Genomic DNA, 228,152 nt, shown 5'->3' on the forward strand with positions numbered 1-228,152 from the left:
CTGGAGCCGCGGCACAAGGGCCAGGAGCAGAAGCTCTCCAACGCGCTGGCGCGCCTGGCCGAGGAAGATCCCTGCTTTCGCGTCGAGCACCACAAGGAACTCAACGAGACCGTGGTGCGCGGGCTCTCCGAGCTGCACCTGAAAGTGATGCTCGAGCGCATGCGCGAACGCTACGGCGTGGAAGTGGAGACGCGCCCGCCACGCATCGCGTATCGCGAAACCATCGCCGCCCTCGCCGAAGGCCACCACCGGCACAAGAAGCAGACCGGCGGCGCCGGCCAGTTCGGCGAGGTGTTCCTGCGCATCGAGCCGCTCGATCGCGGCGCCGGCTTCGAATTCGTCGACGCGATCAAGGGCGGCGTGATCCCCGGCCAGTTCCTGCCGGCGATCGAGAAAGGCGTGCGCCAGGCGATGGAGCGCGGCGTGGTGGCCGGCTACCCGCTGCAGGACCTGCGCGTGACCGTCTACGACGGCAAGTACCACTCGGTCGACTCCAAGGAGGTGGCCTTCATCAGCGCCGGCAAGAAGGCCTTCCTCGACGCCGTGGCCAAGGCGCATCCCGTGCTGCTGGAGCCGATCGTCAACGTCGAGGTGGCGATCCCCGAGCGCCACGTCGGCGACGTCACCGGCAGCCTCGCCGGCAAGCGCGCGCGCATCCTGGGCACCGATGCGCAGCGTGGCGGCGAGCTGGTGATCAAGGCGCAGGCCCCGCTGGCCGAACTGATCGATTACCCCACCGAACTGAAATCCATGACCGGCGGCCGTGGCCGCTACAGCCTCGACCTGAGCCACTACGAAGCCGCCCCCGCCACCGTGCAGAAGCAGTTGGGGGAGGCTTGGAAGCCGCGCGCGGAGGAGGATTGAAGTGCATCGGGTGGCCTCTTGCCGGCGCGCCACGCTACGATGCCGGAGCACTATCCAGTTCACCACCAGCCAAGGGAATTGCTGATGAAGCCACTGTTGCTCGTTCCGACATGCCTGCTGCTGGCATGCGTCTCCACCCTTTGCCTGGCGGGTCAGTCGGCCGACGGCTCCAACGCACGGCCGGCTTCGACCCATGTCGCGCCCGCGGACGCGCCGCCACCGACGCCACCGCCACCGCCACGGCAGACGCCTGACATCGAGCGCACCCTGCGCGCCATGGACGACGCCTCCACCCAGGGACACCCGGATCTCTTCGGCCAGTTTGCCGGCATGCGGCGCCTGTTCGAGGGCGACTACCAGGGCGCCATGAAGTACTTCCGGATCGGTTCGCGCTACGCCGACAAGATGTCCCAGCTCAGCATCGCGATGATGTATCTCAACGGCCGGGGCGTGAGGAAGGACCGGGCCAGCGCCTGCGCCTGGATCACGCTGGCCGCCGAGCGTGGCTACCCTTCCTACGTCAACGCGCGCGACCGGATCTGCGCCGCGCTGGCACCCGCACAACGCACGCAGGCGAACACGATGCTGGCCGCGTTGATGGCCGAGTTCGGCGACGCCGTGGCCAAGCCGAGGATGAAGCTGGCCCTGATCTCGGCCAGGAACTCGCTGACGGGATCGCACCTGGGCCACGACTCCGGCGTCAAGGTCATGGGGTTGAACGCCGACAATCCGACCCGCTGCGGCGGCAACCGTCTCGTCCTCGGCGGCGTGGAGATTCCCCGCGAAGGATGCGGCAGGTACGACCCGTCGCTGCTGGACCCAAACCGTTATTTTGCCGCGCGGGACGCGCAATGGTTCGGCACGGTGACCGTCGGCAAGATGATCAAGGCGGACCCGCCACCGTCCACCGCACCGGGTGCAAGCGATCACTCCCACTGAGTGGGTCGCCCGAAGCCGCTCCGGTATGACTGTCACTGCCCGATGGCGCGCGCCTTTCAGCGCGCGCCTGGAGGACAGCCCAGGTCGAACCATGCCGTCTTGGCACGCGTGACGCCGAACCCGTGAGGTTCCGCGCCAACCGGCAGCCTAGTAATCCCTGGCCCCGAGCAGCCCCACCGCGTAGCCGGCCTGGCGCAGCCGCGAGGTGGCCCGGGAACTCAGCATGACCAGCACGAGCAGGCCGACCAGCGGGACGAGCATCAGCACCAGCAGCACGATGCGCCCCCAGACGGGGTAGTCCAGGCCGCGGGCGATCTTGTAGATGCCGGTCCAGGACATCCCCAGGCAGACCAGCAGGGCAAGCAAGGCGATCGGGGCAACCGCGGCGCGCAGCGCGGCGGCGAGGAAGTACAGCAGGATGGCGTAGATCACCAGCTTCTGGCCGGAAGCGACATCGTCCAGCGACGCGCTGCGCTTTTCGCGAACCTCCAGCACGGCACCGGGACTCTGGTACGGATTTTCCATGATTTCCCCCTGATCGGTTTTGAACGACGTTTGCCCGGCGACAAGCGCAACGCGCCGGGATTTCCCCTACAGCCGATTCCCCCGCTTGATCGCCAGGTAGCGCTCGATCAGCGCACCGGACAGTTCGCCGCAGCTCACATCCAGCGTGTTGATGCCTTCGCGACGCAGCGCTTCGTGGGTGCGTTCGCGATCGGCCAGATAGTGCATGGCGGCGGCGCTGCGGATGCTGCCTTCCAGTTCGTCGCCGGGGTCGGCGGCGGCGTGGTCGAGGGCCAGTTCGCGCAGGCTGACCAGCATCACCAGGTGACGCCGGGACAGCATGCTCACCGCGGCGCGCAGTTCGGCGTCGTCCTCGTCGCGCACGTTGGTGATCAGCACCACCAGCGCGCGACGTTGCTGGTGCGCCTGCAGGGCGCTGGCAGCGGCGAGGTAGTCGGTGGCCAGCGGCATCGCGTGCAGGTCGTAGCCGGCGCCGAGCAGCATGTCCATGCCGCCGCTGCCCTGTTGCGGCGGCAACCAGCGTTGCTGCTGGCCGGTGCAGGCCAGCAGGCCGACCGCATCGCCCTGGCGCAGCGCGATGCTGGCCAGTGCCAGCGAGGCGTTCAGCACGTGGTCGAAATGCACCCGGCGATCATCCTGCGCCAGCAGGCGGCGACCGCAGTCGAGCATCAGCACCACCTGCTGGTTGCGCTCGTCGCGGTACTCGCGCGAGATCAGCCGGCTGCTGCGCGCGGTGGCCTTCCAGTCGATCTTGCGCAGGCTGTCGCCGACGCGGTAGTCGCGCAGCTCCTGGAACTCGGTGCCTTCGCCGCGACGCCGTTGCAGCCGCGCGCCGACGCTGCGCGAGGCAAGTTCCACGCTCAAGCCCGCCAGCTCGACCAGCGCGGCGAAGTTCGGATACACACGCACCGTCGACGCGGCGCCGAGCACGCGGCGCACCGACCAGCAACGCCACGGCGAATGCAATTGCACGTGGCAGCCGTCGAAGGCGAACTGGCCGCGTGCGTCGGGCGTGACCGCATACTCGAGTCGCACGTCGCCGCCCGCCGGCAGCAGCAGCGTGCGCGGCATGCCGCGCACCGCCCAGCCGCCCGGATGCAGGTCGTGCAGGCGCAACTTCTGCGCGCGCCGCGTGGTGCCGCGCACGCGCAGGCCGATCCGCGCCTCCGGCCCCAGCGGCAGCACCGGCGCCAGCTCGCGCGACACCTCGGGCGACGGCATCCGGCGCAGGCGCCAACCATCGACGAGCGCCAGTAGCGCAAGCGCACCGCCGGCAGCCAGCCATGCCGCCAGCGGCAGCCAGCCGAGGCTGGCCAGCACGCCGAGCACGGTCCAGCCGAGCAGCAGCCACAGCAGCGCGGGCGCAGGCCTCATCACTGTCGCGGTGCCGGCACCTTGTGCAGCAGCGCCTTGAGCACGTCGTCGGGGCGCTGGCGTTCGAGCAGCGCCTCCGGCGCCAGCAGCAGGCGATGGCGCAAGGCCGGCAACGCCACTGCGCGCACGTCGTCCGGGGTGACGAAATCGCGGCCGTCGACCGCTGCCTGCGCGCGCGCCAGCCGCGCCAGCGCCAGGCCGCCGCGCGGACCGGCGCCGCCGATCACGCCCGGCCATTCGCGCGTGGTGCGCGCAATGCGCACCGCGTAGTCGGTGACCGCGGCATCCATGCGGATCGACGCCACCGCCCGCTGCACCGCCAGCAACTGCGCCTGGCTCAGCACCGGCTGCACCTGCGACACGTCGAGGTCGGCGGCAACCTTGCCGTCGATCACGCGCGCGACCATGCGCCGCTCGTCCTCCAGCCCCGGATAGCCGATCACCACCTTGATCAGGAAGCGGTCCAGCTGCGCCTCGGGCAGCGGGTAGGTGCCCTCCTGCTCGATCGGGTTCTGCGTGGCCACCACCATGAACGGTGCCGGCAGCGCGAAGCGACGACCCTCGATGGTCACCTGCCCCTCCTGCATCGATTCGAGCAACGCGGCCTGGGTCTTGGCCGGCGCGCGGTTGATCTCGTCGGCCAGCAGCAGGTTGGCGAATACCGGGCCGCGGCGGATCTGGAAACGTTCGGTCTTGGGGTCGTAGATCGCGTGGCCGGTGACGTCGGCCGGCATCAGGTCGGGAGTGAACTGCACGCGACCGAAGGTGCAGCCGACCGACGCGGCCAGCGCGCGCACCAGCAGCGTCTTGCCCAGCCCGGGCACGCCCTCGATCAGCACGTGGCCGGTCGCCAGCAGCGCCAGCAACACCTGATCGAACACCTCGGCCTGGCCGATGAAGGCGCGCCCGACCTGCTCGCGCAACGCGCGCACGTGGTCGCCGAGTTCGGCGGTGGAAGGCGGCGGCAAGGCCGGCGCGGCGAGCGTGTCGAGGGTCATGGACGATTCCTGAGTCGGGCCAGGGTGAGGATGGAAACGCGAAACGCCTGCGCGTTCGCCGGTGACTGGAAGGCCTGCGCGACGCGCGCGGCGTCCAGCGCGCTGCGCTCGGCCAGGCGCGCGTACAGCGCCTCGCCGTGCAGCATCGCGCAGGCCGGATCGCGGCGACGCAGGCGCGCCAGCACGGCCTGGCAGGCCAGCGCGTGCAGGCTGCGACCGCTGTCGCGGCGATAGATGAACTCGCCGGCGGCCTGCACGTGTTCAAGCAGGGCGCGGCGGTGTGCGGGCGGAGCCGGCAGCAATGGCCCGAGCCGTGCGCTGCGCATCGCCATCCACGCGGCCAGCAGCAACGCCAGCGCGAGCAGCGCGGGCCAGCCCTTGATCGCCAGGAATTGGAGGAAGGGCGGACCGTCCAGCGCGTAGACCAGGTAGATCGTGCCGCGGCCGCGATTGGGCTGCAGCAGGTTCCAGGCAAACTCCTGCGCCGCGGCCTGCTTCAGCGCGGTGTGCGCCAGCGGGGCAAAATTGGCCAGCACGCTGACCGTGCCCTGCCCCAGCGGCATGCGCGCGTAGAGATAGCCGTCCTGCGGCGTGCCGATCGCGGCATCGAGTTTCGCCACCGCGCCGGGCTGCAGCCGGAAGCGCGAACCGCACAGGGCGACGTCGTCGCGCTTGCTCGCCGTCGCGCCGTGCAGGGCCGCGCACTTGAACGAGGCGGCGCGCGAATCGAGCACGCCGAGCGCATCGAACAGCGGCGTGTGCGCCACGCTGGCCGCTCCCGGCGACAGCAGCAGGTGGCCGCCGCCGCGCACCCACGCCACCAGCCGTGCCGCATCGGCGGCATCGACGCGGCCGGCATTTTCGCCCAGCAGCACCGTGTCGCCCCGGCGCAGCGGCAATCGCGCCGCACTCAATGTGGTCAGCGACTGCGCCGGCAGCTGCAGCTCATGCAGCATCAGTTCCAGCGCGAGGAAGCGGTTGCTGCGCGCCGCGCCGTGCGGCGGGATCGTCTCGGTGACGTCCTTGCGCTCGGAGGTGGCGAAGAACCCGGCGACCAGCAGCGCCAGCGCGGCCGCGACCAGGGCGGCGATCAGCAGCGTCTTGCGGTTCATGTCGACGCCCCGGGCTGCGCCGGCCAGCCGGCGAGCAGTTGCTCGACGGTGGCGTCGTCGGGATAGCGCCCGGCGTAGGCAGCGAACTGCCAGGTGCGCACGATCTCGATCACGCGGCGGCTGCGCTGCGGATCGTCGATGGCGCGCGCCTGGCGCAGCCAGTGCGCCTCGGTCGCATCCGCTGCGGGCGGCTGCCGCAGCTCGCGCGCGGTCTGCTCGACGCAGCCGCGATAGAGCAGCGCCAGTGCCTCGCGCCGGCGCTGTGCCTGCCACAGCGCGCGTGCCGCGCCGGCCAGGTCGGCGGGCAACGCGGCTGGCGCGTCGACGATCGACGATATCGGCGGCGACAGCGCCGGCGCGACCTCCTCATCCCGCACCAGCCAGCGCCCGCGCCAGCGCCAGCCCAGCCAGATCAGGCCGCCGAGCACGCCGATCAGCAGCAGCCACAACAGCAGCTGGAAGAACCCGCCCAGCAAGTGTCCGAGCCAGGGGAACAGCGGATTGATCGACGTCGCGGCCGGTTCCGGCTTGTACTTGAGCTGCCAGCGCCGCACCGTGTGTTCGCCGCCGAAGCGCGGGTCGCGATAAGCCCGCGCGGCCGCTTGCGCCAAGCCCGGCTCGGGTGCCTCCGCGCGCGCGCCGAACAACGCGTCCAGCGACACGCTGGCCGGCTTGTCGACCGCCGCGGTGTGCACCTCGGCCGTCGCCTGCGCCCGCGCGCCAGGTGTCCATGCGCCGAAGCACAGCAACGCAACCGCCAGCAGCGCGGTGCCCTGCAGCCGCGCGCGCAGGCGCCGGAAGGCCAGGTCGATGTCCCACGCCTCCAGTTGCGTGCGCCGGTTGAGATACAGCGCAAAGCCGCAGGCGACGTAGAGCGGTTCGATCACGCTCATCGCCAGATAGGCCACGCCGGCGCCGGCCAGCACCCACGCAGTGGGGATCACCTGCGTGTCGCCGCGCACCAGCTCGATCAGCGATTGCGGCCGCCATTCGTGCGGGATCAGCAGCAGCGCAAACAACCACACGCTGAGGAACAGCACCAGCTCGAACAGCAGGCAGAAATAGGTGAGCAGGCTGGTTTCCCCCACCAGGCGCCGACGCAGCACTTTCCAGCGTGCCGAACGCTGCGCCCGCGTGCTGCCTTCGAGCAGATCGAGCGGCAGGCGCAGCGCGCGGTTGCTGTCGATGCGCAACCAGGTCAGCGCCGCCAGCGTCCGTCGCCACGGCCAGCGCGCCTGGCCGCGCAGGGTCTGGCGCCAGCCCGGCGCCTGATCGAACACCGCCCGCGACAACACGTACAGCGGCAGCCGATCGAACAGCGGCTTCAGCCACCACATCAGCCCCCAGCCCAGCCACGGCCAGCCGAGCGCGACACCGAGCCCGTTGCACAATACGAACAGCGGCAGGGTGAAGGCGAACCACGCCGACCAGACCGGCCGCGCATGCGCGCGCAACATCGCCGCGCCGAGATCCAGCGCCTCGCGCGTCACCCTGGGCCGCAACACCACGCCGATGCGTTCAAGCTCCATGTCGCACCGCCCTGCCGCCGCGCCACAGCCAAGCCAGCACCAGCACCCACAGCACGCCGGCCACGCCGAAGCGCAGCGGATCGGGCAGGCTGGCGATGGAGGACCAGTACGCCTCGATGAACGCCGCCACCAGCAGCATCGCGAATGCGCCCAGCGCCAGTTGCGCGCCGACCCAGCCGGCCGCGACCAGCGCCGGTCCGCGGCGCTGCCGGCCCGGCGCCAGCAAGGTCAGGCCCAGATGCAGGCCGGCGCCACCGGCGATCACCAGCGCGGTGAGCTCGAACGGCGAATGCCCCGCCACAAAGCGCCAGAACGGGCCGCCGTAGCCGATCGCGGTGAGATGGCCGGCGATGCCGCCGATCAGCACGCCGTTGGCGCCCAGCACGTAGACCGCGCCGACGCCGAACACCAGCCCCGAGGCGAACGTGCGAAACGCGATGCCGACGTTGTTCATCACGTAGAAGCCGAACATCTGCAGATCGGTGCCGCTGCTGCGGCCGATGTGCGGATTGGCCGGGTCGTACATCTTCTCGAACTGCGCCAGCTGGGCGCTGCTGAACAGCGTGTGCGCCAGCTCCGGGCGCAGTTGCAGCAGCACCAGCAGGCACAGCGCCGGCACGTAGAACAGCACCGCCGCCAGCGCCATGCAGCGCCACTGCGCGCGCACCAGCCGCGGGAAACCGGCCAGCAGAAACATCGCCACCCGATGCCAGCGCGGCGGCGGCGGCCGGTACAGCACGCGGTGGCCATGCTGCACGAGTTGCTGCAGCCGGTCGGTCACCTCGTGGCTGTAGCCGCGGCCGCGGGCCAGCGCCAGGTGGTGGCAGACGCGCCGGTATTCGGCGGGGAAATCCAGCGCCTGCTCCTGCCGCAGCGTGCGTCGCGGCTGGCGGTCCAGCGCATGCAACCAGGATTGCAGGCGATCCCAGGTCTTGCCGTGCAAGGCCACGAAGCGTTCCTGTTTCATGCGCGCCCCAGCAGCCAGTTCACGTGCGCCACCAGTTGCCGGATTGCCGCGGTGTCGCGCAGGCCGGTCAGCGGGGTCAGCAGGTTGGCCAGTTCCTCCTGGCGCTGCACGGTGAGCTGGCCGGCGCGCTCGGCATAGTCGACCAGCGCGGCCTGTTCGTCGGCGGACAAGGCCAGCGGCAGCGGCAGCGCGGACACCGCCGGTACCTGCTGGCCAGGCGGCAGTTCGCGCGCATGCACCACCATGGTGCCGGCCACGATGTCGCCGAGCCGGCGCGCGTGCGGATCGACCAGGGTGCTGACCAGGCCCACGCCATAGACGCCGGGCAGGATGTCCACCACGCGCAGCAGGTTGCGCACCACCGACGGCAGCCAGGTCACCGGCGTGCCGTCGGCATGCACCACGCGCAGGCCGAGCGCGCGCTTGCCCGGCGTCTGGCCGTCCATCCAGACCTCGCAGACCACCCCATACGCCCACATCAGCGCGAACAGCAGCAGCATCGCCAGGCCGTTGCCGGCCACGCCGAAGATCGACAGCGGGATCATCGCCACCAAGAAGAAGACACCGCGCAACAGCAGGTCGAGCACCCACGCCTGCGCCCGCGGCAACGCTCCGGCGGCGCGCAGGCGCAGCGAGATGCCTTCGGCGGTCTCGATCTCGCGGACGGTATCGATCATCGAGTGCCGATCATCAGGCGTCGACGACGATGGTATCGGCGATCAGGTCGTGCAGGCAGCGGCGCTCGTTGCCGAAGATCAGCAGCGGATCGATCAGCGTCGCCAGCCGGCCGATGTAGGGAATCACGCCGAGCAGCGCCACCGGCAGCACGCGGATGAAGAGGTAACGCAACAGGCCCATGCGGCTGCCATCGGTACGCACGATGGCGATGTCCAGCATGCGCTTGCCGATGGTCTGGCCACTCCGATGCAGCATGACGCAGTTGACCACGAAGATCGCCACCAGCAGGGCGAAACCCAGCAGCAGCACGCCGATCATCGGCGCGGCCGGCTTGATCCCCTTGCCGACGCCGACTGCCATCATGGCGCCCCACAACACCGGGAGGGCCCAGACCAGGTTGATCACCCCGTCGAGCAGCGCCGCCGCCAGGCGCTTGCCGCGGCTGGCCTTGCGTTCCTCCAGGCCCTGCGCATCCCACGCGCGCACATCGTCGACCGTTGCCTCGGGCGCGGCATAAGGATTGGCTTCCATCGCATTCCCCCGTCACTGTCCATGTTGCCGCTCCCCCCGGCCGGCAACTGCGGCGAGTATAAAAGCGTTGTCCGGAACGCGGCTACCGCTTGGGCTTGAGCAACGTGCCGGTGCATTTCGGCGCGCCGCACAGGCACTGCCACAGCTTCTTCAGCCGCGCGGTGTGCGGCACGTCAAGCACGATGCCGTAGTCGTAGGTGAGCTCATCGCCGGGCTTGATGTGGCGGATCGCCTCGATCTTCACCTTGTCCCGGCGCGGGTCGCCGCTGGCGCTTTCCTCGACCACGGCGCGGCAGTTCGGCGCGCAGCTGTGGTTGATCCAGCGCGCGGTGTTGCCGCGCTGGTTGGCGTCGATCACGTACTTCTCGTTGAGCGTGAACAAGAAGGTATGCCCGGTTTCACCACCGTCCCCGTACAGCGCATCGGCTTCGTCCGGCGTGAGCAGCTTGCCCTTGTATTCGATGATCTCCTCGCCGCGGGCGATCGGCGCGGTGGCGAATACGCCGTTGCCGTGGATCGGCGAGCGGCGGGCAACGAAACGTCGTGACATGCTGCAGTATCCGGGCTGGAAGGCAAGCCGACGATGATGCCTGTTCGCGCGCCATCGCGAAACCCGGCGCCACCGCGATCCCCGGCGCGGGCCGCGACGACGGCCTGCCCGGTCGACTGGCGCGGACACCCCGATCGCGGTTAGAGTCAGGATTCAAACGATCGTTTGGAGAACTGCGATGCGTCCGTTGCGCTGGGTGGTTGCCCCGTTCCTGCTCGCCGTGCTGGCGTTTGGCCTGGCCGCCTGCGGCCCGGCGAAGAAAAGCGTGTTCCCGCCCACGGTGAGCATCCAGCAGTTGCAGGTGCTGTCCAACGGGCAGTGGCAGCTGAGCGTGCGCATCCAGAACAACAGCTACGCCGGGATGGACTTCCAGTCGCTGGACGGCCAGTTGCAGGTCGCCGCGCTGGCGCCGGTGCGCCTGCACGACACGTTCGAGCTGGCCATCCCGCAACTTGCCGGCGACGTGGTGCAGCTCAAGGTATGGCCCACCGCCGCGATGAGCCGCGCACTGGAGGCCATCGCCGACAAGGGCAGCGCCGCGTCACTGGCCTATTCGATCAGCGGCACCGCGACCGCCAAGCCCGAGCAGGAGAGCAAGGCGCGCGCCTTCGACTTCAGCGGCAAGGACTGGATTTCGGCCGTGCCGGGCATCGCACACACCTTCCGTTAAACCGCCTGCATCAGGAGTTCCCATGACCGCTTACAAGGCCCCCCTCGACGACCTGCGCTTCGCCCTGTTCGATGTGCTGGACGCCGAGCCGGTACTCACCTCGCTGCAGGGCGGCGAGGCGCATGGCCGCGACCTGCTCGACGCCGTGCTGGAAGAAGCCGGTCGCCTGAGCGAGCAGTTGCTCGCGCCGACCAATGCACCGGCGGACGCCGAGGGCTGCCAGTTCGACAAGGCCACCGGCAAGGTCACCACGCCGGCCTCGTTCAAGGAGGCGTTCCGGCAGTTCGCCGAAGGTGGCTGGACCGGCTTGACCAACCCCGAGCAATACGGCGGACAGGCCCTGCCCGGCGTGCTCGGCACCGCTACCACGGAGATTTTCCAGTCCGGCAACCTCGCCTGGAGCCTGTACCCGCTGTTGTCCGAAGGCGCCACGCATGCGCTGCAACAACACGGCGAGGAATGGCAGCGCGAGCTGTACATGAAGCCGATCGTGGCCGGCCGCTGGACCGGCACGATGTGCCTGACCGAACCGCAGGCGGGCTCCGACCTGGGCCTGCTGAAGACGCGCGCGGTACCGGGCGAGGCCGACGCCAACGGCCGGCCGACCTGGAAGCTCAGCGGCACCAAGATCTTCATCAGCGCCGGCGAGCACGACCTCACCGAGAACATCGTGCACCTCGTGCTGGCGCGCCTGCCTGATGCACCGGAAGGTAGCCGCGGCATCTCGATGTTCATCGTGCCCAAGTTCAAGCTCGACGCGGACGGCAAGCCGGGCGAACGCAACAGCGTCGCGGCCGGAGCGATCGAGCACAAGATGGGCATCCACGCCTGCTCCACCTGCGTGATGAACTTCGACGGCGCCGAGGGCTACCTGATCGGCAAGCCGCACAAGGGCCTGATGGCGATGTTCACCATGATGAATGCGGCGCGGCTGTCGGTCGGCGTGCAGGGACTGGCCCTGGCCGAGCGCGCGTTGCAGAACAGCCTCAACTACGCGCGCGAACGGCTGCAGTCGCGCTCGCTGTCCGGGGCGAAATTCCCCGACAAGCCGGCCGACAACCTGCTGGTGCAACCGGACGTGCGGCGCATGCTGCTGACCCAGCGCGCCTTTGTCGAAGGCTCGCGTGCGCTGGTGCTGTACACCGCGCTGCAGACGGACATCGAGCATCGCGCCACGGACGAGGCGGCGCGCCAGAAGGCCGGCGAACTGGTCGCCTTCCTGATCCCGATCGCCAAGGGCATGGTCACCGAGCTGGCGCAGGAGTGCACCAAGGAGGCGCTGCAGATCTACGGCGGCCACGGCTACATCGCCGAGAACGGCATGGAACAGTTCGTGCGCGACGCCCGCATCATCACCTTGTACGAGGGCACCACCGGCATCCAGGCCGCCGACCTGCTCGGCCGCAAGATCCTCCAGCTGCAAGGCGTGGGCTTCAAGCATTTCCTGGAGGAGATCAGCGCGTTCTGCCAGCAGCATGCCGACACCGAATCGCTGAAGGCGTTCATCGGCCCGCTCGCCGTGGCCACGCGAAACTGGAGCGATCTCACCGTGGCACTGGCCCAGCGCATCCAGGGTAACCCCGAGGAACTGGGCGCGGCGGCCACCGATTACCTGTACTACTCCGGCTACGTGACCCTGGCCTACCTGTGGGCGCGCAGCGTGCTGGCGGCAGGGAATGGTACGCAGTCGGCCGCGTTCAAGCAGGCCAAGCGCGACACCGCGGCGTTCTACTTCAGCCGTCTGCTGCCCCGCACGCTCGCCCACCAGGCGGCAATCGAGGCCGGCGTGGCCAGCGTGCCGGCGATCGGCTGAGCCGCAGGCACCCCCGCACGAAAGAGCCCGGCGATGCCGGGCTCTTTCGTATTCGGGGCAGTCATGGACCGAAGTCCGGCCATGTGCGGCACGTCACATGTCCCGGCGGGTCAACTTTTGCTCAAAAGTGGCAATGGCGGCCGGGCAGGTGTTCAACTGGCGCAGCTTTCACGGAAGGTCTCGCCGCTCAGGCGCAGGTACTGCTGGACCATGGCGTCGTGGATCGGCGCGCACTGGATCAGCTCGCGGGCCAGCGCCTCCTGCGCCTCGGCCACGCCGGAGCGGGCGGCCCGTGCGGGAACGGTGGGAACGGCCCGAACGATCCGCGGCGCCGGCACATCGGCCTGTTGGCGTTCGACGTCGAGCAGATGGGAGATGTCATAGGCGATGTCGTTCATGCCCGAGGTAATGCAACAGGCTTGCCAACTCACCGCCCGCCCGGCATCGGTTTCGGGCCGCGCGTTGTTTTCCGGCCGGGGAATCGGCACGCTGGAGGAATGGATCGCGGCAGCATCGGCGGGATGATGGACAAGCTCGGCATGATCGGTCGCGTGGCCATCGTGATGGTGATGACGCCGATCGTGTTCTGTTCCGGCGCGTGGGCCGCGCTGGCGCTGTGGTATCGGCTGCCCGGCGGCCGCGCCGGGCGCGCGCTGGGCAGTGCGCTCTGGGTGATCGCGACCGGCGTGCTGTACGCCTGCGCGATCGGCGGGCGCAGCTGGCTGCCGCTGGTCGTCCATGCCGCGCTGTACGCGATGGTCCTGCTGTGGTGGGTCGCGATCAGGCCCTCCGGCGCGCGCGACTGGCGCGACGACGTTGCCCGCACGCTGACCGGCAGCGTGCACGGCGATCGCGTGGTGCTCGACAACGTGCGCCACTTCGCCTGGCGCAGCGACAACGATTACGACATCCGCTGGGAGCGCCACGAGTACGACCTGGCGCAACTGGCCAGCGCCGATGCGGTGCTGTCGCACTGGGGCAGCCGGGCGATCGCCCACGCCATGATCTCGTTCGGTTTCGACGACGGCCGCCACCTGGTGTTCTCGGTGGAGGTGCGCAAGAGCCGCGACCAGGAGTATTCCTCGGTGGGCGGCTTCTTCAAGCAGTTCGAGACGATCCTGGTCGGCGCCGAGGAAGACGACATCATTCGCGTGCGCACCAACGTGCGCGACGAGGACGTCTATCTGTATCCGCTGCAGATCGAACCGGCCACGCTGCGCGCGCTGCTGCTCTCCTACGTGCATGCGGCCAACCGGCTGGCCGCGCGGCCGGCGTTCTACAACACCTTCACCTCCAACTGCACCACCCTCGTCCATCGCATGGCGCGGCAGATCGATCCGGGCCTGCCATGGGACATGCGCCTGCTGCTGACCGGCTATCTGCCGGAGTATCTGCAAGGCATCGGCGCCCTCGATCGTCGCGTGCCGATCGGAACACTGCGCGAGCGCGCACGCATCAGCGAACGCGCCCGTGCGGCACCGGCCGGCGCCGATTTCTCGCGCGCGGTGCGCACCGTCACCGCACGCGACTGATGCGCGCGAGCCGTTCGCGTCACGACGTCGACGCGAGCCGCGCAACGCAACCCGACCTGAACGGCGCGACGCGGAATGTGCCGCTTTTACGCGTCCTTGCCGCCTCGATGGGTTAGGTTCCGGGAGGACAGCGATGGCGGCACCGTTTCGTTCGTCCTGCAGGCGCGCCGCTGTCATCAGCGCCTGCGTGCACCCCCACCCCGTACAAACCAGGAGACCCGGATGAACACGAGGATCACTCGCGTGGCCGCATTGACGGCGGGATTGCTCACCATCGGCCTGGCCGGCTGCTCGCAGTACGTCAAGCAATCCGATTTCAACACGGCCATCCAGCAGCTGCAGCAGAAGCAGACCGACCAGCAGCAGCAGATCGATGCCATCAAGCAGCAGATGCAATCGCAGTTTGCCAAGTACGACAGCCAGATCACCGCGATGCAGGGCCGCGTCAGCATCGACACGGTGGCGCACTTCGCGTTCAACAGCGCCACCCTGAGCGAGCAGGACAAGCCTGCGCTGCAGGACTTTGCCGCGACCATCGGCAAGTACCACCCCGGCGTGCTGATCACGGTGGAAGGCTTTGCCGACCCGGCCGGTTCGCGTGCCTACAACAAGAAGCTCGGCATGCAGCGCGCCGATGCGGTGCGCGATTTCCTGATCAGCAGCGGCCTGTCCGCCGATCAGGTACGTGCGGTCAGCTACGGTGAAGACAGCAACCGCCAGGTCGCCAAGGGCGCCACGCACGACCAGGGCCGCGACAACCGCCGCGTCTCGCTCACCGTCGATGCCACCGGCGCCGGTGCGGTCGCCACGACGGCCCCGTAAGCGGCGCCCGTCGATGGCCAGCAGCGCGGGTGGCCGGCACGGCCGCGCTGCTGGCGTGGTGTCCCCCCCCGGCATGCCTCGGCGCCGTCCCTCAGCGGCGTGTCAGCCTGCCAGCTCGAAACGCGTCACGCGCCGCACCGGGTCGGCCTCGACCAGGCTCACCCGGACGTCGGCGCCGAGCGTGAGGTTGCCGCTGCCGGAAACGCCGGCCTCCACCGCCGGGTTGCGCACGATCACCGTGCCCTTGGCCGGATCGCCGCGGGCGACCTCGACGATCGCACCATCGAAAACCTCGCCCACCCGCGGCGCCAGCGCGGCGGCTTCGGCCAGGTTCAACACGGCGCTTTCGTACTGGCCCGCGCGATGGCCGGAAGCCTGCATGGTGTCCGGCAGGCCGGGCAAGGCGGCCAGTGCCCACGCCGGCACCGGCTGCTTCGCGCACAGCGCCAGGCAGACCTCGCCGGTATAGCGATCGACCAGCCGGCGCAGCGGCGCGGTGGCATGGGTGTACTGCGCGGCCAGCGCCGAATGCATCGGCTGCGCGGGCAGCGCGCCGTCGAACGCCGCGTAGCCGGCCCCGCGCAGCACCGTGGTGCAGGCGGTCAGCATGGCCACGTGCACGTCGTTGGACGGGTCCAGCGAACGGATGAAGCCGGGATAGTCCAGCCCGGACGGCCAGGCGATGCCGAGCACCCGCGCGGTGACGCGCAGCCGCGCGATGGCGTGCGGGTCGGGCGGCGGCAGCGTGCGCAACAGGCCCACTTTCGCCTGCACCATCAATTGCGCCGCGGCCATGCCGACCAGCAGCGAGATCTGCTCGTTCCAGTTCTCGATCGGCAAGCGCGCGCGGAACGCCAGCGTCCAGCGGCCGTCGACCACGTCGATCTCCTGTTCCGGCAGGGGCAGGCTCACGCCGCCGCGCGCGCGCTCGCACTGCTCGCGCAACTCGCCGATCCGGCGCAGCACCGCCCACATCGGATCGTCGCTGCCGGCGTCGATGGCCTGCTGCACGCCGGCATAGTCGAGCTGGGCGCGGCTGCGCACGCGCGCCCGGCGCACGTCGATGGCGGCGATGCGGCCGGCAGGGTCCAGGTCCACCGTCCACAACAGCGCCGGGCGCACCTGATCGGGCAACAGCGAGGCGGCATCTTCGGACAACACTTTCGGGTGCAGCGGGATCTTCGAATCCGCGCCGTACAGCGTCTCGCCGCGCCGATGCGCCTCCAGGTCCACCGGGTCGCCGGCCTGCACGAAGGCGGCGACGTCGGCGATGGCGTAATGCACGCGCCAGCCGTCGCCCTGCGCCTGCACGTGCATGGCCTGGTCGAGGTCGCGCGCGCCCGGCGGGTCGATGGTGACCAGCGGCAGCTCGGTGCGGTCCAGCGCCGGCAGGCGCGGGTTCGCCGCGGCGGCCGCGGCGGCGGCTTCGACTTCGGCCGGAAACGCGGCGGGCAGGTCCAACTGTTGCCGGATCTCGTCCATGCCCTGCGCAAGCACGGCACTGCCCGCGGGCTGCAGGCGGATGCGTCGCGTCGTGGTCATGGTTCCTCCGTTGATGGCTGCCGGCCGTACGCGAATATACATGCCGCCTCCGGTGGGCTTTCGTCCACGCCGGGGGCGGTGTAGAAAGCCGTCAGGCCCACCGACCCGATCGCCCATGAACGACTCGCCCCTGCTGATCCGCCTGGCTGCCGACGACGACGATTTCATCCTTGCGCTGGTGCCACGCTTCGCCGACTTCGCGCTGCCGGCGTGGCGTCGCCGCCACGAATGCGTCGAAGGCATCCGCCGGGACCTGCTGCACCATCTGGAGGACCAGCCGGCGAACAGCTTCCTGTTCGTGGCCGAGAATGGCGACGGCGAGCGGGTGGGTTTCATCCACCTGCAGCGCACCGCCGATTTTTTCAGCGGCCGCAGCAACTGCCACATCTCCGATCTCGCGGTGGCGCCGCAGCACGAAGGCAACGGCGTCGGCAAGGCCTTGCTGGCGCACGCCGAGCAGTGGGCGCGCGAGCACCAGTGCCAGCTGGTGACGCTGGCGGTGTTCCCCGGCAATGAGCGCGCCCGCGCGCTGTACGAGGCCAGCGGCTACGCGACCGACCTGATCAAGCTGGCCAAGCCGGTGCGTTGAAGGCGCGCAAACGAACAAGCCGCCCGCAGGCGGCTTGTTGCGTGCAGCAGGCGAAGCGAAGTCCGCTCAGTTGGTGGTCTTGGCCGCCGACTCGGCCTGCTCGCGCTCGTCCAGGCGACGGGCCAGGCGGTCGATGTTGCTGAGCGACAGCAGGTGGGCGTAGATCCACGCCATCACGCCTTCGCGCAGCATCTCGTGGGCGACCTTCTCGTCCAGCGCGCGCAGCTTCTCCTCGTTGACCATGAACAGGCCGTTGAGCGTGATGCCATGGCCGGAATCCGGCTCGCCCTTGTGCAGCTGCACGTTGCGCGCTTCCAGCAGGTCATGCTTGACCAGGTACTGCATGAAGGTGCGGGTGCGGTCGATGTTCTGCTGGAACTCGCCGAGGAAACCCACGGCGTTCTTCAGCAGCTCGGTGTCGCTGCCGTCCTCGTTGAACAGGCGCTCGCCGTCGGCGGCGTTGAAACCCTCGAAGCCCTGATCGAGGAACACCGCGAAATCGCCGCCCTCCTGCCCGGCCGGTTTCTCGGCCAGCACGAACGGGTAGCGGCGCACGAAGGCCGGCACGTAGGTGTTGGGCGCCCACTGGCCGGCGGCGTCGACGTAGAGGTTCTCGTTCTGACGCAGGCCGAGCAACGCGATCGGGCCGGCATTGGCGGCGTCGGGACCGGCGAACACGATCAGCAGGTCACGCGCGGCCAGGCCGAACTCCGCCGCGGTCAACGGCACCGAGTGCGTGTTCATGGCGAACTTCATGTTGGGCACGCCCTTGAGCCGAAGATTCTTGTGTTCGGCCCGGTTCAGCGCCACCGGGTGCTCGTAGAAAATGACTTCAGCCACGTTGATCCACCTTTGGTCCCCCGTCGCGCCGGGCCGCCACGGCGGCGGCCCTGTCGAACCCGGCGTGGGTTTCATGTCGAGCCAGGGATCATATCAGCGGGCACCGGTGCCTGCGAATCCCGCCGCGCCGGCGCCTTCGGAACGGCGGAAAAGTGTTCTATGCTGCGATCGGGCTGGCCTTGCGCCATGCCCGCTGGTTCCCTCGATGCCCCGGCGGAAGGACGAACTGCATGCTGATGGACGCTGTCAAACCGGCTGACCTGCAGGCGACGCGCGTGTTGTCGCTGGACGCCGCTGGCCGCATCCTGGACTGGATCAGCTGGCAGGACGCGGTGTGCCTGTACGTGCGCGACGTCGTCGCCTGGACCCTGGGCGATCCCTGCCTCACCGTGCACGGCGGCCACAACCGTGCGCTGGGCACGCAGAGCCTGCTGCAGTTGCACCCGATCATCGCCAGCACCGGCCACTGCCGCGAGCATGCGGTCGACCCGTCGCCGGCGCTGACCAACACCGCGCTGTTCGCGCGCGACCGGCACATCTGCATGTACTGCGGCGAGCACTTCACGCGCATGGAACTGACCCGCGACCACGTGCTGCCGATTTCCCGGCAAGGCAAGGACGAGTGGGAGAACGTGGTCAGCGCCTGCCTGTCGTGCAACCTGAAAAAGAGCAACCGCACGCCGCAGCAGGCCAACATGCCGCTGCTGGCGGTACCGTACCGGCCAAGCTGGGTGGAGCACCTGATCCTGTCCAACCGCAACATCCTCGCCGACCAGATGGAGTTCCTGGTCAGCCGGCTGCCGCGCGACCGGCGCCCGATGGCGGAATACGCCTAGGAGCGTGGGCGGTAGAAACTTTCGAGGCAAAAGTGGCTGCGTGAGTGCAGATTTTCCACGCTTCGCCGGCCCATGATGGTTCTGTAGGCCGGAAAGCGGCGGAAACATAAACCGCGCAGACGCCTTTGCAGCCCGGAAGATTTCTACCGCCCACGCTCTAGGAGACGCCAAGCCTCACTTCCGCCGCTCCGCCGCGGTGTCGGCATGGCCCTCTTCCGCGCGCGTCTCGCGGTTCTTCTCCAGTTCGCGGTCGATCTCGTCGACCTCCTCGCAGGCTTCGTCCGCCTCGCCCGCTTCCTCGGCTTCGCCCCGGGCCGGGCCGCCGTGCCTGCGCTTGCGGCCGCCGCTGGCACGCTCGCGCCGTGCCGCCAGCTTGCGGTAGTTCTCGCGGATACGCTCCAGGGTCTCCTCGTCGAGGTCCTCCAGGTCGAGCAGGCCGTTGTGGGCCGCGGTAGTGCGGATCAACTCGTCCAGCTTGATCTGCAGCGCCGCGCTGTCGCGGTTCTGGCTGTTCTGGATCAGGAACACCATCAGGAAGGTGATGATCGTGGTGCCGGTGTTGATCACCAACTGCCAGGTGTCGCCGAAGTGGAAGAACGGCCCGCTGGCTGCCCAAACCGCCACGATCAATACGGCCGCCAGGAAGGTCGCCGGTCGACCGGACTGGCGCGCGGTGGCTTCCGCAAAGCGGCGAAAAGCCTGCGAGACACTGGCCATGGACGGATCTCCGCAAGGGAATCTGCGCGCAGCATGCGATGCCGATTGTGTGCCGCACGTGCAGGCTGCACCGGTCGCAATCAGGCCTTGTTCACTGTTTCGCCCTTGCTCCGCCCCGCCGCTGGGCCAACAATACGAGGATGAATGACCTCAGCCATTATCCCCGCCTGGCTTCGATCGACGCGCCCGCCGACCTGCGCCGACTGCCCGACAGCGAACTGCCGCAAGTCGCCGACGAACTGCGCCAGTATCTGATCGAGGCCGTCGCCAGCTCCGGCGGCCACTTCGGCGCGGGCCTGGGCGTGGTCGAGCTGACCGTGGCCCTGCACCACGAGTTCGACACGCCGCACGACCGCCTGGTCTGGGACGTCGGCCACCAGTGCTATCCGCACAAGATTCTCACCGGCCGCCGTGACCGCATCACCACGATCAAGAAGAAGGATGGCCTGGCGCCGTTTCCGCGCCGTGAGGAAAGCGAGTACGACACCTTCGGCGTCGGCCACTCGTCCACCTCGATCTCGGCCGCGCTGGGCATGGCGATCGCCGCGCAGGCCAGCGGCGAGCAGCGCAAGGTGGTGGCCGTGATCGGCGACGGCGCGATGACCGCCGGGCTGGCGTTCGAGGCGCTCAACCACGCCGGCGACGTCGAGCCCGACCTGCTGGTGGTGTTCAACGACAACGGCATGTCGATCAGCGAGAACGTGGGCGCGCTGACCAAGATGATGGCGCGCGCGATGGCCAGCCGCCGCCTCAACGACTTGCGCGAGCGGGCCAAGCGGGCCATTCCCAAGCAGTCGTTCATGGGCCGCTGGTTCAAGCGCTGGGAGGAGCACGCCAAGGGCATGTTCGTGCCCTCGACGCTGTTCGAGGAACTCGGCTTCCACTACACCGGCCCGATCGACGGCCACAACATCCCGCAACTGCTGCAGGCGTTGCGCACGGTGAAGAACCTGCCCGGCCCGCAGCTGCTGCACGTGATCACCACCAAGGGCAAGGGCTACGCCCCGGCCGAACAGGCGCAGATCGAATACCACGCGGTCGGCCCGTTCGACCCGCTGGCCGGCGTCAAGAAGAAAACCGGCAAGGCCAAGCCGACCTACACCGACGTGTTCGGCGACTGGTTGTGCGACCAGGCCGCCGCCGACCCGCGCCTGCTCGGCATCACCCCGGCGATGCGCGAGGGTTCGGGCCTGGTGCGTTTCTCCAGGGAATACCCCGCGCGCTATTTCGACGTGGCGATCGCCGAGCAGCACGCGGTGACACTGGCCGCGGGCATGGCGTGCGAGGGAGCCAAACCCGTGGTGGCGATCTACTCCACCTTCCTGCAGCGTGCCTACGATCAGGCGATCCACGACGTGGCGCTGCAGAACCTCGACGTCACCTTCGCCATCGACCGCGCCGGCGTGGTCGGCCCGGACGGCGCCACCCACTCGGGCAGCTTCGACCTCACCTACCTGCGCTGCCTGCCGAATTTCGTGATCATGGCGCCGGCCGACGAGAACGAGTGCCGCATGATGCTCAGCACCGGCTTCAGCCACCCCGGCCCGGCGGCCATCCGCTACCCGCGCGGCACCGGCCCCGGCGTGGCGACCCACCACGAGCTGGAAACGCTGCCGATCGGCAAGGCCGAGCTGCGCCGGCGCGGCCACGGCCTCGCCCTGCTCAGCTTCGGCGCGATGCTGGCACCGGCCGCCACCATCGCCGCCGAACTCGACGCCACCCTGGTCAACATGCGCTTCATCAAGCCGCTTGACGACACCCTGATCCTGGAACTGGCCAAGACCCACGACGGCTTCGTCACCCTCGAGGACAACGCCGTCGCCGGCGGCGCCGGCTCCGCCGTGGCCGAGTGCCTGGCCGCGCATGGCATCACCCTGCCGATCCTTCATCTCGGCCTTCCAGACGTCTATCTGGAACACGGCAGCCGCGAGGAGGTGCTGAGCATGGCCGGCCTCGACCTGCCGGGCATCCGCCATGCCATCCACGCACGATTTCCGTTGATCGAGCGGCTCAGCCAGAACAGCGCCTGATTCCGGCCATCCATCCGGGTTCGCCAGCGCTCCAGGACCCGGATCACGCTCGGCCGCTTCGTGCTTCAGTTACGCTCGGAGCAGCGCAGCGACACCACGGAAGGGAACATCTTGACGGGATGGATCGACGGATCATGGCGCCAGCTGAAAGGCTGGGCCAGCCGGCAAGCGGCCACGCTGCGCGATGAAGCGCGCCTGATCGCGACCCGTGCCGAGTGCCTGCGCATCGCCATTGAACGTTCCGAGGGCATCGCCGCCGGGCAGGTTCTGCATGACCTCCGCGAACTGAGGACCCAGGCTCATGATCCAGAATTTTGTTTACGTTCTGAACAACGGCCTCAAGACCAAAGTTGGTGAGTACCTGCCTTCAGTGCCGCTGCTTCAGCAAATCAATGACCCGGAGTACCGACCAAAAGCGTACCAATGGGAGAACGATGGTCGAACGTTTACACGGCAGATTGATGGTCATGACACGCGGACTGCGCACCTCCTGCCCGACGGAGACCGCATCATCGTCCTTCAGGCACAAGCTCATTACGGTGCCGACAACGTCATCGTTCTGGATGCTGCGAACGAACTGCGCCGACGCATCGTCAATCCTTACCGGGATTCGAAATTTTTCATGGCTGGCGACGAATTCTGGTTCTATGGCATCACCGTGCGCGGTGACGACGTCATCTTGAACATTCAGGTGCAACGCAAACTTGCAGGGAGGTCACACGATGCCGTGCCGATCTACGAGGCAAGTTACGACCCCATGACATGGGATTTGAAAAAGATCGAATGGAAACCTGCAACGTAAAATCTCTGTTGAGGAATGTCGAAACCACCGAGGGCAAGAGGCTTCAGATGCTGAGCAGTGAAGGTGGTGCGTTCGACGCCTTGGTGGGCGGCCGATGATCTCGCGCGACGAGGCCATCCGATCGGCCAACGCGGCGCTGTCGCTGCTGGACGATCGCATCGCGAAAGACCCCGCTTACGGTGTCTATGTCCATGCCCGCGAGCAGCTTGAGCGCATGCTGGTCGAACTTGGCTCTCCCTACCTGCTCCCCACACCGAAACGCGAGTGGGTCGACATCGGACTCATGGCGGCGAAGGAACTGGAGTCAACCGATCCGGACTTAGCCAACGCGCTGATGGATGCCGATTACGACTTCAAGCACGCCAGTTGACTTCTTCGGACGCAGAACCTGTCAGGAATGAACCCCGGATACCTCAGCCCGGCCGCCATGGCTCAGGCAGGCTGGCGCGCGGCGACCGCCGCCAACGCCGGCTGAGAAAAAGCGCCCCGTAGGAGTCCGCTCGCGGGAGATGCTCTTTACCCGGGTTTCGGGACTCGGAGCAGCATCGCCCGCGAGCGGGCTCCTACGCGTTCTTGCGCCCGCCGGAGACGCGGTCGCGGTGTTCGAGATCCTGCGCGGTAAAAACGTCGGTGTAGCCGGCTGCATCCAGCAGCTTGCGCGCGGCCCCGCCCTGGTTCCAGCCGTGTTCGAACAGCAGCCAACCGCCTGGTTGCAGGTGCTCGCGGGCGGTGCCGACGATGCGGCGGATGTCGGCCAGGCCGTCGGCACCGGAAGCGAGCGCGCTGGCCGGTTCGAAGCGCAGGTCGCCCTGGGCGAGATGCGGGTCGGCGGCTTCGATGTAGGGCGGGTTGGCGACGATCAGGTCGACGCGCTGGCCGACCAGCGGCGCCAGCCAATCGCCGTGGACGAAGCCCACGTTGGCGATGGCGTGGCGCTGCGCGTTGCGTCGGGCCACGTCGAGTGCGGCGGTGCTGGCGTCGGTGGCGATCAGCCGTGCCTGCGGGCGTTCGCGTGCGATCGCCAGCGCGATCGCACCGCTGCCGGTGCCCAAGTCCGCCACGCTGCCGCGAAAATCCGGTGGCAGGCGCTGCAGCGCCAGTTCCACCAGCAGCTCGGTTTCCGGGCGCGGGATCAGCGTCGCCGGCGTAACTTCCAGATCCAGCGTCCAGAAGCCGCGATGGCCGACGAGGTAGGCCACCGGCTCGCCAGCCTCGCGACGGGACAGCAACTTCTGGTAAGACGTCTGGACGTCCATTTCAAGCGGATCGCCGGCATGCGCGAACAGCCAGCTTCGCGGCCGCTGCAGGACATGCAGCAGCAGGAGTTCAGCCTCGGTGCGGTCGCCCAGCCGTTGCGTCGCCGCGGCCAGCGCCTCGCGCACGTCAGGCATCGCGCCCCGGCCCCGCCGCCGAAGGCGGCAGTTGCGGCGGCACCACGCCCGGCTTCGGCTCGCGCTTGCGCCAGTAGCCGCCATGCGTCCACGCGTCGAAGGCCCAGCGCAGCCAGCCGATCAGCGCATTGGCGAGCCACAGCGCCCAGACCAGCATGGCGAGCTTGTAGATCCACAACGGCAGGCTGAACACGCCGGCCAGCGGCAACGCTCCGTCGCTGCGATCGGCAAACCAGTGCAGGTTCGACCCCGACGAGTGGTTGCCGGCCACATGCATGTCCGGCAAGCCCAGCAGGCCCTGCGGCACGGCGCCGACCAGCACGCACAGTGCCAGCACGGTCAGGGCCGCCAGGCCCAGCTGCAGCAGGTTGAAACGCAGGCGTTCGAGCTGCTCCGGCGCCCGCAGCCGCGCACGCAGGCCCAGGGCGATCAGCCACACCACCACCAGCGCGAACGCACTCCAGGCGAAGGCCGAGAAGCCCAGCCCCAGCAGCACCCAGTGGCGCAGGCGCAACGGCGTCGGGGCGTAGCGCGCCAGCAGCCAGGCGGCGATCAACAGCACCAGCACCTGTGACCAGTACAGCACCGCCGGGCCGTCGGTGGGCCCCCACGTCCACAACACCCAGCGATCCTGCGGCAGTTGCAGGTTCAGGCCGATGTTGGCCGCCGGCGCATGCAGATCCAGCGCAGGCGTGCGCACGCGCGTCGCCACGCCCAGCGGCTCACGCAGATGCACGGCGTAGTCATGCGCGCCGGGCAGCAGCGGCAGGCTCAGCTTGCCATCGCGTATCGCCAGGTTGATCGGCTGGTTGTCACGCCGGGCATCGATCAACTCGCTGCCCGCCGGCAAGTCGATGGCGTGCTCGCCGCCGCGGGTGCTGCGCACGCGCATGTCCAGTCGCAGCTCGCTGGCGCGTTCGCCGCTGCGGATGGTCAGCTGCGCGCCGTCGATGGCGAGACTGTCGCCGGCCACGGCCGCCGGCCGCGTGATCGCCAGTTGCAACTTCTCGCCCGGCAGCGGATCGAAGCGCAGGCCATCGTCGCTGGCACTGGTCGGCACGCCTTCGGCGTCGACGTGCCACATGGGCGCCGCGCCCACTTCCCACACCTCGGAGCGCTCACCCAGCGATGGTGCCTGCAAGGTGATCCCGGCGGAGCGATCGAGCTGGCTGCTCCAGCTCACCATCGATTCGCCGGCCTTGAAGGTGACGTTGATCCTGCCGTCCTTGACCAGCACGCCCTCGCCGCGCGGATGCTCGCCCGGCAGCAGCGGCAGGCTGATGCTGAATCCACCCTCCTGCGGCGCGATGCGCTCGACCCGGTTCAGCACGATCCAGTCCAGCCCCAGGCCGATGCTGCGGGTCAACCGCACATACGGCGGAAAGCTCTGCGCGGTCGGCAGTTGCTTGCCGTCGGCCGCCGTCTGCACGCGGCGCAGGGTGACGCTGTCGCCCAGCACCCGGCCGCCATCGACGCCATCGAGCGACCAGCCCGGGTCGCTGAAGGCGATGCGTTGCGGCGCCAGCGCGAAGTGCAGCGCGGCGCTGTCCACCGCGTCCAGCCGGTAGCGCAGGCTGACGCGGTGCACGCCGCGATCCAGCCGCAGCAGCAGCTGATCATCGTCGCGCAACAGCGCCGGATCGGCCTGGCCGTCGAGGCGGACATCGACCAGCGGCATTGCCTGGTCGGATGTCGGCAACGGCAGCGCCACGCTGGCTCCGGCGTGGGTTTCCAGCACGACCTCCAGCATCGCGCCGTTGACCTGAAGTTGCGCCTGCGCCACCTCGGCACACTGCGGCGCGCACTTCGGCGCCTCGGTGAGCCGGCTGCGCAACTGGCTGAGCAACTGCGCATCCGGCAGCGCCTGCGCGCGTGCGCCGGTGGGCAAGAAGGCGATCGCCAGCAAGGCGGCACCGGCGATGCCTGCAGCACGCGAAGGCAGCCAGTGGTTACGCAGCGGTCGCCACAGCTTCATGGCCAATCGACCCAGCACCACCGCCAGCAAGCCGACCATCACTACGCGCAACAGGCGCACCAGCCATGCCGGTGCGATCACCAGCCGGGTGGTTTGCTGCGGCGTCACCGGCCCCGACCAGCCGAGCCGGTAGTTGTTGCCCTCGTCCCAATGCGGCGTGCCGACGCCGGCCTGGATCACGGTGCGGTTGTCCTGCTCGCTGGCCACCAGTTGGCTGGCCGTCATCCGCGAACCGGTGACAACCACGCTGGCCAGGGTGCCGGGGGCCGCCTGCACGACATTCGCGCTCATCTCGCTCACGGCCCGCGCGCCCGGTGGCGGTGGCGGAGGCGGTGCCGGCACGCCGGCCGCCATCTTGTCGGCGACGACGGCCTGCGGTGCATACGCCGCCGACACCATCCGCGGCGCGCTGCCGTGCTCCAGTTGCGGATGCAGCGCGTACTGCAATTGCGCGGCCGCGAACGGCAGCGCCCACAGCACCGCCAGCGCAAACACGGCCAGCGCGCCGCCGCGCGCAAACCCGCGCAAGCGACCTTCCGGCAGCGCGCGCAGCAACAAGGCGAGCGCCAATGCCAGCGCCAGCGTCCACAGCGGTGCCAGCGCCTCGTGCTGCGCCAGCGCCAGATAGCCCGCCGCCAGCAGGGCCCACGGCCAACCGAGCAAGCGCCCGGCCAGCAACGCAACCAATGCCACCACGAACAGGTCGAGCAGGCTCCATTGCGCGGCCCAGGAATCGTTCGAGCGATCCGCACCGATCACACCGAGCAGACGATAGCCGTGCGGCAGGTGCACGGTAGCCTCGATGCCGTCCAGCGGCAGCTGCCAACCGGAACCCGGCATCGCGCCGACTCCGGCCGGCACGCGCAGGCCGGCTGCCACGTCGATGCGGCGATCGCGCAGCTCGACACCCGCATGGCCTTTCGCATCCCTGGTGACCAGCAGCGGTTCGCCGTCTTCCGAGGCACGCTGCAACTGCCACGGCGCGGTGACGTCGAGCCGCTGGTGATGGCGCAGTTCGCCACTGAGACGATCGGCGACGCTGAAATGCCCACCGTCGAAATCCAGCCACATCTCGCGTTGCAGGTGCAGCGCGTCGCTGCGGCTGCCTTCATTGCCGCGGTTGCCCTGCTCCACGCTCAGCCCGCTGCGGTCATCCAGCGCGTAGGCCGGCAGGTTGGCCCAGTCGCCCGGCACCCCGGCCTGCGCCGCGTCGACCGCATTGCCTTCCACGCGCGTGCCGCGCAGCGCGTTGTCATCGGCGTAACTCCAGACCTCCTGCTTCGGCCACGGCGCGGGCGGCAGGGTCACGCCGACCTTCGCCAGTGGCGCGACGCTGCGCGCCAGCAGGGTCAGCGTCCACTGGCCCGGCCGCAATTGCACGCGCAGATGGCCATCGTTCTCCAGTCGCGCGGGCAGCTCGCCGCTGAGTGCAGTGGCGACGAAACCCGCGGGCAGCACCGGCCCCAGCACCTGCTCGCGCGCGCTGCCGCTGACGTTGAATTGCAGCCGCGTTTCCAGCGTGGCCGGGAGGCCATCGGCCAGGCGGCGATACACGCGCAGCGAAAGCGCATCGGCCGCGCGTTGCGCGCTGGCCGCTTCGCCCAGCGTGAGCTGCCGGCCATCGCGTTCGATTCGCGTCACCGTGGCGCCGTCGACGCGAAGCGTCACCAGCCCGATCGACTCCGGCACGCCCAGGTTGGCGGGTCGCGACGTCCATGGCAGCTCGCCCTGGATGTGATAATCGCCCGACTCCAGCCACAACATCGGTTCGCCCTGATGCTCCAGCACCGTCGCCGGCCGGTTGCCCAGGTTCACCTGCTGCGGCCAGTGGCGACTGTCCCCCGGCAGGGCCACCCAGCTCGGCGCATCCACATGCACCTCCAGGCTGAAGTGCCCGCCATCCTCGCCGGCATCGAGCGCCAGCCACCCCGGCCAGGCGCAGCGGTAACTGTCCTCACCCGGTGCCTGGTCGGCCAGGAACGGGCAAGCGTGCCCGGGCACGTCGTGCAGCACCCAACCCTGCCAGTCACGCAACGGCGGCGGAATGTCCTGCGCCGCCAGCGGCGGGGTCAGCAGCAAGCCCAAGCCCAGCAAAATGCACAATCGACGAAGCATGCTGCTTTACCCCTGTAAGCCGGTCGGCGGGCACAGTGTAAGTGGAACGCGGCGAGCGGACGAAGCGGCCCGTAACTGCGCCAGCCGCGATACGCGTTCGCACATCGCGCACTCCGGATTCAACGCAGCACGGGGTGGAATGGGGTCGAGGCCCGCCCCTCCCTCACGCCTCGTCGTGCCTGCGCAGGCACGCATCGCACTTCGTCATTGCGGGCAGTGGTGGCATTGGAGGGCAGCGGGCCGCACGCAAGCCAGCAGCGGCCGATTGCTTGCAGCTGCAGGAGCGCACTTGTGCGCGATGCTCTTGCTTTCAGAGCAGAGCGGTCGATCGCCCAAGGCGATCGACCGCTCTTCGCTTTGAATTCGGCCAAAGGCATCGCGCGCAAGCGCGCTCCTGCAAGTGCGAGGGATCGACCGTTCTTGTGAGACGGGCGATGCCTGTCTTCGCAGGCATGACGGGGTGTGGGGACGAGGTGGGAGGTCTGTCGAAAGCCCGGCAGCCACGTCATATCTCTCAATCAAAAGAATGGCGCGCCGGCCAGACAACCAGCGCGCCACATGACACATGCTGAGCGAGCGTCAGCGCGGTTACTGCAGGATCGCTGCAGGGTCCTGAGCCTGCTTCAGCGCCGCGCACAGTTCGATCGACTCGCCCGTCTGCGCCAGGCCGCGGGCGATGCCGGCCGCGTCGTCCACGCGCGAATCGAAGAAGGCGTGCAGGCGCGCGGACTCGGCGGTGCTGCAGCCGCCGGCAGCGGCCAGTGACGGCAGGCGGCCGCCGGCGAAGCTGCCGGTACGGGCGAGGATCTGCGGGTAGTGCGCGGTGAACCACTGCCACATCGCATCACGCTGCGCGACGGTATCGCGCTCGCCCATCAGCAGCCGGCCCATCTCGCCCACCTTCACCGTGTCGGTGAGGGCGAAGTTGCGCACCTGCTCGGCCAGTGCCGGATCTTCCGCGCGCGACAGGCCGTCAAGGATGCCGTTGCGCAGCGCCGCGTCGCTGGTCGCAGGCAGTTCGGCGATCAGCGCGTCCACCGCCGATTTGCCGTGCGTCTGCACCGCCACGCCAAGTACCGTGCCCAGCAGGTCGGGATTGGCGGAGGCCAGGTCCAGGCGGCCGTTCGCGCCGCGCTTGAGCGCGGCCTCACCCTGCTTGAGCAAGGCCGCGCGCACTTCCGGCACGCGGAAGTCGAACGCCAGCGCGTCGGCGAGCGTGCTGCGCAGCAAGGCCGCTGTATCCGTCTCGCCGGCCACGCGCTGGTAGCCGAGCTTCTGCAGCCGCGGCAGATACGCCGCGCGAACCCAGCCGTCCACGCGCGCACGCTGCGCGTCGGTGCGCGCCGCGTGGTGCGCGATCCACGCCAGCTGGCCCAGCGGGGCGGTGGCGACGTCGGAGATCGGCGAGGCGGTCAGCGGCTTGAACGCGGCCAGCACGTCGCCGGCATCGAGATCGCCGCGACGGAAACTGGCGCTGACCGCATCGGCATACGCGAGCTGCTCGGCGTCGCTGAGCTGGCCGACCACGGCGGTCAGCCGGGCCAGTTGCGGCTTGTCGAGGCTGAAACGGTAATAGCCGTTGGCGTTCGCGTTGGGCATGACCCAGGTCGGCTTGCCGGCACCGGGCAGCGCCATCGAGCCGCTGGCCTGGTCGAGCATCTTGCACTCCACCTTGCTGGACTGCGCTTCATCCTTGCCGTTGGCGCGGGTGCCGTAACGCACGCACACCGGCACGCCCCACAGGCGCTGCGGATCGCCCTTGCTGCCCAGCGGCAGGTAGCGATCCTGGCTCAGCCGCAGCACGGTCTGGCCGCCCTTGTATTCCAGCTTGGTGCGCACGTAGGGCACGCCGGACTGGTTGAGGAAGCTCTCGAATGCGTGCTTGAACGGCGCGCCCTTGCCCGCCGCGTCGGCGATGGCGTCGACCAGATCATCGGCGGTGGCGTTGCCGAACTTGTGATCCTGGATGTACGCGCGCATCCCCTTGCGAAAGATCTCCTCGCCCACGTAGTTCTCGAACATGCCCAGCACGCTGGCACCCTTCTGGTAGGTAATGCCGTCGAACGCGGTAGTGATGTCGCCGTTGCCGGTGATCGGCTGGCGCACGCTGCGCGCGCTGACCAGGCTGTCGCTGCCCATCGCGCGCTGGCCGCCGCGCACGCGGTCGAGATCGGCGCGGTATTCCGGATGCACCTGCATCGTCACCTTCTGCTGCATCCAGGTGGCGAACGCCTCGTTGAGCCAGATGTCGTTCCACCACTCGGTGGTGACCGTGTCGCCGGTCCACATGTGCGCCAGCTCGTGCGCGGTGACGTTGAACGAGCCGCGCACGTTGCGCGCGGGGGAATCGTTGTCGAGCAGCAGCAGCCAGTCGCGGAAGGTGACCAGGCCGGGGTTCTCCATCGCGCCGGCGGAGAAATCCGGCGCGGCCAGCAGGTCGAGCTTGTCGAACGGATAGCCGAAGCCGTAGTAGTTCTCCAGCGCGTGGATGATGCTCGGCGTTTCGGAGAGGACATGCTGCATGCGATGGCCCTCGCCTTCGGCGGCGACGCCACGCAGCTGCAGCGGCTTGGCGCGGTAAGCGGTCGGCGAAATGTCCGGGCCGGCAACGACATCCCACGGGCCGACCGCGAAGGCCACCAGGTAGGTCGGCAGCGGCACGGTGCGGGCGAAAGTGACGGTCTTCCAGCCCTTGCCGGCGCTCTGCTCGCTCACCGGCTTCGTGTTGGCCACCACGGTCTCGTCGGCGGGCGCGGTGATGCTGATGTCGAACGGAGTCTTGAAGCCGGGCTCGTCGAAGCCCGGGAAGGCGAAGCGCGCGCTGATCGGTTCCATCTGGGTCATCGCATACGGCTTGCCCTTGGCGCTGACCTTGTACAGCCCCTGCAGTTGCGCGTTGAGCGGCGCGGTGTACTCGAACTTCACGCTGAGCTGCTGCGGCTGCAACACGCTGCCGAAATCCACCCGCGCCACGCCGGCCTTCGCATCCGCCGCCACGTACTTGCCCACGTGCACCGCGCCGGCGGCATCGGTGATCTTCACCTTCGACACCTTCAGGTCGGCGCCGTCCAGCCACAGGTGGTCGGAGGCCTTTTCGAGCTTCACCTCGATCGTCGTGGTGCCGGAGAAATCTGCCTGCGCAGGGTCCACCTTGAACGCCAACTGGTACGACTGCGGCACGGCCCAGCCGGGCAGTCGGCCGCGGGGCGCCTGCTCGGCGGAAGCGGCCAGGGTCGAGGCGCCACAGGCGGCAAGCGCGGTGAACAAGGCGGTCTGGACAAGGCGGCGCATGGCTTCACTCCGGGACGGACAAAGCCCCACGCTAGGGGGCGGCATGACTTTCGACCCAGTGCCAGAAGGCATGGCTGGCGGCCTGCGGCATCGTCAACGCTGATTATTTGCGTGGCGCATCATAGGTATGATCTATCTTTCGACGGACCGGGAGCGGCGATGAACCTGCGCGACCTGCAATACCTCGTGGCTCTGGCGGAGCACCGCCATTTCGGTCGCGCGGCGGCCGCGTGTTTCGTCAGCCAGCCCACCCTCTCCACCCAGATCAAGAAGCTGGAGGAGGAACTGGGCGTGTCGCTGGTCGAGCGCGCGCCGCGCAAGGTGCTGCTGACCGAGGTCGGCCGCGACATCGCGATCCGCGCGCGCGATGTGCTGGGCGGCGTGGAACAGATCCGCGCGGTGGCGCGGCGCACGCTGGACCCGGAGTCCGGCACGGTGCGGCTGGGCATCTTCCCCACGCTGGGGCCGTACCTGCTGCCGCATGCGCTGCCGCTGGTGCGCGCTGCCTTTCCCAAGCTGGAGCTGCTGCTGGTCGAGGAAAAGACCGAGGCGATCCTGCGCCTGCTGCGCGAGGGCCGGCTCGACGCCGGCATCCTTGCCCTGCCGCTGCACGAGGACAGCCTGCACAGCGAGTTCCTGTTCGAGGAACCGTTCCTGCTCGCCGTATCCGACGAACACCCGCTGGCGCACCAGCAGGGGCTGCTCAAGCTGCGCGACCTGTCGCACCAGAACCTGCTGCTGCTGGAAGACGGCCACTGCCTGCGCGACCAGGCGCTGGAGGTTTGCCACATGGCCGGCGCCGGCGAGCACTCGGGCTTTCGCGCCACCAGCCTGGAGACCCTGCGCCAGATGGTGGCGGCCAACGTCGGCATCACCCTGCTGCCGGTGATGGCGGTAAAGCCGCCGGTGGCGCCGGTCGACGGTCTGCACCTGATCGAGTTCAAGGGCCACGCGCCCAGCCGCCGCATCGCGATGGTGTGGCGCAAGAGTTCGGCGATGCACGCCTTCCTGCAGCGCCTGGCCGAGGTGTTCCGGCAACTGCCCGCCGAACTGCTGGATGCGCATTCGGCCGCCTCGCAGACAGTATCGGCACCGGCAACCCGTCGCGGCCGCAAGGCGACAAGACCCCAGGCATCCGCCGCCGACGCCGGCTGAGCGCGGCGCCCGCATCGCGTACACTCCGCGCACACCGAGGGTCGGGGCCCCATGCGCAAACTTCTGATCGTCGCCGCCGCGGCATTGGTGCTGCTGGGCGTGCTCAAGCACCGCGAGCACGCCGCCGTGCACCCCGACCCCGGCGTGCTGGCCGCGGTAGCGCCGGAGCAGGTGGATCTGGACCACGGCGCGCAGTTGCAGAAGGGCGACACCACGCTGACCACCCGCGCGCACTTCGATATCACCGCACGCGTGCTCTCGCGCAAGGACTACGGCGGTGCCGATGGTGAGCTGGTGCCGCTGGACCTGGCCATGGGCTGGGGCCGCATGTCCGACAGCGACGTGCTGCAGCACATCGACATCAGCCAGTCCGGCCGCTTCTACTACTGGCACGTGCAGGAGTTCCCGATCCCCCGGCGCGAGATCGAAACCTCCAGCGCCAACATGCACATGATCCCCGCCGACGCCGACGTGAAAAACCAGCTGGAGCAGGTGCGCGCCGGCGAAGTGGTCCACCTCGAAGGCTTCCTGGTCGACGCCAGCCGGCTTGGGGGATGGCATTGGAAGACGTCCATGACGCGCGACGATACGGGGGCGGGGGCGTGTGAGTTGATTTATGTGGAAAGGGTGGATGTGGTGCCGGCGCCATAGGGGCGCGTGAACATGCGCCCCTCGGAAGACCCCAAGCAGAGCCCTACCATGGCCCGGCAACATGTATATCGGCGTTTCCGTGGTGATAAAACATACAAGCCTCGCTTCGCGAGATATGCACGCCGGCGTTCACTGGATGTTGCATCGGGATGGCGAGGCAACTGCTTGACAGGCTGCAAAACTTGAGGCTTGACGGTGCCGCAGCGAGCGTGGAGCATGACGTGCATATGCCCCGATCTGGGGTCTACTCAACGTTATGCATCATGAAGCAGGGGTGCAGTATGCAAAAGGCTGCAAACTTCACGCGTAACACGGCTTCCAAATGTGTTACCGCAAGAATCATGCGCGGGCGCGAGATGCACGCGCAAAACTTCAGCCTTGTTGAGCACAAAACGTGGGCTGCAGCCGAACGAGCAGCCGCTGCATGGATCAAAACAGTTAAGCCCGATTTGCCGCCTCCTGTTCCAATCAAAAACCGCATGACCAAACGCAACACGTCTGGCATTGTCGGTGTACAGCTCAAGCACAGCGTCCGCAAGGGCTGGCATCACTATGCCTGGCAGGCGTTCTGGCCCCAAAAGCCAGGCGGCATCTGCTTCGGTATCGTCAAGTACGGAGATGATCGCGCCTTTGTTTGCGCAGCAATCGCTCGTCGTCTCGAATCCGCAGATCGCAACGTAGTTGAGCAGGAGTATCACCGCATCAAAGGCACGGCGGAGTATCGTGCAATTCTCAGGCGCAAGGCTCTCGTTCCGCCGTGAGCATGATGCGTAACAACTCGGTTAACCGGACGCAAATCCCACTGCGCGGCCTTTGCGCCGGTTACCTCGGGCGTTAGACCTTCTTGGTAGTCGTAAGGAGATTCGAGCATGGCAGCGAAGAAAATGGCAAAGTCAAAGAAAGCCGCCACTACCAAAATAGTGGCCAAGAACCCAAAGACCAAACGCGCGAAAGCAAAATTTCCTCGTCACCCGGTGGGGAAGGCGATCAGGATTGCGGGGGCAATCTTTGATCAAAACGCGGGGAAAGAATGCAGTCGTAAGCAGGCCGCTAAGTTCTTCGGGCTGAGCAGTCCAATCGGACCGTTTAGTGTAGAAATAAGCTCCGCCAACAAGTATGGACTCCTGGAAAACCTAGCGCAGGCATCATCAAGCCTACCGAACTAGCTAAGCAAATTCTTCGCCCTCAGTCGCCTACTGATACCATCGATGGCTATCGACAAGCCATCATGAACGCTCCGGACATTTCAGAGGTATACCAGCACTACCGTGGCGAAAACCTGCCAGATGACCAGTTCTTGCGCAATACAGTCGTCGAGACCTATGGTGTTCCACCGGAAAGTTACGCAGAGTTTAAACAAGTATTTCTTGAATCCCTGGAGACCGCTGAGCTAATAGCTAAGTCTGGCGACAAAATTCGCGTAATAGATGCCTCAGGGAGTGAAGCCGCGTCTGCGTCTGCGTCAAACAGGCTTAAAAAGCTCGAGCGATCAGCCAACATTGGTGCAAATGAATCGTGCTTCGTCATGCAGCCATTTGCTGCGCCGTTGGGCGAGTATTATGACAAAATCTACCGCCCAGCCATCGAGAAAGCCGGCCTCGTTCCGGTACGGGCAGATGCGGACATCTTCGCGACAGGAAAGGTGATGGATCAAGTTTGGCGCGGAATTAACACAGCCAAAGTACTCGTGGCTGAGCTTACCACCAAGAATCCGAATGTTTACTATGAACTCGGGCTTGCACATGCAATGCACAAGCCAGTGGTTTTAGTTTCTGCGAACGAAGACGACGTTCCTTTTGACTTGCAGCATATACGTGTTATTTATTACGATAAATCTGACCCATTCTGGGGCGCAAAACTGATTGATAAAGTTGCCGAAAATGTTCTTTCAGCTATCAAGAATCCAGAAGAGGCTGTTTTCAGAACCGTCATTCACGAGGCAGAGAAGGTCTAACCAGTCGCTGCAACTGACCGCCGATAAAGGCGCCGATAAAGGGACAAAGGGGACGTGGTGCGCAATAAAGGGGACGTGGCTAATTAAAATTGCCCGAGCGTTTCCGATCGGCTTCAGGGGCTGAAGATAAAGGGGACGGAAGATAAAGGGGACGTGGCTAATTAAATCGGGTAGGCCTCAGAATCCGACTCTGTTCTGCTCTCTCATACGAACGACACCATGGGCCTCATGACCTTCAGCATCAACGTCACCCTGGACGGCTGTGTCGACCATCAGGAAGGCATCGCCGACGACGAGACACACGCCTTCTTCACCCGGCTCATGGACGCGAGCGGAGCGATGCTGTGGGGCCGCGTCACCTACGAGATGATGGAGAGCTACTGGCCGGCGGTCGCTCGCGGCGAAGTGGAGGCGCCGCCAGCGATGCGCGAGTGGGCGGTCAAGCTGGAGGCCAAGCCGAAGTACGTGGTCTCTTCGACGCGAAGGGATTTCCCCTGGAACCACAGCCACCCCATCGCCGGCGACCTGCGCGCGGGCGTGCAGAAGCTCAAGGATGCGACACCGGCCGGCGTGCTCCTCGGCAGCGGCAAGCTTGCAACCGAACTGGACCGGCTGGAGCTGATCGACGAGTACAAGTTCCTCGTCCATCCCCGGATCACCGGTCATGGCCCGACCCTGTATCAGGACGGGCTGCCGAGTACACGACGCCTGGAGCTGGTCTCGGCCACGCCGCTCCGCAACGGCACAGTCGCCGTGCACTACCGGCGCGCGCGCTGACCCGGAGATGGGTCGACCTTCACCGCCGGGTGACAGGGTTGATGCGCGATCACGCGCTCAAGGCCTGTTCGGCCACGCGGCATCGGCGCCAGCCGGGACCAAGATGTTCTTTGCCAGCATGGATCATTGAAATGTCCATTGAAGACCAGGAACCATGGCCGGAAGATGTGCCGATACCTCTGGACCATCCGCTCGTGCCAAAGGCTATCGCTGTTGCCATAAGCAAGCTCATCCAGCCTGGCGACGCGATTCATCGTGTTCCGGGCGGCAAAGTGGTGGAATGGTGGCTGATGAACTCCGACGGAGAACTCAGGGATGCGTTCTGGTTGGAGTGAAGTTGTCCCGGAGCAGCGCACGCGAACGGTTCACTACAACCGACTGCCACAACCATGAGCCAACTGGCGGAGCCTCACCAATAGCCCATGCACATCGAACGCATCGACCACCTCGTCCTCACGGTCAAGGACATCCCCACGACCTGCGATTTCTACTCGCGCGTGCTCGGCATGGAGGTCGTGACGTTCGGCGAGGGGCGCAAGGCGCTGACGTTCGGGCAAAGCAAGATCAACCTGCACCAGCAAGGTCGCGAGTTCGAACCCAAGGCCGCCGCGCCGACACCCGGCTCGGTGGATCTTTGCCTGGTCACCCCGGCCCGCCCGCAGGCCGTGCTGGCCCACCTGGAGGCGTGCGGCGTGGCCGTACTCGACGGGCCGGTGCGGCGCACGGGTGCCCTCGGGCCGATCACCTCCATCTACTTCAGAGACCCCGATGCCAACCTCATCGAGGTCTCGAGCTACGGCGAAGCCTGACGACGCGTTGGCGCGACAGCTCGAGAAAGGGTGCCCGGACGAAGGCACGTGCTTGAACGCCGTCATCCCCGCGAGGCGCCTCTTACGGCCGTAGGGCCGGTCAAGCAGGAATGACGAAAGATGGAGATTCCGTCCGCGCGCCGCCAGGCTCCGGTTTGCGCTTACCCGGGTCGGTTGCAGTTGACCATCCACATCGCGCCATGGCGGTCGGTGAGCATGCCGAAGCGCAGCGCCCAATCGGTCTCGGTCATCGGCATGGTCACCTGGCCGCCTTCAGACAAGGCGGCGAACACGCGCTCGGCCTGCTCCGGCTGGTCGACGCTGAGCGACACGGCGTTGCCGTGGATGCCCGGATACGGGCCGCTGTCGGGATTGCACCAGTCCGAGCCCATCAGCACGGCGTCGCCCACCTGCAGGCGCACGTGGGCAATGAGGTGGCGGGTGGCGGGCGGCGCCGCATCGCCGGACATGTCGCCCATGGTCACCTTCATCGCGATCCGGCCGCCCAGGCAGCGGGCGTAGAAGTCGAAGGCTTCGGCGGCGTTGTCCTTGAAAAACAGGTAGCTCACGAGTTGCATCGGTGTCCTCCGGTGGGATGCTCTGCAGGGACGACGAACGGCGCGGGCGCAGATCGACAGTCAGCGCGAATCAGGCGGCCACGGCGATTTCGGGGAAGGGTTCGCGCCAGGCTTCGAGCTCGTTCATGCGCTCGTGCCAGCGCTGGACGGCAGGGAACTCGGCCAGCGGGATGTGCGCGCGGGTCGCGTGCGGAAGCGCCACGGCGAGCGCGAAATCGGCCAGCGTGAGCGAGTCGCCGACGACGTAGTGGCGATGTTGCAGATGGCCGTCCAGCACCGCCGCAGCGCGGCGCCATTCGTGAGAAGCCCGCTCCACTTCGGCGGCGTCTGCCTCGCCCAGGTTGAAACGCGGCCTGATGATGTGCTCGAAGTAAAGCGCGCCGCCGGGCCGGGTGAAGTGCTGGTGGTTCCAGCTGAACCAGCGGACCACATCGATCTGGCGCGCATCCTGCGGCCACAGGTCCGAGTCGCAGCGCGCGGCCAGGTGGCACATGATCGCGTCCGCCTCCCACAGCGCCAGCGCGCCGTCGACCAGGGTGGGTACCTTGCCGTTGGGATTGAGCGCCAGGTACTCGGGACGGCGATGCTCGCCGCGGCCGAGGTCGAGATAGACGTACTCGACGGGGGATTCCAGGTATTTCGCGACCGCGCACGCGCTGCGCGGCTTCAACACGTCGGACCAGTAGAGCTTCATGAGTCAGGATTCCTCTCAAAAATGGGGACTTCCCTGCCGCGACGAACGGCGCCCCGGTGAATCGACAATCGTCGGTCAACCGCGCGGATGATGCTGCGCATGCAGCCGCTTCAGCCCTTCCTTCGCCACCAGAGTGTAGATCTGGGTGGTGCTGAGCGAGCTGTGGCCGAGCAGCATCTGCAGCGCGCGCAGGTCGGCGCCGTGGTTGAGCAGGTGGGTGGCGAAGGAATGCCGCAGCACATGCGGCGAGATGCGTTTGGCGTGGATGCCGACCTGCTGCGCGTAGCGCTTGACCAGGGTCCAGAACATCTGCCGGCTCATGCCCTCGCCGCGGTTGCTGAGGAACAGCGCCGCGGGCTGCCGGCCGCGGGCCAGCGCCGGCCGGGCACTGGCGAGATAAGCGTCGATGCGCGCCAGCGCTTCCTCGCCCACCGGCACCAGCCGGTCCTTGCCGCCCTTGCCGGTGATCCGCAGCACGCCCTGGCGCGTGTTCAGCGCCGCCAGCGGCAGCTCCACCAGCTCGGACACGCGCAGGCCGGAGGCGTACATCAGCTCCAGCATGGCGCGGTCGCGCAGGCCCAGCACGGTGCCGGTGTCGGGCGCGCCGAGCAGGCCCTCGATCTCGCGCTCGGCCAGCGCCTTGGGCAGGCTGCGCGGCATCTTCGGCCGTTCGATAAGCAAGGTGGGGTCGACGAAATCCGGCTCGTCGCGGGCCACGCAGGCGTAGTAGCGGCGAAACGCCGACTGCCGTCGCGCGATCGAGCGGACGGCCGCCGGTTGCGCGCCGTGATAGGCGGAGATGTCCTCGCGCGTGGCCGTGCGCAAGTTGCGTCCGCGCGACGCCAGCCAGCGCGCCAGCGCTTCCAGATCGCGCCGGTACGCTTCGAGCGTGCGCTCGGCCAGGCCGTCCTCCGACCACACCCGCTCGATGAACAGCGCGATGCCGCGGCGATCGGCTTCGGCGATACTGGCGGGGTTTTCTTCCTTGTCCATGCGCACGATGCTGACCATCGCGCGCGCTCCACGCAAGCGATCCGATGCCGATGCCCGCCCGTTCCGACACGCCCTCCGCCATGCCCTGTCCGCTGTGGCGGCGCCTGCTCGCACTGGTCTACGACCTGCTGATCGTGGTGGCGATCGTGATGGTGGTGGGCCTGCTCAGCCAGCTGGCCACCGGCGGGCAACTGGTGCAGGGCGCCGATCACGCGCAGGTGCCGGCCTGGTACCGGCCGCTGCAGGGGCTGGTGGTGTCGGCGTACTTCATCGGCTCGTGGCTGCGCGGCGGCCAGACCGTGGGCATGCGGCCGTGGCACATCCGCGTGACCGCTCGCGACGGCGCCGGCCCGACCTTGCAGCAGGCGGTGCTGCGTCTGCTGGTGGCGGCCGCGCCGATGCTGCTGCTGATGCTGGCGCCCGTGCTGGGCCTGCGCGCCACCTTGTGGCTGCTGCTGGCGGCCTGGGGCGCGTGGTTTGCGGTGGCCTTGTTCGACCCGCGCCGCCGCGCGCTGCACGATATCGTCGCTGGCACCGAGTTGCGGCAAACGGGCTGAGCTTCACGTATTGCACAGCGCCGACGCGGTTCAATCCGCCGATGCCCTCCCCGCCCGCCGCCGAGCTTCGCAGCAACGACGAGTCGATCCGCCGCAACCGTGGCTTCTACGAGCCGTTGTGGACGCGGGCGAACCTGGTCGAACCCTCGCGCTTCAATACCTGGCCCTTGCTGCAGGCGTTGGCGGACGAAGCACCGCGCCGGCTCGAAGTGGCGCCCGGACTGCGCCCGCGGCTGCCGCTGCGCGGCACCTGCTTCGTCGACTTGAGCCATGCCGCAGTACGGCGGCTGCAGGCCAGCGGGGCCACCGCGGTGCATGGCCTGATCGGCGCGCTGCCCTGGCGCGACGCCAGTTTCGACCTGGTCTGCGCGCTGGACATCCTCGAACACGTCGCCGACGACCACGGCGCGCTGGCGGAACTGGCCCGCGTGGCGGCTCCCGGCGCGCGTGTGCTGATGTCGGTGCCGCTGCACCCGCAGGCCTGGACCGCGTTCGACGACTGCGTGGGCCATTGTCGCCGCTACGAGCCGGCGCAGATCCTCGCCCTGCTGGCCGAACACGGCTTCGTGCTGGAACACAGCGCGGTTTACGGCATGCAGCCGAATTCGCCGCGGTTGCTGGCCATGGCCGAGTGGTTCCTCGACCACCAGCGCGAACGCGCGATGTGGTGGTACAACCGCGTGTTCATGCCGCTGGGCCTGCATTTCCAGCAGCCGCTGCACTGGCGCGAGGGACTGGGCGATACCGACGGCGTGGACGAAATCCTGCTGCGCTGCCGCCGCGCAGGTTGAGACCCAGCTCTCTGCCGCATTGCAACACCAGCCGGTCATTCCCGCTAAGATGCAACGGTTTACGACCAACGGCCACACCATCCGATGCTCTATCAAATCCATGAATGGCAGCGCTCGCTGCTCGGTCCGCTGAGCTACTTCGCCGAGGCCAACGCCCGCATGCTCAGTGCCCGCGGCAACCCGTTCGCCGCCTGGCCCGGCGTGCAGCGGCTGTCCGCCGCCAACGAGCTGGTCTACCGGCTGGGCAAGGATTACGAGAAGCCCGCGTTCGGCATCCATGCCGCCGAGGCGCACGGGCAGGAAATCGCGGTGATCGAACGGGTGGCGCTGGCCAAATCTTTCTGCCAGCTCAAGCGCTTCAAGCGCTTCAGCGACGATCCGGCCACCATCGAGAAGATGAAGAAGGATCCGGTGGTGCTGGTGGTGGCGCCACTGTCCGGCCACCACGCCAGCCTGCTGCGCGATACCGTGCGCACCCTGCTGCGCGACCACAAGGTGTACATCACCGACTGGGTCGACGCGCGCATGGTGCCGGCCGCCGAGGGCACCTTCAGCCTGGACGACTACGTCGCCTACGTGGAGGATTTCATCCGCCACATCGGCGCCGAATCGCTGCATGTCATTTCCGTGTGCCAGCCCACCGTGCCGGTGCTGGCGGCGGTATCGCTGATGGCCGCGCGCGGCGAGGCCACCCCACGCAGCCTGACCATGATGGGCGGTCCGATCGACCCGCGGCGCAGCCCCACCAGCGTCGACAACCTGGCCACCCGGCAGCCGCTGGCGTGGTTCAGGGGCAACGTGATCCACACCGTACCGCCGAACTATCCGGGGCGCGGGCGGGAGGTCTACCCGGGCTTCCTGCAGCACGCCGGCTTCATCGCGATGAATCCCGGCCGGCACATGAGTTCGCACTGGGATTTCTACCAGGACCTGCTGCGCGGCGACCAGGAAGATGCCGAGGCGCACCGCAAGTTCTACGACGAGTACAACGCGGTGCTGGACATGCCGGCGCGGTTCTACCTGGACACGATCGAGAAGGTGTTCCAGCAGGCGCTGCTGCCGCGCGGGCTGTGGGACGTGGCCGGCGAGCGCGTGGAGCCCGCCGCGATCCGGCACAGCGCGCTGCTGACCATCGAGGGCGAGCTGGACGACATCTCCGGCCTGGGCCAGACCGAGGCCGCGCACGACCTGTGCAGCAGCATCCCGGCGAAGCGCCGCGCACACAAGGTGATCGAAGGCGCCGGCCACTACGGCATCTTCAGCGGACGGCGCTGGCGCGAGACCGTGTACCCGCAGGTACGCGACTTCATCCGCCAGTTCGACCAGCCGTTCCGGCCGGCCGGGCGCCGTCGCGGCGACGCGAAATAACCGGGCCACTCAGGCCCCGGGCCAGCCCCACAGCGCGTGGTCGAGGTCGCCATCCAGGCCGAAGCGCGACAGCGGCACGCGGCCATTGACCACCTCCACGCCCTCGGCGCGCAGCCGGCGGCACTGCTCGCGGAAGCCACGGCTGCCCGGCGGCATCGCGACGTGGCCGCTGGCCCGCAGCACGCGGAACCACGGCAACTCCATGCCCTCGGGCACCTCGCCCAGCAGCCGCCCGACCAGCCGTGCCCGCCCCGGCAGCCCCGCACGCGCGGCGATCGCGCCATAACTGGCCACGCGGCCGGGCGGAATCGCGGCGATGGCGGCATAGATGCGGGCGTTGCGGTCTTGCATGGGCACTCCGGTACAACCCGCCGACTCGGCAGGCGAGGCCCGACAGAGTAACCTCGGGCTCTGTCCCACGGGAATGGCACCATGCGCCACTTCGAAGCCGTGCGCTCCCACCTGGCCGGCGCGCACCAGTTGCACCACAACGATCCCTACCTGATCAGCTTCGACCTGGCGCTCGGCCAGGGTCGCCACCAGGGCATCTACCTGGCCGAGCTGGAGGGCGAATCCGGCCGTCGCTACCTGCGCGTGTCCACCCCGATCGGTCCGCTTGCCGGCACCGATCCGCAGCGCTGCCTGCGCTTCAACTGGGAGCAGCGCACCGGTTTCCTGGCGGTGGCCGACCTGGACGGTTCGCCCTACCTGCACCTGTGCGAAAACCGCCTGTACGAATTCCTCGACGCCGCGGAACTGGACCGGGTGATCCGCGTGCTGGGCAAGCTGGGCGACCGCCTGGAGCAGGTCATCGCCAGCGACGAGGATGCCTTGTAGCGGTGCCTCAGAACGCCGCGCGATACGCCAGCACGAAGCCGTAGGCCAGCAGCGCGGTGATCGGCAGGGTCAGGATCCACGCCCATACCATCCGCTCCACCACCGACCAGCGAATCGCGCTGAAACGCTTGGCAGCGCCCACGCCCATGATCGAGGACGACACGATATGGGTGGTCGACACCGGGATGCCGAACACCGAGGCGCTGAGGATCACCAGCGCACCGCTGGTTTCGGCGGCGAAACCGTTGATCGGGTGCAGCTTGACCATCTTGTGGCCCAGCGTCTTGATGATGCGCCAGCCGCCGCCGGCGGTGCCCGCGGCCATGGTCAGCGCCGAGACCACCTTCACCCACACCGGGATCACGAAGCCGCCGGCCGGGTTCTCCTCGATGCGCAGGAAGCCGAGTATCCACGGCAGGTGGTCGAACTCGTGCGCCGCGGTGGCGCCGGCCAGCGCCAGCGCGATGATGCCCATGCTCTTCTGCGCATCGTTCATGCCGTGCGCCACGCCCATCGCGCCGGCCGAGAGGATCTGCGCCTTGCCGAACAGCGCGTTGACGAACGGCGTGCGGCCGAACCGACGCGACCAGCCCTGACGGTTGGCGAACCACGACAGCAGCGCGTACAGCAAACCCATCACGATGAAACCGATGATGAAGCCGCCCACCGGCGACACCACCATCGGGATGATGACCTTGGGAATGACGCCGCTGCCTTCGAACCAGCCGCCATGGATCCAGATCACCGAGTCGAAGTTGTTGCCCGACGCGGCCAGCGCGGCGCCGACCAGGGAGCCGATCAGCGCGTGGCTGGAGCTCGACGGCAGGCCCAGCCACCAGGTGATCAGGTTCCACACGATCGCCGCCAGCAGCGCGCAGATCAGCAGCTGCGAGCTCACCTCCAGCACGCCGGCATTGATCAGGCCCGAGGCGATCGTGGCGGCCACGGCGGTGCCGAGGAAGGCGCCGACCAGGTTGGTGCCGGCGGCCATCAACACGGCCTGGCCCGGACTGAGCACCTTGGTGGCCACCACCGTGGCGATGGAATTGGCGGTGTCGTGGAAGCCGTTGATGTAGGTGAACGCCAGCGCGATCACCACCACCGCGATGACGACGCTCATGCGCGAACTCCCGCGGCAAGGCGGCGGCCGGCGGCCGAACGAGGCGAAAGGCGCAGGGTCACGAGCGGGCCCTCAGGAGTTCTTCAGCACGATCGAGTAGACGATATTGCCCACGTCGCGACACTTGTCGATGGCCTTCTCGATCAGCTCGAACAGATCCTTGGCCAGCATCGCGCGCATCGCGTCGCTGCCTTCGACATACAGGGTGCGGTACGGCGCCAGCAGCATGCGATCGCCCTCCGACTCCAGCGCCTGCAGGCGATCCTGCAGCTTCTTCACGCGATCGATGCGCAGGCCGTTGCGCAGCTCGCCGACCATCTCGGCCACCACCTCGCTGGAATGCAGCAGCACCTGCGCGCGCTGCGCGAAATCCACGCCGCCCAGGCGGGCGGAGACGATCTCGTAGCGCTCGGCGAATTTCTCGATGGTCTTGGGGATCTTGTAGAGCGAGGAGTTCAGCGCCTCGATGTCCTCGCGATCCAGCGCGGTGACGAAGGTGTTGACCAGCCCCTCGCTGATCTGCGCGGCCAGCTCCTTCTCCCGCGCGCGGGTCGCCGCGAAGCGCGCCATCACCGAGCCCTGGTCCGGCTTGGTCAGCAGGTCGTGCAGGGCCTGGGCGCTTTCGCTGGCGGCGCTGGCGCTCTGTTCAAGCAGGCCGTAGAACTTGTCGCCTTTGCCGAAAATCGTCTGCAATGAAAACATGCTGGCCATGCCTGAAGGAGCGGGATGACGGAAATGTTACAGGATGCCCGTGCTGCCATGCATCAATATCCGCGTGAAGCGGAGCCCCGCTGCCCTTACACTGTGCCCATGCACCCTCCGACACCTTCGCCGCGATGCTGACCGAAATCGCGCTCGTCTTCGTGCTTGCGCTGTGCAACGGCTTCTTCGCGCTGTCGGAGATGGCCCTGGTCGCGTCGCGGCCCAGCCGCCTCAAGCAGATGGCCCGCACCAGCCGCAAGGCCGCGGCCGCGCTGCGCCACGCCGAGGCGCCGGAGCGCTTCCTCTCCACCGTGCAGGTCGGCATCACCCTGGTGATGCTGGTGACCGGCGCGGTTGCCGGCGATGCACTGGGCGCGCACATCGCCGCCGTGCTGACCGGCGAGCACATGGCCTGGCTGCTGCCGTACGCGCGCGGCGCGGGCATCGTGCTCGGTTTCGCGCTGATCTCGTACATCCAGATCGTGATCGGCGAACTGGTGCCCAAGCGGCTGGCGCTTGCCGCACCGGAGAAGGTGGCGTCGTACGCCGCCATCCCGATGCTGGTGCTGGCGCGGATCACCTCGCCGTTCGTGTGGCTGCTCAACGCATCCAGCGGCCTGCTGCTGCGCCTGCTGCGCATCAATACGCACGGCCGCGGCGTGGTCACCGAGGAGGAGATCCGCCTGCTGGTTGCCGAGAGCGTCGAGGCGGGCGTGATCGACGAGGACGAGCACAACATGGTCAACCGCGTGCTGCGCCTGGGCGACCGCACGGTGGACAGCGTGATGACGCCGCGCATGCGCATCGCCTGGCTGGACCTCACCGCATCGCGCGAGGAGAACATCGAGGTGATGCGGCAGACGCCGTACTCGCGCTACCCGGTGTACCGCGGCGACGAGAGCGACGTGGTCGGCGTGGTCGAGGTCAAGCGCATGCTGCACAGCTTCGCCGAAGGCAGCCCGGAGTTGTTCGGCCATCTGTCCCGGCCGCTGTTCGTGCCGGCCACGGCGCGCGCCCTCGACCTGCTTGAGGAGTTCCGCGACGCCGAGACGCCGCTGGCCCTGGTGGTGGACGAGTACGGCGACATCGAGGGCGTGGTCACCGTCAACGACCTGCTGGCCGCGGTGGTCGGCGCCAGCCAGATCGGCCACGGCGGCAGCGACGAAAGCCCGATCAAGCAGCGCGCCGACGGCAGCTGGCTGATCGACGGCAGCCTGTCCACCGACGACCTGCGCGAACTGCTGCGCACCGGCGAACTGCCGGGCGAGGCGGACCACGATTTCCGCACCGTGGCGGGCATGGTGATGACCGCGTTGGGCCACGTGCCGCAGGTCGGCGAGGTATTCGCCTGGCGCGGCATCCGCTTCGAGGTGGTCGACCTGGACGGCGCCCGCATCGACAAGCTGCTGGTCACCCCGGCGCCCTCGGCGAACGACGCCGGCGGTGAGGAGACTGGCTGACAGGCAGGAGTGAGTGAAGAGGAGTGAGGAGTGAGAGAAGGCTGATGCGGAACCGGCTGTGGCTTTCTCTCACTCCTCACTCCTCACTTCTCGCTCTTCGCCAGTCCCGCCATGCGCTGTGCATCGGCCAGGATGCCGTGCAGCACACGCAACTCGCGCTGGTCCGGCTGGGCGCGCTGGAACAGCTTGCGCAGGCGCAGCATGATCGTGGTCGGCTCGCGGCCCTTGTGGAACTCGATGTCGTCCAGTGTCTGCGCCAGATGGCGGTAGAACTGTTCCATCAGGGCGGCATCGGCGAGCGGCTCGTCGTGCTCCGGCGGTGGTGCGGGCACTTCGTCGCCCAGGGCCGCCATGCGCAATTCGTACGCCATCACCTGCACCGCCTGCGACAGGTTGAGCGAGCTGAAATCGTCCACGCTGGGAATCCGCACCATCGCGTGGCAGTGCGCCAGCTCCTCGTTCGCCAGCCCGCTGCGCTCGTTGCCGAACAGCAGCGCCACCTGTTCGCCGCGCCGCGCGGCAGCCAGCGCCTGTCGCGCGGCTTCGCGCGGCCCGATTTCCGGCAGGGTGATGCCGCGCCGGCGCGCGGAAAGGCCCAGCGCGAAACTGCAGCCGGCCAGCGCGTCGACCAGCTCGCCGTGCACGCCGGCATGCTCGAGCACGTCATCGGCACCGGCCGCCAGCGCGTTCGCCTCGCGGTCGGGGAAATGTGCCGGGCTGACCAGCCCCATCCGCGCGAAACCCATCGTGCGGATCGCCCGTGCCGCGCTGCCGATGTTGCCCGGGTGCGAGGTACGCACCAGCACGAAGCGGAGGCGGGAAGCGAGGTCGGCGGTGTCGGGCATGCGCGGATCGGCGTGGCGGGCGGAACACGCAAGGATAACGGACAAGCGCCGGCGCCGGCCGCTTTCCGCCCGCAGCGGCGGGCGGCCTGCTAGAATCGGCGGCCGCAAACCCCGCTCTCTTCCAAAGTCGATACCCATGGCCAGACCACACGTCACGATCGCGGCGCGCGCCGCGCGTTCCGCAGGCAATGTGATCCTGCGCTACATGAACCGCATCGACGGCCTGCACGTGGTCGAGAAGCAGCAGATGGATTTCGTCTCCGAGGTCGACAAGCTGGCCGAGGCGGAAATCGTCAAGGAACTGCGCCGCGCCTACCCCGACCACGCCATCCTCGCCGAGGAAAGCGGCGCGACCGGCAAGGGTCCGCTGACCTGGGTGATCGACCCGCTGGACGGCACCCACAACTACCTGCGTGGCATCCCCCACTTCTGCGTGTCGATCGCGCTGCTGGAAAAGGGCGTGCCGATCCACGCGGTGGTATTCGACCCGCTGCGCGACGAGCTGTACACCGCCAGCAAGGGCGACGGCGCCTACCTCAACGATCGCCGCATGCGCGTGGGCAAACGCGAGAACCTGGGCGGCGCGATGATCGCCACCGGCTTCCCGTTCCGCCAGCGCGAGCACCTCGGCCCGCAGCTGGACATGACCCGCGCCATCCTCGGCCAGGCCGAGGACATCCGCCGCTCCGGCTCCGCCGCGCTGGATCTGGCCTATGTCGCTGCCGGTCGCTACGACGGCTATTTCGAGATCGGCCTGAAGCCCTGGGACATGGCCGCGGGAGTGTTGCTGGTACACGAGGCCGGCGGCCGCTACTGCGACTTCGCCGGCCGCGACGGCATCCCGGAAAGCGGCAACCTCATCGCCGGCAACCTCAACGTGGCCAAGGCGATGGTCGACGCCATCGGGCAACAGGCGACGCCGGCGCTGCTCAAGGCTTGAGGTAGCCGCGCGCTACTGTGCCCACGCAGTTCACCGGTTCCCATCTGAAAGCGGCGGACACTTCGCGATATCAGGTTCACCGATGCGAGTCGCCGAAATGATGTCCGGCGGCACGGGCGGTGAATCGGGTGCCACGGCCCCGACAGCACCTCCCCAAATAGCGCTCGTGCCGCCGAGCCCCGTCGGCGTAGGGTGCAGACTTACTCCGTAACCACCATCGGGGGAGCGCACGAGTTCCAGTTCGACGGTGTGTTCGCGCATGCCCCAGGAAAAGAAGCCTTGCGCGGGAACGTAGTCACCCTCCGCTGGTGCGCCAACGCGTTCAAGCACGAAGCAGGCATTGTCAGGATCACGCCGAAGCGAATCGCGAAACGTGTAGCCCTGCCGATCCAGCAGGGGTTGCTCGAAGAGAACCATCGTCCCGCTACGGAACACACGAGCTGACGACCCTGCACAGGAACCATGGCAGATTCGCACCACATAGGTGCCCGCGTAAACCGCCGGATGAGTTGCCGAATAGGGCTCGACCGTGCTTCCAAGAAGCGCCGCGATCACGACGCCGGAGAACAGCCACGCCATGGCATCGACTCCCGATGTTGTTCCGAGGAATCATGCGCGTGCGAAACAGCTCGCACAAGAACGACTCGACAACTGCGCGCGCCAACAAGGCCATCGGCGGCTGGCGCGGTTCGCCCGGTCGCACGCTGGCGACCGGGCAATGGACAGACTACTTCACCAGCAGGTTCGCCTGCATCGTCGGGTGGAACTTGCAAAACACCACGAAGCTGCCGGCCTTCGCCGTCATGCGCACCTTGGCGCCCGGCTTGAGGTCGACGTCGAAGCTGCCGTCGCGGGCGGTGGCGCTGTGTTCGAGGATGCCGTGATTGGCCCATTCGATGATGTCGCCGGCGCGCACGTCGGCAGGCATCGGGCCGAAGGCCATCTTGTCGATCACGACCACGTGCACGCGCGGGGCGGGCGCCGCGCCGGCGGCGGTGGCCGGCACGAAGCCGCCCACCAGCGCCAGCGCGATGCCGAGCCAAAGCATCATGCGAAGCATGGCGCGCTCCCTACTTCAGGCTCTGCGCCAGATGCTCGGCATGCATCTGGTGCGACTGGAACAGCTTCAGCCCGGTTTCCAGCAGCGACTTCAGCTCCGCGTTCTGTGCCGCCGGAATCAGCGTGCCGCTCAACGCACCGTTGACGGTCTGGTGGAAGGCGACTTCGTTGGCAGCGTAGGCCTTGTCGTAGGCATCGCCGCTCAACGCGGCGAGTTTGGCCTGTTCGGCCGCGGCGGCGCTGGCCAGCGACTGGCTGGTCGCGTTGTCCTCGGGCGTCACGCCCAGCTTCTTCACCAGCGCCAGCGCCTGCTCGTTCACCGCCGCGTGGTCGCGTGCCATTTCCTCGGCGAAGGCGCGCACCGCGGGGTCATGCGACTTCTGCAGCGCCTGCTTCGCCGCGGTGACGTCGATCGCGCCGGCGGTGTAGGCGATGTGCGCGATCTGCGCGTCATTGGGAGCCGGCGCGGCGGCATCGGCTTGCATGGCGGGACCGGCGGCCAGCGCCAGGCCGAGGATGAGGGCAAACAGCGGCTTGTTCATGATGGGTGATTCCTTGGGTTTGATGGGCGGCACGCAGCGGCCGCCCGTGCCCATCTGATGCAACCGTGGCGCGCCGGTTCCCGCCAATCGGTCACGGGCCGCGGGAACCTCGCGGCATGCAAATGCATCGGATCGGGTGTAGAAGGAGGAAACCATGCCCAACCAAGCCCGTATTGCACCCGTCGACTACGCCACCCTGGATGACCACGCGCTGGTGGCGTGCGTCCGCAACGGCGAGCGCGCGGCGTTCCGACACATCATGCAGCGCTGCAACCAGCGCCTGTTCCGCGTCGCGCGCGCGGTGATCGGCGACGACTCGGAAGCGGAAGACGTGCTGCAGGAATCGTATATGCGTGCCTATCACAAACTGGATTCGTTCCGTGGCGAGGCGACCCTGTCGACCTGGCTGACCACGATCGTGCTCAACGAGGCCCGTGGCCGCCTGCGCAAGCGCCACACCATGGTCGGGCTGGAACAGGTGGACGCCGCACCCGACGACACGCACCAGATCATCCGCTTCCCCTCGGCCTTCGGCAGCGAGGACCCCGCCGCCTCCGCCGCCCGCGCGCAGATCCGCCACCTGCTCGAGCACGCCATCGACGAACTGCCGCCGGCTTTCCGCGTGGTGTACATGCTGCGCGAGGTCGAGGAATGCAGCGTGGAGGAAACTGCCAGCCAGCTCGGCATCAAGCCGGAGACGGTGAAAACCCGCCTGCATCGCGCCCGCCGCCAGCTGCGCGCCGCGTTGCACGACAAGCTCGCCACCACCGTCGGCGAGGCTTTCGCCTTCATGGGTCGCCGCTGCGCCCGCGTCACCGACGCGGTGATGGCGCGACTGGACGCCGAGACGGGCGAGGCCTGACGCCGGTCAGGACGCGCCAGCCCCACCCTCGCGCAGGAAATCGCGCAGGAACGGGATGGTGACGCGCCGCTGCGCGGCCAGCGAGGCGGCGTCCAGCTTGTCGAGCAGGTCGAGCAAGGCGCCGAGGTCGCGCGCATAGCGGGCGAACAGCCAGTCAAGCACGCTGTCGTCCAGCTCGATGCCGCGCGAGGACGCCTGCGCCTTCAACACCGCGCGCCGTTCGTCGTCGTCCAGCGGCTTCAACGCGAACTGGGTGCAGGCGCCGAGGCGCGAGCGCAGGTCGGGCAGCTCGATGCCCATCTGCGCGGGCGTGGCGTCGGCGGCGAACAGCAGCGCGTGACCCTCGGCTCTCGCGCGGTTGTAGAGGTCGAACAGCGCATGTTCCGCATCGCGCTTGCCGGCGATGGAACCGAGATCATCCAGCGCCAGCAGCTCGCTGCCGGCGACGCCGCGCATGACGGCCGCGGCATCACCCATCGTGGCCAGCGGCAGGTATTGCGCGCGCCGGCCGGCCGCGGTGGCGGCCTGGCAGGTGGCCAGCAGGAGGTGGCTGCGGCCGCTGCCGGCCACGCCATGCAGGTAGATCCAGGGCACACCGGGCTCCACCGCGAAGCGGCGCAGCGCAGCCAGCGCGGCCGCGTTGGCGCCGGCGTGGAAATGCTCGAAGCGCTGGCGTCGAGGCCAGCGCAACGCGAGCGGCAGTTGCGGGTTCATTCGACCGGCCGGTCCCCCGGCGCGGGCGCCACCTGCGCCCCGGCAGCGACGTCGCCATCGGCGCGCACGGCCACCTCGACCTCGGCGATCACCGGATCGGCGGGCCCCTCGTCGTTGTACAGCTCGCTCATCCGGTAGCGCTCGACCAGGTAGCGCAGCAACACCACGATCACCGACGCAGCAGGCAAGGCCAGCAGCACGCCGAGGAAGCCGAACAGGTAACCGCCGGCCAGCACCGCGAAGATCACCGCCACCGGATGCAGGCCGATCTTGTCGCCAACCAGCTTGGGCACCAGCACGTAGCCTTCCAGCAGCTGGCCCAGCATGAACACGCCGCACACCATCAGCACGTGGGCCCAGTCGCCGAACTGCACCAGCGCAGCGATGATCGCGGCGACGAAGCCGATGATGAAACCGAGATACGGCACGAAACTGAGCAGGCCGGCGACCATGCCGATCAGCAGGCCGACCGACAGGCCCACCAGCCCCAACCCGGTGCCGTAGAACACGCCCAGCGCGAGCATCACCAGCAGCTGGCCGCGCACGAAGGCGCCGAGGATGGCATCGGACTCGCGCGCCAGGTGCGCGATGGTCGGCTGCACCGAGCGCGGCAGCATGCCGTCGATGGTGGCCACCAGCCGATCCCAGTCGCGCAGCAGATAGAACGCCACCACCGGGATCAGCACCAGGTTGGTCAGCCACATGGCGATGCCGACGCCCGAACGCGAGACCTTGCCGATCACCGCGGTGGCGACGCCGCCGATCGAGCCGATGTGCGCCTTGATGGTGCCGAGCAGGCGCTCGCTGTCGAAGGTGTGCGGGTCCAGGTGCAGTCGCGCCTGCAGCCATGGCCAGGCCACGTTCTGCGCCCAGTCGCCGTAGCGCGGCAGGTTGCTGACCAGGTTCTCGACTTGGTGGACGATCATCGGGATCAGCAGCAGCAGCACGCCGACGACCACCACCAGGAGCACCACGAAGACGATCGTGGCCGCCCACATCCGCTTCAGCCCCAGCCGCTCCAGCCGGTCGGCCAGCGGATCGCCCAGGTAGGCCAGCATCGCGGCGATCGCGAACGGCATCAGCACCGGCGCCAGCAGCCACAGCAGGTAGACGATGACGGCGGCGAGCGCGAACAGCTGCCAGCGCCGCGAGATGTCCTTGTCCCGGGTCACCCGATCCACCGCCTTCACCGCAGCCAGCGCAAGTTGGCGTCCGCACCCTCGTGCGGTTCGCCCTGCAGCAGCAAGCGCCCGCCCGCGGCGAGGCTGGTGGCCAGCGCCTTGATCGGCATCGACGCGGTGACACCCAGCAGGACGCCGTCGTTCAGCGCACCGATCGTGGTCACCTGGTGCACCGAGGGATCGCTGTCGAGCGTGGCGAGCAGGCTGGCGTACTCATCGGCCGAATCCACGCCGCTGATCCACAGCTTGCCTTCGCTGGTCGCCGCGCCGATCACGTTGAGCTGCTTGCCCAGCCGGTCGACCAGGCCGTTGCCGGCATCGGCCAGCACGGCATCCTCGTCCGTACCCTGGTTGCTCCAGCGCTGCGCCTGGCCGCCGGCAATCAGCGTCCAGTCCGCGGTGCCGGCGTGCAGGCTGCCGAGCAGGACCAGGCCGGTGTGGTACTGCCGGTTGATGCGCGCCAGCGTGGCCGGGTCGGCCGCCGCGACCAGCGCCGGATCGGGCTCGCTGCCGGGCTCGGGGAAGACCACCGTGGTGCCGCGCGCCGCGGCAGTGGTGGCCAGGCTGGCCAGTTGCGCCGGATCGACGGCGCTGCCGTCGGCCTGCTGCACCAGCAGCAGCACCGGCGGCTTGATCCCCGCGCTGGCCACGCCGAGCTTGCCGATCAGCCGACGCACCGAGGCCGGCGCGAAATCCACGTCCAGCACCAGGCCGGTGGCGGCGCGCTGGTACTGGAACTTCTGCACCAGCGAACTGGCGCTGCCCAGCGCCTCGGCGTAGCCCGGGTTGGCGCGCAGGTCCTGCCCGCCGGCCACCCGCGCCATCACCTGCGCCAGCGCGGTGGAGAACGCCTGGTCGCGCTGCTCGTCACTGGTGTCGGTCACCGGCACGGTGACCGAATACGGCGAGCCGGCCGCCTGCGCATGCAGGCGCGGCAGCGCCGCCAGCCCGAGCAGCAGGAACACGATCCACAGACGGTGCAGGCGCATGGGCACGGCGATCTTCCTGAAGAAAACACGGGTGAAGTCTGCCCAATCCCGCCCGAAGCGTCCATCCATGCGGCGCGGCGGCGACCGGATGCCGCGGGTTTCGGTGGCGCATGCTGCTAAACTTGCGTGTTTCTGCCACGCCGGTTTCCGCCATGTCCGACGCCCTCACCTACCGCGCCGCCGGCGTCGATATCGACGCCGGCAATGCCGTGGTCGAACGCATCAAGCCGCTGGTCAAGCGCACCTTCCGCCCCGAGGTGATGGGCGGGCTGGGCGGCTTCGGCGGCCTGTTCGATCTCTCCGGCCGCTACCGGGAGCCGGTGCTGGTGTCCGGCACCGACGGCGTCGGCACCAAGCTCAAGCTCGCCCAGCAACTGGGCCGGCACGACACCATCGGCATCGACCTGGTCGGCATGTGCGTCAACGACGTGCTGGTGCAGGGCGCCGAGCCGCTGTTCTTCCTCGACTACTTCGCCACCGGCAAGCTGGACGTGGACACCACCGTGGCCGTGGTCGGCGGCATCGCCAGGGGCTGCGAGCTGGCCGGTTGCGCGCTGATCGGCGGCGAAACCGCCGAGATGCCCGACATGTACCCGCCCGGCGAATACGACCTGGCCGGCTTCACCGTCGGCGCGGTGGAAAAGTCACGCATGCTGAGCGGCGCGTCGATCGTGGCCGGCGACGTGGTGCTGGGCGTCGCCTCGAGCGGGCCGCACTCGAACGGCTATTCGCTGGTGCGCAGGATTCTCGAGCGCGCCGGCAACCCGTGGGAGCTTGATCTCGGCGGCGTGACCCTGGCCGATGCGCTGATGGCGCCAACCACGATCTACGTGAAGCCGATGCTGGAGTTGTTGAAGGAAAGCGTGGTCCACGGACTCGCCCACATCACCGGCGGCGGCCTCAAGGAAAACATCATCCGCGTCGTGCCCGACGGCCTCGGCCTCGCGCTGGACGCATCGGCCATCGTGCTGCCGCCGGTGTTCGACTGGCTGATGCGCGAAGGCAAGGTCGCGCGCGAGGAAATGTGGCGCACGTTCAACTGCGGCATCGGCTTCACCGTGATCCTGCCGCCCGACGCCGTGGCCGACGCGTCCGCGCTGCTGGCGCAGCACGGCCTGGTCAGCTCGGTGATCGGCGCGGTGGTGAAGGCACAGGACGACGAGCGCGTGCATATCGGCTGACATATCGTGCCCGCCCGCGCTGCGCCGACATACCGTTCGCCCTGAGCGCAGCGCACGCGGAAAGCAGCCGGAAATGGCTGCTTTTTCAGGAAGCGAGGAAGCCGAAGGACCCTTCGACTCCGACCCTGCGGGCCCACGCTCAGGGCGAACGGCGAAAACCATGACCTCACCAACACGCATCGCCGTCCTCGCCTCCGGCCGCGGCAGCAATCTCGCCGCGCTGATTGCCGCGCGCGACGCCGGCACCCTGCCGGTGGAATTCGCCCTCGTGGCCAGCGACAAGGCCGACGCCGGCGCGCTGCGCCTGGCCGAGGCGGCCGGCATCCCCACCCTGGCGCTGTCGCCGAAAGCCTATCCCGATCGCCGCGCCTACGACTTGGACCTGTTCGGCCGCGTTGCCGCCAGCGGTGCCGAGCTGCTGGTGCTGGCCGGTTTCATGCGCGTGATCGACGCCGAGGCATTGCGTCCGTGGGTCGGCCGCGTGATCAACATCCATCCTTCGCTGCTGCCGAAGTACCGCGGCCTGCACACCCATCGGCGCGCGCTGGAAGCCGGCGACGCCGAACATGGCGCCAGCGTGCATTTCGTCACCGCCGAGCTCGATGGCGGCCCGGTGATCGCCCAGGCACGGCTGGCGATCGAGGCCGGCGACGACGAACAGCGCCTGGCCGAGCGCCTGCTGCCGCTGGAACACCGCCTGCTGCCGGCCGTGCTCGGCCTGCTCGCCAGCGGTCGCCTGCAATGGCGCGACGGCACGGCGCACCATGCCGGGCAGCCGCTGTCGGCCCCGCTGCTGCTGGGCGACCACGGCCTGGAGTGATGCACCATTCAGGCCGGCGCGGGCAGACTCCGGGCATGACCATGCGACCCCTGCTCGCCACCCTGCTGGCCCTTTCCTTCTGGCTTGGCACCGCCACCGCGGCCACCACGCCGGGCGCCTTCACTGCCACCTACGAGGTGTCGCGCGACGGCAGCCCGATGGGCACCGCCACGGTGAGCCTGCAGAACGACGGCAACGGTCAGTGGACCTACCGCAAAGCGGTCAAGGGCACCGGCGGCCTCGCCGCGCTGCTCGGCGCCAGCACGGACGAGACCTCACGCTTCCGCTGGAAGGGCCAGCTGCCCGAGGCGATCAGCTACGACTATCAGCTGCGGACCGGGATCAAGGACAAGACGCGCCACCTGCGCGTGGACTGGAACGCCCGCCAGGTGCACGTCGAGAGCAGCAAGGGCAGCGAGAGCTATCCGGCGCAGCCGGGCATCGTCGAGCGCAACACCTTGCCGCTGGCGCTGGGCGTGGCCCTGCAGGACGGCCAGCAGCAGGTGGCGCTGGCGGTCGCCGTGCGCCAGCGGGTGGAGACCCAGCAGTTCAGGGTCGTCGGCAAGGAAAACATCCAGGTTCCCGCCGGCAGCTTCCAGGCCCAGCGGGTCGACCGCACCGATGCCGACCGCGGCTTCAGTGCCTGGTATGCGCCCGAGCGCTACCCGCTGCCGGTCAAGCTGTCGCAGCACGATGGCGGCGACCTCACGATGGAGCTGGTGAGCTACAAGGCCGACTGATCCGTAGGAGCCCGCTCGCAGGCGATGCTTTTGGCGAATCCCCAATGCTGAGTCCCGGCACAAAAGCACCGCCCGCGAGCGGGCTCCTACGGGTGGGGACGCGGTCCTAGGACGCCGGATCAGCTCGGCAGGCGCCGGATACGCGCGCCGAGCACGCCGAGCTTCTCCTCGATGTTCTCGTAGCCGCGGTCGATGTGGTAGACGCGGTCGACCACGGTTTCGCCGCTGGCGACCAGGCCGGCCAGCACCAGGCAGGCCGAGGCGCGCAGGTCGGTGGCCATGATCGGCGCGCCGCTCATGTGCTCCACGCCCTTCACGATCGCGGTGTTGCCTTCCAGTCGGATGTCGGCGCCCAGGCGCTGCAGTTCGTGCGCGTGCATGAAGCGGTTCTCGAACACCGTCTCGGTGACCACGCCGGTGCCTTCGGCCACGCAGTTGAGCGCGGTGAACTGCGCCTGCATGTCGGTCGGGAACGCCGGGTACGGCGCGGTGCTGATGTTGACCGCCTTCGGCCGGCGCCCGCCCATGTCCAGCTCGATCCAGTCGTCACCGGTGGAAATCTGCGCGCCGGCTTCCTCCAGCTTGGCCAGCACCGCGTCCAGCGTGTTGGCGCGCGCGTGGCGCGCGCGCACCTTGCCGCCGGTCATCGCCGCGCCGACCAGGAAGGTGCCGGTCTCGATGCGGTCGGGCAGCACGCTGTACTCGGCGCCGTGCAGGCGCTCCACGCCGTGAATCACCATGGTGGAACTGCCGGCGCCCTCGATCTGCGCGCCCATCGCCATCAGGCAATGCGCCAGGTCCACCACCTCGGGCTCCTGCGCGGCGTTGTCGATGATGGTGGTGCCCTGGGCCAGGGTCGCGGCCATCATGATGTTCTCGGTGCCGGTGACGGTGACCATGTCCATGGTGACGCGCGCGCCCCTCAGCCGCGACGCCTTCGCCTTGATGTAGCCGTTCTCCACCGTGATGTCGGCGCCCAGCGCCTGCAGCCCGCGGATGTGCTGATCGACCGGGCGCGAACCGATCGCGCAGCCACCGGGCAGCGAGACCTCGGCCTGGCCGAAGCGCGCCACCAGCGGGCCGAGCACCAGGATCGAGGCGCGCATGGTGCGCACCAAGTCGTACGGCGCCACGCAGGTGCTGGTGGTGCGCGGGTCGACGTGCATCTTCATGCGGTCGTCCAGCACCAGTTGCACGCCCATCTGGCCGAGCAGCTCGATGAAAGTGGTGACGTCGTGCAGATGCGGCACGTTGCCGATGCTGACCGGCTCGTCGGCCAGCAGGCAGGCGGCGAGGATCGGCAGCACGGCGTTCTTGGCGCCGGAAATGCCGACCTCGCCATGAAGTGGCACGCCGCCGTTGATGAGGATTTTGGCCATGGAGAGCTGGGAATCGGAAATGGGAAAGGGGGAATCGGAAAAGCCGGATGCGAGAACCTGGGAGGGAACGGCGGCTGCCATTCCCCATGCCCTATTCCCTGTTCCCGGCCTCCTCCGGCGTCAAGGTCTTCAGTGCCAGCGCGTGGATCGCGCCGCCCATCAGCTCGCCCAGGGTGGCGTAGACCAGTCGGTGGCGCGCCAGCGGCAGCTTGCCGGCGAACTGGCTGGCGACGACGGTGGCTTCGAAATGCACGCCGTCGGCGCCGTCGACCTCGGCCCGGGCGCCGGGCAGGCCTGCTTCGATCATCGCCTGTATGCGGTTGGGGTCCATGGGCGTTCCATACGGAGTCGTGCCGGCGAAGCCATGGGTGGCGCGCGTGGCGGCACCATGGGGCAGGCAAAGACGTTAAAATGCGAATATGCCATGGTAATGGAATTCTTCTGGCACAGAAACGACGTCGGCGCCCTTCCCCCACTTGAGCTCACATGAACGCACGCATCGCCCCACCCGCGTCGAACGCACCGAGCCCCGACGCCATCATCCGCAGCGCCCGTACCGTGATCGCCACCGAGGCGACCGCGATCGCCGCGCTGGAGCAGCGCATCGGCGACGACTTCGCCGCCGCCTGCAGCCTGATCCTGGCCTGCAAGGGCCGCGTGGTGGTCAGTGGCATGGGCAAATCCGGCCACGTGGCGCGCAAGATCGCCGCCACCCTGGCTTCCACCGGCACCCCGGCGTTCTTCGTGCACCCGGGCGAAGCCAGCCACGGCGACCTGGGCATGATCCTGCCGCAGGACGTGGTGCTGGCGATCTCCTACTCGGGCGAGACCGACGAACTGCTGTTCATCCTGCCGGTCATCAAACGCCAGGGCATCCCGCTGATCGCGATCACCGGGCGCGCCACCTCCTCGCTGGCGCGCGAGGCCGAGGTACACCTGGATGGCAGCATCTCCAGCGAAGCCTGCCCGCTCGGGCTGGCGCCGACCACCAGCACCACGGTGGCGCTGGTGCTGGGCGACGCGCTGGCGATCGCGCTGCTGGAAGCGCGCGGCTTCACCGCCGACGATTTCGCCCGCTCGCACCCGGCCGGCGCGCTGGGCCGGCGCCTGCTGCTGCACATCAGCGACGTGATGCACAGCGGCGACGACGTGCCGCGGGTGTCGCCCGATGCCTCGCTCACCACCGCGCTGATGGAAATGACCCGCAAGCAACTGGGCATGACCGCCGTGGTGGATGCCGAGCAGCGCCTGCTGGGGGTGTTCACCGACGGTGACCTGCGCCGCGCGCTGGACGACGAGGAGGTCGACCTGCGCGGCGCCCGCGTCGCCGACCTGATGACCCGCGGCCCCAAGACGATCGGCGCCGAGCGCCTGGCCGCCGAGGCCGCGCAGCTGATGGAGAAGCACCAGATCCACGCGCTGCTGGTGGTCGACGACGAACAGCACGTCGTCGGCGCGCTGAACATTCACGATCTGCTTCGTGCGCGCGTGGTCTGATTTGCCTTGGCAAATCAGAAAATCAGGCAAGCTCGCGCTTTCGCTCTGAAACCCGAAATCACAATCGTGCCCAATCCCGTCTATCTCACCAATCTTCCGGCAGCGATCCTTGAGCGCGCGGCCCGCGTACGCCTGGCCGTGTTCGACGTCGACGGCACGCTCACCGATGGCCGCCTGTGGTACGGCGAGGACGGCCGCGAGACCAAGGTGTTCCACGTGCACGACGGGCTGGGCCTGAAACGGCTGCAGGCCTACGGCGTGCAGGTCGCGCTGATCACCGCGCGGATCAGTCATCCGGTGGCGCTGCGCGCCGAGGAGCTGGACATCGCCCACGTCTACCAGGGCCAGGGCAACAAGCGTGCCTGCCTGAACGAATTGCTCGACGCGCTGCAATTGCAGCCCGCGCAGGTGGCCTACGTCGGCGACGACCTGCCCGATCTCGCACCGATGCGCGTGGCGGGCCTGGCCGTGGCGGTGGCCAATGCACACCCGTGGATCGCCGAGGCGGCGCACTGGCAGACGCGTGCGCCCGGCGGCGAAGGCGCGGCGCGCGAGGTGTGCGACCTGATCCTGCATGCGCAAGGCCACGGCGACGCCGAGCGGGAGCACTGGCAGTGAGCTTGCGCCAGTGGCTGCGCGACCGGCGCCTGCCGGCCGCCATCGTGCTGGTCGGCCTCGCCGCGGGCACCAGCCAGTTGCTGCTGTGGTGGCTGGGCCCGGCACCGCGCGCGCGCGACTTCGTCGGCCCGCCGCGTTCGAGCTACACCTTGAACGATGCCCGCGTCACCGAGTTCGGCGTCGACGGCAAGCCCAGCGTGTACCTGCAGGCGCCGCGGGTGGACCGGCGCGAAGGCGACGAGTCGCTGTATCTCGACTCGCCCACGTTCCAGATTCCTGCCGAACAGGCCGGCGTGCCGCCGTGGCGCGGCAAGTCGCGCTACGGCTGGGTCAACAAGCCGGGCACCGTGCTCAAGCTGCAGGGGCCGGTCGAGCTGCACCGGGATGCCTTCACCGACGCGCACGGCGTGGCCCGCCCCGATGCCGGCGTGAAGACCTCGGAAGTCACCGCGTGGCCGCGCGAAAACCGCCTGGAAACGGCCCAACCCGCCCAGCTCACGCAGGGCGACAGTAGAATGAACGGGGTCGGCATGCGCGCCAACCTCTCTGACAACCACCTGGAACTTCTCCATGACGTCCACGGCATCCTCTTTCCGCACCCACGGAATGCTCCGGCTCGCCCTGCTCGTGCTGGGGGCGCTGCTGCTGCAGCCCGCCCTGGCCAGGAAGGATGACCGCAGCCAGCCGATGCGGGTGGTGCATGCCGATTCGTTCAGCGGCTTCAATGCGCCCAACAGCGTCACCACGCTCAATGGCCACGTCGAGCTGAGCCAGGGCACGCTGCGGATCACCGGCGACTTGGCCAAGATCTACGTCGACGGCAACCAGCAGCTGAGCCGCATCGTGGTCACCGGCAACGCCCACATCCAGCAACTGGACGACGCCGGCAACCTGATGTCCGGCGACGCGCGCACGCTGGACTACGACAACATCAAGGGCATCGCCACGCTCAAGGGCCAGGCCGCGGTGCACCAGCAAGGTCGCGGCGAAGCCCATGGCGACACCCTCACCTACAACACGCAGACCAGCGAGATGACCGGCAGCAGCGGCAACGACGGCATGGTGCACATGATTTTCCTGCCCAAGCCGCAGCCCGCTACCGCGCACTCCGCCACCGTCCCTCCCGCCCCCGCGTCTTCCGCCGCGGCGCCGGCCGCCGCGGCCAGCAGCCCGACGCCGCAGGGGCAACACTGACCCCATGCTCTCCGCCGAAGGTCTGCAGAAAAGCTTCAAGTCGCGCCAGGTCGTGCGCCATTTCGCGTTCTCCATCCGCGAGGGCGAAGTAGTCGGCCTGCTCGGCCCCAACGGCGCCGGCAAGACCACCTGCTTCTACATGGTGGTCGGCCTGATCGAGGCCGATGCCGGCACGATCACCCTGGACAAGCGCGACATCACCGGCCTGCCGATGCATGCACGCGCCAAGCTTGGCATCGGCTACCTGCCGCAGGAGGCGTCGGTGTTCCGCCGGCTGAGCGTGGCAGACAACATCATGGCGGTGCTGGAACTGCGCGAGGGGTTGACCTCGAAGCAGCGCGACAGCGAGCTGGAAAGCCTGCTCGACGAATTGAAGATCGCCCACATCGCCGGCCAGAAAGGCATCAGCCTGTCCGGTGGCGAGCGGCGCCGCGTGGAAATCGCCCGCGCGCTGGCGGCCAATCCGCGCTACATGCTGCTGGACGAACCGTTCGCCGGCGTCGACCCGATCTCCGTGGGCGAGATCCAGCGCATCGTGCGCCACCTCAAGGAACGCGGCATCGGCGTGCTCATCACCGACCACAACGTGCGCGAAACCCTGGGCATCTGCGACCGCGCCTACATCCTGAACGAGGGCGAGGTGCTCTCGCGCGGCACGCCGGCGCACATCCTGGCCGACGAAAAGGTCCGCGAGGTCTATCTGGGCCGCGAATTCCGGCTCTGAGCGAGGGCGTGACGGGCCGCGCTGGCCGCGTCTCCGGCCACGCGCTAGGATGGCCGCACGTTCCTTCGACCTGGCTGGCATGAAACCCGCATTACAGTTTCGCCTCCACCAGCAACTGACCCTGACGCCGCAACTGCAGCAGGCGATCCGCCTGTTGCAGCTGTCGCAGCTGGAGCTGGAAGCCGAACTGCGGCAGATCGCCGAGAGCAACCCGTTGCTGGAGTTTGCCGAGGAGGCCGAGGACGAGGAAACCGAAGGTCTCGACGACGCCGAGAACAATTTCCAGCTCGCCGACAAGGCGCCCGAGAGCCACAGCGAGAACGATGAAGGCGCCATCGACTGGGCCGACGGCGGCGGCGTGGCGGAGTCGCCGATCGACTTCTCCAGCAACAGTCCCGGCAACGGCAGCGGTTCGCGCGGCGACGAGGATTTCGAGCCGCAGAACGCCGCCCCGGAAACCCTGCAGCAACACCTGACCTGGCAGCTCAACCTGGCCTCGTTCAACCCGCGCGAACACCTGATCGCCACCGTGCTGATCGACGCGCTCAATCCCGCCGGCTACCTGGCCGAGGGGATGGAAGCGGTGCTCGCCGCGCTGCCAGCCGGCTTCGACGCCAGCGTGGAGGAAGTGGAGGCGGTGCGTCGCCGGCTGCAGGGCTTCGACCCGGCCGGCGTCGGCAGCCTGGACCTGCGCGACTGCCTGCGCGTGCAACTGGAGCAATTCGACCCCGACACCCCGCATCGCAGCCTGGCGCTGCGCATCGTCGACAGCGAGCTGGAATTGCTGGCGCGCAACGACATCGTGCGACTGGCGCGGCGCCTGCATGCCACGCCCGACGACGTGGCCGAGGCCGCCGTATTGATCCGCAGCCTGGACCCGCGCCCCGGCGCGGCGCTGGACGCCACCCCGGTCGAGTACGTGGCGCCGGACGCCTATGCGATCCGCGACGGCATGCGCTGGCGGGTCAGCCTCAACCCCGATTCGCAGCCTCGGCTGGGCCTGAACCAGCACTACTGCGGCCTGATCGCCAAGGCCCGCGGCGAGGACGCCAGCTGGATGCGCGGCCAGCTGCAGGAGGCGCGCTGGCTGATCAAGAGCCTGGAATCGCGCGCCGAAACCCTGCTCAAGGTGGCCGAGGCGATCGTGCGCCGGCAAAGCGCCTTCCTCGACTACGGCCCGGAGGCGATGCATCCGCTGGTGCTGCGCGAGGTGGCCGAGGAGGTGGGCATGCACGAATCCACCATCTCGCGGGTCACCACGCGCAAATACCTGCACACGCCGCGCGGCACCTTCGAGCTGAAGTATTTTTTTTCCAGCGGCGTCTCCACGGAGGATGGCGGCAGCGCCTCGGCCACTGCGATCCAGGCCATGCTGCGGAAGCTCATCGAGGCGGAGAATCCGCGCAAGCCGCTGTCCGACCAGGCCATCGCCGAAGAATTGCAGGCCAAGGGCATCCAGGTCGCCCGTCGCACCGTGGCCAAATACCGGGAGGGGCTGCGCATACCCACATCCAGCGAACGCCAGCGCGCCGGCTGACCCGCCGCGACGCGCGGAGGAAACGGGGGAACTTGCTTGTCGCCAAAGTGTTCCCATGTCTTGTAGACGAGATGACTGAAAGACGTGCCAGGTCGAGCCGACCGCGGCACGTCCACCCGCCGCGAAACGCGGCACTGCACCACCAGAGGAGGCGCCTCCATGCAATTCCAACTCAGCGGCCAGCAGATTGAAGTCACCCCGGCGCTGCGCGACCACGCCACCGCCAAGCTCGACCGCCTCACCCGCCTCGACGACAAGCTGAAAAGCCTCGTGATCGTGCTCTCGCTGGACAAGCTCCAGCAGCGCGCCGACGGCACCCTGAGCGTGGTCGGCGGCACCCTGCACGCCGAAGCCACCGAGGCGGACATGTATGCCTCCATCGACGTGCTGTTCGACAAGCTGGTCGCGCAGTTGCGCAAGTACCGCGAGAAAGTCGCCGACAAGCATCAGCGCGAGGCGCGCGAGGAACGCCAGTACGGCTGATCCCTCCGCGTCGGTTCGACCATTCGCATGCAGCACGGCCCGCCGGTTCTCCGGCGGGCCGTTCTTGCCTCTGCACGCCGTGCAAGCCGCAAGCTGGCACAATGGTGGCGGTTCGGGCGGCCCACGTCGCCCATCACGCGACACAAGGGCCGCAGGCTTGGATCGGATCAGCGCGCGACAACTCTACGACGGCGTGCACGAGCGCATGGCGCTGCGCTGGGTGTCGGGCATGCGCGGCGAATCGCGGCTGCTGGAGCCGGGCGTGGCGCAGGCGCGGCGGCCGTCGCTGATCGGCTACCTCAACATCATCTACCCGAACAAGATCCAGATCATCGGCTCGGAGGAGCTCAACTACCTCGACGGGCTCGACTCGCGCCAGCGCTGGGAAGTGATGCACAAGATCGCCGCCTACCAGCCGGTGGCCCTGATCGTGACCAAGGATCAATCCGTTCCCGCCGACCTGCGCGAGGTCGCCGAGGAAACCGACATGCCGCTGTGGATCAGCCCCAAGCGCGGCCACGAGTTGCTGACCTACCTGCAATATCACCTGGCGCGCATGCTGGCGGCCAAGACCACGCTGCACGGCGTCTTTCTGGAAGTGTTCTCGATCGGCGTGCTGATCACCGGCGAAGCCGGCTCGGGCAAGAGCGAGCTGGCGCTGGAACTGATCAGCCGCGGCCATCGGCTGGTGGCCGACGACGCCACCGAGTTCACCCTGATCGCGCCGGACGTGATCGACGGCACCTGCCCCGAGCTGCTGCAGGACCTGCTCGAAGTGCGCGGCCTGGGCGTCCTCAACGTGCGCGAGATGTTCGGTCACATGTCGGTGAAGACTTCCAAGTACCTGCGCCTGGTGGTGCACCTGAAGCCGCTGCGCGACGGCGAGGAGGCCGATGCGCTCACCCGCCTCACCGGCGACATCGGCCATCGCCCGATCCTCGACGTGCAGGTGCCGATGATCACCATCCCGGTGGCGTCCGGCCGCAACATCGCGGTGCTGGTCGAAGCCGCGGTGCGCAGCCACGCGCTGAAGAGCAAGGGCATCGATCCGGCGCAGACCTTCATCGACCGCCAGGCGCACCAGCTGCGCCGACTGCCCCCGTGGTGAACGCATGAACGAGAACGAGCCGCCGCTGACCCCCTTCAACGCCCGCGAGGGAATCCACCTGATCGTGCTCACCGGCCTGTCCGGCGGCGGCAAGACGGTGGCGCTGCGCGCGCTGGAGGATCTGGAGTTCTACTGCGTCGACAACCTGCCCGGCAGCCTGCTGCCGCACCTGGTGCAGGCCGTGCTGCAGGATCGCAGCAGCCGGCGCCGGCGCATCGCGGTGGGCATGGACGTGCGCAATCGCGGCGAGGACTTCGCCCACCTGCCCCATGTGTTGTCCGAGCTGGCCGCCTCCGGGGTGGAGCCGCACCTGATCTTCCTCGACTGCCGCGACGAGGTGCTGATCAAGCGCTACTCGGAAACCCGCCGGCGCCACCCGCTGGCCTTGCGCGGCGTGTCGCTCGCCGATGCGATCGTCGAGGAGCGCCGCCTGCTGCGCCCGCTGATGGCGATCGCCGAGAAGGTGATCGATTCCAGCGACCTCAACGTGCACCAGCTGCGCCGGCTGGTCGCCACCGGCTACGCGCAGGCCACCGAGGGATTGACCCTGATGTTCCAGTCGTTCGCGTTCAAGCGCGGACTGCCACTGGATGCGGATTTCGTGTTCGATGCGCGCTGCCTGCCCAACCCGCACTGGCAACCGCATCTGCGGCCGTTGTCGGGCAAGGACGCGCCGGTGCGCGAATACCTCGACGCCGAACCCATAGTGGGCGAGTACTTCGCCGACACCGCGAGCTGGCTCGACCGCTGGATTCCGCGCTTCGAACAGGACGACCGCAGCTACCTGACCGTCTCCATCGGCTGCACCGGCGGACGCCACCGCTCGGTCTATCTGGTGGAGAAGCTCGCCGCGCACTACCGCAGCCAGCGCGAAGGCGTGCTCACCTTCCACCGCGAGCTCGAATGATGATGCGCGCGAGCCACCCGGCGAGGCCAACCCCATGAGCGTCGGCGTGCTGCTGATGACCCACGAGGCGGTCGGCCACGCGCTGATCTCCGCCGCGCGCCACGTGATGCCGCAGCTGCCGCTGCGGGTGGCCGCGGTGGAAGTGCCGCCGGAGGCCGACCCGGAGGTCATGCGCTCGCTCACCGCCCACCACGCGCGCGAGCTGGACCAGGGCGGCGGCGTGCTGATCCTGGCCGACCTGTACGGCGCCACCCCGTGCAACATCGGCCTGTCGCTGGGCGCGCTCGGCGTGCACCTGCGTTGCGTGTCGGGGCTCAACCTGCCGATGCTGCTGCGCGTCCTCAACTACGCGGAGAAGCCGCTCGACGAACTGGCCGAAATCGCCGCCAGCGGCGGTCGCGGCGGCATCTTCATCGACCACGCCTGACACTGCCCATGCTCGAACAAGAAATCGTCGTCTCCAACAAGCTCGGCCTGCACGCCCGCGCCTCGGCCAAGCTGGTGCAACTGGTGCAGGGCTTCAAATCCACCGTCTGGCTGGTCAGCAAGGGCCGCGAGGTCAACGCACAAAGCATCATGGGCGTAATGATGCTCGCCGCCGGCATCGGCACGCCGTTGAACGTGCGCGCCGACGGCCCCGACGAGGAAGCTGCCCTGGCCGCCGTCGTCGAATTGTTCGAACGCAAGTTCGACGAGGGAGCGTGAGATGCAGGGAATCGGCGCCCAAGGGGGCCAATCGTGAGACACGTCCTCCCCGGCACGCTGGCGGCGCGCGGCATGGCGCTCGGACGGGCGCGGCTGGTGCAGCCGAGCCGCTACGCCGTCGACACCCGGCCACTGGACGAGGGCGAGGTCGAGGAGCAATTGCAGCTGCTGCACCGGGCGCTGGAGACCGCGCGGCAGGAACTGCGCGAGTTGCGCGGCAAGCTGCACGGCGCGCTGGCACGCGAGGTCAACGAGTTCATCGACGCGCACAGCCTGCTGCTGGACGATGCCGAACTGCTGCGCGGGCTGGACGACCTGGTGCGGGTCGGCCGCTACCGACCCGGCGCGGCGCTGAAAAAACAACGTGACCGCCTCGCCGCCGTGTTCGAGGCGATGGACGACCCCTACCTGCGCAGCCGCAAGGAGGACGTCGAGCAGGTGATCAACCGGGTGATCTCCGCGCTGCAGCGCCAGACCAGCCCGGAGGAACGCAAGCTGGCCGCCCGCGTCGGCGAGATCCTGATCGCCGACTCGATCGCCCCGGCCGACATGGCGCAACTGGCCGGCGCCGGGCTGCTCGGCGTCGTCGCCAGCTCCGGCAGCGCCTACTCGCACAGCGCGATCCTGGCGCGCAGCCTCGGCCTGCCGATGCTGGTGGGCACGCGCGACGCGCTGGCCGACATCCACGACGACGACCTGATCCTGCTCGACGCCGAGCGCGGCGAAACGGTGGTGCATCCCACCGCGCAGGACCTGTCGCGCTACCGCGCCTGGCAGCGCCAAGCCGCCGACGAAGGGCGCCGCCTGGCCAAGCTGGCCAACGCGCCCACGCGCACCCGCGACGGCGTCGAGATCGCCCTGCTGGCCAATGCCGAAACCCCCGCCGACGTGGCGACGGCGCGCGCCCGCGGCGCAGACGGCGTGGGCCTCTACCGCACCGAGTTCCTGTTCCTGCGCAAACGCGCACTGCCCTCCGAGGACGAGCAGTTCATCGCCTACCGCGACCTGGTGATGGGCATGGGCGGCCTGCCGGTGACGATCCGCACGCTGGATCTCGGCGCCGACAAGGCCGACGCCGCCGGACTGACGCTGCGCGGCGAGGACAACCCCGCGCTCGGCGTGCGCGGCGTGCGCCTGTCGTTGCGCTACCCGGCCGTGTTCACCACCCAGATCCGCGCGATCCTGCGCGCCGCGTGCTACGGCCCGGTGCGCGTGCTGGTGCCGATGGTGACCCAGCCGGACGAGCTGATCGCCGTACGCACCCTGTTCAAGCTGGCGCGGCAGGAGCTCAAGCGCGAGAACATCGACCTGCCGGAGAAACTGCCGCTGGGCGCCATGATCGAAGTGCCCGCCGCGGCGATCAACGTGCGCGCGCTGCTGGAACACAGCGACTTCCTCGCGATCGGCACCAACGACCTGGCCCAATACGTGCTCGCCGCCGACCGCGGCAACGATGCGCTGGACAACATCTACACCCCGCTGCAACCGGCCCTGCTGCGCCTGCTCTCGCACGTGATCGGCGCCGGCCGCCGCGCGAAGAAGCCAGTGAGCCTGTGCGGCGAGATCGCCGGCGACATCAGCTTCACCGCACTGCTGCTGATGCTCGGCCTCAACGAGTTCAGCATGCACCCAAGCCAGATCCTGCAGGTCCGCGACCGCCTCGCCGCGCTCGACCGCGCCCACCTGCGCCGCCACGCCGCGGCGTTGCTGCGCGCACATACCCACGAGCAGGTGGCGGCGACGTTGAACACGATCCTCGGGAACGCCGCGCCCTGATGTCGGCGAATAATGGGAATGGACGTGGCTAATTGAATTCGTGCGTCGCATGGCACGGCGAGCTGCCTGCAGGGCTTAATTAGCCATGTCCCCTTTATTGGCGGACAGGGCTTTCGTATCAGTTCCACAGGGCGGCTGAGCGGCAGGAGCCATCGTCGGACCAAGGCTTCACGTCCCAGTCGCATGACAGAGTACAGCCGCCGTTGCGATCGAAACGGTGTCAGCCATTGATCAACGCCGCTTACCTCGCACGCCATACCGACCAACCATGTGTCAAAGGTAGCCAGTGCGCTGAGCAGCAGCAGAACCTCGATACGGGAACCTCTGCGGGTGAGACTGTCTTCGAAGGCCTGTCCGTAGCGATGCGATTTGAGGTCACGAAACGACAGCTCAATCTGCACGCGCCGCGTATACAGTGCGACCAACTGGCGTGCTGTGAGCTCGAGGCATGGAGAGGCGATCAGCAGCCAAGGTTCGCGCTCGCGCTCGGCGTGGTTGCGGCTGTCTGAGTTACGTGCCGTGACTTGGCATGCAGCAAGACGCGTGCAGGCAACGGGTTGCTGCGAGCTATTTTCATTTGTCCAAAGTCCCGTGGTGTTTGTTTGGCCAGTTCATACATGGCCTTGCATGACACCCACCGTCGACAGGCCGCAGGTACGTGGTGTTGCGCAGGCGACCCAACCACTGCCAACCCATCGCTTCGACCACGCGGAATCATGGCCCGCGGAAGCCGACGTCAGTCACCAGGATCGGCCTGGCGTCCTCAGGAAGTATATGGGCAAGTCGTCGCAGAAATTGCTTCTCGGCCTTCTGCGAAACCCGCTTACCGGCCGGAAACACCATATCCAGAATCGGCAGTGTGCGTCCTCCCACCGGGATGGCTGCACCCAACAGATGCCAGCTGCGATCAGTATTCAGATCTGACCAGTCGACCACGATCACCGGTTGCTTGCTGCGCACCAGCCAGCGCGTCATCGCGCTATAGATATGCTCGCGATCAGCATGGAGGTGAGTGTTTCCCAGCAATGGATCCAATGCCTTCAGCGGCGCGCGGATTGCGCTCCGCGCCTGGCCATGCACGCGCCAGGTCGTTCAGGGTCAGGCGTCGGCCGCGAATCATGGCCTCTACAGCGCGTAGCAACACACGACTGAGCAACGCATGCATCGAATCGAGTGCGCTGCTTAGGCTATTTTGCAATAGTCCGGTCGCGCGCATGGCGTGGTCTCCTCTGGCTTCGTAACCCGTAAGGAATGACCGCATCATACACGCACTGTTCCTTCAATCGGTGCGCAAGCTATTGATTGAACGAGAAGATTCGCGGGAAAACCTCAGTTCCTGGGGTCCGTTGCTATGATGCCTCAGACGGGGAATAGATCAGAGTATCCCTAAGGCCTGGGTTGGTTTTGGTTGTGAGGTTCCGCCCACTTACAGTTAAGCTGCAGGCCTATAGTTTAGCCATTTCACATGAAGCACAGTTCAGGCACAGGGAAAATCACACTTGAGGGCATTGGCATGGACAGTCGAAACTTGGTAGCCACAATGCTTTTCTGCTTTACCACCTTTTTCGTCAGTCAGAGTATCGCTACAACTTATATTCCATGTGACGGTTGCTCACTTTCACAAATGAGTAATGTGGCTGTTTCACATGGAGTTGGCAGGGTCTTGGTGGGGAATGTTCCCGGCAATACGATGCAGGCCTTTCGCGTTTATCTTGCTCCTCAACCCAAAGTGATGAGCAGGGTGTCAAACAACAAGAGTACACTCTTTGCGGATCTTAGTTCAACGAGCGCGCAGGAAGCGGCTGCATTTTCTTCCTACGTCGAGTTTCATAACGCAGCTCCTGTTGGATACAACAAGCACTACGAACTTAGAATTGTCAATCCAGGTGAGCCAGTCGGGGTACCTAATAGTCTCGCCGTAAAGCGATTGGGCGATTTAATTCACTCTGATACTCAATCGTATGGCCCGATGTCAGTACCGTCACCTGGCGGTGGCACAGTGGATTACCCGACACCCGGCACCAACGTGTACAACGTCATAAATAGCGGTCCACAACAGAACGCCTTTTTGCAATGGCTTACTCATTTAACAATTTATGGGATATCCAATCAGACGGGCAAATTAGTTCAAGCAGCAGGCATTCTACACATTACTGATTCCAGCTACGCACCACAATTATCTTTTACGGTTACCTTTACCGATGGAAGCCATATTGGTGTGTACGCGGATACCAAGCAGGCGCCGATACAACTTGTGGTCAACGAGGATTCGGGAGTTGACTCGCATGGTAATAACGTTCCCGCGACGGAGGAGGCTGTCACTGGATCGGGTACACAAATGTATGATTTTACTAAGTCTGGCAATGAAACTGATCACGCGAATATGTATCAACAAATCACCAGGTTCGGCGTCAACTTATCGCCTAACCTGTGGCAGTACGCTTGTGTTAGTAGCGGTGCCGGAGTGGGTAGAAGGACGGATTGCAAGTGGGTTCAGTGATCTAACGTTTTTTTTGCGACAACGCGTTTTCGTTTTGACACTTTAAATTGTCCATGACCGCCGGGCGGGGCCCGGTAGTCATTTTTTTAGTCGACGGTTGCATTTCTCGCAAGCTCGTTTTCGGCGAGCGCCGAACTAAGGAAACTCTGAACAGGTCCCTGCCGCTTGGTTACAATTAGCCGTCCACGAGGTAATAAGAATAAATGGGACGTGGCTAATTAAATTCGTGCGTCGTATAGCACGGCAAGCCACCCGTCGGGCTTAAGCCGCCACCACCCCTTTACCCTTATTCCACCGGGGTAACGTGAGAACGCCAGGAAACCACAGGGACATCATAAGTTCTCATGAATTCTTGCCATTTGCTGCACCACTCATGCAGCGACCGCTTCTCATCCGCCAGTTGATAGCGCCAATAAATATTATCTCCAAGCGACGAATGCTTCCGGATAAATCCGTTGTCCCCATCAGACAACGCCAAAAGAAGACAAGCTTCCGACCCAAGTGCCACGCGCTCGCGCTCTTCGCGTTGGGTCGGTTGCCGACCGGTCAGTTGCAGGGCGGCATGGGTCGATTCGTGAACGCCCACCATGGCAGCCAACCACAGTGCTTCGTCCGGACGGCCGCGCTCACAACGACTCAGGAAGTTGAGGGCAAATCGGCTGCCGCGCCTAAAGGAAACCACATAGCGCTTGACAACTGCATCCCCGGGAACGAGCGTTATCAAGGTAGAACCGCGCGCCGGCCATCCTCCAATGCCCTTTACCACTCCGTTCAGCGCGCGGCGGAGCGATAGCGTGGCCGCCTTTGACGCAGTGCACGTTTCGGGGGCGCGGATAACTAGCTGCCAGCCACTCTGTGATTCGTATTCAAAGATCGGAGAGCTCTCGGGGAACCGCTTGAACTTCCGAGTACCGGACAGGTAGCTTCCGGAAACGGAGAGAGTGAGCCCGACGCCATGCTTGATCGTGGTGTTGAAGGCGCTATCAATTTCAACGTTTTTACGTGCAGCCTGGGTCACCATGCTGAACGACCAGGTCGGAGTGCGCACGGGGATTGAGCACCCAGAAAGGAGTAGAGCTTGCAATCCGAGAGCGGCCAATGTTCTATTCAAGCTTCCCACGCTGACTCCTGGACGAAAGGTGGCTGCCGGTGCCAGCCGGCAGCCGTTCCAACCTCGTGCCTGCAAAGCGAGCGTGTGTGGTAGCGCGTAATGCACTCTGCGGGAAAGGTAACAGTTTGCGATGCCTGTTGGATGCCTCGATATACCACCGCGGTTGTCATCAAGTCGAAACAAACGAAACAAGGGTCAGCGAAACAGGGGGCAGTACGCACTTTCCGGAGCGGGTGCAGACTTCCTTGACCTGCCGATCTTGGCGGGACCGGCGCGACGCGATAGTTGCGCTTCGACGGCCTCGCGGAAGCGCTCCGTCCCGTAGGTATGCTGGCGCTGGATATGCAGCCGGATGCTGTTCAACTCGTCCCGCGTGATGGCCTGTTCGACGTGCGTTCGATAAGCCGAGCAGCGCTCGGCCACGTTGGTGCCGGGGCTCACGTACCTTCCCACAGCGTGCCAGTACGGCGATAGCGATCATTGATGTAGCGCACATAACGCCGCCCCAACGATTGCATCATCCGCGCCACTTGCCCGCAGGCTGCGGGTGTCACAAGCAGGTGCACGTGGCCGGTCTTCAGCACGTAAGCTTGCACCGCACAGCCCTCGCGCAAGCAGTCTCGCGTAGCTCAGCCAAATGGCGAAGATGGTAGATATCGTGGAAGAAGCAGGGCTGTCGGTCATTGCCTCGTTGCACGATATGCTGGGGTACCCCGGCAAGATCGAGTCTCGTCAGACGTGGCATCTGTCGTCCTTGGCGGAAAGTCCGACCAAGCTTGCTGCCAGTACCGGTTGGCGTCTGTCGGACCAAGCCGCGCACCCTCGTCGGAAAGTGCACACTGACCTCTGCTTTCCCGTTTTCCAATTAGCCATGCTCCCTTTATTGGAGCTCATCGCTGCCGACAATCAATCTCTCAGCGCACGCCTGCTTCGCGATGGTAAGAATTCCGATTGACGATGGTCGAATGCGTGTGATGTGCTTCGCGGACCGCTCGACCACGAGACCGATGGCAACCCGGGAATAGCCGTTGCCGGTCTGGCCGTGTTTTCATGGCACAGGAAGCCCATTCATGACAAAGACCATCGACCCCGCCAAGCTCAAGGCTGCAGCCGAGCACTTGGAGCGGGTGCTGGAACGGTACCCGGACAGCACAGAGGTGAGAGGCCTCTTGCGGGCCTTATCGCCACTCATCGAGCAGGCCAAGGCAGGCATGGTGAGGGTGCCCTTCGAAGAAGCACTCATCCCTTGCGGCCGAAGTTTTGCCGAAGGCATGTACACCCAGTATGGAAGCCCCAGCGTTGACGACGCCTACTACGCGTTTGCAGCCGAACTACGGGGAGGGCGCAGCCCGGAGGAAGAACAACTGATTGCCGACACCCAAGCCATCATTGATGCGCGGAACGCTCATGAGTGATGGCTTGGTATCGAAAGACTTGAGGGCACGCAACGCCGCCGACATCTCCGAAGCGAAGACGTTTGAGACGCACGGGGTATCCAGAAAGGCGGCAATGGAGTTTCTCCGCTCTCCGGAAGGCACCATATTCAGGCAAAGGCTGATCGAAGCGGACCCCGGTGCCACGGCGTCCACAATCGTTGATCGCGCGATTCAACAAATCGGCTCCGGCATCGAGGTCCCTCGCATGGAACTCAGCGCAGAGCCGCTGCTCAAGATTGTTCCCGTCGGCCAGCAAGTCCCATCCTTCTCGCCGTTCTTTGTCCGGCAGTCGGTGTTCGAAGATGCCTTGGCCTCGGGCAAAAGTCTTTCCAACTACTTCGGATTGCCGATCAAGAGCGAGGCTCCGCGGTACGACATCATGGTGATGCGACCGCTGGCACCCACGGAAATATTCATTCACCGGGTGGCTCCAACCTCCGAGCTGCGTGGTCTGGTGAACAAGGCCGGTGGCGGCGAGCAGGTGCTGGTTCCCAACCGCAAGCTGTACGAACCACCAACCTATCTCAAGAGCATCGACGACAGTCTCGCGCTCCGAGCCGAGCGCAGGGTGGGTCTGGCGGTGAAAGGGCTAGGCACAGGCGCTGCCACGATCCTCATGGCCCTCGACGCCTACACCACCGCCAAGCAATACCAGACGCTAAGCGCACAGAGCAACCCGTTCGGCGCCGACGCGTTGCTTCGCCGCTATGAAGGGCGCACGGCGGGTGGCGCGATCGGAGGGATCGGAGCGGGTGCCGCCTATGGATTTGTGGCGGGCGCGGAAACTGGCCCCGGCGCGCTCGTCACTGGCGTGGTCGGCAGCGTGGTGGGGGCATTTGAAGGCGACCGGCTTGCCGTGACGATCACCGAGCACAAGGTCAATCATCAGACCGGCGCCGACGGCGTCACCTACATGTACGAAGGCGGTGTCTGGAAGCACACGCACTATCAGCTCGATCCCGATGGCTCCGCGGTGCCGGACCCTTACGGCGCCCCATCGATGCAGGCGGTGGTGACGACGGCGCCGGCCGAGCAGGTGGCGCAACTGGACTACCAGCGCATGACCGCGATCACCGCATTGGCGCTGGCCAATCCGGCCACGCAGGACACGCGGCTGATCGAGCTGGATGGCATCCGCTGGCACGCCACGCGCACCGGTTGGGCGCAGACGGTGGAACTCCCCGGCCTGCCCAACAACAGCTTCGGCATTCCTGCTTTCACGACGGTGGACCGGCCTGCCGATGCGCAGACCGCCAAGGCGCTGGACCAGCTCGCCGCCAACCGGGAATTCAACAACGCGCATTACGCCGAGGCCGTGGCCAACGCCTACGTGATGGATTACTACGGCAAGGGCTGGAGCGAGACCGGTCCTCTGCCCGAGGTTGTTACCCAGGCTCTCGGGCTGGCCAGCGAGAAGCACATCACCGACCCGCAGACCGGGCACGCCTGGAACGCCGACGGCCACGGGCATTTCAGCAGGGAGGAAACGCGGCTGATCGGCAGGGTGGTGATCCACGAGTCGCACGGAGCGAGCGGCGAAGAGCTGTCGCGACTCAGCCAGCTGCAACAGTCGGCCGTTCGCGCGAATGCGGACTACGGCAGACAGTTGATCGCGCAGAAGTACGAAGAGTGGCGGGCGACGCAGGTGCATGCGCCGATCGAGCGCGGCGCCATCGGACCCGATCATCATCCAGCTCCGCCCGAATCCGTGCCAACGTCTCCCGACCTGACATCCGCATCCACACGCACGGCGCCGCCGATCACGCCGGCAAGTTCCGCTCGCGCCATGTTCGATGCGCTGGTCGCGGCCGCACGCACGATGGACATCGACACCATGCGTTCGATCGGCCAGCAATACCTGCAATCGAAACAGGGGCAGGCGTGGCTGGCGGCGGGGCAACAACTCAACCAGCAGCTGGCGCTGCAGGCGGGACGGGAGGTGCAGGCGCAGCAGGCAGTGGCCATGCAGCGATGAGGAAGGAACCCATGCACCCGCACTTCCTCACGCTCCCTTTTTCCGTCCCCTTTTTTCGCGGGCCGTGCCCGCCCTACAGCTTCGCCAGGAACGCATCCAGCAGCGCGCCGCGGTATTTCTGCCGATGCAGCAGCAGGGAGAGTTTGCGGCGCAGGTCGAGGAAAGGCGTGCGCAGGGCCTTGAGGTGGCCGGCGGCGACGGCGTCGGTGATGGCTACGGCGGGGAGGCAGGCGATGCCGAGGCCGGCGACCACGACCTGCTTGATCGCCTCGATCTGGTCGAGTTCCAGCACCGTTTCGCCGGGAGGAAGTTGCGAGAGCACGCGTTCGCTGGTGGCGCGGGTGGCCGAGCCGGGTTCGCGCAGCACCCAGCGCGCGCCAGCGAAGTCGGCAGGTTTCAGGCTGCGCTTGCGCGCCAGCGGATGTTCCGGCGGCGCGCAGACCACCAGCAGGTCGTCGCGCCACGACCGCACTTCTAGTTGCGGGTGGGTCACCGGGCCTTCGACGCAACCGATGTCCAGGCCGTGGTCGAGCATGGCGGCGGCAATCGTCTCGGTGTTGGCCACGCGCAGGCGGATCGCCACCTGCGGGTTCGCGCGCACGAAGGCGCCCAGCAATTCGCCGACGCGATAGTTGCCCACCGTGTTGCTGGCGCCGATGCGCAGCTCGCCAGCCAGCGCGGCGCCCTCGACGCGCGCGCGGCGGCCGAACTCGGCGTGGCGCTCGAGTAGCTCCTGCGCCAGCGGCAGCAATTCGCGCCCGCGCGCGTTGAGATGCAACCGGCCACGCTGGCGGTCGAACACCGGTGTATCGAGTTGGCGCTCCATTTCGGCCAGCGCCATGCTGGCGGCGGGCTGGGTAAGGTGCAGGCGTTCGGCCGCCGCGCGCACGCTGCCGAGCACTGCGACCTGCACGAACACATCCAGTTGGCGCGGGCTGATGTTTACCATCAAGGCATCTTATACACGTAATCAGAAGTTCAAAGTTCTATTGATGGCTGGCCCACCCGACAATGGCGGCTTCCTGCGGAGTCCCCATGAACGCCTCCCCGATCGCTGCCGCCCCCAAACCCTCCCTGCGCAACCGCGCACCCGGCCTAGCGCTGGCCGTGGCGATCGGCGTGCTGGCGCTGCTGCTGGGGCGTTGGGTGCCGCTCATCGGCGGGCCGGTGTTCGGCATCGTGCTGGGCATCATCGTGCGCAACGTGTTCGCGCCGGATGCGCGCTTCACGCCGGGCATCCAGTTCGGCGGCAAGCAGGTGCTGCAGTGGTCGATCATCGCGCTGGGCTTCGGACTGAGCCTGACCCAGGTGGCGAAGACCGGGCTGGAGTCGCTGTGGGTGACCCTGATCACGATGAGCGTGGCGTTTCTCAGCGCGTGGCTGCTGGGGCGCTGGCTGGGCGTGCACGACAAGCTGAAGATCCTGATCGGCGTGGGCACGGCGATCTGCGGCGGCTCGGCGATCGCCGCAGTGACGCCGATCATCAAGCCGGACGACCATGACACCGCGTTCGCGATCTCCACCATCTTCCTGTTCAACGTCATCGCGGTGCTGCTGTTTCCGCTGCTCGGCCACCTGCTGAACCTGTCGGATCTCGGTTTCGGCCTGTGGGCCGGCACCGCGATCAACGACACCTCGTCGGTGGTGGCCGCCGGCTACAGCTACAGCCATGCCGCCGGCGACTACGCCACCATCGTCAAGCTGACCCGCGCCACGCTGATCATCCCGATCTGCCTGGTGCTGGCCTTCGTGGTGGCGGCCCGCGAGAAGCGCCAGCACGCGCAGGCCGGCGGTGCAGGCGGCTTCAGCCTCGCGCGCATCTTCCCGTGGTTCATCCTGTGGTTCGTGGTGGCTTCGGGCGTCCGCACGCTGGGCCTGGTGCCGGTCGCGATCCAGCCGGCGCTGCACATGCTGGCCGAGTTCATGATCATCGTGGCGCTCACCGCGATCGGGCTCTCCGCCAACCTGCGCAAGATGGTTTCCAGCGGCGCGCGGCCGATCCTGCTGGGGCTGGGCGTGTGGATCGCGGTGGCGGTCAGCAGTCTGCTGGTGCAGTTGCTGATCGGGCGGCTCTAGCGGTTTTTCGGGATTCGCTGAAAAGCATCACCCGCGGGCGGGCTCCTACGGTCCCGCGGGCGGCCGGCGGCGTTGCAGGTCGAGGCCACCCCTTAGCTTGAGGAACCGGGCTCAGCGCTTGTCCAGCGAGTACTTGCCCGGCCCGGTGATGCTGAGCAGGATCAGGCCGCCGACGATGCTGATGTTCTTGTAGAAGCTGATCATGCTCAGGTAGTGGGCCATGCCTTCCATGTTCCAGTAGCGGTGGCCGATCAGCGCCGCGGCAAGGGTGTAGAGGGCGAGCGCGAGTGCCAGCGGCCGGGTGTAGAAGCCGAGCACGATCAGGATGCCCACGACGAACTCCATCAGCACCGCGATCAGGGTCAGCAGCCCCGGTAGCGGCATGCCGGTGGAGGTCATGTAGGTGACGGTGGCGGTGAAGCCGGTGAGCTTGTCCAGCCCGAACTTCACGAACAGCACCATGAGCAGGATGCGGGCCAGCAGGATCAGCTCGTCTTTGCGATTCGCGAACAGGTCGTAGCGCATGGTTTCCTCCCTCGCCGTCGGCGTCATCAGCGCAGCGCACCTTCGCGCTGCGGACCAGGCTCGCCGCCGCACCGTGGCGAATGCGTGGACGCCATCCACGCGATGCCCGGCGAGGCCCCTCGCGGTCATCCTACGCCATTCGATCGAGGTGTACAGGGTGCCGGGACGACCATGCGTGGCGCCGTGGCGCCCGGTCTTCCGGGCCGCTTTCCCCGCACGCGGGGAAAGCGGTCGCCGGCTTCATGCGGGCAATCAATGGGCGGGGGTGTAGGTCAGCTCCGCGTCGCGCCGGTCGATGTGCGACGCGTTCATCTCGGTCACCTCACTGAGCGTCTTGCGGAGGTCCGTTGTCGCATCCTTGCCGTAGACGCCTTCGACCATCTTCCACAGGCTGGGGTTGGCGTCGGCGCCAAGTTCGGCCCAGCTGGGCGCATAGCTCACCACCATGAAGTCGGGCGCATCTGCGCCGCCGTCGATGACCCGCACGAAACGGTAGGGGTAGGCCCATTTCGATTTCGCCGCCGCCGCGGCGATCTTCTTCGCCATGTCGACGAATGTCTTGTCGTGCATGTAGCCGTGCTTGAGCTTGAAGTAGGTGATCTCCATGAGGTCGCCCGACATCCCTTTCGGTGTCGTGTGGCTCATCTCGGCCTCCTCCTGGATGAACGCACTGGACTCGCTCTTGAGGTGCGGGTTCACCTGCTGCTGGAACGTCGCGTCGCAGGCTTTGCCCTGCGTGCGCATCGCGTCGAAATCCGCCCAGCTGACGGGGTCGGAGACGTACGAATAGGCGTAGACATCGCCGGTTTCATGGGTCAATGCCGTCCAGGCGTATTTGAAGCCGTGCTCGCTCAGGCACTTGTTGTAGCTCTTGATGCCGGCGAGATAAGCCTGCTGGCTAGCCGGTGCCACGGTGTCGGTGTAGATGCGCGAGACCTTCGCGGGCGCGTCGGCCGCGGCTGCGCCGCCCATTGCCAACAGCAAACCCGCAGACAACACACTCAGTGCAATGCCTTTCATGAGTCCTCCCCGCAGGGTCGAAGACCCTGCCCGCATGGTGTCGGGTCACCGCCGCCACGCATGTGGCAGCGGCCCAACCGCGCGAGTATGCGCGCGCCATCCGGCCGCCGGCGGGCCCTCGGCAGAAAATAAATTCCGGGAAACGGGGGTCTCGCCGGGCGCTGCTGGCGCGGAACATGCTATGCGACGATGACCGCGCGATCGCGGGTGCTCGCCGCGGGAGCCTCAGGCCCGCCCCTGCTCCGCCAGGGTCAACGCCACCTTGTCGCGCAGGTACACCGGCAAGGCCTGCTCCGGCGCCAGCAGGTGACCGGCGCGGAACTCGCGCAGCGCCAGTTCGGCAACATGCGCGGCCTGCGGATAGCGCAGGCCATCAGCCGAATGCAGCGCACCGCTGAGGCGCTGGCTGATCGTCGGCGCATACGTGGCCCAACCGCTGCCGACCACCTGCCAGGCGGCGGCCACGGGCAGCTCCAGGGTCTCGGCGGTGCAGATGCGCTCCTCGTCCAGCGCCAGCAGGCCGCCGTTGTCGTCGCGGCGATAGCTGGCGGCGTAGATCTCGCCCATGCGCGCGTCGATCACGGCGAGGATCGCGGTGCCCGCTTCTTCCGGCGCCTCCAGCGCCAGCGCGGCCAGCGAGGAAATGGTGACTACCGGCAAGTCCAGCGCCAACGCCATGCCCTGCGCCAGCGACACGCCCAGGCGCACGCCGGTGAACGCGCCGGGGCCGCGGCCCACCGCGATCGCGTCGAGCGCGTGGCGGCCGATGCCGGCTTCGGCCAGCAGCGCGTCGGCCATCGGCAGCACCAGCTCGGTGTGCCGGCGCGGCGCGATTTCGCTGCGGGCGATCAGTTCTTCGCCGTGGATCAGGGCGACGGAGCAGGCTTCGGTGGCGGTTTCGATCGCAAGCAGGTTCATGATCGCTCCATGATAGCGGCTGGCGACTCGCCCGACGCGGGGCCACAGGCATACCAGTCGATGCGCCGAGTCAGGAACATCATCAGGCCGACCACCGCCAGCAACACCAGCGCGCCGACCAGCAGCGCGTATTGCTCGGCGGCGATCAACCCGTACAGCATCGCGTAGATCAGGCCGAGCACGCCGCCGAGCAACGCGCCGGCGCGCCGCGCGCGTAGCACCGCCATCGCATAGCCGCCCACCAGCAGCACCACCGCGGCGGCGGCCAGCGCATAGGCCGGACCGAACCCGACCTGTTCGGACAACGCCAGCAGCACCACGTAGAACGTGGCCAGCGCCGCGCCGACCAGCAGGTATTGCACCGGATGCACGCGCAGCCGCTTGAGCACCTCGAACAGGAAGAACGCCACGAAGGTCATCGCGATGAACAGCAGCCCGTATTTCCCCGCGCGCACGTTGCGCTGGTACACGTCGACCGGCTGGTAAAGCTGCACGCCGAAACTCGACGACGCCAGCGCGGCGTCGATGTGCTCGCGATCGGTCCAGTGCTGGCCGTAGCTGCGGTTGAGGTCGAGCAGATGCCAGCGTGCGCTGAATCCGGTGGCGTCGATCCTGTGTTCCAGCGGCAGCGCCGCGCCGATGAAGCTGGGATCGTTCCACGGCGCGTGCATCTTGACGTCGGTGCTGCGCGCCAGCGGCAGCCATTGCAACGCCTCGGTGCCGGCGAGCTTCAAGGTGATCTGCACGTCGACCGGCTGGGCGCCCAGCGCATCCAGGTCGATCGGCACCACCACGTTCGGCCACGGGCCGAGCCGCTCGGCGGAGGATTCGAAGCGTGCCGGCTGGCCGTTGATGCGCAGCTCGCTCACTTCCTGCAGGCCACGCAGGTCGGCCAGCGCCAACCGCAGCTCGGCCTTGCCGGCCCGCCACGGCGCATCGCTGGCGCGGCGGAACTGGGCCAGATCCTGCGCGCGGAACTGCGCAGCCAGCTTCACCGTGGCCACGTACACCGGCGCGCTGTAGATGCCGTAGCTGCGTGTGTCCACGCTCATCGCCACGTCCATCGCCAGCGTGTCGGCCAGGATGCTTTCGCTGCCGGCCTGCCACTGCGGCGTGGTGGCACCCGCCGGCGTCACCTCGCGCAGCGTCGGCACCACCAGCAGCGGCCCGCCCAGCACCTGCTTGCCGCCCCAACCCTGCGCGATCTGCGTGATCGCCGTCGTGCGCAGCTGCTGGCGCTCACTGACCAGGCCACGCACTTGCAGCAGCGGTATCGTCATCAGCAACGCCAGCAACCCGACCCCCAGCACCTTGGCGGTCACTGTCTGTGTCCACTTGCCCATCGCATTCGCTCCCCATTGGCGGAGCGTCGATCACACCAGTGCGGGCGGCCTTGCAGCGGGCGACGGCGGGCGGGATGCGGGCCGAGTCATGGCATCGCGGGGGAGCCGGCAGCCACGATGGCGGCGCGCAACTGCCGATAGCCCTCGACCAGCCGTGGACCGGGTCGGCCGAGGTAGGCCTCGCTGATCGCATGGATGCGGTCGTGCTGCACTGCCGGCACCTCGGCCCAGTCCGGGCGCCCGCGCACCTTGTCGGCGCGGTAGTTCTCCACCTTCACGCCGCACCAGCTCATCACCACGATGTCGGGGCGCTCGGCCGCCGCGTCGGCATAGTGCAGCGGCACGCTGCGGGCATCCACCTCGCCCCACGGGTTGATGCCGCCGGCAAGGTGGATGATGTCGTTCACCCACGACTGCCGGGCCACCGCGATCACCGGCTTGGGCCACCACTCCACCAGTACGCGCGGACGCGCGCCGGGCACCTCCGCCGCCGGCATCGCCGCGCGCATCGACGCCACCAGCGAGGCGCCGCGTTCGACCACGCCCAACGCGGCGGCGATGCGCCGGATGTCGTCGTACACGTCATCCAGTGATTGCGGATCGCACACCAGAGTGGCCAGCCCCGCCGCATGCAGCTCGGCGACCACCTGCTCGTGCCCCGGCACGGTCAGCGAACTCAGCACCAGGTCCGGTTCCAGCGCCTGCACCGCCTCCACGTCCAGATCCAGATCGCGCCCGGTGCTGGGCAACCGCGCCACCACGTCGGGCGGGTAATCGGAATCGGCATCCACGCCAACCAGCTGGTCGGCGCAGCCCAGCGCGCAGACGATCTCGGTGTTGGAGCAGGTGTGGGAGAAGATGCGCATCGGCATGCCGGCGTCGGGAACTGCCGCAGTGTGGCGCAATGCCTGCGTGCGAGCCAAGGCGTGGCTGCCGGCCATGCTCGGGCCGGGCTGGCTTCCGGCAGGCCGAAGGCGAACGAATCCATCGACAGCACGCTGCAGGTCATGCCGCCATCGGCCGGAAGCGATCGCCCGAACGTGCGCTGCGGGCGAATCTTGCGCCGCTGTCCCCGCGTGGCGATTCGCAATTTCCTGCATGTTTTTCTTGCGCCGGTGGCCGCCGATCGGGTGCGCCCGTGATGGCCCGGTGATATTCCGCGGGCCGCTCAAGCGCCTGCGGCCTTGCACGCGAGAGACGTATCGCCGGCGTTTGATGGACGTCAATATCGCGGGCATCCGATCGGCAAAGACTGCCCCCGTATCCAGCCATCACACTGGAATCGTGGGGAGCATGTCATGAACGCTTGCCGGAACAGCCTCATTGCGAGCCGGTTCACTGCCTTCGCCCGACCACCGCGCTGGATCGCGCTGATCGTGCTCGCATGGCTGGGGATACCCACCCCGGCATCGGCGGTGCCCTCGTACGCGCGGCAGACGCAGCAACCGTGCGTAGCCTGCCATGTGGGCGGCTTCGGGCCGGAGCTGACCCAGTTCGGGCGCCAGTTCAAGCTGATGGGCTACACCATGAAGGTCGGCGAGCAGACCGACGTGCCGCTTTCGGCGATGCTGGTGGAGTCGTTCACGCACACGCAGAAAGCCCAGGCGGAAGCTCCAGCCAAGGGCTTCGGCACCAACGACAACACCGAGCTGCAGCAGGCGTCGGTGTTTCTGGCCGGGCGGTTGAGCGAGCACACCGGCGTCTTCGCGCAGGCGACCTACTCCGAGAACGGCGGCCTGCTCGGCTGGGACAACGTGGACTGGCGCTATGCGCGCATGTTCAGCCATGGCAAACACAGCGGCATCTGGGGCATCTCGGTCAACAACAACCCCACCGTCAGCGACGTGTTCAACACCGCGCCGGCGTGGATGTACCCGTACATGTCGGCGGATCTGGCGCCCGGCGCCCCGGCTCAGCCGATGTTGTTCGGCGGCCTGGGCGGTCAGGTGATCGGCGCCAGCGCCTACGTGCAACTGGACGGCGCGTGGTACCTGGAGGCTGGCGGCTACCGCTCGCTGTCGCCGGCGTTCCTGCGGCACGTCAATGCCGGCTACGACGGCCGCCTGAGCGGGGTCACGCCATACACGCGGGTGGCCTACACGTGGAACCTGCCCACCGGCAGCCTCTCCCTCGGCGGGTTCATGCTGGACATGCGCCGCGGACTGGCTGGCCCCAACGCAGTCGGCGACGCGGTCGCGCTGCCCGGGCCGACCGACCGGTTCCGCGACTTCGGCGTGGATTCCAGCTACATGTACGCCAATGGCGACCACGTCGTCACCGTCGACGGGCTGTACGTCCACGAGAGCCAGCGCCTGGATGCCACCTACGGCGATGGCGGATCGGACCATCTGCACGACACGCTGCAGTCGCTCAACCTCAAGGGCAGCTACTGGTACCGCCACACCTATGGCGTGACCCTGGCGTCGTTCGTCGACAACGGCAGCAGGGACGTCACGCTCTACGGCAACGACGGCTCGCCGAACACCCAGGGCGAAAGCGTCGAGTTCGACTACAGCCCGTTCGGCCAGTCCGGCTCGTGGCATCAACCCTGGGCCAACGTGCGGCTGGGCCTGGAATACACCTGGTTCAACCGTTTCAGCGGGCGCGTGCACGGCGTCGACGGCGCAGCGCGCAACGCCAGGGACAACGACACGCTCTACTGCTACGTCTGGCTGGCGATCTGAGCAGGTCGGCCCTGGCGAAAAACCCGGCCCCGGCTCACGGACTTGCCGGACAGGAGGCCGGCAAGCGCCAAGCGGGGCGGCCTTCTCTTCTGGCTGCGGTTCTGCTGGCCGCGCAAGAGAAAAGTGACTCGGTCGCCGAAGACGATCGACCGCTCTTCGCGTTGGGGTGTCACGAGCAAGAGCATCGCGCACAAGGTGCGCTCCTGCGGGCACGCGGGAACGTCCATGTCGGAAACCGCAATGGTGAACGTGATGTCCGCGACGGTGACGGAAAGCTGCCGGGCAATGCCCGCGCTGCTCCGGGCGCATCCGGAGCCGCTGGATGTTTCCATCCCCTTCGACAGGCTCACACGATCCCCGTGCGCATGTTGATGGGCCAGGTCACCGGCCGTCGCGTTTCCGGATCGCCCCAGCGCGCGGCCAGCTCCGTCGAGAAACGCTCGATCAGCTGACCATGGCCTTCCTTCACGGCATGTTTCACCGCCGACCAGGTCGCGATGTAGCCCATGAGCTCGCCGAGCGACCATGTTTTCCGTATCGCCATCGCGGGCGGCGGGAACTCCGCGAATGGAAAGTCGAGGTCCGCGTAGCCGCGGTCGACCAGCTGCCGTTCCGGCGGCCAGAAGCGGCCGATGCCCTCGCGGTAGAAGCGCAGGAAGCACGCATCCAGCTCCTCGTCCAGTTTCGGCACGCCGTAACTGACCAACGCCAGCAGGGCGCCGGGCCGGGCGATGCGCCGGACCTCGGCATGGAACGCGGCGAGGTCGAACCAATGGGCGGCTTGCGCGGCAGTCACCAGGCTCGCGCTGCGATCGGGCACGGGCAGGTGTTCGGCGGCGGCCTGGGCATACCGCACGCGTTCGCTGACTGGCGCGTGTGCGATCTGGTCGACGCTGGGATCGAGGCCGAGCACGGCGTCGAAGTGCGCACCGAGCTGCGCCGTCAACTGGCCGCTGCCACAGCCGACATCGACGGCAAGGCGGGTGTCGGGCGCGGCCTGCGCCAGGAAGGCGGCCAGCGCCGGAGGGTACTCCGGGCGGAATCTGGCGTAGTTCTGTCCGCCGGCCTGGAACCAGTTGGCGACGTGATCACCTCGTTCAACGGACATGCGTTTCTTCCGGGTTCGTGCATGGGCCTCGGCAGGCGCCTCGCAAATCCATGCTGCTCCAGCGCGTGCGCCACGTCTTCGCGCACGCGCAACCAAGGGTAGACGGTTTGTGTTTCCAGCGCGTGGATGACGTGCCTGAAGCCGAACCCGCGGGGCACAACCCCGTGCAGTCATCGCGCGTACCGCGCGGGTAACGCGCCACCCAGCGCATATCGAATCCGGGTCACCCCTGCCCCATGCGCCCGCGCCGTGCGGCGTCGCGGCGCAGGCGCGGCGCGCCCGCGCGGCACGCAAGGCCGTGGCACACGGCTTGCTCATCCATCGTCATGGCGGCATCGCGAATCCGATGCCGGCCATCGCCGTTCCGCGCGTCGCGATCGCACCGATGCCGCGGGACGGGCGCCACCACACACCTGTCTTCAGCCAAGGCTTCACGGAGATCACGATGGCCAGTCGCAATGAAAAGGAAAAACCGCTGGATCTGACAGTCACCTTTGTCGGACTCGATGATGGACAGCAGCCGCCGCGCTTTGCGGCGTACAATGTGGACGTCAGCGGCCGCCCGATCAGGAAGTTGGGCAGTTACGACGGCAAGCTGTTGCGGCTGGACCCGGGCGAGGCCAGCGCCATCGCGTTCGGACCGGACGTCGAGGATTTCAGGACATTGCCGACGGACAGCCTGGCGCGCTACCGCGTGGCGCAGCAGGTCGACCTGTGGCGCAAGCAGGGACTGGTGCTGGGGCCGGATATCTGGAACCGCTTCCACTTCCGTTTCCAGTGCGTCAGCGGCACCGTGAGCAAATGCCGGCCGTGGTTCTGGGACCTGCTCGACGATATCCGTCTGCAGCCGATGTACGCGCTGGCCCAGGTCGCGCGCATCAAGCCGATCACCGCGGAGCTGCGCCCGCATCTGCGCTTCCCGCTGCGTTGCGAGACACTGTGCGACGGCGTCGTGGAGGTCTACGAACGCGAATGCTGTTGCCGCTGGTTCCGCATCCCGGACCTGCTGGACCGGTTGCGCGAGATTCTCGCGGTGCTGCCGATACCGCTGCCGGACCCGATCCCCGACCCGATCCCCGGGCCGGACCCGGCGCCCTTCGACCCGCGTTCGCTGCGTGCCGCGGCGCGCGACATCCAGCAGCGCAAGGCGGCGTTCGATCTTGCCGCCACGCCACCGGAAAACCTGCACCAGGATTTCCTGGCGCTGCGTGCGATGCCGGAAGATGCGGCGCGCGAGTACGTGCTGGCGCGCCCGTACCTGTACCCGATCTTCTGCCACTGTTCGGTGCGCAAGGTCGGCGAGACGATGATCCAGCCCGGTGGCCGTTTCGACCTGTGCTACCTGCGCCCGCCGTTCCACCTGGCGCACGAGCATTGCGTCACGACCTACGCCTACCGCGTGCGGCAGATGATCAACGGCGCCTGGCACGTCGTCTACGACGGGCTGGCCGCACACCAGTATTTCGCCGCCGGCAGCACGGCGGACATCCACAGCTACGATCCGCAGGCGCGCGTCTGCGCCGACGGCCCGGGCGAGCCGCCGCCGAACGGCAACCTGCCGTTCGTGATGCTGGAGCACGTCGGCAGCTATGGCAGCTTCCACTTCAACTTCCCGGTGCAGACCGGGGTGTCGCAAGTCGGCGCGCTGGATGCCGACGACGGCACCTTCACCACCTCGTACGCGCCGGACTGCCCGTGGGGCGGCGGGCTGGGCCTGCGCCTGTGGTTCTCGCCGGAGCTGGAGCCGCTCGTGAAGTACTACCGCCTGAAGGTGTTTGCGCTGAGCGATGCCGGCACGCCGGTCGGTGCGCCGATCGTGCTGAACGACTCGGTCACCTGGGACAAGCTGGTGGACATTCCCGGCGACGTGGTGCGCGCACCGGAACTGCTGGGCCCGGCCACGGTCGGCGCGGAAAGCGACCTGTTCAAGGTGCCGTACTGGAGCTCTCCCGACCACCGCTACCTGAGCGGGCAGTTCCACCAGGGCTGGAACACGGCGCAAAGCCAGTTCCCCGACGGCAAGTACATGCTGGTCATCGAAGTGTTCGATGCCGCCGGCAACCGGGTGAAGCCGAACGGCGCAAGCGGGCCCGGCACGGCGCAACCGTTCGAATTCCGCCGCTGGATGTCCGCGGTGGATACCGACCCGGTACCGTTCGCCGACGCGGCGCACGTGTTCTGGGTGGACAACACGCCGGTGGGCGGCGATATCGTCGACCTGCGCAAGAACGGCGTCGCCAACACCAGCCAGTGCCAGTTCATGACGGGCCCGGCGGCGAGCACCTTCGCCATCGGCTTCCGCGCCTACCACCTGCACGGCGTCGAGCACGCCGGCAACGGCGACGGCAATTCGTTCATGTGGCACTACGGCATCGGCTGGCAGCGAGGCCTGAACGGCAACAGCGGTGCGCTCGGCCCGGCACCGTCGGGCGGCAACAACCATACCGACGTCGGCGAGACCGGCGGCGCGGTGTCCTCCGGCAGCGAGACGTTCCAGACCATGCTGACCGACACCACGCAGGTGCCCAGTGTCGTGCTGAGCAAGTGCACCTTCAGCGTGACCCTGCACGTGTACGCCAAACACTTCACCGGCAGCGGCCGCATCCAGGGTTACGACTATGCGGAGACGGCCTCGTTCGCACTGGAGATCACCAGCTGACGGCAGGCCAAATGGAGGCAACGGCATGGATGCCGCCGTTGTGGCTGCGCACCAAGTACTTGCGCGATATCGGCAAGCGCCTGGCGCGCAGCCTTCTTTTCGCTCCAGACGTCCGGCCCGCCACCCTTCAGGCCGGCTTTGCCATTTCGCGCCGCTGCCGCGGCGCGACGGCAACCTCTCCCGGCCATACCGGATAGAAGGCGACCCGGCCGCCCCTGCAGACGAAAACCCTTGCCTGCGGACCGCGAGCCTCGGCCTGGCAAGCACGGCCACGCTTTCGGCTATACCCTGCCCGGGCGTCGGGCGGCTTGAGCTGCCCGCGAGTTCCCAGGAGGCGCCGCGATGAGCCTGCAGCCGGAAGCACCCCGCCACGCCGCGGCGAAGACGCCGTCCGCGCTGCGCCGGATTCCGGCCGGCATCTGGGCGCTGGGCATGGTCTCCATGCTGATGGACACCTCCTCGGAGATGATCCACGCGCTGCTGCCGGTGTACCTGGTCGGCGCGCTTGGTGCCTCGGCGCTCGCGGTCGGCGTGATCGAGGGCATCGCCGAATCCACCGCGGCGATCACCAAGGTGTTCTCCGGCGCGCTGTCGGACTGGCTCGGCCGGCGCAAGCTGCTGGTGGCGATCGGCTACGGGCTGGCCGCGTGCACCAAGCCGGTCTTTCCGCTGGCGAGCACGCTCGGCTGGGTGGTCGCGGCGCGCTTCGTGGATCGTGTCGGCAAGGGTATTCGTGGCGCGCCGCGCGATGCGCTGATCGCCGACCTGGCACCGGCCGAGTTGCGTGGCGCCTCGTTCGGTCTGCGCCAGTCGCTCGACACCACCGGCGCGTTCCTCGGCCCGGGGCTGGCGATCGCGTTGATGTGGCTGACCGCCGACAACATCCCGCTGGTGTTCTGGTTCGCGGTGGTGCCGGGCTTTGCCGCGTTCGCGCTGGTGGTGTTCGGCGTGCGCGATGCGCCGGGCGACCGGGAAAGCAGGCGGGCGCGTTCGCCGTTGTCGCGCACCGAGCTGGCACGTCTGCCGCCGCTGTACTGGGGCGTGGTGACGATCGCCGCGGTGTTCACCCTGGCCCGTTTCAGCGAGGCCTTCCTGGTGCTGCGCGCGCAGGAACTGGGCCTGGGGCTGGTGCTGATCCCGCTGGTGCTGGTGGTGTTGAACGTGGTGTATGCGCTCTCGTCCTATCCGGTCGGCGTGCTGGCCGATCGTTTCGACCACGGCACGCTGCTCGCGCTGGGCGTGCTGGTGCTGGTGTTGGCGGATCTCGCGCTGGCCTTCGTCGGCGGGTTGGAGGGGCTGGCGCTGGGCGTGGCGTTGTGGGGACTGCACATGGGCATGACCCAGGGCCTGCTGGCGGCGATGGTTGCCGACGCCGCGCCGGCCGATCTGCGCGGCACGGCGTACGGCATGTTCAACCTGGTCGGCGGGCTGGCCCTGCTGGCAGCCAGCGTGGTGGCCGGCGCGCTGTGGGACGCGTTCGGCTCGCGCGCCACCTTCCTCGCCGGTGCCGGTTTTGCCGTGGTGGCGTTGCTGGCGCTGGTGCCGGTGGCGCGGCAGGTGCACAGGCATCGCCCGGCATCGCACTGAGCGACGCGCCAGCAGCGGGGTCCCGGCTCATGGAAACTGCACCCGGACGCTCAACGAGCGCCGCCGGACGGATGCTCCGCGGGACGGCCGCGCAGCGCATGTCGCGTGCGCACCGAACTCGCATCGGCGTACCATCGCCGGGCTGATTGGGGGGCCGGCCGCGCCACGCGGGGATGGCCGTTTCGTCACTTGACCCGGGGAAATTCCATGAGCGGAGAATGGCGCAGTGCTGCGGCACAAACCTTTGTGGGCGGTCGAATCACGCAGGTGGACAGCTACTGGCCGGCGAATACGTTGGCCGCCGACATCTTCCAGCTCATCGACGACTGGGATCTGTGGGGCGAAGCGTTCGGCGGCAAGGCAAAGAAGATCAAGGATCGCTGGCGCACGATGCTGGTGCTGCGCAACGGCGTGAAGTCCGCCGGTGGCCTGGTGCGCAAGGTCGGCGGCGTGCTTGGCGGCAAGAGCGAGGCCGGGTTGGGAACGGACCTGCTCCAGGAGCTCAAGGCCAACGTGGTGACCCCGTTGCAGAACCTGGCCAACCAGGCGCCGCTGACGATCAATTTCAGCGCAACCGGCTGGTTCGGCACGGGGCCCGGCTTCGACGAATACATCACCATGTGGGATCGGCATACCACCGATGCGGCGCTGACCGCCAACCAGGACCCGAAAAACCCGGCCCATGTGCGGGCCAAGGCCGACCGTCACGCGCTGTACGGCCAGTTCGCCGACGGCAAGACCCAGGTGGGCGCTGCCGGCCTGGTGCTGCCGCACGTGAAGAAACAGGGCGGCACCACGGCGCCGGCCACCATGCATTACTCCCCCAACCATGTGCGTGCGCCCGGGGCGGCGGCGGACTCCCAGGTATTTGCGGCGCTGAACTACGGCCGCCGAGTGCATGGCTCCAATACCGAGTACGGCAAAAGCGTGTTCGAGCTGGACGACGGCTTCAAGAAGGACGCGATCTACTTTGCGATGGACACCTTCACACCGGTCTCCAACGGCAGCGGCTTCAAGGCGAAGGGCGATCGCGGCAAGCTTTACCAGGTGAGCTTCAACACGTTCGGCGGCGCCATCCTGCTGGCGACCCGATCGCAGTACCAGGCCAACCCCAGCGCGACCCACCTGGCCAACGCCAAAGCCCTGGTGGCCGACTTGCTGGCCTCCGCACACAACGGCAATCCGCGGCCCGACAGCGCGGAGAACCACCTGCTGATCGAGGCACACATCTTCCGGCGGGTACGCATGGTCCCGGCGCAAGTGCGAGCCGTGCACATATCGCGCGGGGAATGCGGCGCCAACCTCAACGCCGTCCAGACCAACGCCGCGCAGTTCAGCCGGCGCACCGGGGTTCAGGTGGATTACATCGACTGAGTTGCCGCAGGCGAGCGAGCGCTCCTGCCCTCGAATGCAAAAACATCCCGACGCGACGAGGGCGCCCGCCTCCCGGCGAACGCCCTCGCAGGTGCCTCGCGGAACTTACAGGGCCGCGTTCAGCGCACTCACGATGCCGCTGCCGAAGCCGCTGGCGTAGTCCCAGCCGACCGTCGCCGTCTCACCGCCATTGCTGCCGGAGGTGACGTCGTGATAGCTGGCGGTGGATACGCTGTACAGGTGCGGCCCGGCGAAGCCCAGCGTCGGATGCGCCGCGAGCATGCGGGCCCAGGTGGCCGCGAACAGCGGTGCCGCCAGGCTGGTGCCGCCGTACTGCGCATTGCTGCCATTGACGATGATGATCGCACCGGAGTTGGGATCGGCGTCGAAGGCCACATCCGCCACGTCGCGGGTAGTGCCGCCGCCCTGGGTCTGCCAGCTCGGTTTCGGTTCGACCGTACTCGGGCTGCCGCCCGCGCCGCTCCACAGTGTCTCGCTCACCCAGCTGTTCGACGCGCCGGTGCTCAGCGACGTACCGCTCACCGCCACCACGTACGGCGAACTGGCCGGGTAGCTCGGCGTGGTGCCGGTCGGCTTCTTGGTGCATTCGTTCGAGCCGGAGTCGCCGGTCGAGATGGAGAACGTCTGGCCCTGCGCCACGCCCAGCGCGAGGATCTGGTCATCCGCCGCCATCGAGCCGTCCTGGTAGGCGCTGGTTTCGCATTCGCCGAGCGAGACGTTGACGACCTGTGCCTGGTTGTCGCTCACCGCCTTGTTGAACGCGGCGGTGAGATCGCTGTTTGAAAGCGAGTTGGCCGCGTAGAAGATCAGCTTGCCGACCCCGCCGGACATCGCGACGATGTCCTGGCTGTCCAGATCCCACTCGGGCGTGCCGCTGGTGTCGGTACCCGGCGTGCTCACCGTCACCACCTGCGTGTTCACTGCCGGCAGGCCGTTGGTGCTGGTGAACTGGTTGAGATCCTTCAGCGGCTGGGTCATGTCGCCATCGCTGATGATGCCCACCGTCACCGTGGAAGCGGTCGGGGTGCCGCCCACGTTGTAGATGGTCGGAAACGCGGTCGGGTTGTGGCCGACCAAGGTCGCGCCGCCACCACCACCCGGCCGGCCCTTCTCCACGCGCCCCTGCGTCGAAGCCTTGGCCAGCATGGTGTGCGGATGCGTCACCGTCTGCAGGCCGCTCACCGACAGCACGACGTCGGCCAGTGCCGCCGGCACCTTGGCGTCGTCGATGTTGGCGAAGGCGGCGCGACCGTGCTCGTCAGTGGCCTTGACCAAGCGCGTGCCGAACGCGGCCCCCGCATTGCCGGCGGTACCGTCCGCCGAAACCAGCAGGCGGTTGGCCGATATGCTGACGTGGCTGAAGCCGGCCTGGCTCAGGTAATCGGCCACGGCCTGCGCCTGCGCCTGGCTCGGCAGGAAGTTCGCGGCCACGTCGCTCGACTGCAGCTTGGCGCGGAACAGCGGGCTGGCCGGGTTGTGTGCGGCGGCGATGAAATCGTCGAGCGCACCCTTGTTCCGGATCTTCAGCGTCACCTGCACGTGCAGCGGCATGCTGGATGCCACCAGGCTGCTCATGTTCACCGACGCGGCCGGCACGTGCGCATGCGTGGCCGTCGTCTTCCACGTCGAGTCGACGCCGGCCGCCGCTGCGACCGTGGACGCCAGCGCCCAGATTGCCCCCATTGCCAGACACAGCGAAGTCTTCTTCATCTGCATGGTTGATCCCCGAGGTTGATGGTGCGAACAGAAAAATTCCGGTCATTGACGAATCGGAATCCCGTGACGCGGCCCTGGTCCCACCCAACGAATCCCTGGCCTCGCCAGTCCTCGACGCTAACACGCGGGGGCGGCGAATAATCCGTGCAGCCGTCAAAAAAACGCATGCAAGTGGTTGATTCGCAAAAGCTTGCGGAAACGCATGAAATCGCGACAGGGGGCGAGGCGGTCGAATCCGGCTTGCCGCACCTGGCCATCAGGCCCGCCGATGACGGTCTGTCCTTCGGTGCCCGCAAATGCCGTTGCAGGCACCGCCGCTACTTGAGGTAGCTGCGCAACACCGCCAGTACCGGGAGGAGTTCGTCCTGCCGTTTGCTGCTGCCGCGGCCGGCCACGTGCGAGCGCAGATGGCCCTCCATCACCTGCAGGATCAGCCCGTTGACCGCGCCGCGCACGGCTGCCAGCTGCTGCAGCACGGCGCCACATTCCGTGTCGCCTTCGATGGCGCGTTCGAGCGAGGCCAGCTGGCCGTTGATGCGGCGCACGCGGGCGACCAGCTTCCGGCGGTTTTCCTGGATGTGCGACACGGCGACTGCCTCCCGTCATATACTGCGGGGGAGTATATGACCAGAGCACGCAGCATGCCCGCCCCCGACGTCTCCGCATTCACCCACAGCCACCAGTTCAACCACGTCGACGCCAAGGCGGAGCGCAACACGCGGCGCGTGGTGTACATCACGGCGGCGATGATGGTGGTGGAGATCGCGGGCGGCTACTGGCTGAACTCGATGGCCCTGCTGGCCGACGGCTGGCACATGAGTTCGCATGCGCTGGCGATGGGACTTTCGGTGATGGCCTATGCGCTGGCCAGGCGCTACGCGAAGGACGGCCGCTTCGCCTTCGGCACCTGGAAGATCGAGATACTCGGCGGCTACAGCAGCGCCCTGCTGCTCGCCGTGGTTGCCGCGCTGATGATGGTGCAGTCGCTGGAGAGGCTGTTCGTGCCCGCCACGATCCACTACGACGACGCGATCCTGATCGCAGTGCTCGGCCTGGGCGTCAACCTTCTGTGCGCATGGCTGCTGAAGGGCGAGCACCCCCACGCGCACGGGCACGCGCATGGACACGATCACGGCCACGGGCACGACAACCATCATCATGACGTGAACCTGCGCGCGGCCTACCTGCACGTCATCGCGGACGCGGCAACTTCCGTGCTGGCCATCGTCGCGCTGGTCGGCGGCAAGCTATACGGTGCTGCCTGGCTCGATCCGGTGATGGGCATCGTCGGCTCGATCCTGGTCGCGCGCTGGGCGTTCGGCCTGCTGCGCGAGTCCGGCAAGATCCTGCTGGACGCCGAGATGGACCAGCCGGTGGTCGATGAAATCCGCGACGTGGTGCGCGATCAGTTCGCCACGGCGGCGGTCAGCGACCTGCACGTCTGGCGCGTCGGCCGCGACAGCTACGCCTGCATCCTGGGATTGGTCACCACCTCGGCCATCTGCGCCGAAGACGTCCGCCGCGAGCTGGCCGTCCACGAAGAGCTGGTGCACGTGACGGTCGAGATTGCGGCGGCCTGAGGCAACCACTCGGCATCCACGTTGCGGATGCGCGGCGCGGGTATCTTTCCGCCCTGCGAGACACGCGCCACGCGTCCGAAGAGACGGACGAAAATGACGGCGGCGCAGGAAATACCCCTCGCCGCGCTGCCGCCATCCCGGCGGCCCCTGCCGGGTGCTCACCAGGGCCGTTTCGCGGCAACCCCGTCGCGGCTGTTCAGCCCTGGGCCTGGTCGAGCTGCTGCATCTTGAGCGCGCGCTGCACGCCGGCGTCGGCGCGCATGCGTCGCTCGAATGCCTGCAAGTTGGCGAGGCCGCCAAGGTCCACGTTCACCGCGTGGGTCCAGCGCAAGGTGACGAACAGATAGGGGTCGGCAATGGAACGCTCGCCGGCCAGCCAGTCGCGTCCTTCCAGGTGCTTGTCCAGCCGCTCGAACCAGGTGCGCAGCTGCTGGCGCGCGGCGTCCTTGCTCTTCTCGATCATCGCCTCGTCGCCAAGGTAGCTGGTGGCGCCGAACAGCGGTTTGAACGCCGGGTGCACGTCGGAGTTGATCATTGCCAGCCAGCGGTTCACCTCGGCGCGGCCGCGCGGGGTGGGTTCGCCGCCCAGCTTCGCGGCGGGGAACTTGTCGGCAAGGTAGTTGAGGATGGCGGCGTTCTCGTTGAGCGCCCAGCCGTCGTCGACGAGGATCGGCACCTGGCCGTTCGGGTTCAATGCGCGGATCGCCGGACTCGCCAGATCATTCTTCTGCAGCAGTTGCAATTCGTAGGGCCGGCCGATCCATTCGAGCACGATGTTGGCGCCCAGCGCGCACGAGCCGGAAAAACTGTAAAGCTTCATGGATGTCTCCTTGGGTGAAGCGGACGTCGCGTGGCAGACGCGGCGAGATGGCGTGCAGCAGCACGTCCTGTCCAGATGCCGGCGGCAGCGGCGAACTTCAAGCCGCCGTCGGGGCCTGGGCCGGCGGTTGCCACAGTTCGATGCGGGTGCCTTCGGGATCGGTGATCCAGCCGAAGCGGCCGAACTCGCTTTCGTCGACGCGCTCGTCCACCTGGACGCCATCGGCGCGCAATTGCGCCAGCAGCGCGTCGAGGTCGTCGACGCGGAAGTTGATCATGTACGACTGCGGGCCCGCGCCGAAGTAGCTGGTGGCGGCCGCGAACGGCGACCACAGCGTGTAGCCGGGCCGCTGTTCGTCCTCGTCGAAGCGCACGCCGCCCCATGCCTCGGCATCCAGGCCGAGATGTTTCGCGTACCACGCCGCGAGCGCGGCGGGATCGCGCGACTTGAAGAAGATGCCGCCCAATCCGGTGACCTTGGCCATGTCGTTGTCCTGTCGCGTCGGATGTTGCGGCCCATCGTATCCCGGCGCGTCACGTGCAGGGCGGGCGCTGCCCGCCGCTCCCCGGCCATGCAGATAAGGGATGAGTATCAACAAGGACAGGACAAGGAGCTCTCATTGCCTTCGTCCCCTTGTTCCCTTGTTCCTGTTCCGGAGACCTCAAGCCGCCGCCGGCTCAGGCCTGCATCCTGATTGCCGGTTCGCGAAATGCGGGTCAACGAGCCGCGCCCTGTTCCCGTATCATCTGCGCCGCCTGCCTCGACCTCGGTACGAATGGAATCGGATGAAACGCAACAAGCTCGTCACGCTGGCAATCCTGCTCGCCGTTCCCCTCGCCGCGTGCATGCAACCGCAGGATGCCGGGGAAGCACCACCGGCAAACCCCGCCAACAGCCCTGACCTGTCGGAAGCCTGCAGTTCGGTCGATGCCGAAACCGGCGCGCTTGTTCCCTTTGCGCGCCTGATCCAGGTGCACGTGGAATTGCGCTACCGCGTCGACTACCTCAACGAATTCAACGACAACGACGGCACCGCAAGCAATCGAACCGAAATGCACGCGCTCGTCCAAGGCTCCGCAGACCTGCTCGCCTGTACATGGAAGGAGTTCGGCTACAACCAGTACATGTTCCATCCAGCGCGCGAAGACGAACTGCCTCCCTTTCCCGCCCCTGCGTCCGGCACGGTGAGCCTGAAGGGCCTGCGCACCGGGCGTGCCGTGGTACACGGCGAAACCATCACCACGAAGGAAACCGTGCAGGCCAGCGGCAAGCTGCGGGGGATCACGCTGTCCGTCCCCACCCGCGATGGAACCATGCCGGACGGCGACGGCACCTGCATTGAAGTGGGTTTTGATGCGCCGATGTCCGGCAACTGGACTCTCGATGTCGCAAGCACCGATGGCACTCGCAAGCATGAGGAGAGGTCGCCGGAGTCGCTGGAAGGCAGCGTCTATTCGGCCTTTGCCGTCAGAACCTACGACGCCGGCGAATCCGAGTTCATCAATCATTCGCTGACGCTCTGCGATGGCCCGCGCAACCGACCCGACCAGATGACGCAGGGTCTGCCCGCCGGCGGCATGACGATCAGTCCGGACGAGTCCGTGTGGACCCGCAGCGGCGAGTGGGTCGGCCACAACACGGTACCGGCCGAGCATCGCTACATCGACTTTTCCCTCAAGGTCGTGCCTCGAACCCTGCCATATCCGAATCCGTAGCTGCCCGGGCAACACGACGGCTGTCAGGGCGTGCCGGCAGCCAGCGCGGGTCTTCGGCCGGGTCTGTGAAGCAAAGGCTGGCGGGCGGCGCCCGCCCTACGACGGCAGGTCGAAGAAGGCTTGCACGTCAGCCAGCTCGCGGGTGCGCGGCATCGGCGGGACACTGGCGAGGAACAGCTTGCCGTAGCCCTTGCCGGTGAGGCGCGGGTCGCACAGCACCAGCACGCCGCGGTCGTGCACGCTGCGAATCAGCCGGCCGGCGCCCTGCTTCAGCGCAATCACCGCGCTGGGCACCTGCCAGCCCATGAACGGATTGATGCCGGATTGTTCCAGCGCGGCGAGGCGCGCCATCAGCACCGGATCGTCGGGCGCGGCGAACGGCAGCTTGTCGATCACCACCACGCTGAGCGCCTCGCCGACCACGTCGACGCCTTCCCAGAAACTGGCCGCACCGAGCAGCACGCCGTGGCCGCTGGCGCGGAACTCCTCCAGCAGCCGTGGCCGCGGCGCGCTGCCCTGCACGAACAGCGGCCATGGCACCTTGTCCTGCAGCAGCTCGGCGGCGCGGCGCAGTGCGCGGTGCGAGGTGAACAGCAGGAAGGCACGGCCGTTGGAGGCCTGCAGCACCGGCAGCACCGCCTCGATCACCTGCTCGGTGTAGTCGCGTGCGTTCGGGTCGGGCAGGCCAGCGGGCAGGTAGCACAGCGCCTGGTGCGCGTAATCGAACGGGCTGTCCAGGCTCAGTGTCTGCGGCTCGTCCAGGCCGAGCTGGCGCGCGAAGTGGTCGAAGTTGCCGGCCACCGACAGCGTGGCCGAGGTGTGGATCCACGCCGCCTGGGTGCGTTCGCGCAGGCCGCGCATCGGCGCGGCGAGATCCAGCGGCGTGGCGTACAGCGCGAAGCCGCGCGGGAAGGTTTCGTACCAGCGCACGTCCTGGTCGCCATGCGTCTCGATGATACGCTCCAGCCGCCCGCCGAACAGCGCGGCGCGTTCGTGCAGGTTGGCGAGACCGCGCGAGCGCTCGGCCTGCGAGGCGAGCAGTTCGGTCAGCGTGGCCAGCAGCTCACCGAGGTCGTGCAGCGCGGCGCGCACCTCGGCACGATCTTCCAGCAGCGCGAAGGCGCCGCGCGCGGGCAACGGCTCCATCGCCAGGCGCAGCTTGCGCAGCGCGCCCTGCAGCGCTTCGACCGGCTCCAGCAGCAGGCCGATCGCACCGGTGACGCCGCTGCATTCGGTCAGCGTGTCCTGCGCCATGTCGGTAAGCTGGCGCGCGCTGAGGCTCTGCGAGAAGAACTGGCCGGCCAGCTCGGGAATCTGGTGCGCCTCGTCGAGGATGAAGGCGGCCGCGCCGGGCAGGATCTCGCCGAAGCCTTCCTGCTTCAGCGCCAGATCGGCGAACAGCAGGTGATGGTTGACCACCACCACGTCCGCCTCCATCGCCTCGCGGCGCGCCTTGAACACGTGGCAGTCCTCGTAGAACGGACACTCCACGCCGAGGCAGTTTTCCGCGGTGGAGGTGACCCGCGGCCACAGCGGCGACTCCTCCGGCACCTCGGCCAGCTCCATGCGGTCGCCGCGGCGGGTGCGCGCGGACCAGGCGCGGATCGTCGCCAGCTGCGCGGCCTGCGCCGGCGCCAGGCTGCCGCCATCGCGCACGGTCTGCTCGAGCCGGTACAGGCAGAGATAATTCGCGCGACCCTTCAGCAGCGCCGTCTTCAGGCGTGCGCCCAGCACCGAGCGCACCTTCGGCAGGTCGCGGAAATACAGCTGGTCCTGCAGCGCCTTGGTGCCGGTGGAGATGATCACCCGCTCGCCCGACAGCAGCGCCGGCACCAGGTAGGCGTAGGTCTTGCCGGTGCCGGTGCCGGCCTCGGCAACCAGCGTGTCGCGCCCGGCGATGGCCTGCTGCACTGCCCGCGCCATCGCCTGCTGGGCCAGCCGCGGCGCGAAGTTCGGCAGCTCGCGGGCGAACGGGCCGTCGGCACCGAGCAAGGCGCCGACGTCGTCGTCGGACACTTTGTCGTCGGGAGCGATCATCCGCCGATTATGGCCGAGCGACCGCCGTCGACAAAGCGGCGCGGGAACCGCGACGGTGGCCGGCGCATCCACTGGCATGCCACCCGCCCGCCACTCCAAGGAGGCAGCCGTGAGACTGTTCGCACCCGAAACCGCACCCGTACTCGACCTGGTCGACATCCACGGCCAGGCCATCGCGACCAGCCAACCCGGTCGGCTTACCCTGCTCTCGTTTTTCCGTGATGCGGCCTGCCCGTTCTGCAATTTCCGCATCTACGAGCTGACCCAGCGGCACCAGGAATTGTCCGAGCGCGGGCTGGACGTGGTGGCGGTGTTCAGCGCCTCGCAAGCCGAGGTGCTGCGCTTCGCCGGCCACCGCCCGCGGCCGTTTCCGCTGGCGGCCGACCCCACCTCGCGTGCGCACGAGGTCTACGGCATCGAGCGTTCGCTGTGGCGCAAGTTCAAGGCGATCGTGACGCGGGTGCCGACCCTGATCCGCGGCCTGCGCCTGGTCGGTTTCGCCGGCCTCAACACCGGCAACCTGATGCCGGCGGATTTCCTGATCGACGGCCGCGGCCGCATCGTGGAGGCCTACTACGGCCGCGACGCCGGCGACCGGATTCCGCTGCAGCGGGTCGAAAGCCTGCTGCGGCAGGATCGCAGCCGCCGCGCGGCGTAGCCTGGGGCCACTGGCGAGAAGCCGCGGCTGGATTCACCATGCGCCCACCATCGCCGGAGGAGTACGTCGTGACGACCGAACTTTGCATGCTGCTGTGGAGTGTGGTGCTGGGGCTGGTGCAGATCGCCTTGGCGGCGAGCTGTTCGATCGGCCAGCGCGGGCTCGGCTGGATCGCCAGCGCGCGCGACGAGGTGAAGCCGCCGCTGACCGGCGTCGGCGGACGACTCGATCGTGCCCGCGCGAACTTCCTGGAAACCTTTCCGCTGTTCGCCGCCGCGGTGCTGGCCGCGCAGGTGATGCAGCAGCACGACCCGCTCACCGTGCTCGGCGCGCAACTTTATTTCTGGGCACGCGTGCTCTACGTGCCGGTGTATGCCGCCGGCATCCCCTACCTGCGCACGCTGGTCTGGGCGGTGAGCCTCGCCGGCATCGTGTTGTTGCTGGTGGCGCTGCTCTGAGCGGCCGGGGCGCCGCCGCTCAATACCGGGGCACACCCGCCTTGCGGCACTGCTGCACCCACTTGCGCGCAGTCGACGCGCCGACCGTGTCGTTCGCCTGCAAGCGGGTCTCGACGATGGTCTGCCAGTTGCGCGCGCACAGCGGACCAAGGCGCGGGCCCAGCGTCCACGACTTGTGCGCCAGCTTTTCGGCGCGCACGAAATTCTTCAGCCGGATCGCGATCTCGGCGCGCTCCTGCAGTAGGTCGGGCGCATCGGGGCTGATCTGCAGCGCCTTGTCCAGCGTGGCGGCGGCGGCAGTGTAGTTGCCGCTGCGTTCGTCCTGTTCCGCCTGGACCATCAGCGCATCCACGGCCGGGTCGCGCAGCGGCTTCACGTCGATGACCGAATCGTCGTGCGCGCCGGCGGCACGGATCGCCGCCACCGCGTCATGCTCCGGCGCGACCGCTGGCGCCGGCGCCGGCGCTGAACGAAACAGGCTGCAGCCGGCCAGGGTGGCAAGCAGCGCCGACAGCAGCAGCGGCGCGAGGCGTCGGGAAGTCATGGGCATGGTCACGGCGTGGTGGTCGAGGGAGCGGGGGTGGCGGTGTCGCCGCCGAACAGGCTTTGCCAGAAGCAGCCCTCGGCATCGGCCGGCAGGCTGCCGGCGACCACCGGCACCTGCTGCGCGCCCTGGCATTGCGGCTCGGTGCGGCGGCCATCGGCGGGGTTGATCCAGGCCATTTCCAGGCCCGGCCCCGGTGCGGCGGACAATGGCGTGGTGGGCAGCTTGGCGAACAGGTCGCGCCAGGCGCGCAAGCCGCCGCTGGCGCCGAACAGCGTGGTCGGCTTGTTGTCGTCGCGGCCCATCCAGAACACCGCCAGGTGGCCGCCGGTGAAGCCGGCGAACCAGCTGTCGCGCATGTCGTTGCTGGTGCCGGTCTTGCCGGCGGCGTGCAGCGAAGCCAGCGCGGAGTTGCCGATCGCGCTGGCGGTGCCGTACTCGGCCACCTGCTGCATTGCCCAGGTGGTCAGCCGCACCGCCTCCTGGTATTCGCCGGGACCGGGCTGCACCTGGTAGCGCTTGATCGTGCGGCCGCTGCCGTCGAGCACGCCGCGCACCGCCAGCAGCGGCAAGGCGTGACCATCCGCCGCCAGATACTGATAGAGCTGCGCCACCTGCAGCGGAGACAGGTCCAGCGCGCCGATCAGCAGCGAGGGGCTGGGATTGACGTCGGTGAGCCCGAACGATTCGAGGAACGCACGGATGCGCGGCAAGCCCACCGCCATGCCGAGGTGGATCGTGGCGAGGTTCCACGAATGCGCCAGCGCGTCGACCATGATCAGCGGGTCGTGGCTGCGGTGGTCGTCGTTCTGCGGCGTCCACATGCTGCCGTTGGGCTGGCGCATGCTGATCGGGCTGTCGTCCATCATGCTGGCCAGGTTCCAGCGCTCGGGCTGGGTCAGCGCGACCAGGTAGACGAACGGCTTGATCGTGGAGCCGATCTGCCGGCGGATGTCCAGCGCGCGGTTGAAACCCGGCTCGCCCGGATTGCGGTTGCCGACCACGGCAAGCACGCTGCCGGTGTGCGCATCGGTCACCACCGCCGCCGCCTGCACGCCGTCGCCGCGCTTGCCCAGGCCCTTGAGCGAACTGGTGATCGCCTGCTCGGTGTACAGCTGCGCGGCCGGGTCCAGCGTGGTGAAGATCGACAGGTTGCCTTCGCGCAACGCCTTCTCGTCGAAGTCGGTGGTGATCTGCTTGCGCACCAGATCCATGAACGCGGGGAAGCGGTTGTGCGGCAGCTGGCCGTTCTTGATCACGTCCAGCGGCGCAGCCTGGCCCGCATTGAGCTGCGCGGCGCTGATCAGGCCGGTGTCGAAGAACTCCTGCAGCACCAGGTTGCGCCGCGCCAGGGCGCGCTTGGGTGCGCGGCGCGGGTCGTAGTAGCTCGGCCCCTTCACCAGGCCGACCAGCAAGGCGATCTCCTGCGGCCGCAGCTCCTGCAGCCGGCGCCCGAAATAGAACTCCGACGCGGCGCCGAAACCGTGCACCGCCTGCGCCCCCTGCTGGCCCAGGAACACGTCGTTGACGTAGGCCTCCAGGATGCGCCCCTTGCTGTAGTGCGCCTCCAGCAGCAGCGACATCAGCGCCTCGTTGATCTTGCGCGTCAAGGTCTGGTCGCGGCTCAGGAACAGGTTGCGCACCAGCTGCTGGGTCAGCGTGGAACCACCCTGCACGGTGTGGCCGGCACGCAGGTTGGCCAGCGCCGCGCGCGCGATCGCGCCGAAGTCGATGCCGATGTTGTTCTTGAAATTGCGGTCCTCGACCGACTGCAGGCCCTTGACCAGCAGCGGCGGCACGTCGCGCAACTGCACGAAGCGTCGCTCCTCCTGGCTGGCGCCGTACAGCGTGGCGATGCGCGCCGGGTCGAGATGGGTCTGCTTGATCGGCTGCTTGTCCGCCGCGGTGTGCACCGAGGCCACCTCGCCGCCGCCCAGGGTCACCACGATGCGCTTGGGCAACTCGCCGCCGTCGGGGCCGGCGTAGCCACGCGAGGAGATCGTGTAGCGGCTGCCCTGCTTCATCCAGCTGCCGGGCACCTGGCCCTTGCCGTCGTGGCTGTAGCCGGCGAAGGTCAGTTCCAGTTCCAGCGCGGCGCTGGTCATCGGCTCGCCGGCCTGCAGCGGCAGCGGCCGCGCATACACCCGCGTGGGCACCGCGAACACCAGGTCGTTGAAACGATCCTGCACGCGCTTGTTGAGCACCAGCACGTACGGCAACACGAAACCGACCAGCAGGCCCAGGCCGATCCAGCACGGAATGCGCAGCCACGGCCAGCTGCGGCGGGCGAGGGAACGGGTACGGTCGAGGAAGCTCAAGGGCGGCGGAATCCGGCGATCAGGTTTCCCGATGATAGGGCGTGCATCCCGGCGCGCCCATGAACGCCGCGGCGGTTTTGCGGGCAAATTCGTGGCACGAGGGTGGTGGCGCGGGCACGGCGCGAGCGGCGTGAGGGGCCCGGGACGGGGTCAGGGTCACTTTTCGCTCGCGAAAAGTGATCCTGCCCCCCGGGGCATCCACATGCCGGCATCCGGCCGAAACGGCCGCGGGTGAATGCCCAGCAAGCGCTGCAACTCGCCGTTGTCGGCGACCAGATCGCGGTCCAGCCGGCTCAGCGGGCCACGCAGCGGCGGGCACGTGCGAGCAAGCAGCCGCAACAACCAGGCGGGCAGCGGCACTGTCACGGTGGCGCGCGGCAGGCTGTCGCGCACGCGCGCGAACATCTGCGGATACGGCAGCCGTTCGCCGCCGCCGATCGGCACGATGCGTCCCGCCGAGGCGGGACAATCCAGCGCGGCCAGCACTGCCTGCGCGACGTCGTCGGCATGCACCGGCTGGCGCAGGCCACGCGCGGCCGGGATCGGAAACAACCGCGTGCGCAGCGCACGGCGCGCGATCGGGGTGAGGCTGCGATCGAGCCCGGCGCCATACACCAGGGTTGGCCGCAGCACGGTCCACGCGCAGCCGTGGCGGGCGCAGGCGGTGGCCAGCGCAGCCTCGCCCTCGCGCAGCTGGCGCGCGATCGCGCGCTCGGCCGGCACCACCGAATCCCGCTTGCTTTCGGCGCTCATCGAACTGGTGGCCACCACCCTCGGCGCGCCGACCAGGCTGGCATGGGCCAGCCATTCGGCCAGCGCCAGCAAGGGACCGAAACTGATGATTGCCGACAGTTCGGGCAACGTCGGCATGTCGTGCGGCAGGGTACCGCGCAGCCACTGCACCCCGTCGCGCGCGGGCCGCGGATGCCGGCTCAGCGCCAGCACCGGCTCACCGGTGGCGCGCAGGTGCGGCAGGAGGAAGTGGCCGATCTGGCTGCTGCCGCCGACGACCAGCACCGTCATGTCGGCCTCACGGATTGCCTTGCAGTCGCGCGGCAAGCTCGGTCACGCGCGGATGGTTGGGCGCCAGCTTGCGCGCGCGCGCGAGCGACTGGCCGGCGCCGATGCGGTCGCCGCCATCGAGCTGCTGCTGGGCCCGATCGACCCAGGCGCTGGCCAGCTGGTTGCTCAGCCCCAGCTGTGCCGGATCGCCCGGCGCCAATTCGCCCAGGTTGGCCAGCATGTCGCCGGCCTGCTTCAGCTGGCCGGCCGCGAGGGCCTGCTTGAACAACTGTTCGACCCGGCCCGGCAAGGCCTGCAGGCCCTGCCGCGCAAGCACGTCGTTGCCATCGATCGCCAGCGCGCTGCGGTACAGGTCGTACGCGCTGTCGCCGGGCGGCATCATGATGTTGCCGCTGGCGGTGGCCTGCTGCGCGCGCTGCACCAGTTGGGCCACGGCTGCGCTTTGCTGCGGCGACAACGCGGCGGCGACTACCGGGGCCTCGTCGGCCGCGTGCACCGTCTCGGCGGGTTCGTCCGCGGGTGGCTTGCTCGCCGGCGGCTTGCTCTGCAGCCGCGCGCGGGCGGCGGCCAGATCGGCCGACTTCGGCGCCAGCGCATTCGCCTGGCCGAGCAGTTTGGCCGCCTGCGCGCGATCGCCGTCATCCATCGCCGCATTCGCCTGCACGGTCAGCGCCTGCGCCACGTCGCCCAGCCCGGCCTTGGCCTCCTCGCTGTCCGGATCAAGCGCCAACGCAGCCCTGAAGTGCGCCAGCGCGGTGTCGTCGCCGGAGCCGGCGATGCGGCCGTCGCGCAAGGCCTCACGGCCCTGGGCAATGGCATCCTTTACCGCGCCATCCTGTTGCTGGCGCCGTTGCGCCTGCAGCGCGCGCAGCGCCGGCAGCGAGCCGTTGTTCGGCCGCAGCGCGGCGATCTGCAGCACCAGCGGATCGGCCTTGGCCAGGTCGCCCGCCTCCAGCGCGTCGTGTGCCTGCACCGCCAGCGCGTTGGCGACCTGGTCCAGCCCGTGCGCGGCCACTGCGTTGTCCGGGTCGGTGCGCAACACGCGCTGGTAGAGCGCGCCGGCGCCGTCGGCACCATCCAGCTTGCCCTGCGCCAATGCCTGCTTGGCCTGGTCGACCAGGTCGCCGGTGTGCATCTGGCCCGCCTGCGCCTGGCGGATGAGCATGTCGAGGCGATCCACGTCGCGCCCGCCCCCGAGCAGTTCGCGGGCGACCGTGGCGCGCTGGGTGGCCTCATCCAGCCGGCCTGCCTGCAGCGCTGCATCGGCTTGCGACAACTCGGCCTGGCCAACCTGGCGCAGGCCGTCGCGGGCGCGATCGTTGTCCGGCTCGCTGGCCGCCACCTGCTGGAACAGTTCGCGCGCGCTGGTGCCGTCCTCGCCATCCAGGTGGCCCGCGTCCAGCGCCTGCTGCGCCTGCGCCAGCACGCTGTTGAGGTCGGTGCGCGGCAGCATGCCGCGCAGCCGGTTCTGGCTGAGCCAGAGCGCCGCGCCGAGCGCGACGACCAGCAGGATCAAGATCGGCAGCAGCCAGCCGCGACGCCCGCGCGATGCCGCGGTGCGAATCCCGCGGGCACGACGCCTTTCCACGGTGACCCGCGGCAGGCCATCGGCAGCGGACGCGCGCGGCTTGCCCTCCACCTGATCGAGGTCGCCCAGGGTGGGCTCGCTGCGGTTCGGTGGCCGGGCATCATGCGGGTTGCGGCGGCTGCTCATGATTCATGGCACTGGCGATAAGCGGTCGCAGCTTAACATCGCGCGACCGGACGGCCCGGCCTGCGCGATACCGGCGTTCAGCGTCCAGCGCTGCTGGCGAGGGCGGCGCGGCGCCCGGCGCCCCGGCGCCGCGCTAGGCGCTGATGCGGCGCACTTCGGTGACGTTGGGCAGCGCCAGCAGCTTGCCCAGCAGGGTGGACAGCTGTTCGAAATCGCGCACGCGCAGGGTGTAGCGCATCTCCACTTCGCCGGTCTGCGGACGCGAGCGGCTGGACGAGGCGATGATGTGGGTGCCGGCGTTGCTGATGAGGTTGGTGACGTCTTTCTGCAGCTCCTTGCGGTCGTAGCCGCGCAGTTCGATGTCCACCTCGTAAGCCTGGCTGGCGACGTGGCCCCAGCTCACCTCGATCACCCGGTCCGGGTCGCGCCGCGCGAGCCGCGCCAGGCTGCCGCAATCGGCACGATGCACTGAAACGCCGCGGCCCTTGGTGATGTAGCCGCGTACCGCGTCGCCCGGCAGCGGCTGGCAGCAGCGCGCCAGCGTGGTAAGCAGGTTGCCGACACCTTCGATGCTCAGCGTGCCCTGGTCCAGCGTGGCCGGCCGCGCCGGCGGCGGTGCCGGCGCGGGCGGCGGCGGTTGCACGGACTCCTGCAGCACGCGGGCGATCTGGCCGGGCGTGACCTCACCCAGTGCCAGCGCGATCAGCAGCTCGTCCTGCGTCTGCAGGTGGAATTGGGCGGGCAGCTTGCCGATGTCGGCGGCGGGCAGCGCCAGGCGCTTCAGTTCGCGCTCGAGCATGGCGCGTCCGACGCCGAGGTTGGCGTCGTGCGCGATGCGGCGGAACCACGCGCGCACCTTGTCCTTCGCCCGCGCGGTGTTGAGGTAGCCATGGTGCGGCGAGAGCCAGTCGCGGCTGGGTTCGGCGACCTTGGTGGTGAGGATCTCCACGCGGTCGCCGCTCTGCGGCTGGAAGGTCAGCGGCACGATGCGGCCGTTGACCTTGGCGCCGCGGCAGCGGTGGCCGACCTCGGTGTGCACCAGGTAGGCGAAATCCAGCACGGTGGCGCCACGTGCCAGGTCGAACACCTCGCCCTTGGGGGTGAGCAGGTAGACGCGGTCTTCCAGCAGCTCGGTCTGCAGCTCGGCGGCGAGGTTGCTGTCGTCGCCGCTGCGCGGCTCCAGCAGCTTGCGCATCCAGGCGATCTTGGCCTCGAACTCGGCGTCGCTGCCGCCACCCTCCTTGTAGCGCCAGTGCGCGGCCACGCCAAGTTCGTTGGCGCGATGCATCTCGTGGGTGCGGATCTGCACCTCCAGCGTCTTGCCCTGCGGCCCGACCACCGCGGTGTGCAGCGACTGGTAACCGTTGGGCTTGGGCCGCGCGATGTAGTCGTCGAACTCGTTCGGCAGGTGCGGCCACAGCGCGTGCACCACGCCCAGCGCGGCGTAGCACTCGGTGACGCTGTCGACCAGCACGCGCACCGCGCGGATGTCGTAGAGGTCGGAAAAATCCAGCGACTTGCGCTGCATCTTTTTCCAGATCGAGTAGATGTGCTTGGGCCGCCCCGCCAAGTCGGCCTGCAGGCCGGCGGCGTCCAGCGCCTGTTTCAGCTCGTCCAGCGACTGGCGGATGAATGCCTCGCGATCGACGCGGCGCTCGTCGAGCAGCTTGGCGATGCGGCGATAGGTGTCCGGCTGCAGGTGGCGGAACGCCAGGTCCTCCAGCTCCCATTTCAGTTGCCAGATGCCGAGCCGGTTGGCCAGCGGGGCATGGATGTCGCGGCTCAACCGCGCCAGCGCGGCGGCCTGCTCCGGCGGCAGCGACGCCGCGGCGCGCATCCGCGCGAGCTGGCGCGCCAGCAGCACGAACACCACGCGCAGGTCGCGCACGATCGCCAGCAACAGCCGGCGCAGGCCTTCGGTCGCCCCGCCGGGTGCGCGCTGCGCGTGCAAGGTCCACACCTGTTCGGCCGCCTGCTGGCCGGCGACCAGGCGCTGCACGTCCGCCGGCAGGCCCGGGCCGCGCGCAGCCCACAACGCCGGATCGACGCGCGCCAGCTCGAACCACAACGCCGCCGCCTGGGTCGACGCGTCACAACCGAGCATGCCGAGCAGGTCGAGGGTGTCGCCGCACTCGGCCTGGTCGACCGGATGCTCGCCGCAGGCCTCCAGCGCATCGGCCAGATCGGGTGACAGCGTGTCGGCGCGCTTGCGCCATGCGGCGAGGCTGCCTGAATGAGTGCGCGGGGCCATGATGGCGGCCATTGTAGTGGCATGGTCGCGGCGGGCGGCCTGCGGCGCTTGGCCTCGGGCCGCTTGGCGGGCAGAATCGGGATTCGCCATTCCGGCTTCGAGGAAATCCCCATGTCCTTCCGCGCACGCTGTCTCCCGCTGTTGCTGGCCCTCCCGTGCTGCGCCGTGTACGCGCAGCAGACGTCCGGCGACCTGCAGCAACGCATGAGTCCTTCCGAGTTCAAGGCCGCTGGCCTGGACAAACTCTCGCCGCAGGAACTGCAGAATCTCGACGCCTGGCTGCGCACGCACGCCAAGACCACCACCAAGATGGTCAGTGCCAGCGGCAAGCCGGTGTTCTACGCGAGCGATGCCAAGCGCGAGAAGATCGAGACCCGCATCAAGGGCCACTTCGACGGCTGGAGCGGCAACAACGAGTACACCCTGGACAACGGACAGGTCTGGCGGCAGATCGGGTCGGACAATGTGTCGTGCATGACTGCCGACAATCCCTCGACCAAGGTCAAACCCTCGATGATGGGCAACTGGCTGATGTACGTGTCCGGCTGCAACGGCAGCGTGCACGTGGAACGCGTGCGCTGATCCGGCCGCTCACGCGAGCGCGGCCAGCGCCTTCGCCAGCCGCTTGGCCGACACCGGCTCGGCGGTCTTCAGCTCCTGCGCGAACAGCGACACGCGCCATTCCTCGATCAGCCAGCGCAACTCGGCCAGTTCGGCCGGGTCGCCGCCGGCGGCGCGGTGTTGCAGGTACGCGCGCCAGTACGGCAGCACCTGCAGCATGCGTTGCTGGTCCTTCGCCGGGTCCTGGCGCAAGCGTTCGCCACGCAGGCGCATCGCCTTGAGGTAGCGTGGATAATGCGCCAGCCGTGAAGGCGGCAGCGCGCGCAGGAAACCGGGCACGAGCAGCGCGTCGAATTGTTCGCGCAGGTCGTCGTAGCTGGCGCGGGCGAAGCCGAGCAGCGGCGGCTCGAGCCAGGGCTTTGCCTCGGCCTGCGCCTCGATGATCGGCTCGGCCAGCTTGAGCCGCTCGACGCCGGCACCGAACAGTTCGCGCGAACACTGCGTGCGCAGCGCCTCGAACGCGCCGGCGGTACGCACGTCCAGTGCGTGGCGTTCCAGCAGATCGGTGAAGCCGCCTTCGAGCAGGTCTTCGCGCAGGCCGTCGACGCCGCCGAGCGGTGCGTATTTCAACGCCAGCGCGTTGCCGATCGGCAGTCGCCGGCGCGCCTGCTTCGCCTCGCTGGCCAGTGCGTTGCGCAGCAGCCGCACCACGCCGGCGGCATGCGCCGCGCGCGCTTCGTCGCTGCGCTCGAATACGCGCAACGCCACCGTCTCGCCCAGGTCAACCAGGGCCGGAAACGCGGTGAGGCCGGCGTCCGAACGCACCTGCGCAGGGATCGCCTCGAAATCCCAGTTGGCCACGTCTTCGCGAGTCAGCTCGATATCGGTCTTGCGCGAGAACGCCTCACGCGCCTGGCCTTCCCACTGCCCACGCAGCGCAGCCAGGTCGCGGCCACTGGCCAGCGTCTTGCCGCGTTCGTCATGCAGGCGGTAGCGCATCAGGAAATGCGGCGGCAATTCGATGCCGGCGAACTCGCCGGCGCCGATGTCGACGCCGGTGGCGCGTTTCAGGAAGGCGGCCAGCGCCTTGACCAGCGACTCGTCGCGGGGCGATTCCGCCTCGGTGAAGGCGCGCGCGAAATCCGGCGCCGGCACGAAGTTGCGGCGCAACGCCTTGGGCAGGCCGCGGATCAGTTCGGCCACCTTGTCCGCCAGCAGGCCCGGCACCAGCCACTCGCAGCGCGCCGCGGGCAGCGCATTCAACATTGCCAGCGGCAGTTGCAGGGTCACGCCATCGGCCTCGTCACCCGGTACGAAGCGGTATTCCAGTTTGTATCTCTGCGGCACCTCGATGGCGGCGGGAAACGCCTTCGCATCCAGCGCGGCACCAGCGCCCATCACGTCATCCAGCGACCAGTGCAGCGCGGCCTGTTCGGCGGGGCGGGCCTTGCGATACCACGCGTCGAGCGCACGCGAGCTGGCGATCTCTTCCGGCAGCTTGCCCTCGAAGAACGCGACCAGTTCGTCCTCGTGACGGATCAATCCTTCGCGGCGCTGCCTTGCCTCGATGCCCAGCGCCTCTTCCAGCACGCGCTGGTTCGCGCGCACGAAATCCGCGGCCGCTCCTGCGCGTCCTGCGCCCGCGGCACTTGACCGTCCATGATCGGCGCCGTCGATGTCGCCGCGCACCAGCGCCTCGCGCAGGAAGATCGCGTGCGCCAGCGCCGGGTCCTGCTGCTGGAAGGTGACCGGCCGCTTCTCCACCAGCACCAGGCCGAACAGGCTGACCTGTTCGTACGCCACCACGCAGCCGCGCTTCTTCGACCAGTGCGCATCGCGGCAATGCATGCGCAACAGATGCGCCGCCTGCTGCTCGATCCACAACGGCTCCACCCGCGCATTCGCCATGCCCCACACGCGGCCGCCCACGTCGAGGATCTGCGCGGAGAAGATCCAGTTCGGTGGTGCCTTCGACAGGGCCGAGCCGGGAAACACCTGGAACTTGCGCTCGCGCGTGCTCTGGTAGATGCCCTTCTCGTCCTTGCGGCCGACCTGGGTGGGCAGGCCGGCCAACAGGCTGCGATGGACCGCTTCGAAGAGGCGATCCATCGCAGCTTGCTGATCAATAACTCGCTCTTCGCGTTCGCCGCCTCTCCCCTCCGGGGAGAGGATTGCGACCGCAGGAAGTCCCCTTTTCGGGAAGGTGAGGGGCGGGTGCTCGCGCGAAGCCTCCCTGCCTTTGCTTTTCTTTCCGAGCTTTGATGCACCAGCCAGTGAAGTCTTCCGCGACCCCGCTCCCTCACCCCAACCCTCTCCCCGCAGGGGAGAGGGAGCAAGGCGCCAGCCCAGCTCTTCAACGACCAGCAGCAACTGCCGATGCAGCTCGCGCCATTCGCGCATGCGCATGAAGCTGAGGAAGTGCCGCGAGCACCAGTCGCGCAGCTTCGACTGGGTCAGTTCCTCGTGGGCGTCGTGATAGGCCCGCCACAGGTTCAGCACGCCGATGAAGTCGGACTTCGGGTCGGCGAACACGGCGTGCGCGGCATCGGCCTGCTGGCGTGCATCGCCGGGCCGCTCGCGCGGGTCCTGGATGCTGAGGAAGGCGACGATGACCAGCAGCTCGCGCAACGCATGCAGTTTCTCGCCCTCGACCAGCATGCGCGCCAGCTGCACGTCGATCGGCAGCCGCGCCAGCGTGCGGCCGATCGCGGTGAGCCTGCGCGCCTCGTCGATCGCGGAAATTTCGGTGAGCCGGCGGAAGCCGTCGGCGATCACGCGCGGGTCGGGCGCTTCCAGGAACGGGAACTCATCGACCTCGCCCAGCTGCAGCGCCAGCATGCGCAGGATCACGTTGGCCAGCGACGATCGCAGCAGCTCCGGATCGGTGAACGCGGCGCGGCCGGCGAAATCGGCTTCGTCGTAGAGGCGATAGCAGACGCCAGGTCCGACGCGGCCGCAGCGGCCCTTGCGCTGGTCGGCGGCGGCCTGCGAGATCGGTTCGACATGCAGCCGCTCGAGCTGGCTGCGCTGGCTGTAGCGCTTGACCCGCGCGGTGCCGGTGTCGATCACGTAGCGGATGCGCGGCACCGTGAGCGAGGTCTCGGCGACGTTGGTGGCCAGCACCACGCGGCGCTTCACGCCGGGCTTGAACACGCGGTCCTGGTCGCCGGCGGAAAGCCGCGCGTACAGCGGCATGATCTCGGTCTCGCGGTATTGCCGGCGCGACAGCAGCTGGTGCGCGTCGCGGATCTCGCGCTCGCCGGGCAGGAACACCAGCACGTCGCCGCGCGGATCGTCGTGAGTGATCTCGTCGAGCACGGCGGCGATGTGTTCGGCGCTGCCCTGCTGCATGCCCTTGCCTGCGGCTTCCACCGGCCGCCAGCGCAACTCCACCGGGTACGCCCGTCCTTCCACCTCGACCACCGGCGCGCCGCCGAAGTGTTCGGCGAACCTTGCGGTGTCGATGGTCGCCGAGGTGACGATGATCTTCAGCTCCGGCCGCTTCAGCGCCAGACGCTTGAGGTAGCCGAGCAGGAAGTCGATGTTGAGGCTGCGCTCGTGCGCCTCGTCGATGATGATGGTGTCGTAGGCACTCAGCCACGGATCGCCCTGGGTCTCGGCGAGCAGGATGCCGTCGGTCATGAACTTGATCAGGCTGCGCTCGGACACCTGGTCGTTGAATCGCACCTGGAAACCCACGACCTCGCCCAGCGGCGTGCCCAGCTCCTCCGCCACGCGGCGCGCCACCGAGCGCGCGGCCAGCCGACGCGGCTGGGTGCAGCCGATCATGCCCGCTTCGCCGCGGCCGGCGGCCAGGCACAGCTTCGGCAGCTGGGTGGTCTTGCCCGAACCGGTCTCGCCGGCGATCACCACCACCTGGTGTTTGCGGATCAGCTTGACGATGTCCTCGCCGCGCGCGCTGATCGGCAGCGACTCGTCCAGCCGGATTTCGGGCTTGGCCGCGGCACGGTCGCGGCGTCTGGCCGCGGAGCGCTCGATATCGGCGGCCAGCGCCCCCATCTTCTTTTCGTCGGGTCGGCGCGACAGCGTGCGCCAACGTCCCAGCAGGCGACCGAAGTCGCGACTGCACACCGCATCCAGCTGCCGGCGCAAGGTGCGCAAGCCTGGATCGGCAGCGGGATCGGATGCGGGCGCGCAGTGGTCGTTCATCGAACTGCGCATGATAGCCGGTGGCACGCCTCGACCCGATAGTCGGCGACTATCGCCAGCATCCGAAGGATTCATTTCCCGCGCGAGCGCCGAGCCACTACCGTTGATTCATTGCATCCACCCCCAAAGGAGCACGCCATGGCCATTTCCATCGGTATCGCCAAGAAGGATCGCGAAGCGGTCGCCAAGCACCTGTCCAAGCTGCTGGCCGACACCTACTCGCTGTACCTGAAGACGCACAGCTTCCACTGGAACGTCACCGGACCGCAGTTCAACAGCCTGCACCTGATGTTCGAGACCCAGTACAACGCGCTGTGGCTGGCCGCCGACGAGGTCGCCGAGCGCATCCGCACACTGGACGTGTTCGCGCCCGGTTCCTACAGCCAGTTCGCCAAGCTCAGCTCGATCAAGGACGAGCCCGGCGTGCCGGACTGGCAGGAAATGGTCGGCCAGCTGGTCGAAGGCCACGAGATCGTCGCCGCCACCGCCCGCGACGCCCTCAAGACCGCCAACGCCGCCGGCGACGACGGCACCGCCGACATGGTCACCGGCCGCCTCAAGGAACACGAGAAGACCGCCTGGATGCTGCGCTCGCTGCTGCGCTGATTTGCGCGTGGCATGAACGAAAGGGCCCGTCGATGACGGGCCTCTTCTGGCGACGTGCCGGGTCGCCTCAGCACGTGATCCCCACCCGTGGCTCGGTTGGAGCGCACTTTGACCGCGAGAGTTTTTGTCCTCCGGCTCACTTGAATCGAGGCATTTGGCTGCGCCAGGCGAGCGACTCTCCGCCCAGTCGCGTTACCGCCGGCAGCGGATGCGTCCGGCATCGGTCACCCCGACGTCCCGGTCCGTCACCGCCTGCATGCCGCCACCCGCCATGACCTCACGCTGACTGCCGCACCGCAGCATGATTGGCCGATGGCGTCACATTCGGTAAGCTCCTGCGGTTAAACCGCCTGTCGCGCAGGCCTTGCCGGGAACCTTCTTGAGCGCCACTGCAGCCATCCCACACAGCCGGTTCCCCCTGTTCAGCGCCATCGTGCTCGCGCTGCTGGCGGCGGCGCTGAACATCGCGCTGTGGTGGGGGGGCAACTACCCGCACGGGCCGGACGACTGGCACGGCAAGATCAGCGGCTTCGCGGTGTCGTTCTTCCAGCGCTACCAGAGCCCGTTCAAGCAGAGCTACCCCAGCGACGAGGAGCTCGGCGCCGACCTCAAGCTGCTGCACCGCTACACCGACCACATCCGCACCTACACCATGCAACAGAACCCGCAGGTGTACCGGCTGGCGCAGCAGCAGGGGCTGAAGGTGATGGCCGGCGCGGAGATCGACAAGCGGCTGGAGAACAACGAACGTGAGATCGAGCTGCTGATCGCCAAGGCGCGCGCCTACCCGGACACGATCACCCGCGTGATCGTGGGCAACGAGGTGCTGTTCCGCAACGACCTCACGCCGGAACAGATGATGGCCTACCTGGACCGCGTGCGCGCGGCGGTGCGCCAGCCCGTGTCGATCGCCGAGCCGGACTACATCTGGCTGAAGTACCCCGAGCTGGCGCAGCACGTGGACTACATCACCATCCACCTGTTTCCGTTCTGGAACGGCGTGGTGCGCCACAACGCAGTGGACGCGGCCTATGGCGCGTACGAGTCGATCGTGCAGCGATTCCCCGGCAAGCCGGTGGTGGTGGGCGAGATCGGCTGGCCGTCGAACGGCGACCGCCACGAATACGCCGACCCGTCGACCTCCAACGAGGCGATCTTCGTCCGCGACTGGATGAACCGGGCCAAGGCCGCGCACATCGAGTACTACCTGCTCGAAGCGTTCGACCAGCCGTGGAAGGAGAACCTCGGCGAAGGCCGCACCGGCGCGTACTGGGGCATCTTCAACGCCGACCGCCAACTGAAGTTCCCGCTGACCGGACCGGTGGTGGAAGACACCGCCTGGCCGTGGAAGGCGCTGGCGGCGAGCCTGCTGGCATTGCTGCCGATGATCCTGTTTGCACGCCGCTTCAGCCGCTTCAAGCTGGTCGGGCGGTTCTTCTTCTGCGCGCTGATCCAGCTCGCCTGCGGGCTGATCGTGTGGGCCGCCACGCTGCCGTTCAATTTCTACCTGAGCTGGGTCGACTGGACCATGCTCACGCTGCTGTTCCCGGCGCAGATCGCGATCCTGGCGATTCTGCTGATCAACGGCTTCGAGTTCACCGAGGTGCTGTGGCGGCCGAAGTGGATGCGCCACGCCGGCATGCTGAAGCCGGATCATCCGGACCAGCAGCCGTTCGTGTCGATCCACCTGGCCTGCTACAACGAGCCGCCGGAGATGGTGATCGTCACGCTCGACTCGCTGGCCGCGCTGGACTACCAGAACTACGAAGTGCTGGTGATCGACAACAACACCAAGGACCCGGCGGTGTGGGAGCCGGTGCAGGCGTACTGCGAAAAGCTCGGCAAGCGCTTCCGCTTCTTCCACCTGGCGCCGTGGCCAGGCTACAAGGCCGGCGCACTGAACTTCGGCCTGAAGGAAACCGCGCCCGAGGCCGACGTGGTGGCGGTGATCGACGCCGACTACGAGGTGCGCGCCGACTGGCTGTCCACGCTCACCGGCTACTTCCACGACCCCAAGGTCGCCGTGGTGCAGTGCCCGCAGGCGCACCGCGAGTTCGAGCAGAATACGTTCCGCCGCATGACCGCGTGGGAGTACGACGGTTTCTTCCGCATCGGCATGCACCACCGCAACGAGCGCAACGCGATCATCCAGCACGGCACCATGACGATGGTTCGGCGCAGCGCGCTGGAAGGCACCGGCGGCTGGTCGGAGTGGACCATCTGCGAGGATGCGGAATTGGGCCTGCGCCTGATGCATGCCGGTTACGACCTGGTCTACGTCGACGAACTGATGGGCAAGGGCCTGACCCCGGCCGACTTCAAGGCGTACAAGAGCCAGCGCTACCGCTGGGCCTTCGGCGCGATGCAGATCCTCAAGGGCCGCTGGCACTGGATGACGCAGAAGGGCCCGCTCTCGGCCGGCCAGCGCTTCCACTTCCTCACCGGCTGGTTCAGCTGGTTCGCCGACGCGCTGCATCTGATCTTCACCCTGATGGCGCTGTTCTGGACCGCCGGCATGGTCGCCTTTCCGCAGTACTTCAGCCTGCCGATGCAGCTGTTCCTGATCCCGGTGATCGGCTTCTTCTTCGCCAAGGCGATCTTCGGCATCGTGCTGTATCGCGCCCGCGTGCCCTGCAGCTGGCGCGACACGCTGATGGCCTCGCTGGCCAGCATGGGCCTCTCCCACGCGATCGCCCGCGGCATCCTGCACGGACTGACCCGCGAGAAGACCTCGTTCGTGGTCACCGCCAAGAGCCGCCGCCTGGGCGGCAGCAACTTCGCCGCGTTCGCGCCGGTGCGCGAGGAGTTGCTGATGGCGCTGGCGCTGATGCTGTGCATCGCCGGCATGGCCGAGGCGTTCGGCACGCGTTATATCGAGGGCACGTTGTGGATGATCATCCTCGCCGCGCAGTCGATCCCCTACGTGTCGGCGGTGACCGGTGCGTGGATCGCGCATCGATCGGGCGACAAGGCCGGTTGAAATCCAGCGTGACCCGCAGGCCCGGGCACCGAAGCCACCTGCCGGCATTCATGCGAGCCCTACGCCCATTTGGGTAAGCTGCGGCGACCTGTCATCCCGTCCAAGGACGCCCTTCGCGCATGCGCCGATGCCGCCGACGCCTGAGCCTGCTGTTGCTGCCGTTGCTTGCGCTGGCTTCGCTGGCGCACGCGGGCGTCGCGCTGCACGTGGACGGCGTGGAAGATCCGCTGAAGGCGGCGGTGATCGACCGCCTGGAGCTGTCGCAGTACGCCAAACGCGAGGTCACCGCCGCGCAGGCCGCGCGCCTGTACCAGCGCGTGCCGGAGCAGGTGCGCGCGGCGCTGCAGCCCTACGGCTACTACGACGCCAGCGTCACCGGCGAGCTCAGACAGGTCGGTGCGGACTGGCGGGTGGACGTGCATGTGACGCCCGGCGAGCCGGTCAAGGTGGCCAAGGTCGAACTGCAGCTCGATGATGCCGCGGGCAGGATCGCGCCGATCCGCCGCGCGCGCCGCGCGATCGAGCGGCTCGCCGGCAAGACGCTGAACCACGAAGCCTACGAGGAGGCGCGCGACGCCATGAGCGCGCAGCTGACCGCCAACGGCTACCTCGACGCCCGCCTGCTCACCCACCGGGTGGAAGTGAACCGCGGCGAGCGGCGCGCGGTGGTCAAGCTGGGGTGGGAAGTCGGCCCGCGCTATCGCTACGGCCAGGTGCACTTCGAGGGCTCGCAATTCAACGAGGGCTTCCTCGACCGCTACGTGCCGTTCCAGTCCGGCGACTATTTTTCACAGGACCAGTTGCTGACCCTGCAGCAGGCCTTGAACGGCGCGGACTATTTTGCCGTGGTCAACGTGCTGCCCGACGTCGACGAGGCGAAGCACGGCGTCGTCGACGTCACCGTGCAGTTGGCCCCGGCCAAGCGCACGATCTACACCGGCGGCCCGTTCATCGGCACCGATACCGGCTTCGGCGTGCGCGGCGGCATCGAGCGGCGCTGGGTCAACAGGCGCGGGCACAAGTGGAAGAACGAGCTGGTGGTGGCGCAGCGGCTGAAAACGCTCTCGACCATGTACACCATCCCGCTGCCCGGCCCGGACCAGCGCAGCTACAACGTCGGCGCGAATTTCCGCGACGCCGACACCGACACCTCGCAATCGCGGACGCTGGAGCTGGTTGGCAACGAAACGCGCCAGTGGCACGGCTGGACGCGCACGCTGGGCTTGCATGCGCTGGCCGGCACCTTCACCGTGGGCAAGCGCGGACGCGAACCGGACAACACGCCGGGCATCGAGCACGGCCGCAGCACCGAGGTGTTCGCCGAAGCCTCGCTGACCCGCAAGCAGACCGACAACCCCGCCTTCGTGCACCGCGGCTGGTCGCTGACCCTGGCCGCGCGCAGCACCGCCGGCAGCCTGCTCTCCGACGCGAGCTTCAATCAGGTCAGCGCCGACGCCAAGTGGATCCGCGCGTTCGGAGCGAAGCAGCGCAACCGGCTGATCCTGCGCGGCAGCGCGGGCATCACCCGCACCGACGACTTCGCCGCGCTGCCGCCGCAACTGCGTTTCTTCGCCGGCGGCGACCGCTCCGTGCGCGGCTACGGCTACCAGTCGATCGGCCCGCGCAACAGCTACGACCGCGTCATCGGCGGACGCAACCTGCTGGTGGCCAGCACCGAGGTGGAGCACTACTTCACCCGCAACTGGGGCATGGCCGCCTTCGTCGACGCCGGCAACGCCTACACCGGCACCGATTTCCGCCCGAAGATCGGCGCCGGCCTGGGCCTGCGCTGGCGCTCGCCGGTGGGCATGGTCCGGCTCGACCTCGGCACGCCGATCCACGATTCGGACCATCACGGCATCGAGTTGCACGTGGTGATCGGGCCGGATCTGTAAGCAGCCGGGATTCGGGAAAGGCTGAACTATTGACTATTGAACATGACGCTCACCACAAACACCTCACCCACCACCGCTCTTCCTGAGCGCAGGCCTGAAAGGCCGAAGTCGAAGGGCGCCCCGCGGAAGACTGCCCTTCGACTTCCTCGCTCCCCAAAGCAGCGGCCATCCATGGCCCCTCCCCGCGTGCGCTTCGCTACGCTCAGGGCGAACGGCAGTGAACATTCCATCCGCGTAAACGGCAAGCGGAGCAGGCTGACGGCATGAAGTGGATCAAGCGCATTGCCGTCGCCGCTGTCGCGCTGCTGCTGGTGGCGACGCTGGCGTCGTGGTGGCTGCTCGGCACCGCTCCGGGCCTGCGGTTCGCTCTGGCGCGTGCGCAATCCCTGAGTGGCGGCACGTTGCAGGTGCAGCAGGCGCAGGGGCGGCTGGCCGGGCCGCTGCAACTTTCCGGCGTGCGCTACGACGACGGCCACGGCACCGTGGTGGATCTGGCCACGGTGCGGCTGGACTTGCGCTTCTGGTCGCTGCTGGGCAAGCGCGTGCACCTGACCGCGCTCGACGTGGAGCGCGTCACGGTGGCGTTGCCCGCCGCCAGCACCGATGAAAGCGCAAGCTCCGGCAGCCTGTCGCTGCATCTGCCGGTGGAGCTGATCCTGGATCGCGTGCACGTCGGCCCGATCAAGGTGACGCAGGCGGGCAAGGACGTGTTTGCCGCCGATCGGCTCGACCTGGCCGGGCGCTGGACCGACCGCGGCATCGCGCTGCGCCAGCTCGCGCTGCGCGCACCGGACGGCCATGCCGATCTCGCCGGCGAGCTGGTCTTCGGCAAGAGTTATCAAGGCAACGGCACGCTGGGCTTTGCGTGGAAAGCCGGCGACACCGATGTCGCCGGCACGCTCTCGATCCACAGCGACGGCAGGCGGGCCACGCTGGATGGCGCGCTCACCGCACCGGCGCCGATGAAGCTGCACGCCGAACTCGCCCAGGCCGGCGAATTCGGCTGGAGCGGCACGCTCGAGGCGCCGCGTTTCGACCCCGCGCCGCTGCTCGGCGAAGGCTCGCTGCAATCGCTGGCGTTCTCACTTGCGGGGCACGGCGACCGCCACGGCGGCACGCTCGAAGGCCAGCTCGACCTGAACCAGTACCGCGTGCTGCTGCAGCCGCTGCGCGCGCGGTTCGACCCCGACTACCACACGCTCACGCTCGAACGACTCCGGCTCGGCTCGCCGCGCTTCAAGGGCAACGTGGAAGCGAGCGGCACCGTGCAGCTGGACGCCAAGCCGCTCGCCGCCAACCTGCAGATCGGCTGGACCGACCTGCAACTGCCGGCCGAGCTGGCTGGTCGGGAGTTGGCCAGCCACGGCCAGCTCAAGGCCACGGGCAGCGTCGACGCGTACCGCGTGCAAGGCAATCTCGCGCTGGGCCCGCCCGGCAAGCTGGCGCAGCTGGCGTTGGAACTGGACGGCACGCCGCAGCGCTTGCAGGTGCGCACGCTTGACCTGAAACAAGCCAAGGGCCGGCTCCAGGCGCACGGCGAGCTGACCTTGCAACCGGGGCTGGCGTGGCAGGCCGAGGTCCGCGCCGAGGCCTTCGATCTTGGCCAGTTGCTGGCGCACTGGGACGGCGCGCTCGATGCCGACATCGCCAGCCAGGGCCGGCGCACGGCCGACGGACTCGACGCCACGCTGGACATCCGCAAGCTCGCCGGCAACCTGCGCAAGCGCGCGGTCAGCGGCCACGGCAAGCTGCACCTGTCGCCGCAGCGGGTGCTGGACGGTCGGCTGGAACTGGCCTCCGGTCACAGCTCGCTGCAACTGACCGCGCGGCCCGGCGCCAGCAACGACGCCGAACTGCAACTGGCGATCGCCTCGCTCGGCGACTGGCTGCCCGATGCCAGCGGCCGTCTGGACGGCCATTTGCGAATCCAGGGCAAGCTGCCGAAGCTCGGCATCAACGGCCAGCTGCACGGAGAGGCGTTGGCCTGGCAGCAGCAGCGCGCACGGCGCCTGCGCCTGATCGTGGGGCTGCCGGACATCAGCCGCGTGGCCGGCAAGCTGGACCTGCAACTGGATGACACTACCGTGCAGGGGCTGACATTCCAGGATATCCACGCGCTGGCCGAAGGCAGCGATTCCAACCATCGGCTCGAAGTGCAGGCGCGCGGCAGCCAGCTGTCCGGCACGCTCGACCTGCACGGCGCGCTCGCCGGTTCGCGCTGGAGCGGCACGCTGTCGACGCTGAATCTGGAACCCCAGGGCCTGCCGCCGTGGCGTCTGCAGCATGCCACCCAGCTCGGCTACGACGATGGCGCGATGCAGCTTGCCGACCTGTGCATCACCGCGGGCGACCCACTGCTGTGCGCCAGCGCGCGCCGCGACAAGGCCGGCAACCTCGACGCCAGCTATCGGCTGCAGGCCCTGCCGCTGGCGCTGCTGCTGAACGCCACCGGCGAAGCCGACCTGCCGCTGCGCGCCGACGGCGACATCGAGGGCAGCGGCAAGATCCACCGCAGCGCGGCCGGTGCGCTGAGCGGCCAGGCGTCGATCGGCTCGGCACACGGTGCGATCAGCTATACCGACGACGCACGCGCGCCGCTGCTGCGCTACGACCGCCTGCAGCTCGACGCCAATCTCGCGCCGCAGCGCCAGCAGATCGACCTGCATGCCGCGCTGAACGATGGCGGCCGCATCGACGGTCAGCTCGGCATCGCCGGCGCGCAACAGGCGCTGAGCGGCCAGCTGGAATTGCACCTGGGCAACCTCGCCTTCGTCGAGTTGCTCAGCCACGAACTGGCCAACGTGAAGGGCCGCGCCGACGGCCGCTTCCAGTTCGCCGGCAGCCTGGCGCAACCGCTGTTGACGGGCCAGGCCGAGCTGGGCGATTTCACCGCGGAGATTCCCGCCGCCGGGCTGACCCTCGCGCAGGGACAACTCCACGTGACCACGCTCGACGGACAGCAGTTGCAGATCCGCGGCAGCGTGCAGTCGGGCAAGGGCAGTGTCGCGGTGGACGGCAGCGCCAGCCTCGACGGCGCCCTGCCCACGCGACTCACCATCAAGGGCAGCCAGTTCACCGCGGTGGACATCCCGGCGGCCAGCGTGGTGCTCTCGCCCGACCTGCTCGTGCAGCAAGGCGCCAACGGCATCGACATCACCGGCGCGGTGAGCCTCGACCGTGCACGGGTGAACGTGGACAAGCTGCCCGGCGCCGGCGCCAGCGCCGCCTCGCCCGACGTGGTGGTGGTGGACGCCCGGCAGGCGCAGGGCGCCGCCAGCGGCACGCCGTTGAACGCGATGGTCAAGGTCAACCTGGGCGAGCAGACCCACGTCACCGGCATGGGCCTGGACGGCCGCCTCAGCGGCGTGCTGACGGTGATCGAAAAGCCTGGCCGCGCCACCATCGGCCAGGGCCAGATCGCGGTGAACGGCACCTACCGCGCGTACGGACAGGACCTGCAGATCCAGCGCGGCCAGCTGCTGTTCGCCAGCACGCCGATCGACAACCCCGGCCTGAACATCCGTGCGGTGCGCAAGCTCAACCCCAACGCCACCATCGACGAGGGCCAGGAAGTGGGCCTGTACGTCTCCGGCACCGCGCAGCGGCCGATCCTCACCGTGTTCTCCAACCCGGTGATGGAGCAGTCCGACGCGCTGTCGTACCTGATCACCGGCAAGCCGCTGTCCGAGGTCAAGGGTGGCGAAGGCAGCATGGTCAGCGCCGCGGCGCAGGCGCTGGGTTCGGCCGCGGGCGACCTGCTCGCCAAGCGGATCGGCTCCCAGCTGGGGCTGGACGACATCGGCGTGTCCAGCAACGAGGCGCTCGGCGGCAGTTCGGCGTTCACCGTCGGCAAGTATCTTTCGCCGCGGCTTTATCTCAGCTACGGCGTGGGCCTGTTCGAGCCGGGCGAGGTGATCACCCTGCGCTATCGGCTGAGCAAGCGCTGGAACCTGGAGGCGCAGCAGGCCACCGAGTTCAGCCGCGCCAGCCTCAACTACCGGCTCGAAAGATAGGGCCGCCGCGGCCGCCGACGGATTGCCGCGGCGGCAGACGGCCCTGGCCCGGCCCGCTAGAATGGCGGGTGCTGCGGCAATCACGTCCGCACCGTTTCGGAAAACCATGCGCCTCTACCTGCAATCCGTGCCCGGCAGTACCGACACGCCGCGTTATGTCCAGATCACGCTGGAGCAGGATCTGCTCGGCGGCTGGACGCTGTACCGCGAGTCGGGCACCCAGGGCGGGCGCGCCACCATGAAGCGCGAGCAGTTCCTGGAACGCGACGCGGCCATTGCCGCGTTCGAGAAGACCCGCGACGCGCAGCTCAAGCGCGGCTTCCGCCTGATGTTCGCCCAGGGCCAGGAAGGCCCGTACGGGCGCTGAAATCCCTCACCGTTGATTGCCATGCCCGATGCCCTGAACAACGACCGCTTCCTGCGCGCGCTGCGCCGCGAGCCCACCGACACCGCGCCGATCTGGGTGATGCGCCAGGCGGGCCGCTACCTGCCCGAGTACCGCGCCACCCGCGAGCGCGCCGGCAGCTTCATGGGCCTGGCGCAGAACCCGGAATACGCCTGCGAAGTGACCCTGCAACCGCTGCGGCGTTTCGACCTCGACGCGGCGATCCTGTTTTCCGACATCCTCACCATTCCCGACGCGATGGGCCTCGGCCTCTCGTTTGCGCACGGCGAAGGCCCGCAGTTCGCGCGCCCCGTCCGCACCGCGGCGGACATCACCCGGCTCGCCGTGCCGGACATGGATGGCGAACTGCGCTACGTGATGGACGCGGTGCGGCTGATCCGCCGCGAACTGCACGGCCGCGTGCCGTTGATCGGTTTTTCCGGCAGCCCGTGGACGCTGGCCTGCTACATGGTCGAGGGCCACGGCTCGCGCGATTTCGCCACGCTCAAGACGCTGTGCTGGAACGAGCCGAAACTCGCCCACCAGCTGCTCGACACGCTGGCCCAGGCGGTGACCGCCTACCTGCTCGCCCAAGCCACGGCCGGCGCGCAGGCGCTGATGATCTTCGACACCTGGGGCGGCCTGCTCGGCCCGGCGCCGTTCCGCGAGTTCTCGCTGCGCTACATGACGCAGATCGTGACCGCGCTGAAGGAGCACGCGGCTTCGCGCGAGTTGCCGGTGACCCTGTTCTCCAAGGGCGCGGCCGGCCAGCTGGCGGCGCTGGCCGACAGCGGCTGCGCGGCACTGGGCGTGGACTGGACCATCGACCTGGCCGACGCGCGCGCCGCGGTGGGTGATCGCGTGGCACTGCAAGGCAACCTCGATCCGGCGATCCTGCGCGCCAGCCCGGCGGTGATCCGCCGCGAGGCCCGCGCGGTGATGGACAGCTACGGCAACCACCCCGGCCACGTGTTCAACCTCGGCCACGGCATCACCCCGGAGGTCGATCCCGACCACGTCAAGGTGCTGGTGGACGAGGTGCACGCCTACGGGCGCACGCTGCGCGCCTGATCGAGGACCGGCCCGCGCGCGGCACTCAAGATCGGCGACGCGACGCCGATACCCCAGTGGCATGGACCCCGGTGCGAGCAGCCAGGCCGCGGCCTGCGGCAGGCCGAATGCCTCGCGGCCCGGCATGAGATGCGCGGCAGTCGCACATCCGCCCGCATCCCGCGTACCGTGTGCGTCATCGACCCAACGAGCAGCTGCATGAAGGCCATCGAACAACTGCGAATCAACGGCGGCCTGCCCAGCCCGAAGGGTGTGGCGCTGGCGATCATGCAGATCAGTCGCCGCGACGACGCGACGCTGGAGGAAATCAGCCGCCTGGTGCAGAGCGACCCGGTCACCAGCGGGCGCCTGCTGCACATGGCCAACGCCGCCAGCATCGGCGGCCGCCCGCTGGCCAGCATCCCCGAGGCGATCATTCGCCTCGGCCTGGCCGCCGTGCGCCAGCTGGCGATGGGTTTCTCGCTGGTCGACCAGTACCGCAGCGGCGCCTGCAAGAGCTTCGACTACCCGCGCTTCTGGTCGCACTCGCTGCTGATGGCGGTGGCCATGCAGGAACTGGGCAAGCGGGTGCGGCTCGCGTCGCCGGATGAACTGTTCGCCTGTGGCCTGCTCGCCCGCATCGGGCAGCTGGCGCTGGCCACGCTGTACCCCGAGGAATACGCGCAGCTGCTGCAACGCGGCGGAGAGACCACGGTGGAGGCCGAGCGGCAACTGCTGCACGTCGACCACAACGAACTCACCGCGGTGATCCTCGAAGACTGCGGCATCCCGCGGGCACTGGCCGAGCCGGTGTTCTTCCACGAAAACGTCGAGTCGGCCAGCTTCGCCGAGGGCTCGCGTCCGTACCAGCTCACCCGGCTGTTCCACCTGGCCAGGCGGCTGGCCGACCTGAGCCTGGCGCCGGACGAGCAGCGTACCCAGCACATCGGCGAGCTGATGCTGCTGGGCGGCAAGATCGGCCTGGACGCCGGCGAACTCGGCATCCTGCTCGACCAGGTGCATGCGCAATGGCACGACTGGAGCGCGGTGCTGCAGGTTCCCGACGACAACGTGTCGGCCTTCACCGACCTGGTCGCCACCCCGGCCGCCGCCGCTGACAACGCGCCCGCCGTGGAGGTCTCGCGCGTGCTGTGGGTGGCCAGCGCGGCGCCGGTGCGCGCGATGCTGGCAGAGATCCTCGGCGGCATGCCCGATCAGGTGGTGCACTCGGCCGGAAGCGGCGAGGAAGGCCTCGCGCTGGCCGTGCAGCTGATGCCGCAGGTGGTGATCGCCGACTCGCGCATGCCCGGGCTGGACGGCTGGGCGCTGTGCCGCGCGCTGCGCGCCACGCCGTGGGGCCAGTCGATCTACCTGATCGTGCTGGCCAGCGTGACGTCCGAAACCGAGATCCGCCTGGCCACCGAGGCGCAGATCAACGATTGCGTGAGCCCGGCCCAGGCCGCCCGCATGTTGCCGTTGCGGATGGGCGCGGCGCGCCAGTACGTGAAGCTGCTCAACCAGTGGGAGCACGACCGCGCGCAGCTCAAGCGGTTCTCCGCCGAACTGGCGATGAGCAACCGCAAGCTGCAGCACTACGCCCTGATCGACCAGCTCACCGGCCTGCAGAACCGGCGCGCGGGGATGGAGTCGCTGGCCCAGGCGTGGAGCATGGCCGAACGCTCCGGCGATCCGGTGACGATGATGATGATCGACATCGACCGCTTCAAGGAGGTCAACGACACCCACGGCCACGCGGTAGGCGACCAGGTGCTGCTCGAAGTGGCCCGCACCATCCGCCGCTCCGCGCGCAAGGAGGACGCCGTGTGCCGCATGGGCGGCGAGGAGTTCCTGGTGATCTGCCGCAATGCCGACTTGTCCTCCTCATTGCACGCGGCCGAGCGCCTGCGCAAGGCGGTGGCCGGCCTGCGGGTGGCCGTCGAGGACCAGCAACTGGGCGTGACGATCAGTATCGGCCTGGCCGCGCGCGAGGACGGCATGGCCGACCCCGGCGCCCTGGTCAACGCCGCCGACAAGGCGCTTTACGCGGCCAAGAAGAAGGGTCGCAACCGCACCTGCCGCTACGAGGACGGCAAGCTTTACCTGGAAGGCTGAGCGCGACGCCTCAGGGCGTGCCGGCGAACGCGTGATCCAGCCAGTCGTGCATCAGCCGGTAGCTGCGCGCCGCGGCCGCGGCGTCGTAGCGGCAGCCGGGCGAGTTCTCGCCGACCTCGGTGAAGCAGTGCACCGCGTGGCCGAGCACCACGAACTGCCAATCGGCGGGGCTCATGCGCATCTCGTCCATGAACTTGCCTGCGTCCGGCATGGTGCCCTTGTCGTCGGCGCCGTTCATCGCCAGCACGCGCGCCTTGATGTGTTTGGCCAGCATCGGATCGTCGGTGGCCAGCCCGCCGTGGAACGACACCACCGCCGCCACGTCGGCGCCGCTGCGCGCCAGGTCGAGCACCGCCGAGCCGCCGAAACAGAAACCGATCGCCGCCAGCTTCGCGGGATCGAGCGGCGCGCCGGCGACCTGCGCCTTCAATTGCTCCAGCGCCACGCCGATCCGCTTGCGCATCAGCGCGCGATCGCCATACAGCGGCTTCACCGCGGCCTGCGCCTGCGCATTCGTGGTCGGGCGCACGTCTGCACCGTACATGTCGGTGAGCAGGATCACGTAATCCTTGCCGGCGATCATCTCGGCCTTCTTCACGGCCGCGTCGTTCACGCCGTACCAGTTCGGCACCATCACCAGGCCGGGGCGTTTGACCAGCGTGGCGTCGTCGTAGACCAGCACGCTGTGGAAACGGGTGCCGTCCTGCGTCCATTCGACCGGGCGATGCACCATCTTCGCCTGGACGGCGAGGCTTGATCCGGCAAGCAACAGCAGACAGCAGAGTCGGGCGATGCGCATGGTCGATCCTCCGGTGGCGTTACGCTGCCCTCCCCTGCGCGTTCCCGAGGAACCTCCTTCGGTCGCAGGCGAGGGCAAAGATCTAAAGTCCTGCGGCGTGATCCGACAGGCGCCGCTTCAACGGCGCCAGCCGATCGAGCAAGCGCACGCCGACGGCGCGCGCGGCGACCAGCGGCGGCGACTGCCAGGCGTAGATGCGCGCGAGCGCGTCGAAGCCCAGCGCATCCAGCGTGTCGGCGCTGCGCCGGCGCCGCGCATAGCGACGCAGCACGTGTTCAGCGCCGATGTCGCGGCCTGCCGCACGCGCCTGGACCAGGGTGTCGCGCAGCTCGGCCACGTCGCGCAGGCCCAGGTTGACGCCCTGCCCGGCCAGCGGATGCACCGCATGCGCGGCGTCGCCCAGCAGCACGAAGCGCTCGGCCTGGTAACGCTCGGCCAGTTGCAGCTTCAACGGAAACGCGGCGCGCGACGTGCTGCCGGTGATCCGGCCCAGGCGGAAATCGCTGGCGGCGCCGAGCTCGTCGCAGAAGCGCCGGTCGTCCAGCGCCAGCACGCGCTGCGCCTCGGCCTCGGGCAGCGACCACACGATCGAGCTGCGCCCGTCGGCCAGCGGCAACAGGGCGAGCGGGCCGCCCGGCAGGAAGCGCTGCCACGCCGTATCTTCATGCGCGCGCTCGGTGTCTACATGCGCCACCACCGCACGCTGCGCGTAATCGCGCCCGCGCGTGCCGATGCCGGCGAGCTGGCGCAGCGGCGAGCCGGCGCCGTCGGCGGCCACCAGCACGGCAGCAGGCAGCGTCGCGCCGTCGGCCAGTTGCAACTGGATGCGATCGTCGCGCGCCTCGAAAGCCGTCACTTCGGCCGGACACAGCCGGCGGACACCAGCTGTTTCCAGCGCCTGCCACAGCGTCCATTGCACCAGGCTGTTCTCGACGATGCAGCCGAGCAGGTCGCGACCTTCCGCAGCGGCATCGAAGTCGATCGACGCGCCGCTGGCGTCGTCCCACACGTGCATGCGCCGGTAGACCGAGGCACGCGCCTGGTGGATGGACGTCCAGACGTCCATGTCATCCAGCAGCGCGATCGACGAGGGCGCCAGCCCGACCACGCGCAGGTCCACCTCGGCATCTGCGCACCACGGCCGCGGCGCCCGTGCTTCCAGCAGGGCGATGCTGAAACCCGCGCGGGCCAGCGCGAGTGCAGCCGCCGCGCCGACCATGCCGCCGCCGACCACGGCCACGTCGAGTGCCGCGGCGCGGCGGCGCGGGGCGAGCTCGCCGATGGCGGCGTTCATGGCACCCGCTCCAGCACGGCGCGCGGCGGCATACCGCGAAAGCCCATGCCGCGCCGCGCCAGCGCCCGCTGCAGCGGCGGCAACCGGTCGCAGGCCAGCAAGGCCAGCGAGCGCAGCGGCGCCAGCAAGGGTTGCCGTAGACAGGCCAGTTGCACGAGGCCGTGGCTCATCGCCATGGTGCCTTCGCGATCCGGCGCGCGGCGTGCCGCATAGCGGGCGAGCATGTCCGCGTCGCCGGGATCGGCCTGCGCGGCCACCAGCTCGGCCAGGGTCAGCGCATCGCGCAAGCCCAGGTTGAAGCCTTGCGCGCCGATCGGATGCACGGTTTGCGCGGCATTGCCGATCAGCACCGCGCGCGATGCGATCAATTGCGCCGCCGCGACGCGGTGGATCGCGTAGGGATGGCGCCTGCCCGGTCGGCTCAGTCGCCCCAGGCGCCAGCCGAAGCGTTGCTGCGCCAGCTCGATGAAGGCGGCGTCATCCAGTGCGGCCACCGCAGCCGCTTCGTCCGCGGCCACCGTCAACACCAGCCCGCAGCGGCGTTCGGCCAGCGGCAGCAAGGCGATCGGACCGGCATCGGAAAAACGCTCGAAGGCACGGCTGGCGTGATCGCGCTCGGGGGTGACGGTGCAGACGAACAGGGTCTGCCGATAATCGTGGTGCTCGGCGTCGATGCCCAGTTGCGTGCGCACGAACGAGCCGGTGCCGTCGGCGCCGACCAGCAGCGGCGTGTCGATGTGGCGTGTGCCGTCGGCGGTGTTGACCCGCGCGCGCCAACCGCCAGCCAGCGGTTCGAGCGCGGACAGCGTGGCGGGGGCGAGCCGGGTCAGCCGGGTACAGGCGTCGAGCCGGCGCAGCAGGGCCGTGCCGAGTTCGCGCGCCGGCAGGGTCCAGCCCAGCGCGTCGACGCCTTGCTTGTCTGCGTCGATGCGCGCGTTGCCGAATTCACCGGCACGGCTGACCCGGATGTGCCGGATCGGCGTGGCGCGGGCGGCAGCGTGCTGCCATACGCCGATCGCGTCGAGCCCGTTGACGGTGGCCCTGGCCAGCGCGAGGTTGCGCTCGTCGTAGCTGGGCTGCGCATCGGCGCGCGGCGCGGCGGTCTCGACCAGGGTGGCGGCGACACCGGCCGCGTCCAGTGCGATCGCCAGGCTGGCACCGACCAGGCCGCCACCGACGATCAATACGCTGCCGCAAACAGGGGAGCCGGAGGGTTTCATGCCACGGATGATACGCGTCGACGCCGCACCGACGCATCGGGCCGGCCGCATTGGGCTAAACTTGCACGCCTGTATCCCGCAGCGCCGCACGGAGTTCCCATGGCAACCTCAACGACCCGACGCCTGGTCATCTTCCTGGGCCTGGCCCTGGTGATGGGCGTCACCCGCTTCCACCCCTCGCTGCTGCATCATGCGTTGTGGGACGCTTCGTGGGGCGTGTTTTTCCTCGCCGGCTTCTGGTTGCGCGGCCAGGGCCGCTGGGCCTTCCCGCTGCTGATGGCGGAAGCCGTGCTGGTGGATTACCTCGTGATCAGCGGCCAGGGCATCGACTTCTGGAGCCATTACTGCGTGTCCCCGGCCTACTGGTTCCTGCTGCCGTCCTACGGCGCGCTGTGGCTGGGTGGCAGCTGGCTGGCGAAACACCAGCAGGGCCTGAACCTGCGTACGCTGGGCCTCGCGGCCGGCACGCTGCTGGTGGCCGAGGGCGTCTGCTACCTGATCTCCAACGGCAGCTTCTACTGGCTCAGCGCCAGCGTTCCCGCGCCGCGCAGCCTCGGTGCGTGGTTCGGCAACCTTGGCGACTGGTACCTGCCGTTCCTCACCGGCACCGCCGTCTACGTGGGGCTGGGTGCGCTGCTGCATGCGCTGGCAACCCAGCTGACGCACGCCGCGCCGCGCAGCAACCACGCCAGGCACTGACGTGGGCAACCGCCTCTCGCGGATCTACACGCGCACCGGCGACGATGGGTCGACTGGCCTCGGCGACGGCTCGCGCGTCGGCAAGGATTCGCCGCGGGTCAACGCCTACGGCACGGTCGACGAGCTCAACAGCACGATCGGCATGTTGCTGGCCGCCGATGGCGTCACCGACGAGGTGCGCGAGGTACTGACCCAGGTGCAGCATGACCTGTTCGACCTCGGCGGCGAGCTGTGCATCCCCGGCATGGCGATGGTCAACGACAGCGACATCGAACGGCTCGAGCACATCCTCGACCGGCTCAACGAGCCGCTGCCGCCGCTGAAGGAGTTCATCCTGCCCGGTGGCGGCATGGCCGCGGCCTGCGGCCACCTGGCGCGCACCGTGTGCCGCCGCGCCGAGCGCGAGGTGATCGCGCTGGCGCGGGTGGAGGATATCCGCACCCAGCCGCAGCGCTACCTCAACCGGCTGTCGGACCTGCTGTTCGTGATCTCGCGGGTGCTGGCGCGCGCCAGCGGCCACGGCGAAGTGCTGTGGCAACACGAGCGCCGCCCCAAGCCCAAGCCCTCCGCCTGAGCTGCCGCATGCTGCGGCTGTACACCCATTCCGCCTGCCTGCGGCACGATCCGGGGCCGGGCCACGTGGAACGGCCGGCGCGACTGCATGCGGTATTGCAGGCACTCGATCACGACCGCTACGCCGCGCTCGACCGTGTCGAGGCACCGCCGGCCACCCGCGAACAGCTGCTGCGCGTGCACGACGCGGGACACATCGGCGAAGTCCTGCTCGGCGCGCCGGCGGGCGAAATGCTGGCGCTGGACCAGGACACCGTGATGGGCCCCGGCTCGACCGAGGCGGCCCTGCACGCCGCGGGCGCCGTGGTGGCGGCGGTCGATGCGGTGCTCGGCGGCAGCGCGCAACGCGCTTTCTGCGCGGTGCGCCCGCCCGGCCACCACGCCACGCGCGAGCGGGCGATGGGCTTCTGCCTGTTCGACAACGTCGCGGTGGGCGCCGCCCACGCGCTGGCCGCGCACGGGCTCAAGCGGGTCGCCATCGCCGATTTCGACGTGCACCACGGCAACGGCACGCAGGACATCTTCGAACGCGAGCCGCGCGTGCTGTTCGCCTCCAGCCACCAGTCGCCGCTGTACCCGGACAGCGGCCACGAGGACGAGCGCGGCTGCGGCAACATCGTCAACGGCGTGTTGTCGCCCGGCGCCGGCTCGCATGAATTCCGCGAACTGTGGGATGCCGTGCTGCTGCCGCGCCTGCACGCGTTCCGGCCGCAATTGCTGCTGATCTCGGCCGGCTTCGACGCCCACGCCAACGACCCCCTGGCCGACATCCGGCTGAGCGAGGAAGACTACGCCTGGCTCACCGAGCGGCTGGTCGCGCTGGCCCGCCGCCATGCCGAGGGGCGCATCGTCTCCACCCTCGAAGGCGGCTACGACCTCGCCGCCCTGGCCGCCAGCGCCGCCGCCCACGTGCAGGCCCTGATGGAGTGAATCGGCGCCCGCAGCCAAGCCCGCGCTGAACGCGCGGACGCATCGGAGGGGGCGTTTCTGCTAACTTGACCAGCCTTCGAGGTCGGCAGGTTCCATCGTGACATCAACGTTTCCTCCACGTCGCCTGCTGGCAGTCGCCGCCGCGCTGGCGCTCTTCGGCGGCCAGCTTCCCGCCGCCTCCGCCGCCCCGGCGGCACGCAAGGCGCCGGACCCGGCCGACCAGAGTTGCCCGCTGGGCTCGTTCCACTGCGCACCGCGCCCACTCAACTACGCGATGTGCCGGCCCAACGCGCTGCTGGAGTTCTACGACCCGACGCTGAGCCGGGACAGCAGCCAGCGCGCGACCGCACCGGCGCACGTCACCGCGCAGCAGGTGGATAGCTCCGACCAGTCGGTCTACCACCTCTCCGGCGACGTGCTGCTGCAGCGCGCCGACCAGCAGCTGCAGGCCGATACGCTCGACTACAACGACTCGACCACCGACTACGATGCGCGCGGCAACGTGCGTTACCAGGAGGCCGGGCAACTGCTCGCCGCCTCGCACCTGCGCGGCAACACCAATGCCAGCCGCGGTGTGGCCGACGACGTGCGCTACCAGATGCTGGAATCGCGCGGCAATGGCGTGGCGCGCCAGGGACACATGCTGGATGCCGAGCGCACCCGCTATTCCATGGCCACGTATTCCACCTGCGATGTCGGCCACCACGTGTGGGAGTTCCGCGCCAAGTCGATCAGCATCGACAAGGCCAGCGGCGTGGGCGTGGCGCGCGATGCCACCATGCGCATCGGCAAGGTGCCGTTCCTGTACCTGCCGTACTTCACTTTCCCCACCGACGACCGGCGCAAGAGCGGCTTCCTCTACCCCACGCTGGGCAACACCAGCCGCGCGGGTTTCCAGCTCAGCACGCCCTACTACCTCAACCTGGCGCCGAACTACGACGCCACGCTGGACCCGCGCTACTACAGCCGCCGCGGCCCGCTGCTGGCGGGCGAGTTCCGCTACCTGGTGCCCGGCAGCAGCGGGCAGCTCAACGTGGAGTACGTGCCCGAGGACCGCGGCAAGAGCGACGGCCTGGCCGACACCACCGGCAAGTCGCGCCACCTGGTGTCCTTCTCCGACCGCACCGCCCTGTGGGACGGCTGGCGCTTCAACGGGACGTACAACCACGTATCCGACGCCAGCTACCTGTACGACTACGGCAATGCGATGTCGCACAGCCCGGTGTACAGCCTGAGCTCCGGTGCGGCGATCAGCGGCGGCGGCAAGTGGTGGGACGCCTCCTTCGGCGCCACCACCTACCAGAACACCAACCCGTTCGCGACCGACTCCGCACTGCCTTACCGGCAGCTGCCGTATGCGCTGTTCAGCGCGGAAGTGCCGCTGTCGCGCTGGCTGCAGGCGGGCGTGGACACCAGCGCGGTGATGTTCCGCAAGCCCGGCTACGTCGAGGGACAGCGCGAGGACCTCTACCCCTACCTCGCGGCCGATTTCGGCAGTGCCGCGTGGTTCGTGCGGCCGCGCCTGGCCTGGCGCTACACCGCCTACCAGCTAAGCGACGGCTACCAGGACTACGGGCGATTCGGGCGGCTCGGCGGCACGGCAGTGTCGCCGTTCACCGAGCAGTCGCCGACCCGCTCGCTGCCGATCGTCAGCCTCGACTCGGGATTGATGTTCGACCGCAGCACCTCGCTGTTCGGCACGCACTACACGCAGACGCTGGAACCGCGCCTGTACTACCTCTACGTGCCGTACCGCGACCAGGACAACCTGCCGCTGTTCGATACCAACCTGATGTCGTTCGACTACTGGCAACTGTTCTCGACCAACCAGTTCTCCGGCGCCGACCGCCAGATGGACGCGAACAACGTCACCGCGGCGCTGACCACGCGCCTGCTGGACGACGATGGCGTCGAGCGGCTGTCGGCCAGCATCGGCCAGATCCGCTACCTCAGCCGGCAACGCGTGCTGGGCACCGACTGGACCGGCTCGGCCTACGTGGCCCAGCTCGACCTGCAATTGAACGACCGCTGGCGGGTGAACAGTTCCTGGCAGTGGAGCCCGAACAGCCGCGCCGTGGAGGCGGCCACGTTCGGTCTGCAGCGGCGCCTCGGTGATGCGGGCATCGTCAACCTCGCCTACCACTATCGGCGCGGCCGGCTGGAACAATACAGCGCCTCGGCGGTCTATCCGCTGTCGGACAGGTGGCGGTTGTTCGGCGCCTGGGCGTTTGCCCCGGCGATCGACACCACCTACAAGCTCCCCAGCGGCACCGTCGACGCGATGCTTGGCGTGGAGTACGACAGCTGTTGCGTCACCCTGCGGCTGGTCGACCGCAATTACGTCAACCAGTCCTACTACGGCACCACGTCGCCACCTTCCGGAAGCAACCTCAATCGGCGCGACAACGCGATCATGTTCGAAATCGTATTCAAGGGGCTGGGCTCGACCGGCGGCCAGATCGAACCGCTGCTGCGCCGTGATATTCTCGGCTATCAATAATCCATCGCCTCGGCGATCCAGGCTTTTTTCTCGATGAAGCAATTCCTTGCATCCCTCCTGCTCGCCCTGGCGATCGCCGTGCCTGCCCATGCGCAGTTGCTGCAGTCGGCCGCACCGGCGAACCAGTCGCTCGATCGCATCGTCGCGGTGGTCAACGACGACGTCATCCTGCAGAGCGAGCTGGACGACGCGGTGCGCACGATCCAGCAGCAGTACGCCGGCCGCGGGCAACTGCCGCCGATGGACGTGGTGACGCGGCAGGTGCTGAACCGGCTGATCCTGATGCGCCTGCAGGTGCAGCGCGCGCAGGAACAAGGCATCTCGGTGTCCAGCGCCGACGTCGACCGCGCGGTCCAGGGCGTGGCGCAGCAGAACCGGCTCACCCCCGAGCAGTTGCGCGCGGCGGTCGAGCAGCAGGGCGGCAGCTTCGCAGCATTCCGCAAGGAACTGAGCGACCAGATCACCGTGCAGCGGCTGCACCAGAACGTGGTGCAAAGCTCGGTCTCGGTGACCGACAGCGAGATCGACAACCTGCTCGACAGCCCCACCTACAAGGCCGGCGAAGTGCACCTGGCGCACATCCAGGTGAGCATCCCCGGTGGCGCGGACGCCGCGGCGATCCAGGCCAGCCAGGCCAAGGCCGAGCAGGCCGCCGCCGCCGTCCAGGGCGGCATGGATTTCGGCGCCGCCGCGATCCGCTACTCCGACGCTTCCGATGCACTGGAAGGCGGCGACCTCGGCTGGCGGCGCATGGACGAGATTCCGCCGGCGTTCGCCGACACGGTCGTCACGATGAAGCCTGGCCAGGTCAGCCAGATCCTGCGCGGCCCTACCGGCTTCCACATCCTCAAGCTGGTCGACCAGCGCAAGGGCGACCGCAAGATCGTCACCGAGTACCACGCGCGGCAGATCCTGATCAAGCCGAGCGAGCTGCTGAGCTCCGCCCAGGCACAGCAGAAGGCGCAGGACCTGTACCACCGCATCGTCGACAAGCACGAGGACTTCGCCGCGCTGGCGAAGGAGTTCTCCAAGGACGACACCACCGCCAACATCGGCGGCGACATGGGCTGGTTCCAGCCCTCGGCGTGGGGCGCGACGATCGCCGCCAAGCTGGCTTCGCTGAAGGACGGCCAGGTATCCGAGCCATTCCAGAGTGAAGCAGGCTGGCATCTGCTGGAGCGCCTGGGTACGCGCCAGAGCGACCAGACCGTGGAGATCGAGCGCAACCAGGCGCGCCAGGCCATCGGCAACCGCAAGGCCGAGCAGGTCTACGACGACTACCTGCGCGACCTGCGTTCCAACGCCTACATCGAAATCCTCGTGCCGTCCCTGCGCGAACCCGAGCAGGCGCCCGCCGACGGCGCCGCACCCCAGGCCAGCTGAGCGCGATGGCGCTCACCCGGCTGGCCGTCACCGCGGGCGAGCCGGCCGGCGTCGGTGCGGAACTGCTGGTGCGGCTGGCCGGTACGTCGCTGGCGGCAAGCCTCGTCGCGATCACCGACCGCCACCTGCTCGAGCGCGCGGCGACACGCTGCGGCATGCACCTCGAATTGATCGACGACGACGGCGCACCGGCAGACTCCCGCGCCGCCGGCGCGCTGCGCGTGCGTCACGTGCCGCTGGCGACGAGGGAAGTGCCCGGCCACCCCGACCCGCGCAACGCGAGCCACGTGCTGGCCACCCTGGCCGAGGCCGCCGACGGCTGCATGGCCGGCCGTTATGCCGCGGTGATCACCGCGCCACTGCAGAAGTCCTCGATCAACGATGCCGGCGTCGCCTTCCGCGGACACACCGAATTCTTCGCCGAACGCGCGGGCGCCGAGGTGGTGATGATGCTGGCCAGCCCGCAGCTGCGCGTGGCGCTGGCCACCACCCACCTGCCGCTGTCGGCCGTACCGGCGGCGATCACGCCCGCATTGCTGACCCGCGTGCTGCGCATCGTGGACGCCGAACTGCGCGGCAAGTTCGGCATCGACCAGCCACGCATCGCCGTGCTCGGACTCAATCCGCATGCCGGCGAGGGCGGCCACCTGGGCCGGGAAGAAATCGATACGCTGATCCCCGTGCTGGACGTCTTGCGCGGCGAGGGCATGCAGCTGCTCGGCCCGCTGCCCGCCGACACCGCCTTCGTGCCGGCGCAACGCACGCATTACGACGCGGTGCTGGCGATGTACCACGACCAGGCCTTGCCGGTGCTGAAGAGCGAAGCGTTCGATTGCACCGTGAACGTCACCCTGGGCCTGCCCTTCATCCGCACCTCGGTGGACCACGGCACCGCGCTGGATCTGGCCGGCACCGGCCGCGCCGATCCGTCCAGCCTGATCGCCGCAGCCAACCTCGCCATGACGCTGGTGGCGCGAAGGCGAGGAGTGAGTGGAGAGGAGTGAGGAGCGAGAGAGCCGCTCGCGCACTCATCTCCCCGACCTTCCACACAGTCACTCCTCACTCCTCATTTCTCACTGCTCGCTCTGCCCCATGACCGCACGCCCCAAGAAAAGCTTCGGCCAGCACTTCCTGCACGACCGCCAATGCATCGAGCGCATCGTCGCGGCGATCGCACCGCGCGACGACGATTTCCTGGTCGAGATCGGCCCGGGCGAAGGCGCCCTGACGCTGCCCCTGCTGGGCGCGGCAGGCAAGCTCACGGCGATCGAGCTGGACACGGATCTGATCCCCGCCCTGCGTGCGCGCGCCGCCACGGTCGGTGCGCTGCACGTCGTGCACGCCGACGTGCTGAAGGTCGACTTCACCGCGATGGCGCACAGTCACGGCGTGCCGCGGTTGCGGCTGGCCGGCAACCTGCCCTACTACATCTCCAGCCCGATCCTGTTCCACTGCGTCGAGCACGCGGCGGCGATCGAGGACATGCATTTCATGCTGCAGAAGGAAGTCGTCGACCGGATGGCTGCCGCACCGGGCAGCAAGGTATACGGCCGGTTGTCGGTAATGCTGCAGCTGGCGTGCCGGGTGGAACCGCTGTTCGACGTGCCGCCGGAGTCGTTCCGGCCGCCGCCGAAGGTCGACTCTGCCGTAGTGCGACTGCAGCCGCTGCCGCCGGAAGAACGGCACGACGCCGACCCGGCGCAACTCTACGCCGTGGTGAAGGCGGCGTTCGCGCAACGGCGCAAGACGCTGTCCAACGCACTCAAGCAGGTGATGGACAGCGACGCGATCCGCCGCGCCGACGTGGACCCGCGCGCACGCGCCGAAACGCTGTCGCCGGCGGATTTCGTGCGTCTGGCCAAGGTCGTTCCGCCGGCGCAGTGAAGCCGTCGCGCACGCGCCGCCCCATTGGCGAGCGCAGGCCTTACAATCCGGGCATGACCGAACAATCCCCCTACACGATCGACGTGCAGGTGCAAACCCGTTTCGTTCCCGACCAGTCCAGGCCCGGGGACAACCGTTACGTTTTCGCCTACACCATCACCCTGCGCAACGCCGGCCAGCTGCCCGCGCGCCTGCTCGCACGGCGCTGGCAGATCACCGACGCGAACGGCAAGGTCGAGGAAGTGAGCGGCGACGGCGTGGTCGGCGAACAGCCGTGGATGCGCCCCGGCGAGGATTTCGAATACACCTCCGGCGCGGTGCTGGAGACGCCGGTGGGCATCATGGGCGGCAGCTACCAGATGCTCGCCGACGACGGCACCGAGTTCGAGGCGCCGATCCCGACCTTCACCCTGTCCATCCCGCGTACGCTGCACTGATGGCCCGGGACTGACATGGCTACGTACGCCATCGGCGACGTGCAGGGCTGCTATCCCGAATTGCAACGCCTGCTGGAGAAACTGCGCTTCGACCCCGCGCGTGACCAGCTGTGGTTCTGCGGCGACCTGGTCAACCGCGGCGGGCAGTCGCTGGAAACACTGCGACTGATCCACGACCTGCGCGACTCGTGCATTGTCACGCTGGGCAACCACGACCTCAGCCTGCTGGCGATCGCGCAGCGCAAGCCGGAGGCGCAGGCGCGGGTGAACCCCGAACTGCGCGAGGTGCTGTTTGCCGACGATGCGCCGGTGCTGTTCGAATGGCTGCGCTCGCAGAAGCTGATGCACCACGACGAACAGCTCGACTGGGCGATGGTGCATGCCGGCCTCGCACCGGTGTGGACGCTGCGCCAGGCGTTGCGTGCCGCCCAGGAGGTCGAGCGCGAGCTGTCCAGTCCGCGCCACTCGCGCCTGCTGCGCAACCTGTTCGGCAATCGTCCCGCGCAGTGGTCGAGCCGGCTGCAGGGCCAGGACCGTTACCGCGCCACCATCAACACCATGACGCGCATGCGCTACTGCGACGTCAACGGGCGCATCGACTTCGACGCCAAGGGCATCCCCGGCACGCAGAAGCCCGGCCTGTACCCGTGGTTTGCCGTGCCCGGCATGCGTCGACGCGACGTGCGTATCGTCTGCGGCCACTGGTCGGCGCTGGGCCGATTCGACGGACTGGGCGTGCACGCGATCGACACCGGCTGCGTCTGGGGCGGCAAGCTCACCGCACTGCAACTGGACGGCGAGGGGACGCACTACATCACCGTCAACGCCGAGCCGCATCGCAAGCGGCCGCCAGGCGGCGAGGACTGAAAGGCGAGGAGTGAGTGGAGAGGAGTGAGGAGTGAGAGCGGGCCGGACAGCTTTCTCTCACTCCTCACTCCTCTTCACTCACTCCTGCTTTTGTCTCAGCTCAGCTGTCCGTGACAATGCTTGTACTTCTTGCCGGAGCCGCAGGGGCATGGCTCGTTGCGGCCGACCTTGGGGCCGGCATGCTGCACCGGTTGCGCGGCCAGGTGGGCACCGTCTTCCGGGGCCGCGCCGGCATTGCCGAACGCATCGGGCGGCGCGCCGCCGCCGGTGGCGAGCATCTGCTTCTGCAGGCGCTCGGCCATGCGCTGCTGCTCGGCCTCCATCGCGGCGACTTCCTCCTCGCTGCGGATGCGGATGCGCGCAAGCATCTGCACCACCTCGGACTTGATCCGCGCCAGCATGTCGGAGAACAGCTTGAACGCCTCGCGCTTGAACGCCTGCTTCGGGTCCTGCTGCGCGTAGCCCACCAGCGAGATGCCCTGGCGCAGGTAATCCATGCTGGAAAGATGGTCCTTCCAGGCGTTGTCGACCACGGTCAGCATCACGTGCTTTTCGAGCTGGCGCATGGTCTCGGCCCCGATCTGCGCCTCCTTGCCGTGGAACAGCTCGGCGACCGCCTCGTCCACGTGCTTGCGGATCATCTCGGCGTCGATCTCGCTCTGCTGCTCGACCCAGTGCTTGAGGTCGAGCGACAGGTTGAACTGGCTCTCCAGCTCGCGATCCAGGCCGGCGATATCCCACTGCTCGTCGATGGTCTGCGGCGGCACGTAGGCCTGCACCAGGGTCTGCACCACATCCTCGCGGATGTCGGCGACGGTGGCCGCGACCTCCTCGCCCTCCAGCAATTCGTCACGCTGGGTGTAGATCACCTTGCGCTGGTCGTTGGCGACGTCGTCGAACTCCAGCAGGTGCTTGCGGATGTCGAAGTTGTGCTGCTCGACCTTGCGCTGGGCCTTCTCGATCTGCCGGCTGATCATGCGATCTTCCAGCGCGTCGTCGTCCTTCATGCCGAAGCGCTTCATCCAGCGCACCAGGCCTTCGCCGCCGAAGATGCGCAGCAGGTTGTCCTCCAGCGACAGGTAGAAGCGCGAGGAGCCCGGGTCGCCCTGGCGGCCGGAACGACCGCGCAGCTGGTTGTCGATGCGCCGCGATTCGTGCCGCTCGGTGCCGATGATGTGCAGGCCGCCGGCGGCCAGCACCTGCTCGTGCCGCTTCTTCCACTCGGCCTTGACGCGCGCGCGGTCCACCTCGCTGGCGCCTTCGGGCAGTTCGGCCAGCGCGGCCTCGAGACTGCCGCCGAGCACGATGTCGGTACCGCGGCCGGCCATGTTGGTGGCGATGGTGACCTGGCCGGGCGCGCCGGCCTGCGCCACGATGTGCGCCTCGCGCTCGTGATGCTTGGCGTTGAGCACCTCGTGCGCCACGCCCGCCTTCTTCAGCAACCCGGACAGCAGCTCGGACACCTCGATCGAGGTGGTGCCGACCAGCACCGGCTGGCCGCGCTTGTGGCAGTCCTTGATGTCCTCGATCACCGAGTTGTACTTCGGTGTCTGCGACAGGAAGATCATGTCCGGGTTGTCCTTGCGGATCATCGGCTTGTGGGTGGGGATCACCACCACCTCCAGGCCGTAGATGCTCTGGAACTCGAACGCCTCGGTATCGGCCGTGCCGGTCATGCCGGCCAGCTTCTTGTACATGCGGAACAGGTTCTGGAACGTCACCGTGGCCAGCGTCTGGTTCTCGCGCTGGATCGGCACGCCCTCCTTCGCCTCGACCGCCTGGTGCAGGCCGTCGGACCAGCGCCGGCCGGCCAGGGTACGGCCGGTGAACTCGTCGACGATGATCACTTCGCCATCGCGCACGATGTAGTCGACATCGCGCTGGTAGATGCCGTTGGCGCGCAGGGCGGCGTTGAGATGATGAACCACCGCGAGATTCTTGGAGTCGTACAGGCCGCTGTCCTGGTCGATCACGCCGGCCTCGCGCAGCAGCTCGTCCGCGTGCTGCATGCCGGCCTCGGACAGATGCACCTGCTTCTGCTTCTCGTCGACCCAGTAGTCGCCCTCGCTGTCTTCCTCGGCCTGGCGGATCATCCGCGGCACGATCTTGTTCACCGCGATGTACAGCTGCGGGGAATCCTCCGCCGGGCCGGAGATGATCAGCGGCGTGCGCGCCTCGTCGATCAGGATCGAGTCGACCTCGTCGACGATGGCGTAATGCAGGCCGCGTTGGTAGCGCTGCTCCTTGCTGAGCGCCATGTTGTCGCGCAGGTAGTCGAAGCCGAACTCGTTGTTGGTGCCGTAAGTGATGTCGGCCGCATACGCCGCGTGCTTGTCGGCGTGGTCCATGCCCGGGTACACCACGTCGACGGTCAGGTCGAGGAAGTTGTACAGCTTGCTCATCTGCGCCGAGTCGCGCCGCGCCAGGTAGTCGTTGACGGTGACCACGTGCACGCCTTTGCCCGCGATCGCGTTGAGGTATACCGGCAGCGTCGCCACCAGGGTCTTGCCTTCGCCAGTGCGCATCTCGGCGATCTTGCCCTGGTGCAGCACCATGCCACCGATCAACTGCACGTCGTACGGACGCATGCCCAGGGTGCGGCGCGAGGCCTCGCGGGCCACCGCGAAGGCTTCCGGCAGCAGCTTGTCCAGTGATTCGCCGGCGGCGTAACGCTGCTTGAACTCGGCAGTCTTGCCGCGCAACGCGGCATCGTCCAGTTTCTCCATCTCCGGTTCCAGCGCATTGATGCGATGGACCGTACGTGAAAGCTGACGCAGCACACGCTCGTTGCGGCTGCCAAACAGACTCGTCAGGGCACGATTGAACATCGATTTTCCGGTTGGGGGAACAAGACGCCCGCTGCACGCGCGAGCCAATCGGGCATGTTACTACATGCCCGGTACGGCTCACCCGCTCTGGCGGGATGGAGGTGCCCGCGCCGCGCGGGAACGCCGGCGAACCGTCAGGAACTGGCGGCTGCCGGGACCGGATTCAAGGGATCAGGGCATCCCTAGCGGTGGCTGCGCACGAACGCCAGCGGGTTGACCACGCGATCGTGGTACCAGACCTCGAAATGCACGTGCGAGCCGGTGGAGCGGCCGGTGGAGCCGGCCTGCGCGATCACGTCGCCGACCTGCACATGCTGGCCGGGATGCACGTCCAGCTTGCTGTTGTGGGCGTAGCGGGTCATGTAGCCGTTGCCGTGGTCGATCTCGACCACGTTGCCGTAGCCGCGACGCACGCCGGCGAAGGTCACCATGCCTTCGGCCACGGCATGCACCGGCGTGCCGAACGGCGTGGCGATGTCGATGCCGGTGTGCCGCGCCGACTGGCCGTCGAACGGGTCGGGACGCACGCCGAAATAGGATGAGATGTAGCCATGCACGGGCATGCCGGTGGGCTTCAGGTTCGACTCGATGCGGGCATCGAGCAACAGGCTCTGCAGCGCCGACAACTGCGCCTGCTGGACGTTGAACTGGCCGGTGAGGCGGTCGATGCCGGCCTCCAGCGAGGGCGGCATGGCGTAACCGGTGCTGCTGGTGTCCTCGACACCACCGACGGCGGGCGGCTGGTCGAAGTTGAACTCGCCGCTGTCGAGCTTGCCCACCTGCACCAGGCGCTCACCGAGCGCGTTCAGGCGGGTCGACTGCGCCTGCAGCTGGCCCAGCTTGAGCGCCAGGGCATCCAGGCTGCGCTGCGCATCCGCGCGCACGCCGCCAAGTTCGGCGTTCTGCCGGCGGATCTGCTGCTGCAGGTCGTGGATCTGGCTCAGCGCGCGGTCGCGCGGGCTGGCGATGGCGAGGGTCAGCGCGCCGCCCAGGGCCAGGCAGCCCAACACGCCCAGCGACAACATCGAGAACAGCTTCCAGCGCACCCGCCGGCTGGCCAGATCCAGGGTTTTAGGCAGCTTGCGGGCACGTGAGACGAGTATGATCTGCATGTCTTTCCAAAATCGAATGTCGGCACCATGCACCGCGCGGAACCCGCCACTTCCCGTCGCCGCGACAACGGACCGAAATCCCTTGCCGATTGCGGCTCCTTCGCGTCGCTGGCCCGAAAGGCCGACGCGCTGGAAGCGCTGGACCGCGCACTGCGCCAGACGTTGCCATCGCCGCTGCGCGAACAGGTCAGATTCGCCAATCTGCGCAACAACCGCCTCGTCTTCCTGGCGTCTTCACCGGCCTGGGCGTCACGCCTGCGCTTGATGCAGGCACAGATCCTTGCCTCCGCAAGCGCCGTCGGCGCCTGCGCCAGTTCAGTCACCGTGAAAGTGGCTCCCCAACCACCGGCCGTTACCGTGCCGGAGCAGTCAAAACCGCTTTCGCCAGCCGCGGCCGCCCACCTCAGGGCTGCCGCTGCCTCGTCCACAGACCCCGAATGGCGGGATCTGTTCCTTCAGCTGGCGTCCTTCGCCGAAACCGCTGATTCCCCCGAGAACCCTTCGTACTGAAAGGCGTTCCTGCGAGACGCGCCGCGTCTTGCCCCCGCGGGCTGACCCGCGCGAGCAGCGTTTATACCACGTGAAGAGTTAATGAAAAGTCCAGCCCTCGCGGGGCTGTGACCCAACCCGCGCGGCGAGTGTGTCGCGGTCAACAAAAATGGCCGGATCGTGCGATCCGGCCATTCGGGTGGGCAGTGCCGGAACAGGCCGGCGTGGTTTCGGGTGTCAGATCGCCTGGGCCGGGTGCGCGTAGGAGATCGGCGACACCGCCGGATCCTCGTGGTAGCTGACCTCTTCCCACGCCGAGGCATCGGCGATCAGGGCGCGCAGCAGCTTGTTGTTCAACTCGTGGCCCGACTTGTGCGCGTGATAGGCGCCGATCAGGCTGTGGCCGAGCAGGTACAGGTCGCCGATGGCGTCCAGGATCTTGTGCTTGACGAACTCGTCCTCGTAACGCAGGCCGTCCTCGTTGAGCACGCGGTAGTCGTCGAGCACCACGGCGTTGTCCATCGAGCCGCCCAGCGCCAGGTTGTGCTCGCGCAGCATCTCGATGTCACGCATGAAACCGAAGGTGCGCGCGCGGCTGACTTCCTTGACGAAAGAGGTGGTGGAGAAGTCGATCTCGGCGCGCGAGGTGCGCTTGGAGATGATCGGGTGGTTGAAGTCGATCGAGAAGCCCACCTTGAAGCCTTCGAACGGCTCGAAGCTGGCCCACTTGTCGCCTTCCTGCACCTTGATCGGCTTCTTGATGCGGATGAAGCGCTTGGCCACCGGCTGCTCCTCGATGCCGGCGGACTGCAGCAGGAACACGAACGGTCCCGCACTGCCATCCATGATCGGCACTTCCGGCGCCGACAGGTCGACGTAGGCGTTGTCGATGCCGAGCCCGGCCATCGCCGACAACAGGTGTTCGACGGTGGCCACGCGCACTTCACCATTCATGAGCGTGGTGGACAGGCGTGTGTCGCCGACGTTGTCCTGGCGTGCGCGGATGTCCACCGGCGGATCGAGATCCGTCCGACGGAAAACGATGCCCGTGTTCGGCGCGGCGGGACGCAAGGTCATGTAGACCTTGTCGCCCGTGTGCAAGCCGACACCGGTCGCCCGGATGATGTTTTTAAGCGTACGCTGCTTGATCATTATTGTTGGGACCCGTGGAGGCAGCAGCCAATCAGGAGCGGATGCTAACACAGTTTTAACCTGGGATAAAAGCAAACCGCACCGTACAGTCTGGTTAAGCCTTCATCTTTCTTTCATCCTTGGGAACTGGCGCACATTTGGCGCCCGCCAGCGCCGAAAGATAAGGAGCGAAGCCCGGGCCTGGGACGGGAATCCGGCCCGGGACATCGCTTCGGCACCGCGGCGACAAATCCGCGGCCCTGCCCCGCGCGCCCATCCCGGCGCACGGCATCGGGTGCCAACCAACCGCCGTCGCCGCAGCCATCGTCGCGCCATCGCGGACCTTGCAAACAGCCTGCCGCAAGGCAGCCATTCGTGAGGCAATGGAGTGACTGACCGACCCGGCGGGCGATCGTTCAACGCATCGACATGCTCCGCAATGCTCCTCAATCAGCCTGCCGGCGCAGGAATGCCGGAATGTCCAGGTAATCGAGGCCGGCGTCGCCATGCTTGGCCGCTGCGCTGGACTCGGTCCGACCCTGCACCTCCGGCTGGGCATAGTCCACCACCTCGTTGCCGGTGCCGGTACGCAGCACCACCGGGCGCGGACGCATCTGCATCTGCTGGGTTTCGACCATGCGGATCGGCGGCTGGCTGCGCGAGGCATTGGCGCGGTTGAGGCCGGTGGCCACCACGGTCACGCGCACGTCGTCCTTCATGTCCGGGTCCAGCGAGGTGCCGATCACCACGGTGGCGTCTTCGCTGGCGAAGTCGTGGATGATGCGGCCGATCTCGTCGAACTCGCGCATGGTGAGGTTCGGACCGGCAGTGACGTTGACCAGGATGCCGCAGGCGCCGTTCAGGTTGACGTCCTCCAGCAGCGGGTTCTTGATCGCCGCCTCGGCCGCCGCCTGGGCGCGATCGTCACCGCGGGCGGTGCCCGAGCCCATCATGGCCAGGCCCATCTCCGACATCACGGTGCGCACGTCGGCGAAGTCGACGTTGATCAGGCCAGGGGCGGTGATCAGGTCGGCGATGCCCTGCACGGCGCCCTGCAGCACGTCGTTGGCGGCCTTGAACGCGTTGAGCAGGGTGACCTCGCGGCCGAGCACGCTGAGCAGCTTCTCGTTCGGCACGGTGATCAGCGAGTCGACGTGCTGCGACAGGTCCTCGATGCCCTTCAGGGCGACCTGCATGCGCCGGCGGCCCTCGAACGGGAACGGCTTGGTGACGACCGCGACCGTCAGGATGCCCTTCTCCTTGGCCAGCTGCGCCACCACCGGCGCCGCGCCGGTGCCGGTGCCGCCGCCCATGCCGGCGGTGATGAACACCATGTCGGCGCCTTCGAGCATCGCCTCGATCCGTTCGCGATCCTCCAGCGCGGCCTGCCGGCCGACCTCGGGATTCGCGCCGGCGCCGAGACCCTTGGTCACGTTGCCGCCGAGTTGCAGGTGGGTGCGCGAGCCGCAGTTGGTCATCGCCTGGGCATCGGTATTGGCGACGACGAACTCGACGCCTTCGATGTTGGCGTTGAGCATGTGCGCCACGGCATTGCCACCGCCGCCGCCCACGCCGATCACCTTGATGACTGCATTGGGTGCAAGTTTATCGATCAGTTCAAACATTTCCCGTCCTCCGTAGAGTTGTTGTCGTTTTAACCGCGGGGAGCGACTCCTGTCGGCCCGTGGTGGTGGGTGGCTTTCCTTCCACCCGGGGCGGCAGCTCCTGCGCCGCCCGAAACCGCATTGCTAGAAATTCCGCGTGAGCCAGCCGCGCAGCTTGTCGATCATCCCGCCCATGCTGCTGCCCACCGGTCCGCCGACCCGCGCGCCGCCGGCGCGCGCGCCATGCAGCAGCAGACCTACGCCAGTGGCATGCAACGGACTGGAAACCACCTCGCCGAGACCCTCGACTTGCTGCGGCAGGCCGATGCGCACCATCTTGTGGAAGATCTCCTCGGCCAGCTCCAGCGCACCTTCCATCTTCGAGGCGCCGCCGGTAAGCACCACGCCGGCGGCGACCAGGCTCTCGTAGCCGGAGCGGCGCAACTGGTCCTGCACCATCTCGAAGATTTCCTCGTAGCGCGCCTGCACGCTCTGCGCCAGCGACTGCCGCGCCAGCCGGCGCGGCGGGCGGTCGCCGACGCTGGGCACCTGGATGGTTTCCTCCGCGTGCGCCAGCCCGGTCAGCGCGCAGGCGTACTTGATCTTGATCTCCTCCGCGTGCGCGGTGGGCGTGTGCACGCCGTAGGCGATGTCGCTGGTGACCTGGTCGCCGCCGACCGGCAGCGACGCGGTGTGGCGAATCGAGCCCTGGGTGTAGATCGCGATGTCGGTGGTGCCCGCGCCGATGTCGACCAGGCACACGCCGAGCTCGCGCTCGTCGTCGGTCAGCACCGCCTTGGCGCTGGCCAGCGCGGAAGGAACCAGCTCATCGACGGTGAGTCCGCAGCGCTGGATGCACTTGGAGATGTTCTGCACCGCGGCGGCAGCGCCGGTGACCAGGTGCACGTTGGCCTCCAGCCGCACGCCGCTCATGCCGACCGGGCGGCGGATGCCGTCCTGGCCGTCGATGCGGTATTCCTGCGACTCCTTGTAGAGCACCTTGCGGTCGGCCGGGATCGCCACCGCGCTGGCGGCCTCCAGCACCTGTTCCAGGTCGGCGGCGGTGACCTCGCGCTCGCGGATCGCCGCGTTGCCGTGCGAGTTGCGCGTTTCCAGGTGGCTGCCGGAGATCGAGGCGTAGACCGATCGGATGTCGCAACCGGCCATCAGCTCGGCCTCCTCCACCGCGCGCTGGATCGAGTGCACGGTCGATTCGATGTCGACCACCGAGCCACGCTTCATGCCGCGCGAGACGTGGGTGCCGATGCCGATCACGGTGATCGGCTCGCCCGGTTCGTACTCGCCGACGATCGCCACCACCTTGGAGGTGCCGATGTCCAGGCCGACGACCAGCTGCTTTTCATTGCGCGTTTTCATGGCGAGACAGTCATGAGCGGGGTGAACCTCCAGCCGGGGCGCCGGCCGCGTCGGGCCAGCGCACGGCAAAGCCGTTGGTGTAGCGAAGATCGGCGTAAACGAAGCCGTCGGCATGGCCGGCGATCAGCTGCGGGTAGACGTCGAGGAAACGATGCAGCCGGCGGCCGGCCTGCTCGCGGTCGCCGATCACGATGCGCGCGCCGCTGCCGGTGGTGACGCTCCAGCTGCCGCGTTCGGTCAGCGCCACGCCATTGATGCGCAGGTGGGTGCCGGCAAACGCCTTGCTGACATCGGCGTAGAAGCTCACCACCTCGGCCAGCCGCGCATCCGGACCACTCAGGCCGGGCAAGGCGGTCAACTGATCTACGCCGGGGGCGTCGAACACGCGGCCCTGGCGGCTGATCAGCTGCCTGTCATTCCAGCGCGCGAACGGCTGGCGCTCGTAGATGCGCAGTTGCAAGGTATCGGGCCAGCGCTTGCGCGCCTCCACCGACTCCACCCACGGCAACGCGGCGACAGCCTTCTGCACCGCATCGAGATCCAGCGCGAAGAAACCCTTGCCCAGTCGCGGCAGCACCGCCGTGCGGATCTCGGCAGCAGTGACGTGCTTGAACTCCGCCTGCACGGTCAGCTGGGTCACCGGCCAGCGATCGGCGGCAAACCACCCGCGCAGCAGCCCGACGACCGGCAACGCGACGAGCGCGATGGCCAGGCACCAGGCAGCGAGGCGGATGGGGCCTTTCACTTTGCGTCTCCTTCGGAGTCGCGGGAATAGGGAATAGGGAATGGGGAATAGGCAGAGCCGGCGTCTGCTGTTTGATGTTCCGATTCCCTATTCCCTATTCCCCATTCCCGCTGGAAGCTTGTTTCCAGCACACGCCAGCACAGTTCCTGGTAGTCGATGCCGGCGGCGGCGGCGGCCTTGGGCACCAGCGAGTGCGAGGTCATGCCGGGAGCGGTGTTGACCTCCAGCAGCCAGGGACGGCCGTTGCGGTCGCGCATCACGTCGACGCGGCCCCAGCCGGCGCAGCCCAGCGCGTCGAACGCAGCCAGCGACAGCACCGCCAGTTCGTCCGCCGCGGCACCTTCGGCACCGGGGCAGATGTACTGGGTGTCCTCGGCCACGTACTTGGCGTTGTAGTCGTAGAACGCTCCCTTGGGCACGATATGGATGCTCGGCAGCACCTGGCGGCCGAGAATGGCGACGGTGAGTTCGTCGCCCTCGATCAGGGTTTCCATCAGCAAATCGCCCGGATAGCGCTCGGCCAATTCGACCGCCGCGGCCAGGTCCTGCTCGGCGAACACCCGGGTCACGCCGACGCTGGAGCCTTCGCATGCGGGCTTGACGATCAGCGGATAGCCGATCCGCCGCGCCGCGGCGAGCACGTCCGCGCCACGCGGCAGCGCGGCGAAGGTCGGCGTGGACAGGCCCAGCGATTGCCACACGCGCTTGGAGCGGGTCTTGTCCATCGACAACGCCGAGCCGAGCACGCCCGAACCGGTGTACGGCACGTGCAGCGATTCCAGCGCACCTTGCAGCACGCCATCCTCGCCACCGCCGTGCTGGCCGTGCAGGATGTTGAACACACGCGCGAAGTGGCCCGCGCGCAGCGCGTCGAGCAGGGCCGGGATACCGTCGATCGCATGCGCGTCGATGCCGCGCGCGCGCAGCGCGGCCAGCACGTTGCGGCCGGAATCCAGCGACACCTCGCGCTCGGCCGAGCTGCCGCCCATGACCACCGCTACACGGCCGAACTGCGCGGGATCGGTGATGCGGGAGGTGCCGGGATTCGTGATTGCGGCCATCATGCGGCCCCCTTCGTCTTGAGTTGGCCGGCGTTCGCCAGCTCGACCGCCGCCGCGCCGATGTCGCCGGCGCCGAGCAGCAGCAACAGGTCGCCGTCGTGCAGCAGGCTGGGCAGGCTGGTGCGGAACTCGCGCGGATGCTCGACCAGCACCGGGTCGACCTTGCCGCGCGCACGCACGGCACGCGCCAGCGCGCGGCCGTCGGCGCCGGCGATCGGCGCCTCGCCGGCCGGGTACACATCGGTCAGCACCAGCACGTCGGCGTCGGCCAGCACGTTGGCAAAATCGTCCAGCAGGTCGCGCGTGCGGCTGTAGCGGTGCGGCTGGAAGGCCACTACCAGGCGCCGCTCCGGCCAGCCGCCGCGCACCGCCGCGAACACCGCCGCAATCTCGCGCGGGTGGTGGCCGTAGTCGTCGACCAGCAGCACGCGGCCGCCATCGATGGCGAGCTCGCCGCGCCGATGGAAGCGCCGGCCCACGCCCTGGAAACCCTTCAGTGCGGCGGCGATCGCCGCCACCTCGACACCGAGCTGCCAGCCGATCGTGGCGGCGGCCAGCGCGTTGAGCACGTTGTGCCGCCCGGGCAGGTTCAGCGTGACCGGCACGGCCGCCGCGCCATCGGGCAACTGCAGTTCGAAATGCATCTCGAAACCCTGCTGGCGCAGGTTCAGCGCGCGCACGTCGGCGTCCGCGCTGTCGATGCCGTAACGGATCACCCGGCGATTGGTGGCCTTGGCCAGCGCGGCCACTTCCGGGTCGTCCACGCACAGCACCGCCAGGCCGTAGAACGGCAGCCGGTGCAGGAAATCGGCGAACGCCTTCTTCACCTCGGCGAAGTCGCCGTGGTAGTTCTCCAGGTGGTCGGCGTCGATGTTGGTGATCGCGGCGATCACCGGCGACAGTAGCAGGAACGAGCCGTCCGACTCGTCCGCTTCAGCCACCAGGTACTGGCCGGTGCCGAGCCGCGCGTTGGCGCCGGCCGCATTGAGCTGGCCGCCGATCACGAAGGTCGGGTCGTAACCGGCCTCGGCCAGGACGCTGGCGGTGAGGCTGGTGGTGGTGGTCTTGCCGTGCGTGCCGGCGATCGCGATGCCGCGGCGAAAACGCATCAGCTCGCCCAGCATTTCCGCACGCGGGATCACCGGGATGCGCGCCGCGAGAGCAGCAGCCAGCTCCGGGTTGTCCGCCTTGATCGCGCTGGAGGTGACCACCACGTCGGCGCCGGCGACGTTCTCCGCGGCGTGGCCCACGTGCACGGTGAGGCCCAGCCGCTGCAGCCGCTGCACCGTGGGTGAGCCGGCACGGTCGGAACCGGACACCGCGTAGCCCAGGTTGTGCAGCACCTCGGCGATGCCGCTCATGCCCACGCCGCCGATGCCGATGAAATGCACCCGGCGAAACGTGCTCATCGGGTCCTGCTGGGCGGAGAGCCGGCTCATGCGGCCACCTCCGTGCAGGCGCGCGCGATCACCTGCGCCGCGTCGGGCTTGGCCAGCGTGCGTGCCGCTTCGGCCATGGCCAGCAGGGCGGTTCGATCGCCGAGCAGCGCAGCCAACCGCTGCGCCAGTTGTTGGTTGTCCAGTGCATTCTCCTGCATGATCTCGGCGGCGCCGACCGCCGCAAGCACCTCCGCGTTGCGCGTCTGGTGGTCGTCCACCGCGTACGGAAACGGCACCAGCAAGGCGCCGAGCCCGGCGGCGGAAAGTTCGGCCAGGGTCAGCGCACCAGCACGGCAGACCGCCAGGTCCGCCCAGCCGTAGGCATCGGCCATGTCGTCGATGAAGGCCACCACGCGCGCTTCCACGCCGGCCTGCGCATACGCCGCGCGTGCCTCGTCGAGGCCACGACTGCCGCACTGGTGCAACACCTCGGGACGCTGCCCGGGTTCGAGTCGGGCCAGCGCCTGCGGCACCGCGAGATTCAGCGCACGCGCCCCAAGGCTGCCGCCCAGCACCAGCAGGCGTGGCGCACCCGGGCGATCGGCCATGCGTTGCGCCGGCGGCGGCAGCGCGCCGATCACCGCACGCACCGGATTGCCGACCCACTGCGCCTGCGGCAGCACGCCGTCGAAGCCGGCCAGCACGCGGCGCGCCAATGCGGCCAGCTTGCGGTTGGTGAAACCGGCCACGCGATTCTGTTCATGCACCAGCAGCGGCCGCCGCAGCAGCCACGCGGCGAGACCGCCGGGGCCGGCCACGTAGCCACCCATCGACAGCACGCTGCGCGGACGCAGCCGCCGCAGCAACGCCAGCGAGGCAAGAAGCGCACGCAGCAGCATCAGCGGCGCCAGCAGGCGGGTCTTCCAGCCTTTTCCGCGCAAACCGCCCACCGCCACCGTGTGCAACTCGATCCCGTGCGCCGGCACCACCCGCGTCTCCATCCCGCCGACCGCCCCCAGCCACGCCACCGGCACACCTTGCCCGCGCAGGCATTCGGCCACCGCCAGTCCCGGGAAGATGTGTCCACCGGTGCCGCCGGCCATGATGAGCACCGGTCGCGGATCGGCAAAAGCAGGCCGCGCCCCGCGCCGGTCTTCGCCCATTCCCGATTCCCGCGTCGCGGCGTTCATGCGGCCTCCGCCTCGCGCGGTGTCACCGCGGCATTCGCGTCGGCCACGGTCACGGCTGCCGGCATGCGCGTGGCCATCTGGCGGGCGTCCAGCGCGCGGTTGATCTCGAAGGTGGCGCGCAGCAGCACGCCGGCCATGGCACAGGTGAGCACCATCGAGGAGCCGCCGTAGCTGATCAGTGGCAGGGTCAGGCCCTTGGTCGGCAAGGCGCCGAGGTTCACGCCCACCGACACGATCGCCTGCATCGCCAGCATCAGCGACACGCCGAACGCCACGTAGCCGGCGAAGCGCTGGCCCACGTCGACACCCTTCAGGCCCACCTGCAGGCCGCGCCACACGGCCAGCGCGAACAGGCCGATCACCAGCACCACGCCGGCCAGCCCCAGCTCCTCGCCGATCACCGCGAAGATGAAATCGGTGTGCGCCTCGGGCAGGTAGGAGAGTTTCAGCACGCTGGACCCCAGGCCCACGCCGTCCCACTCGCCGCGGCCGATCGCCATCAGCGACTGGGTCAGCTGGAAGCCGTCGTTGAACGGGTCCTTCCATGGGTCGAGGAACGAGGTCAGCCGCTTCATGCGGTAGCTCTCGCCGGTCGCCGCGATATACAGCAGCGGCATCAGCGGCAGGCCCATTAGGAACAGGAAGATCGGCCGCGCCCCGCCCAGCCAGACCATCGCGATGGTCACCGCGATCACCAGCGTGGCCGAGCCGAAATCCGGCTGCACCAGCAGCAGCAGCACGATGATGCCGGCCACGGCGATCGGCTTGATCAGGCCGAGGAAACGGTTCTCCACGCTGTCGCGGTGGCGTACCAGATAGCTGGCGATGTAGATCACCAGGATCAGCTTCACCGCCTCCACCGGCTGGAACGTGGTCACCAGCAGGTTGAGCCAGCGCCGCGCGCCGTTGATGCGCATGCCCAGGTGCGGCACGAACACCGCCAGCAGCAGCAGGAACGCCAGGGCCAGCAGCGGAAACGCGTACTTCTCCAGCAGCCGCAGCTCCGTGCGCATGGCCAACCCGGCCGCGACCATGCCGATCCCGAGGAACACCAGGTGCCGGCGCAGGAAATAGAACGCACCCAGCTCCTGGCTGTCCGCCACCGCGATCGAACTGGACGCCACCATCACCACCCCGATGCTGGCCAGCCCCACCAGCGCAACCAGCAGCCACGGGTCGAAGTGCCCGCGCGGGCCATTGCGACGACGAGCCTGGGAGGCGGCGTCAAACATGGACTTGCTCCCGGGCTTTCATCAGCGCACCTTCAACGTGGCAAGACCGACCAGCACGAGGACGACGGAGATGATCCAGAAGCGCACGATCACGCGCGGCTCGGGCCAGCCCTTCAGCTCGAAGTGGTGGTGCACCGGCGCCATGCGGAACACCCGCTTGCCGGTGAGCCTGAAGCTGGCCACCTGGATCATCACCGAGGCGGTTTCCATCACGAACACGCCGCCCATCACCAGCAGCACGATCTCCTGACGCACGATCACCGCGATGCAACCCAGTGCCGCGCCGATCGCCAGCGCGCCCACGTCGCCCATGAACACCTGCGCCGGATAGGTGTTGAACCACAGGAAGCCCAGCCCCGCCCCGGCCAGCGCGCCGGTGACGATCGCCAGCTCGCCCGCGCCGGGAATCGCCGGCACGCCGAGGTACTCGGAGAACACCCGGTTGCCGGCCACGTAGGCGAACACGCCCAGCGCGCCAGAGACCAGCACCGTCGGCATGATCGCCAGCCCATCCAGCCCGTCGGTGAGGTTCACCGCGTTGGAGAAGCCCACGATCATGAAGTAGGTGATCACCACGAAGAACAGCCCCAGCGGCACCACCACGTGCTTGAACAGCGGCACGTACAGCGCGGTCTCCGCCACAGTGGCGCCATGCACGGCGTGCGGCGCGGTGTAGAACAGGAACAGCGCCGCGCCGAGCCCGAACACCGACTGCCAGAAATATTTCCAGCGGCTGGCCAGACCGCGGCTGTCCTTCAGCACCAGCTTGCGGTAGTCGTCGTAGAAACCGATCGCACCGAAGCTCAGCAGCACGCCGAGCACCACCCATACGTAACGGTTGTGCACGTCGGCCCACAGCAGGGTGGCCACGGTGACCGAGAGCAGGATCATCACGCCGCCCATGGTCGGCGTGCCGGCCTTGACCAGGTGCGTCTGCGGACCGTCGCTGCGCACCACCTGGCCGGCCTTCAGCGCGGCCAGGCGGTTGATCAGCCACGGCCCGCACAGCAGCGACAGCGACAGCGCGGTGAGCGCAGCCATGATGGCGCGGAAGGTGATGTACTGGAACAGATGCAGGGCGGTGAAATGCCGCGCCATCCAGTCGGCCAGCTCAAGCAGCATCGTTCGCACCTCCGTGGGCGGGCGCGGCAATGAGCGCGGCCACCACCTGTTCCATGCCGGCCGAACGCGAACCCTTGACCAGGCAGGTGACGCCCGCGCGCAGCTGCGCGCGCAGCGCGTCGATCAGGGCCGGCTTGTCGGAAAAATGCTCGCCGCCGGCGCCGAACGCCTCCACCGTGGCCGCGCCCAGCGGGCCGACCGCGAACAGGCGATCGACGCCGCGCTCGCGCGCCCGCTCGCCGATGCCCGCATGCAGCGCACGCGCATCCGCGCCCAGCTCGGCCATGTCGCCCAGCACCAGCCAGCGTTCGCCGCCGGCCAGCAGCAGCGTGTCGATGGCGGCCGCCATGGAACCGGGGTTGGCGTTGTAGCTGTCGTCGATGACCGTCCAGCCGCCGACGGCAACCAGGCGGCGCAGGCGGCCGGCCACGCCGGAAACCTGCTCCAGCCCGGCAACGATGGTTTCCAGCGGCACCTGCAACGCCAGCGCCACCGCAGTGGCGGCCAGCGCGTTGGCCACGTTGTGGCGACCGGGCAGCGGCAAAGTCACCTCGGCCTCGCCTGCCGGCGTGTGCAGCATGAAACGCGAACCGTCGGCGCGCAGTTCGATCGCACCGGCGCGCACGTCGGCCGGTTGCTCCAGGCCGAAACGCAGCGTCTTGCGCGCACCGGCAAGCCCGCCGAAGAAGCTGGCAAAGCTGTCGTCCGCGTTGATGATGGCAATGCCGTCGGCCGGCAAGGCCTGGTACAGCGCGCCCTTGGTTTCGGCCACGCCCTCGATGCTGCCCATGCGTTCAAGATGGGCCGGCGCGATGAGCGTGACGAGGCCGATATCTGGCCGTGCGATGGCAGCGAGATAGGCGATGTCGCCGGGCTTGCCCGCGCCCATCTCGAACACCGCGTATTCGGTGTCGCGCGGCATTGCCAGCAGGCTCAGCGGCAGGCCCAGCTCGTTGTTGTAGTTGCCGCTGCTGACGTGCGTGCGGCCATGGCGCGACAGGATCGAGGCGACCAGGGTCTTCACCGTGGTCTTGCCGTTGGAACCGGTGATGCCGACCACGCGCACGTCGCGTTGCGCGCGCACCGCGCTGGCCAGGTCGCCCAGCGCCACCTCGACGTCGTCGACGCGCAGCTGCGGCAGCGCGCTGTCGACCGGATGCGTCACCAGCGCCGCCACCGCGCCGCGGGCCAGCGCTTCGTCCAGGTAGTCGTGGCCGTCCACGTGCTCGCCCTTGATCGCCGCGAACAGTTCGCCCGGGCGCAGCTTGCGCGTGTCGATCGCCACGCCGGTGATCTCGGCCTGCTCCAACGTCGCGTCGCCGTCGAGCAGGCGACCATGCAGCCACATCGCGATGGCGCCCAGCCGCATCATGCGTGCGACTCCCGGCCCAGCCGGTCCAGCGCGGTGCGCGCCACTGCCAGATCGTCGAACGGATGCTTGCCGGTGGCGCCGTCCTGGTAGGTTTCGTGGCCCTTGCCGGCAATCAGCACCACGTCGCCGGCGCGGGCCAGCTCCAGCGCGTCGGCAATCGCCACCGCGCGATCGCGCTGGACCGCCATCGCCTTTGCGTCGGCCATGCCGGCCACGATTTGCGCCACGATCGCGTCGCCGTCCTCGCCACGCGGGTTGTCGTCGGTGACGATGGCGATGTCCGCCAGCCGCGCCGCGATCGCGCCCATCAGCGGGCGCTTGCCGGTGTCGCGTTCGCCGCCGCAACCGAACACGCAGATCAGCTTGCCCGCGCAATGCGCGCGCAGGGCGGTCAGCGCCTGCTCCAGCGCATCAGGCGTGTGCGCATAGTCGACTACCACCAGCGGCAGGCCGTGCCATCCGCCCAGCCGGTTCATCCGGCCATTGACCGGCTGCAACTGCCCGGCCACCTGCACGATGCGTTCGAACGGTTCGCCCAGTGCGCCGAGGCAGGCGATCACGGCGAGCAGGTTGGCGACATTGAACCGGCCGAGCAGGTGGCTGTGCAGTGCGCGGCTGCCCCACGGCGTGCGCAATTGAAAGCTGAGCCCGCTGGCCGAAGTCACCACGTCTTCGGCGGCGACGTCCGCCGCGCTCTCGCCGGCCGCGCTGAAGCGCAGCACGCGCAGGTTGTCGGGCAGCGTGCCGGCCAGTTCGCGGCCGAAGCCGTCGTCGCTGTTGAGTGCTGCCACGCGCAGGCCCGGCATCGCGAACAGCATGGCCTTGGCCGCGCCGTAGGCTTCCATCGAGCCGTGATAGTCGAGGTGGTCGCGGGTGAGATTGGTGAAGGCCGCCGCCTCGAATTCCACCGCGGCCACGCGCCCCTGCACCAGCGCGTGCGAGGACACTTCCATCGCCACGTGGCTGACGCCGGCATCGCGGAAGCGCGCCAGCAGCGCCTGCACGCTGATCGCGTCGGGCGTGGTGCGCTCGCCTTCGAGCAACTGGCCATGCACGCCGGCGCCCAGCGTGCCGATGGTGGCGGCGCGGTGGCCGAGCGCCGTCCAGGCCTGCGCCAGCAACTGCACGCACGAGGTCTTGCCGTTGGTGCCGGTGACGCCGACCACGCGCATCGACTCGCTGGGCCGGTCGTGGAAGCGCGCCGCGATCTCGCCCACCTGCGCATGCAGGTCGTCGATCCACAGCACCGGCACGTCGAGCGCCGCGACATCCTCGGCCGGGGCTTCGGCCAGCACCACGCGGGCACCACGCTGCACCGCGTTGGCGGCGAACGCGATGCCGTGCGCGCGGCCGCCGCGCAGCGCGAAGAACGCATCGCCGCGGCGCACCTGGCGCGAGTCCAGGGTCATGCCGGACACCACCATGCGCGCCGCCGCCGGGTTTGCCGCCAGCTGAGCATCGGCGATCCCCAGCAGCAGCTGATCGAGGTGGCCGGTGCTCATGGCGTGCCCTCGTCGATCGGCGCGTCGTCGATCGGCGCCTCGACCGGCGGCTTGCTGCCCGCGAGGCCGCCGGCGCCCTGCAGCGGGCCGCCGACGTACCAGCGGCCGATGTTGTCCGGCGGCACGTCGAGCAGGCGCAGCGCACCGCTCATCACGCGCGAGAACACCGGCGCGGAGACCATGCCGCCGTAGTAGCTGCCCTTGCTCGGGTTGTCGACCACCACCACGCCGACCAGGCGTGGGTTGGTGGCCGGCACGATGCCGGCGAATGCCGCGGTGTAGCTGTGCTTGTCGTAGCCGCCGGCGTTGGCCTTGTGCGCGGTGCCGGTCTTGCCGGCGACCGCGTAATTGGCGATGCGCGCCTGCGGCGCGGTGCTGCCGGGGCCGGTCACGGTCTCCATCATCCCGATCAGCTCGTGCGCCACCTCGGGCGAGATGATCTGGCGCGAGGGCGTCTCCGCGTCCTTGATGAAGCTCGGGCCATGCATCAGGCCGTTGTCGGCGATGGTGGCGTAGGCGTTGGCCAGCTGCAGCACGGTGACGTTGAGGCCGTAGCCGTAGCCGAGGATGGCCTTTTCCAGCGGCCGCCAGTCGGCGCCGATGCGCAGGTAGCCGGAGGCTTCGCCGGGGAAGCCGCTGTTGGTGCTGTTGCCGAAACCGAAGGCGCGGTAGGTGTCGTACATCAGCGTGGTGTCCAGATCCATCGCGATGTGCGCCGCGCCCACGTTGCTGGATTTGGTGATCACGCCGGTCGGCGTCAGCAGGCCGTAGTTGTGCGTGTCGTGGATGTCGTGGCCCTGGAAAAACCAGTGCCCGCCGGTGGTGTCGATGATCGGGCTGGTGGGGGTGAACTTGCCGCTGGACAGCGCCGCGGCCATCAGGATCGGCTTGATCGTCGAGCCCGGTTCGAGCACGTCGGTCATCGCGCGGTTGCGGCGCTGGCCGGCGCGGCTGGAGTCGAGCGCGTTGGGGTTGTAGGTGGGCAGGTTGACCATCGCCAACACCTCCCCGGTATGCACGTCGAGGATCACCATCGAGGCCGAATCGGCCTGGAACTTGTCCACGGTGCTCTTCAGTTCGCTGTAGGCCAGGAACTGGATGCGCCGGTCGATGCTGAGGGTGAGGTTGCGTCCCGGCTTGGGCGCACGCACCTGCTCGACGTCTTCCACCACGTGGCCCATGCGGTCGCGGATCACCCGCTTGGCGCCGGGCTTGCCCGAGAGCCAGTCATCGTAGGCCAGCTCCAGCCCCTCCTGGCCGTGGTCGTCGATATTGGTGAAACCCAGCACGTGCGCGGTGACCCCGCCGGATGGGTAGAAGCGCTTGAACTCGCGCTGGCCGTTGATGCCGGGGATGCCCAGGTCCAGCACCGCCTGCGCGGCTTCGGGCGACATCTGGCGACGCAGATAGACGAACTCGCGGTCCGAGCGCTGGGCCAGGCGGCTCTTCAGCTCGTCCGCATTCACGCCCAGCGCGCGCGCCAGATCCGGGATGCGCTGGTCGTTGTCCAGCACCTCGGAGGGATTGGCCCAGATCGAGGTCACCGGCGTCGACACCGCCAGCGGCTCGCCATTGCGGTCGAAGATGGTGCCGCGCGAGACCGGGATCGGCATCTCGCGCAGGAAGCGCGCGTCGCCCTGGCGCTGGTAGAACTGCTTGCGTACCACCTGCAGGTCGAACGCTCGCGCGACCAGGCCGGTGGCGGTAAGCCCGAGCAGGCCGGCGACCAGATACATGCGCCGGCGCGCGCTGGGGCCGCTCGCCTGGCGGCGACCGCGTGCGGCTGGCTTGGCGTGTTTGCGCATGTCCATCAGCGCAGCAACCGGATGTCTTGCGGGCGCGGATCGACCATGCCCAGCTTCTGCCGTGCCTCGTCGTCGATGCGACGCGGCTCGGCGTAGGTGGCCTGCTCCAGTTCCAGGCGGCCGTATTCGATGTTGAGGTCGTCGCGCTGGTTCTGCAGCTGGGTAAGTTGCACGAACAGCACGCGGCTTTCGTGGCGCGTCCACACCACGCCCAGCGCGCTGGCCACCGCGGCCACCAGCAGGAGTGCGCAGATCACGGTGCTGATCAGCTTCACGCGGCGACCTCCCGCGGCAGCTTCTCGGCCACGCGCAGCACCGCCGAGCGTGACCGCGGATTGGCGGCCAGCTCGGCCTCGGACGGGAATTGCGCCTTGCCGATTGCCACCAACTGCGCCGGCGCCCCCTGCACTGGCGGTCCGCGACGACTGTTCTGCACGCGTCCGGAGTGGTCGCGGATGAACAGCTTCACCGCGCGATCCTCCAGCGAGTGGAAACTGATCACCGACAGCCGCCCGCCCGGATTGAGCCGTTCCAGCGCGGCGTCCAGACCCTGCTGCAAGGCGTCCAGCTCGCCGTTCACGCGAATGCGCAGCGCCTGGAAGCTGCGCGTGGCCGGATGCTTGCCCGGCTCGCGCCGGCCCACCACGCGCTCGATCAGCGCGGCCAGCTGGCCGGTGCGGGTGAACGGGGTGGCGTCGCGATCGGCCACGATGGCGCGGGCGATGCGCCGGCTGTGGCGCTCCTCGCCGTAATTCCACAGCACGTCGGCAATCTCGCGCTCGCTGGCGTGAGCGAGGAAATCGGCGGCGCTCTCGCCCTGCGTGGTGTCCATGCGCATGTCCAGCGGCGCATCGGCCATGAAGCTGAAGCCCCGCGCGGCCTCGTCCAGTTGCGGCGACGAGACGCCCAGGTCGAGCAGCACGCCGTCGAGCCCGGCGGCGGTCTCGTCCCATTCGGCCAGGCTGGAGAAGTTGGCGTGGCGGATCGCCACCCGTGCGTCGGCGGCAAACTCGGCCCGCGCAGCGGCGATCGCGGCCGGATCGCGATCCATCAACAAGAGCCGGCCGGCCGGACCCAGGCGCGACAGCACCGCGCGCGCATGACCACCGCGCCCGAACGTGCCGTCCAGATAGCGCCCGTCTGCCTGCACGGACAATCCCTCCACCGCCTCGCCCAGCATCACCGGGACATGCTGCAATTGCACCGAGCGCACTCCCGTCCCATCCCGCATGATTCCGCCACGCCCGCGCCTGTGGATTACAGGCGCAGCTCTGCCATTTCGCTGGTGATCTCGTCTTCGCCGATGCTCTGGCGGATCTTGGCCAGGTGCGCCTGCTCGCTCCACAGTTCGAATTTGTTGCCCATGCCGAGCAGCACCGCCTTCTTCTCGATGCCGGTGGTGGCCCGCTGGCTGGCCGGCAGCAGGATGCGCGCGGCACTGTCGGGCTCGACCACGGCGGCGGCGCCGACCAGCTTCATCTGCATGTCGCGATGGGCCGCCTTGACCTTGGGCAGCTGGTTCACCTGATCGCGCACCTTTTCCCACTCGTCATGCGGAAACAGCCACAGGCAACCCGGTTCGAACGGGTTGTAGGTGACCACCAGACGATTGGCGCACTCGCCCGCCACCTGCTCCCGATACGCGGTCGGGATGGCCAGGCGGCCCTTGTCGTCGATGGTGATGGCGGTTTCGCCCTGGAACACGGTCAGCAGACTCCACTAAAACCCACGATTTCACACTGAAAGCCACGATAGTCTCGCCCGCTGAGACTGTCAAGCCGAAATTGCTTGTGAATCAAGGAGTAAAGGCGAAGTCTGAATGTATGTGCAGGATATTCTGAGGAAGGCCGACAAGGTGGTTGAAAGCAGGGAATTTTTTGCGGCGACCCTGCAGCCGGTTTGCGGCCGAGGCCAGCCGCTTGGCGCTTCCGCGCCCCCGTGACCGACGCACGCGGATGAATCGCCGTTCATCGGCACGCGCAGCCGACGCCGCGACAGGTCAGTCGCGGCGTCGGCGGTACGGAAAGAGGTGGAGTCGGCCTGTAAGCCGGGTTCTGTACGCCTTGCGGCGCGACAGTCATTCCTCTCGGCCAGGCGTCGCCGCCTGGCTCCAGCAACCTACCCGGGAACAACGCGGGCCGCGTTATCGTTCCCCTATTTGGTCTTGCTCCGAGTGGGGTTTACCGTGCCGTACGGCGTTGGCCCCGTACGCGGTGCGCTCTTGCCGCACCCTTTCACCCTTGCCTGATCCTCTTGCGAGGCCATCGGCGGTCTGCTCTCTGTTGCACTGGCCGTCAGCTCACGCTGCCCAGGAGTTACCTGGCACTCTGCCCTGTGGAGCCCGGACTTTCCTCGATGCGCTTGCGCGCGACGCGACTGCCCGGCCGACTCCGTGGCCAGTGTACTCGGTCGGGATGGGACGCGGCGCATCGGACGGGCACTGCCGGCGTTCAACACGGCACCCGATGGTTTTATCTGCCTCAGCGGGGCGGTCGCCGACACGCAGTGTTGGCATCGTCCGACTTTATTTTGAGCTCACATGTGCTGGGCAAATGCTGATACTTGACACCTCACAGAGGGGGGGGTAGCGTTTTTGAACAGGGGATGAATTTGGAGTACCAATGATGAGGATTATCGAAATGGAATCTATGATTATTCCGAACAAGGTGAAAGCCATTGGCTTGATTCTGCTGCTTGTGTGCGGTGGCGTGAGTAATTCTGTATTTGCGGCATCGCCCATGCCTGGTGCATTTGGAGCGCACGGCACTGACCTCGCTGCAGCCATCCAAGCTCAATCTTCCTCCACCGGCTTCGAGCTGAATTACTTCCATGCCGAGAGGGCATCCAAGACTTACGCCATTCGACTTAAGAATGGATTAAGCGCTTCGTTTGACTTCCAGAACGGTACCGTCACACTAGTGGATGTTACGGGCAGCCAGTCAACGCTCCCGCTCGAGCGGGTTCTGCTGCAAGTCACGAATGGTAATGGCCAAGCAGCCAGCCAAATGTACGATCAAATGTATCAGTCCATCAGCGCCGCCAAGTCCGACGCGATCATGGTGCATGCAGGACCACGGAGTGCTAACGCCAACTTTCGTCCGTCGACTGGGGGGCTAAGGAACGTCAATCCGAGTTTTTTCTTTCCGCCACCACGCGATACGGGCGGGCTTGGCGACGACGACGGTTCTCTGTGGGCCACTCCAACCGGTGGCGACTGTTTCCCAATCCCTGGTTCATGCAACGAATGGGCGGGAGGCTTGTCAGACTGGGGCCCTGGTGGCATGTCAAATTGGGGTTCGTACGATCTATGGTGGGGTAGCGCATTCGGGGACGCCCCTCCAACAAGTCAGCCGCCGCGTCCAGACGGTTGCGCTCCGAACGACATAGATTGCATTCTCTATGAGCATGACCGACAGAACGCTTGCGACGATATGGGCACGGATAATTTGGCGCAAGGCGGAAATGACCTGGCAGCTGGCACAGCATGTGGGCTTGCCGAGACGGGTGTAGGAGCAGTGGTATGCGCTGCCGCGATCGTGCCGTTCGTGATCGGCTTGCACAAGCTGCACAAAGATACGGTGACATGCCACACCCCTTACCCAGGTCGCTAACTTGAACTCGTCACCGACGTCACTACTTAGGTATGGGGGCTTATGACGAATCAAAAGCAAATTCCGACGAAAGCCGATGACACGCAGTCGTCCAGTTGGCGTCATTATGCAATTTGGCTAGCATTGTCGGGCTCAGTGATCATAAACGGACTAGTGGCCTATCGGCGCCACCAGAGGGGCGAGGACTGGCTTTCGGCGTTTGGACTCACGCCCGATCCGGAACTTCTCCGGCTTGTCGGGGATGTCGGAGTTCCGATAGTCATGATCACGTTGATCATGCAACAAGTGCGGAGGCTGCCACCGAGCCGGGAGAAAACCGCGACGAGCTGGCTGGGTTGGTCACTCTTCGTCTTTCTGTTCGTGTGGTGGTTTCCTTTGCGCGAAATGCTTTTCGGACCATAGCATTGCCCAGGGGGGTCGTGATCTGGACCCAAGAAAAAGGGAAATGGAAAACGAGGAACCGATAATCGGAAAAGCGCTCAAGACTTGAACGGGTCTCTACCCTCTCCATCCCCTACTCTTGGTACAGAAGCTTGCGCGGTGCCCCGCTGATCGCCGCGGCCAGTTTCGCGGCCTTCGCCGGCGGCAGCTCCTCGCGCAGGATCGCGAAGACACGTCGCCCTTCGACCAATTTGGCGTCGGCTTCCTCACCACGCCCCGCGACCACGATCACATGCTCGCCTCGCTGCTGATCGGGGTCGGCGGCGACACGTGCCGCCAGCTCCGCCAGCGGCTCGCCCAGCACGGTTTCGAACATCTTGGTCAGTTCGCGCGCGAGCACGGCTTCGCGCTCGGCGCCGAACACGTCGCGCATGTCGGCCAGGCTTTCGGCGACGCGGTGCGAGGACTCATAGAAGATGATCGTGCGCGGCTCGCCGGACAGTTCCCGCAGCCGGCTGCGGCGCGCGGCGGCCTTGGGCGGCAGGAAGCCCTCGAACACGAAACGGTCGCTGGGCAGCCCGGCCACGGACAGCGCGGCAATCGCCGCGCAGGCGCCAGGCACCGGCGCGCAGCGGATGCCTGCCGCACGCGCCGCGCGCACCAGGCGAAAACCGGGATCCGAAATCAGCGGCGTGCCGGCGTCGGAAATCAGCGCCACTGATTCGCCGCCCTGCAGGCGCGCCACCAGCGCGTCCACCACCTCGCGCTCGTTGTAGTCGTGCAGGGCGACCAGCGGCGTGGCGACGCCGTGATGCAGCAGCAGCGGGCGGCTGTGGCGGGTGTCCTCCGCGGCGATCACGGCCACCGCGCGCAGCGTCTCGATGGCGCGGGCGGACAGGTCGTCGCGATGCCCGATCGGCGTCGCCACCACCCACAGGCAGCCGGGTTGAACACGGGACATCGGACACTCCATGGGCCGGCGGAACGATCGGCTATCATCGCGCATTGACGACCATGACGACCAAGGGATTTCCCATGCGCTTCATGCGCCTCGCGCGAGTCATCCTCACGGCCTTGCTGTTCGCGCTCGCATTGAATGCATGCGTGCCGACCGGCGCGGTGCGTTCGCCGGCGGAAATCGCCGCCGCGCAGCACGCCAGCGCGCTGGCGCAGCAGGGCCAGTTCGACCAGGCCGCCCAGGCCTGGCTGCAGCTTGCCGCGCAATCGTCCGCACACGCCGACAGCTATCGTCTGCAGGCCGCCGAGGCGTGGCGCCAGGAAGGTCGGATCGAACAGGCCGCGCCGGTGCTGGACAAGATCCGGCGCGAGCGGCTGAGCGGCGACGAACCGCTGCGCCTGGACCTGCTGCGGGCGGAATTGGCGCTGGACCAGCACGACGCGCGCACCGCCCTGCGCCTGACCAGCCAGCCGAACGTGTCCGTGCCGCCTTCGCTGCAGCTGCGCCTGCTGGAACTGCGCGCCCGCGCCATGAAGGATTCCGGCGACCTGTGGGGCGCCGCGCGCACCCGCGTGCAGATGGATGCCGAACTACAAGGCTTCGACCAGGCGCAGAACCGGCGCCAGGCGCTGGATCTGCTCGCCAGGCTCGGCATCGCGCCGCTGCAACACCGCGCCGCCGCGATGAAGCCCGGCGACCGCATGCTGCCGTGGATCAACGAGGCCCTGCGCCAGCTCGGTGTAAGCGTGGCGCAGCCGCAGCCGGAATTGCAGCAAGCGGTGGGCATGCTGCTGCCCGAAGCCGGCGCCAACGTGCGCGAAGGCTACAAGGTGCCGGCCCAGGTCGCCCTGCTGTTGCCGGCCGATGGCGACTACGCCGCCGCCAGCACACCGATCCGCCAGGGTTTCTTCGCCGCCTATTTCGATGCGGGCCGCAACCACGCGCCGCGGCCGACGGTACGCAGCTACAACAGCCACGGCACGGCCGACGGCGCGGTGCAGGCCTACCAGCAGGCGGTGCGCGACGGCGCCCGGCTGGTGGTCGGCCCGTTGACCCGCGGTGAAGTCGCGGCGGTGTTCGCGCTGCCGCAACTGCCGGTGCCGGTGCTGGCGCTGAACCACCCGGACGACCGCCAGCTGCCCGCCGGCAACGCCAGCGAGTTCGGCCTGCTGCCGGAAACCGAGGGCGCGCAGGCCGCCGACCACATGGCCGAGCGCGGCCTGCTGCACGCCTACGTGATGATCTCCGGCGACGACTTCGCGCAACGCGCGGCGAGCGCATTCAAGGCCGAGCTGATCTCCCGCGGCGGCGACGTGGTGGCCATGACGGTGCTGCCGAGCGGCGCCACCAGTTTCGCCGACGCGATCAAGAACCTGCAGTTGCCCACGGCCAGCGCGGCACCGGCGCCTGCCGCGGCGGCAAGCACCGCCGACGCCGCTACGGCGACGCCCGCCGCCCCCGCCGATACCGGCATCTTCATCAGCATGCGCCCCAACCAGGCGCGGCTGCTGATGCCGCAACTGCGCATCGCCCAGGTCCAGCTGCCGGTGTTCGCCACCTCGCACGTGTACGCCGGCAGCGACGACGCGCCAGCCAATCGCGACCTGGACGGCGTCGAGTTCTGCGACGCGCCCTGGCTGTTCGACGCGCAGCCCGGCCTGCCCGACCGTGCGGCGATCGCGGCGAAGCTGCCCGCCGCCCGCGATGGCGCCGCGCGCCTGTTCGCGTTCGGCATGGACGCGTGGAGCCTGGTGCCCTACCTCGACTGGCTGAAGGCGCATCCGGGCAGTTACATGCCGGGCGCCACCGGGCAGCTGGCCGCCGATCCGTTCGGCCGCATCCGCCGCGTGCTGACCTGGGCGAAGTTCGAGAATGGCGTGGCGCGCCCGCTCAGCGGCAACCTGCAGATCGACTCGGTACCTTCGCCGCCGGCGGCGGCGCCGGCGCCGGCCAGTTCCAGCGCCGACGCCAACCCCGCCGGCTGATGCGCGCGGCCGGCGACGACTTCGAACAGCGCGCCTGCGTCGCGCTCGAACGCGCCGGCCTGAAGCTGCTGGCGCGCAACTACACCACCCGCCACGGCGAACTGGACCTGGTGATGCGCGATGGCGACACCGTGGTCTTCGTCGAGGTGCGCTACCGCAAGAGCGCCAGCCACGGCGACGCCGCCACCTCGGTCACCGCAAGCAAGCAGGCCAAGTTGATCCACGCCGCGCAGCACTGGCTGGCCGCCCACCCGCAGCATGCGCGACGCCCGTGCCGCTTCGATGTGGTCAGCTACGACGGCCCGGTCGACGCACTGCAAAGGCAATGGTTGCGTGGTGCCTTCGAAGCGGGTTGAGTCCGGCGCGGTGCGATAATCGCGGCATGGCCCTGCCCGTCTCCCTGCTCGACACCCTGCGCGCGATCTTTCCCGGCGACGCGCTGGACAGCAGCGACGACGCCCTGCGCACCGCGGCGGGCGACTATTCGCGGCATGTGCACCGGCCCGACGTCGTGGTCTATCCCGCCACGCACGCGCAGGTGGAATCGCTGGTACGCGCCTGCCGCGAGCATCGCGTGCCGCTCACCGCGCGCGGCGGCGGCACCAGTTCCACCGGTGCTTCGGTGCCGCTGGCCGGCGGCGTGGTGGCGAATTTCCAGCGCATGGATCGTATCGTGCGCATTGCGCCGGGCGATCGCCTCGCGGTGGTCGAACCGGGCGTCACCAACGAGGCCTTGCAGCAGGCCCTGGCCCCGCACGGGTTCTTCTGGGCGCCCGATCCGGGCTCGGCACCGTGGTGCACGATAGGCGGCAATCTCGCCTGCAACGCAGGCGGACCGCGCGCGCTGAAATACGGCGCCACCCGCGACAACGTGCTGGGCTTGCGCGCCGTGGCCGGCACCGGCGCAGGTTTCGCGGCCGGCACGCACACCACCAAGGATTCCACCGGCTACGACCTCACGCGCCTGATCATCGGCTCGGAAGGCACGCTGGCGCTCGTCACCGAGGCCACGCTCAAGCTCACGCCCCGGCCCTCCGCGGTGCGCTCGCTACGCGCCACCTATCGCGACACGGCCAGCGCGGTGCAGGCGGTGGCGCGCATCATGGCGCAGCCGGTGACGCCCGCGGCGCTGGAATTCATGGACGCGCTGGCGCTCAAGCTGGCGCGCGACCACGCGCCGGACGCGGACGTGCCGCAGGCGGGAGCGCTGCTGCTGATCGAGGTCGACGGCACGCCGGAGACCGTCAGCTTCGCGCAGGACGCCGTGGCGCGCGCCGCGCGCGGCGAAGGCCTGATCGCGCTGGACATCGCGGCGGACGCCAGCGAAAACGCCGCGCTGTGGGCCGCACGCAAGGCGTTGTCGTTCGCCCAGCGTGCGGCGACCCAGCACAAGATCAACGAAGACGTGGCGGTGCCGGTGAGCCGTCTGCCCGAACTCGTCGCCGGCGCGCAGGCGCTGGCCGCCAAGCATGCGGTCCCGCTGGTGTGTTTCGGCCACGCCGGCAACGGCAACCTGCACGTGAACCTGCTGCCGCGCGACGTGGACGAGATCGAACGTGGCTACGCCGCACTGCCCGAACTGTTCGCGCTGGTGATCGCGCTGGGCGGCACGCTGTCGGGCGAGCATGGCATCGGCGTGGTGAAGCGCGACTACCTGCCGCTGGCGCTGGGCGAGTCGACCATCGCGTTGATGCGCTCGGTCAAGGCCGCGTTCGATCCGGATGGCATCCTCAACCCCGGCAAGGTGGTTTGAGAGCCGGTAATGGGGAACAGGAAACAGGGAATGGAGAAGACGAAGAAAAGGCCAGGCCTGAGGCAGCAGCAGCACGCCATGGATGCCCTGCTGGCGGAGATCCGCTGCGGCCACACCTGCGCGATGCAACAGCCGCCGGGGCGGCGGCCGGTGCTGCAGGCTTCCGTGCGGTCGCGCCTGCTGATCGTCAGCCAGGCGCCGGGGCGCAAGGTGGAGGAGAGCGGCATCCCCTTCGATGACGTCAGCGGCGAACGCCTGCGCGACTGGCTGCAGATCGACCGCGACACGTTCTATGACGCCGAGCGCGTGGCGATCGTGCCGATGGATTTCTGCTATCCCGGCAAGGGCAGGAGTGGCGACCTGCCGCCGCGGCCGGCATGCGCCGCGATCTGGCATCCGCGCCTGTTTTCGTTGCTCACCGGCGTGCAACTGACGCTCGCCATCGGGCAGTACGCGCAGGTGGGCATGCTCGGCGACGCACGCGATGCCACGCTCACCGACACCGTACGCAACTGGCGCACGCACCTGGCCCGCGGCGTGCTGCCGCTGCCTCATCCAAGCCCGCGCAACCGGCCGTGGGTGATGCACAACCTGTGGTTCGAAGCCGAGTTGCTGCCGGTGCTGCGCGAGCGCGTCGCGGGCGCGCTGAACACCGTCCCCGAACCAGGATAGCCCGCAGGAGCCCGCTCGCGGGCGATGCTTTTGGGGCCGGATCAGGGATTCGCGATTCGCAATTCGCAAAGGCGAGAGCAAGGGCATCGCCCGCGAGCGAGCTCCTACGGGCGGCGCGACGGCTTCCGTTGCAACGTGCCTTGCCGGTTTCCGGGGGATTCTCTAACCTGCCCCGCTACGACATCGTGGCCACGGGGCCGACCCCGGCCTTGCAGGGGAACCCTCGTCCATGAGCCTCAAGCTCCGCCTCACCGTACTCAATTTCTTCCAGTACTACATCTGGGGCGCGTGGCTGCTGACCATCGGCACTTGGTGGTTCCAGAACCAGCACTGGTCGGGTACCAGCTTCGGCGCGATCTTCTCGACCATGGGCATCGCCTCGCTGTTCATGCCCTCGCTGGTCGGCATCGTGGCGGACAAGTGGATCAATGCCGAACGCCTGTACGGCATGCTGCAGATCTGCGGCGCGGTGGTGCTGTTCTCGATCCCGCACGTCACCGATCCGGAACAGATGTTCTGGGTGATGCTGCTGAACATGTGCTTCTACATGCCCACCATCTCGCTGGCGATCACGGTGGCCTACAACGCGCTCAAGCAGGATGGGCTCGACGTGGTCGTCACCTACCCGCCGATCCGCGTATGGGGCACGATCGGTTTCATCGCCGCCACCTGGACCACCAGCCTGCTCGGCTTCAAGGCCTCGCCCGCGCAGTTCCACGTGGCAGCGGCTGCTTCGCTGCTGCTGGGCCTCTACGCCTTCACCCTGCCCAAGTGCCCGCCCAAGCTGGGCGCCGCCGAGGGCCGCAGCCTGGTCGACAGGCTCGGCCTCACCTCGTTCGTGCTGTTCAAGAACCGCAACATGGCGGTGTTCTTCATCTTCGCGATGCTGCTGGGCGCGGCGCTGCAGCTGACCAACGCCTACGGCGACGCCTTCCTCAGCGACTTCGTCAAGGTGCCCGAGTACGCCAACCTGCTGGCGGTGAAGTACTCGACCATCATCATCTCCATCTCGCAGTTCTCCGAAACCGCGTTCATCCTGACCATCCCGTTCTTCCTCAAGCGCTTCGGCATCAAGGCGGTTATGACGATGAGCATGCTGGCCTGGGTGCTGCGCTTCGGCCTGTTCGCGTTCGGCGACCCGGCCGGCGGGCTGTGGATGATCGTGCTCTCGTGCATCGTCTACGGCATGGCGTTCGACTTCTTCAACATCTCCGGCTCGCTGTTCGTGGAAAGCCAGGCCGACCCGAAGATCCGCGCCAGCGCGCAGGGCCTGTTCATGCTGATGACCAACGGCGTGGGGGCGGTGCTGGGCAGCCTGATCGCCGGCTTCGTGATCGACCATTTCTTCACCGACCACACCTGCAATGACACGGTGCTGATCTGCAAGGACTGGCACGGCATCTGGCTGGCCTTCGCCGGCTACTCGCTGGTGATGGCGCTGCTGTTCGTGCCGCTGTTCAAGCACCGGCACGACCGCGCCGCCGCGCAACGGGTGGTGCCCACGCACTGATCCGGCGGCGACCGGTCACGGATTGTTATTGCGAATCATTTTCATTTACCATGCGCCTCCTCATGCCGGAGGCCCCATGTCCCTTGCCGTTCGCCCGCTCATCCCCTTGCTCGCCCTTGCCCTCGCCGGCACCGCCCAGGCGGCCGACCAGATCTCCGCCATCACGCTCGAAAGGGTCGAGGTTTCCGAAAGCACCCTGCGCATGCCGCAGAGCCAGGGCGCGCTGCCGACCACGATCACGGTGATCACCGCCGAGGACCTGCACCAGCAGCTGGCGATCAACCCGGACCTCTCCGACGCCATCGGCAACCTGCTGCCTTCGTTCGCGCCCTCGACGCAGAAGCTCAGCTCGCGCGGGCAGACCCTGCGCGGACGCAACCCGCTGTACATGATCGACGGCGTGCCGCAATCGAGCCCGCTGCGCAACGGCTCGCGCGATGCCTACACGATCGACCCGGCGATGATCGAGCGGATCGAGATCGTCGAGGGCTCCAACGCGATGCAGGGCCTGGGCGCCGCTGGCGGCATCATCAACATCATCACCAGGCGCGCGCCGAAACGCGATGGCGTGCGCCAGGAAGTCACCGTCAACACCAGCGCACCGACCCGCGGCGGCAACGGCCTGGGCTACGGCACCTCGTACCTGCTCGCCGCGCGCAGCGGCGCATTCGAGCTGGTCGCCGGCGCAGCATGGCGCCAGCGCGGCATGTATTCGGACGCGAAGGGGCGGCTGATCGGCGTCGACGGCACCCAGGGCGACCTGATGGATTCGGCGAGCACCGACGGCTTCCTCAAGCTCGGCTACGACTTCACCGACACGCGCCACCTGCAGCTCACCGTCAACCGCTTCGACCTCAAGGGCCACGGCGACTACACCGCCGTGTCCGGCGACATGGCCAACGACCTGCCGACCACGTCGGTGCGCGGCAAGCAGCCCGGCGACGCCCCGCGCAACCGCGTGCTGACCAGCAGCCTCGACTACCGCGACACCGCGCTGGCCGGCGGCGAGCTGCGCGCCCAGCTCTACCACCAGAAGAACCGCGAGCTGTTCGGCGGCGGCACGTTCGGCACCTTCCAAGACCCGGCCTATGGCCCCGGCCTGCTGTTCGACCAGTCGCAGAATGTCTCGACCAAGGACGGCGCGCGGCTGTCATGGGCACGGCGCGGCCTGCTCGACGACACGCTCACCGTGCTGGCCGGCGCCGACGGCTACCGCGACACCACCTTCCAGGAACTGACCCACACCGGCCGCCACTGGGTGCCGGACAGCACCTACACCGGCTGGGCGCCGTTCCTGCAGGCCGAATACTGGCCGCTGCGGACGCTGTCGCTGTCCGGCGGCCTGCGCCGCGAGCACGGCACGCTGGACGTGCCCACGTTCCAGACGCTCGCCTTCTACAACGCCGTCACCGTGCAGGGCGGCAAGCCCAGCTTCAGCAAGACGCTGCCGAACTTCGGTGCGGTCTGGTACCTCACCGGCCAACTCAACCTGTTCGCCAGCTACGCCGAGGGCTACACCCTGCCCGACGTGGGGCGCGTGCTGCGCGCGATCAAACAGCCCGGCCAGAGCGTGGCCGACTTCCTCGACCTGAAACCGGTGGTGTCGGACAACCGCGAGACGGGCGTCGAGTATCTCGGCGAACGCGCGGGGGCGCGCCTGAGCTACTACGTCTCGCGCTCGCGGCTGGGTTCGGTGCTGGTGTTCGACGCGCCCAACCAGGTCTACAACGTGATGCGCCAGCGCGTGTCCATCAGCGGCTGGGAGGCGCGCGCGAACTGGCAGCCGCTGGACGGCACCCGGCTGGATGCCTCCTTCGCGATCAACCGCGGCCGCTCCGACCGCAACGGCGACGGCAGGATCGACTCGGACCTGGACGGTGCCAACATCGCGCCCAACCGGCTCAACCTGTCGTGGACGCAGCGCTGGAACGAGGCCTGGTCGAGCTACCTGCAACTGAGCCACCTGTACAGCCGCGACTTCAGCACGCTGGGCCAGCGCACGGCGCACTTCGACGGCTACGGCACCGCCGACGCCTACCTGAAGTGGCACAGCGGCAGCGCCGGCGACTGGACGCTGGGCGTGCAGAACCTGGCCAACGAGCAATACATCAACTACGTCTCGCAGACCGTCGGCGACGACGACTCGTACTTCGCCGGCCGCGGCCGCGTGGTCTCGCTGACCTGGCAGCAGGCCTTCTGAAGTGTCCGCCGCCGCGACCACGATCGAGGCATCCGCGCGCCGCGCCGACGCGGTGCGGTACTGGCTCAAGCGCCTGCACCGGTGGGTCGGCCTCAGCGTCGGGCTGATCTACGCGCTGATCGCGCTCAGCGGCAGCGTGCTGGTGCTGCAGGGTCCGCTGCTGCGGCTGCTGCATCCGCCGCTGGCCGCGCATGCGTTGCCCGACGCGGCGGCGCGCGCGGCCGTGCTGACGCGCATCACGCGCGAATGGCCGTCCAGAGGACTGCGCGGCGCCGATCTGCCGACCGCCGGGCTGCCGGTATGGCAGCTGTATTTTTCCGACGGCTCACGGCGCTACCTCGATCCCACCAGCGGCGACCTGCTGCTGACGCGTGCACCCGGCAGCGACCTGCTGCTGACCTTGCGCGACTGGCACACCCACCTGCTCGCCGGGAAAACCGGCGAGGCCGTGCTGGGCGTGCTTGGCTGGCTCATGCTGGGGCTGCTGCTTTCCGGCGTGTGGCTGTGGTGGCCGGGCCGGCGGAACCTGCGCGGCAGCCTGCGCCTCCATACCCAGCCACCGGCACGGCGCTGGGTCAGCTGGCATCGCAGCATCGGCGCGCTCAGCCTGCCGTTGCTGCTGCTGGTGACCCTGACCGGCACCTTGATGGTCTACGGCAAAGGCACCCGACACGTCCTGCAGACGCTGTTCGCGGATGCGCCGGCCACGCCGACGCCGGCCCGCATCGCACCGCGCCCGCAGGCGATCGACTGGGCGGCGGTGCTCGACGCCGCGCAGCACGCTCTGCCGGGCGCCGAATTGCGCCGCATCGCGCTGCCCTCGGCCAACGACGGCCGCGTGACGATCCGCGCGCGGGCGCCGGGCGAATGGCATCCGGTCGGGCGCAGCCGGGTGTGGCTCGATCCCTACCGGGCCCAGGTGCTGGGCGCCGTCGACGCCACCGCCGAGGGCACCGGCGCGCGCATCAGCAACGCAGTTTATCCGCTGCACGCCGGCAGCGTGGGCGGCCTGGCCGGGAAGCTGCTGGTGCTGCTGTGCGGCCTGCTGCCGCCATTCTTTCTGGTGACCGGGTTCCTGTTCTGGCGCACGCGCCAGCGGCGCCAGCGCCGATAAGCCAGCGCCGATAAGCGATCCCGGAGGCCGTCGGCGCGGCCGTTTCCGCGATTCACCTACAATGGGCGGATGCAAATCGGCCCTTACCTGATCGACCCGCCGCTGGTGCTCGCCCCGATGGCGGGCGTCACCGACAAGCCGTTCCGCCTGCTGTGCAAGCAGCTGGGCGCGGGCCTGGCCGTGTCCGAGATGACCAGCGCCGACCCGTCCCTGTGGCAGACGCGCAAGTCGCTGCGCCGGATGGACCACGCCGGCGAACCCGAGCCGGTCAGCGTGCAGATCGCCGGCTACGATCCCGCGATGCTGGCCGAGGCGGCACGCTTCAACGTCGCCAATGGCGCGCAGCTCATCGACATCAACATGGGTTGCCCGGCGAAGAAGGTGTGCAACGTGTGGTCCGGCTCCGCGCTGCTGCAGGACGAGCCGCTGGTGGCGCGCATCGTGAAAGCGGTGGTCGATGCGGTGGACGTGCCGGTGACGCTGAAGATCCGCACCGGCTGGAACCGCGAGAACAAGAATGCGCTGAACATCGCGCGCATCGCCGAGGACGCCGGCATCGCCGCGCTGGCCGTGCACGGCCGGACCCGCGCCGACAAGTACGAAGGCAAGGCCGAGTACGCCACCATCGCCGCGGTGAAGGCTGCCGTGCGCATCCCGGTGCTGGCCAACGGCGACGTGTGCACGCCGCAGCAGGCGAAGCACGTGCTCGCCGTCACCGGCGCCGACGCCGTGATGATCGGCCGCGGCGCGCAGGGCCGGCCGTGGATCTTCCGCGAGATCGCCCACTACCTCGTCACCGGCGAACTGCTGCCCGAGCCCGAACCGGCCGAAGTCGCCGCAATCCTGCTCGGCCACCTCGAACACCTGCATGCCTTCTACGGCGAACCGGCCGGCGTGCGCATCGCGCGCAAGCACCTGGGCTGGTACGCGAAGGACCGTCCCGAGAACGCCGCGTTCCGGCAGGTGGTCAACCGCGCCGAGACGGCCAGCGAACAGTTGCGGCTCACCCGCGACTACTTCACCGCGCTGGCGAGCGGTCTGGCCATGGCGGCCTGAGCGCGCAGGCAGTCACCGCGGCAGCTGTCCGCGCAAACCGCCGTCCATCTCAGGCCATCGCGCGTTCCAGATAACGCTGGCGCTTGCGCGGTCGCAGGCATTCCAGATCCACTTCGATCAGGCCATCGATGGAGCCGCTGAACTCCGGGTCCACGCCGAAAGCGAGGAAGCGCGCGCCGCCGGCTTCGCACAGTTCGGTGTACTGCTTGTACAGCGTCGGCACCGAGGTGCCGAGCCGGGCCAGCGCGGTTTTCATCGCCTCGAACGCGGCGGCGATGTCGAGTCCGTCGAAGGTCGGTGCCGGCGCCGCGAAGGCGAACGGCCGGCGCGCGCTGGCCAGCGTCCGTTCGCTGCCGTAGAAACGCTGGTAGTAGCCGACCACCTGCTCGCTGGCATGCCGCGGCAACGCCGCGCTGATCGACACCGCACCGTAGAGGTAGCGCACGCCCGGGTGGCGCCGCAGGTAGGCGCCGATGCCTTGCCACAGGTAATCGAGGCTGCGGCTGCCCCAGTAATCCGGCACCACGAAGCTGCGACCCAGCTCCAGCCCGGCGGCCAGCCGCGGCACGGCCGCGTCGGCGTAGCGGAACAGCGAGGCGGTGTACAGGCCGGCCAGTCCGGCGCGGGCCAGCGCCTCGGCGCCGCGCATCACGCGGTAGGCGCCGGCGATGCGGCCGGCCTGCGCGTCCCACACCAGGATGTGGTCGTAACTGGCGTCGTAGCGGTCGAGGTCGCGGCTGCAACCGGTGCCCTCGCCGACCTGGCGGAAGGTCAGCTCGCGCAGGCGGCCGATCTCCTGCAGCAACGGCGAACCGCCGGCATCGCGCGCCAGGCGGATCTGCTTGCCGTCGCTGGTGGCGCCGAGCAGCTCGGTCGCGTCCACGGCGCGCGCCAGTTCGCGCGCGCCGATGGCCGGCGCCAGCGGCAACGGGCCCACGGGTGCGGGCGTTTCCGCGCGGCCGGCGGCATCCAGCGCGTGGCGGACGCGCCGCACGGCCGCGTGCTCGCCTTCGCTCTCGCCGATCGTAAGCAAGTCGCCCACGTGCAGGTGCAGCGGACGGCGGTGGCGGGTGAACATCTCGCGCGCCAGCAGCGCCGCCGATGCCGGCCGGCACAGCGCCGACATGCCGTAGAACAGCGCGGAATTGCGCGCCTCGACACGCACCGGCAATACCGGCGCCGACGCACGCCGCGCAAAACGCAGGAAGCCGGCGCGCCAGCGGCCATCGCGCACGCCGCGCAAACCCAGCCGCGACACCTCGCCGGCGGGAAACACGATCACGCATTCGCCCCGGCGCAAGGCACGTTCGACCCGGCGCAACTCGGCCACGCCGGCGGCGCCGCCGAACACGCGCACCGGCAGCAGCAGTTCCGCCAGCGGTTCCACCAGCGCCAGCACCTCGTTGGCAAGCACCCGCACGTCGCGCCGCACGCGTCCCACCATGTCCAGCAGGGCCAGCGCATCGAGCGCGCCGCAGGGATGGTTGGCGACCACCAGCAGCGCCCCGTGCGCGGGTATGCGCGCCAACGCGGCGGTGTCGACCTCATGGCGCGGTTCCAGTTCGCGCAAGGCAGCCGCGACGAAGGCCAGTCCGCGCAGCTGCGCATGTTCGGCATGGAACGCGTCGATCCGGCCGAGACCCGACCAGCGCGCCCACCACCGCAGCAAGGTCGCCGCGAGGCGCCCGCGCCGACCGCGAAACCAGCGTGGATAACGCTGCCGCAAACGCTGCTCGATGGCTTGCATGTCACGCCCCTCGCGTTGGCCTGACGCCAGCTTGCGGAGCTTCGGCGACACCACGATTGCCCCGCTGCGACAGCGGCGTGACAGCCGTGGCGTCGACCCACTCCGCCACGACACGCAGGCCATGCCTGCGTTAGGCTCGGGATTGCCGTGCCCGCATCCGGACGTCCGAGGAGTACCGATGAGAAAACGCCTGTGGCCGCTGTGCCTGCTTTCCCTGCTGGCGCTGATGTCCGTCAGCGGAGTCCGCGCTGCCGGCCAGACCATCAAGGTCTACCCGATCGCCGCCGGTACCGCCGCGACGGTGACGCCGGCCACCGAGCTCAAGCGGGCGAACCAGCCACTGCTGGTCGGGGTGAAGGTGGCGCCGCCGTTCGTGATCGAGGACCACGGCCACTACAGCGGCCTGGCGATCGACCTGTGGCAGGAGATCGCCGCCGACCACGGCTGGAAATACGTCTACCGGCCCTACGACCTGGACGGCCTGCTGCAGGCGGTCAGCGACAGCAAGGTGGACGTGGCGCTTGGCGCGATCACCGCCACCGCCGCGCGCGAACAGCGGATGGATTTCGCCCACCCGATCACCAGCTCGGGACTGGCCGTGGCGGTGCGCGGCGGGCAGACCGCCGGCTGGCTGGCGGTGGCGCGGGCGCTGGTGTCGCCGGCCTTCCTCAAGGTGATCGGCTCGCTGACGCTGCTGTTGCTGGTGGTCGGCTTCCTGGTCTGGCTGCTCGAACACAAGCGCAACCCGGAGCAGTTCGGCGGCAGCCGCCGCCAAGGCATCTTCTCCGGCTTCTGGTGGGCGATGGTGACGATGACCACGGTCGGCTATGGCGACACCGCGCCGCGCACGGTCGGCGGACGCATCATCGGCCTGGTGTGGATGCTGGCCGCGCTGCTCATCGTGTCGTTCTTCACCGCGGCGATCACCAGCGCGCTGACCGTCGGCCAGCTCAGCGAGCGCATTCGCAGCGCCGCCGACCTGGGCGGCATGCGCATCGCCAGCGTGCCGGACAGCACCAGCGCCAGCTGGCTCGACCGCGAGCAATTCGACTACGCCAAGGCCCGCGATGTCGATGCCGCGCTGGCGGAGCTGGCCGCCGGCCGCGTCGACGCCGTGGTCTACGACGAACCCCTGTTGCGCTGGAACATCCGCCGGCACTTCCGCGGTCAGCTGAAGGTGCTGCCACTGCTGCTGGAGCGGCAGGATTATGCTTTCGCCCTGCCCACCGGCAGCCGCCTGCGCGAACCGATCGACACCTCGCTGCTGCAGCGGATCAACGCGCCGGACTGGCCGCAGCGGCTGGACAAGGCCTTCGGCGCGACCGGCCAGTGAACGGGCCAACGCGCGACGCCAACCCGTTCGGCCGTCCATACGGCTGAACGGAAACCCACCCCCGCCACGCCCCGCGGACGGGGAGGCTGCAAAGTCGAAGTGGTCGATGTATCATGCCCGACCTCTTTTATCTTTCTATCCGTACAAAGGGATATAAACCGCGATGTCCAACTACCTGTTCACCTCCGAATCGGTCTCCGAAGGCCATCCGGACAAGGTCGCCGACCAGATCTCCGACGCCGTGCTGGACGCGATCATCGCGCAGGACCCGCGCGCCCGCGTGGCCTGCGAAACCATGGTCAAGACCGGCGTGGCGATCGTCGCCGGCGAAATCACCACTGGCGCCTGGATCGACCTCGAGGCGATCACCCGCAAGGTGATCCTCGACATCGGCTACGACTCCAGCCACGTCGGCTTCGACGGCGCCACCTGCGGCGTGATCAACCTGATCGGCAAGCAGTCGCCGGACATCAACCAGGGCGTGGACCGCAAGAACCCCGAAGACCAGGGCGCCGGCGACCAGGGCCTGATGTTCGGCTACGCCACCAACGAGACCAAGGATTTCATGCCGGCGGCGATCTACTACTCGCACCGGCTGGTCGAGCAGCAGGCGAAGATCCGCAAGCGGAAGAATTCGCCGCTGCCGTGGCTGCGCCCGGACGCCAAGAGCCAGGTCACCCTGCGCTACGAGAACGGCGTGGCCACCGCGATCGACGCCGTGGTGCTGTCGACCCAGCATGACCCGTCGGTCAAGCAGAAGGACCTGGTCGAGGCCGTGCGCGAGCACATCCTCAAGCCCGTGCTGCCGGCCAAGCTGATGCACAAGGCCACCAAGATCCACATCAACCCGACCGGCAAGTTCGTCATCGGCGGCCCGGTGGGCGACTGCGGCCTGACCGGCCGCAAGATCATCGTGGACACCTACGGCGGCTGGGCCCGCCACGGCGGCGGCGCGTTCTCCGGCAAGGACCCGTCCAAGGTCGACCGCTCGGCCGCCTACGCCGCGCGCTACGTGGCGAAGAACATCGTCGCCGCCGGCATCGCCGACCGCTGCGAGGTGCAGGTGAGCTACGCGATCGGCGTGGCGCATCCGACCTCGATCTCGGTCACCACCTTCGGCACCGGCAAGATCAGCGACGAGAAGATCGAGAAGCTGATCCGCAAGCACTTCGACCTGCGTCCGTACGGCATCCTGCAGATGCTCGACCTGATCCACCCGATGTACCAGCAGACCGCCAGCTACGGCCACTTCGGCCGCACCCCGCAGGTGGTCAAGGACGCCAACGGCAAGTCCTACACCACCTTCTCGTGGGAAAAGACCGACCGCGCCGAGGCGCTGCGCAAGGATGCGAAGCTGTAACAACGCACCCGCGGGCAAATTCCGCACGCTCACCGAAACAGGCCGCCTCCGTGCGGCCTGTTTTGTTTTAGGCTGGCCAGGGGCCCGCTTGGGTGGATCCCCCGGATCATCCGCCCCGTACGACCTGACGCCGACGACTTCCAGGATTTCCCAGCCGCATGACATCCCGCCACAGATGCACGCCATGGGTCCGGAGCGAGGTCAAGCCAGCCCCATGCCCGGCCGATAACCGCCCATGACGAGAGACGACCCGACCCGGCACGACGCGGAGCATCCCAAGCGTGTCGTGCTGATGGTGGTGTTGATCCTGAGCTGGGTCAGCACGCTCATCGCATGGACCCTGCTCGAGTGGCGTGGCGCGTCATCGACTGCGCTGCGCGCGGTGCTTGGCGCGAACATCGTTTTCCATCCGGTGATGTTCGTCATCGTCCGCCAGCGCCTGCTGACGCAACGCATCATCGACACCAGTTGCCTGGTCTTTGCCGCCGTCATCTGCGCCGGCTGCATGGTGTTGCGGCTGTATTTTCCCGTCTACGGAGCCCGCATCGACCTCAAGCCGCTGTATCTGTGGATCCCGGTCATCTATGTCCTGGCGTTCATGCTCACCAGCCACAAGACCGGGCTGAGGATCTCGCTGGCGGTCCAGGCGCTGTTGCTGGCGATCAGCCTGCCGTACCTGATCCACCACCCCGAGCAGCCCGACGGCAACTTCACCATCCAGCTGCACATCGTGTCCGCCGTGCTGGTGGCGGCGCTGTACTTCTTCTCCAGCTACCAGCAGCGCCTGCAGATCGCACAGCTCACCGTCGACGAACTGGGACAGCTGGCCAACACCGACGTGCTCACCCGGCTGCCCAACCGGCGGCGGCTCGCGGAGATCCTCGAGTTCGAGCTGGTGCGCTTCGCCCGCTACGGACGCGCGTTCGCGCTGATCATGGTCGACGTCGACCACTTCAAGAGCATCAACGACCGCTTCGGCCACAAGGTCGGCGACCAGGCGCTGCTGGCGCTGGCCATCCGCGCGAAAGAAACGCTGCGCGACGTGGACACGCTGGGGCGCTGGGGCGGCGAGGAGTTCGTCGTCATCCTGCCGGAAACCGGCCCCGCCGACAGCCTGCGCAGGGCCGAGGCCCTCTGCGCCCACATTGCCGCGCAACCGCTGATCGGGGAGCTCGCCATCACCATCAGTTGCGGCGTGGCCAGCGTTACCGCCGGAGACACCGCCGAGAGCCTGTTCAAGCGCGCCGACATGGCCCTCTACGCCGCCAAGCAGCAGGGACGCAACCGGGCCGAGGGCGTGAGATCCGCGGCACTGCTGGGCAAGGATGCGGAGCTGTAGAAGCGAACCCTGTGCGCGAGCATCGCGCACCGGACGAAACGGGCCGCCTTGCGCGGCCCGTTTCGTTTCTCCGTCGCACGCCCTCACCGTCCCGCGGCACGACGCGCACCGGCGCGATCATCGCGGATTTCTTTGCCGCCGCGGGCAGCATTGCCCTACGCCCATCCGCGCGCCGCACCGATTCCACGCCCGTTCCGCCGGACTCATGCTGAACTTTCCACCAATGCAGATCGCAAGGAAGCCGCATGCCTTCAGTCCCGCGCCGCCACCATCCCTTTGCCCTGACTGCCGTGCTTCTGCTGGCGCTGGCGCCCCCGCTCGCTGCGGCGCAGACCGGGCAAATGGAAGGCGAGAACCTGCTGATGTCGCTCCCCGACGGCTTCGTTCCCGCCTACCACAATCAAAAGGGTTCCGTGGCGATCTCCGAGATGATCCCCAGCGGCGAGACGCTCGATCACTGGAGCGAGATCCATACGATGCTCGTCCTCTACGGCGGCGGTAACCTGCCGATCGATGCCTATGTCGAGCGCGTGGGGCAAAGCTTCCGCAAGGATTGCGACATGGCCGACACGGTTCCGATCGCCAGTGGCACCGAGAACGGCTACAAGTTCGCGTTCTGGCTGCAGACCTGCTCGTACTTCGACCGGAAGAAGCCGCCGGAAACCACCTGGTTCAAGATGATCAACGGCAACGATAGCAGTTATGTCGTGCAGCACGCGGTGCATGCCGAGCCGACCACGGAGCAGACCGTGCGCTGGGCCCGGTACTTCGCCACGGTCAAGGTTTGCGACTCGCGCATTCCCGACCGGGCTTGCCCGCACGTCCAATAGCCGGCTCGGGCGCCGCCGGTCACGCCGCAACGTCGCTGCCAAGTACAATGGGCGGATGTCCCTTATCCAATTGCAACGCGTCGACTTCAGCATCGGCGGCCCGCTCCTGCTCGAACACGTCGATCTGTCGATCGAGGCGAACGAGCGGGTGTGCATCGTCGGCCGCAACGGCGAAGGCAAATCCACCCTGATGAAGCTGATCGCCGGCGAGCTGCACGCCGACGACGGCGAGGTGCGCATCCAGAACGGCGTGGTGGTCGCGCGGATGGCGCAGGAAGTGCCGCAGGGCACGGCGGGCAGCGTGTTCGACGTGGTCGCCGAAGGGCTGGGCGATCTCGGTCGCCTGCTGGCGCGTTATCACCACCTGCTGGCCGAAGGCGACTTCGACGCGCTGGGCGACGTGCAGCACCAGATCGAAGCGCAGCACGGCTGGGACCTGGACCGCCGCGTCAGCGACGTGCTGACCCAGCTGGAACTGCCCGGCGAGACCGACTTCGCCGCGCTGTCCGGCGGCATGAAGCGCCGCGTGCTGCTGGCGCAGGCACTGGTGCGCAAGCCGGACGTGCTGCTGCTGGACGAACCGACCAACCATCTCGACATCGAGGCGATCGGCTGGCTGGAAACCTTCCTCAAGCAGTTCGCCGGCAGCATCCTGTTCGTCACCCACGACCGCAGCTTCCTGCGCGCGCTGGCCACCCGCATCGTCGAGATCGACCGCGGCGCGCTCACCGACTGGCCGGGCGACTACGACAACTACCTGCGCCGGCGCGAGGAACGCCTGCACGCCGAGGCGCAGGCGAACGCGCTGTTCGACAAGAAGCTGGCGCAGGAAGAAGTGTGGATCCGCCAGGGCATCAAGGCCCGGCGCACCCGCAACGAAGGCCGCGTTCGCGCGCTGAAGGCGCTGCGTGCGGAACGTGCGCAACGCCGCGAGCTGGGTGGCAACGTGAAGATGACGGCGGCCAGCGCGCAGGCTTCGGGCAAGAAGGTGATCGAGCTCAGGCACGTGCACCAGGCCTACGACGGTCGCGTGCTGATCGACGACCTCACGACCACCGTGATGCGCGGCGACCGCATCGGCATCATCGGCCCCAACGGCGCCGGCAAGAGCACCCTGCTGAAGATCATGCTGGGCGAACTCACCCCGCTGCGCGGTACCGCCGAGCTGGGCACCAACATCGAAATCGCTTACTTCGACCAGCACCGGCTGCAGCTCAACGACAAGCTCAATGCGCTGGACAACGTGGCCGAGGGCCGCGAGTTCATCGAGCTCAACGGCCAGCGCAAGCACATCATCGGCTACCTGCAGGATTTCCTGTTCTCGCCCGAACGCGCCCGCGCGCCGATCACCCGCCTCTCCGGCGGCGAGCGCAACCGCCTGCTGCTGGCCAAGCTGTTCGCGCAGCCTTCGAATCTGCTGGTGATGGATGAGCCGACCAACGACCTCGACGTCGAGACGCTGGAGCTGCTGGAAGAACTGTTGACCGACTACCAGGGCACCCTGCTGCTGGTCTCGCACGACCGCGCCTTCCTCGACAACGTGGTCTCCAGCACCCTGGTGCTGGAAGGGGAAGGCCGCATCGGCGAATACGTGGGCGGCTACAGCGACTGGCTGCGCCAGCGGCCCACCGCACGCAGCACCCCGGCCACCGGCAAGGCCGCCGCGCCGGCTCCGACACCTGCGGCGCCCGTGGCGGCAAAGCGCAAGCGCAGCTTCAAGGAACAGCACGAGCTGGAACAGTTGCCGAAGCGCATCGAGCAACTGGAAGGCGATATCGCCGCGCGCACCGCGGCGATGAACGAGCCGGCCTTCTTCCAGCAGGACAGCGCGGCCATCGTCAAGGCGAACGAGGCGCTGGTGAAGTTGCAGGCCGAACTGGATGCAGTCTACGCGCGCTGGTCGGAATTGGATGGCTGAGCGAAGCAGGAGTGAGCGCAAAGCAGAGACCTCCCGCTCATGTGCTTTCTCTCGTTTCTCACTCCTCTCCACTCACTTCTCGCCCTTCCTCCCGGCGTATCATTCGGGGATCTTTCCCACGGACTGCCACGCATGTACACGCTCTACTACGCCCCGGGTTCGGCCAACCTGCTGGTGCACCTCGCCCTGCTCGAAATCGGTGCCCCGCACGAGCTCAAGCGCATCGATCTCGACAAGGGCGAACAGCGCAGCGCCGCGTACCTGGCGATCAACCCGAATGGCGTGGTGCCCACCCTGCTGGTCGACGGCCAACCGCACGGCGAGGCGGCAGCGCTTGCCTTGCTGCTGGCCGAGAGGCATCCCGAGGCGGCACTGGCGCCCGTCCCCGGCAGTGCGCAGCGCGCCGACTACCTGCAATGGATGCTGTACTTCGCCAACAACCTGCAGCCACTGTTCCGCCAGTGGTTCTACCCCGGCGAACACCTGGCCGACGGCGCCGACACGATCAAGCAGGCCGCCCGCGCCGGCATCGAAAAATGCTGGACGAAGATCGACGTCCATCTCGCCGCGCATGGCCCGTACATGCTCGGCGACCGCTTCAGCATGGTCGACCTCTACGCCCTGATGCTGATGCGCTGGTCGCGCAACATGCCCAAGCCCGCCACCGAATGGCCGCAGCTGGCCGCACTGGCCACGCGCCTGAAGGCACGGCCGTCGTGGAAACAGGTCTGCGATGCCGAGGGCCTGATCGAGTGGGCCTGAGTCCATGAGCGACGCCCCCGGCACGGACGCCTGGGCCGTCTACCTGCTCGAATGCGCCGACGGCCGCGTCTACACCGGCATCGCCCGCGACCCCGAACAACGCTACGCGAAACATCTCGCCGGCAAGGGCGCCCGCTTCACCCGGTCCAACCCGCCGAAGCGATTGCTGGGCTGGGTCTGGGTCACCGACCACGGCGATGCATTGCGACTGGAAATGGCATGGAAGAAGCTGCCGCGCGCCCAGCGCATCGCAGCGCTGCAGGCGAGCCTCGATCCGTAGGGGCGGGCACTACCCGCCGCACTTTGCCGGAGCCGGCGGTCACTACCCTCCACACTTTTGGTCATCCCGCCCCGAGGCATCGCCAGCTAGTGGGCCTCCTGCGACAGCGGACGGTTGGGTAGCCACAGTTGCGCGATGGCGCCTGCGCCATCGCGGGCGGTGAGGCTGACGCCACCTTCGTGCGCTTCGGCGATCTGCCGCACCAAGGCCAGGCCGATGCCGGAGCCGCCGGGCTTGGTGGTGAAGAACGGCACGAACAGGTTGTCGCTGGCGGGCAAACCCGGACCGTCGTCGAGAATGTCGATCAGCGCGCGCCCACCCTCGCTGCGCCAGCGCATCAACACGGCGCCACCGGTGGACAGGCTTGCTTCAACGGCGTTGCGCAGCAGGTTGATCAGCGCCTGTTCGAGCTGGTCGGGATCAGCCTGCACCGGCAGCGGCGCGCCCTGCTCCACGGTCACGATCATGCGTTGTTCCAGCCGCGCCACCGCCGGCACCAGCACGGCCAGGTCCAGCTCGCGCTTCTGCGGCGGCGGCAACGCGGCGAGCCGGCTGTAGCCGGCCAGGAAACGCGCCAGCGATTCGGCGCGGTTGCCGATCACCTGCAGGCCGCCGCGTGCGTCGTCGCGCCAGTCCTCGGCCAGCGGTTCGCGCGCGATCAGGGTGGCCAGTGTGCCGGCCAGCGAGCTGATCGAGGCCAGCGAGTTGTTGACCTCGTGGCCGAGCACGCGCAGCAGGCGTTGCCAGGCTTGGCGTTCTTCTTCGCGCAACACCCGGCCAACATCATTGATTACCAGCAACTGGCCGCTGCGGCCTTCGTTGCGCAACGGCGAATGGCGGATGTCGAAGCGGCCGCTGCGGCCGGGGAATGTGTGCCGCACCACCTGTGCCGACGGTGCGGCCAGCAGCGCGTCGAGTGCCAGCTCATCGGCGCGGCGGCCGATCAGCGCGTGCCGCTCGCCGGCGAGCAGGCGCTGCGCGGCCGGATTGAGCAGCCGCAGCCGCGCTTCGTGGTCGAACACCAGCACGGCGCTGTCCAGCGCAGCCAACGTCTTGCCGAGCAGGCGCGCGGAATCCTCGAACTGCAGGCGCTCCTTCTGCAGCCGATCGGCCAGTGCGTTGATGTCGTAGATCGCGTCGCCGAGCACGCCACCCCGCACGCCGCGCATGCTGTAGTCGCCCTCGCGCAGCGCTTCCAACAAGCCGGCCAGGGTGTACAGCGGATACACCACGCGCCGGTGCTGCCAGCGCGCGATCGACGCGGTGGCCACCACGACCACAAAGACCAGCAACCAGCACAGCGCACGCCCGGGCACGCCGGCCAGCAACAGCACGGCCACGCCGAGCAGGGCCGGCAGCGCCACCAGCCAGTTGCCCAGCAGCACGCGCCGCTCGAACGCGGGCAGGCGGCCGCGGCGGCGGGCGGAATCAGTCGGCATCGTCGGACGAGGGATCGCGCAGCCCGTACTTTTCCATGCGCCGGTACAAGGTCTGGCGGGTGATGCCGAGTGCGTCGGCGGCGTGTTGCAGGTTGCCGCCGTGGCGTTCCAGCGCCCGCCGCACCAGGTGCGCCTCGGCCTGGTCGATGGTCATGCCATCGATATCGGACGCGGATTCCGCCCCCGCCGAGCCGGGACCGAAGGCCAGCGCCGAGTCGCTGACCAGGTCCTGCTCGGCCAGCAGCGCGGCGCGTTCCATCAGGTGGCCCAGTTCGCGCACGTTGCCCGGCCAGCGCCACGCCAGCAGGGCGCGCTCGGCCGACGGCGCCAGCCGCAGGCCGTGGCGGCCGTAGCGCGCCGCGCTGCGTTCGAGAAAGCGGCGCGCCAGCGGCAGGACGTCGTCGCGACGCTCGCGCAACGGCGGCAGGTAGATCTCCAGCGTGTTGAGGCGATACAGCAGATCCTTGCGGAAACGGCCGGCCACCACCTCGGCGGCAAGATCGGCATTGGTCGCCGAGACCAGCCGCACGTCCACGCTTTGCGTGCGCGAGGAACCAAGCCGCTCGAACTCGCCATCCTCCAGCACGCGCAGCAACTTCGGCTGCTGCGACGCCGGCACGTTACCCACTTCGTCAAGGAACAGCGTGCCGCCGTCAGCCAGTTCGAAACGGCCGATGCGTTCGCTCTTGGCGTCGGTGTACGCGCCGCGCACGTGGCCGAACATCTCCGACTCGAACACGTTCTCGGCGATGCCGCCCATGTTGACCTTGACCAGCGCTTTCGCCGCGCGACGCGACTGCGCATGCAAAGCCTGGGCGATCACGCCCTTGCCGGTACCGTTTTCACCCAGCACCAGCACATTGGCGTCGCTGGGAGCGACCCGGGCCACCAGCTCCATCACCCGCCGCATCGCCGGCGACTCGGCGATCAGCGCCTCGCCGCCGCCGCGCAACAATGCGTTCTCCGCTTCCAGCCGACGCTGCCGTCGCGCACCTTCGCCCAATGCAATCTGCGTGCGCACGATGCTGAGCGCACGGGTGTTGTCCCACGGTTTCTCGATGAAATCGCCGGCACCGCGGCGCAATGCATCCACCGCCAGCGGCACGTTGCCCCACGCCGTCATCACCACCACCGGCAACTCCGGCGCGTGCTGGCGCAACGCATCGAGCAGGGCCAGGCCCTCCTCGCCCGAGGTCGTGTCGCGGGTGTAGTTGAGGTCGATCAGCGCGCAGCTGAACTCGCGCTGGCGCACCGCCTCCCGCGCCGCCGTCGGGCCGTCGACGCCGACGCTGGCGATGCCCTCGGACTTCAGCAGCAGGCGCAGCGCCTCGCGCACGTCGGCCTGGTCGTCGACCAGCAGCACGAGGGGATGGGTTTCGCGTGTCATGTCTTCCAGCATAGGGTAGGAGCCCGCTCGCGGGCGATGCTTTTGGCGGGCGATCGAAAGATCAAGCGCATGGCTCGCGAGCGGACTACTGCAAGAAGCATCGCGTCACTCGTAGCGCAGCGCGATCGCGGGGTCGACGCGCAGCGCGCGCAACAGCGGCACCAGCGAAGCGATCAGCGCCACCAGCAACACGGTCAACAGAACCGGGGCGAACACCCGCGGATCGTGCGCCTGCGTGTGCAGCCCGGGATCGGCCAGCAGCGCCGACCACGGCCATGCCAGCAGCAGGCCGATGCCCAGCCCCAGCCCGAGCTGCCACAGCAATTGCCGCCCGACCTCGCGCACGATCGCGCGGCTGCCCGCACCGATGGCACGGCGGATGCCGATCTCGCGGGTACGCTGGGCCACCGAGAACGCCAGCACGCCATACAGTCCCGCGCCGGCCAGCAACAGCGCGACCAGCCCCAGCGCGCCGAACACGGTACTGAGCACGGTCAATCCCGCCCGCGCCTCGGCCATCGCGGCGGCCTGGCTTCGCACGCCGTACACCGCCGCCTGCGGCTCGACCGCGTGCACGGCATCGGCCAGTTGCTGCGCGGAAACGCCGCCGGCGACGTGCGCGCGCACCGCCAGGCCCACGGCATGCAGCGGCGACTGGCCGGCCGACTGGTCCAGCGGCAGCAGCAGGCCCGGTCGCGGCTTTTCCAGCACGCCATCCAGCTGCAACGGCTCGATCACGCCGATCACGGTCAGCGTGGCGGCAAACGGACGGCCGGGCCACAACACCAGCTTGCGGCCCACGGCGTTGTCGTGCGGCCACATCGCGGCCGCCATCTTCGCGTCGACCACGGCCACCGGTGCGCTGTGCGCACGGTCGCGCGCGTCGAAGAAGCGGCCTGCCCGCAGGTGCACGCCGTAGGTCCCGAGGAAATGCGGATCGACGATACCCATCTGCGCGCGCGGCCAGCCCTCCGCGGGCTGCGGGTGGCCCGGCAGCGAGACGTCCTCGTGGCTGCCCAGCACCGCGCCGGGCACGGTATCCGATCCGGTGGCGTCGACCACGCCCGCATCCTGGCGCAGGTGTTCGCCCACCGCGTCGAAAAAGCGGATGCGCCGCGCATCGTCGGTGTAGCTGGCCGCCGGCAGCATCACATCGGCGGTGAGCACCTGCGTCGCATGCGCCGCACCGGCCACCGGCTGCGACAGCACGCTGCCCACCGCGCGCACGAAGGTGCCCGCCCCCACCAGCAGCACCACGGTCAGCGCGACTTCCGCCACCACCATGACCCGGGCCACGCGGGCGAAGCCGGCACCCGAACCCTTGCCGCCGTCGCGCAGCACGTCCTGCAGGTCGGCGCGCGCGGCGCGCCAGGCGGGGATCACGCCTGCCAGCGCGGTGCTCAGCACGGCAGCCACGAAAGCCGCCACGAGCACCCGGCCGTCGAGGCCGAAATGATGGAAGGGCGCGGCGCCCGGCGCATCGTTGAAGTACACCGAGACGATCCAGCGGTTGCCCCAGTGCACGATCGGCAGCGCCACCGCCAGCGCGGCCAGGCTCAGCAGCAGGCTCTCCGTCAGCGCCGCAGATACCAGTCGCATCCGACTGCCGCCCAGGGCGCCGCGCAGCGCCAGCTCGTGACGCCGCTGCAGGGTCTGCACCAGCTGGAGGTTGGCCACGTTGACGCAGGCCAGCAGCAGCACCAGCGCGGCGGCGCCGAACATCAGCCATACCCACTGGCGCATGTCCTCCGGCACAAAGCTGAACTTCCACGGTTTGAGCGTGACGCCACGGGTGTGCTTCCCCGCTGGCAGCGCGGCCTGCAGGCGCGCCGCCCACGTGTCCAGCTCCGCGCGCGCCTGCGCCAGCTGGTGGTTGGCCGCCAGGCGAACCACGCCCCACACATCGCGGTGCTGCCCGGGCGGCAGCTTCAGCGGCAGCCAGACCTCGCTGCCGCTGACCGGCATGCGCGCCGCCCTTGCCGGCAGCACGCCCACCACGGTGGCCCACTCGCCATTGATCCGCACCGCGCGGCCGGCGATGTGCGGATCGGCCTTGAAACCACGCCGCCACAGGTTCTCGCCCAGCAACACCACGTCCGCGGCGCCGGGCGCCTCGTCCGACGGCAGCAGGCCGCGCCCCAGCAGCGGCGTGACGCCCAGCAGCGGCATCATCGAGGCGGTCACGCGGCTGCCCGGGTAGTACGTCGCGCCGCCGTTTTCCTCCACGCCGGCGCCGATGGGGACGTAGGCACCCACCTCGTCGGCGCTGCGCAGGCCGTCGCGCAGGGCCAGGTACTGGTCGCTGTCGAGGCTGCCGATGCCGTTGCCGCTGTGCGACGGTTCGCCCAGCGCCATGAGGCGTTCGGGATGCGGTACCGGCAACGGTTCGAGGATCAGCGTGTTGACCAGGCTGAACAGGAACAGCGTCACCCCCAGCCCCACGCCCAGCACCGCCACCGAGAGCAGCGCATAGCCGGGCCGCCGCGCCAGCCGTCGCCAGGCCTCGCGAAGTTCGCGCACGATCATCGTCACTCTCCCCTCAAGGCACGCATCGGCGCCACGCGTGCCGCTCGCAGCGCCGGCAACAGGCAGGCCAGCAGGCCGGCGAACGCAAGCACCACGCTCACACCGGCCATCACCAGCGGGTCCAGCGCACCGGCGCGGCCAATCAATCCCATCAGCACCTGCGATGCCGCACGTGCCACCAGCCACGCCCCGGCCATGCCCAGCGCCAGCCCCGCCGCAATCTGCAGCAAGCCGCCGCGCAGCACCAGCTCCAGCAGTCGCGAAGGTCTGGCACCCAGCGCCATGCGCACGCCGAACTCTCGTTCGCGCGTGGCCACCGCCACCGCCATCACGGCGTACAGCCCCGCCGCGGCGAGCAGCAGCGCGAGCGTGGCGAACAAGCCGATCAGCCACAGGCTGAGCCGTGCGCTCGCGGTGGTCTGCTGCACGACGTTCCGCATCGTGCGCAAGTTGGCGATCGGCTGCTCGGGCGCGATCTCGGCCAGCGCCGCGCGCACGCCGTCCTGCCAGTCCATCGGGTTGCCGTGGCCGCGCAACGCGAAGCGCAGCGGCTCCAGGTGACGGACCAATGCCATCACCGGATCGGGTACCTGCGCCAATGGCACGTACAGCACCGGTTGCATGGGCTGCAACGGCCCCTTCTGATAGGTGGCGCCCACTACGCCGACGATGTGCAGCGAAACAAGCTTGCCGTCAACGCCTGTCATCTCGATCCGCTTGCCCACCGCATGACCGCCGTAGAACCTGTCGGCCAGATCCTGGCTGACGATGGCCACCTGCTCGCCTCCTGTCGTGTCGTCACGCGAGAAGTCCCTCCCCTTGAGTAACGGGATGGAGAACAAGCGGAAAAAGTCGTCCCCGATACCGTGGTACTGGGACGCGAACTCCCGCCCATCCGGGGTGTGCAGGGTGGTTTGCAGCTGACCCATCATGCCGTTGCTGGCAGGCAGGTTCGTGGTCGCCACGGCGTCGGCGACGCCCGGGATCACGCGCAGCCGCTGCACCAGCCGCCGCGACAGGCCCCACACCGAGGCGACATCCGGGTAATCGGCCCGCACCGGCGCCAGGTCGAAGGTGAGCACATTGCTGTCGGCAAAGCCAAGATGCATCCGCGAGGCGTCATAGAGCCCATGCATGAACACGCCAGCCGCGCACAGCAGCACCGTCGCCAACGCCACCTGCGCCACTACCAGTACGCGGCCCAGCCGCCCGCCGCGCAGACCGATGCCGCTACGGCCGCCCTCGCGCAATTCGTCCACCGTCGTCGCGCTGCGGCTGCGCCACAACGCGAGCCCCGCCGCCAGCAGCGCGCCGAGCATGCCCACGGCGAACGCCAGCAGCCACGCCGAAGCACGGACATGCAGGCGACCGCCCCACAACCACTCGGCGGGAATGAAGCCTTGCAGCAAGGCCAGGCCAGTCGTCCCCAGCGCCATGCCCGCCAGCGCGCCAGCGCCACCGACCAGCAGGCCCTCGCCCAAGGCCGGCAGTATCAGCCGCAACAGCGGTGCGCCCAGCGCGCCGCGCACCGCGGCGTCGTGGTTGCGCGACAACGCGCGCAGCAGCATCAGGTTGGCGAGGTTCACCAGCGCAATCAGCAGCACCAGCACCGCGCTGGTCATGAACAGCAGCAGCATCGGCCGCGCGTCCTGCCGCATGACGGACGCCAGATGCAGGGCGCCGAAGCGCGGCTTCTTCCAGTTGCCGCCCATGCCCATGTCGCGGTACATGGTGCGCTCGCGCGCATCGGCTTGCGCCGACACGGCGGCGATGTCGGCACCGGGTGCCAGCCGTGCAAGCGCCAGAGTGCCGTTGTGGCTGTAATCGCGGCTGCCCACCGGCACCGCCGTCGGCAGCACCACGTCGCCCGACCCAAGCACGGTGTTGAAGGCGGCCGGCAGCACACCCACGATGGTGTGCGGCACGCCTTCCACCTGCAGGCTGCGGCCGATCACGCTGCGGTCGCCGCCGTAGCTGCGCAGCCAGAAGCCGTAGCCGAGCATCACCACGGGCGGGCCGTGCGGATGATCCTCCTGCGCATCGAAGCTGCGCCCCAGCACCGGCTGCAGATCCAGCGTGGGCAGCAATCCCTTGTCCATGCGGATCAGCGGCACCTGCGCCGGCACACTCACGCCGGCGACATTCACCATCGAACCCGGCCACCACAACCCCAGCGAGGCCACGCCGTCGAGCTTGTCCAGGTACTGGTATTCGTGCGGCGAGATGCCGCCCACCTGACTGGTGTCGCGGATCTGGCCCAGCACCACCAGTCGCGACGGCTGCGGTACCGGCAGGGGTCGCCACAAGCTGTTCTGAATCAGCGTGGTCACTGCCACGCTGGCGCCGACGCCGAGCGCCAGCACGCCGGCAGCCAGCAACAGGAAGCCGGGCCGGCGCAGGCTGGCGCGCCACGCGCGCCAGATCTCGGCAAGCCAGACGTTCACGCGCCGACTTCCACGCGCTGGCCGATCAGCGCGTCCAACCGCTGCTCGTCCTCGTGGCGCAGGCGCTCGTAGGTTTCCTCGTCGACCACGCGGCCGTCGAACAGGCGGATCTTGCGCTGGGCGAGTTCCGCGTAGCGCGCGTCGTGGGTGACCATGCAGAGGGTAGCGCCGCCCTTGTGCAGTTCGTCGAGCAGGGCCATCACCGCCTCGCCGTTGCGCGAGTCGAGGTTGCCGGTGGGCTCGTCGGCGAGCAGGATCGCCGGCCGTCCGACCAGCGCGCGGGCCACCGCCACGCGCTGTTGCTGGCCGCCGGACAACTGCGCCGGGTAATGCCGCATGCGATGCGCCATGCCGACGCGCTCGAGTGCTTCCTGCACGCGCTCGCGCCGTTCGGCGGCGCCGATGCCGTTGCGGTAGGTCAGCGGCAGTTCGACGTTCTCCTGCACGCTCAGGTCGCCGATCAGGTTGAACGCCTGGAAGATGAAGCCGATCTCGGCATTGCGGATGCGCGCGCGCTCGGCCGCGTTCAGTGCCGCGACGTCATGCCCGTTCAGCACGTAGCGGCCGGCGCTGGCGGTGTCGAGCAGGCCGAGGATCGACAGCAGGGTGGTCTTGCCGCAGCCGGACGGCCCGGAGATGGAGACGTACTCGCCGCGCGCGATGGACAGATGCACGTCAGCGAGTGCATGGGTTTCCACCTCGTCGGTCTGGAATACCTTGCGGATGCTGTCGAGGGTGATGACGCTAGTTGACTGGTTCATGACGATACCGAGAGACATGATGAGTGAGGAGTGAGTGGAGAGAAGTGAGAAGTGAGTGAGGAGCATGAGGGTGCGGGCTTTTCTCTCACGCCACACTCCTCTTCACTCACTTCCAACCCCAGTTAGCGCAGGCGCAGGCGGTCATATTTGTCCCACTGGCTGGTATCGGACAGGATGACCTTGTCGCCGGTTTTCAATCCACGCAACACCTGCACGCGATCGACCGAGGCGCTGCCGATGCGTACCGGTACGCGGGTGGCCGTGTCGCCGTCGGGTTCCAGCCGAAACAGGCTGAGGTCGCTGCCGGCGGCAGCCAGCGCGGGACGCCCTACCGACAGCACGTCGTGCAGTTCGGCTATGCGGATGCGGCCGTCGACGGAAAGATCGGGCCGCGCACCCGGCGGCAGCGCGCCGGCGAGCGTGACATCCACCCGCACGCTGCCGTCGCGCACGGCCGGATCGATGCGTTCGACCTTGCCGGCGATCACGCCGTCGTGGGTATCCACGTTCACCGCCATGCCCATCAATACATCCTTGGCCTGCACCTCGGGCACCTGCAATCGTGCGATCAGCACGTCGGTGCGCGCCACCCGTGCCAGGTTGGCACCCGTGGCGACCTGGGCGCCTTCCTGCACAGCCACTTCCTGCAGCACGCCGGCGATGCCGGCGCGCACCCGGAGCGCATCGGCCTGGCGCTGGCGCAGTTGCAGGTTGCTCTGCTGCTGCAGCAGTTTCGCCCGCACCGCATCCAGCTGAGCCTGCATGCTGCCGCCGAACGCCCGCACGCGCTGCTGTTCGACCTGCATGCGGTTCTTCAGCTGGGCCAGGGCGATCTGTTCCTGTTCGTAGCGCACCTCGGGAATCAGATGCCGGGCCACGGCCTTGGCGTCGGCGTCGGCCTTGACCTTGGCCGAGGCATAGTCGGCCTGCGCCTGCGCCTGGGCCGAGCGGTGGTCGAGCAACTGCGACTGCAGTTCGGCGCGCCTGGCGGCCACGTCGGCGCGTGCCGCCGCCACCTGGGCCTGGGCGTTGCGCAGGCTGTCCTGCACTTCGGGGTTGGCGAGGGTCATCAGCACGGTATCCGGCTTCACCACCGTGCCCGGCCACACCAGGATCCGGTCCACCTGGGCGGCGGTGGCCGCCGCCAGCCAGCGCGAAGTGCGCGGCACCAGGGTGCCGGTGGCGCGGATCTCCTGCAGCATGTCGCCGCGCTGCACGGTATCGATCCACAGGCTGGCACGATCGGCCCGCGGCAACGCCGGTCCGAGGCGCAGCAGCAACACGGCCAGCATCACGACGGGCACGCCGACCGCCGCGGCGAGCAGGAGACGCCGCCGGCGCTTGCGCAGTTTCAAGGTGGGGTTGGCCATGTCCATGGGGCGAGGAGAGCAAGCCCCGTGCCACGGCGCCAAACGCACTCCATGCAGGGATTTCGTGCCATGCGGTGCGCCAGCGTCGTTCGCCAGCGGACACTCGTGTCCGGGTTCGTACGCGCACACCGTGGCGATGCCCCGGACCCGGCGAACCGGGGCACGCCCCGTGCTGCCGGGCTCAGCCGGTATTCTGCAGCCCCTGCGCCACGCCGTTGACGCAGGCGACCAGGGCCTGCAGCAGCGCGTCGTCCTCGCGGTCGCTCTCGCGCCAGCGCCGCAGCAGGTCGACCTGCAGCAGGCTCATCGGATCCACGTACGGGTTGCGCAGGCGGATCGAGGCGGCCAGCCGCGGGGCGTCCTGCAGCAGGGTGCGGTGCCCGTTCAACTGCAGCAGCACGCGTCGGGTGCGCTCGAACTCGCCGCGGACCAGGCCGAACATTTCCTCGTGCAGCGGCCCGGACAGGCACGAGAACGCCTCGGCGATGTCGAGGTCGCACTTGGCCAGCACCATTTCCACGTCGTCCAGCATGTTGCTGAAGAACGGCCAGTCGCTGGCCATCTCGGCCATCGCCTCCTCGCCGAACTCGCGCACGCCGTGGCCCAGCGCACTACCGAGGCCGTACCAGCCGGGCAGGATCGAGCGGCACTGGGTCCACGCGAACACCCACGGGATCGCGCGCAGGTCCTGCACGCCGTGCATGCTGCGGCGACTGGCCGGACGCGAGCCGAGGGTCATGCGCTCGATCACGTCGATCGGCGTGGCGCTGCGGAAGTACTCGACGAAGTGCGCGTGTTCGACGAAGGCGCGGTAAGTCTCGCGGCTGGCTGCCGACAACACGTTCATCCGCGCGCGCCATCGCTCTTCGCGCGGATCGTCGGCGCGCGGGCGCAGCGAGGCACGCAGCACGGCGCTGACGGTCTGTTCCAGGTTGCGCAGCGCCAGCGCGCGGATGCCGTACTTGCGGTGGATCACCTCGCCCTGCTCGGTCACCCGCAGCACGCCGGCCACCGATCCGCGCGGCGAGGACATCAGCGCCGGCGCGATGCGCACGCCGCCGCGGCTGGCCGAGCCGCCACGGCCGTGGAAGAACGCCAACTCGATCCCCGCCGCACGCGCCACTTCCAGCAGCTCCACCTGCGCGCGTTGCAAACCCCAGCGCGAGGCCAGCGTGCCGCCGTCCTTGCCGCTGTCCGAGTAGCCCAGCATCACCCATTGCTGGTCGCCGCGCGCGGCGAGGTGGCGGCGATAGACCGGGTCATCGAGCAGTGCCCGCAAGGTGGCCGGCGCGTTCTTCAGATCGTCCACCGTCTCGAACAGCGGCGCGATGTTGAGCGGCACGTTGTCGTCCTGCACCAGCCCGCCGTAGCGCGCCAGTGCCAGCACCGCCAGCACGTCGGCCGCGCTGCGCGCCATGCTGATGATGTACAGCCCCACCGCCTCGCTGCCGTAACGCCGGCGGGTGTCGCCCAGGGTAGCGAACACGTCGTACAGCGTGGTGACCACCTCGGCATGGCTGATCGCGAAGCGCGCATCGCCGCTGGCATAGTCGCGCAACTGGCGCGTGCGGTCGGCGGCCGGCCGCGCGGCCCAGCCCTCGTCGGTCAGCAGCGCGGCCAGCGCGTCGTCGTGCACGCGCGAATCCTGGCGCACGTCCAGCCGCGCCAGGTGCAGGCCGAAGGTGCGTACGCGCCGGATCAGCCGCTGCACCGCATAGGCGCCGGCGTGCAGGCCGCGATGGGCGATCAGGCTGTCGACGATCAGCTGCAGGTCGGCCTGCAGTTCGGCGGCCGAGGCATAGCCGTCGGCGTCATCGTCGTGCAGGCTGGCTTCCAGCCGCGCGCCGATCAGGGTGAGCAGGCAGCGATACGGCATGTCGGCGTGGCGCGGGCGGATGCGCTCGGCGGCCCGCGGGAAGCGCTCGCGATAGTCGGCCAGCCGCTGCTGCAACGCCGGCGCCACCTGCACCCGGCTGTCGGTCTGGCTGAGCAGGCGCGCGAGGTTGGCCACATCCGCCACGTAGTGCTCGATCACGTGCGTGCGCTGGGTGGCGAGGCTGGCGGCGATGGTGTCGGCGCCGACGTTGGGATTGCCGTCCATGTCGCCGCCGACCCAGGTGGCGAAGCCCAGCAGGCGCGGCAGCTCGACCGCCACGCCGTAGACCGCCTGCAGAGCTTCGGCCAGCGCCTCGTACAGCGCCGGCACCACGCGGTACAGCGGGTTGGCGAGGTAGAAGCCGACGTGGTGGTGCTCGTCCTGCACGGTGGGGCGGATCGGCGACGCCTCGGCGGTCTGCCAGCCGGCGGACAGGGCCATGTAGATGCGCTCGTCGTCCGCGGCGCGCTCCTGCGGCGTGCGCGCGGGGTCGAAGCCGTCGACCAGCGAGCGCACGATCGCCTGCTCCTTCTCCAGCAGCGAGCGCCGCACCGCCTCGGTAGGATGCGCGGTGAACACCGGCTCGATCCACAGGCGATCGAGCCAGCCCAGCAATTCGGCCGCATCCACGCCCTGCGCCTTCAGCTGGCCCAGCGCATCGAGCAGCGATTCGGGCTGCACCTGGTCGCTTTCGCGCTGGTAGTCGCGGCGGCGCCGGATGCGGTGCACCCGCTCGGCGGTGTTGACCGCGTGAAAATAGGTGGCGAACGCCCGCGCCAGCGCCTCGGCACGGTCGGGCTCCAGGCCGGCCAGCGAATGCGCCAGCTCGTCGGTCGAGGCGCCCTCGGCGCGCCGCCGGATCGCGGCGATGCGCACCTGTTCGACCCGCTCGAAGAACGCCTCGCCGCCCTGCTCGGCCAGCATCCGGCCGACCATCGCACCCAGCCGGCCCACGTCTTCGCGCAGCGGGCCGTCGTGCGGCAGGAATTCGGGCTCGCGATCTGTCTCCACGCCGTGCTCCACGTTGCGGCCAAGCGCCCAGCCTACCGAATCGGCGCGGCCGCGGCACCACGCCGGCGGGCATAAGCTTATGTCTGCCGCTACAATGGCAAGCTGCACTGCCCGCCGAGGGGCGCTGCGACCGTTGGCGTGAGGCAGATCCATCTGCAGCCCCACGCATCGGCCAGGCTCGGCGCGGCACGTTCCACAACGGCGCCCGGTTGTCTGTACGCGAGTCCCTTCGCGAAAAGACCGGCCAGCCATGGCCGGACCCTTCGCAAGAGCCCCGCACTAACCGGAGATACTCATGAACGCCGCACTCAAAGAAAACCACCAGGACTACAAGATCCGCGACATCTCGCTGGCCGATTTCGGCCGCAAGGAGCTGGACATCGCCGAACACGAGATGCCGGGCCTGATGTCGATCCGCAAGAAGCACGCCGCCACGTTGCCGCTCAAGGGCGTGCGCGTGACCGGCTCGCTGCACATGACGATCCAGACCGCGGTGCTGATCGAGACGCTGAAGGACATCGGCGCCGACGTGCGCTGGGCCTCGTGCAATATCTTCTCGACCCAGGACCACGCCGCCGCCGCGATCGCCGCCAGCGGCACGCCGGTGTTCGCCTGGAAGGGCGAGACGCTGGAGGAATACTGGGACTGCACGCTCGACGCGCTGTCCTTCCCCGACGGCAAGGGCGGTTTCCTTGGGCCCCAGTTGGTGGTCGATGACGGCGGTGACGTGACGCTGCTGATCCACAAGGGCTACGAGCTGGAGAACGGCTCGAAGTGGGTGGACGAGAAGGCCTCCTCGCACGAGGAGCAGGTGATCAAGAACCTGCTCAAGCGCGTGCATGCCGAGCGCCCGGGCTACTGGCACACCGTGGTCAAGGACTGGAAGGGCGTCTCCGAGGAGACCACCACCGGCGTGCACCGCCTGTACCAGCTGGCCGAGGCGAAGTCGCTGCTGGTGCCGGCGATCAACGTCAACGACTCGGTCACCAAGAGCAAGTTCGACAACCTGTACGGCTGCCGCGAGTCGCTGGCCGACGGCCTGAAGCGCGCGATGGACGTGATGCTGGCCGGCAAGGTGGCCGTGGTCTGCGGCTACGGCGATGTGGGCAAGGGCTGCGCGCATTCGCTGCGTGCCTACGGCTCGCGCGTCGTCGTCACCGAGATCGACCCGATCAACGCGCTGCAGGCAGCAATGGAAGGCTTCGAGGTCAACACGGTCGAATCCACCCTGGGCCGCGGCGACATCTACGTCACCACCACCGGCAACAAGGACGTGCTGACGCTCGATCACCTGAAGTCGATGAAGGACCAGGCCATCGTCTGCAACATCGGCCACTTCGACAACGAGATCCAGGTCGACGCGCTCAACGCGATGCCCGGCGTCGAGAAGCTCAACATCAAGCCGCAGGTGGACAAGTACACCTTCAAGGACGGCCGCTCCATCTTCCTGCTCGCCGAAGGCCGCCTGGTGAATCTCGGCTGCGCCACCGGCCACCCGAGCTTCGTGATGTCCAACTCGTTCTCCAACCAGACCCTGGCGCAGATCGACCTGTGGGCGAACAAGGACAAGTACGAGGCGAAGGTCTACATCCTGCCGAAGAAGCTGGACGAGGAAGTCGCCCGCCTGCACCTGGAGAAGATCGGCGTGAAGCTGACCACGCTGACGAAGGAGCAGGCCGGCTACCTCGGCGTGCCGGTGGAAGGCCCGTACAAGCCGGACCACTACCGCTACTGAGCCGCCAGCGGATCATCGGTCGGTTGCAGCAGAACGGGCGCGCAAGGCGCCCGTTCTGCCATCACCGGCTCACCACCGGGCAGCGTGCACCGTGCGGCCAGCGCCGCGCCGGATCATACTTTCGTACCGATCCAACACGGTCGAACCCACGGGAGACGGCGTCGATGTCGCCAAAGCCAAGCAGCGCCGACCGGCGATTGTTCAGCCAGCTTCGCAGTGAAATGGACCGGATGACCGCGTCCGAACGGGTGATCGCGAACTTCCTGCTCACCAACCGGCAGGCGGTGCCGTTCGAGACCGCCAACTCGCTCGCCGCCAAGCTCGCCATCAGCGCCGCGACGGTGGGCCGGTTCTGCCGTCGCCTCGGCTACCGGAACTTCCGCGAGCTGAAGTCGGCTTTCAAGTTCGACGTGGCCGTCGCGCCATGGCCGATCGGCGAAGGCCTGCGCTCGATGCTGCAGACCGGCAGCGGCGAACCGGCGCTGCAACGCGACCTGGACCTGACCATCGCCGGCATCATCGAGGTCTACCGCCGCGCGGAAACGCGCGAATGGCAGGATATCGTCGCGCACCTGGCGCACTGCTCGACCCTGCACATCGTGGGATTCCAGACCGAGCGCGGGCTTGCGGCCCACTTCGCCAGTTTCCTGCAATACGTGCGCCCGCGGGTGCGGGTGGCCGACCTGGCTACCGGAAGCTTCTCGGAGGTGCTGCTCGACGGCACCGACAAGGATTGCGTCGTGATCGTGGAGACGCGCCGCTACTCGCGCCAGGCACAGCTGCTCGCCCGTCATTGCCGGCAGCGCGGGCTGCCGCTGGTGATGATCACCGACAAGTATTGCCACTGGGCCAGCGAATACACGCCGCACATCCTGGCATTGCCGACGGAAAGCGGGATTTTCTGGGGCACCACCGTTCCGATCCACGCGGCGCTGGCGCTGCTGGTCAACGGCGTGGTTCTCGCGCTCGGCGACCGCGTGGAGCAACGCCTGGCCCACGTCTCCGACCTCTACCAGGAATTCGTCGGCCACGTCGGGAAACCCGCGCGCGGGCAGCGCAAGAAGGGCGGCGACATCGAGCCTTGAGCACGCAGCGCACCGTCGGGCCGAGGCCCCGCGCTTCTGCGGAACCATGATCGCCGCTCCCGTTCAGCGCGACCGCACGTAGACCACGTAGATGACCAGGCCGGCCGCGAAATAGCCGCCGACGATCGCCAGCGGCAGCACGTCGCCGCGCGTGGCGCGCAGCACCATGTCGATCAGCAGCGGCAGGCCCATCAGCGCGGCGAAGGCGATGCCGAGTGCCGGAATGATGCCGATCCACCAGCCACGCACGCGGATGCCGCCCAGCGGCACCCGGAACGATCGCGGCCGATCGGGCTCGACCACGCGCAGGCGCATGACCGCCGCGCAGACGATCGCGAACGCGACCGCCGTGCCGAGGCTGATCAGGTCGCCGAGCAGGCTGATCGGCAGGCACGCCGCGAGCAACGCCATGGCCACGCCGGTATAGATGGTGCCGACCTGCGGCGTGCGCGTCCTGCCGTCGATCCGCGCGAACACCGGCGGCAGCATGCGATCGCGCGCCATCGCGTAGAAAATGCGGGTCTGGCCGTAGATCGACGTCAGCAGCACCGAAAGCAGGCCGATCACCGCGGCGGACTTGACCGCGATGCCGAACATCGGCAGCTGCATCGCGTCGACCGCGACGGCGATCGGGTCGGCGACGCCGAGCCGGGCGTAGGGCACGATGCCGGTCATCACCGCGGCAACGGCCATGTACAGCACCGTGCAGACCGCCAGCGTCATGAAGATGCCGATTGGCAGGTCGCGCTGGGGGTTGCGCGCCTCGGCTGCGCTGGTGGACACGGTCTCGAAGCCGACGTAGGCGAAGAAGATCGCCGAGGCGCCGCGCAGCACGCCGGGCCAGCCGAACTCGAAATCGCCCCGCGCCGGCGGCACGAACGGCGTGAGGTTGGCCGGGTCGATGAAGGCGATGCCGACCAGCACGAAGGCGACCAGCGCGGCAATCTTGAGCAGCACGATGGCCGTGTTGAACGCGAACGACTGCTTCATCCCGCGCAACAGGACAGCCGTCACCACCAGGATCGCGCCGGCGGCGACGAGGTTGATGCCGCCGCCGAACTGCAGGCGGTTGCTGCCGCCGTCGGTGCGGAAGTCGAGCATCGGCGTGGTGATCGACGCCGGCAGGTGCAGGCCGAACTGGTCGAGCAACGCCACCGCGTAGCCGGCGAAGCCGACCGCGACGGTCGCCGCGGCAATGCCGTACTCGAGCAGCAGCAGCCAGCCGGCGCACCACGCGGTGAAGCGGCCAAACGTGAGCAGCGCATACGAATAGCTCGAACCGGACAACGGCATCGTGCCGGCAAGCTCTGCATAGCAGAACGCGGTGAATCCGCAGGCGATCGCCGCCACCACGAACGACAACACCACCGCCGGCCCGGCATGAGTCGCCGCCGCGGTGCCGGTCATGACGAAGATGCCGGCGCCGATGACGCAGCCGACACCGATCATCGTCAACTGGAGCGGGCCGAGCGTGCGCGCCAGCCCGGGTTCGTCATCATTCGCCGATTGCAAGTTTTCTTTCATGAGAGTTACTATGATATAAATTGTGCATACTCGTCCAGAGGCCGATTTGCATGCAGACCGAGGTTCGCCACGAACGCTGGGAGCTCGCCGCGCCATTCGTCATCGCGCACGAGACCTACCTGCATGCCGACGTCATCGTGGCAACGCTGTCGTGCGATGGTGCCGTCGGCCGCGGCGAATGCACGCCCACAGCGTTCTACGGCGAGAGCGTGGACGGGGTGATGAAGACCGTGCGCGAACTGCTCGCCCGCCTCGCCCGCGGCGAGTCATGGGACCGCATCCACGATCGCGTGCCGGCCGGCGCCGCGCGCAACGCGGTCGACTGTGCGTTCTGGGATCTGCGCGCGAAACTGGCGAAGCAGCGTGTCTGGGAGCTGATCGGAGTCCCCGCCCCGGGCCAGGTGCGCACCGCACAGACCATCAGCGTGGGCGAAGCGGCGCAGCAGGCGGACAAGGCGCGCGCGATCGTCGCCACCGACGGCGACGGCGCCCTGATCAAGCTGAAGCTCGATGCGCACGACGTCGTCGCCCGCGTCGCGGCCGTGCGCGATGCCGCTCCGGCGGCGACCCTGGTCATCGACGCGAATGAATCCTGGGACCCGGTGTTGCTCGCCGGCGTCATGCCGGCGCTGCAGGCCGCGCATGTCGCGATGGTCGAGCAGCCGCTGCCCGTGGGCAAGGACGACGCGCTGGCGCGGATCGAACGCCGCGTGCCGGTCTGCGCCGACGAGTCGGCGCACGTCGGCGCCGACCTCGACGCGCTGCGCGGCCGCTACGACCTGGTCAACGTGAAGCTGGACAAGACCGGTGGCCTGACCGAGGCGCTGCGCATGACCGCCCGCGCGCGCCAGCTCGGCTTCGGGTTGATGGTGGGCTGCATGGAGGGGACGTCGCTCGGCATGGCGCCGGCGACGCTCGTCGCCGGTGCCGCACGCTTCGTCGATCTCGACGGCCCGCTCCTCATCGGCCGCGACCGCGACCCGGGCCTGCACTACCAGCGTGGCCTCGTCTCGCCACCCAGCGCGGCGCTGTGGGGCTGAACCGCATGTTTTCCAGGAGAACCGATTCCATGACGAGCCGAACACTGATCTCGCTGCTGCTGGTCGCACCGCTGGTCGTGTTGCCAGCCGGCCGTGCAGCGGCGGCCGACTTCATCGTGCGCCATGCCGTCGTCGTCGACGGCACCGGCGCCGCGGCCCGGCACGTCGACGTGCGCGTCGCCGACGGCCGCATCGCCGCCATCGGCGAACTCGCAGCGCAGCGCGGCGAACAGGTGGTCGACGCCCGCGGGCTGGTGCTCGCGCCGGGGTTCATCGACACGCACAGCCACCACGACCGCGGCCTCGACAGCCAGCTCGACGCGCTGCCGGTGACCAGCCAGGGCGTCACCACGATCGTCGTCGGCCAGGACGGCTTCTCGCAGGAGCCGATCGCCGACCTGTTCCGCCGCTACGGCGCCAGGCCGGCGGCGATCAACATCGCCTCGTACGCGGGCCACAACTCGCTGCGCGAGGAGGTGATGGGCGCCGACGCCAGCCACGCGGCGACACCAGCGCAGGTGCAGGCGATGCGCCAACTGCTCGCCGCCGACATGAAGGCCGGCGCGCTCGGCCTGTCGACCGGCCTTGAATACGACTCGGGCATCTACTCCAAGCGCGCCGAGGTGCTCGCGCTCGCCGACGCCGCTGCGCCCTACGGTGGCCGCTACATCAGCCACATGCGCAGCGAGGACCGCAAGGTCTGGGACGCGCTCGACGAACTGCTGACGATCGGCCGCGAGGCGAAGATCCCGGTGCAGGTCAGCCACGCCAAGCTGGCGATGACCGACTGGTGGGGCCAGGCCGACCGCTTCCTGGGCATGCTCGACAAGGCGCGCGCCGAAGGCGTCGACGCGACGCTCGACATCTATCCCTACGACAGCTGGCACAGCGAGTTGATCGTGCTGTGGCCCGAGCGCGACTTCGGGAACCGCGCGACCGCGGAATTCGTGCTCAAGCACCTCTCCCCGGCCGACGGCCTGCGCCTGTCGCAGTTCAAGCCCGAACCGGACCTGGTCGGCAAGAGCGTGGCCGATATCGCGCGCCTGCGGGGCACCGACGACGCGGATACGGTGATGGCCCTGATCCGCGAATCGGAAGCGGCCCACAGCACCGCGCAGGTCATCAGCCGCAGCATGGACGAGCGCGACATCGCGAAGTTCATCGCCTGGCCGCAAGCGAACATCTGTTCCGACGGCAGCCTCGACGGCCTGCACCCGCGCGGCTACGGCACGTTCCCGCGCGTGCTGCGCATGTACGTGCGCGAGAAGAAGATGCTGACGCTCGAGCAGGCCGTGCACAAGATGACCGGACTGGCGGCGCAGCACATGGGCTTGCGCGACCGCGGCCAGATCCGCGTCGGCGCGGCGGCCGACCTCGTCCTGTTCGATCCGCGCACGGTGGCCGACCGCGCCACCTACGAGAAGCCGCACGAGCTGTCGGTCGGCATCGCGCGCGTGTGGGTCAACGGCATCGCGGTCCTCGCCGACGGCAAGGCGACCGGCGCCCGTCCGGGCCAGGTGTTGCGCCGCCAGGAGGCACGCTGACATGCAGATCGCCGCCCCATACCTGCTCTTCCTCGGCAACACCCCGCACCGCCTCGACGCCAAGACGGCCAGCGGCATTCTCGACTGGCGCCCGGAGCTGTGCGCCGGGCAATGCCGGCTCGACGCCGACACGGTCGACCTCGGCCTGCCTGACATGACGCCGGCCGCCGCCGCCCGCGCCGGTGTGCGCACGCTGGTGATCGGCGTGGCCACCTTCGGCGGCGCGCTCGACGAGGCGTGGATCGACACCCTGCTGGCCGCGATCCACGCCGGCCTCGACATTGCCAGCGGCATGCATGCACGCCTCGGCGAGAATCCGCGGATCGCCGCGGCCGCGCGCCTGGCCGGCGTGCGGCTGTTCGACGTGCGCCACGCCGACACGCATTTCGACGTCGGCTCCGGCCGCAAGCGCAGCGGCCGCCGGATGCTGATGGTCGGCGTCGATTGCGCGGTCGGCAAGAAGTACGCCGCGCTGGCCATTCACCGCGCCTTCGCGCGACGCGGCATCGCCGCCGATTTTCGCGCGACCGGGCAGACCGGCATCCTCATCGCCGGCGCCGGCGTCGCGATCGACGCGGTCGTCGCCGATTTCGCCGCCGGCGCGGCCGAAGCGCTGTCGCCCGACAACGAGCCCAGCCACTGGGACGTGATCGAAGGCCAGGGCTCGCTGTTCCACCCGGCCTATGCCGGCGTCAGCCTCGCCCTGCTGCACGGCTCGCAGCCGGACGCACTCGTGCTGTGCCACGACCCGCGACGCACGCACATCGACGGTTATCCGGACTATCCGCTGCCGACGCTCACCGCCTGCATCGCCGCCAACGAACAGGCCGCGCGCCTGACCAACCGCGCCGCACGCTGCATCGCCGTCGCGCTCAACACGCACGGCATGAGCGAAAGCCAACGCGCGGACGCGTTCGCCCGCGCGCACGCGGAAACCGGCCTGGTCGTCTTCGACCCGATCGCGACCGGTGCCGACGCGGTCGTCGAAGCGCTGCTCGCGGAAGCGCCCGATCTCCCGCAGGCAAGTCCACACACCCCGGGGGATCACCCATGAAACGCAAGACTCCGGCCATGGCCACCGTGCTGGCCTGTTCCCATGGCGACGCGCCTGCGAGGCCCACGGGGCATTTCATCAGGTTGCGATAAGGCTCGGCAGGTTTGGTTGCTCCGTTACGCTCACGGGGGAGGTAGCAGATCATGTCCAAAGGTCATTTCAAGTGTGGTGGCAAGGCGCAACGGGTGATGCTGGCGCGCTTGCCGCTCGCGGCGGCGATCGGTTTTGCCGTGGCCGCACCGGCGCTCGCCCAGGATGTTGCCGAGCAGCCCGCATCGGCCGCGACGACCTCGGCGGCAGCGCAAAAGGTCAAGACCCTGGGTACGGTCACGGTGACCGCGCAGAGGCGCACCGAGGATCTGCAGAAGGTGCCGATCAGCATCAACGTGCTGGCACAGGATCAACTCGAGGCCCTGCACGTCCAGAACTTCAAGGACTACGTGAAGTACCTGCCCAGCGTGTCCTTTCAGGACAACGGTGGCGGCAATGGCGCGCAAGGCTTTGCCATCATCTACATGCGCGGTGTCAGCAGCGGCAGCGGCGGGGACTATACCGGGTCGCGGCCGAGCGTCGGCATGTACCTCGACAACCAGCCGATCACCACGATCCAGGGGCCGGTCGATATCCACATGTACGACATCGCCCGCATCGAGGTGCTGGCAGGACCGCAGGGTACGTTGTATGGCGCCAGCGCCGAAGCCGGTGCGTTGCGCATCATCACCAACACGCCCGACCCCGCCGCTTTCGCGGCAAACTACACGCTCGGCGCCAACAAGGTTGCACACGGTGGCATCGGCTCCACCGTCGAGGGCATGGTCAACATTCCGCTCAGCAAGAGTGCCGCCATCCGCCTCGTGGGTTGGCGCGAACACGATGCGGGCTACATCGACAACAAGGCCGGCACGCGTACCTACCCGTCTTCCGGCATTACCATCAGCAACGCCGACGACTGCACCCCCGGCGTGCTGCTGCAATGCCACGGACACGCCCGCAAGCACTACAACGACGCCGACACCCAGGGCGCACGCGCCGCGCTGAAAGTGGACCTGAACGACAACTGGTCGATCAGCCCGACACTGATGGGGCAACAGACGATCTCGCACGGTTCATCTTCCAGCGATCCGAGCGTGGGCGATCTCGCCGTCACGCACTTCTTTCCCGAGCGCAACAACGATCGCTGGTGGCAGGGCGCGCTGACCGTGCAAGGCAAGATCGGCAATTTCGATATGACCTATGCCTACGCGCATCTCAAGCGCAATCAGGAGCAGGAGTCCGACTACACGGACTACTCATTCTGGTACGACACGCTGTACGGCTCCGGTGTCTATTTTTACGATAACGGCGGAGACCTGATCGATCCGTCGCAGCATCCGTTTTTCCGCGATCACTACACCAACAACAGCCACGAACTGCGTCTTGTCTCGCCCAGCGACGATCGCCTGCGTCTGGTCGCTGGCGCGTTCTGGCAGAAGCTGAAACACGATATCCAGTACCAGTACAAGATCAGCGGCCTGGCCGATTCGCTGACGGTTACCGGCTGGCCTGACACCCTCTATCTGAGCCGGCAGGTCCGCTACGATCGCGACCAGTCGGTGTACGGCGAACTGTCGTGGGACTTCATCCCCGATGTCCTCACGGGCACGATCGGCGAGCGCTATTACCGCGACAGCGGCAGCTTTTACGGCTTCTTCGGTTTCAGCGAGGGCTATTTCCCCGGCTCGAGTTACGGCGAGGCCGGCTGCATCTCACCCGAGCCATTCGAGGGCGCGCCCTGTCTGGACTTCAACAAGCGGGTGAAGCAAGGCGGGTCGCTCAACAAGGTCAACCTGACCTGGCATGCCACACCCCATGCCATGGTCTATTTCACCCGGTCCGAGGGCTATCGCCCGGGTGGCATCAATCGCAACGCGTCGCTGCCGCCCTACCAGGCGGATTTCCTGACCAACGTCGAACTCGGCTGGAAGACCTCGTGGTTCGACAATCGGCTGACCTTCAACGGGGCCTTGTTCCGCGAGACCTGGGATAATTTCCAGTTCGACATCACGGGTCCGAACGGTATTTCCGAAATCCTCAATGCGAATTCGGCTCGCATCGACGGACTGGAGTCGCAGCTGAACTGGCAGGCGACCTACAACCTGCAGCTGAGCGCCGGCATCGCGCTGTATGACGCCAAGTTGACCGCCAACTACTGCGGATTCACCGACAACAACAACCGCCCCGTCACCGACTGTCCGGCCGGCTCGATCAATACACAAACGGGCGACACGGTGGACGGGCCGCTGGCACCAACGGGCACCCGCCTGCCCATCACGCCACGATTCAAGGGCAACCTCATCGCGCGTTATACCTTTGATGTCGGCAGCAAGAGTGGCTTCGTCCAGGGCGCATTGACGCATGTGGGGGACCGCACGACGAGCCTGCTCCTGCTCGATCGCAGCCTCTACGGCGGGCTGCCTGCCTACAATTCGGTCGACCTCTCCGCCGGTCTCCAGGGGGACAACTGGTCGGTGACTGCCTACATCAACAACGTGTTCGACAAGCGCGCCGCGCTGTACAAGTTCTCCGAGTGCGCGGTAACGGTTTGCGGTGCGCACGGCGTGGTGCCGGAATACCCGAATGGACAGGTGTACACGGGCTTCAGCCAGCCGCGCACGTTCGGCATCAGCTTCAAGCAGGATTTCTAGTCGAGCGGTCGATTGCCGCACCGGACGAACGCCCTGGCGTCGGCCAGGGCTTTTCGTCGCCCGCCCGATGGCGGGCAACGCCTCGCCGACAGATGGCCCTTTGAGGGGAGTGGTTCATGCCCGTCTTCATTCGCACCGCCTGCATGTCGATCGTCGCGGCCATCGGGCTGTCGACAGCGATGCCATCTGCGGCTGCCGGCGTCGAGTACGACACCATCATCCGCAACGGCCACATCATCGACGGTACGGGTTCGCCCTGGTACGCGGCCGATATCGCCGTGAAGGATGGTCGCATCGCCGCGATCGGCAACCTCGCCGACGCGCATGCCAGGCGGGTGATCGACGCCCACGGCCTGGTCGTGGCGCCGGGATTCATCGACATGCTTGGTCAATCGGAAGTCACCATGCTGGTCGATCCGCATGTGCCGTCGAAGATCTTCCAGGGCATCACCACCGAGATCACCGGAGAAGGCGAATCGGTGGCGCCGCTCGACGCCGAGATGATCAGGCAACGCCAGGCGGCGTACGCGCATTATCGGATAACGCCGGACTGGCGCACGTTCGAACAATATTTCGCGCGCCTGCAAAAGCAAGGCATGGGCATCAACGTAGGCACGTACGTGGGCGCCACTTCAGTGCGCGAGATGGTCATGGGCTACGAGAATCGCGCACCCACGCCGGACGAGTTGAAGAAGATGCAGGCGCTGGTCGCGGACGCGATGAAGCAGGGTGCGCTGGGGCTGTCCACTGCGCTGGAGTACACGCCGGCGCCTTACGCCGGAACCGACGAGTTGATCGCCCTGGCGAGGGTTGCCGCACGCCATGGCGGCATTTACGCGACCCACATGCGCAACGAGGGCGATGCCGAGATGGCTGCGCTGGACGAAACCTTCCGGATCGGCCGCGAGGCGGATATTCCGGTGGAGATTTTCCATCTCAAGGCCACCGGCAATCTCAAGGGCAAGATGGCACAGGTGATCGCGCGCATCGACGCGGCTCGTGCCAGCGGCGTCGACGTGGCGGCGGACACCTACGCCTATACCGCCTGGCAGAACGATCTGTCGGCCTTCATCCCGCCCTGGGCCCATGACGGCGGCAACCTGAAACTGATCGAACGCCTGAAGAATCCGGCCACGCGTGCGCGCATCCGCAAGGACATGCTCACTCCCAGCGAGGCCTGGGACAACGAGTGGCTCGCGGCCATCGAGCGGGCGCACGGCATCATGATCGGCAGCGTCAACAACAAGGCGTTGCAGAAGTACGTCGGCAAGCGGGTCAGTGAGATTGCAGCGGAGTGGCACGAGGATCCGATCGACACGATCTGCGACTTCCTGATCAAGGACAACGCCGCCACCAGTTCGGTGGTGTTCGGCATGCAGGAGTCCGATGTCGAGCTGGCGCTGAAGCAGCCGTGGGTTTCGATCGACACGGACTATGAGGGAACCTCGCCGGATGGCCTGCTCGGCAAGGATCGTCCGCATCCACGCGCCTACGGCACCTTTCCGCGCATTCTCGCCAGGTACGTGCGTGAGCAGAAGCTGCTCACGCTTCCGGACGCCATCCGCAAGTTCAGCGCATTGGCGGCCCAGCGTGTGCATCTGACGGATCGCGGCGTGCTCAAGCAGGGCATGTGGGCAGACATTGTCGTGTTCGACCCGGCTGCGACCCGCGATGTCGCCACCTTCACCGACCCGAACCAGCTGTCGGTCGGGATGCAATATGTGCTGGTCAACGGGGTCCCGGTGATCGATGGCGGCAAGATGACGGACGCGCTGCCGGGAGTGGTATTGCGCGGTCCGGCTTACTCCGGCAGATAGCCGAATTCCGAAAGGAACGGGTACTGGGGTTTCGGTGGCAAGAGCTGATTCGGCAACTCCCTGCACCCCACCCTTCAAGCGGCCTTCGGGCCGCTCTCTTATTGGCACCGTACGCGCATGGCGGCGCAGCCGGCTGCCGGAGGGCTTTGCACGCAAGCCGTGCGGTGGCCTAGGATGGCGCACCGGCGGGCGAGCAGACAGCCGCCGGGAGGTTCGCAGGGGAACCCTCAACGGTGGAACGGCGCCTCGACAGGCGCCTCGCTGACGCTCTCTCCAGCGAAAAGGACGCGCGACGATGGCCACGCTACCGACAACCCGCATACTCGATCCCGCGGATTATCCGCGCTGGGTCGCCGCGGTCGCCGCCTCCCCCGATGGCAGCGTGTATTCGCTGCCCGAGTATCTCGACGCGCTGTGCGCCGCCACCGGCGGCCGCTTCCGCGTGCTCGCCGCCGAGCGCGACGACCACATCGTGGGCGGCATCGCGCTGTTCGAATGCAGCGACCGCCGCGGCGCCTTCGTGTCGCCGCGGCGGCTGCTCTACTACAACGGCCTGGTGCTGGTGCCGCATGCCTGCAGCTGCCCGGCCACTGCCACCTCGCGCCGGCTGCAGACCATGGATGCGCTGGAGCACGCGCTCGCGCGCCTGCCGCTGGGGCGGCTGCGCTTCAAGAGCCGCTCCACCTGCACCGACCTGCGCACGTTCCAGTCGCGCGGCTGGAGCGTGCAGCCGACCTACACTTATGTGGTCGACATCAGCGACCTCGCCAGCGCATGGACGCGGGTGGACAAGAACCATCGCCGGCTGATCGGGCGCTGCACCGAGCAGGGCCTGCAACTGAGCATGGACGACGACTTCGACGCCTTCCACCACCTGCACCTGCAGACCCACGAGCGCAAGGGTGCGCCGCTGTACCTGCCGCGCGAGGCGTTCCGCCGCTTCGTGGAAACCCTGCGCGAACGCAACCTGGGCCGGCTCTACCACGCACGGATGCCCGACGGCCGCGTGGCCGCCAGCCAGCTGGTGCTGACCGGGCCGCACCCGGTCAGCCACACCGTCTGCGCCGGCGCCGAGGCTGCGTTGCTGAGCCTGGGCGCATCGGCGTTCCTGCGCTGGCGCGCGCTGGAACACCTGGCCGCCGAGGGCTACCGCGCCAACGACCTGACCGACGCCGAACTCAACCCCGTCACGACGTTCAAGTCGCAGATGGGCGGCGAGCTGTCGCTGTGCCTGGAGGTCTCGCGCGCCGACGACATCCGCTTCCGCCTCGGCGACTGGGCAACCACGCTGCCGCAGCGCGCCCGCCGCGGCGTGCACCGTGCCCTGCGCCGCCCCACCGGCATGGCCGAATGAGCGAGCCCGTGGTTTCCGGGGCCGAACTGGTCTGCGCCACGCTGACGCGCGCCGGCGTCGATTGCGTGTTCGGCCTGCCCGGCACGCAGACCACGGGTCTGTACGAGGCGCTGCGCCGCGCGCCGCTGCGCAGTGTCGTGGCCACCCATGAGTTGTCGGCAGCGATGATGGCCAACGGCTACTACCGCGCCTCGGGGCGGATCGCCGCCTTGCTGACGATTCCCGGCCCGGGCTTCACCTGGGCACTGACCGGGCTGGCGGAGGCGGCGCTGGATTCGGCCGCGCTGCTGCACCTCACCATGCAGCCGGCACGCTCGCCCGGACAGCAGTTCCAGTTGCAGGCGCTGGACCAGGCGGCGATCGCCGGCCCGCTGAGCAAGGGCCAGTACCACGTCGACCATGCCACCGGGATCGCCCCCGCGTTGCTCGCGGCACACGCACAGGCCGGCGCCGGCGAACCCGGTCCGGTGCTGGTGCAGTTCGCGAGCGATGCATTGCGCGAAGCGGCGCCGCTGGCAGATGTCGCGCCTCCTTCGCCGCCACCGCTCGACGAGGCCGCACTCGACGCCGTGCTGGCCACGCTGCGCCAGGCCGGTCGCTGCATGCTGCTGCTCGGCCAGGGCTGCGCCGCCGCGGCCGGGTTGGCCACGCAGCTGGCCGAAACGCTGTCCGCCGCGGTGGTCACCACCACCTCGGGGCGCGGCGTGGTGGCCGAGGATCACCCGCTGTCGCTCGGCTTCGCGTTCGCCGGCAACGAGTGCGGCACGCTGAACGCGCTGGTCGAGGCCAGCGGCGCGGTGCTGGCGATCGGCTGCAAGTTCTCGCACAACGGCAGCCGCGGCTTCGAGCTGCGGCTGCCGCCGGAAAAACTCATCCACGTCGACGCCAGTGCCGCCGTGCTGGGCGCCAACTATCCCGCGCGCCACGCGATATGCGCGGACGCGGTGACCTTCCTGGCCGCCCTCCTGCAACGGCTGCAGACCAAGCCTGGCCATGCCGGCTTCAGCCACGACGAGATCGCGCAGTGGCGGCGGCGCGCCGACGACGAGCGCGACCGGCGGCGGGTCGAGCCGCGCATCCACGGCGTGGACGGCGGCCAGCCGCAGGCGTTCTTCGCCGCGCTGCGCCAGGCGCTGCCACGGCAGGGCTGCCTGCTCACCGACTCCGGCCAGCACCAGGGCATGGCGCGCCGCCACTTCCCGGTGCTGTGCCCGCGCGGCCTGATCGTGCCGACCAACCTGCAGTCGATGGGCTTCGGCATCGGCGCCGCGATCGGCGCCTGCCTGGCCGATCCGGCGCGGCCAGTGGTGGCGCTGGTCGGCGACGGCGGCCTGGCGATGTCCGGGCTGGAGCTGCTCACCGCGGTGCGCGAACGGCTGCGGCTGACCGTGATCGTGTTTGTCGACGGCGCCTACGGCCTGATCCGCATGCAGCAACTGGCCGGCTCGGGCCATGCGTACGGCACCGAGTTCGACAGCGTCGACGTCGCCGCCCTGGCCGCGGCCGTCGGTGCGACGCACGTACGCCTGCAAGGCGATGCGCAGGCCACCCTGGCCGCGGCGATCGAGGCGCCCGGCGTGACCCTGGTCGAGGTGCGCGTGGGCGATTCCGCACCGATGCACTGGCTGCGTGCCAAGAGCCGGCTGCGCGGTTCGCGGCTGCGCACGTGGTGGCGCCGCCTGCGCCGTTGAACCCCCACGCGCGGCGGCCCGGTGGCCATCGCGGGTGCTAGCATGGCCGCACAGGCGCGGCGTCGAGCGCACGCATGCGGCGATCAGGGGAAACATCCATGGGCAAGCGGGACGGGCGGCACGTGCCGGCGATCGTGATGGGCTGCGGCCCCACAGCGTTGGGCATCCTGCGTTGTCTGAAACTGGCCGGCATCCCGACCTACGTGGCCTGCCGCGCGGGCGACCAGGTGACGCGCTCGCGCTGGTTCCGGCCCACGCCCGGACCGACGGCGTGGGATGGCGTGCCCGGTCCGCAGGCACTGGATCACCTGCGCGACCTGCCGCTGGACGAGGCGGTGCTGATCGCCGGCGCCGACGACGCCGCACTGTGGCTGGCCGACCTGCCGCAGAGCGAGCTGGGCCAGCGCTTCCGCACCAGTACCTGCTCGCGGCAGACGCAGGAACTGCTGCAGGACAAGTCGCGCTTCGCCGCGCTGCTGGCCGAAACCGGCATGCCGCACCCGCCGACCTACCGCATCGACAGCGCGGCGGACATCGCGGCGATGCCGTTCGAGCGGCTCGACCGCGTCTTCATCAAGCCGGTCAACTCGCAGAAGTTCAGCGACGTGCTGGGCATCAAGGGCGTGTGGGTACACAGCCGCGAGGAGCTGCTGGAAACCTGGCAGCGCCTCCACGGCCTGGGCTTCCGCCTGATGGCGCAGGAGTACGTGCCCGGCACCGCCGCCGACCATTATTTCGTGGACGGCTTCCGCGACGCGCAGGGACGTTTCACCGGCCTGTTCGCGCGGCGACGCTTCCGCATCCACCCGGCCGACTTCGGCAACAGCTCGTACTGCGAGAGCATCCCACTGGCCCAGGTCGAGCCGGCGGCGACCAACCTGACCGCGCTGCTGGCGAAGGTGGATTACCGCGGCATCTTCAGCGCCGAGTTCAAGCGCGACGCGCGCGACGGCCAGTTCCGCATCCTCGAGGTGAACACGCGCGCCTGGACCTATGTCGAGTTCGCCGCGCGCTGCGGCGTCAACGTGTGCGAAATGGCCTGGCAGGACGCGCTGGGCCTGCCGGTCGATGCCGCCGCGCCGGATTACGTGGTCGGCGCCGGTTGCGTGAACCTGCAGCGCGACATCAACGCCGTGCGCGGCCAGTCGCGGCAGGCCCGCGAGCCGTGGTCGAAGATCCTGCGGCAGTGGGCGCACGCGCATTACCACACGTTCCGTTTCGACGATCCGCTGCCAGGCCTGTCCAGCGCGTGGCGCATCGCCACCCACCGCACCGGACGCCACCACGGCCCCAGCGAGGCGCCGGTACCGCCGGCCGCCGCGCCGAACGAGCCGCCGGCAAACTGAACCCGGACGGCATATATCGCTCCATCGCGAATCGAAGATATATACTGCCGGGCACCGTGACCCCGGAACCCTTGCGATGCCGTCGATCAGCTTCGAATTCTTTCCGCCCAAGACCGACGACCAGCGCGCGCAGCTCGACCGCGCGGCGCAGGCGCTGAAGGCGCACCAGCCCGAATACGCCTCGGTCACCTTCGGCGCCGGCGGTTCCACGCTGAGCTACACCGGCGACACGGTGGCGCGGCTGCATACGCAGCACGGGCTCAACGTGGCGCCGCACCTGTCGTGCATGGGCGGCACCCGGGCGGAGATCGCCGCGCTGCTCGACGGCTACCGCGCGGCGGGCTATCGGCGCATCGTGGCGTTGCGCGGCGACATGCCCTCGGGCATGGCCACGGCGGGCGACTTCCGCTACGCCGCCGAACTGGTGGCCTTCATCCGCCGGCACTGCGGCGACCATTTCCACATCGAGGTGGCGGCCTACCCGGAGACGCATCCGCAGGCCGACGACGCGCTGCGCGACCTCATGCACTTCAAGGCCAAGATCGACGCCGGCGCCAACGGCGCGATCACCCAGTATTTCTTCAACCCGGATGCGTACTTCCGCTTCGTCGACGACGTGCGCAAACTTGGCGTGAACGTGCCGATCGTGCCGGGCATCATGCCGATCTCCAACTACAGCCAGCTCAGGCGCTTCTCGGAAATGTGCGGCGCGGAAATCCCCCGCTGGATCGCCAAGCGCATGCAGGCCCACGGCGACGATGCGGACGCGGTGCGTGAGCTCGGCGCCGAGGTGGTGGCGCAACTGTGCCGTCGCCTGCTCGACGGCGGCGCGCCGGGGCTGCACTTCTACACGCTCAACCGCGCCCGCGCCACGCAGGCGGTGTTGCAGCAGTTGGCCTGAAACCACCACCGCGCACAACCTCCCGCAGGAGCCCGCTGGCGGGCGATGCCTTTGAGGCGGTGATTTGCAAGCAAGAGCATCGCCCGCAAGCAGGCTACTGCGATGGTGATGCGCCAACGGGAAGTCGTTCGTGGCGCCGCGGGACGGCTATGCTGACCGGATGTTGCGCCTGGTCGCCCTGCTCAGCCTGGCCTTGCTTGCGTGCGCCGCCCCCGCGGCGGCGCAGACGCCGATCCATCGTTGCATCGGCGCCAACGGCGGCGCGGTGTTCACCGACCAGCCCTGCGCCGCGCTGCGCGCCACGCCGGTCAACCCCGCGACGCCCACCGATACCCCCGCGCCGAGCGGGCCGCTGCCGGTGCTGTGTGCCGCCAACATCGAGGAGCTGCGCCAGAGCGTGATCGATGCGTTCGCGCGGCGCGACAGCGTCCGCATGGGCGGGCTGATCCTGTGGGACGGTTACGGCCGCGGTGCGGCGATCGCCGACATCCGCGCGCTGACCGCGCTGATGGAACAACCGCTGCTGCAGGTCGACCTGCCCGCTCCCGCGGCATCCGCCGCGGCGCTGCCGGACAACTGGCCGCCCCTCGCCGGCGACCCTGCTCCGGCGGCAACCGCCGCGCGCGATCAACTGGTGCTGCACACCGCCGGCGCCGACGGCGCGGGTTCCACGTGGCGTTTCGACATCGTGCGCCGGGCCGGCTGCCTGTGGCTGCGCAACGCGCCGTAAACGCCGCCCCCGCAGCGACGCGCTATCATGTGCAGTCTTCATGGAGAACCGAACATGGCGCAGCAGTACCCCGAATGGATCTGGCAGAACGGCCACATCAAGCCGTGGGCCGAAGCCACTACCCACGTGATGTCGCACGCGCTGCATTACGGTTCGTCGGTGTTCGAAGGCATCCGCAGTTACGCCACGCCCGACGGCGCGGCGATCTTCCGCCTCACCGACCACCTGAACCGGCTGTTCCTGTCGGCCAAGATCTACGACATGCAGCTGCCGCACTCGTTCGAGGAGCTGGCCGCCGCCTGCCGCGAGGTGATCCGCAAGAACGGGCTCGGTGCGTCCTACCTGCGCCCGGTGGCGTATCGCGGCCTGGGCGGCTTCGGCCTGTCCGCCGAAACGCCGATCGACATGGCCGTGGCCGCCTGGCCGATGGGCCCGTACCTCGGGCCGGAAGCGCTGCAGAACGGCATCGACGCCTGCGTGTCGAGCTGGCAGCGCTTCGCCCCGAACACCATCCCGGCCGGCGCCAAGGCCGGCGGCAATTATCTTTCCGGCCAGCTGATCGCGCGCGAGGCGCGCCGGCTCGGCTTCGGCGAAGGCATCGCGCTCTCCTCCAGCGGCCTGCTCAGCGAAGGCGCCGGCGAGAACCTGTTCCTGGTCTTCGACGGCGTGCTGCACACCACGCCGGCCAGCGCCTCGATCCTTGCCGGCATCACCCGCGACACGCTCAAGACGCTGGCCCGCGAGGACGGCATCGAGGTGGTCGAGCGCGACATCCCGCGCGAGTACCTGTACCTGGCCGACGAGGTGCTGATGTGCGGCACCGCCGCCGAGATCACCCCGATCCGCTCGGTCGACGGCAAGCAGGTCGGCGCCGGCAAGGCCGGTCGCGTCACGCTGCGCCTGCAGGAGCTGTTCTTCGGCCTGTTCGACGGCCGCACCCACGACAAGTGGGGCTGGCTGGAACAGGTCTGAGGGCGAAGCGCTCTCAAGCCCGTATGGCACTGACTTAAGCTCGTCATTCCCGCTTTCGCGGGAATGACGGCAGTGGAGTTTTGCGCCTGAATCAGTACCTTTCCGGCGCTGCGCGCCTCCTTTTCACCCGCCGAAGCGAGAAGGGATTTCCGGCCGGGATTCCCGCACGGGCCTGATACGAAAAACCCGCCTTCCGGCGGGTTTTCTTGGTTCACATCAGGTTGCGACCGTGGAACAGTTCCTCGATCTCGCGCCGGAGCAGCGACTCGATCCGCTGGCGTTCCTTGAACGACAGGTCGTCCGCGTGCGACTCGAACAGGTAGGTGTCCAGGTCGAAGTCCTTGATGTGCATCTTGGTGTGGAACATGTTCTCCTGGTACACGTTGACGTCGAACATCTCGTACTTCTGCCGGATGTGCCGCGCCAGGTAGTCCTGCACCGAATTGATCTTGTGGTCGATGAAGTGCTTCTTGCCCTTCACGTCGCGGGTGAAGCCGCGCACGCGGTAGTCGCACACCACGATGTCCGACTCGAAGCTGTCGATCAGGTAGTTCAGCGCCTTCAGCGGCGAGATCACGCCGCAGGTGGCCACGTCGATGTCCGCGCGGAAGGTGGCGATGCCGTTGTGCGGATGCGTCTCCGGATAGGTGTGGACGGTGATGTGGCTCTTGTCCATGTGCGCCACCACCGCGCCGGCGATCGAATCACGGCCGAGCTTCTCCACCACCGGCTCCTCGGAAATGAGGATGGTCACCGACGCGCCCTGCGGATCGTAGTCCTGGCGCGCGATGTTGAGGATGTTCGCGCCGATGATCTCGGCCACGTCGGTGAGGATCTGGGTCAGGCGGTCGGCGTCGTACTGCTCGTCGATGTATTCGATGTAGCGCTGGCGCTGCTCTTCGGACACCGCATAGCAGATGTCGTAGATGTTGAAACTCAGCGCCTTGGTCAGGTTGTTGAAACCCTGCAGGCGAAGACGGGGAAGCGGTTTGACCACGAGCGACTCTCCATGGGCCATGGCGGCCGGCTGTAGAGGCGGGTTAGCGACAAGGGTCCCCGCGATTGGTGTGAAGCACAGGCTGGTGCCTGCGACCCTTGGTTGGTGGCATGCTCTCGACGTTGCCGCTGTCGAAAGACCGCGAAGTATGCGGCAAACGCGTCAGGAAATGAACCTGCAGCCAATCGGCATGTTTGCCATAATGCGGGACAAGCTGACGTGATTGCGGTCACGCTTGCCGCGGAGGCGACAAGCGCCGCAGAACCTTGCCTGACCTGAGGAGTCGACGTGGCCCCACACCTGAAATACCAGTTGCAACAGGCCTTCGAACGCTCGCAGGCCCCACTGGGCTTCGCCCCCGACCCCGCCTCGATGGAGCGCTTCCTGGCGCTCTGCCACCGCCGGCGCTACCCGGGCAAGACCGCGATCATCCGTCCCGGCGATCCGGCCAACACGCTGTACTACGTGGTCGAGGGTTCGCTGGCGGTATGCACCGAGGACGAGCAGGGCCGCGAATTGATCCTCGCCTACATCAGCCGCGGCCAGTTCATCGGCGAGATGGGCCTGTTCGTGGAGCAGGCCCAGCGCGAGTCGGTGGTGCGCTCGCGCACGCCGTGCGAGATGGCCGAGGTCAGCTACGAGCGGCTGTTCCAGCTGATGGAAGGCCCGCTGCGCGAGGAGTGCCCCAATATCCTGTTCGCGATCGGTGCCCAACTCACCAATCGCCTGCTGCGCACCTCGCGCCAGGTCAGCCGCATGGCGTTCATGGACGTCACCAACCGCATCTCGCGCACCCTGCTCGACCTGTGCGACGAGCCCGACGCGATGACCCACCCGGACGGCACGCAGATCCGCATCTCGCGCCAGGAAGTGAGCCGCATCGTGGGCTGCTCGCGCGAGATGGTCGGCCGCGTGCTCAAGCAGCTCGAAGAGCAGCGCATGATCGACGTCTCCGGCAAGACCATCGTGATCCGCGGCACCCGCTGACCACGCCCGGCCGGCACCGCCACCGGTTCGCCTGAACCGGGTTTTTACGGCCGCCAGTCGAGCATGGTCTCCCGCCCCGGCTGCGAGACGGCGCTTGGATTTCGATCAGTTCTTCCTCTTCGTCGGCATCGGCCTGCTCGCCCAGGTGGTGGACGGGGCGCTGGGCATGGCCTACGGGCTGGTATCCAATTCGATCCTGCTGGCGCTGGGGCTGCCGCCGGCGGTCGCCAGCGCCACCGTGCACACCGCCGAGATCGCCACCACCTGCGCTTCCGGCGCCTCGCACGCATGGTTCGGCAACGTGCGCTGGCCGCTGTTCTGGCAGTTGGCGATACCCGGGGCGATCGGCGGCGTGCTCGGCGCCACCTTCCTCGCCAGCGTGCCCGGCGAGACGATCCGCCCGTTCATCAACGCCTACCTGCTGGTTCTCGGCGCGATGGTCCTGTTGCGCGCGTTTGGCAAGCGGCTGAGCCGGCATCGGGTGCAGCACACGGGCGTGCTTGGCTTCTTCGCCGGCCTGCTCGACGCGATCGGTGGCGGCGGCTGGGGGCCACTGGCCACCAGCACGCTGATCGCCCGCGGCGGTGGCGTGCGCCGGACGATCGGCTCGGTCAACGCGGCGGAGTTCGTGGTGACCGCGTCGATCTCCGCCACGCTGGTGTGGCACGTCGGCATCGGCCACTGGCCGATCGTGCTCGGCCTGCTCACCGGCGGCGTCCTGGCCGCGCCGTTTGCCGCCTGGCTGGTGCGCCACCTGCCCGAACGCGCGGTGATGGCCGCGGTGGGCACCTTGATCGTGGCGATCAGCCTGGTGCAGCTGCTGCGGGGGTAGGGCGGGCACTGCCCGCCCTGCGCCCTACCTCGCCATCTGCAGGAGCGCCCCCTGTGCGCGATGCTCTTGCGAATACCGAATACCGAATCCCGGCTCAAAGGCATCGCCCGCGAGCGGACTCCTGCGGTTTCTTGCGAGGTTGGGCGCGAGGTGGTCAGAACCATTCCACGCGGGTCAGCGTGCGGCCGAGCGCCTTCTCCACCTTCTTGCACAGTTTCGGCGTGCCGTTGACCAGCACCGCCTCGGTGGCCTGCCTGAGCATCGCCACATCGTGCATCGAATCGCCGTAGGCCACGTGCCAGGCGGCGACGCCGTGCTCGGCCAGCGACTGCACCTTGCGCCGGCCCACGTTGTGCCGGCGCGGGCGCAGGCCCAGCCAGCCGGGGCGCAGTTGCGAGGCGACCACTTCCACGCCGGCCAGCCCCAGTTCGCGCAGGATGCCGGTCGCCAGCGTCTCTTCGCAGCCGGTCACCACGATCACCCGATCGCCTTGCGCCTGATGCCGGCGCAGCCGGCTCAGTCCTTCGCGGCAGAATTGCTTCGGGCGTCGCGCCAGCACGCCAGCGAAGGCATCGGCGGCCACCCGGTATCGCGGCTCGCGCAGGCCCAGCAAGGCGATCCGCACCAGCAGGTACAGCGGCAGGCGGCGCGACAGCGGCCACGTCAGCAGCAACAACGGCGAGGCCAGCAAGGCAACGCCCTTGCGCCATGCCGAGCCGGCATAGCGGCTGCGCACGAACAGGGCGAAGGAATCGCCGTGGATCAGCACCCCATCGAAGTCGAACAGCACCACGCGCGGCGTGTTCTCGCACGGCGCGGCGACCGCGTCATCCCCCGGCGCGGCCGTGGCGGGTTCGACGGGAGCGCTCATGCGTTGGCGAACAACCGTCGCAGTTCGCGGCCCGGGTCCTCGGCGCGCATGAACGCCTCGCCGACCAGGAACGCCTGCACGCCGCCCGCGCGCAGGCGAGCCACGTCTTCGGGCGTGTGGATGCCGGATTCGGCAACCAGCACGCGGTCGTATTCGATCAGTTCCTGCAGCGCCAGCGAGGTTTCCAGCGCGGTCTCGAAATTGCGCAGGTTGCGGTTGTTGACGCCGATCAGCGGCACCGGCAGCGCCAGCGCACGCTCCATCTCGTCCTCGTCGTGCACTTCGCACAGCACGTCCAGGTCGAGCTCGGCGGCGAGCAGCGCCAGCGGCAGCAGCTCGTCGTCGTCCAGCGCGGAGACGATCAGCAGGATGCAGTCGGCGCCGATCGCGCGCGCCTCGTGCACCTGGTAGGGGTCGATGATGAAATCCTTGCGCAGCAGCGGCAGCGAACAGGCCTTGCGCGCCTGCTGCAGGAACGCCTCGCTGCCCTGGAAGAAATCGGCGTCGGTGAGCACCGACAGGCAGGCCGCGCCGGCCTTCTCGTAGCTGCGCGCGATCGCGGCGGGATCGAAATCGGCGCGGATCACGCCCTTGCTGGGGCTGGCCTTCTTCACCTCGGCGATCACCGCGGGCAAGCCAGCCTCGATCTTCGCCTCGATGGCAGCGGCGAAGCCGCGCGTGTCCGGCAGGTCGGCGATGCGCGCGCTCAGCTCGGCCAGCGGGACCTTGCTGCGGCGCTCGGCGACTTCTTCGGCCTTGCGCGCCAGGATGCGATTGAGGATGTCGGTCATGGCATCTCGCTCGGGTGGGGTGACGGGTGCATCGTAGTCGGCCACGACGCGTGGTGTAACCGCACCGTGTTTACGGGACTCCCGCCAGGCGCCGCGTGGCGGCCACGAAGGCCTGCATTTTCGCATGCGCGGCGCCACTGGCGATCGCCGCACGGGCGCGTTCGATGCCGGCGCCGATGTCCTCGACCACGTCGGCAGCATACAAGGCCGCGCCGGCGTTCAGGCACACGATGTCGTGCGGCACGCCGGGTTCGCCGTGCAGCGCACCCAGCAGCATCGCCTTCGATTCGCCGGCGTCCTCCACCCGCAGGTTGCGGCTGGAGGCCATCGCCAGGCCGAAATCCTCCGGCTCCACCTCGTACTCGCGCACCACGCCGTCGCGCAGTTCGCCGACCATGGTGGCCGCGCCCAGCGAAATCTCGTCCATGCCGTCGCGGCCCCACACCACCAGCGCCCTGCGCGCGCCCAGCGCCTGCAGCACGCGGATCTGGATGCCGACCAGGTCCGGGTGGAACACGCCCATCAGGATGTTCGGCGCGCCGGCCGGATTGGTCAGCGGGCCGAGGATGTTGAACAGCGTGCGCACGCCCATCTCGCGCCGCACCGGCGCCACCACCTTCATCGCCGGGTGATGGTTCGGCGCGAACATGAAGCCGATGCCGGTCTCGGCCAGGCACGCGGCGACCTGCGCCGGAGCCAGTTCGATCGACGCGCCCAGTGCCTCCAGCACGTCGGCGCTGCCGGACTTCGACGACACGCTGCGCCCGCCATGCTTGGCGATGCGCGCGCCGGCGGCCGCGGCCACGAACATCGACGCGGTGGAAATGTTGAAGCTGCACGCGCCGTCGCCGCCGGTGCCGACGATGTCGAGCAGGTGCGCATCGTCGCCCGTCACCGGCACCGGCGCGGCCAGCTCGCGCATCACCCGCGCCGCACCGGTGATTTCGCCCACGGTTTCCTTCTTCACGCGCAGGCCGGTGATGATTGCCGCGGTCATCAGCGGGCTCACCTCGCCGCGCATGATCTGGCGCATCAGCGAGATCATCTCGTCGTGGAAGATCTCGCGGTGCTCGATCGTGCGCTGCAGGGCTTCCTGCGGCGTGATGCCGACCACGCTCATGCCGCCAGCTTCCGTCGCGGCAGGCCGAGGAAGTTGGCCAGCAGGTCATGGCCGTGCCGGGTCAGGATCGATTCGGGATGGAACTGCACGCCCTCCACCGGCAGCGTCCTGTGGCGCAGGCCCATGATCTCGTCGATCGAGCCGTCCGGGTTTTCCGTCCACGCGGTGACTTCCAGGCAATCCGGCAGCGAGGCCTGCTCCACCACCAGCGAGTGGTAGCGCGTGGCCTCGAACGGATTGGGCAGGCCGGCGAACACGCCCTGGCCGCGATGGATCATCGGCGAGGTCTTGCCGTGCATGATCTTCTTCGCGCGAATCACCTTGCCGCCGAACGCCTGGCCGATCGCCTGGTGGCCCAGGCATACCCCGAACACCGGGATCTCCCCGGCCAGCTCGCGCAGCACGTCCAGCGACACGCCCGCATCGTCCGGCGTGCCCGGCCCCGGGGAAATCATGATGTGCGAGGGCTTCAGCGCGCGGATGCCGGCCACGGTGAGCGCATCGTTGCGCACCACCCTCACCTCCTGGCCCAGCTCGCCCAGGTACTGCACGAGGTTGAAGGTGAAGCTGTCGTAGTTGTCGATCATCAGGAGCATGGTGTGCTCTGCCGCCGCGGACATACCCAGAGACGCCCATGATAGCGGGACAACCGCGGCCGGTCAGCGCGGATGCGCGTCGGTCGGCGCCGGAGCGGGGTGCGAGAGCGGATAGCCGTGCTCCCGCAGCAGGCGCAGCACCCGATCGACGGGGAGTGCCTGCACCTGGTGGCCTTGCCAGCCGCGCATGTCGCCGGCGTGGAACAGGGAGTTGATGATGGCTTCTTCGGTCGCCTCGATGGCGGCCATGAACAGCGGCGACATGGCGTCGTTGCGCAGCACGGCAACCTGGCGCACGGACTGTTCGGCGGCGTACGGCACGCGGTTCGCCGCGTAGGTGGAGAAGGCGATCACGTAGTCGCCGCTGCCGTTGGAGGCGATGCCGCCGCTGCGGGCGAGGCCGAGGATCGCGCGTTTCGCCAGCCGTTTCAGGTTGCGCGCATCCAGCGGGGCGTCGGTGGCCACCACGATCATGCACGAGCCGTCGGGCGAGTCGTTCAATTCGTCGCTGAGGTAATACTTGTGCAGCAGCTTGCCGACCGGGACGCCGGCCACGGTCAGGGTGCCACCGAAGTTGGTCTGCACCAGCACGCCGACGGTATAGCCGCCCAGACGGTCAGGCAGCTTGCGCGAGGAGGTGCCGATGCCGCCCTTGAAGCCGAACGCGACGGTGCCGGTGCCGGCGCCGACGTTGCCCTGCGCGACCTTGCCGCCGCTTGCCGATGCGATCGCCTGCAGCACGTCGCGCACGGCGACGTGGCGACCGCGGATGTCGTTGAGATAGCCGTCGTTGGTTTCCCCCACCACCGGATTGACCGACAGCACCTCGCGATTTTCGGGGTTGGCGAGCGCGTGCTCGATCAGCGCCGCAGCGGCCACCGGCACGCTCAGCGTGTTGGTCAGCACGATCGGCGTTTCGAGGTCGCCGAGTTCGTCGATCTGGGTGCTGCCGGCGAGCTTGCCGAAACCGTTGCCCACGTACACCGCCGCCGGCACCTTGTGCTGGAAGAGGTTGCCCGCGTGCGGCAGGATCGCGGTGACGCCGGTGCGCACGTCGTCGCCACGGATCAGCGTCTTCTGGCCCACTTCGACGCCGGGCACGTCGGTGATGGCGTTCAGGGCGCCGGGCGGCAGCACGCCGATGGCGACGCCGTAGTCACGCAGGTCGCGCTGCTGACCGAATGCCGGCAGGCAGGCCAGCAAGCCGAGTGCCATCGCGATGGCACGGCGACCCATCAGCCCGCCTCGCGCCGTGGCCGTCGCCAGAAGCGGTAGATCAGCGCGCCGATCAGCAGCGCGATGGCGGCGGCGACCAGGTTGGCAACGCCGGCGCTGGCCAGCAGGCCCAGCGACAACGCCGTCGCGGCGAGCGGGATCAGCGGCCCGCCGGGCAGCCGCATGGCGCCCTCGCGCTGGCCGTGGCGCCTGCGCAGCACCAGCACCGCGACCGCCGTGGCGAGATAGCCGAACAGCCGCGCCACCACGGAGAGCAGCGCCAGCTGCACGAACGAGCCGGACAGCGCCAGGATCACCGACAGCACGCCCACCGTGACGATGGCCACCGCCGGCGTGCGGAAGCGCGGATGGATGCGCGTGAGCGCGGCCGGACCCACGCCGTCGTCGGCGAGGGCGAGCAGGTAGCGCGGGCCGAACATGATCGTGTTGCTGTTGGTGCCGAGAATGGAAACGGCCGCGCCGACGGTCAGCACCAGCGCCAGCCACATGCCGCCGAAGCGCGCCGAGGCATCGGCGAGCGGCGTGCTGGACGCGGCCAGCCCCGGCAGCGTACCCAGCGCCACCCACTGCACCGCCACGTAGGTCGCGGTGACGATCGCGATCATGGTCAGCATCGCGAACGGCACGTCGCGCTGCGGGTTGCGATATTCGGCGGCTGCCGCGGGCATGTTCTCGAACCCGGCATAGGCGAACAGCAACAAGAGGGCGCCCTTGGCCAGGTCGTCCATCGGGATCGAGTCCACCGCCAGCGGCGAGGCCTGGCCCAGGTCGACGAAGAACGCGCCGATCAGCACGAACATCGCCAGCGGCAGGAACTTGGCGATCGCCAGGGTCACCCCGGTGCGGGCTGCGGCACGCACGCCGATCACGTTGATGCCGGTCAGCGCCGCCAGCGAGCCGACCACGATCAGCACGCGCACATTGCCGTTGCCCGCCGCCGGCCAGAAATGCGTGACCGCATCGGCCAGGCCGTTGCTCAGCGCCGCGGCGCTGGCGATGCGGGTCAGCAGCAGCATCCAGCCCACCTCGAATCCGGCGAAGCGCCCGAACGCCTCGCGCGCATAGAGATAGCTGCCGCCGGCCTGGTCGAAGTAGCTGGCGGCCTGCGCATAGCACAGCACCAGCAGGCTCACCGCGATGCCCGCCAGCAGCACCGCCCACAGGCTGGCCGGCCCCAGCAGCGCGGCAGCCGCCGCCGGCAGCAGGTAGATGCCGCTGCCGATCACGTCGTTGACCGACAGCCCGACCAGTTGCCAGCGCCCGACCGCGCGCAGCATGTGCGGCTGATGGGTCGCGGCTGCTTGCGGCCCGACGGGTACAACGGACGCCGGCGATATCGGCAATTGACTCAAGAAGACTCCCACCAGGGACAGGATCGGATAGCGCTTGTTTGATGCTCGGAGATTCCCGGCACCCGGCGCCATTCAAAACCGAACCAGGCACCGCTGCCACCGCGACAGGTCACCAGCGATAGGCGACCTTGCCGTACACGTAGGCACCCTGGGCACCGAACGGCGAGCTGCTCGGATACGGGAAGATGCCGTGGAAGTTGCTGCCGTCCGGTGCCTTCTGCGGATAGGTGTCGAACACGTTGTCTGAGCCAAGGGTGAAGGTCCAGCGATCGTGGTAGTAGTTGGCAGCGAGATTGAAGATCCACCGGGACGGGTAGACATCGTCGTAGATGTAGCTGGTCGAGCTGTACTCGGTGACCCCGCCGTAACGCACCGCGGTGCCGGTGAAGCCCCAGTGGCCGGTCTTCCAGGTGTTGGTCCAGATGAACTTGGAGCGCGGCATCTGGTCGGCCAGCAGGCCCTTGGCCTGGCTGCGCGTGATGCGCTGGAAACCGACATTGCCCAGCGCGTCGAGCACCGCGGGGTTGGGCAGCACCTTGGTCACCTTGTTCTTGTGGTACGACCAGTTGACCGTGGTCTGGAACGAGCCACCGTCGGCAAGCTCCTTGATGTAGTTGGTGACCACGCCGATGCCCTTGATGCGCATCTCGGCCGCGTTGGTGAAGTAGGCCAGCGCCACGTACTCGGAATTGACCACGCCGTTGGCGGCCAGGTAGTCCTTGACCGACTGGGTCACCAGCGACATCGAGCTTGACATCAGGATGCGGTTTTTCAGCCGGATGTCGTACAGGTCCACCGTGGTGGTGAAGGCGCGCGTGGGCGCCCACACCGCGCCGACGGTGATGCTGCGGGTGGTCTCCGGCTTCAGCGGCTCGCTGCCCAGCAGCTGCGCGGTCTTGTTGTCCGGCGGCACCAGGCCGCGCAGGTAGATGCCCTCGGGCAAGCCCAGCGAGTTGCCGGCGGGGTAGGACACCGAGGTGGTCACCGAGGCGTGCTGCTGGCCCAGGCCCGGCGCGCGGAAGCCGGTGGAATAGGTGCCGCGCAAGGCAAAGCCGTGGTCGAAGTCGTAGCGGCCGGACAACGCGTAGGAGAGGTTGGTGCCGAAGTCGGAGTAGTCCTCGTGGCGCGCCGCGATCGAGGTACTCAGCCGGTCGGTGATGTTGCCTTCCAGTTGCGCGTACTCGGCCACCGAATGCCGCGTGCTGTTGCTGGCGTCCTCCGGGCCCCAGCCGGCAAAACCCTGCGCGCCGCCGGTGACGCCCGAGGTGCCCACGTAGTACGAGGCGAGGTCGCCGGCCACGATCTTGTAGCCCTGGTGCAGGTACTGCGCGCCGAAGCCCAGGTGCCAGTAGTCGTTGAGCGACTTGCCCATCGAGAAATCGAGGGTGGCCTGCGAGGCGGTCAGGGTGCCGTCGTGGATGTCGGTCGGGGTGTAGCCGAAGTCGTTCCAGAAGGCGAAGTTCACCGTGTTGAAGGTGCCGTAGGACACGCGGTTGGCGCCCCAGGTGGCCGCGGTGTCCCAGTCCCAGCCCGACTCCGTCTCGCCGCGCACGCCCATCACGAAGGACTTGTCGCGCGACACGCCATGCTCGACCGGGTTGAAGCCGTCGCCGTCCGGGAACAGGTACTGCATCAGGTCGTTCTTCGGCTCCGGCGCGTTGGTGCCGTAGCGGTAGAACGCCATCGGCTCGGCCATCAGCCGGCCGTAGTGGCCGTAGCCGTACAGATGCACCTTCGGCGTGAAGTCGTACTGCCAGTTGAGGAAGGTGTTGTAGTTGTTGGAATTGGGGATGCCGACGTGGTACTTGCGGCCCAGCTCGGTGAAGCCGGGGCGGTTGTCCAGCCCGGCGCGGTTGGTCGGGTCCTGCTTGCCGACCTGCGCGGAAAGCCGCATCCAGCCCTTGTCGCCCAGCGCGAAGCCGAGGCTGCTCTGCAGCCGCGAACTCGCACCATCACCGGCCGAGTACTTGCCGTAGTCGCCCTGCACCTCGCCGCCCTCGCCGCCCTTTTTCAGGATGATGTTGATGACGCCGGCCAGCGCGTCGGAGCCGTACTGCGCCGAGGCGCCGTCGCGCAGCACCTCGATGTGGTCGATGGCGCCGACCGGGATGGTGTTGATGTTGACGCCCTGCGAGCCCTGGCCGACCTGGCCCAGGGTGAGCATCAGCGCGCTCGAGTGCCAGCGCTTGCCGTCGACCAGGATCAGCACCTGGTCGCTGTTGAGGCCGCGCATCTGGAACGGCCGCACGAAGGCGAACGTGTCGGACATCGAGGCCAGCGGGAAATTCAGCGAGGGTACGGCGAGGTCGAGCGCGTTGCCCAGGCTCACCGCGCCGGAGTCGTTCAGCACCTGCGCGGGGATCACGTCCACCGGCACCAGCGAACTGGATTGCGTGCGGTCGCTGGTGCGCGTGCCGGTCACGATCACCTGCGACAGGTTGACGGCATCCTTCTTTTGCTTTTGCTGGCTCGATGATGCCGCGTCCGCCGGCGCGGCGGGTGCCGACGCGGTTTCCTGCGCGGCAGCGGTGCCCGCCAGCACCAGCGCCACCGATACGGACAACAGCTTGGGAATGATTCGACCGAAACGCTCGTTCATCAGAGACCCCCAACGTTAGGATTGCACCGGAACCGCCCTGCCCCCGGCGATTGCTTGGTCCACTTCAGTCAAGCGATGTATCCGGGCGTCTCCGCACCGGCAAGGCGTTGGCGATGTCCCCGAGAACAAGCGTATTCAGGCCGGGCCCGAAGGCACGCTCCGCAACGTCTGGTCGAGCATAGTCACAAGCCGCCGCCAGCCACCAATGAAAAGACCGGCACCTGGCATAACCGAAAGTTGTAGATGCCCGTGAGCGTGGGCGCGATCAGCCCGGCGCAAGCGTCTGCCGCGCGAGCTGGCGCACCAGTTCGATGAAGTGTTCCTGCAAGGGATTCAGCTGGCTGTCCAGCCGGTACACCGCGTACAGCACCACGTCCAGCTCCAGCGCCAACGGCCGCGTCTGCACCACGTCGCCGTCGCCCTGGGAGGCGGTGAAGGGGTCGACCAGCGCCAGCCCGGCGCCTTGTGCCACCAGTGCGCAGGCGAGTTGATAGGTCTGCACCCACACCGAGATCTGCGGCGGCGGGTCGACATGCATCAGGTGGCTTTGCAGCAGGCTGCCCAGCGCGTCCTGCACGGCGATGCCGATCATCGGCTCGCCGGCCAGCGCCGTCACCGGCAGCGGCTGCGCCAGTTCCGCGGGCGACCAGCGGCCCGGCGGCGCGATCACCATCACGCGGCCCTGGCACAGCGGCTCCTGGCGCAACTCGGGGTGGCTGGCGTCCTGCAGGGTGAGGCCGATGTCGGTTTCGCGCAGGGTCAGCGACTCGCACATCTCGGCCGAGTGCCGCGTGGACAGCTCCGCGGTCGCGGCGGGCCAGGCCTTGCGCAGCAAGGTGGTCGCGTCCGGCACCAGCGACTGCGCCAGGGTGGGCGTGCAGGTCACCCGCAGCGGTTCGCTCTCGGGCCGCGCGAAATTCGCGGTGAGCCGTTGCAGGTCGTGCAGGTCGCGGATGATTTTCTCCACGCGCGGACGCAGCAGCAGCGCCTGCTCGGTGGGATGCAGCCGCCCGCGCACGCGATGGAACAGGGTGAACCCGAGCTGGTGCTCCGCCTGCTGCAGCGCCTTGCTCGCCGCCGGCTGCGAAATGTTCAACAGATTCGCCGCGCCGGTGAGGCTGTTGGTGGTCATCACGGCATGGAACAGTTCGATGTAGCGAAGACGCATGTCGAGAGTTCACCCTGTGGCCGCGGCGGCGCTGTCTTCGAAGTGCAGCACAGCCGGTGCCGCCGGGCAACTCCCGTCGACCGGTTTCCACAACCCGCAGTTATGCCAGGTGTCGGTCTTTTCATTGGTGCCGCGCCGTGGCCGATCACTATGCTCGACGCCGTGTCGTGACGGGCTACCGGATGCCCGCGGGAGTACGCGCACCATGTCCGATCCAAGCAACGCCGCCGAGCCCGGTCACTGGGGCCCGCCCTACCTGCTGTACCTCGGCAGCGCCGCCGACGACCTGGCGATCAAGACCGCCCGGGGCCTGGCCTACTGGCGCCCGGACTGGTGCGTGGGCCAGCTGCGGCGCGGCGACTGCAAGCCGACACTGGGCCTGCCGGAGATGAGCGTCGGCGAAGCGCGCAAGGCCGGCGCCAACACCATGGTGATCGGCGCGGCCAATGCCGGCGGCGTGATGTCCTCGCACATCGTGGCCGATGCCATCGCCGCGCTGGAGGCCGGCCTGCACGTGGCCGCGGGGCTGCACCAGAAGCTGCGCGACAACCCGGACATCGTCGCCGCGGCGCGACGCCACGGCCGCGAACTGTTCGATGCGCGCGACCCGATGCCAGGCCTGCCGGTCGGCAACGGCCGCCCGCGCGCCGGCCGACGCCTGCTCACCGTGGGCACGGATTGCTCGGTCGGCAAGATGTACACCACGCTGGCGATCGAGCGCTCCATGCGCCGACGCGGACTCGCCGCCGACTTCCGCGCCACCGGACAGACCGGCATCCTGGTTGCCGGCTCCGGCATCCCGATCGACGCGGTGGTCGCCGACTTCATCTCCGGCGCCGCCGAGAAGATTTCGCCGGCACGCCTCGACGGCGGCTGGGACCTGATCGAAGGCCAGGGCTCGCTGTTCCATCCCTCCTACGCCGGCGTGTCGCTGGGCCTGCTGCACGGATCGCAAGCCGACGCGCTGGTGCTGTGCCACGAGCCCACCCGGCAGCACATGCGCGGCCTGCCCGACTACCCGCTGCCGGAACTCAAGCGCTGCCTGCAGGCCAACCTGGTTGCCGCGCAGCTGACCAATCCGGCGGTGAAGGCGGTGGGCGTGGCGGTGAACACCTCCAACCTCTCCGCCGCCGACGCCGCGACCGCCTGCCGCCGCATCAGCGGATTGCTCGAACTGCCTTGCCAGGACCCGGTGACGATGGGCGTCGAAGCGATCGTGGACAACCTGCTCGCATGCTGCGCCAACTGATCATCGAGGAGCGCCGTTTCCCGCTCGCCGCGCCGTTCCGCATCTCGCGCGGGGTCAAGCACAACGCCGACGTGGTCACCGTCGCCATGCGCCAGGGCGACAAGTGCGGGCGCGGCGAAGCGGTGCCCTACGCGCGCTACGGGGAATCCGCCGCGTCGGTGATCGAGCAGATGGAGCAACTGCGCCCGCAACTGGTCGCCGGCATGGGCCGCGACGAACTGCAGGCACGGTTGCCGGCCGGCGCCGCGCGCAACGCCCTGGACGCGGCGCTGTGGGACCTCGAATCGCAACTGAGCGGCGTGCCGGTCTGGCTGCGCCTGGCGCGGCCGCAACGCGCCGCGCTGGTGACCGCGCTGACCATCGGCATCGACACGCCCGAACGCATGGGCGCGGCCGCCGCGCGCATCGCCGGCACCGGGCTGATCAAGATCAAGGTCGACGCCGACGACCCGGCCGCACGAATCGACGCCGTGCGCCGCGCCGCGCCGCATGACCGG

General features: G+C 68.3%; 198 protein-coding genes, 1 other RNA gene, 2 pseudogenes and 1 riboswitch (2 of these 202 cut by a window edge). Of the genes and pseudogenes, 106 read left to right on the plus strand and 95 right to left on the minus strand.

The features are described from left to right. A protein-coding gene (gene fusA / locus ACFCQI_RS03345) for an elongation factor G (protein WP_395119966.1) crosses the window boundary here: on the plus strand, positions 1–864 show its 3' portion. Its footprint begins 1,179 nt before the window's first position; the window shows 864 of its 2,043 coding nt (coding positions 1,180–2,043); its start codon lies beyond the left edge, outside the window; it ends in the stop codon at positions 862–864. An 18-nt stretch (positions 865–882) separates the two neighbouring features. Next, complete coding sequence (locus ACFCQI_RS03350) at positions 883–1,803, plus strand: tetratricopeptide repeat protein (RefSeq protein ID WP_395119967.1); 921 nt, start codon at positions 883–885, stop codon at positions 1,801–1,803. 147 nt (positions 1,804–1,950) lie between these two features. On the opposite strand, the gene ACFCQI_RS03355 is transcribed toward ACFCQI_RS03350, so the two are convergent. From ACFCQI_RS03355 to ACFCQI_RS03395, 9 genes are all read right to left on the minus strand, one after another. After that, positions 1,951–2,328, minus strand: a complete 378-nt coding sequence (locus ACFCQI_RS03355; RefSeq protein WP_395119968.1) for a hypothetical protein — start codon at positions 2,326–2,328, stop codon at positions 1,951–1,953. Between the two features lie 66 nt (positions 2,329–2,394). Next, entirely contained in the window at positions 2,395–3,702 is a 1,308-nt protein-coding gene (locus ACFCQI_RS03360; RefSeq protein ID WP_395119969.1) for a DUF58 domain-containing protein, read from the minus strand. Next, the gene (locus ACFCQI_RS03365) at positions 3,702–4,700 is read right to left on the minus strand and encodes an AAA family ATPase (RefSeq protein ID WP_395119970.1); all 999 of its coding nucleotides are present in this window, start codon (positions 4,698–4,700) and stop codon (positions 3,702–3,704) included. The genes ACFCQI_RS03360 and ACFCQI_RS03365 overlap by 1 nt, the downstream gene beginning before the upstream one ends. Continuing rightward, entirely contained in the window at positions 4,697–5,812 is a 1,116-nt protein-coding gene (locus ACFCQI_RS03370) for a DUF4350 domain-containing protein (protein WP_395119971.1), read from the minus strand. The genes ACFCQI_RS03365 and ACFCQI_RS03370 overlap by 4 nt, the downstream gene beginning before the upstream one ends. Further along, entirely contained in the window at positions 5,809–7,341 is a 1,533-nt protein-coding gene (locus ACFCQI_RS03375) for a DUF4129 domain-containing protein (protein ID WP_395119972.1), read from the minus strand. Before ACFCQI_RS03375 ends, ACFCQI_RS03370 begins: the two co-directional genes overlap by 4 nt. Continuing rightward, complete coding sequence (locus ACFCQI_RS03380; RefSeq protein WP_395119973.1) at positions 7,331–8,308, minus strand: stage II sporulation protein M; 978 nt, start codon at positions 8,306–8,308, stop codon at positions 7,331–7,333. The genes ACFCQI_RS03375 and ACFCQI_RS03380 overlap by 11 nt, the downstream gene beginning before the upstream one ends. Beyond that, a complete protein-coding gene (locus tag ACFCQI_RS03385) occupies positions 8,305–8,985 on the minus strand; it encodes an RDD family protein (protein WP_395119974.1) in 681 nt (226 codons plus the stop codon). The genes ACFCQI_RS03380 and ACFCQI_RS03385 overlap by 4 nt, the downstream gene beginning before the upstream one ends. A gap of 13 nt (positions 8,986–8,998) precedes the next feature. Further along, the gene (locus ACFCQI_RS03390; RefSeq protein WP_395119975.1) at positions 8,999–9,517 is read right to left on the minus strand and encodes an RDD family protein; all 519 of its coding nucleotides are present in this window, start codon (positions 9,515–9,517) and stop codon (positions 8,999–9,001) included. Positions 9,518–9,599: 82 nt separating this feature from the next. Beyond that, positions 9,600–10,067: an SET domain-containing protein gene (locus ACFCQI_RS03395; RefSeq protein ID WP_395119976.1), complete on the minus strand. Its 468-nt coding sequence runs from the start codon at positions 10,065–10,067 to the stop codon at positions 9,600–9,602. Positions 10,068–10,245: 178 nt separating this feature from the next. Between ACFCQI_RS03395 and ACFCQI_RS03400 the strand changes: the two genes are divergently transcribed. Continuing rightward, positions 10,246–10,737 carry a hypothetical protein gene (locus ACFCQI_RS03400; RefSeq protein ID WP_395119977.1) on the plus strand — a complete coding sequence of 164 codons (492 nt, stop codon included), beginning with the start codon at positions 10,246–10,248 and terminating at the stop codon, positions 10,735–10,737. A 22-nt stretch (positions 10,738–10,759) separates the two neighbouring features. Continuing rightward, positions 10,760–12,550 carry an acyl-CoA dehydrogenase C-terminal domain-containing protein gene (locus ACFCQI_RS03405; RefSeq protein ID WP_395119978.1) on the plus strand — a complete coding sequence of 597 codons (1,791 nt, stop codon included), beginning with the start codon at positions 10,760–10,762 and terminating at the stop codon, positions 12,548–12,550. 152 nt (positions 12,551–12,702) lie between these two features. Here ACFCQI_RS03405 and ACFCQI_RS03410 read toward each other — a convergent pair whose 3' ends face one another. After that, on the minus strand, positions 12,703–12,948 hold the full coding sequence (locus tag ACFCQI_RS03410; protein WP_395119979.1) for a hypothetical protein: 246 nt from the start codon (positions 12,946–12,948) through the stop codon (positions 12,703–12,705). Between the two features lie 99 nt (positions 12,949–13,047). Between ACFCQI_RS03410 and ACFCQI_RS03415 the strand changes: the two genes are divergently transcribed. Then, positions 13,048–14,082 carry a DUF4105 domain-containing protein gene (locus ACFCQI_RS03415; protein ID WP_395119980.1) on the plus strand — a complete coding sequence of 345 codons (1,035 nt, stop codon included), beginning with the start codon at positions 13,048–13,050 and terminating at the stop codon, positions 14,080–14,082. 222 nt (positions 14,083–14,304) lie between these two features. Beyond that, positions 14,305–14,904: an OmpA family protein gene (locus tag ACFCQI_RS03420; RefSeq protein ID WP_395119981.1), complete on the plus strand. Its 600-nt coding sequence runs from the start codon at positions 14,305–14,307 to the stop codon at positions 14,902–14,904. A 102-nt stretch (positions 14,905–15,006) separates the two neighbouring features. Here the strand turns inward: ACFCQI_RS03420 and ACFCQI_RS03425 are convergent, their stop codons facing one another. Further along, positions 15,007–16,446 carry an RNB domain-containing ribonuclease gene (locus ACFCQI_RS03425; RefSeq protein WP_395119982.1) on the minus strand — a complete coding sequence of 480 codons (1,440 nt, stop codon included), beginning with the start codon at positions 16,444–16,446 and terminating at the stop codon, positions 15,007–15,009. Positions 16,447–16,561: 115 nt separating this feature from the next. Between ACFCQI_RS03425 and ACFCQI_RS03430 the strand changes: the two genes are divergently transcribed. Beyond that, positions 16,562–17,035, plus strand: a complete 474-nt coding sequence (locus ACFCQI_RS03430; protein WP_395119983.1) for a GNAT family N-acetyltransferase — start codon at positions 16,562–16,564, stop codon at positions 17,033–17,035. Between the two features lie 66 nt (positions 17,036–17,101). On the opposite strand, the gene ACFCQI_RS03435 is transcribed toward ACFCQI_RS03430, so the two are convergent. Next, positions 17,102–17,875, minus strand: coding sequence for a SapC family protein (locus ACFCQI_RS03435; protein ID WP_395119984.1), 774 nt, complete (start codon positions 17,873–17,875; stop codon positions 17,102–17,104). Positions 17,876–18,105: 230 nt separating this feature from the next. On the opposite strand from ACFCQI_RS03435, the gene ACFCQI_RS03440 reads away from it, so the two are divergent. After that, positions 18,106–18,711, plus strand: a complete 606-nt coding sequence (locus tag ACFCQI_RS03440; protein WP_395119986.1) for an HNH endonuclease — start codon at positions 18,106–18,108, stop codon at positions 18,709–18,711. A gap of 321 nt (positions 18,712–19,032) precedes the next feature. On the opposite strand, the pseudogene ACFCQI_RS03445 reads toward ACFCQI_RS03440, so the two are convergent. Further along, positions 19,033–19,428, minus strand: a pseudogene (locus tag ACFCQI_RS03445) (low affinity iron permease family protein); the annotation flags it as partial. A 140-nt stretch (positions 19,429–19,568) separates the two neighbouring features. On the opposite strand from ACFCQI_RS03445, the gene dxs reads away from it, so the two are divergent. Next, on the plus strand, positions 19,569–21,458 hold the full coding sequence (gene dxs, locus ACFCQI_RS03450) for a 1-deoxy-D-xylulose-5-phosphate synthase (protein WP_395119987.1): 1,890 nt from the start codon (positions 19,569–19,571) through the stop codon (positions 21,456–21,458). 132 nt (positions 21,459–21,590) lie between these two features. On the opposite strand, the gene ACFCQI_RS03455 is transcribed toward dxs, so the two are convergent. Beyond that, positions 21,591–21,731, minus strand: a complete 141-nt coding sequence (locus ACFCQI_RS03455; RefSeq protein ID WP_395119988.1) for a hypothetical protein — start codon at positions 21,729–21,731, stop codon at positions 21,591–21,593. Between the two features lie 28 nt (positions 21,732–21,759). On the opposite strand from ACFCQI_RS03455, the gene ACFCQI_RS03460 reads away from it, so the two are divergent. Continuing rightward, the gene (locus tag ACFCQI_RS03460) at positions 21,760–22,260 is read left to right on the plus strand and encodes a hypothetical protein (RefSeq protein WP_395119989.1); all 501 of its coding nucleotides are present in this window, start codon (positions 21,760–21,762) and stop codon (positions 22,258–22,260) included. 94 nt (positions 22,261–22,354) lie between these two features. Next, the gene (locus tag ACFCQI_RS03465) at positions 22,355–22,630 is read left to right on the plus strand and encodes an immunity protein Tsi6 family protein (RefSeq protein WP_395119990.1); all 276 of its coding nucleotides are present in this window, start codon (positions 22,355–22,357) and stop codon (positions 22,628–22,630) included. 193 nt (positions 22,631–22,823) lie between these two features. On the opposite strand, the gene prmC is transcribed toward ACFCQI_RS03465, so the two are convergent. The 3 genes from prmC to ACFCQI_RS03480 form a co-directional block, all read right to left on the minus strand. Then, the gene (gene prmC, locus ACFCQI_RS03470; protein ID WP_395119991.1) at positions 22,824–23,651 is read right to left on the minus strand and encodes a peptide chain release factor N(5)-glutamine methyltransferase; all 828 of its coding nucleotides are present in this window, start codon (positions 23,649–23,651) and stop codon (positions 22,824–22,826) included. Beyond that, the gene (locus ACFCQI_RS03475; RefSeq protein WP_395119992.1) at positions 23,644–27,741 is read right to left on the minus strand and encodes a hypothetical protein; all 4,098 of its coding nucleotides are present in this window, start codon (positions 27,739–27,741) and stop codon (positions 23,644–23,646) included. The genes prmC and ACFCQI_RS03475 overlap by 8 nt, the downstream gene beginning before the upstream one ends. Before the next feature lie 588 nt (positions 27,742–28,329). Next, complete coding sequence (locus ACFCQI_RS03480) at positions 28,330–31,032, minus strand: M1 family metallopeptidase (protein ID WP_395119993.1); 2,703 nt, start codon at positions 31,030–31,032, stop codon at positions 28,330–28,332. Positions 31,033–31,191: 159 nt separating this feature from the next. Between ACFCQI_RS03480 and ACFCQI_RS03485 the strand changes: the two genes are divergently transcribed. From ACFCQI_RS03485 to ACFCQI_RS03520, 8 genes are all read left to right on the plus strand, one after another. Next, a complete protein-coding gene (locus tag ACFCQI_RS03485) occupies positions 31,192–32,187 on the plus strand; it encodes a LysR substrate-binding domain-containing protein (RefSeq protein ID WP_395119994.1) in 996 nt (331 codons plus the stop codon). Positions 32,188–32,238: 51 nt separating this feature from the next. Continuing rightward, positions 32,239–32,838 (plus strand): hypothetical protein, encoded by a 600-nt coding sequence (locus ACFCQI_RS03490; RefSeq protein WP_395119995.1) that lies wholly within the window; start codon positions 32,239–32,241, stop codon positions 32,836–32,838. A gap of 281 nt (positions 32,839–33,119) precedes the next feature. Continuing rightward, entirely contained in the window at positions 33,120–33,599 is a 480-nt protein-coding gene (locus ACFCQI_RS03495; RefSeq protein ID WP_395119996.1) for a hypothetical protein, read from the plus strand. Positions 33,600–33,707: 108 nt separating this feature from the next. Continuing rightward, the gene (locus ACFCQI_RS03500; RefSeq protein WP_395119997.1) at positions 33,708–34,004 is read left to right on the plus strand and encodes a hypothetical protein; all 297 of its coding nucleotides are present in this window, start codon (positions 33,708–33,710) and stop codon (positions 34,002–34,004) included. Between the two features lie 62 nt (positions 34,005–34,066). Continuing rightward, complete coding sequence (locus ACFCQI_RS03505; RefSeq protein ID WP_395119998.1) at positions 34,067–34,792, plus strand: hypothetical protein; 726 nt, start codon at positions 34,067–34,069, stop codon at positions 34,790–34,792. A 228-nt stretch (positions 34,793–35,020) separates the two neighbouring features. After that, entirely contained in the window at positions 35,021–35,569 is a 549-nt protein-coding gene (locus tag ACFCQI_RS03510; RefSeq protein ID WP_395119999.1) for a dihydrofolate reductase family protein, read from the plus strand. 131 nt (positions 35,570–35,700) lie between these two features. After that, positions 35,701–35,904: a hypothetical protein gene (locus ACFCQI_RS03515; RefSeq protein WP_395120000.1), complete on the plus strand. Its 204-nt coding sequence runs from the start codon at positions 35,701–35,703 to the stop codon at positions 35,902–35,904. A gap of 87 nt (positions 35,905–35,991) precedes the next feature. Then, the gene (locus tag ACFCQI_RS03520) at positions 35,992–36,378 is read left to right on the plus strand and encodes a VOC family protein (RefSeq protein WP_395120001.1); all 387 of its coding nucleotides are present in this window, start codon (positions 35,992–35,994) and stop codon (positions 36,376–36,378) included. Positions 36,379–36,539: 161 nt separating this feature from the next. Here the strand turns inward: ACFCQI_RS03520 and ACFCQI_RS03525 are convergent, their stop codons facing one another. From ACFCQI_RS03525 to xerD, 3 genes are all read right to left on the minus strand, one after another. After that, positions 36,540–36,956: a VOC family protein gene (locus ACFCQI_RS03525; protein WP_395120002.1), complete on the minus strand. Its 417-nt coding sequence runs from the start codon at positions 36,954–36,956 to the stop codon at positions 36,540–36,542. 70 nt (positions 36,957–37,026) lie between these two features. Continuing rightward, positions 37,027–37,650, minus strand: coding sequence for a glutathione S-transferase family protein (locus ACFCQI_RS03530; RefSeq protein WP_395120003.1), 624 nt, complete (start codon positions 37,648–37,650; stop codon positions 37,027–37,029). 75 nt (positions 37,651–37,725) lie between these two features. Next, on the minus strand, positions 37,726–38,661 hold the full coding sequence (gene xerD / locus ACFCQI_RS03535) for a site-specific tyrosine recombinase XerD (RefSeq protein WP_395120004.1): 936 nt from the start codon (positions 38,659–38,661) through the stop codon (positions 37,726–37,728). A 32-nt stretch (positions 38,662–38,693) separates the two neighbouring features. Here xerD and ACFCQI_RS03540 point away from each other — a divergent pair, with 32 nt between their 5' ends. The 3 genes from ACFCQI_RS03540 to ACFCQI_RS03550 all read left to right on the plus strand — a co-directional run bounded on the left by ACFCQI_RS03540 (position 38,694) and on the right by ACFCQI_RS03550 (position 41,359). Further along, entirely contained in the window at positions 38,694–39,200 is a 507-nt protein-coding gene (locus ACFCQI_RS03540; RefSeq protein ID WP_395120005.1) for an RDD family protein, read from the plus strand. A gap of 41 nt (positions 39,201–39,241) precedes the next feature. Then, positions 39,242–39,991, plus strand: coding sequence for a class I SAM-dependent methyltransferase (locus ACFCQI_RS03545; protein ID WP_395120006.1), 750 nt, complete (start codon positions 39,242–39,244; stop codon positions 39,989–39,991). Between the two features lie 84 nt (positions 39,992–40,075). Beyond that, on the plus strand, positions 40,076–41,359 hold the full coding sequence (locus ACFCQI_RS03550) for a polyhydroxyalkanoate depolymerase (protein ID WP_395120007.1): 1,284 nt from the start codon (positions 40,076–40,078) through the stop codon (positions 41,357–41,359). Positions 41,360–41,368: 9 nt separating this feature from the next. Here the strand turns inward: ACFCQI_RS03550 and ACFCQI_RS03555 are convergent, their stop codons facing one another. Further along, complete coding sequence (locus ACFCQI_RS03555) at positions 41,369–41,710, minus strand: MGMT family protein (RefSeq protein WP_395120008.1); 342 nt, start codon at positions 41,708–41,710, stop codon at positions 41,369–41,371. 81 nt (positions 41,711–41,791) lie between these two features. Between ACFCQI_RS03555 and ACFCQI_RS03560 the strand changes: the two genes are divergently transcribed. After that, the gene (locus ACFCQI_RS03560) at positions 41,792–42,196 is read left to right on the plus strand and encodes a hypothetical protein (RefSeq protein WP_395120009.1); all 405 of its coding nucleotides are present in this window, start codon (positions 41,792–41,794) and stop codon (positions 42,194–42,196) included. Positions 42,197–42,203: 7 nt separating this feature from the next. Here the strand turns inward: ACFCQI_RS03560 and ACFCQI_RS03565 are convergent, their stop codons facing one another. Together ACFCQI_RS03565 and ACFCQI_RS03570 are read right to left on the minus strand one after the other, a co-directional pair. Further along, positions 42,204–43,316, minus strand: a complete 1,113-nt coding sequence (locus ACFCQI_RS03565; protein WP_395120010.1) for an inorganic phosphate transporter — start codon at positions 43,314–43,316, stop codon at positions 42,204–42,206. A gap of 72 nt (positions 43,317–43,388) precedes the next feature. Continuing rightward, positions 43,389–44,018 (minus strand): DUF47 domain-containing protein, encoded by a 630-nt coding sequence (locus ACFCQI_RS03570; RefSeq protein ID WP_136259163.1) that lies wholly within the window; start codon positions 44,016–44,018, stop codon positions 43,389–43,391. 134 nt (positions 44,019–44,152) lie between these two features. Between ACFCQI_RS03570 and ACFCQI_RS03575 the strand changes: the two genes are divergently transcribed. After that, the gene (locus tag ACFCQI_RS03575) at positions 44,153–45,478 is read left to right on the plus strand and encodes a hemolysin family protein (protein WP_395120011.1); all 1,326 of its coding nucleotides are present in this window, start codon (positions 44,153–44,155) and stop codon (positions 45,476–45,478) included. Positions 45,479–45,561: 83 nt separating this feature from the next. Here the strand turns inward: ACFCQI_RS03575 and ACFCQI_RS03580 are convergent, their stop codons facing one another. Then, positions 45,562–46,323, minus strand: coding sequence for an RNA methyltransferase (locus tag ACFCQI_RS03580; RefSeq protein ID WP_395120012.1), 762 nt, complete (start codon positions 46,321–46,323; stop codon positions 45,562–45,564). A 136-nt stretch (positions 46,324–46,459) separates the two neighbouring features. Here ACFCQI_RS03580 and ACFCQI_RS03585 point away from each other — a divergent pair, with 136 nt between their 5' ends. Then, positions 46,460–47,263 (plus strand): inositol monophosphatase family protein, encoded by an 804-nt coding sequence (locus tag ACFCQI_RS03585; RefSeq protein WP_395120013.1) that lies wholly within the window; start codon positions 46,460–46,462, stop codon positions 47,261–47,263. A 30-nt stretch (positions 47,264–47,293) separates the two neighbouring features. Here the strand turns inward: ACFCQI_RS03585 and ACFCQI_RS03590 are convergent, their stop codons facing one another. The 3 genes from ACFCQI_RS03590 to ACFCQI_RS03600 all read right to left on the minus strand — a co-directional run bounded on the left by ACFCQI_RS03590 (position 47,294) and on the right by ACFCQI_RS03600 (position 48,864). Then, positions 47,294–47,842 (minus strand): hypothetical protein, encoded by a 549-nt coding sequence (locus ACFCQI_RS03590; RefSeq protein ID WP_395120014.1) that lies wholly within the window; start codon positions 47,840–47,842, stop codon positions 47,294–47,296. A 148-nt stretch (positions 47,843–47,990) separates the two neighbouring features. Next, on the minus strand, positions 47,991–48,323 hold the full coding sequence (locus tag ACFCQI_RS03595) for a cupredoxin domain-containing protein (protein ID WP_395120015.1): 333 nt from the start codon (positions 48,321–48,323) through the stop codon (positions 47,991–47,993). Between the two features lie 10 nt (positions 48,324–48,333). Beyond that, positions 48,334–48,864 carry a DUF4142 domain-containing protein gene (locus ACFCQI_RS03600; RefSeq protein ID WP_395120016.1) on the minus strand — a complete coding sequence of 177 codons (531 nt, stop codon included), beginning with the start codon at positions 48,862–48,864 and terminating at the stop codon, positions 48,334–48,336. A gap of 154 nt (positions 48,865–49,018) precedes the next feature. Between ACFCQI_RS03600 and ACFCQI_RS03605 the strand changes: the two genes are divergently transcribed. After that, the gene (locus ACFCQI_RS03605) at positions 49,019–49,726 is read left to right on the plus strand and encodes an RNA polymerase sigma factor (protein WP_395120017.1); all 708 of its coding nucleotides are present in this window, start codon (positions 49,019–49,021) and stop codon (positions 49,724–49,726) included. A gap of 6 nt (positions 49,727–49,732) precedes the next feature. Here ACFCQI_RS03605 and hda read toward each other — a convergent pair whose 3' ends face one another. The 3 genes from hda to ACFCQI_RS03620 are packed head-to-tail and all read right to left on the minus strand — an operon-like array spanning position 49,733 to position 52,610. Beyond that, positions 49,733–50,440: a DnaA regulatory inactivator Hda gene (hda, locus tag ACFCQI_RS03610; protein ID WP_395120018.1), complete on the minus strand. Its 708-nt coding sequence runs from the start codon at positions 50,438–50,440 to the stop codon at positions 49,733–49,735. Beyond that, complete coding sequence (locus ACFCQI_RS03615) at positions 50,437–51,612, minus strand: AI-2E family transporter (RefSeq protein WP_395120019.1); 1,176 nt, start codon at positions 51,610–51,612, stop codon at positions 50,437–50,439. The genes hda and ACFCQI_RS03615 overlap by 4 nt, the downstream gene beginning before the upstream one ends. 14 nt (positions 51,613–51,626) lie before the next feature. After that, entirely contained in the window at positions 51,627–52,610 is a 984-nt protein-coding gene (locus ACFCQI_RS03620; protein ID WP_395121233.1) for a DUF2066 domain-containing protein, read from the minus strand. A gap of 152 nt (positions 52,611–52,762) precedes the next feature. Here ACFCQI_RS03620 and purM point away from each other — a divergent pair, with 152 nt between their 5' ends. From purM to ACFCQI_RS03635, 3 genes are all read left to right on the plus strand, one after another. After that, a complete protein-coding gene (gene purM, locus ACFCQI_RS03625; RefSeq protein WP_395120020.1) occupies positions 52,763–53,791 on the plus strand; it encodes a phosphoribosylformylglycinamidine cyclo-ligase in 1,029 nt (342 codons plus the stop codon). 160 nt (positions 53,792–53,951) lie between these two features. After that, positions 53,952–54,611, plus strand: a complete 660-nt coding sequence (purN, locus tag ACFCQI_RS03630) for a phosphoribosylglycinamide formyltransferase (protein ID WP_395120021.1) — start codon at positions 53,952–53,954, stop codon at positions 54,609–54,611. A gap of 35 nt (positions 54,612–54,646) precedes the next feature. Continuing rightward, complete coding sequence (locus ACFCQI_RS03635) at positions 54,647–55,351, plus strand: DUF3108 domain-containing protein (protein WP_395120022.1); 705 nt, start codon at positions 54,647–54,649, stop codon at positions 55,349–55,351. A gap of 119 nt (positions 55,352–55,470) precedes the next feature. Here the strand turns inward: ACFCQI_RS03635 and murA are convergent, their stop codons facing one another. Then, positions 55,471–56,730, minus strand: coding sequence for a UDP-N-acetylglucosamine 1-carboxyvinyltransferase (gene murA / locus ACFCQI_RS03640; protein ID WP_395120023.1), 1,260 nt, complete (start codon positions 56,728–56,730; stop codon positions 55,471–55,473). A gap of 91 nt (positions 56,731–56,821) precedes the next feature. Next, entirely contained in the window at positions 56,822–57,061 is a 240-nt protein-coding gene (locus ACFCQI_RS03645) for a BolA family protein (RefSeq protein ID WP_395120024.1), read from the minus strand. Between the two features lie 155 nt (positions 57,062–57,216). On the opposite strand from ACFCQI_RS03645, the gene ACFCQI_RS03650 reads away from it, so the two are divergent. From ACFCQI_RS03650 to ptsP, 12 genes are all read left to right on the plus strand, one after another. After that, on the plus strand, positions 57,217–58,227 hold the full coding sequence (locus tag ACFCQI_RS03650; RefSeq protein WP_395120025.1) for a KpsF/GutQ family sugar-phosphate isomerase: 1,011 nt from the start codon (positions 57,217–57,219) through the stop codon (positions 58,225–58,227). Positions 58,228–58,293: 66 nt separating this feature from the next. After that, positions 58,294–58,845 carry a KdsC family phosphatase gene (locus tag ACFCQI_RS03655; protein WP_395120026.1) on the plus strand — a complete coding sequence of 184 codons (552 nt, stop codon included), beginning with the start codon at positions 58,294–58,296 and terminating at the stop codon, positions 58,843–58,845. Next, positions 58,842–59,519, plus strand: coding sequence for an LPS export ABC transporter periplasmic protein LptC (gene lptC / locus ACFCQI_RS03660; RefSeq protein WP_395120027.1), 678 nt, complete (start codon positions 58,842–58,844; stop codon positions 59,517–59,519). Before ACFCQI_RS03655 ends, lptC begins: the two co-directional genes overlap by 4 nt. Next, positions 59,452–60,039: a lipopolysaccharide transport periplasmic protein LptA gene (gene lptA / locus ACFCQI_RS03665; protein ID WP_395120028.1), complete on the plus strand. Its 588-nt coding sequence runs from the start codon at positions 59,452–59,454 to the stop codon at positions 60,037–60,039. The genes lptC and lptA overlap by 68 nt, the downstream gene beginning before the upstream one ends. Positions 60,040–60,043: 4 nt before the next feature. Then, positions 60,044–60,763 carry an LPS export ABC transporter ATP-binding protein gene (gene lptB / locus ACFCQI_RS03670; protein ID WP_395120029.1) on the plus strand — a complete coding sequence of 240 codons (720 nt, stop codon included), beginning with the start codon at positions 60,044–60,046 and terminating at the stop codon, positions 60,761–60,763. A 79-nt stretch (positions 60,764–60,842) separates the two neighbouring features. Next, the gene (locus ACFCQI_RS03675; protein WP_395121236.1) at positions 60,843–62,300 is read left to right on the plus strand and encodes an RNA polymerase factor sigma-54; all 1,458 of its coding nucleotides are present in this window, start codon (positions 60,843–60,845) and stop codon (positions 62,298–62,300) included. Positions 62,301–62,459: 159 nt separating this feature from the next. Continuing rightward, positions 62,460–62,783 carry a ribosome hibernation-promoting factor, HPF/YfiA family gene (gene hpf / locus ACFCQI_RS03680; protein ID WP_395120030.1) on the plus strand — a complete coding sequence of 108 codons (324 nt, stop codon included), beginning with the start codon at positions 62,460–62,462 and terminating at the stop codon, positions 62,781–62,783. A gap of 157 nt (positions 62,784–62,940) precedes the next feature. Beyond that, entirely contained in the window at positions 62,941–63,891 is a 951-nt protein-coding gene (gene hprK / locus ACFCQI_RS03685; RefSeq protein ID WP_395120031.1) for an HPr(Ser) kinase/phosphatase, read from the plus strand. Between the two features lie 4 nt (positions 63,892–63,895). Next, positions 63,896–64,798, plus strand: a complete 903-nt coding sequence (gene rapZ / locus ACFCQI_RS03690; RefSeq protein WP_395120032.1) for an RNase adapter RapZ — start codon at positions 63,896–63,898, stop codon at positions 64,796–64,798. A gap of 34 nt (positions 64,799–64,832) precedes the next feature. Next, positions 64,833–65,225: a PTS sugar transporter subunit IIA gene (locus ACFCQI_RS03695; protein WP_395120033.1), complete on the plus strand. Its 393-nt coding sequence runs from the start codon at positions 64,833–64,835 to the stop codon at positions 65,223–65,225. A gap of 8 nt (positions 65,226–65,233) precedes the next feature. Beyond that, complete coding sequence (locus ACFCQI_RS03700; protein WP_395120034.1) at positions 65,234–65,503, plus strand: HPr family phosphocarrier protein; 270 nt, start codon at positions 65,234–65,236, stop codon at positions 65,501–65,503. Between the two features lie 33 nt (positions 65,504–65,536). Next, the gene (ptsP, locus tag ACFCQI_RS03705; protein ID WP_395120035.1) at positions 65,537–67,279 is read left to right on the plus strand and encodes a phosphoenolpyruvate--protein phosphotransferase; all 1,743 of its coding nucleotides are present in this window, start codon (positions 65,537–65,539) and stop codon (positions 67,277–67,279) included. Between the two features lie 113 nt (positions 67,280–67,392). Here the strand turns inward: ptsP and ACFCQI_RS03710 are convergent. Further along, positions 67,393–68,495: pseudogene (locus tag ACFCQI_RS03710) on the minus strand (IS4 family transposase); the annotation flags it as partial. 249 nt (positions 68,496–68,744) lie between these two features. Between ACFCQI_RS03710 and ACFCQI_RS03715 the strand changes: the two are divergent. Beyond that, positions 68,745–69,779 carry a hypothetical protein gene (locus ACFCQI_RS03715; protein ID WP_395120036.1) on the plus strand — a complete coding sequence of 345 codons (1,035 nt, stop codon included), beginning with the start codon at positions 68,745–68,747 and terminating at the stop codon, positions 69,777–69,779. A 286-nt stretch (positions 69,780–70,065) separates the two neighbouring features. On the opposite strand, the gene ACFCQI_RS03720 is transcribed toward ACFCQI_RS03715, so the two are convergent. The 3 genes from ACFCQI_RS03720 to ACFCQI_RS03730 form a co-directional block, all read right to left on the minus strand. Next, complete coding sequence (locus ACFCQI_RS03720; RefSeq protein ID WP_395120037.1) at positions 70,066–70,827, minus strand: hypothetical protein; 762 nt, start codon at positions 70,825–70,827, stop codon at positions 70,066–70,068. 258 nt (positions 70,828–71,085) lie between these two features. Continuing rightward, positions 71,086–71,331, minus strand: coding sequence for a hypothetical protein (locus ACFCQI_RS03725; RefSeq protein ID WP_395120038.1), 246 nt, complete (start codon positions 71,329–71,331; stop codon positions 71,086–71,088). Then, a complete protein-coding gene (locus ACFCQI_RS03730; RefSeq protein WP_395121238.1) occupies positions 71,328–71,486 on the minus strand; it encodes a hypothetical protein in 159 nt (52 codons plus the stop codon). The genes ACFCQI_RS03725 and ACFCQI_RS03730 overlap by 4 nt, the downstream gene beginning before the upstream one ends. Before the next feature lie 41 nt (positions 71,487–71,527). Between ACFCQI_RS03730 and ACFCQI_RS03735 the strand changes: the two genes are divergently transcribed. The 3 genes from ACFCQI_RS03735 to ACFCQI_RS03745 all read left to right on the plus strand — a co-directional run bounded on the left by ACFCQI_RS03735 (position 71,528) and on the right by ACFCQI_RS03745 (position 74,301). Further along, a complete protein-coding gene (locus ACFCQI_RS03735; protein ID WP_395120039.1) occupies positions 71,528–71,845 on the plus strand; it encodes a hypothetical protein in 318 nt (105 codons plus the stop codon). Positions 71,846–71,960: 115 nt separating this feature from the next. Beyond that, positions 71,961–72,305 (plus strand): hypothetical protein, encoded by a 345-nt coding sequence (locus ACFCQI_RS03740; protein ID WP_395120040.1) that lies wholly within the window; start codon positions 71,961–71,963, stop codon positions 72,303–72,305. After that, positions 72,298–74,301 (plus strand): hypothetical protein, encoded by a 2,004-nt coding sequence (locus tag ACFCQI_RS03745; RefSeq protein WP_395120041.1) that lies wholly within the window; start codon positions 72,298–72,300, stop codon positions 74,299–74,301. Before ACFCQI_RS03740 ends, ACFCQI_RS03745 begins: the two co-directional genes overlap by 8 nt. 73 nt (positions 74,302–74,374) lie before the next feature. Here ACFCQI_RS03745 and ACFCQI_RS03750 read toward each other — a convergent pair whose 3' ends face one another. Continuing rightward, on the minus strand, positions 74,375–75,250 hold the full coding sequence (locus ACFCQI_RS03750; protein WP_395120042.1) for a LysR family transcriptional regulator: 876 nt from the start codon (positions 75,248–75,250) through the stop codon (positions 74,375–74,377). 86 nt (positions 75,251–75,336) lie between these two features. Here ACFCQI_RS03750 and ACFCQI_RS03755 point away from each other — a divergent pair, with 86 nt between their 5' ends. Then, the gene (locus tag ACFCQI_RS03755) at positions 75,337–76,377 is read left to right on the plus strand and encodes a YeiH family protein (RefSeq protein WP_395120043.1); all 1,041 of its coding nucleotides are present in this window, start codon (positions 75,337–75,339) and stop codon (positions 76,375–76,377) included. Positions 76,378–76,488: 111 nt separating this feature from the next. Here the strand turns inward: ACFCQI_RS03755 and ACFCQI_RS03760 are convergent, their stop codons facing one another. The 5 genes from ACFCQI_RS03760 to ACFCQI_RS03780 form a co-directional block, all read right to left on the minus strand. Next, positions 76,489–76,902 carry a DoxX family protein gene (locus ACFCQI_RS03760; RefSeq protein WP_395120044.1) on the minus strand — a complete coding sequence of 138 codons (414 nt, stop codon included), beginning with the start codon at positions 76,900–76,902 and terminating at the stop codon, positions 76,489–76,491. Between the two features lie 252 nt (positions 76,903–77,154). After that, positions 77,155–77,922 (minus strand): hypothetical protein, encoded by a 768-nt coding sequence (locus ACFCQI_RS03765; protein ID WP_395120045.1) that lies wholly within the window; start codon positions 77,920–77,922, stop codon positions 77,155–77,157. Positions 77,923–78,147: 225 nt separating this feature from the next. Then, a complete protein-coding gene (gene tsaB / locus ACFCQI_RS03770) occupies positions 78,148–78,840 on the minus strand; it encodes a tRNA (adenosine(37)-N6)-threonylcarbamoyltransferase complex dimerization subunit type 1 TsaB (protein WP_395120046.1) in 693 nt (230 codons plus the stop codon). Continuing rightward, complete coding sequence (creD, locus tag ACFCQI_RS03775; protein ID WP_395120047.1) at positions 78,837–80,183, minus strand: cell envelope integrity protein CreD; 1,347 nt, start codon at positions 80,181–80,183, stop codon at positions 78,837–78,839. The genes tsaB and creD overlap by 4 nt, the downstream gene beginning before the upstream one ends. A gap of 86 nt (positions 80,184–80,269) precedes the next feature. Continuing rightward, positions 80,270–81,055, minus strand: a complete 786-nt coding sequence (locus ACFCQI_RS03780) for an ABC transporter substrate-binding protein (protein WP_395120048.1) — start codon at positions 81,053–81,055, stop codon at positions 80,270–80,272. Positions 81,056–81,109: 54 nt separating this feature from the next. Between ACFCQI_RS03780 and ACFCQI_RS03785 the strand changes: the two genes are divergently transcribed. Beyond that, a complete protein-coding gene (locus tag ACFCQI_RS03785) occupies positions 81,110–81,325 on the plus strand; it encodes a hypothetical protein (RefSeq protein ID WP_395120049.1) in 216 nt (71 codons plus the stop codon). 156 nt (positions 81,326–81,481) lie between these two features. Further along, on the plus strand, positions 81,482–82,867 hold the full coding sequence (locus ACFCQI_RS03790) for a cytochrome C (protein ID WP_395120050.1): 1,386 nt from the start codon (positions 81,482–81,484) through the stop codon (positions 82,865–82,867). On the opposite strand, the gene ACFCQI_RS03795 is transcribed toward ACFCQI_RS03790, so the two are convergent. Both ACFCQI_RS03795 and ACFCQI_RS03800 read right to left on the minus strand, forming a co-directional pair. Beyond that, positions 82,846–83,217 carry a hypothetical protein gene (locus tag ACFCQI_RS03795; RefSeq protein WP_395120051.1) on the minus strand — a complete coding sequence of 124 codons (372 nt, stop codon included), beginning with the start codon at positions 83,215–83,217 and terminating at the stop codon, positions 82,846–82,848. The two genes, ACFCQI_RS03790 and ACFCQI_RS03795, sit on opposite strands and share 22 nt — an antisense overlap. After that, positions 83,214–83,975, minus strand: coding sequence for a class I SAM-dependent methyltransferase (locus ACFCQI_RS03800; protein WP_395120052.1), 762 nt, complete (start codon positions 83,973–83,975; stop codon positions 83,214–83,216). Before ACFCQI_RS03800 ends, ACFCQI_RS03795 begins: the two co-directional genes overlap by 4 nt. 445 nt (positions 83,976–84,420) lie before the next feature. Here ACFCQI_RS03800 and ACFCQI_RS03805 point away from each other — a divergent pair, with 445 nt between their 5' ends. The 3 genes from ACFCQI_RS03805 (at position 84,421) to ACFCQI_RS03815 (ending at position 89,595) form a co-directional block, all read left to right on the plus strand. Continuing rightward, positions 84,421–86,634 carry a hypothetical protein gene (locus tag ACFCQI_RS03805; RefSeq protein WP_395120053.1) on the plus strand — a complete coding sequence of 738 codons (2,214 nt, stop codon included), beginning with the start codon at positions 84,421–84,423 and terminating at the stop codon, positions 86,632–86,634. A gap of 342 nt (positions 86,635–86,976) precedes the next feature. Further along, positions 86,977–88,221: an MFS transporter gene (locus tag ACFCQI_RS03810; protein WP_395120054.1), complete on the plus strand. Its 1,245-nt coding sequence runs from the start codon at positions 86,977–86,979 to the stop codon at positions 88,219–88,221. A gap of 207 nt (positions 88,222–88,428) precedes the next feature. Beyond that, the gene (locus ACFCQI_RS03815; protein ID WP_395120055.1) at positions 88,429–89,595 is read left to right on the plus strand and encodes a hypothetical protein; all 1,167 of its coding nucleotides are present in this window, start codon (positions 88,429–88,431) and stop codon (positions 89,593–89,595) included. Positions 89,596–89,700: 105 nt separating this feature from the next. Here the strand turns inward: ACFCQI_RS03815 and ACFCQI_RS03820 are convergent, their stop codons facing one another. Continuing rightward, positions 89,701–91,332, minus strand: coding sequence for a protease pro-enzyme activation domain-containing protein (locus ACFCQI_RS03820; RefSeq protein ID WP_395120056.1), 1,632 nt, complete (start codon positions 91,330–91,332; stop codon positions 89,701–89,703). A gap of 317 nt (positions 91,333–91,649) precedes the next feature. Further along, complete coding sequence (locus ACFCQI_RS03825; RefSeq protein WP_395120057.1) at positions 91,650–91,919, minus strand: metal/formaldehyde-sensitive transcriptional repressor; 270 nt, start codon at positions 91,917–91,919, stop codon at positions 91,650–91,652. Positions 91,920–91,973: 54 nt separating this feature from the next. Here ACFCQI_RS03825 and dmeF point away from each other — a divergent pair, with 54 nt between their 5' ends. Continuing rightward, positions 91,974–92,912 (plus strand): CDF family Co(II)/Ni(II) efflux transporter DmeF, encoded by a 939-nt coding sequence (dmeF, locus tag ACFCQI_RS03830; protein ID WP_395120058.1) that lies wholly within the window; start codon positions 91,974–91,976, stop codon positions 92,910–92,912. 196 nt (positions 92,913–93,108) lie between these two features. Here the strand turns inward: dmeF and ACFCQI_RS03835 are convergent, their stop codons facing one another. Both ACFCQI_RS03835 and ACFCQI_RS03840 read right to left on the minus strand, forming a co-directional pair. Next, positions 93,109–93,732, minus strand: coding sequence for a glutathione S-transferase family protein (locus ACFCQI_RS03835; protein ID WP_395120059.1), 624 nt, complete (start codon positions 93,730–93,732; stop codon positions 93,109–93,111). 97 nt (positions 93,733–93,829) lie between these two features. Next, on the minus strand, positions 93,830–94,216 hold the full coding sequence (locus ACFCQI_RS03840; protein WP_395120060.1) for a VOC family protein: 387 nt from the start codon (positions 94,214–94,216) through the stop codon (positions 93,830–93,832). A 301-nt stretch (positions 94,217–94,517) separates the two neighbouring features. On the opposite strand from ACFCQI_RS03840, the gene ACFCQI_RS03845 reads away from it, so the two are divergent. Then, a complete protein-coding gene (locus ACFCQI_RS03845) occupies positions 94,518–95,447 on the plus strand; it encodes a hypothetical protein (protein WP_395120061.1) in 930 nt (309 codons plus the stop codon). Between the two features lie 96 nt (positions 95,448–95,543). Here ACFCQI_RS03845 and ACFCQI_RS03850 read toward each other — a convergent pair whose 3' ends face one another. Further along, entirely contained in the window at positions 95,544–97,484 is a 1,941-nt protein-coding gene (locus ACFCQI_RS03850) for an ATP-dependent DNA helicase (protein ID WP_395120062.1), read from the minus strand. Between the two features lie 109 nt (positions 97,485–97,593). Here ACFCQI_RS03850 and ACFCQI_RS03855 point away from each other — a divergent pair, with 109 nt between their 5' ends. Both ACFCQI_RS03855 and ACFCQI_RS03860 read left to right on the plus strand, forming a co-directional pair. Further along, positions 97,594–98,142, plus strand: coding sequence for a redoxin domain-containing protein (locus ACFCQI_RS03855; protein WP_395120063.1), 549 nt, complete (start codon positions 97,594–97,596; stop codon positions 98,140–98,142). Between the two features lie 68 nt (positions 98,143–98,210). Beyond that, positions 98,211–98,600 carry an MAPEG family protein gene (locus ACFCQI_RS03860; RefSeq protein WP_395120064.1) on the plus strand — a complete coding sequence of 130 codons (390 nt, stop codon included), beginning with the start codon at positions 98,211–98,213 and terminating at the stop codon, positions 98,598–98,600. Between the two features lie 19 nt (positions 98,601–98,619). Here the strand turns inward: ACFCQI_RS03860 and ACFCQI_RS03865 are convergent, their stop codons facing one another. From ACFCQI_RS03865 to ACFCQI_RS03885, 5 genes are all read right to left on the minus strand, one after another. Continuing rightward, entirely contained in the window at positions 98,620–99,150 is a 531-nt protein-coding gene (locus ACFCQI_RS03865; RefSeq protein ID WP_395120065.1) for a tetratricopeptide repeat protein, read from the minus strand. A 2-nt stretch (positions 99,151–99,152) separates the two neighbouring features. After that, a complete protein-coding gene (mrcB, locus tag ACFCQI_RS03870) occupies positions 99,153–101,462 on the minus strand; it encodes a penicillin-binding protein 1B (protein ID WP_395120066.1) in 2,310 nt (769 codons plus the stop codon). Positions 101,463–101,618: 156 nt separating this feature from the next. Beyond that, a complete protein-coding gene (locus ACFCQI_RS03875) occupies positions 101,619–102,485 on the minus strand; it encodes an SDR family oxidoreductase (protein ID WP_395120067.1) in 867 nt (288 codons plus the stop codon). Positions 102,486–102,492: 7 nt separating this feature from the next. Then, positions 102,493–104,199 (minus strand): hypothetical protein, encoded by a 1,707-nt coding sequence (locus ACFCQI_RS03880; protein ID WP_395120068.1) that lies wholly within the window; start codon positions 104,197–104,199, stop codon positions 102,493–102,495. 133 nt (positions 104,200–104,332) lie between these two features. After that, positions 104,333–106,450: a bifunctional (p)ppGpp synthetase/guanosine-3',5'-bis(diphosphate) 3'-pyrophosphohydrolase gene (locus ACFCQI_RS03885; RefSeq protein WP_395120069.1), complete on the minus strand. Its 2,118-nt coding sequence runs from the start codon at positions 106,448–106,450 to the stop codon at positions 104,333–104,335. A gap of 111 nt (positions 106,451–106,561) precedes the next feature. Here ACFCQI_RS03885 and ACFCQI_RS03890 point away from each other — a divergent pair, with 111 nt between their 5' ends. Further along, positions 106,562–107,032, plus strand: coding sequence for a hypothetical protein (locus tag ACFCQI_RS03890; RefSeq protein WP_395120070.1), 471 nt, complete (start codon positions 106,562–106,564; stop codon positions 107,030–107,032). Between the two features lie 9 nt (positions 107,033–107,041). On the opposite strand, the gene hrpA is transcribed toward ACFCQI_RS03890, so the two are convergent. Beyond that, positions 107,042–111,181 (minus strand): ATP-dependent RNA helicase HrpA, encoded by a 4,140-nt coding sequence (gene hrpA / locus ACFCQI_RS03895; protein ID WP_395120071.1) that lies wholly within the window; start codon positions 111,179–111,181, stop codon positions 107,042–107,044. Positions 111,182–111,319: 138 nt separating this feature from the next. Here hrpA and ACFCQI_RS03900 point away from each other — a divergent pair, with 138 nt between their 5' ends. The 7 genes from ACFCQI_RS03900 to ACFCQI_RS03930 all read left to right on the plus strand — a co-directional run bounded on the left by ACFCQI_RS03900 (position 111,320) and on the right by ACFCQI_RS03930 (position 124,222). Next, positions 111,320–111,787, plus strand: coding sequence for a Dps family protein (locus ACFCQI_RS03900; protein WP_395120072.1), 468 nt, complete (start codon positions 111,320–111,322; stop codon positions 111,785–111,787). 379 nt (positions 111,788–112,166) lie between these two features. Continuing rightward, positions 112,167–114,767: a glycosyltransferase family 2 protein gene (locus tag ACFCQI_RS03905; RefSeq protein WP_395120073.1), complete on the plus strand. Its 2,601-nt coding sequence runs from the start codon at positions 112,167–112,169 to the stop codon at positions 114,765–114,767. Positions 114,768–114,886: 119 nt separating this feature from the next. Beyond that, positions 114,887–116,662, plus strand: coding sequence for an autotransporter assembly complex family protein (locus ACFCQI_RS03910; RefSeq protein ID WP_395120074.1), 1,776 nt, complete (start codon positions 114,887–114,889; stop codon positions 116,660–116,662). Positions 116,663–116,925: 263 nt separating this feature from the next. Further along, positions 116,926–120,675: a translocation/assembly module TamB domain-containing protein gene (locus ACFCQI_RS03915; protein ID WP_395120075.1), complete on the plus strand. Its 3,750-nt coding sequence runs from the start codon at positions 116,926–116,928 to the stop codon at positions 120,673–120,675. A gap of 106 nt (positions 120,676–120,781) precedes the next feature. Beyond that, positions 120,782–121,042, plus strand: coding sequence for a WGR domain-containing protein (locus ACFCQI_RS03920; protein ID WP_395120076.1), 261 nt, complete (start codon positions 120,782–120,784; stop codon positions 121,040–121,042). A 21-nt stretch (positions 121,043–121,063) separates the two neighbouring features. Further along, positions 121,064–122,131: a uroporphyrinogen decarboxylase gene (gene hemE / locus ACFCQI_RS03925; protein ID WP_395120077.1), complete on the plus strand. Its 1,068-nt coding sequence runs from the start codon at positions 121,064–121,066 to the stop codon at positions 122,129–122,131. 198 nt (positions 122,132–122,329) lie between these two features. Beyond that, on the plus strand, positions 122,330–124,222 hold the full coding sequence (locus ACFCQI_RS03930; RefSeq protein WP_395120078.1) for a diguanylate cyclase: 1,893 nt from the start codon (positions 122,330–122,332) through the stop codon (positions 124,220–124,222). Positions 124,223–124,232: 10 nt separating this feature from the next. On the opposite strand, the gene ACFCQI_RS03935 is transcribed toward ACFCQI_RS03930, so the two are convergent. From ACFCQI_RS03935 to ubiH, 3 genes are all read right to left on the minus strand, one after another. Next, positions 124,233–125,021 (minus strand): dienelactone hydrolase family protein, encoded by a 789-nt coding sequence (locus ACFCQI_RS03935; RefSeq protein WP_395120079.1) that lies wholly within the window; start codon positions 125,019–125,021, stop codon positions 124,233–124,235. A gap of 82 nt (positions 125,022–125,103) precedes the next feature. Then, on the minus strand, positions 125,104–126,315 hold the full coding sequence (locus tag ACFCQI_RS03940) for a UbiH/UbiF/VisC/COQ6 family ubiquinone biosynthesis hydroxylase (protein WP_395120080.1): 1,212 nt from the start codon (positions 126,313–126,315) through the stop codon (positions 125,104–125,106). Beyond that, the gene (gene ubiH, locus ACFCQI_RS03945) at positions 126,312–127,535 is read right to left on the minus strand and encodes a 2-octaprenyl-6-methoxyphenyl hydroxylase (RefSeq protein ID WP_395120081.1); all 1,224 of its coding nucleotides are present in this window, start codon (positions 127,533–127,535) and stop codon (positions 126,312–126,314) included. The genes ACFCQI_RS03940 and ubiH overlap by 4 nt, the downstream gene beginning before the upstream one ends. Positions 127,536–127,634: 99 nt before the next feature. On the opposite strand from ubiH, the gene ACFCQI_RS03950 reads away from it, so the two are divergent. The 9 genes from ACFCQI_RS03950 to ACFCQI_RS03990 all read left to right on the plus strand — a co-directional run bounded on the left by ACFCQI_RS03950 (position 127,635) and on the right by ACFCQI_RS03990 (position 136,808). Further along, positions 127,635–128,234, plus strand: coding sequence for a hypothetical protein (locus ACFCQI_RS03950; protein WP_395120082.1), 600 nt, complete (start codon positions 127,635–127,637; stop codon positions 128,232–128,234). Position 128,235: 1 nt separating this feature from the next. Further along, the gene (locus ACFCQI_RS03955) at positions 128,236–128,808 is read left to right on the plus strand and encodes a cob(I)yrinic acid a,c-diamide adenosyltransferase (RefSeq protein ID WP_395120083.1); all 573 of its coding nucleotides are present in this window, start codon (positions 128,236–128,238) and stop codon (positions 128,806–128,808) included. 8 nt (positions 128,809–128,816) lie between these two features. Beyond that, the gene (locus ACFCQI_RS03960) at positions 128,817–129,737 is read left to right on the plus strand and encodes a histone deacetylase family protein (RefSeq protein ID WP_395120084.1); all 921 of its coding nucleotides are present in this window, start codon (positions 128,817–128,819) and stop codon (positions 129,735–129,737) included. Between the two features lie 97 nt (positions 129,738–129,834). Beyond that, positions 129,835–132,237, plus strand: a complete 2,403-nt coding sequence (locus ACFCQI_RS03965) for an LPS-assembly protein LptD (RefSeq protein ID WP_395120085.1) — start codon at positions 129,835–129,837, stop codon at positions 132,235–132,237. A 33-nt stretch (positions 132,238–132,270) separates the two neighbouring features. Further along, positions 132,271–133,620, plus strand: coding sequence for a peptidylprolyl isomerase (locus ACFCQI_RS03970; RefSeq protein ID WP_395120086.1), 1,350 nt, complete (start codon positions 132,271–132,273; stop codon positions 133,618–133,620). A gap of 5 nt (positions 133,621–133,625) precedes the next feature. Then, positions 133,626–134,624, plus strand: coding sequence for a 4-hydroxythreonine-4-phosphate dehydrogenase PdxA (pdxA, locus tag ACFCQI_RS03975; protein ID WP_395120087.1), 999 nt, complete (start codon positions 133,626–133,628; stop codon positions 134,622–134,624). Positions 134,625–134,712: 88 nt separating this feature from the next. Continuing rightward, on the plus strand, positions 134,713–135,504 hold the full coding sequence (gene rsmA, locus ACFCQI_RS03980) for a 16S rRNA (adenine(1518)-N(6)/adenine(1519)-N(6))-dimethyltransferase RsmA (protein WP_395120088.1): 792 nt from the start codon (positions 134,713–134,715) through the stop codon (positions 135,502–135,504). Positions 135,505–135,557: 53 nt separating this feature from the next. Next, positions 135,558–135,941 carry a Co2+/Mg2+ efflux protein ApaG gene (gene apaG, locus ACFCQI_RS03985; protein ID WP_395120089.1) on the plus strand — a complete coding sequence of 128 codons (384 nt, stop codon included), beginning with the start codon at positions 135,558–135,560 and terminating at the stop codon, positions 135,939–135,941. A gap of 15 nt (positions 135,942–135,956) precedes the next feature. Continuing rightward, positions 135,957–136,808 (plus strand): symmetrical bis(5'-nucleosyl)-tetraphosphatase, encoded by an 852-nt coding sequence (locus tag ACFCQI_RS03990; RefSeq protein WP_395120090.1) that lies wholly within the window; start codon positions 135,957–135,959, stop codon positions 136,806–136,808. Positions 136,809–136,903: 95 nt separating this feature from the next. Here ACFCQI_RS03990 and secA read toward each other — a convergent pair whose 3' ends face one another. Continuing rightward, on the minus strand, positions 136,904–139,636 hold the full coding sequence (secA, locus tag ACFCQI_RS03995; RefSeq protein ID WP_395120091.1) for a preprotein translocase subunit SecA: 2,733 nt from the start codon (positions 139,634–139,636) through the stop codon (positions 136,904–136,906). 182 nt (positions 139,637–139,818) lie between these two features. Further along, positions 139,819–140,748: a peptidoglycan DD-metalloendopeptidase family protein gene (locus ACFCQI_RS04000; protein ID WP_395120092.1), complete on the minus strand. Its 930-nt coding sequence runs from the start codon at positions 140,746–140,748 to the stop codon at positions 139,819–139,821. Positions 140,749–140,775: 27 nt separating this feature from the next. Here ACFCQI_RS04000 and ACFCQI_RS04005 point away from each other — a divergent pair, with 27 nt between their 5' ends. Beyond that, a complete protein-coding gene (locus ACFCQI_RS04005; protein ID WP_395120093.1) occupies positions 140,776–141,258 on the plus strand; it encodes a DciA family protein in 483 nt (160 codons plus the stop codon). Positions 141,259–141,474: 216 nt separating this feature from the next. On the opposite strand, the gene lpxC is transcribed toward ACFCQI_RS04005, so the two are convergent. The 16 genes from lpxC to rnpB all read right to left on the minus strand — a co-directional run bounded on the left by lpxC (position 141,475) and on the right by rnpB (position 159,149). Continuing rightward, complete coding sequence (lpxC, locus tag ACFCQI_RS04010; protein ID WP_395120094.1) at positions 141,475–142,389, minus strand: UDP-3-O-acyl-N-acetylglucosamine deacetylase; 915 nt, start codon at positions 142,387–142,389, stop codon at positions 141,475–141,477. Between the two features lie 425 nt (positions 142,390–142,814). Continuing rightward, on the minus strand, positions 142,815–143,993 hold the full coding sequence (gene ftsZ, locus ACFCQI_RS04015; RefSeq protein WP_395120095.1) for a cell division protein FtsZ: 1,179 nt from the start codon (positions 143,991–143,993) through the stop codon (positions 142,815–142,817). A gap of 123 nt (positions 143,994–144,116) precedes the next feature. Next, positions 144,117–145,349, minus strand: a complete 1,233-nt coding sequence (gene ftsA / locus ACFCQI_RS04020) for a cell division protein FtsA (RefSeq protein ID WP_395120096.1) — start codon at positions 145,347–145,349, stop codon at positions 144,117–144,119. Between the two features lie 10 nt (positions 145,350–145,359). Further along, positions 145,360–146,094 (minus strand): cell division protein FtsQ/DivIB, encoded by a 735-nt coding sequence (locus tag ACFCQI_RS04025; protein WP_395120097.1) that lies wholly within the window; start codon positions 146,092–146,094, stop codon positions 145,360–145,362. Next, positions 146,091–147,155 carry a D-alanine--D-alanine ligase gene (locus ACFCQI_RS04030; protein ID WP_395121240.1) on the minus strand — a complete coding sequence of 355 codons (1,065 nt, stop codon included), beginning with the start codon at positions 147,153–147,155 and terminating at the stop codon, positions 146,091–146,093. Before ACFCQI_RS04030 ends, ACFCQI_RS04025 begins: the two co-directional genes overlap by 4 nt. Beyond that, on the minus strand, positions 147,155–148,594 hold the full coding sequence (gene murC / locus ACFCQI_RS04035) for a UDP-N-acetylmuramate--L-alanine ligase (protein WP_395120098.1): 1,440 nt from the start codon (positions 148,592–148,594) through the stop codon (positions 147,155–147,157). Before murC ends, ACFCQI_RS04030 begins: the two co-directional genes overlap by 1 nt. After that, positions 148,591–149,697 carry an undecaprenyldiphospho-muramoylpentapeptide beta-N-acetylglucosaminyltransferase gene (murG, locus tag ACFCQI_RS04040; protein ID WP_395121242.1) on the minus strand — a complete coding sequence of 369 codons (1,107 nt, stop codon included), beginning with the start codon at positions 149,695–149,697 and terminating at the stop codon, positions 148,591–148,593. Before murG ends, murC begins: the two co-directional genes overlap by 4 nt. Positions 149,698–149,720: 23 nt before the next feature. After that, on the minus strand, positions 149,721–150,956 hold the full coding sequence (gene ftsW, locus ACFCQI_RS04045; protein WP_395120099.1) for a putative lipid II flippase FtsW: 1,236 nt from the start codon (positions 150,954–150,956) through the stop codon (positions 149,721–149,723). A gap of 21 nt (positions 150,957–150,977) precedes the next feature. Beyond that, a complete protein-coding gene (mraY, locus tag ACFCQI_RS04050) occupies positions 150,978–152,078 on the minus strand; it encodes a phospho-N-acetylmuramoyl-pentapeptide-transferase (protein WP_395120100.1) in 1,101 nt (366 codons plus the stop codon). Further along, the gene (gene murF, locus ACFCQI_RS04055; protein ID WP_395120101.1) at positions 152,068–153,450 is read right to left on the minus strand and encodes a UDP-N-acetylmuramoyl-tripeptide--D-alanyl-D-alanine ligase; all 1,383 of its coding nucleotides are present in this window, start codon (positions 153,448–153,450) and stop codon (positions 152,068–152,070) included. The genes mraY and murF overlap by 11 nt, the downstream gene beginning before the upstream one ends. Beyond that, on the minus strand, positions 153,447–154,952 hold the full coding sequence (locus ACFCQI_RS04060; protein WP_395120102.1) for a UDP-N-acetylmuramoyl-L-alanyl-D-glutamate--2,6-diaminopimelate ligase: 1,506 nt from the start codon (positions 154,950–154,952) through the stop codon (positions 153,447–153,449). The genes murF and ACFCQI_RS04060 overlap by 4 nt, the downstream gene beginning before the upstream one ends. Further along, positions 154,949–156,763 (minus strand): peptidoglycan D,D-transpeptidase FtsI family protein, encoded by a 1,815-nt coding sequence (locus ACFCQI_RS04065; protein ID WP_395120103.1) that lies wholly within the window; start codon positions 156,761–156,763, stop codon positions 154,949–154,951. The genes ACFCQI_RS04060 and ACFCQI_RS04065 overlap by 4 nt, the downstream gene beginning before the upstream one ends. Continuing rightward, positions 156,763–157,023 (minus strand): cell division protein FtsL, encoded by a 261-nt coding sequence (ftsL, locus tag ACFCQI_RS04070; RefSeq protein WP_395121244.1) that lies wholly within the window; start codon positions 157,021–157,023, stop codon positions 156,763–156,765. Before ftsL ends, ACFCQI_RS04065 begins: the two co-directional genes overlap by 1 nt. A 5-nt stretch (positions 157,024–157,028) precedes the next feature. Next, positions 157,029–157,988 carry a 16S rRNA (cytosine(1402)-N(4))-methyltransferase RsmH gene (gene rsmH, locus ACFCQI_RS04075; protein WP_395120104.1) on the minus strand — a complete coding sequence of 320 codons (960 nt, stop codon included), beginning with the start codon at positions 157,986–157,988 and terminating at the stop codon, positions 157,029–157,031. 26 nt (positions 157,989–158,014) lie between these two features. Continuing rightward, positions 158,015–158,461: a division/cell wall cluster transcriptional repressor MraZ gene (gene mraZ, locus ACFCQI_RS04080; RefSeq protein ID WP_395120105.1), complete on the minus strand. Its 447-nt coding sequence runs from the start codon at positions 158,459–158,461 to the stop codon at positions 158,015–158,017. A 323-nt stretch (positions 158,462–158,784) separates the two neighbouring features. Beyond that, positions 158,785–159,149: RNase P RNA component class A (gene rnpB / locus ACFCQI_RS04085), an RNA gene on the minus strand. Between the two features lie 247 nt (positions 159,150–159,396). Here rnpB and ACFCQI_RS04090 point away from each other — a divergent pair. Then, on the plus strand, positions 159,397–160,368 hold the full coding sequence (locus ACFCQI_RS04090) for a hypothetical protein (RefSeq protein WP_395120106.1): 972 nt from the start codon (positions 159,397–159,399) through the stop codon (positions 160,366–160,368). Positions 160,369–160,882: 514 nt separating this feature from the next. On the opposite strand, the gene rsmI is transcribed toward ACFCQI_RS04090, so the two are convergent. After that, a complete protein-coding gene (gene rsmI / locus ACFCQI_RS04095; RefSeq protein WP_395120107.1) occupies positions 160,883–161,710 on the minus strand; it encodes a 16S rRNA (cytidine(1402)-2'-O)-methyltransferase in 828 nt (275 codons plus the stop codon). Positions 161,711–161,784: 74 nt separating this feature from the next. On the opposite strand from rsmI, the gene ACFCQI_RS04100 reads away from it, so the two are divergent. The 8 genes from ACFCQI_RS04100 to dusB all read left to right on the plus strand — a co-directional run bounded on the left by ACFCQI_RS04100 (position 161,785) and on the right by dusB (position 171,997). Beyond that, positions 161,785–163,692: a penicillin-binding protein activator gene (locus tag ACFCQI_RS04100; protein WP_395120108.1), complete on the plus strand. Its 1,908-nt coding sequence runs from the start codon at positions 161,785–161,787 to the stop codon at positions 163,690–163,692. Beyond that, on the plus strand, positions 163,692–164,048 hold the full coding sequence (locus ACFCQI_RS04105) for a YraN family protein (RefSeq protein WP_395120109.1): 357 nt from the start codon (positions 163,692–163,694) through the stop codon (positions 164,046–164,048). The genes ACFCQI_RS04100 and ACFCQI_RS04105 overlap by 1 nt, the downstream gene beginning before the upstream one ends. Positions 164,049–164,074: 26 nt before the next feature. After that, positions 164,075–165,445, plus strand: coding sequence for an FAD-binding oxidoreductase (locus tag ACFCQI_RS04110; protein WP_395120110.1), 1,371 nt, complete (start codon positions 164,075–164,077; stop codon positions 165,443–165,445). A 78-nt stretch (positions 165,446–165,523) separates the two neighbouring features. Next, positions 165,524–166,117: a uracil-DNA glycosylase family protein gene (locus tag ACFCQI_RS04115; RefSeq protein WP_395120111.1), complete on the plus strand. Its 594-nt coding sequence runs from the start codon at positions 165,524–165,526 to the stop codon at positions 166,115–166,117. 229 nt (positions 166,118–166,346) lie between these two features. Next, positions 166,347–167,627: a nucleoside permease gene (locus ACFCQI_RS04120; protein WP_395120112.1), complete on the plus strand. Its 1,281-nt coding sequence runs from the start codon at positions 166,347–166,349 to the stop codon at positions 167,625–167,627. 76 nt (positions 167,628–167,703) lie between these two features. Then, positions 167,704–169,827: a TonB-dependent receptor gene (locus ACFCQI_RS04125; protein WP_395120113.1), complete on the plus strand. Its 2,124-nt coding sequence runs from the start codon at positions 167,704–167,706 to the stop codon at positions 169,825–169,827. Position 169,828: 1 nt separating this feature from the next. Beyond that, a complete protein-coding gene (locus tag ACFCQI_RS04130) occupies positions 169,829–170,941 on the plus strand; it encodes a PepSY-associated TM helix domain-containing protein (RefSeq protein WP_395120114.1) in 1,113 nt (370 codons plus the stop codon). 69 nt (positions 170,942–171,010) lie between these two features. Beyond that, positions 171,011–171,997, plus strand: a complete 987-nt coding sequence (gene dusB / locus ACFCQI_RS04135) for a tRNA dihydrouridine synthase DusB (protein WP_395120115.1) — start codon at positions 171,011–171,013, stop codon at positions 171,995–171,997. A 49-nt stretch (positions 171,998–172,046) separates the two neighbouring features. Here dusB and ACFCQI_RS04140 read toward each other — a convergent pair whose 3' ends face one another. Then, positions 172,047–173,744: a lysophospholipid acyltransferase family protein gene (locus ACFCQI_RS04140; RefSeq protein WP_395120116.1), complete on the minus strand. Its 1,698-nt coding sequence runs from the start codon at positions 173,742–173,744 to the stop codon at positions 172,047–172,049. Between the two features lie 178 nt (positions 173,745–173,922). Here ACFCQI_RS04140 and ACFCQI_RS04145 point away from each other — a divergent pair, with 178 nt between their 5' ends. From ACFCQI_RS04145 to ACFCQI_RS04175, 7 genes are all read left to right on the plus strand, one after another. Next, complete coding sequence (locus tag ACFCQI_RS04145) at positions 173,923–175,077, plus strand: transporter substrate-binding domain-containing protein (RefSeq protein WP_395120117.1); 1,155 nt, start codon at positions 173,923–173,925, stop codon at positions 175,075–175,077. A gap of 163 nt (positions 175,078–175,240) precedes the next feature. Further along, positions 175,241–176,437 (plus strand): methionine adenosyltransferase, encoded by a 1,197-nt coding sequence (metK, locus tag ACFCQI_RS04150; protein WP_395120118.1) that lies wholly within the window; start codon positions 175,241–175,243, stop codon positions 176,435–176,437. 235 nt (positions 176,438–176,672) lie between these two features. Beyond that, positions 176,673–177,776 (plus strand): diguanylate cyclase, encoded by a 1,104-nt coding sequence (locus ACFCQI_RS04155; protein ID WP_395120119.1) that lies wholly within the window; start codon positions 176,673–176,675, stop codon positions 177,774–177,776. Positions 177,777–178,066: 290 nt separating this feature from the next. Next, complete coding sequence (locus ACFCQI_RS04160; RefSeq protein WP_395120120.1) at positions 178,067–178,606, plus strand: hypothetical protein; 540 nt, start codon at positions 178,067–178,069, stop codon at positions 178,604–178,606. A gap of 55 nt (positions 178,607–178,661) precedes the next feature. Further along, positions 178,662–180,524 carry an ATP-binding cassette domain-containing protein gene (locus ACFCQI_RS04165; RefSeq protein WP_395120121.1) on the plus strand — a complete coding sequence of 621 codons (1,863 nt, stop codon included), beginning with the start codon at positions 178,662–178,664 and terminating at the stop codon, positions 180,522–180,524. Between the two features lie 132 nt (positions 180,525–180,656). Then, entirely contained in the window at positions 180,657–181,286 is a 630-nt protein-coding gene (locus ACFCQI_RS04170) for a glutathione S-transferase family protein (protein ID WP_395120122.1), read from the plus strand. Between the two features lie 4 nt (positions 181,287–181,290). Then, entirely contained in the window at positions 181,291–181,566 is a 276-nt protein-coding gene (locus ACFCQI_RS04175; protein ID WP_395120123.1) for a GIY-YIG nuclease family protein, read from the plus strand. 86 nt (positions 181,567–181,652) lie between these two features. Here ACFCQI_RS04175 and ACFCQI_RS04180 read toward each other — a convergent pair whose 3' ends face one another. The 7 genes from ACFCQI_RS04180 to ppc all read right to left on the minus strand — a co-directional run bounded on the left by ACFCQI_RS04180 (position 181,653) and on the right by ppc (position 194,380). Further along, the gene (locus ACFCQI_RS04180; RefSeq protein WP_395120124.1) at positions 181,653–183,005 is read right to left on the minus strand and encodes a sensor histidine kinase; all 1,353 of its coding nucleotides are present in this window, start codon (positions 183,003–183,005) and stop codon (positions 181,653–181,655) included. Further along, a complete protein-coding gene (locus ACFCQI_RS04185; protein ID WP_395120125.1) occupies positions 182,995–184,392 on the minus strand; it encodes a sigma-54-dependent transcriptional regulator in 1,398 nt (465 codons plus the stop codon). The genes ACFCQI_RS04180 and ACFCQI_RS04185 overlap by 11 nt, the downstream gene beginning before the upstream one ends. A 105-nt stretch (positions 184,393–184,497) precedes the next feature. After that, entirely contained in the window at positions 184,498–186,918 is a 2,421-nt protein-coding gene (locus ACFCQI_RS04190; protein WP_395120126.1) for an ADOP family duplicated permease, read from the minus strand. Between the two features lie 2 nt (positions 186,919–186,920). After that, positions 186,921–189,362, minus strand: a complete 2,442-nt coding sequence (locus ACFCQI_RS04195; RefSeq protein ID WP_395120127.1) for an ADOP family duplicated permease — start codon at positions 189,360–189,362, stop codon at positions 186,921–186,923. After that, entirely contained in the window at positions 189,359–190,123 is a 765-nt protein-coding gene (locus ACFCQI_RS04200) for an ABC transporter ATP-binding protein (protein WP_395120129.1), read from the minus strand. The genes ACFCQI_RS04195 and ACFCQI_RS04200 overlap by 4 nt, the downstream gene beginning before the upstream one ends. Before the next feature lie 122 nt (positions 190,124–190,245). Continuing rightward, positions 190,246–191,493 (minus strand): efflux RND transporter periplasmic adaptor subunit, encoded by a 1,248-nt coding sequence (locus ACFCQI_RS04205; protein ID WP_395120130.1) that lies wholly within the window; start codon positions 191,491–191,493, stop codon positions 190,246–190,248. 181 nt (positions 191,494–191,674) lie between these two features. Continuing rightward, positions 191,675–194,380, minus strand: coding sequence for a phosphoenolpyruvate carboxylase (ppc, locus tag ACFCQI_RS04210; protein ID WP_395120131.1), 2,706 nt, complete (start codon positions 194,378–194,380; stop codon positions 191,675–191,677). A gap of 110 nt (positions 194,381–194,490) precedes the next feature. Then, positions 194,491–194,594, plus strand: a riboswitch (S-adenosyl-L-homocysteine riboswitch). An 81-nt stretch (positions 194,595–194,675) separates the two neighbouring features. On the opposite strand from ppc, the gene ahcY reads away from it, so the two are divergent. Continuing rightward, positions 194,676–196,115, plus strand: a complete 1,440-nt coding sequence (gene ahcY / locus ACFCQI_RS04215; protein WP_395120132.1) for an adenosylhomocysteinase — start codon at positions 194,676–194,678, stop codon at positions 196,113–196,115. Between the two features lie 23 nt (positions 196,116–196,138). Beyond that, the gene (locus tag ACFCQI_RS04220) at positions 196,139–197,200 is read left to right on the plus strand and encodes a MurR/RpiR family transcriptional regulator (protein ID WP_395120133.1); all 1,062 of its coding nucleotides are present in this window, start codon (positions 196,139–196,141) and stop codon (positions 197,198–197,200) included. A gap of 63 nt (positions 197,201–197,263) precedes the next feature. Here the strand turns inward: ACFCQI_RS04220 and ACFCQI_RS04225 are convergent, their stop codons facing one another. Then, complete coding sequence (locus ACFCQI_RS04225; protein ID WP_395120134.1) at positions 197,264–198,724, minus strand: APC family permease; 1,461 nt, start codon at positions 198,722–198,724, stop codon at positions 197,264–197,266. A gap of 50 nt (positions 198,725–198,774) precedes the next feature. Here ACFCQI_RS04225 and dgcA (ACFCQI_RS04230) point away from each other — a divergent pair, with 50 nt between their 5' ends. From dgcA (ACFCQI_RS04230) to ACFCQI_RS04280, 11 genes are all read left to right on the plus strand, one after another. Beyond that, positions 198,775–199,764 (plus strand): N-acetyl-D-Glu racemase DgcA, encoded by a 990-nt coding sequence (gene dgcA, locus ACFCQI_RS04230; protein ID WP_395120135.1) that lies wholly within the window; start codon positions 198,775–198,777, stop codon positions 199,762–199,764. A gap of 29 nt (positions 199,765–199,793) precedes the next feature. Next, complete coding sequence (locus tag ACFCQI_RS04235) at positions 199,794–201,308, plus strand: amidohydrolase family protein (RefSeq protein WP_395120136.1); 1,515 nt, start codon at positions 199,794–199,796, stop codon at positions 201,306–201,308. A gap of 1 nt (position 201,309) precedes the next feature. Next, positions 201,310–202,362, plus strand: coding sequence for a DUF1611 domain-containing protein (locus ACFCQI_RS04240; protein WP_395120137.1), 1,053 nt, complete (start codon positions 201,310–201,312; stop codon positions 202,360–202,362). A gap of 143 nt (positions 202,363–202,505) precedes the next feature. Further along, on the plus strand, positions 202,506–205,046 hold the full coding sequence (locus tag ACFCQI_RS04245; RefSeq protein WP_395120138.1) for a TonB-dependent receptor: 2,541 nt from the start codon (positions 202,506–202,508) through the stop codon (positions 205,044–205,046). A 116-nt stretch (positions 205,047–205,162) separates the two neighbouring features. Next, entirely contained in the window at positions 205,163–206,863 is a 1,701-nt protein-coding gene (locus ACFCQI_RS04250; protein ID WP_395120139.1) for an amidohydrolase family protein, read from the plus strand. 295 nt (positions 206,864–207,158) lie between these two features. Beyond that, positions 207,159–208,217: a GNAT family N-acetyltransferase gene (locus ACFCQI_RS04255; RefSeq protein WP_395120140.1), complete on the plus strand. Its 1,059-nt coding sequence runs from the start codon at positions 207,159–207,161 to the stop codon at positions 208,215–208,217. Beyond that, on the plus strand, positions 208,214–209,908 hold the full coding sequence (locus tag ACFCQI_RS04260; protein ID WP_395120141.1) for a thiamine pyrophosphate-binding protein: 1,695 nt from the start codon (positions 208,214–208,216) through the stop codon (positions 209,906–209,908). The genes ACFCQI_RS04255 and ACFCQI_RS04260 overlap by 4 nt, the downstream gene beginning before the upstream one ends. Positions 209,909–210,006: 98 nt before the next feature. Next, positions 210,007–211,254, plus strand: coding sequence for a hypothetical protein (locus ACFCQI_RS04265; RefSeq protein WP_395120142.1), 1,248 nt, complete (start codon positions 210,007–210,009; stop codon positions 211,252–211,254). Between the two features lie 76 nt (positions 211,255–211,330). Next, positions 211,331–212,155, plus strand: coding sequence for a methylenetetrahydrofolate reductase [NAD(P)H] (gene metF, locus ACFCQI_RS04270; RefSeq protein ID WP_395120143.1), 825 nt, complete (start codon positions 211,331–211,333; stop codon positions 212,153–212,155). A gap of 130 nt (positions 212,156–212,285) precedes the next feature. Further along, entirely contained in the window at positions 212,286–212,885 is a 600-nt protein-coding gene (locus ACFCQI_RS04275) for a DUF4124 domain-containing protein (protein ID WP_395120144.1), read from the plus strand. A gap of 54 nt (positions 212,886–212,939) precedes the next feature. Then, positions 212,940–213,857: a branched-chain amino acid transaminase gene (locus tag ACFCQI_RS04280; protein ID WP_395120145.1), complete on the plus strand. Its 918-nt coding sequence runs from the start codon at positions 212,940–212,942 to the stop codon at positions 213,855–213,857. Positions 213,858–214,068: 211 nt separating this feature from the next. On the opposite strand, the gene speD is transcribed toward ACFCQI_RS04280, so the two are convergent. After that, positions 214,069–214,854: an adenosylmethionine decarboxylase gene (gene speD, locus ACFCQI_RS04285; protein WP_136258246.1), complete on the minus strand. Its 786-nt coding sequence runs from the start codon at positions 214,852–214,854 to the stop codon at positions 214,069–214,071. Positions 214,855–215,226: 372 nt separating this feature from the next. On the opposite strand from speD, the gene crp reads away from it, so the two are divergent. Then, on the plus strand, positions 215,227–215,841 hold the full coding sequence (gene crp / locus ACFCQI_RS04290; protein ID WP_395121246.1) for a cAMP-activated global transcriptional regulator CRP: 615 nt from the start codon (positions 215,227–215,229) through the stop codon (positions 215,839–215,841). Positions 215,842–215,935: 94 nt separating this feature from the next. Next, the gene (locus tag ACFCQI_RS04295) at positions 215,936–216,673 is read left to right on the plus strand and encodes a sulfite exporter TauE/SafE family protein (protein ID WP_395120146.1); all 738 of its coding nucleotides are present in this window, start codon (positions 215,936–215,938) and stop codon (positions 216,671–216,673) included. Between the two features lie 154 nt (positions 216,674–216,827). Here ACFCQI_RS04295 and ACFCQI_RS04300 read toward each other — a convergent pair whose 3' ends face one another. The 8 genes from ACFCQI_RS04300 to ACFCQI_RS04335 form a co-directional block, all read right to left on the minus strand. Further along, positions 216,828–217,544, minus strand: coding sequence for an HAD family hydrolase (locus tag ACFCQI_RS04300; RefSeq protein WP_395120147.1), 717 nt, complete (start codon positions 217,542–217,544; stop codon positions 216,828–216,830). Beyond that, positions 217,541–218,335, minus strand: coding sequence for an indole-3-glycerol phosphate synthase TrpC (trpC, locus tag ACFCQI_RS04305; RefSeq protein ID WP_395120148.1), 795 nt, complete (start codon positions 218,333–218,335; stop codon positions 217,541–217,543). Before trpC ends, ACFCQI_RS04300 begins: the two co-directional genes overlap by 4 nt. A 70-nt stretch (positions 218,336–218,405) precedes the next feature. Continuing rightward, on the minus strand, positions 218,406–219,455 hold the full coding sequence (trpD, locus tag ACFCQI_RS04310) for an anthranilate phosphoribosyltransferase (protein ID WP_395120149.1): 1,050 nt from the start codon (positions 219,453–219,455) through the stop codon (positions 218,406–218,408). Then, the gene (locus ACFCQI_RS04315; protein WP_395120150.1) at positions 219,452–220,051 is read right to left on the minus strand and encodes an anthranilate synthase component II; all 600 of its coding nucleotides are present in this window, start codon (positions 220,049–220,051) and stop codon (positions 219,452–219,454) included. The genes trpD and ACFCQI_RS04315 overlap by 4 nt, the downstream gene beginning before the upstream one ends. Before the next feature lie 63 nt (positions 220,052–220,114). Next, a complete protein-coding gene (locus tag ACFCQI_RS04320; protein WP_395120151.1) occupies positions 220,115–221,287 on the minus strand; it encodes a P1 family peptidase in 1,173 nt (390 codons plus the stop codon). Continuing rightward, a complete protein-coding gene (locus ACFCQI_RS04325) occupies positions 221,287–222,564 on the minus strand; it encodes an APC family permease (protein WP_395120152.1) in 1,278 nt (425 codons plus the stop codon). The genes ACFCQI_RS04320 and ACFCQI_RS04325 overlap by 1 nt, the downstream gene beginning before the upstream one ends. A gap of 184 nt (positions 222,565–222,748) precedes the next feature. Then, positions 222,749–225,238 carry a TonB-dependent receptor plug domain-containing protein gene (locus ACFCQI_RS04330; RefSeq protein ID WP_395120153.1) on the minus strand — a complete coding sequence of 830 codons (2,490 nt, stop codon included), beginning with the start codon at positions 225,236–225,238 and terminating at the stop codon, positions 222,749–222,751. Positions 225,239–225,503: 265 nt separating this feature from the next. Further along, a complete protein-coding gene (locus ACFCQI_RS04335) occupies positions 225,504–226,406 on the minus strand; it encodes a LysR family transcriptional regulator (RefSeq protein WP_395120154.1) in 903 nt (300 codons plus the stop codon). Between the two features lie 205 nt (positions 226,407–226,611). Here ACFCQI_RS04335 and dgcN point away from each other — a divergent pair, with 205 nt between their 5' ends. Both dgcN and dgcA (ACFCQI_RS04345) read left to right on the plus strand, forming a co-directional pair. Beyond that, positions 226,612–227,655, plus strand: a complete 1,044-nt coding sequence (gene dgcN / locus ACFCQI_RS04340; RefSeq protein ID WP_395120155.1) for an N-acetyltransferase DgcN — start codon at positions 226,612–226,614, stop codon at positions 227,653–227,655. Further along, positions 227,640–228,152 carry the 5' portion of an N-acetyl-D-Glu racemase DgcA gene (gene dgcA, locus ACFCQI_RS04345; RefSeq protein WP_395120156.1) on the plus strand. 474 nt of this gene lie beyond the right edge of the window, so the window shows 513 of its 987 coding nt (coding positions 1–513); the start codon lies at positions 227,640–227,642; its stop codon lies beyond the right edge, outside the window. Before dgcN ends, dgcA (ACFCQI_RS04345) begins: the two co-directional genes overlap by 16 nt.

This window comes from Rhodanobacter sp. FW102-FHT14D06, from assembly GCF_043950705.1.
Taxonomy (GTDB): domain Bacteria; phylum Pseudomonadota; class Gammaproteobacteria; order Xanthomonadales; family Rhodanobacteraceae; genus Rhodanobacter.

Bases quoted from the DNA above. Each gene is read 5' to 3' on its own strand.
- ACFCQI_RS03355 (WP_395119968.1), bottom strand. From the start codon at position 2,328: ATGGAAAATCCGTACCAGAGTCCCGGTGCCGTGCTGGAGGTTCGCGAA.
- ACFCQI_RS03360 (WP_395119969.1), bottom strand. From the start codon at position 3,702: ATGAGGCCTGCGCCCGCGCTGCTGTGGCTGCTGCTCGGCTGGACCGTG.
- ACFCQI_RS03365 (WP_395119970.1), bottom strand. From the start codon at position 4,700: ATGACCCTCGACACGCTCGCCGCGCCGGCCTTGCCGCCGCCTTCCACC.
- ACFCQI_RS03370 (WP_395119971.1), bottom strand. From the start codon at position 5,812: ATGAACCGCAAGACGCTGCTGATCGCCGCCCTGGTCGCGGCCGCGCTG.
- ACFCQI_RS03375 (WP_395119972.1), bottom strand. From the start codon at position 7,341: ATGGAGCTTGAACGCATCGGCGTGGTGTTGCGGCCCAGGGTGACGCGC.
- ACFCQI_RS03380 (WP_395119973.1), bottom strand. From the start codon at position 8,308: ATGAAACAGGAACGCTTCGTGGCCTTGCACGGCAAGACCTGGGATCGC.
- ACFCQI_RS03385 (WP_395119974.1), bottom strand. From the start codon at position 8,985: ATGATCGATACCGTCCGCGAGATCGAGACCGCCGAAGGCATCTCGCTG.
- ACFCQI_RS03390 (WP_395119975.1), bottom strand. From the start codon at position 9,517: ATGGAAGCCAATCCTTATGCCGCGCCCGAGGCAACGGTCGACGATGTG.
- ACFCQI_RS03395 (WP_395119976.1), bottom strand. From the start codon at position 10,067: ATGTCACGACGTTTCGTTGCCCGCCGCTCGCCGATCCACGGCAACGGC.
- ACFCQI_RS03400 (WP_395119977.1), top strand. From the start codon at position 10,246: ATGCGTCCGTTGCGCTGGGTGGTTGCCCCGTTCCTGCTCGCCGTGCTG.
- ACFCQI_RS03405 (WP_395119978.1), top strand. From the start codon at position 10,760: ATGACCGCTTACAAGGCCCCCCTCGACGACCTGCGCTTCGCCCTGTTC.
- ACFCQI_RS03410 (WP_395119979.1), bottom strand. From the start codon at position 12,948: ATGAACGACATCGCCTATGACATCTCCCATCTGCTCGACGTCGAACGC.
- ACFCQI_RS03415 (WP_395119980.1), top strand. From the start codon at position 13,048: ATGGATCGCGGCAGCATCGGCGGGATGATGGACAAGCTCGGCATGATC.
- ACFCQI_RS03420 (WP_395119981.1), top strand. From the start codon at position 14,305: ATGAACACGAGGATCACTCGCGTGGCCGCATTGACGGCGGGATTGCTC.
- ACFCQI_RS03425 (WP_395119982.1), bottom strand. From the start codon at position 16,446: ATGACCACGACGCGACGCATCCGCCTGCAGCCCGCGGGCAGTGCCGTG.
- ACFCQI_RS03430 (WP_395119983.1), top strand. From the start codon at position 16,562: ATGAACGACTCGCCCCTGCTGATCCGCCTGGCTGCCGACGACGACGAT.
- ACFCQI_RS03440 (WP_395119986.1), top strand. From the start codon at position 18,106: ATGCTGATGGACGCTGTCAAACCGGCTGACCTGCAGGCGACGCGCGTG.
- dxs (WP_395119987.1), top strand. From the start codon at position 19,569: ATGAATGACCTCAGCCATTATCCCCGCCTGGCTTCGATCGACGCGCCC.
- ACFCQI_RS03455 (WP_395119988.1), bottom strand. From the start codon at position 21,731: ATGCAGAACCTGCCCGGCGGCGATGCCCTCGGAACGTTCAATGGCGAT.
- ACFCQI_RS03460 (WP_395119989.1), top strand. From the start codon at position 21,760: ATGATCCAGAATTTTGTTTACGTTCTGAACAACGGCCTCAAGACCAAA.
- ACFCQI_RS03465 (WP_395119990.1), top strand. From the start codon at position 22,355: ATGATCTCGCGCGACGAGGCCATCCGATCGGCCAACGCGGCGCTGTCG.
- prmC (WP_395119991.1), bottom strand. From the start codon at position 23,651: ATGCCTGACGTGCGCGAGGCGCTGGCCGCGGCGACGCAACGGCTGGGC.
- ACFCQI_RS03475 (WP_395119992.1), bottom strand. From the start codon at position 27,741: ATGCTTCGTCGATTGTGCATTTTGCTGGGCTTGGGCTTGCTGCTGACC.
- ACFCQI_RS03480 (WP_395119993.1), bottom strand. From the start codon at position 31,032: ATGCGCCGCCTTGTCCAGACCGCCTTGTTCACCGCGCTTGCCGCCTGT.
- ACFCQI_RS03485 (WP_395119994.1), top strand. From the start codon at position 31,192: ATGAACCTGCGCGACCTGCAATACCTCGTGGCTCTGGCGGAGCACCGC.
- ACFCQI_RS03490 (WP_395119995.1), top strand. From the start codon at position 32,239: ATGCGCAAACTTCTGATCGTCGCCGCCGCGGCATTGGTGCTGCTGGGC.
- ACFCQI_RS03495 (WP_395119996.1), top strand. From the start codon at position 33,120: ATGCAAAAGGCTGCAAACTTCACGCGTAACACGGCTTCCAAATGTGTT.
- ACFCQI_RS03500 (WP_395119997.1), top strand. From the start codon at position 33,708: ATGGCAGCGAAGAAAATGGCAAAGTCAAAGAAAGCCGCCACTACCAAA.
- ACFCQI_RS03505 (WP_395119998.1), top strand. From the start codon at position 34,067: ATGAACGCTCCGGACATTTCAGAGGTATACCAGCACTACCGTGGCGAA.
- ACFCQI_RS03510 (WP_395119999.1), top strand. From the start codon at position 35,021: ATGACCTTCAGCATCAACGTCACCCTGGACGGCTGTGTCGACCATCAG.
- ACFCQI_RS03515 (WP_395120000.1), top strand. From the start codon at position 35,701: ATGTCCATTGAAGACCAGGAACCATGGCCGGAAGATGTGCCGATACCT.
- ACFCQI_RS03520 (WP_395120001.1), top strand. From the start codon at position 35,992: ATGCACATCGAACGCATCGACCACCTCGTCCTCACGGTCAAGGACATC.
- ACFCQI_RS03525 (WP_395120002.1), bottom strand. From the start codon at position 36,956: ATGCAACTCGTGAGCTACCTGTTTTTCAAGGACAACGCCGCCGAAGCC.
- ACFCQI_RS03530 (WP_395120003.1), bottom strand. From the start codon at position 37,650: ATGAAGCTCTACTGGTCCGACGTGTTGAAGCCGCGCAGCGCGTGCGCG.
- xerD (WP_395120004.1), bottom strand. From the start codon at position 38,661: ATGGTCAGCATCGTGCGCATGGACAAGGAAGAAAACCCCGCCAGTATC.
- ACFCQI_RS03540 (WP_395120005.1), top strand. From the start codon at position 38,694: ATGCCCGCCCGTTCCGACACGCCCTCCGCCATGCCCTGTCCGCTGTGG.
- ACFCQI_RS03545 (WP_395120006.1), top strand. From the start codon at position 39,242: ATGCCCTCCCCGCCCGCCGCCGAGCTTCGCAGCAACGACGAGTCGATC.
- ACFCQI_RS03550 (WP_395120007.1), top strand. From the start codon at position 40,076: ATGCTCTATCAAATCCATGAATGGCAGCGCTCGCTGCTCGGTCCGCTG.
- ACFCQI_RS03555 (WP_395120008.1), bottom strand. From the start codon at position 41,710: ATGCAAGACCGCAACGCCCGCATCTATGCCGCCATCGCCGCGATTCCG.
- ACFCQI_RS03560 (WP_395120009.1), top strand. From the start codon at position 41,792: ATGCGCCACTTCGAAGCCGTGCGCTCCCACCTGGCCGGCGCGCACCAG.
- ACFCQI_RS03565 (WP_395120010.1), bottom strand. From the start codon at position 43,316: ATGAGCGTCGTCATCGCGGTGGTGGTGATCGCGCTGGCGTTCACCTAC.
- ACFCQI_RS03570 (WP_136259163.1), bottom strand. From the start codon at position 44,018: ATGTTTTCATTGCAGACGATTTTCGGCAAAGGCGACAAGTTCTACGGC.
- ACFCQI_RS03575 (WP_395120011.1), top strand. From the start codon at position 44,153: ATGCTGACCGAAATCGCGCTCGTCTTCGTGCTTGCGCTGTGCAACGGC.
- ACFCQI_RS03580 (WP_395120012.1), bottom strand. From the start codon at position 46,323: ATGCCCGACACCGCCGACCTCGCTTCCCGCCTCCGCTTCGTGCTGGTG.
- ACFCQI_RS03585 (WP_395120013.1), top strand. From the start codon at position 46,460: ATGGCCAGACCACACGTCACGATCGCGGCGCGCGCCGCGCGTTCCGCA.
- ACFCQI_RS03590 (WP_395120014.1), bottom strand. From the start codon at position 47,842: ATGGCGTGGCTGTTCTCCGGCGTCGTGATCGCGGCGCTTCTTGGAAGC.
- ACFCQI_RS03595 (WP_395120015.1), bottom strand. From the start codon at position 48,323: ATGCTTCGCATGATGCTTTGGCTCGGCATCGCGCTGGCGCTGGTGGGC.
- ACFCQI_RS03600 (WP_395120016.1), bottom strand. From the start codon at position 48,864: ATGAACAAGCCGCTGTTTGCCCTCATCCTCGGCCTGGCGCTGGCCGCC.
- ACFCQI_RS03605 (WP_395120017.1), top strand. From the start codon at position 49,019: ATGCCCAACCAAGCCCGTATTGCACCCGTCGACTACGCCACCCTGGAT.
- hda (WP_395120018.1), bottom strand. From the start codon at position 50,440: ATGAACCCGCAACTGCCGCTCGCGTTGCGCTGGCCTCGACGCCAGCGC.
- ACFCQI_RS03620 (WP_395121233.1), bottom strand. From the start codon at position 52,610: ATGCGCCTGCACCGTCTGTGGATCGTGTTCCTGCTGCTCGGGCTGGCG.
- purM (WP_395120020.1), top strand. From the start codon at position 52,763: ATGTCCGACGCCCTCACCTACCGCGCCGCCGGCGTCGATATCGACGCC.
- purN (WP_395120021.1), top strand. From the start codon at position 53,952: ATGACCTCACCAACACGCATCGCCGTCCTCGCCTCCGGCCGCGGCAGC.
- ACFCQI_RS03635 (WP_395120022.1), top strand. From the start codon at position 54,647: ATGACCATGCGACCCCTGCTCGCCACCCTGCTGGCCCTTTCCTTCTGG.
- murA (WP_395120023.1), bottom strand. From the start codon at position 56,730: ATGGCCAAAATCCTCATCAACGGCGGCGTGCCACTTCATGGCGAGGTC.
- ACFCQI_RS03645 (WP_395120024.1), bottom strand. From the start codon at position 57,061: ATGGACCCCAACCGCATACAGGCGATGATCGAAGCAGGCCTGCCCGGC.
- ACFCQI_RS03650 (WP_395120025.1), top strand. From the start codon at position 57,217: ATGAACGCACGCATCGCCCCACCCGCGTCGAACGCACCGAGCCCCGAC.
- lptA (WP_395120028.1), top strand. From the start codon at position 59,452: ATGCTCCGGCTCGCCCTGCTCGTGCTGGGGGCGCTGCTGCTGCAGCCC.
- lptB (WP_395120029.1), top strand. From the start codon at position 60,044: ATGCTCTCCGCCGAAGGTCTGCAGAAAAGCTTCAAGTCGCGCCAGGTC.
- ACFCQI_RS03675 (WP_395121236.1), top strand. From the start codon at position 60,843: ATGAAACCCGCATTACAGTTTCGCCTCCACCAGCAACTGACCCTGACG.
- hpf (WP_395120030.1), top strand. From the start codon at position 62,460: ATGCAATTCCAACTCAGCGGCCAGCAGATTGAAGTCACCCCGGCGCTG.
- rapZ (WP_395120032.1), top strand. From the start codon at position 63,896: ATGAACGAGAACGAGCCGCCGCTGACCCCCTTCAACGCCCGCGAGGGA.
- ACFCQI_RS03695 (WP_395120033.1), top strand. From the start codon at position 64,833: ATGAGCGTCGGCGTGCTGCTGATGACCCACGAGGCGGTCGGCCACGCG.
- ACFCQI_RS03700 (WP_395120034.1), top strand. From the start codon at position 65,234: ATGCTCGAACAAGAAATCGTCGTCTCCAACAAGCTCGGCCTGCACGCC.
- ACFCQI_RS03715 (WP_395120036.1), top strand. From the start codon at position 68,745: ATGAAGCACAGTTCAGGCACAGGGAAAATCACACTTGAGGGCATTGGC.
- ACFCQI_RS03735 (WP_395120039.1), top strand. From the start codon at position 71,528: ATGGCGAAGATGGTAGATATCGTGGAAGAAGCAGGGCTGTCGGTCATT.
- ACFCQI_RS03740 (WP_395120040.1), top strand. From the start codon at position 71,961: ATGACAAAGACCATCGACCCCGCCAAGCTCAAGGCTGCAGCCGAGCAC.
- ACFCQI_RS03745 (WP_395120041.1), top strand. From the start codon at position 72,298: ATGAGTGATGGCTTGGTATCGAAAGACTTGAGGGCACGCAACGCCGCC.
- ACFCQI_RS03750 (WP_395120042.1), bottom strand. From the start codon at position 75,250: ATGGTAAACATCAGCCCGCGCCAACTGGATGTGTTCGTGCAGGTCGCA.
- ACFCQI_RS03755 (WP_395120043.1), top strand. From the start codon at position 75,337: ATGAACGCCTCCCCGATCGCTGCCGCCCCCAAACCCTCCCTGCGCAAC.
- ACFCQI_RS03760 (WP_395120044.1), bottom strand. From the start codon at position 76,902: ATGCGCTACGACCTGTTCGCGAATCGCAAAGACGAGCTGATCCTGCTG.
- ACFCQI_RS03765 (WP_395120045.1), bottom strand. From the start codon at position 77,922: ATGAAAGGCATTGCACTGAGTGTGTTGTCTGCGGGTTTGCTGTTGGCA.
- tsaB (WP_395120046.1), bottom strand. From the start codon at position 78,840: ATGAACCTGCTTGCGATCGAAACCGCCACCGAAGCCTGCTCCGTCGCC.
- creD (WP_395120047.1), bottom strand. From the start codon at position 80,183: ATGGGCAAGTGGACACAGACAGTGACCGCCAAGGTGCTGGGGGTCGGG.
- ACFCQI_RS03780 (WP_395120048.1), bottom strand. From the start codon at position 81,055: ATGCCGATGCGCATCTTCTCCCACACCTGCTCCAACACCGAGATCGTC.
- ACFCQI_RS03790 (WP_395120050.1), top strand. From the start codon at position 81,482: ATGAACGCTTGCCGGAACAGCCTCATTGCGAGCCGGTTCACTGCCTTC.
- ACFCQI_RS03800 (WP_395120052.1), bottom strand. From the start codon at position 83,975: ATGTCCGTTGAACGAGGTGATCACGTCGCCAACTGGTTCCAGGCCGGC.
- ACFCQI_RS03805 (WP_395120053.1), top strand. From the start codon at position 84,421: ATGGCCAGTCGCAATGAAAAGGAAAAACCGCTGGATCTGACAGTCACC.
- ACFCQI_RS03810 (WP_395120054.1), top strand. From the start codon at position 86,977: ATGAGCCTGCAGCCGGAAGCACCCCGCCACGCCGCGGCGAAGACGCCG.
- ACFCQI_RS03815 (WP_395120055.1), top strand. From the start codon at position 88,429: ATGAGCGGAGAATGGCGCAGTGCTGCGGCACAAACCTTTGTGGGCGGT.
- ACFCQI_RS03820 (WP_395120056.1), bottom strand. From the start codon at position 91,332: ATGCAGATGAAGAAGACTTCGCTGTGTCTGGCAATGGGGGCAATCTGG.
- dmeF (WP_395120058.1), top strand. From the start codon at position 91,974: ATGCCCGCCCCCGACGTCTCCGCATTCACCCACAGCCACCAGTTCAAC.
- ACFCQI_RS03835 (WP_395120059.1), bottom strand. From the start codon at position 93,732: ATGAAGCTTTACAGTTTTTCCGGCTCGTGCGCGCTGGGCGCCAACATC.
- ACFCQI_RS03840 (WP_395120060.1), bottom strand. From the start codon at position 94,216: ATGGCCAAGGTCACCGGATTGGGCGGCATCTTCTTCAAGTCGCGCGAT.
- ACFCQI_RS03845 (WP_395120061.1), top strand. From the start codon at position 94,518: ATGAAACGCAACAAGCTCGTCACGCTGGCAATCCTGCTCGCCGTTCCC.
- ACFCQI_RS03850 (WP_395120062.1), bottom strand. From the start codon at position 97,484: ATGATCGCTCCCGACGACAAAGTGTCCGACGACGACGTCGGCGCCTTG.
- ACFCQI_RS03865 (WP_395120065.1), bottom strand. From the start codon at position 99,150: ATGCCCATGACTTCCCGACGCCTCGCGCCGCTGCTGCTGTCGGCGCTG.
- ACFCQI_RS03875 (WP_395120067.1), bottom strand. From the start codon at position 102,485: ATGACGGTGCTGGTCGTCGGCGGCAGCAGCCAGATCGGCCACTTCCTC.
- ACFCQI_RS03880 (WP_395120068.1), bottom strand. From the start codon at position 104,199: ATGAGCAGCCGCCGCAACCCGCATGATGCCCGGCCACCGAACCGCAGC.
- ACFCQI_RS03885 (WP_395120069.1), bottom strand. From the start codon at position 106,450: ATGGCCCCGCGCACTCATTCAGGCAGCCTCGCCGCATGGCGCAAGCGC.
- ACFCQI_RS03890 (WP_395120070.1), top strand. From the start codon at position 106,562: ATGTCCTTCCGCGCACGCTGTCTCCCGCTGTTGCTGGCCCTCCCGTGC.
- hrpA (WP_395120071.1), bottom strand. From the start codon at position 111,181: ATGAACGACCACTGCGCGCCCGCATCCGATCCCGCTGCCGATCCAGGC.
- ACFCQI_RS03900 (WP_395120072.1), top strand. From the start codon at position 111,320: ATGGCCATTTCCATCGGTATCGCCAAGAAGGATCGCGAAGCGGTCGCC.
- ACFCQI_RS03910 (WP_395120074.1), top strand. From the start codon at position 114,887: ATGCGCCGATGCCGCCGACGCCTGAGCCTGCTGTTGCTGCCGTTGCTT.
- ACFCQI_RS03915 (WP_395120075.1), top strand. From the start codon at position 116,926: ATGAAGTGGATCAAGCGCATTGCCGTCGCCGCTGTCGCGCTGCTGCTG.
- ACFCQI_RS03920 (WP_395120076.1), top strand. From the start codon at position 120,782: ATGCGCCTCTACCTGCAATCCGTGCCCGGCAGTACCGACACGCCGCGT.
- hemE (WP_395120077.1), top strand. From the start codon at position 121,064: ATGCCCGATGCCCTGAACAACGACCGCTTCCTGCGCGCGCTGCGCCGC.
- ACFCQI_RS03930 (WP_395120078.1), top strand. From the start codon at position 122,330: ATGAAGGCCATCGAACAACTGCGAATCAACGGCGGCCTGCCCAGCCCG.
- ACFCQI_RS03935 (WP_395120079.1), bottom strand. From the start codon at position 125,021: ATGCGCATCGCCCGACTCTGCTGTCTGCTGTTGCTTGCCGGATCAAGC.
- ACFCQI_RS03940 (WP_395120080.1), bottom strand. From the start codon at position 126,315: ATGAACGCCGCCATCGGCGAGCTCGCCCCGCGCCGCCGCGCCGCGGCA.
- ubiH (WP_395120081.1), bottom strand. From the start codon at position 127,535: ATGAAACCCTCCGGCTCCCCTGTTTGCGGCAGCGTATTGATCGTCGGT.
- ACFCQI_RS03950 (WP_395120082.1), top strand. From the start codon at position 127,635: ATGGCAACCTCAACGACCCGACGCCTGGTCATCTTCCTGGGCCTGGCC.
- ACFCQI_RS03960 (WP_395120084.1), top strand. From the start codon at position 128,817: ATGCTGCGGCTGTACACCCATTCCGCCTGCCTGCGGCACGATCCGGGG.
- ACFCQI_RS03970 (WP_395120086.1), top strand. From the start codon at position 132,271: ATGAAGCAATTCCTTGCATCCCTCCTGCTCGCCCTGGCGATCGCCGTG.
- pdxA (WP_395120087.1), top strand. From the start codon at position 133,626: ATGGCGCTCACCCGGCTGGCCGTCACCGCGGGCGAGCCGGCCGGCGTC.
- rsmA (WP_395120088.1), top strand. From the start codon at position 134,713: ATGACCGCACGCCCCAAGAAAAGCTTCGGCCAGCACTTCCTGCACGAC.
- apaG (WP_395120089.1), top strand. From the start codon at position 135,558: ATGACCGAACAATCCCCCTACACGATCGACGTGCAGGTGCAAACCCGT.
- ACFCQI_RS03990 (WP_395120090.1), top strand. From the start codon at position 135,957: ATGGCTACGTACGCCATCGGCGACGTGCAGGGCTGCTATCCCGAATTG.
- secA (WP_395120091.1), bottom strand. From the start codon at position 139,636: ATGTTCAATCGTGCCCTGACGAGTCTGTTTGGCAGCCGCAACGAGCGT.
- ACFCQI_RS04000 (WP_395120092.1), bottom strand. From the start codon at position 140,748: ATGCAGATCATACTCGTCTCACGTGCCCGCAAGCTGCCTAAAACCCTG.
- ACFCQI_RS04005 (WP_395120093.1), top strand. From the start codon at position 140,776: ATGCACCGCGCGGAACCCGCCACTTCCCGTCGCCGCGACAACGGACCG.
- lpxC (WP_395120094.1), bottom strand. From the start codon at position 142,389: ATGATCAAGCAGCGTACGCTTAAAAACATCATCCGGGCGACCGGTGTC.
- ftsZ (WP_395120095.1), bottom strand. From the start codon at position 143,993: ATGTTTGAACTGATCGATAAACTTGCACCCAATGCAGTCATCAAGGTG.
- ftsA (WP_395120096.1), bottom strand. From the start codon at position 145,349: ATGAAAACGCGCAATGAAAAGCAGCTGGTCGTCGGCCTGGACATCGGC.
- ACFCQI_RS04030 (WP_395121240.1), bottom strand. From the start codon at position 147,155: ATGGCCGCAATCACGAATCCCGGCACCTCCCGCATCACCGATCCCGCG.
- murC (WP_395120098.1), bottom strand. From the start codon at position 148,594: ATGAGCCGGCTCTCCGCCCAGCAGGACCCGATGAGCACGTTTCGCCGG.
- murG (WP_395121242.1), bottom strand. From the start codon at position 149,697: ATGGGCGAAGACCGGCGCGGGGCGCGGCCTGCTTTTGCCGATCCGCGA.
- ftsW (WP_395120099.1), bottom strand. From the start codon at position 150,956: ATGTTTGACGCCGCCTCCCAGGCTCGTCGTCGCAATGGCCCGCGCGGG.
- mraY (WP_395120100.1), bottom strand. From the start codon at position 152,078: ATGCTGCTTGAGCTGGCCGACTGGATGGCGCGGCATTTCACCGCCCTG.
- murF (WP_395120101.1), bottom strand. From the start codon at position 153,450: ATGATGCGGCTGGGCGCCATCGCGATGTGGCTGCATGGTCGCCTGCTC.
- ACFCQI_RS04060 (WP_395120102.1), bottom strand. From the start codon at position 154,952: ATGAGCACCGGCCACCTCGATCAGCTGCTGCTGGGGATCGCCGATGCT.
- ACFCQI_RS04065 (WP_395120103.1), bottom strand. From the start codon at position 156,763: ATGGACATGCGCAAACACGCCAAGCCAGCCGCACGCGGTCGCCGCCAG.
- rsmH (WP_395120104.1), bottom strand. From the start codon at position 157,988: ATGCGGGATGGGACGGGAGTGCGCTCGGTGCAATTGCAGCATGTCCCG.
- ACFCQI_RS04090 (WP_395120106.1), top strand. From the start codon at position 159,397: ATGGAATCTATGATTATTCCGAACAAGGTGAAAGCCATTGGCTTGATT.
- rsmI (WP_395120107.1), bottom strand. From the start codon at position 161,710: ATGTCCCGTGTTCAACCCGGCTGCCTGTGGGTGGTGGCGACGCCGATC.
- ACFCQI_RS04100 (WP_395120108.1), top strand. From the start codon at position 161,785: ATGCGCTTCATGCGCCTCGCGCGAGTCATCCTCACGGCCTTGCTGTTC.
- ACFCQI_RS04105 (WP_395120109.1), top strand. From the start codon at position 163,692: ATGCGCGCGGCCGGCGACGACTTCGAACAGCGCGCCTGCGTCGCGCTC.
- ACFCQI_RS04110 (WP_395120110.1), top strand. From the start codon at position 164,075: ATGGCCCTGCCCGTCTCCCTGCTCGACACCCTGCGCGCGATCTTTCCC.
- ACFCQI_RS04115 (WP_395120111.1), top strand. From the start codon at position 165,524: ATGGATGCCCTGCTGGCGGAGATCCGCTGCGGCCACACCTGCGCGATG.
- ACFCQI_RS04120 (WP_395120112.1), top strand. From the start codon at position 166,347: ATGAGCCTCAAGCTCCGCCTCACCGTACTCAATTTCTTCCAGTACTAC.
- ACFCQI_RS04125 (WP_395120113.1), top strand. From the start codon at position 167,704: ATGTCCCTTGCCGTTCGCCCGCTCATCCCCTTGCTCGCCCTTGCCCTC.
- dusB (WP_395120115.1), top strand. From the start codon at position 171,011: ATGCAAATCGGCCCTTACCTGATCGACCCGCCGCTGGTGCTCGCCCCG.
- ACFCQI_RS04140 (WP_395120116.1), bottom strand. From the start codon at position 173,744: ATGCAAGCCATCGAGCAGCGTTTGCGGCAGCGTTATCCACGCTGGTTT.
- ACFCQI_RS04145 (WP_395120117.1), top strand. From the start codon at position 173,923: ATGAGAAAACGCCTGTGGCCGCTGTGCCTGCTTTCCCTGCTGGCGCTG.
- metK (WP_395120118.1), top strand. From the start codon at position 175,241: ATGTCCAACTACCTGTTCACCTCCGAATCGGTCTCCGAAGGCCATCCG.
- ACFCQI_RS04155 (WP_395120119.1), top strand. From the start codon at position 176,673: ATGACGAGAGACGACCCGACCCGGCACGACGCGGAGCATCCCAAGCGT.
- ACFCQI_RS04165 (WP_395120121.1), top strand. From the start codon at position 178,662: ATGTCCCTTATCCAATTGCAACGCGTCGACTTCAGCATCGGCGGCCCG.
- ACFCQI_RS04170 (WP_395120122.1), top strand. From the start codon at position 180,657: ATGTACACGCTCTACTACGCCCCGGGTTCGGCCAACCTGCTGGTGCAC.
- ACFCQI_RS04175 (WP_395120123.1), top strand. From the start codon at position 181,291: ATGAGCGACGCCCCCGGCACGGACGCCTGGGCCGTCTACCTGCTCGAA.
- ACFCQI_RS04180 (WP_395120124.1), bottom strand. From the start codon at position 183,005: ATGCCGACTGATTCCGCCCGCCGCCGCGGCCGCCTGCCCGCGTTCGAG.
- ACFCQI_RS04185 (WP_395120125.1), bottom strand. From the start codon at position 184,392: ATGACACGCGAAACCCATCCCCTCGTGCTGCTGGTCGACGACCAGGCC.
- ACFCQI_RS04190 (WP_395120126.1), bottom strand. From the start codon at position 186,918: ATGATCGTGCGCGAACTTCGCGAGGCCTGGCGACGGCTGGCGCGGCGG.
- ACFCQI_RS04200 (WP_395120129.1), bottom strand. From the start codon at position 190,123: ATGAACCAGTCAACTAGCGTCATCACCCTCGACAGCATCCGCAAGGTA.
- ACFCQI_RS04205 (WP_395120130.1), bottom strand. From the start codon at position 191,493: ATGGCCAACCCCACCTTGAAACTGCGCAAGCGCCGGCGGCGTCTCCTG.
- ahcY (WP_395120132.1), top strand. From the start codon at position 194,676: ATGAACGCCGCACTCAAAGAAAACCACCAGGACTACAAGATCCGCGAC.
- ACFCQI_RS04225 (WP_395120134.1), bottom strand. From the start codon at position 198,724: ATGAAAGAAAACTTGCAATCGGCGAATGATGACGAACCCGGGCTGGCG.
- dgcA (WP_395120135.1), top strand. From the start codon at position 198,775: ATGCAGACCGAGGTTCGCCACGAACGCTGGGAGCTCGCCGCGCCATTC.
- ACFCQI_RS04235 (WP_395120136.1), top strand. From the start codon at position 199,794: ATGACGAGCCGAACACTGATCTCGCTGCTGCTGGTCGCACCGCTGGTC.
- ACFCQI_RS04240 (WP_395120137.1), top strand. From the start codon at position 201,310: ATGCAGATCGCCGCCCCATACCTGCTCTTCCTCGGCAACACCCCGCAC.
- ACFCQI_RS04245 (WP_395120138.1), top strand. From the start codon at position 202,506: ATGTCCAAAGGTCATTTCAAGTGTGGTGGCAAGGCGCAACGGGTGATG.
- ACFCQI_RS04250 (WP_395120139.1), top strand. From the start codon at position 205,163: ATGCCCGTCTTCATTCGCACCGCCTGCATGTCGATCGTCGCGGCCATC.
- ACFCQI_RS04255 (WP_395120140.1), top strand. From the start codon at position 207,159: ATGGCCACGCTACCGACAACCCGCATACTCGATCCCGCGGATTATCCG.
- ACFCQI_RS04260 (WP_395120141.1), top strand. From the start codon at position 208,214: ATGAGCGAGCCCGTGGTTTCCGGGGCCGAACTGGTCTGCGCCACGCTG.
- ACFCQI_RS04265 (WP_395120142.1), top strand. From the start codon at position 210,007: ATGGGCAAGCGGGACGGGCGGCACGTGCCGGCGATCGTGATGGGCTGC.
- metF (WP_395120143.1), top strand. From the start codon at position 211,331: ATGCCGTCGATCAGCTTCGAATTCTTTCCGCCCAAGACCGACGACCAG.
- ACFCQI_RS04280 (WP_395120145.1), top strand. From the start codon at position 212,940: ATGGCGCAGCAGTACCCCGAATGGATCTGGCAGAACGGCCACATCAAG.
- crp (WP_395121246.1), top strand. From the start codon at position 215,227: ATGGAGCGCTTCCTGGCGCTCTGCCACCGCCGGCGCTACCCGGGCAAG.
- ACFCQI_RS04300 (WP_395120147.1), bottom strand. From the start codon at position 217,544: ATGAGCGCTCCCGTCGAACCCGCCACGGCCGCGCCGGGGGATGACGCG.
- trpC (WP_395120148.1), bottom strand. From the start codon at position 218,335: ATGACCGACATCCTCAATCGCATCCTGGCGCGCAAGGCCGAAGAAGTC.
- trpD (WP_395120149.1), bottom strand. From the start codon at position 219,455: ATGAGCGTGGTCGGCATCACGCCGCAGGAAGCCCTGCAGCGCACGATC.
- ACFCQI_RS04315 (WP_395120150.1), bottom strand. From the start codon at position 220,051: ATGCTCCTGATGATCGACAACTACGACAGCTTCACCTTCAACCTCGTG.
- ACFCQI_RS04320 (WP_395120151.1), bottom strand. From the start codon at position 221,287: ATGGGTCGCCGTGCCATCGCGATGGCACTCGGCTTGCTGGCCTGCCTG.
- ACFCQI_RS04325 (WP_395120152.1), bottom strand. From the start codon at position 222,564: ATGCTGCGCGCGGTCGGGCGCTGGCAACTGGTCGGGCTGTCGGTCAAC.
- ACFCQI_RS04330 (WP_395120153.1), bottom strand. From the start codon at position 225,238: ATGAACGAGCGTTTCGGTCGAATCATTCCCAAGCTGTTGTCCGTATCG.
- ACFCQI_RS04335 (WP_395120154.1), bottom strand. From the start codon at position 226,406: ATGCGTCTTCGCTACATCGAACTGTTCCATGCCGTGATGACCACCAAC.
- dgcN (WP_395120155.1), top strand. From the start codon at position 226,612: ATGTCCGATCCAAGCAACGCCGCCGAGCCCGGTCACTGGGGCCCGCCC.